This is a genomic window from Streptomyces sp. NPDC047049, from assembly GCF_040643995.1.
Classification (GTDB): Bacteria; Actinomycetota; Actinomycetes; order Streptomycetales; family Streptomycetaceae; genus Streptomyces; species Streptomyces mooreae.
In genome coordinates this window covers 114450-288614 of record NZ_JBEYVM010000009.1, presented here as the reverse complement: position 1 = coordinate 288614, position 174165 = coordinate 114450, and the positions used below count along the sequence as shown (strand labels likewise).

Below are 174165 nucleotides of genomic sequence, written 5' to 3'. Positions count from 1 at the left end.
CTGCCCGCCTGGGTCCTGCGCCACTATGCGTCCCAGGACTGAACCGGTCTCGGCCCGCGCCCTTGGCGGCCGTTGACGTGCGGGGCCGTCGGTGTGCGGGCCCGCTCTCCTCCGGCGCAGGCCGGCGGGCGGACGTGCGCCCTGTCCGGCCCGCGGACCGATACCGGTTCAGTCCTGGGACGCATAGTGGCGCAGGACCCAGGCGGGCAGCACGAACCAGCAGATCACGAACCAGGCGACCAGCCCGGTGACGACCCAGGGGACGGCGGAGTTGTGCAGCGCGATGCGCAGGATCAGCAGCAGCGCGGAGGCGACCGTCGCCAGCAGGAGAACGATGCCCAGCACGGCCAGGCGGGAGGCCCACAGGACCGTTTCCGGCTTCAGCCGGTGCCCGGTGACCAGCCGGTGAAAGGTCACCGTACCGATCAGTGCGCCGGTCGTGGCCGCCCCCAGCAGGACCGTCACCACGTAGATGATTTTGTCCGTCGGCTCCAGTGTGGCGAAGCGCGGGGTGAAGGCGACGGTGAGCAGGAACGCGAAGAGGATCTGCACACCGGTCTGGATGACCCGGACTTCCTGCAGAAGTTCGTTCCACCGCCGGTCGGCCCGCTCCTCGGGCGACTCATGGCGCCCCTGGGAGGTGTCACGCGGGCCCAGCGGCGCCATCCGGACCCCCCTCCTGCTTCTCCTCGGTGCGGAATGCCAGCTCGCTGTCCTTCACCTCCACCCGCACCGCGCCGCCCTCCGACAGCGCGCCGTCCAGCAGCAGCCGCGAGAGCGTGTTGTCGACCTCGCGCTGGATGGTGCGCCGCAGCGGCCGCGCCCCGTATTCGGGCTGGTGGCCGCGGTGCGTGAGCCAGTCCACGGCACCGGGGGTGAACTCGATGGAGATGTCCTGGGCGCGCAGCCTGCGGGTGGTCCCGTCGAGCAACAGGCCGGTGATCTGCCGCAGCTGGTCGTCGGTGAGCCGCCGGAAGACGATGATCTCGTCGAGCCGGTTGAGGAATTCCGGGCGGAAGTGTTCACGCAGGGAACCCAGCGCCCGCTCCCGCGCGCCGTCGCCCGCCTCCGCCCCCGTGACGTCCGGGCCGAAACCGAGCACCCCGCGGCCGCCGCTCAGCGCCTCGGAACCGAGGTTGCTCGTCATCACGATGACGGTGTTCTTGAAGTCGACCCGGCGGCCCTGGGAGTCGGTCAGATGCCCGTCGTCGAGGACCTGCAGCAGGATGTTGAAGACATCGGGGTGCGCCTTTTCGACCTCGTCGAGCAGCAGCAGCGCATACGGGTGGTGGCGCACCGCCTCGGTCAGCTGGCCCGCGTCCTCGTGGCCGACGTACCCCGGGGGAGCACCGACCAGCCGGCTGACCGTGTGCCGCTCCTGATACTCGCTCATGTCCAGGCGCACCATCCGCTCCTCGCTGCCGAACAGCGCCTCGGCGAGCGCACGGGCCAGCTCGGTCTTGCCCACACCCGTCGGGCCGAGGAAGAGGAAGCTGCCGATCGGGCGGTCGGGGTCGGCGAGCCCGGCCCGGGACCGCAGGATCGCCTCGGAGACGGCCGTGACCGCGTCGTCCTGGCCGATCACCCGGGTGTGCAGCCGTTCCTCCAGGCCGAGCAGCAGCTCCTTCTCCTCCTGGGTCAGACTGCTCACCGGCACACCGGTCTGCCGCGACACGATCTCGGCGATGTCCTCGGCGGTGACCTGCACGATCCGGCGGTCGGTCGGCGGCTCGCCCCGGCCGGCCTCGATCCGCGCGGTGAGGGCGGCGGCCCGGTCCCGCAGCTCGGTGGCCCGCTCGTACTGCTCGGCGGCGACCGCCTGGTCCTTGTCCCGCACCACCTGCTCCCGCTCGCGTTCCAGATCGCGGACGTCGGTGGCCTTGGCTCCCGAGCGGAGCCGGACCCGTGCGCCCGCCTGGTCGAGCAGGTCGATCGCCTTGTCGGGCAGGAAGCGGTGGGCGATGTAGCGGTCCGAGAGTTCGACCGCGGCGAGCAGCGCCTCGTTCGTGTAGCGGACCTGGTGATGCGCCTCGTAGCGGTCCTGCAGCCCGCGCAGGATCTCCACCGTGTCGGCGACATCCGGCTCGGGCACGAGGATGGGCTGGAAGCGGCGGGCGAGCGCGGCGTCCTTCTCGATGTTGCGCCGGTACTCCTCCAGTGTGGTGGCGCCGATGACATGCATCTCGCCGCGGGCCAGGGCCGGCTTGAGCATATTGCTCGCCTCCAGGGAGCCGCCGTCCCCGCTGCCGCCGCCGGCGCCGACGACCGTGTGCAGTTCGTCGATGAAGACGATCAGCGAGTCGGGGTGCGCGCGGACCTCTTCGATGATGGCGTTCATCCGCTCCTCGAAGTCACCGCGGTAGCGGGTGCCGGCGAGCACGGACGTCAGGTCCAGGGCGACGACGCGCCGGCCCGACAGGTTCTCGGGGACGTCGCCGTCGGCAAGGCGCTGGGCCAGGCCCTCGACGATCGCCGTCTTGCCCACTCCCGCGTCGCCGACCAGCACCGGGTTGTTCTTCCCCCGGCGCGACAGCACCTCGATGGTCTGCTCGATCTGCTCCTCGCGGCCGATGACCGGGTCGATCCGGCCCGCCCGGGCCAGGTCGGTCAGATCGCGGCTGAACTTGTCCAGGGTCGGGGTGTCGTGCTTCGGCGGGGTGCCGTGCTCGGGGGCCACGTGCGGGACTCCGTGGCCGCTCTGCGGCGCGGCCTGCGGATCGAAGTGGGCGAGGTTCAGAATGCGCCCCGCCGCCGAGTCCATGTTGGCCGCCAGCGCGTCCAGGACATGCTCCGGGCCGATGTACGAGGCGCCGTTGTCCCGCGCCAGGTCGTGCGCGCCCAGCAGGGCCCGCTTGACCGCGGGGGTCACGGCCACGCTGGACTGCTTCGGCCCCGAACCGGCGCTGCTGTCGATCTCGGCCGCCAGCGCGTCGGGGTCCGTCCCCGCCTGCCGCAGCAGGGTGCGGGTCGGTTCGGCGGCGAGGGCGGCCCGCAGCAGGTGCTCGGTGCCGAGTTCCGGACTGCCGTGCTCGGCGGCGTAGGCGGCGGCGGAGGTCACCAGGTCCCGGGCGGGGCCGCTCATCATGCGCGCGATGTCCGCCTGCCGGGGCGCGGGCTGCCCCGGCTCACCGCTCGCGGACTGCGCGGCACCGAAGAAGCGGGCGAGGAAGTCACCGAACGAGTCCGGGCCGTAGCCCTCCGGACCCATGAATCCATTGCTCATGCGTGTCCGTTCCGCTGCCACGGCGGTACCGCGACATGCTGCCTTGTCGGGTTCCTTGTGCTGTTGCTGCGTGCTCCTGCCCGGCGGGTGCCCGCAAGCGGTGACGCCACACCACGCACATGGCTCCACTGCTTCAGGATCAGCTCCCGCCACCCCATCCGCACCCGGGCGGAACGGAGCCGGGCCCCGCGTCCGGCGGCGCTTGCCGCGCGGGCGCGGCCGTTGGGCCGTATGGCGCTTCCGGCTGGCGCAGGGGCCCGGAACACACTTGGCTCGCAGTGTTCAGGGCGATGCACGGTGCTCGGAGGGACGCGCGGATGGCCGTGGAAGGTGTTCCGGCCGGTGACGGTGAGCAGCTGCTGCAGGAGTTCCTGACCGCCGTCCACACCGCGCCGCCCTCACGCTTCCTCGCCCTGGTCGACCGCTACGCCGCCCGGATCGGTCTGCGCCGGGTGGCCGTCCACCTCGTGGACCTCCAGCAGCGGCAGCTGACGCCCCTCGCCGGCGGGGAACCGCTCCTGGTGGACGGGTCGCTGGCCGGCTGGGCCTACCGCACGCTGGCGCTGCGCGTCGAGGAGAGCCCCGCGGGCTCCCTCATCGCCTGGCTGCCGCTGGTCAACGGTGCGGACCGGCTGGGCGTGGTGGGGGTGCATGTCGACGCGCTGGACAGCGCCGTGCTGCGCCGCTGCCGCACCCTGGTGGCGGTCCTGTCCATGGCGATCACCTCCCAGCGCGGCATCAGCGACCACGTGGTGCGCAAGACCCGTACGGACACCATGACGCTGCCCGCCGAACTGGTGCGCTCCCTGCTGCCCCCGCGGACCGTCGGCAGCGAACGGGCCGTTTCCACCGGCGTCCTGGAACCGGCCTACGGGCTGGGCGGAGACGCCTTCGACCATGCGCTGACCGAGTCGACGCTGCATGCGGTGATCCTCGACGCGATGGGGCACAACCTCGCCTCGGGGCTGACCACGTCGATCGCGATGGCCGGCTGCCGCAGCGCGCGCCGGATGGGCGCCGCGCTGCCGGAACTCGTCAAGACCGTGGACGCGGTGCTCGCCGAGTGGCTGCCCGAGCAGTACTGCACCGGCATCGCCGCCCGGCTGGACCTCACCAGCGGGGTGCTGACCTGGTGCAACTGCGGCCATCCGCCGCCCCTGCTGATCCGCGACCAGCAGGTCCACAAGGCGCTGGAGCGCCCGAGCGAACCTCCGATGGGCATGCCCGCCACGCTCGCCGACGCCCCGCGCACGGTCCACCGGGAGGCCCTGGAGCCCGGGGACCGGGTGCTGCTGTACACCGACGGGGTGACCGAGGCCCGCACGGCCGGTGGCGGCCGCGTCGGCCTGGCGGGGTTCACCGACTCCATCATCCGGGCCACCGCGGTCGGCGAGCTCGCCCCGGAAGCGCTCCGTCAGCTGATCCACGTCATTCTGGAGAGCCGGCACGGCGGGCTGCACGACGACGCCACGATCCTGCTCCTGGAGTGGCAGCCGCTCGGGGCGCGGTGAGCCGGGCGGCCGACGGCGCGGCGTCACATCTCCTGGCGGATCCGGTCCAGATCGGCGGTGAGCGCATCGAGCCAGATCACCGAATCGAGGAGCAGCGCGGCCGAGAGCGCACGGGTCTCCCGGTCCGGGCAGTGGCGCGGGACGGCCGGGGCCACCGCCAGCAGCGCGCGGATGTCGAGCGGCCGGGCGGCCACCAAAGGCACCTCACCGTCCGCGCGCAGATGACCGTCCGCCCGCAGATGCCGGGCGAGGGACCGGTAGTCGGCTGCCGTCCGGTCGGCCGCGCGGCGCAGCCAGGCGCGGACCTCCCGAGAGGCGATCCGCCCCGGCCGGCCGGGCAGCAGGCGTTCGCCGCGCCGCGCGTCCGCCCCGGCGACGAGCACCAGCGGCCAGTCCGGCGGTCCGACGCTCTCGTCCCGCAGTTCGCAGTGGTACTGGGCCAGGCTCTCCTGGGCGAGGACGAGGGCCCGGTTGATCTCCAGGCAGTCCGCGCTGCCGGAGTGGTCGACGACCCGTGCGGTGGTGTACCCGATGGCGTCGGCGATGGCCGAGCACAGTCCCGCCATGCTGCGGCGCACCTCGCGGCCGGCGCCCCGCGGCCAGGCCACCAGCCCGCAGGCCAGCCCGATGAGGCTGCCGACCAGCACGTCCACCAGCCGGACCGGGGCCAGCTGCCAGGTGACGGGGGAGACCTGCGCGAACAGTGTGGCCACGACCAGCGTGAACCCGCCCTGCGCCCAGGCCAGCCCGCGCAGCGGCCCCGCGATGAACGCCACCAGCATCACCACCGGCAGCACGACCGCGTACACCATGTCCCGGTCGTGGACCAGCGCCAGCAGCCCCCCGGCCAGCACCGCGCCGACCAGCGTGCCGGCCAGTGCCTGGCGGACCGCGGACCAGGTCTCCAGGCTGGTGGTACGGGTGAGGGTGAGCGTGGCCAGCAGCACCCAGAAGCCGTGCTGCAGGTCGAGGAGCCCGGCGACGGCCCGCGCGGCGGCCAGGCCGAGCGCGAACCGGCAGGCGTTCTGGAAGATCACCGAGCGGGGGGTGAGGTGGGTGGTCAGCCGTTGCCACCACAGCTCGTGCAAGCGCGCCCGCGCGTAGGAGAAGCCGTGCCCCGCGGGGCTCAGTCCGACGGACCGGTCGCCCAGCAGCAGCCGGGTGGCCAGCGCGAGGACGACGGCGCTGTCGGCGGCCTGCACCACCTGGGACCGGCGGCGCAGGTAGACCAGCCGGTCGTCGCCGCTCAGCCGCTCCAGGGTGTCCACGGCCCGGTGGGCCCGTACGGGCGCCAGCTCGCTCTGCAGGACGGCGGCGGACGGCCCCTCGCCGGGCCGCAGCCGCTCGCCCCGCCGCAGTGCCTTCGCCGCCTCGCGCGCGGCGTCGCCGATGCTCTCCAGCAGCACCACGGTCTCCGTGTGGTAGACGTACCGCGGCCCGACCGAGGCGTGCAGGGCCTCCAGCCGGGCCAGCAGGGTGCGCACCGCCTCGGTGGCGTGTGCCATGGCCTTGTGGGCGAGGGTGGGGGAGGCGGGCAGATCGGCCGGCGGCACCCGGGACGGGCGCAGCGCGTCCCCGGTTTCGTGTGCCCGGGTGAGCGTCTGTACGGGGAGCGTGCCGCCGTGATGGTCGGCCAGCCGCGCGGCGGCGTCCGCGGCGTCGGCCAGCAGCCGGCGGAACGCCGGGGTGTCCGGTTCGGGCACCAGGAAACGCTGGGCCAGCGCGAGCAGGACCGCGCCCAGCACGAAGCCGGACAGCCGCTGGCCGAGCGCGTCCGGGGCGTAGGGCGGGAAACACGGCAGGATGTAGAGCAGTTGCATCCCGGGGGCGGCCCCGGCGATCCGTGGTCCGGTGGTGCCCGCGTACGCCACCAGGAATCCGATGACGAGCATGCCGAGGACGGCGGCCCAGGTCTGTACGGCGAGCAGCGTGCCCAGGGTGACGAGCGCCAGCCCGGCGGGGATCGCCATGAGCACGGTCGTGGCGCGCTGGCGTCCGGACCCCGGGATCCGGGCGAGCACGCCCAGCGACACCACGGTGAACATGGCGTAGACGGACATCACGGTCAGCCCGAGGGCGTAGCGGCAGACGTAGAAGGCCACACTTGAAGCCACCGTCACCCGGAGCGCGTTGCCGACCACGGAGCGGTGTGCGCGCAGGTCGTGTCGTCCGTGCGCCAGCAGGTAGCGCAGTCTGCGCCGCACCATCCCGGCGGGCCCGCCGTCCGACGGCCGCGGCCCGGACCGCGGGGAAGCTCCCTGTAGCCGGCTCACTTTTCCACTATTGGCCAGCGGCTCGCGGTCCGCACCGCGCGGCCGGCGGCCGCGGGCAACCCTTCCTTCGAGCGGTGAGCCTGTACCGATCCGCACTGCCGTGGCGTGCACTGATCCCCAGCGAGGTGGAACAGTGGCGAGCTATCTGGAGTTGCCAACTCCAGATAGTGCTACATTGAGTCCATGGACGGAACGGATTCATCGGCGTCCCCTGGCCCACGGCGCCTGAGACGCGATGCCGAAGCCAACCGGCAGCGCACGCTCCGGGCCGCCCGGGAGGTGTTTGCCGAACGGGGGCTCGCGGTGAACCTCGACGACATCGCTCGCCATGCCGGTGTCGGAGTGGCGACTTCCTACCGGCTTTTCGGCAACAAGCAAGCACTGATCAACGAGCTGTTCGAAGAGCGTGTCGATGCCTTGGTGGCGTTCGCCGAGCAAGCGCTGGCACATGACGACCCGTGGGAGGGGTTCGTCAGCCTGCTGACCATGGCGTTGGACGAGATGGCGGCCGATCGCGGGCTGCGAGAAGTGGTGTTCTCCGAGGTCGGGGGCCGTCCCCTGGTGGCGCGGGCGCGCCGCAAGTTCGTGCCTGCATCGGACGCGGTCATGCGTCGTGCCCAGGACGCCGGCCTGCTGCGTCCGGACTTGGCGACGACCGACCTGCCCCTGATCTTCTACATGGTGAGCTGCGCGATCCAGCACACCCAGCCGGCCTCGACCGCGGTGTGGCGGCGCTACCTGACAATCGTCCTGGACGGTCTGCGCGTTCGTCCCGGCCTGACGGACATGCCGGTGGCCGCCCTCACGACCGCCGAGGAAGAGCAGGTTGCCGGCGTGAACCCCGCTGGTTCCTGAGCGTTTCCACCCATCCCGAGCTGCTCTTCGCGGTCTCCGGCGTCTCGCCTGCGCCGGGCCGGAAGCTGCGCGTGGTCGTGAGCGCAGCGGTGTGAGCCACCGCATGCGGTCACGGCCCCTGCTGTCATGCCTGCGCGCCGCGGGCTTGTGCGCTGAGCCGGACCACTGGGCATCGCGCGAACGAAAGAACCTCCACGCCGTGGCCGTGCTGCGGTGTTCCACCCCTCGCCTGCCTCACCTCAGAGGAGAACAACATGGCTGACAGCGACACCGACGCGGACGCCGGGCCCGCCGCCGTCGTGCCCTTCGTGCTCCATCTGCCCGAAGAGCAACTCGAAGACCTGCGCGTACGGTTGGGCCGTATTCGGCTGCCCGAGGCGGAGACCGTGACCGACTGGTCGCAGGGCATCCCGCGCTCGTATGTGGCAGAGCTGTGCCGGTACTGGAGTGAGGACTACGACTGGCGCCGGCTGGAGGCCGAGCTGAACGGCCGTGGCCAGTGGCGTACCACGATCGACGGGCTGGGTATCCACTTCCTGCATGTGCGCTCGGCCCGGCCGGACGCCCGCCCGCTGTTGATCACGCACGGGTGGCCGGGATCGGTGGTGGAGTTCCTCGACATCCTCGACGAACTGGTCGACCCGCCGGCCGGCCTGCCCGCCTTTCACGTCGTCGCACCCTCGCTGCCGGGCTTCGCCTTCTCCGACAAGCCCGCCGGGACGGGCTGGGGCGTCGAGCGCATCGCCGACGCGTGGGCGGAATTGATGTCCCGGCTCGGGTACGAGCGCTTCCTCGCCCAGGGCGGGGACTGGGGCGCCTTCGTCACCACGGCGCTCGCGGTCGGCCATCCCCACCGTGTCGAGGCGATGCACACCACGATGCCGCTCGCCCAGCAGCCGCCCGGCCAGGCTGTGGGCGATCTCAGCGATGCCGAGCGCGCCGTGCTGAGGGAATCGCTGGAGCGGGCCGAGGGTGAATCGGGCTACATGAGGCAGCAGTCCACCCGCCCCCAGACCCTCGGCTACGGGCTGGTCGACTCGCCCGCCGGGCAACTGGCCTGGATCGTGGAGAAGTTCCACGGCTGGACGGACTGCGACGGGCACCCGGAGAACGCGGTGTCCCGGCAGCGGCTGCTCGACAACGTTTCGCTCTACTGGTTCGGCGCCTGTGGCGCGTCGGCGGCCCGGCTGTACTGGGAGAGCCTGGCGACCACGGATCTCACCGCTCTGGTGACCGTGCCCTCGGCGGTCTCGGTGTTCCCCAAGGAACCCTTCCGGCGGCCTCGTTCCTGGGTCCAGGCACGCTTCGGCGATCTGCGCTACTGGAACGAGCTGGACAAGGGTGGGCACTTCCCCTCCCTGGAAGTGCCGCAGGCATTCGTGGGAGAGCTGCGGGCCGCGCTGAGTGCGGCCGCCTCCCCGCCTTCGGAAAGCAACCACCACCACGGAAAGGAAGACGTCCGTTGAATCCGACAGCACTTGAGGTCGACTACCTGATCGTCGGGGCCGGGGCCATGGGCATGGCCTTCGCCGACACCCTCCTCGCCGAAACCGACGCGACGGTGGCCATCGTCGACCGCTATGACCAGCCCGGCGGGCACTGGACGGTTGCCTACCCCTTCGTACGCCTGCACCAGCCGTCGGCCTTCTACGGTGTCAACTCCCGTGAGCTGGGCAGCGGCGCGATAGACCAGGACGGCTGGAACGCCGGAATGCACGAGCTGGCTTCCGCCAGCGAGATCCTGGCCTACTTCGACCAGGTGATGCGCAAGACGTTCCTGCCGACCGGCCGGGTCTCCTACTTCCCCAAGTCGTTCTACGACGGCCCGGATCCAGACCGTCCCGACGTGCACCGCTTCCACTCCGTCGTCAGCGGGGCCGGCTTCGAGGTGACCGTCAAACGGCGGACCGTGGACGCCACCTACATGAACGTCACGGTGCCCGCCATGGTGCCGCCCGCGTACGACGTCGCTCCCGGCGTCCGCCTGATCACCCCCAACCAGCTGCCCGCCCTCCAGGACCAGCCGTCCCACTACACCGTCGTCGGTGCGGGAAAGACAGGCATCGACGCGTGCCTGTGGCTGCTCAGCCGCGGCACGGATCCGTCCGACATCACCTGGATCATGCCCCGCGATTCCTGGCTGCTCGACCGCGGCCACTGGCAGCCCGGGAATCTCGGCGGCGAAGCGGACGCGGCCCGCCTCAAGGCCGTGGCCGACGCGCGCACCGTGCACGAGCTGTTCACACGGCTGGAGGACAGCGGCCTGCTGCTGCGGCTGTCGCCCGACGTCGAGCCGACCGCCTACCGCTGCGCCACCGTCGCCCGCGCCGAACTCGCGCAGCTGCGCCGTATCGACGACATCGTCCGCGCCGGCAGGGTCCGGCGCATCGATGAGCGGGCGATCGAACTCGACCAGGCCACCCTTCCCGCGCAGGCCGGAACCCTCTACATCGACTGCACCGCCGACGGTCTGGAGCGCCGGCCGACGGTGCCGGTGTTCGACCAGGCGCGCATCACGTTGCAGGCGGTCGTTCCCTGCCAGCAAGTGTTCAGCGCCGCACTCACCGCCCACGTCGAGGCGAGTTACGCCGACGACGACACCAAGAACGCGCTGTGCGCACCCGCGCAGCACCCCAATTCCGCCCTGGACTGGATGCGGTTCTTCAGTGACATCCAGGAGCGGTTCAAGCGATGGACCGCTGACCCCGCACTCCTCGACTGGCTCCGCACCTGCCGGCTCATGGGCCGGCGGCTCCCCGAGCTCACTCCAGAGCAGCGCACGGAACTCCTGCCCATGCTCCAGGCCCAGCAGCGGAAGCTGGCGGAGCTCCTGCGCCAGGCAGACGCAGCCCCGGCGGTGAACTGACCGCCCCACGACCCACACGCCGGCCACGCTCCTGCCGGACGCGCAGATGACGACCGTGGGCGAGGCGGTGCGTCTGGTCGGCGTCGTCACCGGCTCCGCCGCCACCTCACCCCGGCCGGCGGCCGGGGTGAGGTGCGTGCGGGCGGCCCCGTGCGGCTGTAGGAGCGGATCGAGCGCGTGCTGTTCGCGTACGACGAGGCGGGCCGGCCCGGACCGGTGACATCGTGTTCTTCGCCGGCTGCACCCGGCCCGCGTCTTCCTCGCCCTCGCCTGACCGAACCCGGAACACTTGTCCCGGAAAGCGCGTGCGGAGGAGGGGAGTTGACGTTGTCCCGGGCGGGCAGGCGTGGACGCGGACCGTAGACTGCGGGACGTGACGGAGAAGAAGGCGGGCGCCGTGAGCGGCGGCGATGCGGAGCGACCTGCACTGCCGGCCACCGGTTGGGCGGTGCTGGGCCTGCTCTCCTTCGGTGAGGAACTGTCCGGCTACGACCTGAAGAAACGGTCGGACCGGTCGCTGCACTTCTTCTACTGGAGCCCGTCCTTCAGCCAGATCTACGGCGAGCTGAAGCGCCTGGAGAAGGCCGGTTACGCCAGCTCCCGGATGGTCGCCCAGGAGACCGGCAACCGCGACAAGCGGGTCTATGTGATCACCGACGAGGGGATGGCGGCGGTCCGCCACTGGGTGCGTGAGGCGCCGGTGGAACCTCCCGTCCTCAAGCACGGGGTGATGCTGCGGCTGTGGCTCGGCCACCTGCTGGAGGGCGACCGGATGCGTGAAGTGCTGGGCCGTCACCGGGAGTACGCGGAGACGATGCGCCGGCGCGCCGAGGCGGACGGCGCGGAGACCCGCGCCGAAGAGGCCTGCTCCTATCCCTCACTCGTGCTGAAGTGGTCGGAGCGGTACTACACCGCCGAGCGGGATCTGGCCGACGCCATGCTGGCCGACCTGGACGAGCGGGACCGCAGGCTCCCGTAGGGCCTGCGGCAGACCGGCGAGGGCAGGACGGCGAAGCCCTTCGCCGCGGCGGCCGGCGGCCCCGCTCCGCCGCGTCAGGAGGCGGCCAGGACGTGCGCACGGCACTCGGCCGGGGTTCCCCACGCGTCCCGCAGCGGGCGGGCCTTGCGGATCCACAGTGAGAGGTCCAGTTCCGCGGTGTAACCGACCGCGCCGTGCACCTGGAGTGCCGTACGCGCCGCGGCGTAGCCGGCCTCCCCCGCCGCGACCTTCGCCGCCGCCACCTCCCGGCCGGCCGACGGGACACCCGCCGCCACCGCCAGGGCCGCCGCGTACACCAGCGGCTGCGCGAACTCCAGCCCGATCAGGGTGTCGGCCAGCCGGTGTTTGACCGCCTGGAACGAGCCGATGGGCCGGTGGAACTGGGTGCGCTGCTTGGCGTAGGACACCGTTTGCGCCAGCAGGGCCCGGCCGACGCCGAGGGACTGCGCGGCGGTGACGAGCCGTGCGACATCGACGGCGTGTGCGGCGGCCGCGGCCACCGCGGGGCCCGTCGCCAGCACGCCGCCGCCGAGCGGGCGGGCCGGCCGCCGGGCGGGATCGAGGGAGGCCTGCACGGGTCCGTGGGTGTCCGTACGGCGCACCGTGTCGCCCTCGATGACGAGGACGGTATCGGCGGCATCCGCGTCCACGGCGTACGGGCCCCGGGCGCACAGGCTCACGACGGCATCGCCCGCGGCGATCCGCGGCAGCAGGTCCGATGCCGCGGCGCTCTCGCCGAGACGTTCCAGGAACGCGGCCGCCGCCACCGTCTCCGCCAGCGGCCCCGGCACGGCGTGCCGTCCCAACTCCACGAAGGACAGTGCCAGTTCGACCGGAAGCGGTCCCAGCCCGCCGTGCCGCTCCGCCACGGCCAGCGCGAACACCCCCGCCGCCGCGATCCGCGCCCACAGCTCACGGCCCGGCTTGTGCTCGCCGGCCGCCCAGGCCCGCGCCACGGCCGGAGTGCCACTCGTCCCCAGCAGGGCGTCCAGCGTACGGGCGAACTCCCGCTGCTCGGCGGTCGCGAGGAAGCGCATCAGCGGCGTCCCTTCGGCAGACCGAGCAGCCGCTCGGCGATGATGTCGCGCTGGATCTCGTTGGTGCCGGCATAGATCGGCCCGGCCAGGGAGAAGGTGTACCCCTCGGCCCAGCTCCCGTGCGCGGGCGCCTCGTCGGCGTCATCGGCGAGCATGCCGGAGGGACCGAGCAGATCCAGGGCGGTCTCGTGCAGGGCGATGTCGAGCTCGGACCAGAAGACCTTGTTCAGGCTCGACTCGGCGCCGATCGACCCGCCGGCGGCGAGCCGGGAGGCGTGGGCGTAGGTGAACAGCTGATACGCCCTGGCGCCGATCAGCGCGTCGGCGACCCGCTCGCCGAGCGCCGGGCCCGCCGCCCCGGGGGCCTCGCGCCACAGCGTGGCCAGCCGTCCGGCGGCCGCGGTGAAGCGGCCCGGACTGCGGAGCGTCAGGCCGCGTTCGTTGCCGGCGGTGCTCATGGCGACCTGCCATCCCCGGCCCGGCTCGCCGATGACGTCCGCGTCCGGCACGAAGACCTCATCGAGGAAGAGTTCGGCGAAGGCCGGCTTGCCGTCCAGTCGGCCGAGCGGGCACACCGTCACGCCCGGCGCGTCCAGCGGGAACATCAGGTAGCTGAGCCCCTGGTGCGGGCGGGCGGCGTCCGGGTCGCTGCGGAACAGCCCGAAGGCGCGGTCGGCGAAGGCGGCCCGGGACGACCAGGTCTTCTGCCCGTTCAGCAGCCAGCCGCCGTCGGTCCGGACGGCGGTCGAGCGCAGCGACGCCAGATCCGAGCCCGACTCCGGCTCCGACCAGGCCTGTGCCCAGATGACCTCGCCGCGTGCCATGGGGCCAAGGAGGCGGGCGCGTTGCTCGTCGGTGCCGTGCTCGAAGAGGGTGGGCGCGAGGAGGCTGATGCCGTTCTGGCCGACCCGCCCGGGGGCGCCCGCGGCGTAGTACTCCTCCTCGAAGAGCAGCCACTGCAGGAGCGAAGCGCCCCGGCCGCCGTACTCCTCGGGCCAGGAGACCACCGACCAGCGGTCCGCGGCGAGCCGGTGCTCCCACTCCCGGTGGGCGGCGAACCCCTCCGCGGTCTCCAGGGACGGCAGGGGAACGGCGGGCACCTGCGCGGTGAGCCAGGCGCGGGCCTCGGTCCGGAACGCCTCGTCCGCGGTGGTGAGGTCGAGGTCCATCAGGCCCCCGCCTCCCAGGCGACGGCCCCATGAGACCCCCGCGGAACGCCGCTCGGGGGTGCGTCGTGGCGGGCAGCGGGCATCCGCCCTCCTTCCCTGGCAAGCCCTGAAACAAGCACTTCCCTAACAAGTGTTTGGTAGATTAACGTACCGGCAGAGCGGCGTCGAGGCCCCGTCAGCGTCGGGAGCCCCGGGCCCCGGAGTCCGCAGCAGGCTGCGGGAAGAGGAGGCTCACGGATGACACCGCCGCCCTATGTGCCCGGCCACCATCTGCTCGACGGCCGGACCGCCGTCATCACCGCGGCCGCCGGAGCCGGCATCGGCGGGGCCACCGCCCGCAGATTCCTGGAGGAAGGCGCCCGGGTGGTCCTCGGTGACGCCCATGCGCGTCGGCTGCGGGCCACCGCCGAGGCGCTGGCCGAGGAGTTCGGCTCCGGCCAGGTGGCGGCACTGCCCTGCGACGTCACCGACGAGGGCCAGGTGGGCGCCCTGCTGGACACGGCCGAGGAGCGCCATGGCCGCCTCGACATCGTGGTCAACAACGCGGGGCTCGGCGGCACCGCCGACCTCGTCGAGATGACCGACACCCAGTGGGGCACGGTCCTCGACGTGACCCTGAACGGCACCTTCCGCTGCACCCGGGCCGCCCTGCGCCGGATGAAGGCCGCCGGCCGCGGCGGCGTGATCGTCAACAATGCCTCGGTCGTCGGCTGGCGTGCCCAGCGCGGCCAGGCCCACTACGCCGCGGCCAAGGCCGGGGTGATGGCGCTGACCCGGTGCGCCGCCATGGAGGCCGCCGAGTACGGCGTACGGGTCAACGCGGTCTCGCCCAGCCTCGCGATGCACCCGCACCTGGCGAAGGTGACCACGCCCGAGCTGCTGGCGGAGCTCACCGAGCGGGAGGCGTTCGGCCGCTGGGCCGAACCCTGGGAGGTCGCCAATGTCATCGTCTTCCTGGCCGGCGACTACGCCTCGTACATGACCGGGGAAACGGTGTCGGTCAGCTCCCAGCATGCGTGAGGCGCGGCGGGCCGGGCGCCGTGCCCTCGCGGGCGGGCCGCCCGCCGGTACCCGTCGGCGGCGGCCGGCACCACCTTGCGGATCCGGCCCCCACCGCCGCAGAATCCGAATCGAGGAGACCCCATGCCCGAGGCCTATATCGTCGACGCGGTCCGTACCCCGGTGGGCAAGAAGGGCGGCGGTCTGTCGGCCGTCCACCCCGCCGACCTGGGCGCCCACGTCCTGACGGCGCTGATGGCGCGCAGTGGCGCGGACCCGGCCGCCGTCGAGGACGTCGTCTTCGGCTGCCTGGACACCGTGGGCCCCCAGGCCGGGGACATCGCCCGGACGTGCTGGCTGGCCGCCGGACTGCCCGAGGAGGTGCCCGGGGTCACCGTGGACCGCCAGTGCGGCTCCTCGCAGCAGGCCGTGCACTTCGCGGCGCAAGGCGTGCTCTCCGGCACCCAGGACCTGGTGGTCGCGGGCGGTGTGCAGAACATGTCGCAGATCCCGATCGCCTTCGCCAGCCGGCAGGCCGCCGCACCGCTGGGTCTGACCGACGGCCCGTTCGCCGGCTCGGAGGGCTGGCGGGCCCGCTACGGCGAGGCACCCGTCAACCAGTTCCACGGCGCCGAACTCATCGCCGACGAGTGGGGAATCTCCCGTGCGGACATGGAGGAGTTCGCGCTCCGCTCCCACCGCCGGGCCGTCCGCGCCATCGACGAGGGCCGCTTCGACCGGGAGATCGTCCCCTACGGGGACCTCACCGCCGACGAAGGACCGCGCCGCCACACCTCGCCGGAGAAGATGGCCGCACTGGCCCCGGTCGTCGAGGGCGGCCGGCTGACCGCGGCGGTCTCCTCGCAGGTCTCCGACGGCGCGGCCGCCCTGCTGCTCGCCTCCGAACGGGCGGTGGCCGAGCACGGCCTCACCCCGCGCGCCCGCATCCACCACCTGTCGGTACGCGGTGAGGACCCGATAAGGATGCTGTCCGCGCCGATCCCGGCGACCGCGTATGCGCTGCGGAAGACCGGGATGTCCCTCGGCGACATCGACCTGGTCGAGATCAACGAGGCGTTCGCGCCCGTGGTACTGGCCTGGCTGAAGGAGACCGGCGCCGACCCGGAGCGGGTCAATGTCAACGGCGGCGCCATCGCGCTGGGCCATCCGCTCGGCGCGACCGGGGTCCGGCTGATGACGACCCTGCTGCACGAACTGGAGCGCACCGGCGGCCGGTTCGGCCTGCAGACCATGTGCGAGGGCGGCGGCCAGGCCAACGTCACCATCATCGAACGCCTCTGACGCCCGGTCCGGCGGCTCCTGTACCGCCCGCCGTACGGACGGCGGACCTGCCGCGCACCGCCGTGGCCCGGCCCCGGGGAACACCACCGTCCCCGGCCGGGCCACGGCGTTCCGCTCAGCGCGGCAGCGCGCCCAGCACCGCGCCCGCCTCGGCCATGATCCGGTCGACGAGCTCCGCGCAGGACGGCAGATCCTCGATCACGCCGGCGACCTGACCGGACGCCATCACCCCGAGATCGGTACGGCCCTCGACCATCGACGCCTTCAGCAGCATCGGGGTGTTCGCGGCCAGCAGGACCTGGCTCCAGGAGAGGTCCCGGCCGTGCTTCATCGCCAGGCCGTCACGGACCATCCGCGCCCAGCTCAGGCCGGACAGCTTCCGGAACGACGCGGCCCGCCGGACGGCTCCGCACAGCGCGGTGGCGCGCCCGGACCGCTCCAGCGCCTCGACCAGCTCACTGCGCAGCATCCGGTGCGGCAGACCGTCCACCTTCGTGGTGACGGTGACGTCCGAGACGCCCGCCGCCAGATAGCGGTCCTGCACGGCCCGCGGCACGGTGCTGTCCGACGTCAGCAGGAAGCGGGTGCCCATGGCGATACCGGCCGCGCCGTAGGCGAGCGCCGCGACCAGGCCCCGGCCGTCGAAGAAGCCGCCCGCGGCGATCACCGGGACACCGACCGCGTCCACGACCTGCGGAAGCAGCACGCTCGTGGCGACCTTCCCGGTGTGGCCGCCGCCCTCCCCGCCCTGGACGATGACCGCGTCCGCGCCCCAGGCGGCGACCTTCTCGGCATGCCGGCGGGCACCCACGGACGGGATGACGACGACCCCCGCGTCCTTCAGCCGGGCGATCAGCTCACGGGAGGGCGCCAGCGCGAACGAGGCGACCCGGACGCCCTCCGCCACGATCAGGCGCACCCGCTCGTCCGCGTCCGCCGCGTCCGCGCGGAGGTTGACCCCGAAGGGCGCGTCCGTACGGGCCGCCACCTCACGGACCGCCGCGCGCAGCTGCCCGACGGTCATGGTGGCCGAGGCGAGAATCCCCAGGGCGCCCGCCTCCGCCGCGGCCGAGACCAGCCGGGGCCCCGCCACCCACCCCATGCCGGTCTGCACGACGGGGTGGCGCACTCCGACGAGCCGGGTCAGCGGCGTCTCGATCCGGGCACCCGTCATGCCGCCGGCACCTCGCGCTCGCGCCGCCCCTCCGGGTCGAGGACGGTACGGATCAGCTGGAGTTCGGTGGCGGTGGGCTCCCGGGTGCAGGGCACCTCGTCGGGCAGCACGAGCGGGAACCCGGTGGCTTCCTCGACCTCCTCGACCGTCACGCCGGGATGCACACCGGCCAGCCGCATCGCGCGGTCCGCGGTCTCGAAGTCGAAGACCCCGAGGTCGGAGACGATGCGCGGAATACGGTGGTAGCGGGTCGCGGACGGCCCGGCGGCGGCCGCGCTGTCGTATCCGACCCCGCAGATCATGTCGACCTTCTCGACGAAGACCCGCTTCGAGTGCTTCGGCACCCAGTAACTGACCGGATTGTTGAGGGTGTTGACCGGCGCGCCGCGGACCCCGAGGAGCTGGCGGGCGGGCTGCTCCCACGCGCCGATGCAGGAGATGTTCTGGTTGCCGAAGCGGTCGAGCTGGCTCGCGCCCATCATCACATGACGCCGGCCGCCGGTGACCATGGTGAGGTGCCGACGGTAGGGCAGCCAGCCCTCGGCCGAGCCGTCCGGGCCGACGATCATGGCCTCGCCGTCGGTGAGGAGCAGACCGGGGGAGAAGGTGCGCCGCGCGAGCCGGGCGCCGATCGACGGGATCAGGCCCATCGGGGCGGCCAGCACCTCGCCGTTGCCGCGCCAGGCCTCGGCGCAGGCAATGACGCAGTACTCGGCGCGGGTCGTCGTCGTGGGGGTAGCGCTCACTGCTGCTCCTCGTGCCAGGATTCGACCGCGGACCGGTACGCCTTCTCGTCCCCGGACAGGAACCGCTCGGCGAACTCGGCCCAGGGCGTGGTGGCGTACAGCTTCTGGAAGGGCTCGTCACGTCCGTAGTCGGGGACGCAGGAGGTGAAGTGCGCGCCGTTCGGGGCCTCGACGACTCCGGTGACCGCATGGCGGCTGACCAGGAGGGTCTGCGGGGCGGCGGTGGCGAAGTCGTCCACCAGCCGTTCGCAGGAGACATACGCACTGTCCGCGGCCTCGCAGAACAGATCGTCGAAGTACGGGTCGGGGCCCAGGTACTGGCCGTTTCCGAGCCGGTCGGCACGGTTGAGATGGACCAGCGCCGCGTCCATGCGCAGGGCCGGCACCGCGACGAACGTCTCGCCGTCCTCATAGGGCGAGGTGACGGTCTTCAGGCCGGGGTTGACGCGCATCACGTCCGAGCCGAGGCCGGAGCGCACGGGCAGGAACGGCAGCCGGTTGGCGGCGGCCTGCAGGCCCCACATGAACATCGCCTCGTCGATCTCCCGCAACTCGAACGCACCGCGCTGGCGGGCCGCGCGGAAGTGCGGTTCGAGGGGGATCGAGTCGAGGGTCGCGAACGCGGCGACCAGGGTGCGGATCCTGCCCGCGGCGGCGAGCAGGCCGACATCGGGACCGCCGTAGGAGATCACGGTCAGATCGGTGATGCCGGAGCGCAGCAGCGCCCGCACCAGCGCCATCGGCTTGCGGCGCGAACCCCAGCCGCCGATGCCGAGGGTCATCCCGCTGCGCAGCCGGGAGACGACGTCCTCGGCCGTCATGGTCTTGTCGGTCACGGTCGGCCTTCCTTCGTCGGGGTGGTGCCCGGTGCGCCGAAGGTGGCGCGGACGCGGTCGGCGACACCGCTGAGGTTTGCCTCGAAGGTGAAGCCCTGCTCGAAGCGGTAGCTGCGCCCCACGTCGATGGGGTCGATGCCGTTGAGGGCGGCCTTGGCCAGACGGAGCAGAAAGCCGTCCTTCCGGGCGATCTCCCGGGCCAGGTCCCGTGCGGCGCCCGGCAGTTGCGCACGGGGGACGACCTGCCAGACGGAGCCGTGCGCCTGCAGTTCGGCGGCGGTGACGGTGCGGGAGGTGTAGTAGAGCGCGCGCATCAGGTGCTGTGGTACCAGCCGGGCCAGATGGGTGGCCGCGCCGAGCGCGCCGCGGTCCAGCTCCGGGAGGCCGAAGGTGGCGTCGTCGCTGGCCACGATTGCGTCCGCGTTCCCGACGAGGCCGATGCCACCGCCCAGGCAGAAGCCGTGCACCGCGGCGACGACGGGCACTTCGCAGGCGTAGACCGCCGAAAACGCCTCGGCACAGCCGCGGTTGGCGCCGAGCAGGGCACCGTGCCCGCCGGACGCGGTGTCCCGTTGCATCTCCTTGATGTCGACCCCCGCGTTGAAGCCGCGGCCGTGCGCGGTGAGGACGACGCAGCGCACGCCGGGGTCGCGGCCGGCCGCGCGCACGGCCTCGGCGAGGTCGTACCAGCCCTGTACGGGAAGGGCGTTGACCGGCGGGAAGTCCACGGTGACGACGGCGACGCCCTGATCAGGCTTGGAGGTGGAGACACCCATGAGCAGATCAGCTACCTTTCCACCAAGCGTTTGTTAGGTAGCGAAGTTAGCAGCGGATGGTGCGCTGCGGGAGGGGTGCTCCGTGAGCCTGGCTCTCGATCTGTCCGGGCGGCTGGCCGTCGTGACCGGCGGCACCCGCGGCGTCGGGGCGGGCATCGCCCGCGCCTTCCTGCGGGCCGGTGCGGAGGTCGTCATCTGCGCGCGCCGGCCACCGGACGCCCCCGTCGCCGCGGCCGGCCGCACCGCGCGCTTTTGCCCCCTGGACCTGCGCGACCAGGCCGCCGTCCACGCCTTCTTCGCCCGGCTCGCGGACGACTACGGCCGGTTGGACTGCCTGGTCAACAACGCCGGAGGCACGCCGTACCGGCTGCTGGGGGAGGGGGCGGCCGAGCGGCACGCCCGGGTCGTCGCGCTCAACCTCCTCGCGCCGCTGACCGCCTCGCTCGCCGCCTACGAGGCGCTGCGGGGCGGGCCGGCCGGCGGTTCGGTCCTCATGATCGGCAGCGTCAGCGGCACCCGCCCCTCGCCCGGCACCGCCGCCTACGGCGCGGCCAAGGCGGGCCTGGACCACCTCGCCCGCTCCATGGCCGTCGAATGGGCCCCCGACGTACGGGTCAACACCCTCGTCCTCGGCATGGTGCGCACCGAACTCGCCGCCCTGCACTACGGCGACGAGGCGGGCATCGCGGCCGTCGGTGCCACCGTCCCGCTCGGCCGGCTCGCCGAACCCGCCGAGATCGGCGACGCCTGCGTGTTCCTCGCCTCCGACCGGGCCGCCTACCTGACCGGGGCGAGCCTGCTCGTCCACGGCGGCGGAGAACGCCCCGCCTTCCTCGACGCCGCCACGGTCAATCACTCCGCGACGCCCGACGCCGCCACCACCGTCGACCACCCCACCGCGCCCGACGCCATGAAGGGCAACTGACATGACCGGAAAAGGAGTACGGACATGACCGGCACCGGAATCTGCACGGGACGCGTGGCCGCCGTCACCGGGGCGGGCCGTGGACTCGGCCGGGCCCACGCGCTGGCCCTCGCCGCCGAAGGCGCCCGGGTCGTGGTGAACGACCTCGGGGTGGCCCCCGACGGGGCGGGCGCCTCGGCCGGACCGGCCCAGCGGGTCGCCGACGAGATCCGGGCCCGCGGCGGCCAAGCCGTCGCCCACACCGGCGACATCACCACCACCGACGGCGCCGCCTCGCTCGTCACCACCGCCCTGGAGGCCTTCGGCCGCCTCGACGCCCTCGTCAACAACGCCGGATTCCTGCGCGACCGGATGCTGGTCAACCTCGGTGAGGACGACTGGGACGCGGTCATCCGGGTCCACCTCAAGGGCCACTTCCTGCCCCTGCGGCATGCCGCGGCGCACTGGCGGGCCGAGGCCAAGGCCGGCCGCACCCCCGACGCCCGGATCGTCAACACCAGTTCGGGCGCCGGGCTGTTCGGCAGTGTCGGCCAAGGCAACTACTCCGCCGCCAAGGCCGGCATCCTCGGCCTCACCCTCGTCGCCGCCGCCGAACTCGCCCCCTACGGCGTGCGGGTCAACGCCCTCGCACCGGCGGCCCGCACCCGTATGACCGAGCAGACCTTCGCCGCGACGATGGCGGCGCCCGCCGCGGGGGAGTTCGACGCGATGGCCCCGGAGAATGTCTCGCCGCTGGTGGTCTGGCTGTCCTCCGCCGAGAGCGCCGGGGTCACCGGCCGGGTCTTCGAGGCCGAGGCGGGCCGGATCACCGTGATGGAGGGCTGGCGCCCCGGCCCCACCGTGGACGGAAAGAGCCGCTGGACACCGGCCGAGGCGGGCGCGGCCGCGCGCGAACTGCTGGCCGCGGCCGGGGAGCCACGGCCGGTGTACGGCGCGCGCTGACACATGACCGGGCGGGGCCCGGGACCCGGATCAGCTCCGTGCCGGGCCCTCAGCCGGGAACCGTTGAACCGGCCCGGGCCCGCAGCCCCGGTGCACTGACCGCGAGCAGACCGAAGGCACCGAGGAAGGCCAGTACGGACGTGCCGCGCAGGACGGTTTCGATGGCGGGGCCGTCGGCTGCCGCGGTCGACGGGGAGCCGCTGACGACCTCCAGCACCGTCGCCGCGACGGCCACGCTCACCGCCCCGAACAGCACCAGCGACGTCAGCACCAGCCCCGATGCCGCTCCCGTCCGCTCCGCGGGCACATGCGCCTGCGTGGCCACATTCGTCAGCGCCCACCCCAGCCCGATGCCCACTCCGCAGACCAGGAAGACCACCGCGTACCAGCCCAGGGGCCGCACCCAGGTCAGCACCAGCAGCCCGGCACCGCTCGTCAGCATGCCGCAGGCCATCAACCGCTCGGCACGCCAGCGCAGGGCCAGCTGCCCGGCCCGGTAACTGGCGGCGCCGACCCCGCAGGAGAGCGCCAGAAAGATCAACCCGGCGTGAAACGGCGACAGTCCCCGGGCCTGCTGCAGATAGAGCGCGGAGAACACCGCGATCAGGCAATAGACCACATTCGAGAGCGAGCCCGCGAGGGTGATCACATCGAACTTCACGTTGCGGAACAGCGAGAGATCGATCAACGGCTCCGGCGTCCGCCGCTCCACCGCGCCGAACAGCACGAGGAAGGCGATCCCGGCGGCGGCGGTGGCCAGCGTGGCCGCGGAGCCCCACCCCCAGCCCTGGCCCTGGTCGACAGCCACCATCAGGCAGGCCAGACCGAGGGCGACGGTCGCCGCACCGGGCAGGTCGAGATGCCGGGTCGCCTGCTGGTCGCGGCTCTCGGGCACGAAGCGCAGCACCAGCAGCACGGCGGCCAGGCACACCGGCACATTGAGCAGGAACACCGCACGCCAGCTGACGTGTTCGGCGAAGACGCCGCCCACGAAGGGCCCCAGCGCGGTGCCGACGGAACTGAACGCCAGCACCGTACCGACCGCCCGCCCCTGCCGGTCGTCGCGGAAGTAACTGGTCACCACCGCCACGGAAACGGGGAAGATCAAGGCCGCGCCGGTGCCCTGTACCACCCGTGCGGCAATGAGCCACGGGGCGTTCTGGGCAGCGCTGCACACCACGGACAGGGCGGCGAACGTGATGAGCCCGAGCACGATGACCCGTCGCCGCCCATGCAGATCGGCGGCCCGGCCGCCCACGATCATCAACGCGCCGACGGCCACCATGTAGCCGCTGACCAGCCACTGCAGATCGGTGGACGAGGTCCCGAAATCCCGGGCGATGACCGGGAGCATCAGATCGAGCGCGAACCAGTCCATCTGCACGATGAGCATGGACAGCGCGGCAGCGACGATCACCGCCCGGTCCCGGTGCGAGAAGGAACCGCCCGAAACGGTCCCCGCGATCTGGTCCGCCACGTGATGGCGCACGAGCACTCCTCGGCCGTAATCCCGTCACCCACCGGTCTGCGCAGCCGTCTCGCCTCTCAGGATAGAAGTCGGCGCCCGGGGCCGCATGGCGGCGGAACGTAAAGCCCGGAGGTCTCTTCTCCCGGTCGCCCCTCCCGTTCGTCAGCCTCCCGGCGGCTCCAGCCCCGCGAGTCCGGCGGCGCGGGAGAGCAGACCGACGAGCATGTCGAAGGTGAGCCGGCCGGTGAACGTATTGCGCTGGCTGGGGTGGTAGCTGCCGAGCACCTGGAGTTCCCGCCGCCGCCCGGTGGCGGGCAGGGTCAGCTGTACGCCGTGACCGAACGCGGGGCGGGGCCGGGGCAGCGGCCACCCCGCGTCGCCCAGTACGGGCAGCAGCGCCTGCCAGCCGAAAGCACCGAGCGCCACGACCGTACGCAGGCCGGGGCTGAGGAGTTCGAACTCCGCCGACAGCCACGGCCGGCAGGTACGCCGCTCGGCGGGCGTGGGCCGGTTGTCCGGCGGAGCGCAGTGGACCGGCGCGGTGACCCGCACTCCGTACAGCTCCAGCCCGTCGCCCCGGTGCGTCGCGGTGGGCCGGGAAGCGAGACCCACCGCATGGAGGGCGGCGAACAGGAAGTCACCGGAGGCGTCCCCGGTGAACATCCGGCCGGTGCGATTGCCGCCGTGCGCGGCAGGAGCCAGCCCCACGATGGCCAACGCCGCGTCGGACGGCCCGAATCCCGGGACGGGCCGCGCCCAGTACTCCTGGTCCCGGAACGCCGCCCGCGGATGCGCCGCGACCTCCTCACGCCACTCCACCAGCCGGGGACAGGCCCGGCAGCGGACCAGCTGCGCGTCGAGCTCCGCGAGGTCGCCGCAGCGCCCGGCGTGATGGAGGGGGAAGGCCGCCTCGTCCCTGCCGGGCGGTGCCCCCGGCGCCCCGGTGTCGTTCATCCCTCCACGCTAGTGGTGCTTCGGGCAACGTACGCGGTCGTGACGCGCCCCCCGGCTGCCGTCCGGGCCGCCACCGGCCTGGAACGGGCCGCCACCGGCCTGGACCGGGCCGGAACTCAACCCCACCAGACGCGGAACGTGGTGGACAACGACGTCAAAGCGTCCAACTGCGCCGCCAGTTCGGGCGCGGCGACCTCGATTCGCTGCCCCTCCACCAGCGGTGCGGACCTGTAGATCTTGCGCAGGGAGAAGTCCCAGCCGGGACGATCCCCGGGGGCACGTCCGGCCGTGACCCGCAATCGATGGAGCTCGTACCGGATCATGGCGCTCTCGGCCCGGGTGGCAGCGCAGGAGTCGAACGCGGACCACAGCTGGGGGTCGGTCATCCGGGCGAGCCGGTCCGGGGTGAGGGCCGTGTCGTCGAGCAGCCGGCCGGCCAGGCGGCGGACCACCGAGGCCGGACCCACGTTGTCCCACGAGGTGTGCAGCCGGGCTTCGGCGCAGACCAAGTCGACCAGTGCCGCGGCGGTCCCGCGGTCGGCCGATACCGCGGCCTCCCGGAGGCCGAGCCGGCTCAATATGACGGCCGGATCGACGGGGAGCCGCCCGGCGGCACGACCACTGCGCACATAGGAATCGAGATGGTCGAGATTCAGCAAGCCGGAGCGGTTGGTCAGTGGCGAGGGCGGCTGCACGCCGAGGGCGGTGGCGACGGCCTCGGCGCTGAACCCGTGCCTCTCCAGCGCAGACTGGATGGGGCCGGACCGCAGCAACCGCAAGCCGATGGCGTGGTGGTCAAGGCCGGAAACGCCTTCGAGGGTGTGACTCAAGGGCAGGTGGCCGATGTCGTGCAACAACGCTGCGACCCGGAGGAGTTCGTCCTCCGGACGAAAGTGCGCGACCAGCGCCAGTACACCGAGGGTGTGCTCCAGCCGGGAGTACGACTGCAAGGTGCTCAGCGTGGAGGCCCCGCCGTGCGCCACGAAGTGCAGGCGCCGTAGCGGTGCGGTACGCAGCAGGTCGGTTTCCACGGGGGTGAGGCGGACGGCGATGCGCCACAGTGTGTCGGTGAACACCGGGGACAGACCCACCACATTGGTCGGGACGGGCCCCGCGACGGCATCCCCGGAGTCCTGCGGCCCGCCTTGATCTATGTGAGTGCCCATCAGATCACTCTAGGACGGACCACGGTGGCAGGTGGTCCATGACCTTTTCCCGCGGGGACGTCCGCTGCCCGCGCTGCGTGCAAGCGTTCCCCACGGGGGTTGTCCCCACCTCCACACGGGGGCACGCCGGATGGGCAACGGGCCCTGCATACGTCCATCGTGTCGTACAGAAGGCCAACGCACGTCAACTGTATGCCAGGTGAGAGACCGAAGGGGGACCGGTGGACAGTCCCGGGGAGCGCGCTCTCGCGCGTCGTACGTTACTGGCCGGCACGGCGGCAGCCGGTGCGGGAGTCGTGTGGGGAGCCGCGGGCAGGGCCGTTGCCGACGGGCGGAGGCAGGCGATGGGGCAAGGAGTGGTGGACGCCGAGGTGGCGCGGCTGGAGCAGGGGCTGATCGCGCTGCGGCGGGACATCCACCGGCACCCCGAGGCACCGGGGCAGGAGCAGCGCACCGCCGCTGTGGTGGCCCGGGAGCTGCGGGAAGCCGGGCTGACCGTCACCACCGGGGTGGGCGGCCACGGCGTCGTCGGCGTCCTGCGGGGGACGCGTCCGGGCCGGACCGTCGCGTACCGGGCGGACCTGGACGCGGTGCCGCCCAAGGACATCGTCGGGGGCGGACAGGCGGTGGCCCATCTCTGCGGGCACGACATCCACACCGTTGTGGCGCTCGGCGTCGCCCAGGTCCTGGCGCGGCTGCGGCGGCACCTGGAGGGAACGGTGGTGTTCCTCTTCCAGCCCGCCGAGGAGACCCTGTCGGGGGCCCGTGCGCTGATCGACTCGGGTGTGCTGGAGCGCACCCGCGTGGAGGAGATCCACGCCCTGCACTGCGGGCCGTTCCCCGTCGGCCGGTTCGCCGTGACCCCGGGGTTCGGGATGCCGGGCCAGGACAAGGCGGAGGTGACCGTCTCCGGGCCGGATGCGCCCGATGCCGCGCGACGGCTGGCCGGCGAGATCGGTGCGCTCGCCACGGTAGCGCTGCCGCAGACCCCCGCGGACTTTGAGCGCATCGTCGCCGACGCCCAGCTGCCCGACGGACCGCTGGCCCGGTTCGTGGCCCTGCGGGCACGGGCGGAGGAGGCCAAGGTGAGGGTGTCCTACCGCTGCTGGCCTCCGGAGTGGTACGTAGAGGTACGTGAGGACATCCGTCACCTGGCCGCGGTGTACGCGGGGGCCGGGGTGAGCTTCCCCGCCGAGCCGTTCCCTGCCATGGTCTGCCCCGAACACGACGCCCGCGTACTCGCCCGGCACCTCCGGCACACCCTCGGCCGAGACGCGGTGACCGAGCTCCATGCCGCCTTTCCGCCCTTCAGCGGCGAGGACTTCGCCCTCTACCTGGACCGCCTCCCCGGCACGTTCACCTTCCTCGGTGTCCGTGCCCCCGGTGCACCCCTCACCACCAGCTACCCGCACCACCCCGACTTCGCCCCGGACGAGCGCGCCATCGGCATCGGTGTACGGGCCATGGCGGGCTGGATCGCGGAGCGGACCCGGAGCCGGTGACCACCGCCGCCGGTATTGCCCCTACCCGCCCTCCGGCGCCCCGGGGCCGTCAGGGCCGGTGGCGAAGCCATGACGGCGGTTGGCCAAGTCCTCTTTCCGGCGCCTGTGTTGTGTGACATATTACTGAGGTGCCCACGAGACACAGACAGTCTTTGGATGCTCCGGATGTGGTCATCGTCGGGGCCGGAGTGGTCGGCGCCGCGTGTGCCTACTACGCCGCCCGGTCCGGCCTTGACGTCGCCGTCGTCGACCGCGGACCCGTCGCGGGCGGTACCACCGGCGCCGGTGAGGGGAATCTGCTCGTCTCCGACAAGGAACCGGGACCCGAACTCGAACTCGCGCTGCTCTCCCTCCGGTTGTGGCGCGAACTCGCCGCCGGGCTGCCGCCGGAGATCGAGTACGAGGCGAAGGGCGGGCTGGTCGTCGCCTCCGACGAACCCGGCATGGCGGCGCTGCGCGCCTTCCGCGCGGCGCAGGAGAGGGCGGGTGTGCGGAGCGACTGCCTCGCTGCCGACCGCCTGCGGGACGCCGAACCACACCTGGCGCCCGGCCTCGCCGGAGGCGTCCTCTACCCGCAGGACGCCCAGGTCCAGCCCGCCCTGGCCGCCGCCCATCTGCTGCGTGTCTCCGGGGCGCGGCTGCACCTGGGCGCGGAGGTCACGGCCGTCCTGAGGGGGCCCGGCGGGAGGGTACGGGGCGTCCGTACCCCGCGGGGCGACCTCCTGGCCCCCGCGGTGGTGAACGCCACCGGCACCTGGGCCGGCCGGCTGGCCGCGCTCGCGGGGGTGCGGGTCCCCGTCCTGCCCCGCCGGGGATGTGTGCTGGTCACCGAGCCGCTGCCGCGTGTCGTACGCCGCAAGGTCTACGCCGCGGACTATGTCGCCGATGTGGCCAGCGGATCGGCGGCGCTGCAGACCTCCGCCGTCGTCGAGGGCACCCCGGCCGGCCCGGTCCTGATCGGTGCCAGCCGGGAACGGATCGGCTTCGACCGCACGCTCTCGGTCGGGGTGCTGCGCCGGCTCGCCGCCCAAGCCGCTGCCCTGTTCCCCGTATTGGCAGGCGTCCGGGTGATGCGCACCTATCAGGGGTTCCGCCCCTACCTCCCCGACCACCTCCCGGCGATCGGCGCCGACCCGCGCCTGCCGGGCCTGCTGCACGCCTGCGGCCACGAGGGCGCGGGCATCGGGCTCGCCCCGGCCACCGGCCGGCTGATCGCCCACGCGCTGACGGGGACGCCCGGTCCGCTGGACGCGCGGCCGTTCCGCCCGGACCGGTTCGGCGAAGGCGCGGGAGAGGAAGAGGCAGGGGAGGAAGGGGCGGGGGAGGTATGACGCCGCCCGCCCTGCCGGTGCCGTCGTCCGCCCGCCCGCACACCACCACCGAGAGGAGTCCGGGGATGACCCGTCGCCGCACCCCCGCCGACGTCGTACGGGCCGCGCCGGGACCGGCGTTCGAGATCCGGTTCGACGGGCGGCCGCTGCCCGCGCTGCCCGGTCAGAGCATCGCCGCCGCGCTCTGGGCGGCCGGTGTGCTCTCCTGGCGGACCACACGACGCGACGGGCGGCCGCGCGGGGCCTTCTGCGGGATCGGCTCCTGCTTCGACTGTCTGGCCACCGTCAACGGCCAACCCAATCAACGGGCCTGCCTGGTGCCCGCCCGGCCCGGGGACACGATCACCACCCAGGAGGGACACGGGCATGCCGATCTCACCGTCTGACACCCACGACCTCGTGGTCATCGGCGCGGGGCCGGCCGGGCTCGCCGCCGCCGTCACCGCCGCCGGCTTCGGGCTGCGGGTGGCGCTCGTCGACGCGGCCGCGCGGCCCGGCGGACAGTTCTACCGGCAGCCGGCTCCCGGGCTGGGCGCCGCCCGCCCCGAGGCACTGCACCACTCCTGGCGCGCCTTCGCGCGACGCACCGCGCGGCTGGACGCGCAAGTAGCCGCGGGCCGGGTGCGCCACTTCGCGGCGCACCACGTCTGGGCCGTCACCCGGGAACCGGCGCACTGGACCGTGCACGCGGTCACCGGCCCCGACGGCGGGCAGGGCCGGGCCGAGGTGAGGGCGCGGCACGTGCTCCTCGCCACCGGCGCGTACGAGCGTCAACTGCCCTTCCCCGGCTGGACGCTGCCCGGTGTCGTGGGGGCGGGAGGCGCGCAGGCCATGCTCAAGGCGGGGCTGGTGATGCCGGGACGGCGGATCGTGGTCGCCGGCAGCGGGCCGCTGCTGCTCGCCGTCGCCGGAACGCTCGCCGCGGCCGGCGCCACCGTGCCGGTGGTCGCCGAGGCGAGCGGCTACGCCGGCTACGCCCGTGCCCCGCGCACACTTGCCGCCAACCCCCGCAAGCTCGCCGAAGGGGCCGGTCACGCGGTGACCCTGCTCCGCCACGGCGTACGTCTCCGCTCCCGCAGCGCGGTCACCGCCGTGCACGGTACCGACCGGGTCGAAGCCGTCACCCTGACCCGGCTCGACCGGGACTGGCGGCCGCTGCCCGGAACCGGGCTGCGCATCCCCTGCGACGCGCTCGCCGTCGGGCACGGGCTCGTACCGCAACTGGAGCCGGCCACGGCACTGGGCTGCGCCACCCGTCGTACTCCGGACGGCACCTGGGCGCTGGTGCTCGACGACCAGCAGCGGACGACGGTCGACGGCGTCTGGGCGGCCGGTGAGGCCGGGGGAGTCGGGGGTGCGGAACTTGCTTTCGTGGAGGGCGAGGTGGCGGCGCACAGCATTGCGGGCCGGGGTGCCCACGGCTCGCTGCGCCGTCGCCGGGACCGGTTGCGGAGCTTCGCCCGGACCATGGCCGCCGCGCATGCGCCGGGCCCCGGCTGGACCGGCTGGCTCCGGGCGGACACCGAGGTCTGCCGCTGCGAGGAGGTCACGGCCGGCCGGATCCAGGACGCCGTATCCGGCCTCGGCGCCCGCGACACCCGGACCGTCAAACTGCTCACCCGGGCCGGAATGGGCTGGTGCCAGGGGCGGATGTGCGGCCCCGCGGTGGCCCGCCTCGCGGGTCAGGCCGGACCCACGGCCGATCGCAGACCCCTCGCTTGTCCCGTCATCCTGGGGGAACTCGCGGACGGACAGGGCTAGTTCGATTCCGGGCGTCCTTGGCAAGCCCCTGGGACGCTCAGTAAAATGTCACACCTCATAGAAGGAGACTTCCCATGGTCACCCGCACCCGCACCCGCTCCTGGCACGGCATCATGGTTGCCACCACCCTCCCCTTCCGCGACGACCTCTCCGTTGACCACGACGCCTACGCCGACCAGGTGGCCCGGCTGCTCGCCGCCGGCTGCGACGGTGTCGTCCCCAACGGCTCCCTCGGCGAGTACCAGACGCTCACCGACGACGAGCGCGCCCGGGTCGTCCGCACCGCCGTGGCGGCCGCCGGTGACGGCGACCGGGTGATGCCCGGGGTCTCCGCCTACGGCAGTGCCGCCTCGCGCCGGTGGGCCGAGCAGGCCGCCGAGGCGGGCGCCGGATCCGTCCTGCTGCTGCCGCCCAACGGCTACCGCGCCGAACCGGCCGCGGTCCGTGCCCACTTCGCCGAGGTGGCCGCGGCCGGCCTGCCCGTCGTCGCCTACAACAACCCCTTCGACACCAAGGTCGACCTCACCCCCGGCCTCCTCGCCGACCTGTACGCCGACGGCAGCATCGTCGCCGTCAAGGAGTTCAGCGGCGATGTCCGCAGGGCCTACGAGATCGCCGAACTCACCCCGGAACTGGACCTGTTGATCGGCGCCGACGACGTCCTGCTCGAACTCGCCCTCGCCGGTGCCGTCGGCTGGATCGCGGGCTTCCCCAACGCACTGCCCGAGGCGTGCGGCACCCTCTACCGTGCCGCCCTCGCCGGTGACCTCGACACCGCGCGGCCGCTCTACCGCGCCCTGCACCCGCTGTTGCGCTGGGACTCCCGGCCCGAGTTCGTGCAGGCGATCAAGCTCGCCATGGACCTCGCCGGACACCGCGGCGGCCCGACCCGCCCGCCACGCTCCCCGCTCACCACCGAGCACGCGGCCGCGCTGCGCGCCGCCACCGGAAAGCTCCTCGCCGACGGCCACCACTGAGAAGGGGCCCGCCATGCGCACCCGCCATGTCTTCCACGCCGTCGACTCCCACACCGAGGGCATGCCCACCCGTGTCATCACCGGCGGCATCGGCACCGTCCCCGGCGCCACCATGGCCGAGCGCCGGCTGCACTTCGCCGAGCACCGCGACGCCGTCCGTACGCTGTTGATGTACGAGCCGCGCGGCCATGCCGCCATGAGCGGCGCGATCCTCCAGCCGCCGACCCGGCCCGACGCCGACTACGGTGTCCTGTTCATCGAGGTCTCCGGCTACCTGCCGATGTGCGGGCACGGCACGATCGGGGTGGCCACCGTCCTCGTCGAGACCGGCATGGTGGAGGCCGTGGAACCCGTGACCAGGGTGCGGCTCGACACCCCCGCCGGGCTCGTCACCGCACAGGTGCAGGTCCGGGACGGGGCGGCCACGGCCGTCACCCTCACCAATGTGCCCGCCTTCTGCGCCGGACTGGACCGCAAGATCGCCGTCCCGGGCTACGGCACGCTGAGCTATGACCTCGCCTACGGCGGCAACTTCTACGCGATCCTGCCGCTGGACAGCGTCGGCCTGCCCTTTGACCGGGCCCGCAAGGGCGACATCCTCGCCGTCGGACTGGCCCTCATGGAAGCCGTGAACGCCACCGACCGGCCGGTCCATCCCGAGGACGAGCGGATCGGCGGCCTCAAGCACGTCTACTTCGCCGCGCCGGGGTCGGACGCCGCCCGCTCCCGGCACGCGATGGCCATCCACCCCGGATGGTTCGACCGCTCGCCGTGCGGTACGGGCACCTCCGCCCGGATGGCGCAGCTCCACGCACGCGGCGAACTCCCGCTCCACCAGGACTTCGTCAACGAGTCGTTCATCGGAACGGAGTTCACCGGCCGCCTCGTCTCCACCACCACGGCCGGCCCGTTCCCGGCCGTCGTCCCCACCGTCACCGGCCGGGCCTGGGTGACCGGCACCGCGCAGTACTTCCTCGACCCGTCCGACCCGTTCCCCGCGGGGTTCGTGCTGTGACACACGGCCGTGCGGCCGACGGCCGCCCGCCACCGGGAAGTTCGCGCAACGTGACATTGTACGCTGGCACTCCGCGCCAATCCGGAGGACCACGATGGGTGAACTCAAGCACCGCAGCCTGATCACCGCGCAGGAGCGGCTTCGCGACCAGGTCGCCCATCAACTGCGCGCGGCCCTGATCGCGGGGGAGCTGTGCCCGGGGTCGGTCTACTCGGCCCCGGGCCTCGCCGCGGACTTCGGGGTCTCCGCCACCCCCGTGCGCGAGGCGATGCTCGACCTCGCCCGCGAGGGGCTGGTGGAGCCGGTACGCAACAAGGGCTTCCGGATCACCGAGGTGAGCGAGCGCGACCTCGACCAGTACACCGAGATCCGTGCCCTGATCGAGGTCCCGGTCGTCGGCCAGGTCACCCGCACCGCCGACCGGGCACAGCTGGAGGCCCTGCGCCCTGCCGCCCTGGAGATCGTCGCCGCCGCCCGCGCGCACGACCTCATCGGCTACCTGGAGGCCGACCGCCGCTTCCACCTCGAACTGCTCGGCCTCAGCGGCAACGACCGCCTGGTCGAGACGGTCGGGGACCTGCGCAAGCGCTCCCGGCTGTACGGCCTCACCCGCCTCGACGAGCGCAACCAACTGCTGCCCTCCGCCGAGGAGCACGTCGAACTGCTCGACGTGATGCTGACGGGCGACGCCGAGGCGGCCGAGGCCTGTATGGCCCGCCACCTCGGCCATGTCCGCTCGCTGTGGGCCCAGGGCCGCGAGGAACCGCTCGTGCCGCGACCGCAGCGGCCGCGGGCCGCCCGCCGGGGCTGACCGGGCGGACGGGGAGCCCGGTCGGCCCGCTCAGTCCGGTCGGCCCGCTCGGTCCCGGCCGGTGAGGAGCCCGTCCATCCACTCCTCCACCCCGTCGGCGGTGCGCGGCAGCGCCGACGACATCAGCCGGGCACCGTCCGAGGTGATCACCAGATCGTCCTCGATCCGGACCCCGATACCGCGCAGTTCGCGCGGCAGGGTCTCGTCGTCGGGCTGGAGATAGAGCCCCGGCTCGACGGTCAGGACCTGCCCCTCCGCCAGGACGCCGTCCAGATACTGCTCCGCGCGGGCCCGTGCGCAGTCGTGCACATCGAGGCCGAGCATATGGCCCGAACTGCACAGCGTGTAGCGCCGGTACAGGCCGCTGTCGGCGGCCAGCGCCTCCCGCGCCGGGATGCGCAGGACGCCCCAGTCGGCCAGCCCCTCGGCCAGGACGCCCGTACAGGCCCGGTGGAAGTCCCGGAAGCTCGCGCCCGGCTTGAGAGCGGCGATGCCCGCCTCCTGCGCGGCGAGCACCAGGTCGTACACCCGGCGCTGGACGGGCGAGAAGCGTCCGGAGAGCGGCAGGGTGCGGGTGAGGTCGGCGGTGTACAGCGTGCCGGTCTCCACGCCCGCGTCCAGCAGCAGCAACTGGCCGGGGTCGAGCGGCCCGTCGTTGCGGGTCCAGTGGAGCACACAGGCATGGGCGCCGGCGGCGGCGATGGTCTCGTACCCGGTGCCGTTGCCCTCGGCGCGGGCGCGCAGCTGGAAGACCCCCTCGATCCAGCGTTCGCCGCGCGGGTGGCGCAGTGCGGCGGGCAGGGACCGTACGACATCCTCGAAGCCGGCGGTGGTGTGCGCGACGGCCTCCTGGAGCTGAGCCACCTCCCAGTCGTCCTTCACCAGCCGCAACTCGCTGAGTGCGGAGGCGAGTTCGGCGTCGTGCGCGGCGTCCCTCCCGGGCCGGTGGGGTGCGAGGTCGTCCAGGTGCGCACAGCGGAGGCCGGTGCGGCGTTCGGCCTCGGCGAGGTCGGGGCGGCGGCCCACCCAGAACTCGCCGTAACGGCGGTCCCGGTAGAACGCGCCACCGCCGTCCCGCGGCGGCCGCGGCCGCAGGTACAGCACCGCCTCGCCGTCCGGTTCCAGCACCAGGACGTGCCCCGGCTGGTCCTCGCCCGTCAGCCCGGTCAGCCAGGCGTAGGCGCTGTGCGGGCGGAAGCGGTGATCGCAGTCGTGGGAGCGGACCTTCAATTCCCCGGCGGGGATGGTCAGTCGCTCGCCGGGGAAGCGGGCGGCGAGCCGGGCCCGGCGGCCGGCGAACCGGGTGAAGCCGGGGACGCGGGGCCCGTCGGGGGGCGGGGTGGCGGCCCACCCGTCGGTCATGAAGGTGGCGAGGGCGTCCGACACCGGCAAGTCATGGCTACCGGTGTGGAGTTGGGGGGTGCGCGCGGTCAAAGTACACCTCCGGTAAAGAAAGCTACCTGAAGTCTTGTCAGTGCAATTTCACATTACTATGTTATGGGTCACACCTCGTGGAGTGAAGGCCACCGCCTCCATCCCCACACAACCCCCCACCCCCTCCCGGAGGTTCAGGTGTCCCCTTCGCGTCTGCCGCGCAGCGTCCTGCTGGCCGCGACCCTCGCCACCACCCTCGTCCTGCCGGCCGTCCAGGCCGCCCAGGCGGCACCCCACCCGTCGGCCACCTCCTCGCAGCGGGCCCGGGCGGCGCAGCCCGGACACCGGCCCGCCGCCCCCACCGCCAACCCCTTCGACCACGCCCAACGCCTCGCCGGCGCCCCGAAGTCCGGCGCCGCCCCGGCGCCGGCCCCCCGAGCCCTCGTCGAGAGGGGCCGCATACCGGGCCCCCAGACCAAGCCCGCGGGCCCGTCGCAGGGCCCGAGACCCGAGGTCGCCCCCTGTACCCTCGACGGCATCACCGGCCTGAACCCCGAACAGTTCGCGGACTTCCTCGCCGACCCGGCCGTCACGGCCGACGGCTGTCTGCGCACCCTCGTGTGGACCTGGGACCCCCGGCTCATCCCCGTCATGTCCGACGCCCACGTCCAGGCGGTGGCCCGTCGCATCACCGGTCTCGCCGCCTCCCATGACGGCAAGAACACCAGCCATCTGTACGAGATGTTCACGTACTTGCACGCGGTGGCCTACCAGGACTTCTCGCACGACGAGATCGACACCACCGACGCCCCCACCGTCGACGCCGTGCGCCGCGCCGTCGAGGCCTTCGGCACCGCGGCCCGCACCTTCGACGTCACCCGGGCCAACGCCGACACCCTGCGCGAAGCCCTGTACGCCGCCAGCGCCCCGGGCCTGCGGCAGCACCAACTCGACCTGATCCAGCGGGTACTGGCCACTCTGGACGCGGCCCACCCCGCCACCCACAAGGACCCGGCCTGGGGCAACGCCGCCCTCGCCGCGCTCTCCGTCAACTACCTGGGCGTCTACCCCGGCAACAAGGACACCGCCTTCCAGTACGCGGCCGCCGCCGACCCCGCCTACCGCGCCGCCTTCAAGGCATTCGCCGGATACACCCACCTCAAGGGGACGCCCAACGCCTGGGCCGTACGCGATGCGCTCGGGGAGTACGGCCGCTTCGGCCAGATCGGTTCCCTCAAGAACGCCATCGTCACCGACCTCGGCGCCCTCCTCCCCACCACCGTGCGCAACTTCGGCGACGGCAGCGAACCCTGGGCCAAGGTCACCGGCTGGCTCATCTTCTTCGACGCCTGCAAGCCGTACGCGGTGTGCAAGGACGACATCGAAAAGCGGATCTTCCCGCGCACCTACTCCTACGACAACGGTGCCATCAAGGTCCGCACCGCCCTCGACCGCGCCGTCGTCGACCAGCTCTACTACGCGTCCAAGCAGGTCAGGGCCCAGTTCCACCGGGTGCTCGGCACCACCGAACCGCTGGCGGGCGACCCCAACACCACGCTCACCATCGTCCTGTACGCCTCCCGCGCCGACTACGAGGTCTACCACCCGCTGCTCACCGGCATGGGCACCAACAACGGCGGCGTCTACATCGAGCAGGGCGCGACCTTCTACACCTACCAGCGGCGCGTCCCCCAGGACTCCCGCCTCACCCTCGAAGAGCTCTTCCGGCACGAGTACGTCCACTACCTCAACGGCCGCTTCGCCGTCCCCGGCTTCTTCGGCGAGGGCCCCTGGTACGAGGGCGACCGCACCACCGCCATGGACGAGGGCAGTGCCGAGTTCTTCGACGGCTCGACCCGTGACAACGGCATCGCCGTGCGCCGGTCACTCGTCCGCGACATCATCGCGGACACCGCGGACGGCAAGGCCCGGATGAGCATCAACGAGTTCCTGCACGCGACGTACGACCGCGACGGCTTCCGCTTCTACTCCTACGCCGGGACGTTCTTCGAGTTCCTGTGGCGCGACCACCCCGCGATGCTCCAGGAGATGTACCGGTATCTGCGGGCGGACGACCCGGCCGCCTTCGACTCCTGGCGCAACCGGATGGGATCCGACGCGGGGCTGCAGCAGCAGTACGACGCCTTCCTCGACGCGCAGATCGCCATCGTCGACGACCTCTTCGTTCCGGACACGAGGTTCACGCCCAACGGGTCCCTGAAGTTCGCCACCCCCGCAGAGGTACAGAGCGCCTTCGCCGCCGCCACCTCCAACACGCCCGTCTGCAAGGACGACGGCGACCCGGGCCTCGGCCGGTTCACCTGCACCGGCCGGATCACCGCCAACCTCGCCAACTCCGGCGACCCCGGCCGGGTCTTCAAGGACATGGCCGAAACCGTCGACTACTTCATCCTCGACCGCACCCGGCCCGCCGCGAACAACCTCGCCGATATGAACTGCTCCTTCGGCCCCACCGAGATCTGGTCCACGGGCCGGGCCGGCACCGCGGACTTCCGCTGCGAGGGCCCGCTGCGGCGCTGAGCGCCCCGCCGTCCCCGGCGGCGGCAACGGCCCGTCGGGCGACTGGCGGGCCGTGCCCGGCCGCTGAGCAGTGACCGGCGGACGGGCCGTGGCCGGCGGGGTCCTTCGGCCTCCGTCAGTCGCCGGGCAGATCGAGCCGGCGGGACGTACCGGGCGCCAGCGAGAACGAGCGGTCGCGCAGCCTGACCCGCATCGCGGGGTTCTCGGAGGCCGGAACCGTGATCCGTACCTGTTCGGCGCGGATGCGCAGATCGACGTCCCAGTGGCGCCGGAAGCGGATGCGGACCCCGAACTTCGAGAGCTCCGGCAGCGGCGCCGGATCGAGCCACAGCGCCTGGTCGCGGGTCTCCAGGCCGGTCATCCCGCGCTGCACGAAATCCAGGGTGCCGGCCATCGCCCCCAGGTGGATGCCCTCCGCGGTGGTGCCGCCCTGGACGTCCGCCACATCCCCGGCCAGCGCCTCCTCGCAGAACGTCCAGGCGTCGGGACGGTGGACGCGGGCCAGGACCCAGGCGTGGACCAGGGCGCTGAGTGTGGAGCCGTGGCTGGTGCGGTGCAGGTAGTAGTCGACGGTGGCGTGCCAGACGTCGTCGTCCAGGGGATGGCCGAGCCGGCGGAACACCGAAGCGAGCTCCGAGGGCGAGAAGAGATAGCCCAGCATCAGCACATCGGCCTGTTTGGAGGCCTGGTAGCGGTTGACCGTGTCGCCCTCCGCCTCCAGGATCCGGTCCAGCCGGCGGATGTCACCGTAGCGCCGCCGGTATCCGTGCCAGTCCAGCTCGGCGAGGTCCCCGTATCCGGCGAACTGGCTGATCACCCCGCGGTGGTAGGGCACATGGAGCCGGTGCGCGATGTCCTCCCAGCGCTCGGGCTCCTCCGGGCAGAGCTGGAGACGTTCGTACAGCTGCCGCTGATGGGCTTCGGGGAGCGTGCGGCAGAGGTCGAGGGCACGCATCAGCACCCAGGCCGCCGTGACATTGGTGTAGGCGTTGTCGTCCACTCCCGGTGCGGCGGCGTCCGGATAGCCGTCGTGGTACTCGTCGGGACCGACGACCCCGCGGATGCGGTACCGCCCCAGCGCGGCGTCCCAGACCGCACAGGCGGCCCAGAAGCGGGCGATCTGCAGCAGCATCTCCGCGCCCCTGGTGTGCAGGAACTCCGTGTCGCCGCTGGCCTGTCCGTACTGCCACACGTTGTAGGCGATCGCCGAGCCGACGTGGTGCTGGAGCCGGGAGTAGTCGGGCAGCCAGCGCCCCGAGCGCGGGTTGAGGTGGATCTGCTGGGTCTCCTCACGGCCGTCACCGGCGCTCTGCCACGGGTACATGGCGCCGGTGCGGCCCGCTTCCCGCGCGGCATGGCAGGCGGCGGGCAGCCGCCGGTAGCGGTAGTCGAGCAGCGCGCGGGAGACCTGCGGCAGGTGCAGATTCAAGAACGGGAGCACGAACAGCTCGTCCCAGAAGACATGTCCGCGGTACGCCTCGCCGTGCAGCCCCCTCGCCGGCACCCCGGCATCCAGCTCGGCGGTGTGCGGCGAGAGGGTCTGCAGGAGGTGGAAGAGGTGCAGCCGCAGGATCCCGCCCGCCTCCCCGGGGACCTCCAGCTTGGCCTGCCGCCACAGGTTCTCCCAGGCCCGGCGGTGCGACGCCCGCAACTGCCGGAAGTGCGGGGCCAGGGCCACACAGTCCACGGCCGCATGCCGCGGGCTCTCGATCGCCGGGTCGCGGGAGGTGAACAGCGCCACGGTCTTCTCGACGACCGCGGGGGAGTCCGGGGGGAGGGGCAGGACCAGGGTGTGGGACGCCCCCAGCGCGGTGAGCTGTGGCATGGGCGCTCCGCCCCGGCCGGAGGCGCGGGTCCGGGCGGCCAGCGCGATACGGATGTCCGAGTCGAGGGTGCGGCAGCTCAGCCACACGGTGTCCGGCAGCTCGCTGCCGGTCTCCCACCCCGTCAGGTGCTGGTCCGCCAGCTCGCGGTAGCGCGCGACGCCGGCGTTGCGCACCGCACCGTCGATCCCGGACTCCACCTCCACCGTGCCCGCCCACCCGCGGGACCGGAAGCAGGTGCGCAGCGCGGCCAGATGGGGTTCTCCCATGTGCACCAGGCGGCACTGCTCCACGGTCAGCCGCCGGCCGGCCTCGTCCTCGTAGACCGACCAGCGGGTCAGCGTGCCGTGCCGCAGGTCCAGGGTCTGCCGGTGCTCCGTCAGCTGCGGGTGGTCGGGGGAGAGCCAGGGGCCCGGAGCCGCGTCGGCGGGGCAGATGCGGTAGCGCAGCGGGAGCCAGTTGGGCAGGTTGACCATGTCCTCGTTCTCGACCGGGCGCCCCGCCACCAGCGAGGTGAGCCGGTTGTAGCAGCCGGCGGCGTAGGTGCCGGGGTAGTGCGCGGGCCCGGCCGGTACCTCGGACGCCGCGCCGCGGGTGGCGAAGTAGCCGTTGCCGAGGGCACAGAGCGTTTCGCGCAGCCGTTCCGTCTCCGGGTCGTACCCCTCGTACGACCAGGTCCAGGGGCGCGTCATCTGCCCGCCCCGGCTGCCGTACGACCAGGCCCAGGTGCTCGTCATCCCCCCTCCCCGGCCGTCAGCAGCTCGCCCGGGTCGGCCACGACCACATCGGCGCCACGGCGGCGCAGGGCGGTGGCACTGTACGGTCCTGCCGTCCGGTCCACGCCCACCACCAGGCCGAATCCGCCCCGGCGGCCGGCCTCGACACCGGCGAGCGCGTCCTCCACCACGGCGGTGTCCGCGGCCGGGACACCGAGCCGCCGGGCCGCTTCGAGGAAGAGCGCGGGGTCCGGTTTGCCGGGCAGGTTCAGCCGGCGCGCCTCGTTGCCGTCCACCACGGCCCGGAAGAGCCCGAGCACGTCGGCGGCGGCCAGCAACTCGGTGGCATGGCGGGACGCCGAGACGGCGGCGCACGGCACCCCGAGGTCCCACAGCACCCGCAGCAGGCGCACGGTGCCGGGCCAGGTGGCGACGGGCTCGGTCCGCAGGCGCGCGGTGAACAGCTCGTCCTTGCGGGCCGCGACGGCGGCGACGGTGTCCGTGCCCGGCGCGTCCTTTGGTGTACCCGGCGGCAGCTCGAGGCCCCGTGCGCGCAGGAAGGCGGCCGCCCCGTCCTGCCGGGACCGGCCGTCGACATAGCGCAGATAGTCGTCCACGGGGTCGAAGGGGCGTTGCCCGCCCGCTGCCGTCAGACACGCGTCGAAGGCGCCCTGCCAGGCCGCGGCATGCATCCGCGCGGAGTCGGTGATGACCCCGTCGGTGTCGAAGACCACGGCCCGCAGCGAGTGCAGACAAGCGGCCAGGGGGGCGCCGCTCATGGTGACGGTTCCGTTCGTCGGTGTGTCCCTTCCATGGCACCACGACTGCGGGCCATGGGCGCGCCGCGCTCCGTAATCCCCGGCCCGGTGGGCCCGGCGGACCCGTTGCGCCCCTGCCGGACGGCATCGGGACGACCCGGCCGCCCCCCTGCGCGCACCCGGCCACGGTGCGACGGTGGCAGTAGGCCCCTTCGCCGAGGTGACCGAAAGGAGTGGGGCGATGGAGCATCCGCTGACCGTCGGGACCGATGGATCGGATGCCGCGTTCCGGTCGCTGGACTGGGCGGTGGACGAGGCGGCACGCCACACCCTCCCGCTGCGGATCGTCCATGCCTCCCGGTGGGAGCGCTACGAGGGCACCTCGTCGGCGCCGGTCCCGGAACGCCCCGTCGAGCAGGTGCTCGCGGAGAACATCGTGGCGTCCGCCGCCGACCACGCCCGCCGCCGTCGCGCCGACGTCAGCGTCTCGGCGGAGGTGCTGGCCGACGACGCGGTCACCGTCCTGCTGAACGAGGGCCTGCACGCCTCGGCGCTGGTCCTGGGGTCGCGGGGACGCGGGGAGATCACCGGTCTGCTGCTCGGGTCGGTCAGCCTGACGGTGGCCGCCCGCGCCCGGTGCCCGGTGATCGTGGTCCGCGGTGACCCGGCCGGCCTCGCGGGCACACACGGCCGCATCCTCCTCGGCCTCACCGAGCCGGCCGGTGACATGGCGGCCGTCCGCTTCGCCTTCCGCGAGGCGGAGGCCCGCAATTGCACGCTGAAGGCGGTCTGCGCCTGGCGCCGCCCGGCACCCGGGACGGCCGACGCCCCACAGCCCCCCGGACCGGCCCGCCGCTCCGGCGAGCAGCAGGCCACGGCGCTGCTGGACGATGCCCTGGCCGAGGCGGCCGGCGCCCATCCGGCGGTGCGGGTGGAGCGCGCCGTGGTCGAGGGGCCGGCGCACAAGGTCCTGGTGCACCGCGCCGCCGCGGCCGATCTGCTGGTGGTCGGGGCGCAGCGCCGCCAGGGACACTTCGGTCTGCAGCCCGGCCGGGTGGCGCACACCGCTCTCTGCCACGCCGCCTGCCCCGTGGCGGTCGTGCCCCGGACCGCCTGAGCCGGCACCTGGGCGCTACTCCTTCAGTCCGGCCGCATGATCGGGGACGTAGGTCTGCAGGTCCCGGGGCGGCCGCTGGTAGCCGGTGGCCGGTGGCCGCGGCGGCAGGGTCAGCTCGGGCGGGGTGACGGCGTGGTAGGGCACCGTCGACAGCAGGTGGGCGATCATGTTCAGGCGGGCCCGGCGCTTGTCGTCGCTCTCGACGACGTACCACGGCGACTCCGCGATGTCCGTGTGCACGAACATCTCGTCCTTGGCCCGCGAATACTCCTCCCAGCGGGTCAGCGACTCCAGATCCATGGGGGAGAGCTTCCAGCGCCGGGTGGGGTCCTGCAGCCGCTGCCGGAACCGCTGCTCCTGCACCTGGTCGCTCACCGAGAACCAGTATTTGCGCAGCAGGATCCCGTCCTCCACCAGCATCCGCTCGAAGACCGGGCACTGCCGCAGAAACAGCTGGTGTTCGGCCGGTGTGCAAAAGCCCATGACCCGTTCGACACCGGCCCGGTTGTACCAACTGCGGTCGAACAGCACCATCTCGCCCGCCGCGGGAAGGTGCTCCGCGTAGCGCTGGAAGTACCACTGCGTGCGCTCCCGCTCGGTGGGCCGCGGCAGCGCCACGATCCGTGCCACCCGGGGATTGAGGTACTGGGTGACCCGTTTGATGGTGCTTCCCTTGCCGGCCGCGTCACGCCCCTCGAAGACCACGACGAGCCGGGCACCCTCGGTGCGCACCCACTCCTGGAGCTTCACCAGCTCCGTCTGCAGCCGGTACAGCTCCGACTCGTACCGCGACCGCGGCAGCTTTCCGGCGCCGCTGCCGCCCTGCTTGTCCGCCATACGACGACGGTACGGAGAAAAGCCCCCAGCGGCTCAGGCGTGCGAGCCGAACGGGGCCAGGGCCTCGCGCTCGATCCGCCGCCGGACCTGCTCGGTCAGGTGGGCGAGCCGCTTCGAGACGTTCGCCCGAACGGCCTGCGGCGACCGGATGTACCGGGCGGCCGCGGGCAGCTCCGCGATATCGGCCGCGACCCGCCGCCGGGCGTCGTCGAGGCGGCCGCGCGGCGTCGTGCGCACGCCCCCGCGCATCAGCGTCTCCAGCAGCGGCACACTGCCCGGGGGAACCGGCTCCTCGGCCAGCCCGATCACATCGTGGCACCCGGGCCGGCGGAAGACCTGTTTGCGGCCCGGCGCGGTCACCTTCGCCGCTGACAGCTTCATCAGCGGGCGGCCGTCATAGGCGACGAGCTTGTATGCCGAATCCAGCGTGGGGGCGTCGGCGCTCACCCCGATCCGGGTGCCCACGGCAAAGACGTCGATCGGCGCTCCCGCCCGCGCCAGATCGTGCACCGCGAATTCGTCCAGCCCGCCGCTGGCGACGATGCGGACCTGTGGAAGTCCCGCGTTGTCCAGGATCGTGCGGGCGCGGACGGCCAGTTGGGCCAGGTCACCGCTGTCCAGCCGGATGGCCGACCCGTCACCGCGCCCCAGTGCGTTCAGCACCCTGGCCGCTGCCGCGACGCCGGATTCGGTGGCGTAGGTGTCCACCAGAAAAGTCACCGGCCCGGGGTGGCGGAGCGCGAACGCGGTGAACGCCGCCTCCTCGTCCCCGAACGCCTCGATGTACGAGTGCGCCATCGTGCCCACCGCCGTCAGATCCTCGGCGTGGGCCGCCGCCACATTGCTGGTACCGCTGAATCCGGTCATGGCACCCAGCCGGGCCACCTGGCAGGCGGCGGCCGTTCCCTGGGTGCGCCGCAGCGAGAAGTCCACGACGGAGCGCCCCCGTGCGGCGAGCACACATCTGACGCACTTGGACGCGATGGTCGTCTGATGGGTGAGGTGGTTGAGCACATACGACTCCACGAGCTGCGCCTGCGGCAGCGGAGCGGTGATCTCCAGCAGCGGTTCCCCCGCCAGGACGACCCGGCCCTCCGGCACGGCCCGGACCTCCCCGGTGAAACGCATCCCCACCAGCGGAGCGAGCTCTCTCGCCGGACGCCGCAGCGCCTCGGCGAACACCTCGACATCGTCGTGTCCCACAGCGAAGCCGGAGAGGAAGTCGAGGACCGTCTCGGCCCCGGCGGCGATCAGGAACCCCCGCTCCGGCGGCAGGGCCCGCACGAAGCAGCTGAAGGTCGCCGGCTTGGTCATGCCCTCGTGGACGTACGAGAGGGCCATGGTCACTTCGTACAGGTCGGTGAGCGTCGCATCCGACATGGCCGGCTCCTTCCCCAGAGCGCCGTGGCACCGGCCGGCCGGGGACGGCGCCCGCACCGGACTCACGCCATCGCGTCGGCCCAGCCGTACGCGGCGCGGTGCTCGTGCCGGGGCGGCGCGGCACCGACCCCTTCGAGATCAAGATCCGCCACGCGCTGCAGTTGCCCCGCCAGGTCCCTCATCGCGCGCCCGGCCGCGATCTCGTCACCGATCTCCGGTACGTCCCGGTCCTCGGGGCTGCAGCGGGCCGTGCCGTGCCCGGTGAGGGTGGTGGTTCCGGTCCGGAGCACCACGCGTGCCTTGGTCGTCCCGTCCTCCTCGAAGAGGTAGAGACGGACGGGCCATTCGACTGTTGTTGCCATGGCTCACCTCTGCCTTCCACCGGGGCTGCCGCTGCCGGGGAATGCCGCATCGGGCCGTGGGCCGGGCCGTCCGGGCCCTCGGCAGCCGGTCTGCCGGTATGACCTCTCACCGTCATCATCCGCCTTCTGCCGCGGGGCGTCATGGCACGGGCTACCGGCGTCTCAGACCGTGGACGCCCGCCGCGTGGTCACTCGTGCGGCACCACGGCCACCGGACACGGAGCGTGGTGGACGGCCGCCTGGACGACATGGCCGATCCGCGGTGCCGGCAGCCGGCGCCGGTGCCGCCGGCCGACGATCAGCAGCCGGGTGTCCGCGGCGCTGTGCAACAGGGCCGGCGCCGGACTCTCCATCACCACCCGCTCGTTCACCCGCAGGTCCGGGTACTTCTCCCGCCACGGATGCAACGCCGCGGCCAGCTCCTGCCGCGCGTCGCGTGCCGCCTCCTCGGCGAGGACCGGTTCCACGCCGCCGCCCCGGTTGTAGACGTACGAGGGCAGGTGCCGGCCGTGCACGGCGCGCAGCGCGGCGCCCCGGCGGGCGGCGGCGTCGAAGGCGAAGGCGAGCAGCGCCTCGCACGGCCCGTGCAGGCCCAGCCCCACCACCACCTCTCCGTTCTGCCCGGTCGCCGTGATGCCCGGCCGGGCGCGTACCAGCACCGTGGGGCACTCGGTGTGCGCCACCAGCTTCAGTCCGAGCTCACCGAGGGCGAAGCGGGACACCGGGCCCAGGTCCCGTGAGCCGAGGACCAGCAGGTCCGACTCTCCCGCGGCCTTTTGCAGGGCGTCCAGGGGGTCCGCGGGCACCAGGACCGGGTCCACCGGAAGGTCAGGGAAGCGGGTGCGCACCGCGGTGACGGCTTCCTCCATCATCCGGTGGGGCCAGTAGTTCTGGTCCCCCTCCGCCAGCTCCTCCAGGGGACGGTCCACCGGCTCGGGCGCGAGCAGCACCCAGGCATGCAGCAGCCGCAGGCGCGCGTGGCGCAGCCGTGCTTCGTGTGCCGCCCACAGGATCGCGGACAGGGACTCGGGCGTACCGTCCACACCGGCGGTGATGACATCGTTCATGGTCTCGCTCCGTTCCTGGCGCGCTCGGCGCATTCGCGCCCACACCTCCAGGGTGCTCGACCTCGCCCGCTCCGGCACGGGCCATTCGGCCTTCGCCCGGCACGCGCTCGGCCCCACCCGCCGCCGGTCAGCGCGGGCCGTGTCCGGTGCCCTCGTGTCCGGTGCCGCCGGGCCCGGTGCCGTCCTGCCCCGTGCTGCCGTGTCCGGTGCCGGCGTGCGCGGGATGAGCCCCGGGGCCGTCCGGCGGCGCGCCGCCCATCACGCGCAGCATGGCCCGGCCCCCGGTGCGCAGGAAGCGGTGGACCAGCGCGGCGGCGAGGAGGAGAAAGACCAGGTTGAGCCAGGTGGTGTAGTTCCAGGAGACCCCGGACATCGGGATCGTCGCGTCGGCCTGGCGGGGGATCAGCCCCAGTCCGCCGAAGACGGCTTCCACCGCATAGCCCGCGACGACGACGGACGCATAGAACGTGGTCAGCAGGAACAGGGCCATCCTGGCCCCGTAGTACTTCCGGTAGATGTGCAGGATCGGCAGGATCAGCAGGTCGGCGAAGAGAAAGGCGACCACCCCGCCGAAACTGATCCCGCCCTTCCACAGGACCACCGCCAGCGGCACATTGCCGATGGAGCAGACGAACGAGGCGATCGCCACCAGCGGCCCGATCAGCGGCCCCCACACCTTCGCGGCCAGCGGGTGTCCGTCGAAGAAGAACGCGCGCCAGAAGCTGTCCGGGACCCAGGCGGCGATGGCCCCGGCGATCAGCAGGCCGAGCACCAGATCCTTGATGATCGCGGCCCACTCCATGACGAAGACGTGCGAGGTCGCGGTCCAGCCCTCGGCGGAGCACAGCCGCCGCGCGAAGGACCCCTCGCGGTGGACGGACATGTCCATCGCGGCATGCCCCTCCATGGAGCCGGCCAGCCCCCGTTCGGCCTGCGCACGGGCGCGCCGCAGCAGCGTGTCGCGCAGGAAGAGGCGGAACAGCACGGCCAGCACGACGATCATGACCGGTCCGCCGGTGAACTCGGCGAGCGTGAACTGCCAGCCCATCAGCAGGGCCAGGATGACGCCGAGTTCGACCACCAGGTTCGTGGAGGCGATCTCGAACGCCATGGCGGCCGTGAAGTGCGCGCCCTTGCGGAACAGCGACCGGGCCAGCGCGACCGCGGCGTACGAGCACGAGGAGGACGCCGCACCCAGCCCGGCGGCCAGCGTCAGGGTGCGGGGACGGTCGTCGCCGAGCAGACCGACCACGGTGGAGGTGCGCACCACGGCCTGGACGACCGCGGACAGCGCAAAGCCCAGGATCAGCGCCCAGGTGATCTCCCAGGTCATGGATCCGGCGATGGACAGGGCGTGCAGGATGGGGTGCATCGGCTGAGGTGTTCCTTGGCCCGCCGCGGCGCAAACGCCCGCTCGCCCGGTGGCGTTCCCGGGCCCACGGCCCGGTCCACGGGCGCGTCAGACCCGCCCGTGCGCCTTCTGTGCCCGCCGCGACAGCGAGTCGATGACCACGGCGATCAGCAGCACCCCGCCGGTGATCATGAACTGCACGGCGGTCCGGATGCCCATGAGGGCCACACCGGAGGCGATCGACTGGATGACCAGGACACCGAGCAGGGCGGACCAGGTCCGGCCCCGTCCGCCGAACAGGCTGGTGCCGCCGATGACCGCGGCGGCGATGGCGTCCATCAGCAGCAGGCCCGCCCCCGACGTCTGACTGGCCGAGGTGACGCGCGACGCCAGGAACAGACCGCCGATCGCGGCCATCGTGCCGGACACCATGAAGACCGAGATACGCACCAGGTCCACATTGAGGCCGGTGCGGCGGGCGGCCTCGACGCTGCCGCCCAGGGCGAAGATCATGCGTCCGTAGCGGGTGCGGCGCAGCACGCAGTCGAGGCCGACGAGCACCACGAGGAAGATCAGCAGCGCCAGCGGTAGCCCCAGGAACTGATTGAGCACCACGGCAGCGGCCAGGGCGATCACCGCCAGCACTCCGGTGCGCAGCAGGATCTCGCTCAGCGGCCGGGCGGGCACGCCGGCGGCCCTGCGCCGCCGCACGTCACGGTAGGACACCAGGAAGTAGCCGGCGGTGCCGAGCACCGCCAGGCCGTAGGCCGCGGCCACATTGTTGAAGTAATAGCTGGTCAGCATCGCGAGCAGGCCCTTGTCGTCGATGTTGACCGTGCCGTTGGAGCCCAGGACGTAGAGCATCAGGCCGTTCCAGCCCAGCAGACCCGCCAGGGTGACCACGAACGCCGGCACCCCGACCTTGGCGAAGAAGAACCCCTGAACCGCTCCGATCACCGTGCCCCCGAGCACCGCGACCAGCACCGCAAGTCCCTCCGGTACGCCATGGTTCACGGTCAGCACCGCGAAGGCGGCCGCCGCGAGGCCGCTCACCGACCCCACCGAGAGGTCGATCTCGCCGAGCAGCAGCACGAAGACCACACCGACCGCGATCATGCCGGTGCCGACGATGTCCACGGTCAGGTTGGACAGGTTGCGTGGCGAGAGGAAGTTCTCGTTCAGGCTCTCGAAGATGATCCACACCACGATCAGGCCGAGGGCCACCGGCACCGAGCCGAGCTCGCCGCTGTGGAACCTCCGCCGGAGCATGTCGAGGGGGTTCTGCGTCCCGAGTTCGGGCGCGAGGCGGCGCCGGCCGGCAGGGGGCACCGCCGCCCCGCCGGTGGTGGCCTGCCCGCCGGACGGCCGCTGCTTGCGCAGGGCCCAGGTCCTGCTCACGGCTGCACCTCCCACCCCGGTGTCCTGCGGCGGGTCACGGCGTTGTCCGTGGCCCCGGTGATCGAGGAGATGATCTGTTCGTGGGACGTGGTCGTCACGTCGAAGAAGCCGTTGTTGCGGCCGAGCCGCAGGACGGCGACCCAGTCCGCGACCGCCTTGATGTCCCCCATGTTGTGGCTGATCAGGAGCACCCCGAGCCCGCGTTCGCGGAGCTGGTCGACGAGGTCGAGGACCTGGGCGGTCTGTTCGATGCCCAGGGCCGCGGTGGGTTCGTCGAGGAGCACGAGCCGGGGCTCGCCGAGCAGCGAGCGGGAGATCGCGACGGTCTGGCGCTGGCCGCCGGAGAGCGAGGCGACCGGGAGGCGGACGTCAGGCATCCGGATGGCCAGCATGTCGAGCAGTTCCAGGGTGTGGCGCTCCATCTCCACCTCGTCCAGCACCCCGGCCCGGTGGATCTCGCGGCCCAGGAAGAGATTGCCGACCACATCGAGGTTGTCGCACAGCGCGAGGTCCTGGTAGACGGTGGCGATGCCCAGGTCCTGGGCCTCGTGGGGCCGGGTGATCTGGACGGGACGGCCGTCCCACTCGATCACGCCCTCATCGGCGGCGTCGACCCCGGCGACCACCCTGATCAGCGTGGACTTCCCGGCGCCGTTGTCGCCGACGAGCGCCACGACCTGGCCGGCGCGGACCTCCAGTTCGACATCCGCCAGGGCCTGCACGGCGCCGTACCGCTTGGAGATGCCGCGCAGCGCCAGCAGGGGCGGCGCCGGTGTCGGTCGCCGGAGGGCCGTGCCGGGCTCCATGGGGACACCTGCCTTACCTGGTCAGTCCCGCCTTCTGGCAGGCGGACGTGAACTTGGGGGTGCAGATCTGCTCGATGGTGTACATGTGGTCCTTGACCACGGTGTCCTTGATGCGGTGCACGGTCACGGAGACCGGGGTGAGCAGCACCGCCGGGATGCCCCGGGTGGTGGGGCTGTTGACCGTGTGCGTCGTGATGCCGTCGAGCTTCTTGCCGCGGCCCAGGGCGACGGCCATGGCGGCGGCGGTGCCGGCCTCGGGCATGAAGGGTTTGTAGACGGTCATGTACTGATCGCCGGTGACGATGCGCTGGATGGCGGCGAGTTCGGCGTCCTGGCCGGTAACGGGCGGCAACGGCGAGATCTTCGCGGCCTCCAGGGCGGAGATGATGCCGGCCGCCAGCCCGTCGTTGGCGGAGTAGACCCCGTCGATGTGCCCGGCGCCGAGGGCCGCGATGGCGGCGGACATATTGCTGTTGGCGTTCTCCGGCCGCCATCCGGCGGTCTCGTAGCTCTTCCCGATCTTCACCTTGCCCCGGAGCACGTCGAGCGCGCCCTGCTGGAACCAGGCGGAGTTGGGGTCCGTCGAATCGCCGTTCATCATGACGATCTGGGCGCCGCGCGCCTTGGCGCCGAGTGCCTGCAGAAGCGCCTCGCCCTGCAGTTCGCCGACCCGCTTGCCGTTGAAGGAGACATACGCCGAGACCGGCCCCTCCACGAGGCGGTCGTAGGCGACGACCGGGATCCCCGCCGCCCGCGCGCTCTCGACCGGCGAGCGCAGCGACTTGGAGTCGACGGCATCCAGGATCAGCACCCGGGCCCGCTTGGTGATCATCGCGTCCATCTGCTGCTGCTGGGTGGCCACATCGTGCTCCGCGCTGACGACCTCCACCGTGCATTCGGGGCAGAGGTGATGGATCTTCTTCTCGATCAGCGGCTTGTCGAAGTGGTAGAGGCGCGAGGTGTTGTCCGGGAGCAGCACACCGATCTTCAGGGCGCCGGCGGAGCCGGGCCCGCCCGGCTCGCGCACCCCGGCGGCCTTGCCGCAGGCGGCAGGGCCGGCCAGCAGGCACAGCCCGGCCAGGACGGCGGCCACTCCCCGCAGACGAGCACGCACTTCAGGGAACCTCCTTCCCCTCCCGCCGGCCGCCCGCGCCGGCCGGCGGCCCCTCGGCGTCGAGCCGTTCGTCCGGCTGCAGGGTGATCTCGCTCCACACCTGCTTGCCGCCGCTGAGCGGCACCGAGCCCCAGGACGCCGACATCGCCTCGACCAGCAGCAGCCCGCGGCCGCCGGTCGACTCCCAGTCCACGCTCGTCGGCTTGGCGGGCGCGCGGGGCGACGCATCGTTCACCGCGATCCGCAGCCGGTCACCGGCCAGCGTCAGATCCAGCCGCACCTCCCCTTGGGTATGGGCAATGGCGTTGGTGACCAGCTCCGACACCACCAGCAGGGCCACGTCCAGCTCCTCGCTCACCTCCCAGGAGCGCAGGGTGCGGGCGGCGAAGCGGCGGGCGTGCATGACCGCGTCGGGGAGCCGCCACACCGTCCAGTGCGCCCGGGTCGGGCGGACGCGCATCCCGTCGTAGCGCAGCACCAGCACCGCCACATCGTCGTCGCGCCGCTTCGCCTCGCCGAGCAGCCGGTCGGCGAGTTCCCCGGCATCGGCCGGGTCGGCCGTGGCAAGCAGCTCGCGCACCCGGCGCATGCCGTCGTCCAGGTGGAGCGTGGCCGATTCGGCCAGGCCGTCGGTGAGCAGGACGAGCACGGTGCCGGGGGCCAGGCCCACCTCGGTCAGCGGGAACTCCCCCTCGGCGGCCACCCCCAGCGGGGGACCGCCCTCGACCGACAGCTCCTCGGTGCTGCCGTCGGGGTGCCGCAGCAACGGCGGCAGATGCCCGGCCCGGACGAACCAGGCGATGCCCTCCTCCATGTCCAGGTCCACGTAACAGCAGGTCGCGAAGAGGTCGGTCTCCATGCCGAGGAGCAGCCGGTTGGCGTGGGAGACCACCACATCGGGCGGGTGCCCCTCGACCGCGTAGGCCCGGATCGCGGTGCGCATCTGGCCCATGATCGTGGCGGCGCCGGCGCTGTGGCCTTCCACATCACCGATGACGAGCGCGATCCGGCCGTCGGACAGCGGGATGACGTCGTACCAGTCGCCGCCCACTTCGAGGCCCACCGTGGCGGGCAGATAGCGGGCGACGGCCACCCCGCCGGGCAGCGACGGCAGGGTGCGGGGCAGCAGACTGCGCTGGAGCATCGTGGCGAGCTCATGCCCGGCGTCCAGCGCATGGGCGCGGACGAGGGCCTGGCCCACCAGACCCGCGGTCGCGGTCAGCAGGGACCGTTCCTCCGGCCCGAACGGGTGCTCCTCCTCCCAGCCGACCAGGCACACCCCGACGATCCGGCCGCCGGCCGGCAGCGGCAGGACGGCGAGACCGCCGGGCCCGATGCCCGCCAGGTCGGGTTCGAGAGCGGCCCCCGGAGGCCACAGCGCCACATGCCCGCCCCGGATCACGCTCTCCAGCGAGGGCATCGAGTGGCACGACGCATCGGGCCACTCGGATCTCCACTCCGACCGCCACACCGCGGGCCAGGCGTCGGGCTCCGGCGGATCGAGGACGGACACCACGAACCGGTCCGCCTCCAGCTCGGCCACCGCCACCCGGTCGGCCCCCAGCGGCGTCCGCAGGGCAGTGACCACCACCCGGCTGACGTCGCGGATCGTCGTGGCGCCGGCCAGCGCGGCGGACAGCCGCTGCACGATGGAGACCTCGTCCGCGCTGGGGCGCAGATAGGAGGCGTCGGCGACCACACCCAGCATGCGCTCCGGGGCGCCGGCCGCGTCGACCAGCACCCGGCAGCGCAGACTCAGCCAGCGCAGCTCGCCGTTGGGCCTTCGGATACGGATCGAGAGCTGCTGGGCGGGGGAGGGCAGCCCGCCCGGCTCCACCATCGACATCAGCGCGGGAACGTCATCCGGCGCGGTGCACTCCAACAGCGTCTCCACCCGCCGGTCGAACCGCTCCGGAGCGATCCCGAACAGCTCCAGTACCTGGCCGTCCGCGTCGATCCGCCCGGTGCTCAGCACCAGCGTGAAGGCGCCGCCCCGGAGGGTGTCCAGCCCCGGTCCCAGCAGCGACCGGCGCTCCGTGCGGGCCATCACCCGGGCCGCGACGGCTTCCAGCCCCGCGGACACCTGGTCGGCATGGAGTTCCAGCAGATGGCGGCGGTCGGCGTCGAAGGCGTCCGGTGCCTTGTCCATGACGACCAAACACCCCAGCCGTTTGGCGTCCCCGCCCAGCGGCAGCACGCCCAGGGAGACATCGGACGGCAGTGCCCCGGCGCCGTCCCAGGGCTGTGCACCGGGGCTGCCCGGCGGAGCGGTGACGCCGTACTGCGCGAGCTCGGCGGGGCTCAGCCACAGGGGGAGGCCGGTGCGGAAGGCTGCCGCGACCGGTGAGTTGCCGGACAGCGGGAAGCTCGCCGGCAGTCCGTAGGGAGCACCGGTGCCGCCGACCATCTCGGCCAGCTGAAGAGCGCCGCTCCCTTCGGCGGGCACATAGACGGCGGTCAGCTCAGCCCCGGTAGCCCCGAGGACCCGTGCGGTCACTTCCTGTACCGCCTCCGTATGCCGGAAGCCGTCGTCGTAAGCCACGGTCGCCGTATCCGCTCTCCGGAGCCGGAGCGTCCACCCCGCCACCGCTTCAACGGATATGTCGTCATTCACGGCTTCCTCTCCATGGTGCGGCACGCAGGGAGGGCGCAGCTAGTCGGAGCGGGGCCACGGTGCGTGGCGTCAGGCATTCAGGGCGTCAGCACGGCGGCCCCCTGCACCCGGTCGGCGGCCAGGTCCGTGAGGGCCTGCGGGGCACGGCTCAGCGGGTACGGGCTGACGGTGACCCGGATGCCGATCCTCGCCGCGGTCGCCAGGAACTCCCGGCCGTCCTGCCGGGTGTTGGCGGTCACGCTGCGCAGATTCCGCTCGTTGAAGAGATGCCGCTGGTAGTGGAGCGGAGGGATGTCGGTGAGGTGGATGCCGGCCACGGCGAGCGTGCCCGCACGGTCGAGTGCCGCCAGCGCCACCGGCACCAGATCGCCCACCGGCGCGAAGAGGATCGCCGAATCCAGCGGTTCGGGCGGGCGGTCGTAGGCCTCTCCGGCTGAGGACGCGCCCAGGTCGAGGGCGAGTTCACGGGCCCGGGCGGACCGGGTCAGCACATGGACGGTCGCGCCTTCGGCCAGGGCGACCTGGGCGGCCAGATGTGCCGAGGCGCCGAAACCGTAGATGCCGAGCCTGCCGCCGGCGGGCAGTGCGCTGCGGCGCAGCGCGCGGTACCCGATGATCCCGGCGCACAGCAGCGGTGCCAGGTGTGCGGCGTCCTCGCCGTCCGGGAGCGGATAGGCGAAGTCCGCGGGGACGAGAGTGGTATCGGCGAAACCGCCGTCCGCGTCCCACCCGGTGTACCGGGAGGCCGGACAGAGGTTTTCGTGGCCCGCGCGGCAGTACCGGCAGACCCCGCAGGTGCCGCGCAGCCAGGCGCCGCCGGCCCGGTCACCGGCACGGAACGCCGTCACCGCCTCGCCGGCGGCGATCACGCGGCCGACGATCTCATGGCCCGGGACGGTCGACGGGCGGTGCGGGGCCAGATCGCCCTCCGCCAGATGCAGATCCGTACGGCACACCCCGCAGGCCTCCATGCCGAGCAGCAGGTCCCCCGGCCCCGGTTCGGGGACCGGACGGCGCACGGCGGTCAGCGGCCCGGAGGCCATCGGGCCGGGACGCCGGACGGCCCAGCCGGACACCGTGTCCGGGCCTGTAGTGGGGGCCATGTCCCCAGAATGGCGCCCCCCGGAGAGGCGGACAAACGGTGCGCCGCCCGGACCCGCGGTCCGCGCCGTGCGGTGCCCCAGGGGCGGGCCCGGACCTGCCGGACCCGCGGGCCGCTCGGCCCGGAGGCGGCCCGGAGGCAGGTGTGCGAAGTCCGCGTGTGCGATGACATAGCCGGATCGAGTGGTTTTGTGGTCTCTTGCGGCGTATCGCGAGTGTCCCTTCCGCTTCCCGGGGATCCCCTCTTCGACGAAGGGTGGGAGAGGCGCATGCGCGACACCGTCGGCACCGGCCGCTGTGCGGCAACCGGTGGCCGGCGTGTGCTGCTGTTCGTCGCGCTGCTGGCGTTACTGCACGCCGCACTCACCACCGGCTGCTCCCATGGACCGGCCTCCGATGCCCACGGCTGCCCTCCGCACGCCGGTGCCCCCGCCGTGCCGGGCCCGGCCGAGCGGAGCTGCGTCACGGCCGGGCCGCTGCCTGCCTCCACCGGCGGCGGAAAGCACCCCGGCAGCGGCATCCGCCGCCTGTGCGACGCCTCGGCCTGCCATCTGCGCCACCAGGTCCCCACCGGGGCCGGCGGCAAGGCGCTCGGGGACTCTCCCGTCGCGCAGACCCTCACCGCGTCGAAGGACGCCTCTTCCGGGGCCGCCGTCACGGCCGTTGCCCCCGCATCGCCACCACGCGCGCTCGTCCTGCGCTGCTGAGCCGGCCCGGCCGCATCACCCACCCCACCCCGTCACGGGGTCATGGGGCGATCGCGGTCTGCCGTCCTCCGTTCTCAGCACTTCCACCGCAGGAGATGTGGCATGCCCCTCGACGTCTATGCCGCTCTCGGCGCGCTCGTCCGCGCCGAGGCCCGACGCACCAAGCCGGTACCCGCGCCCACGCCCGCCGACCATGCCGCGACACCGCAGCCGGGCACCCCGGTGCCACCGCCGGCCGAGCCGCCCGCCGAGCCATCGGCCGCACCGTCCACCGAACGGTCCGCCGCACCGTCGGCTGAGGCGCCGGCCGAGGCGCCGGCCGCTGTCACCCTGGACCCGCCCGCAGCCCGGAAGAGTCTGCTCCGCAGGATGGTGCACCGGCTGAGGGCGTTCTTCGGCCGGGGGCGGCGTGCCGGATCAGCGGCGGCAGGGCCACGCCCGGTGCGCGGTCCGGGCCCCGGCCGTCCGGGCACCCGCGGTCCTGAGCGTCACCGACGCCAGGACGGGGCGCGACCCCCGGAACCACCGTCGGGGTCACCGCTCGCGTAGCGGCCGTGGAAGTGCGCGTACCGCTCCAGCGGGTCGCCGTCCATGCTCCACGGCCAGACGGTCGCCACCCCTCCGGTGGCACGCAGCGTGGTCCCTGCCTCGGCCGTCCGGCCGGCTTTGATCAGGGCGTAGGCCAGCAGGTTGAGGTCGGCCAGGGCCGTCGCGTGCCGGAGGAATCCCGGGCCCGGCCAGTAGTGCGCGGCCTGGTCGAGGGCCCGGGCGGCATCGGGGCGCCGCCAGATCTCCCCGGCGCCCAGAGCCGTCATGCCGCCCTCGGCGACCGCTCGCTGGTGGCTGAGGACGAGCGAGGTGAGTTCCAGACCGGCGGCGGGGGCATCGGGCGGCATCAGGGAGCGGACCCCGTCGAGCAGGTCCAGCACCAGGGCGCTGGAGCCGCACTCGTCCGGCGAGAGATAGCCCAGGGCCTGCAGATGGGCCTCGCGGTTCCAGGGATCGCGGGCCTTGATCTCGCGCCAGATCGCCGCCAGTTCCGTGGAGGGGCGCTGTTCCACGCGGAGAGTGGCCAGGTGCACCGTCCACGGGGTGGGGTCGGCGGGCTGCAGCTCGGCGGCGAGCCGGCAGGTCTCGCGGGTGGCGTGCAGATCGACGGAGGAGTCCTGCTGCCGGGCGTGGAGCAGGTCCGACCAGGCGTGGAGCAGCAGCGCGCCATGGTCCTTCGGGCTGTGCTGGCGCCAGATGCCGGGCAGCGACCGGCCCGCGGAACCGGCGAGCACCGCCAAGCGGTGGGCCTTGCGGTCCCAGTCCTCGCCGGCTTCGTTGATCGCGTCCGCCATCAGCGCCATGACGGCGGTGTCCAGCGAACCGCGGGACCAGCAGGTCTCGACGCGTCGCCGGACCCGCCCCAGGGTCACATCGTCCAGCTCGGGGACGAGGCGGGGAAGGCTGCCTTTGCGGCGTCTGAACGCGGGCATGTCTTTCGGCGGCCTTCCGGTCGTGGGCTCGTGGGCGGGAAGCGTGGCTAGCAGGCTAGTGGCATCGCTGTGCCGTACGGGCGGCGGGTGCGGGGCACACCGCCGACCGTACGGCACAGCGTTCGGTGGCCGACCGGCCACCCTCGGCTAACGGGAGGTGACGGCCGCCTTCTCGGCGGTACGGCCGCCGAGCCGGTCGCGGACCAGGGAAACCCCGACCACGACCGCGGCGAGGAGCACCGACAGCAGCACCTGGATCCGGCCGCCGCCCTCGCTGTCATCGGTGAGCATGTAGACCAGCACGAACGAGATCATCGCGATCGTCGCCCAGGTCAGGTACGGGAACAGCCACATCCGGACGACCAGCTTCTCGGGGTTCTCGCGCAGGATGATCCCGCGCATCCGCAGCTGCGAGAAGCAGATGACCAGCCAGACGAAGAGCGCGACCGCGCCCGAGGAGTTCAGCAGGAACTGGAAGACGGTGTCCGGCCACAGGTAGTTGAAGCCGACCGCGATGAAGCCGAAGAGGACGGAGGCGAGGATCGCGGCCTGCGGCACGCCCCGTGCGTTCGTCCGGGCGAAGGCCTTCGGGGCGTCGCCGCGCTGGCCGAGGGAGAAGGCCATCCGGGAGGCGGTGTAGAGGCCGGAGTTGAGACAGGAGAGCACGGCCGTCAGCACGATGACGTTCATGATCTGGCCGGCGTGCGGGATGCCGATCGAGTCGAGCGCCGCGACGTAGGAGCCCTTCTTGGCGATCGAGGGATCGTTCCACGGCAGCAGGGAGACGACCACGAGGATCGAGCCGAGGTAGAAGATGCCGACCCGCCAGATCACGCTCTTGGTGGCCTTGGTGACCGCGCGCTCCGGGTCCTCGGACTCACCGGCGGCAAGGGTGACGATCTCGCTGCCCATGAAGGAGAAGACGACCATCAGAACGCCGGTGAGGATCGCGGTGGGCCCGTTCGGCAGGAATCCGCCGTGCGAGGTGAGGTTGCTGAAGCCGGTCGCCGCGTTGTCGGAGCCGGGCAGCACGCCGAATATCGCCAGGCCGCCGAGGACGATGAAGGCCGCGATGGCGACGACCTTGATGCCGGCGAACCAGAACTCGAACTCACCGAAGGAGGAGACCGAGGCGAGGTTGGTGGCGGTGAGGACGACCATCACGATCAGCGCCCAGGCCCACTGCGGGACGGCCGGGACCCAGCTGGTGAGGATGGCCGCGCCGGCGGTCGCCTCCACGGCGAGCACCACGACCCAGAAGAACCAGTACAGCCAGCCGATGGAGAAGCCGGCCCAGCGGCCGAGCGCCCGGTCCGCGTAGGCGGAGAAGGAACCGGAGGTCGGGTTGGCGGCCGCCATCTCGCCGAGCATCCGCATCACGAACACGACCAGCGCGCCGACCAGGGCGTACGACAGCAGGATGCCGGGGCCGGCGGCGGCGATGCCGGAGGCGGAGCCCACGAAGAGACCGGCGCCGATGACTCCACCCACGGCGATCATGGACAGATGGCGGTTCTTGAGGCCCGACTGCAGGCCTGACTGCTGCGGGGCCTGCCCGTGCCCCGGGGGAGTGGGCGGAGCGGCCACGGGGTTGGGGGGAGATGTAGTCATCTTCGACATCCATTGAGGGTTGGAGGGGTCATGCACGTGGTGACTGCTGGGATCGCCTCGGTGGCCGGACGCAGGACAGGGCCGGGTGCCCTCAGGCGGCGATCGTGGCCCTGACTGAGTTGCGAAGGCGCGACGAGCGGGTCGTGGCCTTCGGATGCCCTGCGCGGGTGGGGGAGCGCTGATCGCACCTCCGCGCTGGGGCTCCCTCCTTGTGGGAGGTGAGCCGCATCACGTCCGGATTGGGATTTGCGTAAGCGTATGTGGCGGTGCGCGGCGGCGTATTTGTGGGAGGGGACAAATTCCTCTGCGAGAGCTGTACGTCAGGCCAATGAAGATTGGCGGAAAAGGGGCTCGCGCTCCGGGGCTATGGGTGGTTAGCGGGCTTCGTCGGCCGCTCTCCTCGCCCCTGGCGCCGGCCGCCGCGACACCCGCTGGTGCGGCCGGACAACGGCCCCGGCGAACCCTTGGTCAGCGGGACAGATGCCTCGGGCCGCGGGCGCCCTAGCGTGAGTTCGGCCCTTCCGACGGCCGACGAGCAAGGGGACTCCATGGCCACCCTTCCCTCCGCCCGACAGACCCGTACCGCCCCGCCGCATGCTGTGCCCGCCACCCCATCAGTGGCGGGCGACGGCGGCGGGTCGCGGGACGTAACGCCAGGTGAACCCCGCGGTGACGCTCCTGCGGGGGAGTCGCCGGAGCACCGGACGGGACCGGAGCGTCCGGGGGCCGAGCCCGAAGACGAAGCCGAAGAGCCCGGGACGCATCCGGCCACGGTCCCGGCGGGCCAGGCCCCCGGGACCGTGGTGATCGGGGCGACGACGCTGGCGCGCCGGGTCTGCGCCTCCCTGGAGGAGAGCGGACACCCGGTCGACCACCTGGCCGCACCGGACGACCAGGACCTGCGCCGGGCGCTCGCCGCCCGGCCGGCCGGAGTGGCCGTCCTCGTGGGCGACGACCTGTCCGCGCTGCGCTACGCGCTCGCGGTACGCCACGTCTGCGACACCGTCCGGATCGTGGTCACCGTCTTCGACCGCACCGTGGCGCAGCAGCTCCGGTTGCTGCTGCGCCACTGCGTGCCGGTCTCGCCCGCCGATCTCCTGGCGCCGACGCTGGCCGGACTGTGTGTGGACCCCGACGCGCTGGCCGTATGGGACGACGGGCACGGCGCGGTGGCGGTCCGGCGGCCCGGGGGCCACCTGGTGGAGACGGCGTGGCGGGCGAGCGCGGGCGCCCGGCGGCGCTCGCTGCTCGGGCGGCTGCGGGGGCAGTTGCAGCCGCATGACGCGGACGCCCGTCTGCTGCTCATCGGGCTGCTGGGGATCGTCGCGGTCCTGGCCGCGGACTGGATCTGGCTGGTCGCCGTGTTCCACCGGCCCGTCAGCACCGCCTTCCTGGAAGCCGCCCGGGTCGTCGCCGGAGTGGGACCTGCCGCGCCGCATCCCGGCCACCCCGTGTACGAGGTGGTCTCCGCCGTGGCGATGCTGGTGACGGTGGGATTCACCGCGCTGCTGACCGCGGGCATCGTCGACCGGCTGTCCGGCCCCCGGCTGGTCGGCGTCCTGGGGCCGCGGGTGCTGCCCCGGGCCGGCCACGTCATCGTGGTGGGGCTGGGGCAGGTGGGGCTGCGGCTGTGCCAGACGCTGCGTCAGCTGGGGGTGCCCGTCATCGGCGTCGAGCGCGAGCCCACCGCCCCGAATCTGCGCCTCGCCCGGTCGATGGGGATACCCGTGGTGCTGGCGCACGGTGAGGACCGTGCGGTGCTCGCGCGGCTGGGGCTGGCGCGGGCACGGGCGCTCGCCGCCGTCGGCTCCCACGAACTGGACAACATCGCCGTCGCGGTCGCCGCCCACGGTGTGGCACCGGAGATCCGGGTGGTGCTGCGGGCCGGGGAGGACGAGGCGATCGCGGAGACCCGCTCGCTGCTGCCCCTCGGGCTGACCCGCGACATCACCAGGACCAGCGCGGCCTTCGTGACCGCCCATCTCACGGCCTGCCCGTCCGGCGCCGCGCCCCGGCGCGTCGTGGCCGATGCCGACTGCGACTACGTCGAGCTGCCGGGACGCGGTCTTGTCGGCCGTCCCGTCGCCGCCGGGGACGACTGCGGCCATGTCTGCGGCGAGGGCGAACGGGCTCCGGCCCGCAGTGTGTCCGGGCCGAGGTGAGGGGAGACACCCCGGCCGCGCTCCGCCCGCTCCTGCCCCTGAGGCTGAGCCCGGCCGGGCCCCCGGCGCTCCGGGCCGGGCTCAGCCTTCCTCGACGGCGGATCCGGCCTCGGACGGCATGCTCAGCTCGGTCCAGATGATCTTGCCGGTGGGGGTGTAGCGGGTGCCCCAGCGCCGGGTGACCTGCGCGACGATGAACAGCCCGCGCCCGCCCTCGTCGGTGGTCCGGGCATGGCGCAGACGCGGCGAGGTGCTGCTGGCGTCGGAGACCTCGCAGATCAGGGCGTCCTGCCGGATCAGGCGCAGCGTGATCGGCCCGGTGCCGTGGCGGATGGCGTTGGTGACCAGTTCGCTGACGATCAGCTCCGTGGTGAACTGCAGCTCGTCCAGGCCCCACTCGGACAGCTGCCGGCCGGCGAGAGCGCGGGCGCTGCCGACCACGGCCGGATCGGTCGGCAGGTCCCAGGAGGCGACCTGGTGCGCGTCCAGGGCGTGGGTCCTGGCGAGCAGCAGCGCGGCGTCATCGGACGGCGGCCCGGTCATCAGCGCCTTGACCACATTTCCGCCGATGTCCTTCAGCGTCTGCCCGGGCACCGCGAGGGCGTTGCTCAGCCGGGACAGCCCGACGCCGATGTCGCGGTCGCAGGTCTCGATCAGTCCGTTGGTGTAGAGCGCGATCAGACTGCCCTCGGCCAGCTCCAGTTCGACGGACTCGAAGGGCAGCGTCCCGAGGCCGAGCGGCGGTCCCGCGGGCAGATCGGGACAGTCCACGGCGCCGTCGGGGCCGACGATCAGCGGCGGCAGATGGCTGGCGCGCGCCATGCTGCACCGCCTGCTGACCGGGTCGTACACGGCGTACAGGCAGGAGGCCCCCATGAACGTGGAGGCCACGCTCGGGTTCCCGGCGTCCGCCGCCGGGTCGGCGCCCTGCGTCTTCACCAGGCCGATGACCAGGTCGTCCAGCCGGGCCAGCAGTTCATCGGGCGGCAGATCCAGGTTGGCCAGGGTGCGTACGGCGGTACGCAGCCGCCCCATCGTGGCCGCCGCGTTGATGCCGTGCCCCACCACATCCCCCACGACCAGGGCGACCCGCGCCCCGGACAGCGGGATCACATCGAACCAGTCGCCGCCCACACCGCTCGGCGCGTCCGCGGGGAAGTACCACGACGCCACCTCCAGGGCGGATCCGCCGGTCAGTTCGTGCGGCAGCAGGTTCTGCTGCATCACCCGGGCCGCGGCGCGCTCGCGGGTGAAGCGGCGCGCATTGTCGACACACACCGCCGCCCTGGCCACCAGCTCCTCGGCGAGCCGGACGTCATCCGCCACGAAGGGCCCCAGACGGCGGGAGCGGAAGAACGTCGCCGCGCCCAGGGTGATGCCCCGGGCCTTGACCGGCGCCACCATCACCGAGCGGAAACCGAAGGCGCGGATCACACCGGCCCGGACCGGGTCCTCGGTGACCCAGGAGCTGGTGGCGAAGTCCAGTACCGGCTCCACGAGGGATTCGCCCTTGAGCAGACAGCGGGCGATGGGCGACGAGGGGGAACGCTGGACGGCTTCCCCCACGGCCAGCCCGGCCTCCGGGCAGCCCTGGTGCACCGACTGCTGCCCGGAACGGCGCATGGTGGGGGTGTTGTCGACCGGCCCGGGAACCGGCTCGGCGCCCCGCAGGACCGAATCCAGCAGGTCGACGGCGACGAAGTCGGCGAGCGCCGGCACGGCGACATCGGCCAGCTCCTGCGCGGTCCGGGTGACATCCAGCGTGCTGCCGATCCGCACGCTGGCGTCGTTCAGCAGTGCCAGGCGTTCCTGCGCCCGCCAGCGGTCGGTGACGTCGATGACCATGTACCACAGGCCGATGCGCCGGCCCTGGGGGTCCTCCAGCCCGAAGAACGACGCCGAGTAGGCGCGTTCCTGGCTGGGGTCCGCGTACGTGGGGCTGCGGAATTCGTAGTCCATCACCGGTGCCCCGGTCTGCAGCACCCGCCGCATCCGCTCCTCGAACGCCTCGGCCTCCAGCTTCGGCAAGACCTCCGCCACCCGTCTTCCCAGCCGCCGGTCGAGCGGGATCAGGCGCTCCAGTACCTCGTTGACCCAGACGTACCGCAGATCGGTGTCCAGCACCGCCATACCGACCGGTGCACGCGCCAGGAACGGTTCCAGCATCAGCTGGTTCACCCCGCCGCCCGGCATCCGCCACTCCTCCAGTGCGAGGACGGACCACCGTTCCTGGCCGGTGCGGTCGACAAGCGGCGTGACCTGCACCGCCAGCTGCAGATCCCGGCCGTCCCGGTGACGGGCCGCGACCGAGCCGCCCCAGCCGTCCCCCGCGCGGCACCACCGGGCCACGGCGGCCACCCGCGCCTCGTCGCCGGGTATCGCCAGCAGCTCCGCCGCGCTGCGGTGCAGGATCTCCTCGGCGGGGTGGCCGAGCAGCCGCTCCGCCGCCCGGGTCCACGCGACGACCCGCCCCTGGGCGTCCAGTTCGGCCGTGGCCGCCTTCGCCATGTCCCATGCGCGGCCCGAACCGCCCGGCACCGCATTCTCCGAGGTCATCATCGCCAGCCTGTCAGCCCAATGGAGCAATATCGCCCATTTTAGGAGAATTGTGGACTAGCGGCGGTCTGCGTGGTCCAGGGAAGGGGATGACCGCGCTCAGGGAGCCGGCGGCAGCCGCAGCTGGAGCATCGCCAGCAGTCGCTGGTCCGGGCGGCTGAGGTCGAGGCCGGTCAACTCCTCGGCACGGCGGATCCGGTAGCGCAGCGTGTTGGGGTGCACATGCAGTCCGGTGGCGGCGGCCCGTACGTCGCCGAAGGCGTTCAGGTACGCGAGGACCGACTCGGCCAACTGCCCCTGGCTCCGGCTGTCGTGGGTGACCAGGGCGGTCAGCCGGGGGTCGCGCATCTCCGGGTGCGCGGAGAGCAGCGTCAGCACCTCGCTGACCAGCACCTCGGCCTGGATGTCCGGCAGCGCGGCGACCGTGGTGGCGACCCCGGCGCTCACCATCGCGTCGAGGATCCGGTCCGCCTCCCGCCGCGATTCGGGAACCTCCCCGAGCCCCGGCACGATGCAGCCGATGGAACCGCGCAACGACATGCCCAGATGACGGCCCGCGGCATCGGTGATCGCCTGCCCCCAGCCGCGCAGCGTGCCGGTGTCGATGCTGCGCGGCAGCTGCGGCAGCAGTACGTAGATCCGCGCATCGACCTGGGTGACCAGGGCGCTGCGGTGCCGGGCCGCGGTGTGCACCGAGATCAGGTTGCTGACCTCGGAGCGGGCCAGCTCCGGCGGGGTGGCCTCGGCGGTCCCGTACGAGAATCCCAGGACGGCGGCCGGCCGGGCCGCGTCCAGGGCCAGGTGGTTCGCCAGCGGCTGGGGTCCGGTGCTGCCCTCCAGCAGTCCGGCCGCCAGCGTCCGGGTCAGCGTCAGGTCCGCGGAGAGCTCCCGGCGGCGGCGTACGAGGTGGAGCGCGGCGACCCGGGCCGCACCCAGCAACGCCTGGTCCGCGTGCTCGGTCAGCGGCGCCGAGCCCTCCTGCACCCAGATGGTGCCCAGCTGCCGCTCCCCGGACCGGATGGCCACCGCGAGCCGCCGGCGGATCCCCAGCTCGGGGTGGCTGTCGATACAGATCACCTCGTCGGAGGCGCGCAGCCGCTGGAAGACGCCCCACTTCCGCAGCCGCGCCAGATACGCCTCCGGCCCCTGCCAGCCCAGGATGGACAGCCGCCGCAGGTCGTCGACCTCGTCGGAGTCGGTGGAGCGGGAGTAGGCCAGCACGCGGTTGGCGGTGTCCTCGATGCTGACGATGCCGCCGGTGAGGACGGCGGTGGTCTGGGCGAGCGAGAAGAGGTCGCCTTCCTCGGGCCCCTCGCCGGGGCGCCCCTGCGGCATACTCTCCAACGCCGCGCGGACCAGCGCGTCGACCTGCTCCCAGCGCGCCTCGCTCCGGACGGACAGCAGCGCGATGCCCGCCTCGACGGCGGTCGCGCTGAGCGCCGCGGCCTGCCCGGGAGTGTCCAGCTTGACCGCGACGGCGGCGGCGCCGTCGCGCCCGCCGGCCCGCAGCGCGGGGAATGCGGCGCGGCCGCGGGCGCCTATGGCGAGCACCAGCTCGCCGGGGTGGGTGATCGGCGGATCCTCGGGGTCCAGCAGCGCGACGCTGCGGATTTCGACGTCCAGCCCGGCGGGCGCGGCCTGCAACTCCACCAGGGGCTCACCCAACGACATCAGCAGCTGGCGCAGGCTGATCCCGGTCGCGGGTGACGACGCCGCCGAGGACGGTTCCATGGCCGGCGCCTCTGCCGGCTCCGGGTGGCCTGGGCTCATGGGGCTGCTGGCCATCTTGCAGGCACTTCCGATCACGTCACATCAAGCATTCGGCCGGCCCCGAGGCGAGCCACCACCGCACGTATGAGCTACGCCAACAGTACTGATGCTATCCGCCGGGGCCGGGGCCGTGGGGGCAGAGGGGCGGAGGGGGCGGGACTGCCGGTGCCCCGGCCACTGCCCCCGCCCCCGGGCCACTCCTCCCCGGGCCACCGTCACGCAGGTGTGCCAGGCCGTCGTCAGACCGTACGGCCCTGTGGGGCGCCGGGCGGGGGCGACGGCTCCTTCCTGAAGGCCCACGTCATCTTCGGCTCCATGACGAAGCGCAGGGCGCGCTGGACCGGTGGGGTGCACAGCAGCGTCACGATCACCCCGGCGAGGAGCGTGATGGCGAGGGCGCCCCATGGGGTGTGGATCCAGTCGGCGTCGTACCAGTCCCACCACCGGGAGGCCTTGGCCAGGAAGCCGTGCAGCAGGTAGCCGTAGAGCGTGCCGGCGCCCAGTACGGTGCACCACATCCGGCGGCCGGGCACCCAGGCAAGGAAGCAGGCCGTGAGGACCAAGGAGCAGCCGAACATGGCCAGTTGCATCAGGACGCCGCACCACCACGGCACCCCCAGATGCTGTGCGCTGTCGGTGTGGTAGAACCACGCGTCGTTCATGCGCGGCACGGCCCAGTAGGCGAAGGCCAGCGCGGCCACGAGCACGGGCACCGCGGCGATTCGTGCCGCCCGGCGGCGCACGACCTGGAAGTGCTCCGGTTTCAGGCACATGCCCAGAACGAAGAACGGCAGGAATTGCAGGACCCGCTGCAGGTCCAGGCCGCTGCCGAGATCCGGGGAAACCGAGGCCGCCAGGGCGATCGCCAGGGCCAGGGGTACCGGCCACCGGACGATCCGCCACAGCGGGGCGGTGAGCCGCCAGAGGAACAGGGCGACCAGGAACCAGGTGAGGAACCACGGGTCCGTCAGGTCGACCGAGAAGTCGGGCAGGTCGCCGGCCCAGTACCGGAACGCCGCGTAGGCCGTCTGGAAGACGATGTACGGGACGGCGACGCCGGTGACCAGCCGCTGCAGCTGGTTCCGCCGCATTGCGAAACTACGGGAGAAGTACCCGGATATGACAGTGAATGCGGGCATGTGGAACGCGTAGACGAAGATATAGAGCGCGGCCGCGCTCCGGCTGCCGGCGTAGAGCGGTTCCCAGGCGTGGCCCAGAGCCACCAGCACGATCGCCAGGTATTTGGCGTTGTCGAAGAATGCGTCGCGGTGCTTTGCCGGGGGTGGCGGCGAGGTGCCCTGGATGTCGCCCGGGGTGCCGGCAGGAGGGCGGGCGGGGGAGCGGCCGGGGGCGGCGGCGGTCCGCTCGGCGGAGGCCGGCCGGTCATCGTCCTGCAGGGCGGAGGCGGAGGCGGAGGCGGAAGCGGCGGCGGAGGGGGAGACAGGGATCACGACACGGCCTCCCAGTGGTCGGTCGGCCGTCGGACCCTTCTTGCCGTGGTGGTGGGGGCGATCACTGCGGCGATCGTGGCAAGCGGCATCCTGACTCCTCATAGGTGCTCGTGCGGGACGGGTGGAGGACCCTACCGGCGCTGGGTGACGCGCCTGGTGTGAGCCGGCGGGACCCGGTGCCCCACAATGCTGTGGGGGCCTTCGCCTCCTGGGGCGCCCGCGGATCGGAGGCGCACCCACGGATCGGGAGCTGCGCCTGTTCGGGCAGTGCGTGCTCCGGCCGGGAGGCGGGTCCGCAGGCCGACGGTGCGCCTGCGCCTCGGCCATGGGACGGTTCCCCCCTCCTGGTCGTCTACAGTGTTGTAGACCATCTGGCACTCTAGACACCGGGGCGCGCGCGACGCATCCCGGCCCGGCACGGGAGGGGCTGACGACATGGCGCGGTGCCCGGGTGCCTGCCCTTCTGTACGTCGCCGGTCATGGGCACCGTTCATCCGTACCGAATCCCGGCGGCCGTCCGCCACCCGGGCCCGTCACCATGACCGTTGCTCTCCCGCTCCCGTTCCCGCCGGCCCCGGGCCTTTTCGCACGTCCCCCGTTCGCGCCGGCACCGTTCGCCGGCCGCCCGCACCGCCCCGTCCGCCTGCCGGGCCGCTGCCGCGCCCGCCCGCCGCGCCCTTCGCTTCGGCCCGACGGCACGACCACCAGTACAGTCGCCTCACCGACCGGTGCGCCGCGGCATACGCGGGCCCCGGTGACGCCGGAGGCATCCGCGGGACCCGCCCCGGCCGAGCCGAGGGCACCGACGAGGTTGCCGCTGCCCCCTCGTCCCCGCCGCACGCCCGGCCGCAGGACCCCCCGCCCACCGCACCACGGCGCACCCGCGCCGCACGTCCACCCCATCACCGGAAATGGATCCCATGAGCGCGATCAGCATCGGCCAAGCCGTCGTCCTCGGAGCCGTCGAGGGGGTGACGGAATTCCTTCCGGTCTCCTCCACCGGCCACCTCAAGATCGCCGAAGGCCTGATGGGCATCCCCGTCAACGACAAGACCGTCGTCGCCTTCTCCGCGGTCATCCAGGTCGGCGCGATCGCCGCGGCGCTCGTCTACTTCTTCAAGGACATCGTGCGCATCGTGGGTGCGTGGTTCCGCGGGCTGCGCAATCGCGAGGAGCGCTACCACCACGACTACAAGTTCGCCTGGTGGGTGATCTACGCCACCATCCCGATCGTGGTCGTCGGCCTGGCCGCCAAGCCCCTGATCGAGGGCCCGCTCGCCTCCCTGTGGGTGGTGGCCGGGTCGCTGATCATCGGCAGCGGGGTGATGTGGGTGGCGGACCAGATGGGCCGCCACAAGCGCGGTGAGGACGACACCTCGCTCAAGGACGCCATGTGGGTCGGCTGCTCCCAGATCCTCGCCCTCCTCTTCCCGGGCTTCTCCCGCTCCGGCGCGACGATGTCCACCGCCCTCATCCTCGACCTGGAGCGCGTCGCGGCCACCCGCCTCTCCTTCTTCCTGGGCATCCCGGCCCTCACCGGAGCCGGCATCTACGAGCTGAAGGACGCCATCGGAGCCGGTGCCGCCGTTGCGCCCCTGGCCATCGGCACCGTCGTCTCCTTCGGCGTCGCCTACGCCTCCATCTCCTGGCTGCTGAAGTTCGTGGCCAAGCACTCCTTCAACTCCTTCGTGATCTACCGGATCCTCGTCGGCGCGCTCCTCTTCGGCCTGCTGGGCATGGGCGTCCTTTCCTGACGACCGCAGCAGGGCCCGCCACGACGAGCGGACGCGGGGCCTGTCCCGGCCGAGGTATCCGCCAAGCCGGTTGAACACTCCCGGGGCGCAGTCCGTACAAAGGGGTGTGCCGCGGGATTTTCCCCGATTCCCGGCCCGGCCCGGCCTTCCTGTGGACCCGGGCCCCGCGGCCGCTCCGCCGGTGTTTCCCCTGGCACCGCGGAGCGGCCGCCTTCACCGCCGCGCGGGCCGGACCGGACCGGTCCGGCGACCGCGCCACCGTCACCCCCGATAGGACGGGACATCAGGCGCCACGGCCTCCATGGCCCCCGGTATGGGGTGTGTGCCCAGGTCAACGGCCCACTCGGTACGATTCCTGCCGCTGCCGGCCCGCACCGACCGAGGCCGGTCCACGCCGATGTCTTACGGGGGTTTCTTCCACATGTTCGGAATCGTCCGGCCCTGCACCCATCGCCTGTCGCAAGGACTCAAGGCGGAGTGGATGGCCCATCTGTGCGGTCTCTGTCTCGCGCTGCGCGGCGACCACGGGCAGTTCGCCCGGGTCGTCACGAACTACGACGGGCTGATCATCTCCGTGCTGACGGATGCGCAGTCCGGCCCCGCGCGGGCCGGCCGCCGTACCGCGGGGCCCTGCCCGCTGCGGGGTATGCGGACCGCCTCGGTGGCGCAGGGAGAGGGCGCGCGCCTCGCAGCATCGGTGTCCCTCGTGCTCGCCTCGGCGAAGATACGCGACCATGTCGCCGACGGGAACGGAGCGTTGCGCCGCCGGCCGGTGGCCGCCGCCGCGCGCAAGGTCGCCGCGGGATGGGACCGGGCCGGGGCACGCACCGGTGCCGGCCTCGGCTTCGACACCGCCGTGCTCGTCGACGCGGTCGACCGGCAGCTGGGCATCGAGGAGCTGGCCGGGCCCGGCACACCGCTGACGTTCATCACCGAACCGACCGAGACGGCGACCGCCGCGGCCTTCGCGCACACCGCGGTGCTCGCGGGCCGGCCCGGCAACGCGGCGCCGCTGGCCGAGGCCGGCCGGTTCTTCGGGCGGCTGGCTCATCTCCTCGACGCCGTGGAGGACCGTGCCGAGGACGCCGCCGAGGGCGCCTGGAACCCGCTCACCGCCACGGGCGCCACCCTCGCCCAGGCCCGCCGGCTGTGTGACGACGCGCTGCACGGCATCCGTCTCGCCCTGCGCGACGTGGAGTTCGCCGACTCCGCCCTGGTGCATGTGCTGCTGGTCCACGAACTGCGCCGCTCGGTGGACCGCGCCTTCGGCACGGCTTCCTGCTCCCACCAGGGGCACGGAGCGCCGGGGCCCTACGACGGCCAGGGCGGGAACCCGTACCGAAACGGCGGGCCCTCCCCGTACGGGCAGCCTCCCCACTACGGCCAGGCACCGGCCGGCGGCGGCCCGTACGCCCACGGGCAGCAGCACCTGAACGGGCCGCAGAACCCGTACAGCGGCGGCCCGGTGGGACCCGGCGGTCCGGGCGGCGGCCACGGCGGTCACAGTGGCGGCTTCGGCGGGGGCGAGGGCGGGATGCCGCACTTCCCTCAGCAGCCGAAGAAGCCCCGCGGCTTCTTCGCCGGCTGCGCGGTCGCCATCGGACTGTGCTGCACCTGCAAGCTCTGCTGCGCGGAGGAGTACGAGGGACCGTGGTCGCGCAAGAAGCGCGAGGGGTGCTGCCAGGACTGCGATTGCTGTGACGCCTGCAGCTGCTGTGAGTGCTGCGAATGTTGCAGCTGCTGCGACTGCTGAATCGCTGGCGTCCGGAAGGCCGGGGGCGGCCACGACACGTATCGTGACCGCCCCCGGTCCGGTCAGGCGCCCGGCGGCACCCGCGACGGGCGTCCTGAGCCCGCGGTGAAGCGGTAGCCCGCGATGCCACCGAGGGCAGCGAGCAGCCCGCCCGCCGCGGTCCAGATCCAGCGGTCGGACCACCCGCCGGACGACCAGCCGCCGTCCGGCTCGCCCAGGGCGGCCAGCTTCCCGGGCGCTGCGCTCTCCTGGGCCTCGGGCGAGGCGGTGGAGGCGCCGGGTACCAGGGGAGCCGCGAGCGTGCCGTCCACGTCGTGGGCGCCGCCCTGGTCGGCGAGGGCGGCGTCGACCTCGGCGTGTACCGGCAGACCGAGGTCGTCCTTGGGCAGGTCCGCCACCGTCAGGCGTACGTAGTAGCTGCCCGGCAGGGGATCGTTCGCCCACGGCTCCGCCCAGGCGCGGACCGTGCGCAGCGTGCAGGAGAGTTCGACGGAACCGGCATCCCGCGCCGCCGCCCTGGTCTGGGCGCCGTACTGGCACGCCTGACGGCGGCGCAGCCCGTCATAGACATCGAGCTGCCAGGTGGCCGTGCCGTGCCGGGCGCTCTGCGGGAGGGTCACCTTGGCCTTGACGGTGGCGCGCTGCCCCGCGTCCACGGGCAGCACCCAGTACAGGTAGTCGCCGGTGGACGCATCGGCCGTGGCCCGCTGGTCCGGTTTGATGGCGGTCGCCGTACGGAACGAGGTACCGGCCTCCGTCGGGGCCGGCGCCTCCCCGTCCGTGCTGGTGCTGGGACTGGGGGACGGGCTGTCGGCGACGACCGTTCCCGCCGTGCCGAAGAGGGCGGCGCCCGCCAGCACAGCGGTCGTCAGGGTGCGTAGGGTGCGCATCAGCGGGTCCTCCAGACGGTCACGCGCCAACGGGAGATCCAGCCCCACAGCAGGCCGGTGAGCAGGCCGGCGAGGGCCAGCGAGACCAGCAGCCACCAGCCGTGACCGAGGCCGAAGAAGGCCGCGTCGGAGGCATCATCGGGCCCGTCCACCAGGTCGACGGTCAGCTCGACGGGCAGGCCCGGGTCGGTCTTGACCGAGGCGGGCGCCGAGAAGGAGTTGCTGACCTGCAGACATACGGTCTCCGCCGCGGATGTGTCGTCATCCGAGGAGGCGGACGGCGCCTTCGGGTAGCGCAGCCCGGAGGAGATCACATCCGTGCGGCCGTCGCCGGCCTCCGCGCCGCGGACGATCTCCCTGCCGTGCACGGTCGAGGCCCGCAGCAGGACCCCGTAGTCGTTGTTGACCGCACGGTCGGCGGCGATGCTCACCGAGGCCCGCAGTTCCTGGCCGGGCCGCACGTCCACCCGGTACCAGCGGTGCTCGGCGAACTTCTCACGGTCGGTGTAGAGACCGGGCTTGAGCTCCGGGGCACCGGCGCACTGCTGAGCCCCTTCGGTCGCCACCGGAGTGACCACCGGACGGGCCGCGCGGTCCACCAACTGGTGTACCCGGTCCCGGAGTTCCTTGGTGTGCTGTACCGAGGTGTAGGTTCCGCCGGTCGCCTCGGCGATGCAGCTCAGCTGGTTGCGGGTCTTGGCGTCCGGCAGCAGACCGAGGGTGTCGACGGTGAGGTGGATGCCCTTGGCGGCGATGTCCCGCGCCACCTGGCAGGGGTCGAGCGGGGCGCAGGTGTCCTCGCCGTCCGTGATGAGGACGATCCGGCGCGAGCCGTCGCCGCCCTTGAGGTCGTCGGCCGCGCCCAGCAGCGCCGGTCCGATGGGCGTCCAGCCGGTGGGGCTGAGCGTGGCCACCGCGGTCTTCGCCTCGGTCCGGTTCAGCGGCCCGACCGGGTAGAGCTGCCGGGTGTCCTTGCAGCCGACTTTCCGGTCCTCACCGCGGTAGTTGGCGCCGAGGGTGCGTATGCCGAGCTGGACCTCGTCCGGCACGGCGTCCAGCACCTCGTTGAACGCCTGCTTCGCCGCGGCCATCCGGCTCTGGCCGTCGATGTCGCGCGCCCGCATCGAGCCGCTGACATCGAGCGTCAACTCGACTTTGGGGGAAGGCTTGGCGTCCGGTTCATCGGCGCCGGCGGGTGTGGGGGCGAGCGCGAGGGTCATCGTGGCCAGCAGGCCGCACACCCCGGCCGCCAGCCGTTTTCTTGTGATCATCGCCGGATCGTATGGAGAAAGTCCGCGCATTCCAAAAACGGTCCCTCACATACGGGACGGGGAAGGGGCGGTGGCGCGGAGGCCGGCCCGGCGGACCGGCATCCGGTCTCCGTACGGCGGCGGGGGAGGGGTGTACGAGCACGCCCGGTGCCGTGGTCAGCCCAGTGCGGCGGCCATCCGCCGTACGGCCTCGGTCAGCAGCTCGGGCGAGGTCGCCAGGTTGAGCCGGACGTGCCCCGCGCCGCCGGTGCCGAAGCCGGCACCGGGGCTGAGCGCGACCCTGCCGCGGGCGAGGAAGACCGCGGCGGGATCGTCACCGAGGCCGAGCGCGCGGCAGTCGAGCCAGGCGAGATAGGTCCCGGCGGCGGGGCGGTAGCGGACCGCGGGGAGCCGTTCGGCCAGCAGTCCGCCGAGCAGCCGGCGGTTGTCGTCGAGGCCGCGGAGCACCGCGTCGAGCCAGTCGCCGCCGTCCCGCAGGGCGGCCGTGTGGGCGATGATGCCGAGGTGGCTGGGGCCGTGGCTGACCTCCTCCGGCATACGGGCCAGATCGTCGGCAGCGGCGGGTCCGGCGAGGGCCAGTGCGGCCTTGAGGCCGGCCAGGTTCCATGCCTTGGACGCCGACATCAGCGACAGCCCCGACTCCGCCCCCGGCACGCTCAGGTAGGGCACGAACCCGGCGCCCGGGGCCACCACCGGCGCGTGGATCTCGTCGGCGACGACCCGTACGCCGTACCTCTCCGCGAGCGCCGCGACCGCGGACAGTTCCTCGGCGCCGTGCACGGTGCCGGTGGGATTGTGCGGGCTGCACAGCAGGTACGCGGCGCGGCCCCCGTCCGCGACGGCGCGTTGGAAGGCCCCCTCCAGCGCCGCGAAATCGATCCGCAGGTCCGCTCCCAGCGGCGCTTCCACCACGCGCCGGTCCATATGCGTCACGAACTGGTAGAACGGCGGATAGACGGGGCAGTTGACGACCACCGGGTCTCCCGGCCCGGTGAGCTGCTTCAGCACTTCGACGATGCCCAGCATCACATCGGGCACGATCGCCGTACGGTCCACCACGAGCCCGTCCCAGCCCCACCGCTTCCGTGCGAAACCGGCCAGCGCCCGGGCGTACGCGGTGCCCGCCGGGTAGCCGGTGTCGCCGAGCGCGACCGCCTCCGAGATCGCCGCGGCGACCGGTTCGGCGAGCGGCACGTCCATCTCCGCCACCCACAGCGGCAGCACATCGTCCGGGTAGGTACGCCACTTCATGCTCGTACGCCGCCGCAGTGCGTCCAGGGAGAGCCGGCGCAGCGGGTTGGGGTCGTCGGGGGAGGTACGCGGCACGGGATCCATGGAGCCAAAATAGGCACGGTGCGCGGCGAAGGGCAGAGGGAGAGCGGGCCTTTGTGACGCCGGGGGCCGGTGGTGCCGGGCCCCGTCCGCGCCGGCCGGCCGGCGCCGGGCCGGGCGTCAGGTAGCGGTGAGCACCAGAGCGGCCTGGTCATCGGGGGTGGACCGGCCCGCGAAGGCGGTCACCGCGGCATGGACGGCCTCGATGAGACCGGCGGCACCGGACGCCGTGCCGGGGAGGGTGAGAAGGGCATCGGCCAGGCGGTGCTCGTCGAAGAACTCGCCGGTGACGGAGCGGGCCTCGGTGATGCCGTCGGTGACCAGCACCAGGCTGTCGCCCGGCGCGAGGTCGAGCCGGCAGGAGGCGCCGTGGAATTCCGGGCCGATCCCCAGGAGCAGGCCCGACTGGACCAGATGCTCGACCGTGCCGTCGGTGCGGCGCACGAGCGGCGGCACATGACCGGCCCGGATCAGCTCCAGTGCGAGGTGCGAAGGGGCGTGCCGCAGTTCGCCGTAGACGAGGGAGACGAAGTGGTCCTCGTCGAGCGGGCTGCCGGTGAGCGCGTCGTTGATGGCGGCGACCACGTCCGCCGGATCGTGCAGCAGACGCGCGGCGGCGCGTGCGGTGTGGCGGACCATGCCGGTGGTGGTGGCAGCCGGTGCGCCGCGCCCGCAGACATCGCCGATCATGAACGCCCAGCGGTCGTCGGGGAGCGGGAAGACATCGTAGAAGTCGCCGCCGACCTCCAGGCCTTCGCCGGCGGGGTGGTAGTACGCCGCCAGATCGGCACCGGGGATCCGGGGCAGCTCGGGAGGCAGCAGCCCGGCCTGCAGATCGCGGGCCAGCTGGACACGGTCGCTGAACTGGTGGGCGTTGTCGGCACTGGAGGCGGCCCGGCGGGCCAGCTCCTCGGCAAGGCCGATGGCATGGCCGTCCAGGGGCTCGTCGGTGGCCACGAGGGTCAGTACGCCGAAGGTACGGCCGAGGGTCCCCAGGGGGACGCTGACGTAACCGGTGACGCCGGGCGGCCCGGGACGGTCGCCGGGCGAGGCCGCCGGGTGGGTCTCCGTGGCGCCGGAGGCCAGGACGCGGGCCACCGCCCGGTCGACCTGCCCGGCCAGCACCGGGGAGGCGAGGAGGTCTTCCTCGGCCGGGGTGGCGGCGGCCACCGCGATCCGCCGGGTCCGGCCGTCCTCCAGTACATGGACGCTGCACAGCGGGGCCAGGGTCGGCACGGTCAACCGGGCCAGACACTGCAGGCAGTCCGCGTAGTGCGGCTCACGGGTGATGGCCGTGCTGGCGTCCAGCACGAAGGCCAGGTCCTCACGGGCCTCCCGCTCCAGCTCCCGGGCGGCGCGGCCCGCCTCCAGAGCCTCGTGGCGCTCGATGGCCAGCGCGGCGATCCGGGCGAACGCGGCACTGAGGGCCAGGTCCGTCTCCTCGGGGGCCTTGGGGGCACGGTGGTACATCGCAAAGGTGCCCAGCAGCCGGTCGTCCGTCCCCAGGATCGGGGTGGACCAGCACGCCGCGAGCCCGGCCCGCTCCGCCAGCTCCCGGTAGTCCTTCCACCGGTGATCGATGGCGATATCGGTGACGATCACCGGCACCCGCAGATACGCGGCCGTGCCGCACGAGCCCACGTCCGCACCGATAGCGATCCCGTCGATCGCCTCGTTGTAGAAGGCGGGCAGGCTCGGACCCGTGCCGTGCCGCAGCTGCCGGCCGGCGGGATCGGCCAGCAGCACCGAGACGATCAAGTCCGGCGACAGCTCCTCGATGGCCCGGGCCATACCGGTCAGAATGCTGCCCAGCGGGGCGTCGCGGGCGATCTGCTCCAGCAGGAGGCGCTGCTCGGACGCGAGGAGCTGGGCATGGTGGTGGACGGTGGTCTCCACCGCGATCACGATCACCCCGTCGACCTCGCCCACCGCGTCCCGGCGGGGCTCGTAGGTGAAGTCGAAGAAGCCCTCCCGCTCCTTCCCCGGCGCACCGAGCACCAGCCGCGCGCCACGGGCCCGGAACGAGGTGCCGGTGCGGTACACCGCATCGAGCCGGTCCAGCACGCCCTGCGGGCCCAGCTCCGGAATCAGCTCGCCGATCGGTGCGCCACGCTGCGTACGGCCGCCGCCGAACGCCTCGAAGAACGCCGGATTCGCCGCCTCCAGCAGATGGGAGGGGCCGCCCAGCGCAACGAAGATCACCGGAGCCTGATCGAACAGGTCCTCATAGTCCTCGGTCCGCCGGGACGGGGACCGGGGATGAGTGGTGACCGCGCCGAGGCGATCCGGCTGTAGGGACATGACAGGCCGCCTCTCTCTCACGCATCGACCGCGGCGCCCGTCCACCTCCACTCTGGCACACCACTCCGAGGAATCCAGCCACCGCCGAAGGGGTCACCGAGCGGATCCTCTCGGCGACATACTGCACTCCTCGTAGTCCTCCCGGCGTCCTCCCTGTCGTGCCGTACGCCTCGGGTCCCGGTGCGTCCGTTCGGGGTACGCAGCGCCTTTCCCGAGAGAGGCTGCGCCCCCTTCGGCCCCACCTCTCCTAGGGTCCTGAGGGCCGGTCCGGCCTCGGCCGGTGGCCGCTCCCGCCTCCGCCGACGGGATGGAACCCAGTGATCGAACTCGCCCCGGACCAACTCCCCCCGCTCACCGGCTGGTTCCCGCCCGGCTCCCCCGGGGCGGCCGCGCTGCCCGAACACGTACGGGCCTTCGGCACCGGCCGCTGGTGGGCCGACCGGGCCACCGCTCCGCGCGCCCTGGCCGTGGCCTGCGCGGACCACGTCCTGCTCCGCGGCGACCCGGGCGCGCTGGCCCCCGATGCCCTCGCCGTCTTCGGCGCGCACTATGTGCAGGCCCCCGCCCGCTTCCTGCCCGCCCTGGGCAGCGCCTTCGACCTGGTCGTGCCCTGGGAGCGGATGCTGTATCTGCACCAGGTGCCCGTACCGGTGCCGCGCGTACCGGACGGGGTGACGGTGCGTCGGCTGACGGCGGAGGATGCCCCGGCCTTGGCCGCCCTCGCCCCGGATGCGGCGTGGCTCCATGCGAGCTGGGGCGGCCCGGCGCCGCTCGCCGCCTCCGGGCTCGGCTGGGCCGCCTTCCGGGAGGGGGACGCCCTCGCCGTTTCCTGTCCGTACTTCCAGGGCACCCGCTACGAAGACCTCGCCTGCTTCACCGCCCCCGGACACCGCCGTCAGCGCCTGGCCCTGGCCTGTGTGACCGCCCTGTGCCGGGACGTCGCCACCCGCGGCCACGTCCCGAGCTGGACCTGCTCCCGCGACCACCGTCCCAGCCGGCTCCTCGCCTGGACCGCGGGATTCCGTCTGGCGCGCGAGTACGTGCACCACCTCACCGGAAAGCCGGCCCGTCAGGGAGCCGCACTTCCCGCCTGAACGCCCGCCCGCCGTCCCGGTCCCCGGGGACACGAACGCGCCACACCGCCGGACACCACGGCGACGACGCCCCGCCTGCATACGCTGACGTGGCCGTCCCGTCGACGGCCGGCCCCCTTCGCGGTACGACAGGAGCACACGATGGCCGCCTCCGCCGGTTCTCCTTCCCGGGCCGCAGCACGGCATCGCCTGCGAGCATGGATGCTGGAGGGCCTGGCCGACATGGCCAAGCACCACCCCGGGCCGCACGCGGGTGCCCAGAGCGCCCACCGTGGACAGCGGTGGTGGCGGGTCATGTGCCTGACCGGTGTCGACTACTTCTCGACACTCGGCTATCAGCCGGGCATCGCCGCCCTGGCCGCGGGCGTGCTGTCGCCGGTCGCCACCCTGGTCCTGGTCCTGGTGACGCTGGCCGGCGCGCTGCCGGTGTACCGGCGGGTGGCCCGGGAGAGCCCGCACGGCCAGGGCTCGATCGCCATGCTGGAGCGGCTGCTGTCCTTCTGGCAGGGCAAGTTGTTCGTGCTGACCCTGCTGGGGTTCGCCGCCACCGACTTCCTGATCACCATCACCCTGTCGGCCGCCGACGCCGCCACCCACCTCGTGGAGAACCCGCACCTCACCAGCGCCCTGCACAACGGCCAGCTGGTCATCACGCTGATCCTGATCGCGCTGCTGGGCGCGGTGTTCCTCAAGGGCTTCCTGGAGGCCATCGGGGTGGCCATCGTCCTGGTGGGCCTCTACCTGGGGCTCAATGTGGTGGTGGTCGTCGCCGGAGTGTGGCATGTGGCCACCGCGCCCCATGTCGTCACCGACTGGTCCCATGCCCTGACCACCGAGCACGGCAGCGCCCTGGCGATGGTCGGCGTGGCCCTGCTGGTCTTCCCGAAGCTGGCCCTGGGCCTGTCCGGGTTCGAGACCGGGGTGGCCGTCATGCCCCATATCGAGGGCGACCCCGACGACACCGAGGAGCGTCCCACCGGGCGCATCCGGGGCGCGAAGAAGCTGCTCACCACCGCCGCCGTGATCATGAGCGTCTTCCTCATCATCACCAGCTTCCTCACGACCCTGCTCATCCCCGAGCCCGCGTTCCGGCCCGGCGGGCCCGCCAACGGACGCGCCCTGGCCTACCTGGCCCACGAATATCTGGGCTCCGCCTTCGGCACGGTCTACGACGTCTCCACCATCGCCATCCTCTGGTTCGCCGGCGCCTCGGCGATGGCCGGCCTGCTGAACCTCATGCCGCAGTACCTGCCGCGCTACGGCATGGCGCCCCACTGGGCACGCGCGGTCCGCCCGATGGTGCTGGTCTTCACCCTGGTCGCCTTCCTGGTGACCTGGATCTTCGACGCCGATGTGGACGCCCAGGGCGGCGCCTACGCCACCGGCGTCCTGGTCCTGATCAGCTCCGCCGCGATCGCGGTGACCATCACCGCACGGCGCGCCCGCGAGCGGGGCTGGACGATCGGCTTCGCGGTGATCTCCGTGGTGTTCCTCTACACCACCGTGGCGAACGTCGTCGAGCGCCCCGACGGGGTGAAGATCGGTGCCTGCTTCATCGCCGGGATCATCCTGCTGTCGTTCCTCTCCCGCCTCGCCCGCGCCTTCGAGCTGCGGGTGACCAGCGTCGTGCTCGACGAGACGGCCGAACGGTTCATCCGCGACGTCGCCCACCGCAAGATCCGCTTCATCGCCAACGAGCCCGACCAGCGCGATCTGGCCGAATACCGCGACAAGCTCCAGCAGATCCGCACCGACAACGACCTCCCGGTCGACGACGACTTCATCTTCGTCGAGGTCACCGTCGGCGACCCGTCCGAGTTCGAGAGCGAACTACGGGTACGCGGCGAGGTCATGCACGGCCGCTTCCGGGTGCTCGCCCTCGAAAGCTCCACCATCTCCAACGCGCTGGCCGCGCTGCTGCTGCACGTACGCGACGCCACCGGAGCGCGGCCGCACATCTACTTCGAGTGGACCGAGGGCAACCCCTTCGCCCAGTTCCTCCGCTTCTTCCTCTTCGGGCAGGGGGAAGTCGCTCCCGTCACCCGTGAAGTCCTGCGCGAGGCCGAACCCGACCGCGACCGTCGCCCCCGCGTCCACGTCGGCTGAACGAGTCCGGCCGGGGCGTTGCGCAGGGGCGGCGGTCGCGGTGACTCAGACGCGGTCGGCGGCGATCAGCAGGTACTGGAAACTGCCGTTGCGGTAGGCGTTGAGGAAGGTCTCCTCGATGCCCGTGACCAAGTGGTCGGCCTTCCGGCGCAGTTCCCAGTACGGCAGCGCGGCCTCGGTCAGGTCCTGGACGTGCACGGGGACGAGCCGGTTGCGGGCCATGGCACGGAAGTACGCCGAACGGGGGTGGATGTCACAGATGTAGTGGGCGTTGATCAGGGACACCTCGCGGGAGGCGCGCCCGTAGGCGTCGTTGTAGCAGCCGGTGATCGTGACATACCGTCCCCCGCGCCGCAGCAGCCGTGCGTGCTCCGCGAACAGCAGGTCCAGCTCGACGTACATGGTCGACTCGTTGTTCCAGGACGCCGCGTACGCGCCGGAGGTGAAGCCGGTGTCGAGCATGTTGCGGTGGTGGTAGCGCACCTTGTCGTCGATGCCGCGCTTGCGGGCCTGCGCGTTGGCGAAGTCGGCCTGCTTGGCGGAGATCGTGGCCCCGTCGGCGTGGCAGCCGTAGCGCAGATGCGCCACCACGCTGCCGCCGCCGCGTCCGCACCCGGCGTCGAAGACACGGTCGGTGGGGGAGAGGTCGCCGAGGTGGGAGGCGAGGAGTTCGGCCTGGGCGTGCTCCAGCCGGTGCAGTTCGCCGGTGACCCGCTCGCGGCGGAGGTCCGGGTCCTGCTCGTCCAGCACCGACCAGTCGGCGTCCCCGATGCCGTAGTGGTGGTGGTAGAGGTCATCGATCTGACCGAGTTCGAGGTTGACCGGGTTTTCCTCGGCGTTCCAGTAATCCGCGACGCGGGACTGGTACGTGGACTGGGTCGGCACCGGTGTACGGGCGGTGTCGGCGTGAGCGATGGTCAACGGTGACTCCTTGCGAGGTTGCGCGGGATCGGTCGGTCTACCAGTAGTGGGGCAGCTGGTAGCGGTCGGTGTTGGTGGCGTGCCACTCGTGGTTGCCGGAGACCCAGGCGGCCAGGCCCCGGAGGTACCTTTCGAGGAGGGGCGAGAGGGCGGCCAGCGGGGCCGACTCCGTCTCGAACGCCTCCATGATCTGGTTGTGGATCTCGACGCTCTTCAGGTAAGCGGCCTTCAGCCCGCGCTTGTCGTGGGCGGCCACCACTTGCGGCAGGTTCAGGTGCGTCGGGTCACTCGCCAACTCCTTGGTGAAGGAGTACAGGTCGTTGACGATGGTCGTGGCGTTGCAGGCCAGCGCCGTGACCCGCTGGACCTCGGGGCGGGCGTAGAGCGCTTCGGGCAGTTCGTAGCCGTCCACGGCGTCGACGAGGGACAGGCAGGGGCGGAAGTTGTTGAACTGCCGCATCACCAGGTACTCCCAGACCTGCGGTACGTGCCGGGTCTCCGCCCAGGAGGCCTCGGCGAGATAGCCGAGGTGCAGCCGCGCGGCGTCATGGACGAACCGGTTCGTCTGGCTGGGGGTGGCGAGGGCGGCGTAGTCCTTCAGGGCCCAGTGGTACGAGCGCAGGGGGCCGTCGGCCTGTACGCCGTGGCGCCACTCCTCCTCCAGTCCCGGGGTGCCGTGGAAGGGATCGAGGGCCGACTGGGCGATGATCAGCCGGCCGCCCAGGCCGCGGCGCGCGGCTCCGCGGCCTTCGTCCTCCTCGCAGTAGCAGCTGTCGACGATGTTCTCCGCCAGCAGCAACTCACCGGCGACGGTGAGGCGTTCGAGATCGGCCGCACCGGGATGCTGCAGGACGACGGCCCGGCCGACCTGGAACTGTGCGAAGTCCCCGGTCCACTGGGCGGGGAAGAGATCCAGCCGGCGGGCCCAGGCCTCCAGCCTGCGGTCGATCTCCTTGGCCTTGTCCGGGTCGGCGGGGGCGGCGGGCCGGTACCTCAGCCCGGGGACGGCCCCGCCGCGTCGGGCCCGCACGCTGCGGGCGAGGTTCGGCGGGCCGGGCAGCGAAAACCCGGCGGCGGTGTCGGGGGGCGTGCTCATGCTGCGTACTCCACCTGGTCAGTCGCTGCTCCGGCCGATCTGGACGTTCTCCAGGACTCCGGCCGCGTCGGGCACGAGGATGGCCATCGAGTAGTAGGCGGTGACCAGGTATTTGATGATGGCGGCGTCGTCGACGCCCATGAAGCGGACGTTCAGGCCGGGCTGGAACTCCTCGGGGATACCGGTCTGGTGCAGGCCGACGACCCCCTGGTCCGCCTCGCCGGTACGCAGCGCGATGATGCTGCTGGTGTTCGCGTCACTGATCGGGATCTTGCCGCACGGGAAGATCGGGACGCCGCGCCAGGCGGGGACCTCGTGCCCGTCGACGTTCGCGGTGCCCGGCACCAGACCACGCTTGTTGCACTGCCGGAAGAAGGCGGCGATCGCCTTCGGATGGGCCAGGAACAGCCGCGTCTTGCGGCGCATGGACAACAGCTCGTCCATGTCGTCGGGGGTGGGCGGGCCGGTGTAGGTGCTGATGCGCTGGCCGTAGTCGGCGTTGTGCAGCAGCCCGAACTCCCGGTTGTTGACCATCTCCCATTCCTGGCGCTCGCGGATCTCCTCGACGGTGAGCCGGAGTTGCTGCTGGGTCTGGTCCATGGGCTCGTTGTAGAGATCGGCGACCCGGCTGTGCACCCGGAGCACGGTCTGGGTCAGGGAGAGTTCGTACTCGCGCGGGGCGAGGTCGTAGTCGACGAAGCCGCCGGACAGCGTCGGCTCGCCGACGTGCCCCGCCGCCACCGGCACCTCCGCCTCCCCCCGGCGGTTCGCGGGACGCTGCTGCCGCTCCGCGAACGCCGCCAGGTGGGCGGCCAGCGACGGCACCCGGTCGGTGAACTCCCGGATCACGTCCCAGGGAAGCACCATCAGCACGCCGGCCGTCTCGGCCCGCACCGAACTCAGCCACAGCGGGTCGGGACGCCCGATCGCCTCGTCCCCCATCTGGTCGCCGTCCGTGACGACGCCGATGACCTCCTCCCCGCCGTACTTGCCGGCCGTGTAGCGGGCGAACCGGCCGTGAACGACGAGATACGCCTCGGTGGCGGGCTGCCCTGCCTCGAAGAGCACCTGCCCGGCCCGCACCTCACGGACCCGGAAGCGGCCCGCGAGCTCGTTCAGCACCCCGACGTCGTCGTAACCACGCAGGGCGGGCAGCTCCGTGAGCGTCTGGGGGATCACCTTGATGTCGTCCGCGCCGTTCTGCTCGAACTGGACACGCCCCCGGCCGACACGGAGTTGCAGACGCCGGTTGACCCGGTAGGTGCCGCCCTTGACGTCCACCCACGGCAGCATCTTCAGCAGCCACCGCGAGGTGATGGCCTGCATCTGGGGCTCGGTCTTGGTGGTGGTCGCCAGCCGGCGCGCGGCCCGGGTACTGAGGCTGGTGAGCGCGCTGTCTGCGGATGGTTCGAGAGCGGGCTCCTCGGCAGCGGAACCGGTGACACTGTCCGGTACGGACACATTCCCTCCCGGGACGTGAACAGAAGTGAGCAAAGCGGCCGGTGATGAACAAAGGTGGCCGTGCGTCACCAAGCCAAACAGACCGGAGATCATCTCGGTACGGCGTGAAAGGGGGCGGCCTCGCATTCAGAAGGCACAAACCCCGGCCCGACCCGAACAGCGCCCACCCGTGCATCCGCACGCCCTCCGGCCACTGCATGATCCAGGAATATGTGCGCGGGGAGGGGTGCCCGTATCGCTCATCGGCGGTGGTCCCGGGCGGCGATCCGATCGGAAACGGGACAGCCCTTAGGGCCGTCGACCGGAACGCCGTACCTGAGGTCGCGCAAGGACGCAATCGCCGCAGAGGGCTCCCGAGGCGTTCGGAGCGGCACGGTAGATCAAGCAGCAACTCCGCCGCCGGAAGCGCCCGTTGCGGGCGTTCAGGGTGTGGGTGTCCCGGAGCTGCGGCCGGCTCAGGAACAGCAGGGCCGCTGTGCGTGCCGGGCGTGCCAGGGCCGGTGCCGCGGACACCATGCCTGTGGCCGCGCCGTTCACCGCCGATGCCACATTGCCCCACAGGATGCGCGGGGAGACCGAGAAGGACGCTGCGGCGTCGACCAGTTCGCGGACCGGCCCGTCGAGCAGGTTCTCTACGGTGTCGGTGTCGGTGTCGGCGTCCGCGGAGGTGCAGGCGTCGGCGTTTGCGGAGGCGCCGGCGTCGGCCGGGGTAGGGATACGGGCAGGGGCGCCGTCATCGGAGGACGGGCCGGAGCCGCGGAGGGCACTACCGGCGGCGAGTGCAGCCACCGTCTCCCGCGGCAGTGACAGGGGGAACGCGCCTCCGAGGCCGGAGTGCCACCTGAGATCGTCCAGGGTGGGCGGTGGTGAGGGCAGGCGCAGGCTGTGCAGGGCGGTCAGCCCGAGCATCGGCGAGAGGACCCGCGCCACCAGACCCAGATGTGCCACGGACGCGGCCACCCGCAGTTCGACAGCCTCGGCCGGCCTGCCGCTGCGGGCGGCAAGCGAGGCACGCACCGCGGTGACACGCTCCCGCAGGACGCCGCTCTCCTCTCGCGCCACCTCGCTCAACGGGCGCCAGGGGGAGACGAGTTCCGACGTCGAGGGGTGCGTCTCGAAGGCGAAGAAGGGCCCGAGGGCCGCGGCCTGTGCCTGCCGGGCGGCAGTGGGTTCCGTCATGGCTATCCGTCCGGTTTTGAAGGGGCGGGGGAGGGCCGGGGGTGGAAGCCGGTCGCGCAGAAGAGCCGGTCGTGCGGCAGGTGGCGCTGCCGGGGTCGAGCGCCGCAGTGCTACCGGGCAGCGCACAGCCCTTCACTTCCCCCGTTGGTAGAGGTCGGTCAGCAGCGCGACGGCAGCGTGGGTCGCCGGATGCGGGTCTTGGCGCCGCCAGATGAGGTGGACCGCGATGGGCGAGGCGTCGCGCAGCCGCCGGAAGACGATCCCGTCGCGCCGGTACTGGTTGACGGTGCTCTCGGGGGTGATGCCGACGCTGCGGCCGGTGGCGATCAGCGCGAGCCAGTCATCGATGTCCTGGGTGTACTCCACGACGGGACGCGCTGACGCGGGCCACAGGTCGGCCGTGGTGGTGCCGGTGCGCCGGTCGATGAGGAGGGTGCGTTCGCGGATGTCGGCCAGGGCGATGGAGCGGCGGGTGACCCAGGGGTCGTCGTCGGCCATGGCGCAGTAGCGGCGTTCCCGGCCGACGACGGCGCTGGCGAAGCGCGCGTCATCGAAGGCGGTACGCACCACGGCCAGGTCGCACAGCCCCTCCGCCAGGCCGCCGGTGGGGGAATTGGTGCGGACCAGATGCAGTTCGACGTCGGGATAGCGGGTGGCCCAACGCCGCTGGTACTCGGCGGTGTGCCGGCCCATGGCCGACCATGCGTGGCCGATCCGCAGCCGGGTGTGGCCGGTGGTGGCTTCGCGGATGAGGTTGTCGGCCTCGGCGAGCACCTTGCGGGCGCGCGCCAGCACCTGGACGCCGGCGGTGGTGGGGATGACGTTCCTGCTGGTGCGGTGCAACAGCCGTACCCCCAGGGAGTCTTCGAGCGAACTGAGCGTGCGGGACACCGCCGCCTGGGAGACGCCGAGATCGAGGGCGGCATCGGTGAAGCCGCCGGCGTCGACGATCGCCACCAGACAGCGCAGGTGTCGCAGTTCCATTGTCCAGATCCATAACCACGGCGCATCGATGAGTACGTGCATGCATTTTACGTATGGATGTGTCCGGCCGGATGCTCGGTGCATGGGAAAGAGCACTCAAGGCCCGTGGCACCCCGAGGCCGCTCGTGGGGGACCGGCGGCGCACCCGGGCCGTGCGGCGGGGGTGGCGCTGATGTTCGGCAGCGGGCTGTCCAACCAGATAGGTGCCGCGACCGGAGCGCTGGCGTTTCCGGTGATCGGGCCGGCGGGCGTGGTGGCCGTACGGCAGTGGGTGGCCGGACTCGTCCTGCTGGCGGTGGGGCGCCCGCGGCTGCGCGCGTTCACCTGGCGGCAGTGGTGGCCGGTGCTGTGCCTGGCGGCGGTGTTCGCCACGATGAACCTGTCCCTCTACACGGCGATCGACCGCATCGGTCTGGGCCTCGCGGTGACCCTGGAATTCCTCGGGCCGCTGGTCGTGGCACTGGCCGCCTCCCGCCGCCTGACGGACCTGCTGTGCGCCCTCGTCGCCGGGGCCGCGGTCGTCCTGCTGACCCGCCCGCAGCCGGCCACCGACTACGCGGGCATCGCGCTGGGCCTGCTCGCCGCCGTGTGCTGGGCGTCCTACATCCTGCTCAACCGGCTCGTCGGCGCCCGGCTGCCGGGCGCGGAGGGCTCGGCCGCGGCCGCCGGCGTCTCCGCCCTGCTGTACCTACCCGTCGGAACCGCCGTGCTCGCCGACCACCACCCCAGCGCGAGCGCCGTGGGGTACGCGGCCGTCGCGGGCCTCCTCTCCTCGGCCGTCCCGTTCCTCGCCGACCTGCTCGCACTGCGCCGGGTCCCCGCCCGCTTCTTCGGCGTCTTCATGAGCGTCAACCCCGTCCTTGCGGCACTCGTCGGCCTCGTCGTCCTGGACCAGACCCTCCAAGGAATCGACTGGCTGGCCATCACGGCCATCGTGACGGCCAACACCGTCAGCATCCTGGCGGGCGGCTCGCGCCCCACGGCAGCCCCGTCTGCCGGTCGCCGTACGGCAGCTCCGGACGAGGCGGCTGATCCTGCGGTGGGGGGTGCGCTCACGGGCGGGGCTGCCCCGGCCGCGGGGGGCCACGCCCGCCGCGGTGATCACCCCCGCGGCGGAGACCACTCTCACGGCGGGCCCCACCGGCGCGCCGGGCTCCAACCCCACGGCGCTGCACGGCCGCCCGCCCGCGTCGATCCCGTGCCGTGAGGTCTGCTGAGCGGCGTACCGCGTAGGCGGCAGCGCGGACCGCGGTGTGCCGGCCGGCAGTGCCGGAGCTTCCCCGCGCACCTCCCTCCACCGGGACAAATGTCCCGAAGAACGCGGGGCCGGTGCCTCTGCCGCCGGGGGGGGCCGGAAACTTAGCGTGCAGGCATGTCACAGACGATCAGAGATCACGCGGCGGAGTTCTCCGGCGTATCCAAGAGTTTCCTTCAGGTGAAGGCGGTCGACAGGCTGGAGCTGTCGGTCGGCCGGGGCAGGATCACCGCGCTGCTCGGCCCCAACGGGTCGGGCAAGTCCACGTTGATCGACATGCTTCTGGGCCTGCTGCGTCCGGACCGCGGACGGGTCGAGGTGTTCGGCAAGGCACCCGATGCGGCCGTACGGGCCGGGCTGGTCGGTGCGATGCGGCAGGACGGGGCCTTCCCCGCCAGTGCCAAGGTCCGCGAGGTCCTGGAGCTGGCACGACGGCTCTATCCGCAGCCCGCGTTACTGAGTGAGCTGGTCGAAGTGGCGGATGCCGACGGCTTGTTGAGCCGGCGCGTGGACGGACTGTCGGGTGGTCAGCTGCAGCGGGTGCGCTTCGCCTTCGCGGCCGCGGGCGTGCCCGGCCTGCTCGTGCTCGACGAGCCGACGGTCGCCATGGACGTCGAGGCCCGGGCCCGCTTCTGGGAAGGCATCAGGAGCTGGGCCGAGCGTGGCCGGAGCGTGCTGTTCTCCACCCACTACCTGGAGGAGGCCGACACCGCGGCCGACCGGATCGTCGTGATGAACCGCGGCAGGATCCTGGCCGAAGGAACCGGCGGGGAGATCAAGCGGACGGTGGGCAGACGCACGGTCAGCTTCCGTACGGAGGGTCCGCCGCCGGCCGGAGTGGAGTTACTGCCCGGCGTCTGCGGCGTGGAGCGGCAGCACGACAGGGTCCGGCTGTACACGACCGACTCCGACGCCACCCTCCACGCCGTGCTGTCCGGCGGCTTCGCGGCCCGGGATCTCGAACTGTCCGGGAGCAGCCTCGAAGAGGCCTTCCGCGCGCTCACCACCGGGGCCGCTCACCAGGCTGTACGGGAGGTGAAGCACTGATGCTGACGCGTCATTACCTCCGCTTCGAGCTGCGGCGGTTGCGCCGCGATCCGAAGTTCGTGGTGCTCACCGTGGCCATGCCGGCGCTGCTGTACCTGATGCTCTCCACGGTCGGCGGCGGCCCGGGCGCTCCGGGGGCCGGATACGCCCCGGATGCCGTGGTCATGGCCGGTATGGCCTGCCACGGAGTGCTGATGGTGACCGTCACCAACGGGGTCAACATCGCACTCGACCGGAACATCGGCTGGGTCGCGCAGCTGCGTACCACTCCGCTGCGCGCGACGCAGATAGTCCTCGGCAAGGGAGTCAGCGGCCTGCTGCTCTCTCTGCTCTCGCTGCTGGCCGTCTTCCTGATCGGCGGGTTGGCACACGGCATCCCACTGAGCGCTGCCCAGTGGCTGGAGGCCGGCGCGATCACCTGGCTGGGCAGTCTGCCCTTCGCCCTGCTGGGCGTGGCCCTGGGCTTCCTCGTCTCGCCCACCACCAGCGGCCCCGCCGTCATGGCCTGCGTCATCGGCATGTCCGCGCTGGGTGGGCTGTGGGTACCGGCACGGCTGTTCCCCGAATCCCTCCAACGCGTGTCCGAGGTGCTGCCCACCAACCACTGGGTCCACCTCAGCCAGGCTCTTCTGGAGGGCGGGGCATCTCCCCTGCCGGGACTGGCGGACCTCGCGGTGCTGGGGGGATGGACGGTGGGCTTCGCGCTGTTGGCCGGCTTCGCCTTCCGGCGGGAGGTGACGCGTTGAGCCGCGACAGTGGTGGGGCGGGGGCCCGGAGCACGGGCACCGTGCCGACGCTCACCGTGGACCGTGCGCCCACGAGAGGCCGGAGCAGGGGCGCTGCTCCGCCGCCCGCTGCCTGCCGTGGACGATCCGGCCATGACAAGCCGGAGGATAGACTGAGAGTGCTGCAGGACGTGGTCCGAGCGCGGCGCGGCGGGAGGGGACGTTCATGAGCCGGGGCTTCGGACCGGGTGCGAAGGCCGCGGGCGGGACGGGGGAGCCCGCCTCCTCCCGGGGCGCCGTGGCCGGCACCACGGTCGGACTCATTCCGCTGTTCGGCCTGGTCCCCTCGCTCTCCGCATCGGACAGCCCGCTCCTCACCGCCCTTGCGGCCGCCTGCGCCCTGGGCCTCTTCGCGGCCTCCCAGGTGATCCTCGCCTGGTCCTACCACTCCGCCCGGCTCGACCAGCGGTTCCGGTTCGCCCTGCTGGTGGTGCTCACGGCGCTGTCCGTGGCACTCCCGCTGTGGCTCGGCAAAGACTGGACCCTCCTGCTGCCGTATCTGTCAGCGACCGGCGCGGTCGCCGTACCCGCGAGGCTGACCCTCCCCGCGCTCGCGGCCTCGGCAGCGCTGGCCTTCTTCGTGGCGGGCCGGACCGGAGCGGACACCACCGCGCTGGTGGTGATGACCACCGCGGTCGGCCTGGCCATGACGACCTATCGCCGCATCCTCGACCTCAACGCCGAACTCCGGCGCACCCGGCGCGCACTGGCGCGGGCCGCGGTGACCGAGGAGCGGCTGCGCTTCTCCCGGGACATGCACGACACACTGGGCCACAGCCTCCTCCAGCTCACCCTGCGGGCGGAAGTGACACGGCGGCTCTACCGGGCGGGCGAGACGGACGTGGAGGCCGAGCTCCAGAAGATCGAGGACATGGGCCGTCAGTGCCTGGAGCAGGTGCGGGGGGCCGTCACCGGCTACCGGCGGCTCAGCCTGTCAGCGGTCATCGAGGAGGCCCGCACGACACTGGCTGACGCAGGGGTCTCGGTGACGGTGGACGCCGCGGCCGGCCGGCTGCCCGAGGTGGTGGAGACGGCGCTGAGCTGGGTCGCCCGCGAGGCCCTGACCAACGTCGCCCGGCACTCCCGGGCCACCAACTGCCGCGTCGTGTTCCGCAGTGAGGACGGCCGGGCCCTCCTGCAGGTACTCGACGACGGCATAGGGCCCGCCCGGTCCGTCCGGCACGCTCGTCCGGGGCCCGACGGCAATGGGCTGGCCGGTCTCACCGAGCGGGTCACCGCGCTCGACGGCCGCCTGCGCACCGGCTCCGCTCCGGGCGGCGGCTTCCGCCTCCAGGCCGCCATTCCCCTCGCGGCGGCCGACCGCGCCCGGGAGACGACATGATCCGGGTGCTCCTCGCCGAGGACCAGGCCATGGTGCGCGGTGCCCTCGCGACCCTGCTCGGCCTGGAGCCCGACATCACGGTGGTCGGCCAGGTGGCGGACGGGCCGGCTGCCGTGTCCGCCGCACACCGACTGCGGCCGGACCTGTGCCTGCTCGACATCGAGATGCCCGGAGGCAGCGGACTGGACGCCGCCGTGGCCCTGCACGCCGAACTGCCCGAAACGAAAATCCTGATCTTCACGGTCTTCGACCGGCCGGGCCATCTGCAGCGCGCGCTCGCGGCCGGGGCCGGCGGTTTCATCGGGAAGAACAGGCCGGTGGACGAGCTTGCGGTGGCGATCCGTCAGGTGATGTCCGGGGAGACGGTGATGGATCCCGCACTGGCCGCCGCGGCGCTGCGGGCCGGGCCCAACCCGCTCACCCGCCGCGAACGGGAGGTGCTGGCAACGGCGATCGACGGGGCGTCGGTCCCCGCCATCGCGGCGCGGGTGCACCTCTCCGAGAAGACGGTGCGCAACTACCTATCCTCGGCGATCCAGAAGACGGACACCGCCAACCGCTTCGAAGCCGCCCACACGGCACGCGAGCGCGGGTGGCTGTAGGCGTCCTGGCGGAGCGGGCGGTGACCGATCTCCGCCGAGCCCAGGTGCGCGGCCGGGCCGCCGCACTGCGCTCGGGCGAGCGGGTCCGCGCAGCGGAAGGCCCGCTGCCCCGGCGTGACACACCGGGGCAGCGGGCCTTGCCGGCTCTGCGCAGGCGGGACGAGTCCCTGCCGGCGGAGAGCGGTCAGCGGTTGAAGATGGGCATGATGGCCTTGCTGTCGTCGCACCACACCTCGTGGTACCCATTCGCCTGTGCGTACGGGAGTTCCGTCGCTTCGCACTCCGCCTTCGAGGGGTACTTCTCGCCACCGACGGGGACCCAGCCGTCGCCGGGGGGCGGAGCGGCGGAGGCGGTGGTGGCGGTCAGGGGGATGGCGACGGCTGCGGCACCCACCGCGAGACCGACACCGATTCGCTTACGCCACGACTTCATGGTGATCTCCTTGCTCCTCTTTGACGCTCTGAGCTGGTCCGGCTCAGAGAGGTACTGGGCTCATGTCCGGGGCGGTGCCGAGGGGGTCAGCCGATGGGGTTGACGAAGGTGCCGGGGTGGGTGGCGCTCCGCTGGTCGACGAGGGTGCCCCAGGGCCACTTCACGGTCAGTGAGGTGGTCTCGTTGGGCGGGGTGACGTCGGCGAAGGCGGGCTGGTAGAAGCCGGTCTCTTCCTTGGTCATGGCGACGTTGAGCGTGAAGTCGGTGCTGTCCCCGGGCTGCAGGGTGATCGAGCTGAACTTCTTCGACGAGCGGGCCAGCGACCAGCGCTCGCCGCCGTTCTCGGACTTGAGGTCCACGCCGGGGAAGCCGCCGATCTTGCAGGCGCTGCTGCCCTTGTTGGTCAGGACGATGCTGGTGGTCGTGCCGCCGCTCGCGTTCGGGTCCGGGGCCGCGTCTTCGCCCGTGGCGAATGCGGCCGTCAGGCCGGAGGTGTGGCAGCGCTGGACGCCCGAAACCGCCCCGCCACCGCCCCCGGCACGCGCGCCGCCCGGCTTCTTGCCCGTACCGCCCGCCTTGGTATCGGCCTTGGCACCGGAGTCCGCCTGGGCATCGGAGTCCTGCGCTCCGGCGGAGGCGCCCGCGCCGCTGGACTCGACGGCGGCCGCGCCCGCGTCCGTGCGGCCGGCGGGCTTCGCACCGGTGGCGTCCGCGCCGGAGCAGGCGGTCAGGGTGAGACCGGCGGCCGCGGTCAGGGCCGCGGCGGCAAGGCGCAGAGTGCGGCGACGGGCGGTGCGCACAGTGGTGCTGGAGCTCATGACGGGTCCCCCCAGGACGGTCGGTGTCGTTGTCTCCTCGGTACGTCACCCACTTTGGTCAGGACCACTAGTGCAAGGCTGCCGCTCCGCTAACGTCCGGCTAACACGGCGGTGAGGAGTGAAGAGGCGTCAAGAAAGGCCCGAAGGCCCAGGAAAGACCGCTCAGTCGGGGAACACGCCGCCGTCGGCCGGAAGCAGGGCAACGCCCCGAGGCGCAACGATGCCGACCACATGCTCGGCAGGGCGCGCGCCCTCGGCCGCTCGGTCAGCGATCGAGGCAGAACGCGTTCTTGGCTCGTTCCAAGGACTCTTCGGACGCCATACCGCCGGAATTCTCCGTGGCGAGTGCCTGGTTGAGCTCGACGAATGGACGCAGGCGCTCCTCGTACCGCGGAAAAGCGGTGCGGTGGTCGCCGTCCGCCCTGTCGAGTTCATCGGCCAGCACATAGGCACCTACCAGGGCCAGGCTGGTGCCCTGCCCGGACAAGGGCGACGGGCAGTAGCCCGCGTCACCGATCAGCACTGTCCTGCGGTCCGACCAGCGATCCAGGTGGATCTGGGCCATCACGTCGAAGTAGAAGTCGGACGCGCTCCACATGGCCTTCAGGAGCCTCGGGGTGTCGCCTCCCAGATGTGACATCCGCTCGGCGAGGAGTGACTTCTGCCGCTCGGTGTCACGGTAGTCGAGGTCAAGGGGCTCCGACATGAAGCCGAGCATGGCCCTGATTTCGGTGTTGTCGCGTACCGGGTAGACGCAGGAGCTGGCGGTGCCGTCCTGGAGCCACACCTGCCAGTTGTCGAGGTTCAGGAAGTTGTCCGTGCTGAAGACGGCCAGGTGCGGTCCGAGAGGGCGGATGAACCGGCGCTCCTCGCCGAAGGCCAGCTGCCGTACCTTCGAGTGGAGGCCGTCCGCCCCGATCACGAGGTCGAAAGTCCGGCGCCGACCGCTCTCGAAACCGGCGTTGACGCCGTGCGGGCCCTGATCGAGGGTGGCCAGGGAGTCATGGAAGACGTATTCGACGTCGTCCAGCGTTTTCCGGTACAGGAGTTGGGTGAGGTCATCCCGCAACAGCTCGATGTCGTCACTGTCGAGCCGGCCGCTGCTGAACGTCATCTCGGTGGAGCGCCAGAGCTCCTTGCCGTTGCCGTCGTGCATCGACATCCCCCGCATGCGGGTGCGTGCCTGCCGCGCCTCGGCCAAGAGGCCCATCCGTTCCAGGACGCCGAGCGCAACGCCGCGGACGTCGATCGCATGGCCGCCCGGACGTATACCGGGAGCGCGTTCGACGACGGTCGGTGCGTAGCCACGGCGCCGCAGCCAGTAGGCGGCGGTAAGTCCGGCGACACTCGCGCCGGAGATGAGCACGGTCTTCACGGAAACCCCTTCGTACGGTGTACGCGCTTCGCGCTTGAATGTACGCCGTACGCCCAGGTGCGCCAAGTACTCATTTGGCGCCCCTGTACTAGGTCAAGAGGGTATTTGGCGTGGTCTTCCCTGCTAACCTCTGTACTAGTACAGCGAGAAAACGGCGGAAAGAAATGAGGAGACAGGTGGCCGCACAACCCGTCCCGCCCTATCTGCGCGTCGCCGCCGAGATCCGGCGACGCATCACCGACGGTGAACTCGCTCCCGGCGACCGGGTCCCCTCGACGCGTCAGATCGCGAAGGAGTGGAATGTCGCACTGGCCACCGCCACGAAGGCGCTCACCGCACTGCGCCAAGAGGGCCTGGTACGGGCAAAGCCGCGCGTGGGCACCGTGGTGGCGGCTCCTCACCGGCGCCCCGTCGCCGCCCGCCCCCGCACCGCCACGGACCGGGAGCGTGAGCTGACTCGTGAACGGATCGTGCGTGCCGCCGTAGAGATCGCCGATGCTGAAGGGCTGGCTGCGGTGTCCATGCGGAGCGTCGCGGCACGGCTGCAGGCCGCCACCATGACGCCGTACCGCTATGTGAACAGCAAGGACGACCTCGTGCTCCTCATGGCCGATGCCGTTCTCGGGGAGCTCTGCTTCCCCCCTGGAGCGCCCGCCTACTGGAGGGCCCGGCTGGAGTGGGGCGCCCGGTCGCTCTGGACCCTGCACCGTGCGCATCCCTGGCTGGCGCAGATCGGGCCGCTGACCCGCCCGCTGATCCTGCCCCATCTGATCGCCTATTCCGAATGGATGCTGAAGGCCCTCGACGGTCACGGCCTCGACCCGACGACCATGCTCAACCTGAACGCCCTCCTCTACAGCCATGTGCAGGGCATTGCGGTCCAGCTGGAACGAGAAGCGCAAGCCGCAAGCGTCACGGGCCTGTCGGAAGACCAGTGGCTGGACACCCAGGCCCCCGCCCTGGCGGCGATCACCGCGTCCGGCGACTACCCGACATTCACCCAGGTCATCGAAGCCGTCGGAGAGTCCGGGTACGACCTGGACCTCGATGAACTGTTCGAGATCGGCCTCGGCTCCATGCTCGACGGCGTAGCCGCGCTCATCGAGGGACGGTCCCGCCGAGCGGAGCGTTCGGGCACGCCTTGATCACCTCGATGCCCGCCCTGAGCAGGCAACTTCCTCCGCCCGGCTACGGCAGCTTCGCCGGTCGAGAAGGTGCCGGGCGTCGTACGTGTACTGATCCACCCGTCCCCGGGGGCCCGGGGCACCGCGTGGACCGCTGCGACGGGAAACCGCCGCCGACTGGTTCTAACCTGGGGGAATGGGCGGTGACTTGCTCACGCTGTTTTTCTGCGGCGATGTCATGCTCGGCCGGGGCGTCGACCAGATCCTTCCGCACCCGGGGGACCCCGCGCTGCGGGAGGGCTACGTGCACGACGCCCGGGTCTATGTCGAGCTGGCGGAGGCGGCGAACGGTCCCATCGACCGTCCGGTCGGCTTCTCCTGGCCGTGGGGGGAGGCCCTGAAGGTGCTCGATGAGGCGGCGCCCGCAGCCCGGGTGCTCAACGTGGAAACCAGCATCACCCGGAGCGGCGACTTCGCCCGCGGCAAGGGAATCCACTACCGGATGAGCCCCGAGAACGTTCCCTGCCTCACCGCCGCCCACCCCGACGTCTGTGTATTGGCCAACAATCACGTCCTGGACTTCGGCCACCAAGGGCTGGCGGACACCCTCGACGCTCTGGCGGGGGCGGGCCTGCGGACGGCCGGGGCGGGAGCGGACGCCGACGCGGCGAACCGGCCGGCGAGCATCCCGCTCGAAGGCGGCCGCCGGCTCCTGGTCTTCTCCTTCGGCATGCCGTCCAGCGGCATCCCCCGGCCATGGGCCGCGGCTCCGGACAGCGCCGGGGTCGCCTTCGTGGCCAGGCCCTCGTCCGCCGCCGCGACCGCGCTCACCGACCGGGTGCGGCAGCGGAAGCGGCCGGGCGACATCGCCGTGGCGTCCGTCCACTGGGGCGCCAACTGGGGCTACCACGTGCCCCGTGACGAGGTCGCGTTCGCCCGTACCCTGATCGACGGCGGCGTGGATCTCGTCCACGGCCACTCCTCGCACCACCCCCGCGCCCTGGAGGTGTACCGAGGGAAGCTGGTGATCTACGGGTGCGGCGACTTCATCGATGACTACGAGGGCATCACCGGCTACGAGCAGTACCGGGACGACCTGCGGCTGCTCTACCTCGTCTCGGTGGACCCGGACACCGGCGGACTCCACCACGTGCGGATCACCCCGCTGCAGGCCCGGCGCATGCGGCTGCGGCACGCCTCGCACCAGGACATCCGGTGGCTGCGCCAGCTGCTCGACCGGATCAGCTCCGGCTTCCGCCCCTGCGTCGCCGCCGCCCCCGAGGGCACGCTCACGCTCCGTCCCGCACAGGGGAGCGGCCGTGGCTCCGCCGGCCGTCCTCGGCCATAGGGCCAGGGTGGCCGGCGGAGCCGGACGGGCGCGGGGCGCGAGGTGACGTGGCGCGCTCCCCAGGAGGGCAGGTGCCGCCCAGGAGACAGGTGCCCCTCAGGGCAGCAGCGTGTCGAGGAAAGTGTTCGAGAACACCCGTGCCGGGTCGTAGGAGTTGAGGATGTCCCGGGCGGTGCGCCAGTCCTCGAACGCGGCCGGGACGGTGCCGCCCACCGTGGCGGGGTCCGTCCACGGCCCGCTGTCCGTATAGGCCCAGCCCTTGGACCACTCGGGACGTACGGACGCATACGAACCGGTGTAGGTCTGCCAGATCCACTGCTCCAGCTCGCGGAAGAAGGGCCCGGCGCCGGGCGTGCCGGGATAGGTGGCGAAGTCGAGCCACACCACGGTGTCCCACTCGGGATGGTCGGCGCGCGCCCGCGCCGGGGACAGAAGGGGGCCGTCCAGGGGGTCCGTACCGGTGATGCGCAGCTCGATCGGACCGTTGACCGGGTAGGAGCCGCGGCGTTGATGGGCGGTCAGCACGCTCTGGTAGCGGGCGTAGAAGTCCCCCACCACCCGCTGCACATTCGCCCGGGAGGTCAGCACCGCCCACCCCGCTTCGACGATCCGCAGCGTCGTCGGTTCGACGTACAGCAGGCTGTTCTTCGACCAGCCCCAGACGTCCCAGGTACCGGTGACGATCAGCCCCGACCCGACGATGGACATGGCGAGCTTGGTGAAGGCAGGCGTCTTGTCGCCCCCGCCCGCGGCGATCTCCCCGAGCAGCCCCGACATCTCCTCGGTGACACGGTTGGCGAAGGTGTAGGCGTACGGGGCGTCGATCTGCTTGGCGAGCAGCGGCTTGCCGGGCGCCAGGCTCCACACCTTCAGCCACGGCACATCGGTGAACGGGAACCAGATCGCCTCGATGCGCCCGGTGCGGTCCAGGTAGGAGCCGAGGGTGCGGCCGCCCGTACCGGGCGGGCCGAAGACCGTGCCCACGTTCACATCGAACCAGTTCTGGCAGCGCAGCCGCGTGTTGGCCGCCGCGGTCATCGTCACCTCGGTGAGGAAGGCGCGGCCCAGATGGACGAGGAAGGCGCGGATGTCGGGGTCGGAGCGGGTGAAGGTCTTGAGCACATAGCGCCCCTCCGCCGCGCTCCACACCACCGCGGTGAGCGAGGTGACCAGGGAGCTCAGCGTGCCGAAGCCGGAGCCCGCGGGCGGCTGTTCGGTGGCGGTGGGCAGGCCCGTGCCGTGGCCGCCGATGGCGAGCACCCCGCCGATGGTGAGGTCGCCGGGTGCGGTGGTGGTGGCGAGGCCGAGCCCCGCCTCCTCCAGGCGGGCGAGGATGGTGTCGAGCGTCGCCCCCGTCTGCGCGGTGACGCTCCCCGGGCCGCCGCCGCGCACGCTGACCGCGGTGAGGTGGGAGGTGGTGTCGACGATGACCGTCCGGTTGGTGTCGGCCCCGGCGGGTACCACCAGCGGCGACCAGGTGTGGCCCTTGCCGCGGGCCCGTAGCCGGTAGCCGTGCTGATGCGCCCAGTTGGCGAGGGTGACCACGTCGTCGGGCGTACGGGCGGAGGCCGTCCACACGCCCTCGACGACGATCTCCAACGACCAGTTCCGGAAGGCCTGCTGGGAGAGTGGGATGTCCGCTGGAAAGTCGGGCGGAGGGGCGAGGGTGGTCGCGGCGCTGCCCAGGGGGATGCGGTGCGCGGGCTGCAGCCTGGTTGCCGCGGCCAGTCCCGCGGCAGCGGCCCCGGTCAGCAGCGTGCGGCGGGTGAAGGAAGCTCTTCGAGCGCTGTCGTCGGACATGGCTGTCCCTCCGGCGCGCGGCGCGCCGGCCCCGCTGCACCGCGCATGGATCGTAGGGGTGAGACCGTACGAGCGCCCCGGTGCGGTGGGGATGTGCCGGAAGAGTAGGGTGACGCGCCATCAGTTGCAATGGCCGTCAGGAAATACCGCTCCCCGGCGGGCCGAAAGGGATCGGCCCGCCGGGGAGGGCTGTCGGGGGAGTGGGATCCGGGTCTGCCGGCGGTGCCGGCTCCCCCGTTCTACCAGCGGTACCAGCGGCCGCGCCGGCCACCGGCGTCGGCCGACCGCATCAGGAAGCCGAGCAGCCAGAACGCCAGCACGACCACGGCGACGATCCACAGTGCCTTCAACGCGAATCCCGCGCCGAAGAGAAGCAATGCGAGCAGCAGAACCAGAAGCAGCGGAACCATTTTCCTGCACCTCCGTTTCGGTAGGACGCGAGAGCGCTGAGGGATAAACCACGGGAACGAGAGGAAATCTGGTGCGCTCTGAGTCCCTTTCCTGCCGTCTTGCCGCTCACGGCGCGTGGAAACATGGCGTGGTACGTGCGTGATACGTGGGAGAGCAGGCGGACTCAGGGAGATCGGTGAGGTCGACGAAATCGTTCAGGCCACATCGGGCGACATCAGGTGACGTCAGGCGATGTCCTGAGGAGGCAGCAGGGAGCCCAGGGGGCCGAGGTCGAGATTGAGGTCGGCCATCGTGAGGCCGTAGCGCTCACAGAGTTCCGTCATACGGTCCTGGAGAATCATGAGCGTCATCCCGACTTTCTCTTCCTGCTCCTCGCTCAGATCGCCTTGGTCGACACGGTGGAGTGCGGTGCGTTCCATGAGCTGCCGCAACAGCTCCACGATGGTCAGCACCAATTTGATGAGGTCGCGTTCGACCGTCTCCGGGTCGGTCTTCAGCCGCTGGGCGATGGCGCTGTCCCGCCCCTGGCGGTGCTCCCCGGGCCCGGCCGGCACCAGGTCGAACGCCCGTGCCGCCGCCTGTGCCACCTCCGCGAAGGCGGGCTTCACGGGCGTGGCCGGATCAACCGGTTCATCCGTCATGGCGTACGTATCCCTCCGCCACATGGCAATTTCTCCCCGGGGGCGGTGCGGGAGGCGAACTGATGAGCCTGGCAAGCGGGTTCATGGGGGTCTTCTTCATGGAGTCTTCTTCGTAGGGCCTATACGGCGCCGCGGATCTTCACCACGGTGCCGGACTGTCGGGCGTGATCGAACGAATCACCGCTCGCAGGTTGATATGCACCAGATCCACATCGGCAATGGACAGCACCACATCTCCGGTAAGGACCGCACCGCCGTTCAGGAGACGGTCCAGGAGATCGATCAGAGCAATCTGCCGCCCGGCAAGAGATTCTTCCCCCGAGTGGTCCGTCACATGGGAGGAAGTCATGTCCGAGGCGTCTGGGAAAGCGGCTTCATGAAGGTCGGTTCCCTTCACGGATGTGTGCCTTCCGCGGGCGGTGTCGCGAAGGAGTACGGGGCCCACGGACCGGTGATCTCGACGCGGACGCCGGGGACGCCATCGGCCAGACCCTTCAGAGCCCGGTGGAATTCCCCGATGCGGTCCGTGGGGACCAGGTAGGCCTCGTTGGCGATGTTCTCGCCTGCACCGGACGCCAGTTCACCTTGCTGCGGCCGGTGCGCGACCCTGCCCCGAGCCATGTCGGCCACCCGGCCCCGCACCTCGCCGGCGACGGCTCCCGCCGCGCGGTAGGCATCACGATGCGTGCGCTGCTGGGCCCGCCGCTGCTGCAAATACGCCCGGCCGGGGCTGACCGCGGACGCAGCGGGGGCCGCCTCGTCGGACGGCGCGGGAGCTTTGGCCGCGGCCGCCGCGCGTGCGTCCGCGTACACCTTCACCCCCACCTCGGCATGGCCTTCGAGTCGGGAGAGCAGCGCGTCGAACTCGGCGCCGCGCTCGTCCAGCATCGCCCGCACCCGGCCATCGTCCAGATACACCGTGGCCAGGCGCATGGGCAGCACCATGGTGCCGGCCCAGGCGGCCTCGACGACGGCGTGGTGTCTCCGCGCGATCGTCTCCAGCTGCGTCAGGTCCTCCAACTGCGCCTTCATGCCCTCCGTGCTGAAGGCGTCGGCCGGTACGGAGGAGACGAGGGCGGTCAGACGGCCGGCGGTGACCGTCCGCAGGGGGCCGTCCCGCAGTCCGGTCAGCCGAGGAGCCGACGCTTCGAGGGCGGTGCCGGCGCGGCCGATGGCGTAGACGTACGACATCCGGGAGCGGTCGGATTCTTGCTGATCAGCGGGCCCGTCGGCGGGCCGGTCGGCGGGCTGACCGGCGGGCTGACCGGCGGGCCGATGAGCTGGCTGATCAGTGGGCCGCTCGCGGGGGATCGGCGCAGCGGCGGTCTCCTTCGCTCCTTGCAGGGGGCGGTTCACTGCTCCTCCTTGCGGTCTGCCGGGTGCGCGTCGGGGACCTGGCCCCGGGAGGAGCCGATGGCCGCGCGCAGTTCGGCGAGTTCGGCGCGCAGTTGCCGGTTCTCCTCGGCCAGCGAGTCACCGGCGAGGGCGGGCGGGCGCCCCTCGGGAACCTGCTGCGGTGCGCGGGCGCGGGACGACAGGGAGGGATCGTGTTCCCACCAGTCGATGCCCATTTCCTTGGCCTTGTCGACGGAAGCGACCAGCAGCCGGAGCTTGATGGTCAGCAGCTCGATGTCGAGCAGGTTGATCTGGATGTCGCCCGCGATGACGACGCCCTTGTCGAGGACGCGCTCCAGGATGTCGGCCAGGTTGGCGGACGACCCCTGCCGGCCGTACGGGGACGGACCGGAGGAAGGCCCCATACGGCCGGCCAGTGAATCGGACATGATCAGCCTCGTCTGTGCGGTCGCGGTCGTGGTCGCGGTCGGGACGGGTCAGCGGGCAACGGCGGCCCGGCGGCCCCGAGGGGGTGCCGACGGCTCGTCCTCGTCGTACGGGTCCCGGTCGTCCGCCGGGTCGTCGTCCTCGTGGAGGGGTTCCCCGTGGTCCTCGTGTTCGTCCACGAGCTCTTCGAGGTCGTCTTCGTCGCCGTCATCGCCGACTTCGCCTTCGGCTCCCTCCGCGAGACCGTCGCGGTCGTCCACGCCCTCCTCCTCGGCGTCCCAGGTGTCCTCCGGGTCTCCCTCGTCCTCCGGATCTTCCTCGCCCTCGACGTCCTCGTCTTCCTCGTCCTCGGCGTCGGCTTCCTCATCGGTCTCGTCGGCCTCGTCGTCCCCGGGGCGCACCTCGTCGGAGCCGCGTTCGGCGTCCTGTCGGTCCTCCTCCTCCGCCGCGACGGCGTCCTCGTGCTCGACCACGACCTCGCCGTCCTGGATCTCACCGCGCCAGCCATCCGTGGCCTCGCCGCGCAGCATGATGAATTTGCGGTAGAGCTTGAGGTCCAGCCGGGCCCGGCGGCCCTGGGCTCGCCAGATATTGCCGGTCTTCTCGAACAGCCCCTTGGGGAAGTACTCGAGAACCAGCAGCACCCGGGTCAGGTTGTCGGTGAGGCGGTGGAACGTCACCACACCCTTGACCGTGCCCTTCGCGCCTTCGGTGGTCCAGCTGATCCGCTCGTCGGGCACCTGCTCGGTGACATTGGCCCGCCAACTGCGCGTGGACTTGGCGACCTTCACCTTCCAGTTGCTGCTGGTGTCATCGGATTTGTCGACACTGACGACGCCCTTGGCGAAGGTGCTGAACTCCTGGAACTGCGTCCACTGGTCATACGCCTCGCGTACGGGAACACCCACATCGATGTCCTCGACGATCGTCACGCTCTTGGACTTGCCGCCACCGCCCTTGCGGCCCTTGCCGAACAGGCTCTTCACCTTGTCCTTGACGGTGTCCTTGAGGTGCGAGGCGCCCGCGGTCAGCGCTGCCTGCTGCGGCGACTTGCCCTCGCCGAGAGCCTTGCCGCCCTTCGCCAGACTGCTCACCGGGCCACCGGCGCCCTGGCCGGGTTCGGCGAGCTTGCCGACGCTCTCGCCCAGCTTGTGGCCGAGGCTGGTGACCGCGTGTTCCGCCCGTGCCTGGAGATAGTGCTGCAGCTCCTCCTTGAGCTGGTCGGCCGCCGGGCTCTTGGTCACCTCGTCCTTGATCTTGCTGAAGGTCGACTCAGCCATTGCTGCCCCCACGGTCGGCAGCCGTGCGCGCCGCGCCGGAAGCCTTGTTCGAAGCCTTGTTACGGGCACCGGAGGCGGCCTTCCGCCCCGGGGCGGTGGAGGTGCGTCCGCGGGAGGACGCGGCCTTCGACGAGGTCTTGGCCGCGCTCGACGCCGAGCGCCGTGCCTTGGAGGACCGGTCGGTGGCGGTCGACTTCCCGGCCGATGCCGATTTCGTGGCCGAGGTGGTGGCCGTCTTCTTGGCCGTCTTCGTGGCCGGCTTCCGCTCGTCCTGTGCCTCGCCCCCTGCCTCGTCCCGCGGCGCGTCCTCGGGCTCCGGATCCGCATCGTCCGCCGCGCGCCCGGTACCGTCCGCCCCGCCCTCGTTGAGGGCCAGGGTCCGCTCGTGCAGGGAGTCGGCGAGACCGTTCATCCGCTGGTTGAGCGCGGCGCCGGCGGCCGACTTCGTGGCGTCCACCAGCTCCTTGCGCACCTGGTCGTTGAGGGGACCGAGGACCGGTGAGTTGGCCACCAGGGCGCCCAGTTGCCGCGGGTCCAGATGCAGTTTCCGGCCGGCCAGGAACATGCCCAGGCCGATGGCCATCTTGGCTTTCTTCGTGCGCCCCAGCAGGTAGCCCCCTACGAGGGCCACACCTATCTTGGCGTTGCTCATCATCTCTCGTACACCTCGTTCTCCCCGTGATCAGGAGTCGGTACGTAGTCGTTGCTGGCTGGCCTCCAGCCACTCCAGCCGGTCCAAGAGCTCGTCCTCGCGGGAGTCGAACTCCTCGCTCGTGATGCTTCCGTCCAGCAACTGCTGCTCCAGCGCGGCCAGTTCCTCCCGCACCGGCTCCGGGTCGTAGTACTCGCGCTCCGCGGTGAGCAGCACCTGGTCCAGGACCCAGACCGTGCCCCGCACCGGGGCGGCCGGCAGCGTCAGGATCTGCGTGATGAGGCCCATGACGGATCGCCGTCCGCCCGTCAGACGAAGCTGTACGGCGGCAGCGGGCCGTGCAGACTGAAGGCGTAGGCGTCTCCGCGCCGTCCGGCTTCCGTGTGGACCGCCTCGGAGAACGCCGCTGCCTTCTCCTGTTCGACGAGGAACGACACATTGAGGAAGTGGCGCTTCGTCGGTTCGACGTTCGCGGTGCGCACCGCAGCCGGCGCGAGCCGGGCCACGATGTCCGTACGGGCGCGGTCGTGGCGGGCCTCGACCTCCTGCGAAATCAGCTCGCCCAGGGCCACCTTGGCGTCGTAGGCGTCCGGATTCTGCCGGGTACGGTCGTTGAGCTGCGCTACCTCGGCGGACTCCCGCACGATCTCCCGCAGCAGGTCGTCCTCGTCGCGTGCGACCTTGAGGTGGTACTCGCGGCAGCCGTCGATCTCCTTGAGACGCTGGGTGTAGGTCTCGCGGTGTTCCTCCAGGGCGGAGACCACCTGCGCGTCGTCGGGGCCGACCAGCCCGAAGCGCATCGGGAGGGCGGCACCATCGGCAAGCAGCCGTTCCTGGACGCTCTGATGGGCCGCCACATCGCGGCGCTTGGCCCGCAGCCCGTCCGGTGCGTCGCTGACCACCGCGCACAGGTCCTTCGTCTTGACGGTGCGCAGCCGGGCCGCCGGGTCACCGACACCGGTGACGCCGGACAGCTGCAGGGGGTGCTCCGCGCCGGTGACGGCGTAGAGGTAGGTCGCCATGGTCAGTCCTCCCGACGGCGGGCCGTGCGACGGCTGGTGGAGCCGGTGGATTTACGCGCCGGGCGCTCTTCCTCGGCCTCTTCCCCGGATCCCTCCTGGCCCTTGTGCAGGGACTCGGTGAATGCCTCAACGGCGCCGGTCAGTGCGCCCTTCGACTTTCCTTTGGCGCCGCTCTCGGTTGCCTCACCGACCAGATCGGTGAGCTGGCTCGGTGCCTTGCGGCCCGATTCCAGGTCCAGACGGTTGCACGCCTCGGCAAAGCGCAGATACGTGTCCACGCTTGCGACGACGACGCGTACGTCAATCTTGAGAATTTCGATGCCGACGAGGGAAACCCGCACAAAGGCGTCGATGACAAGTCCCCGGTCGAGAATCAGCTCAAGGACGTCATAGAGATTTCCCGAGCCGCTGCCGCCGCTGCTGGTCGGTGCGTGGGATTGCTGAATGGCTGTCACGGTCAATCATCCCTTCCAGTTGACTGGAGCGGGTCATGGGGCCGTCACGTCATGGCCGGGCCGAGCGTGGCCGCATCATCGGTCGATCTGGCCGCGTCCATAGCGGCGAGTGCGCTCGTATCCCAGGAGTTGGCCCTGTGCGTCGAGGTGAACGCGGTAGGAAGCCATGACGCTCGCGGTGTCCGGAACCCTTTCGATCTCCACCACTTCCACATCCGCCGACCAGCCGTCATCGGTGGCCTTGAGCGCCGACACCGAGGCGGGCTCGCATTGCAGCATCTGGGCAAGTTGCCCCGCAGCGTGGCGCATTGCTGTGGGGGCGGCGATCCGGTCAGGTCCGCCGTGGGGGTGTGCTTCTTCCTTGCGGTTTGATTCTTTGCGGTCCGTGTTTTCCTCGGTCGCCATGATCCCGCCTGTCGTGCGTCGTAGGGTTTTTGTCGAAGTACGGTGGATGTCTGTGGCGATGGAGGACCGCGTGCCCCCGTGACTCGCACATATGCGCAGCCGCCCGCGGAGGGCGGAATTCCGTCCCGGCGAAGGCATGATCCGTCGGTCAACTCGTCGATCACTCCACCGGCCCCGACGCGAGCGGACCGGAACTCCCTGATGCCTGATCCGGTTCCTGGTGCCCCTTCGTGTACCCGCTCTGGCCTGCGGGGAAAGGGAGAACGGGGCGGCTCACCACGTGAATTCCACGGTGCGGAACCGATGCGGAAGGAAATTCAGGGCGCGGGTGCCCGGCACGGACCGTGCCACGGCATGACGGAAACCGGCCCTTCCGTCGTGGTGCCACGACGGAAGGGCCGGTGAGCGGATGCGGTCCCGTCCCGTGGTCCGGCCCGGTGGTCCGAGCCGGTCCGGTCCGGAGGGTGCTATGCCCCGGCGGGCGGCTTGCCGGCCACGGTCACCTGCGCGGGACGCAACAGGTGGTCGCCCACCCGGTAGCCCTGGCGGAGGACCGCGGTGCAGACGGACTCTTCCAGCCGGTCGTCAGGGGTGTAGGTGATGGCCTCGTGGATCAGCGGGTCGAAGGGGGCGCCCGCCCTACCGAAGGGCTGGAGGCCCAGCGCCCCCAATTCGGTTTCCAGCGCCTCGGCGATGCGCCGGAAACCACCGGTCACCTCGCCCTGCTCCCCGGCCTCGGCAAGGGCGTCGAGCACGGGCAGCAGCCGGCTGAGCACATTGGCCACGGCGATCTCACCGACCGCCAGGCGGTCGCGGTGGACCCGCTTGCGGTAGTTGTCGTACTCGGCCTTCAGCCGCTGCAGATCGGCCGTACGCTCCTGGAGCTCGGCTCGCAGCGACGCGTCCTGCGACGCCGGCCGCGCGGCGGCCCCCTCCTGGCGGGACGGCCGACCGGGGTCCCGGCCGTTCCCGGGCGGCCCATCCGTGTCCTGAGCGGGCCGCTCCCCGGCCTGGGTGGCGCGGGGCGGGACCGGTCCGGGGGGTTCCTCCTGTCGGTGCCCCACGAGAGCCAGCGGCGGCTGAGGGAGGTCACGGACGTGGGTAGGACGGTTCATCGTGCGCTTCCCTCCTGCTTGTCGTCATCGACGATCTCCGCATCGACGACATCGTCCTGCTCGCCGGTGGCCGCGCCCGATCCGCCTGCCCCCTCGGAACCCTGTGCGGATCCCGGGGCCTGCGCCTGTGACTGCGCCTCGGCGTACATGGCCTGGCCCAGCTTCTGGGAGACGGTCGCGAGCTTTTCGGAGGCGGTACGCAGCTCCGCGGTGTGGTCACCTTCGGCGGACCCGTCGGCCTTCAGCTTCTCCTTCACCTCACCGATCGCGGTCTCGACCTCGGTCTTCACCTCGCCGGGGACCTTCTCCTCGTTGTCCTTGAGGAACTTCTCGGTCTGGTAGACCAGTTGCTCGGCCTGGTTGCGCGTCTCCGCGGTCTCCCGGCGGCGGCGGTCCTCCTCGGCGTGGTGCTCGGCGTCGCGGACCATCCGGTCGATGTCGTCCTTCGGCAGCGAGGAGCCGCCGGTGACGGTCATCTTCTGCTCCTTGCCCGTGCCCAGGTCCTTGGCCGTGACGTGCATGATGCCGTTGGCGTCGATGTCGAAGGAGACCTCGATCTGCGGGACCCCGCGGGGCGCCGGGGGCAGGCCGGTGAGCTGGAACATCCCGAGCTTCTTGTTGTACGCCGCGATCTCGCGCTCGCCCTGGTAGACCTGGATCTGCACGGACGGCTGGTTGTCCTCGGCCGTCGTGAAGATCTCGGAGCGCTTGGTCGGGATCGTGGTGTTGCGTTCGAGCAGCTTGGTCATGATGCCGCCCTTGGTCTCGATGCCCAGGGACAGCGGGGTGACGTCCAGCAGGAGGACGTCCTTGACCTCGCCCTTGAGGACACCGGCCTGCAGGGCGGCGCCGACGGCGACGACCTCGTCGGGGTTGACGCCCTTGTGCGGGTCCTTGCCGGTCAGCTCCTTGACCAGGTCGGTCACCGCGGGCATACGGGTCGAGCCGCCGACCAGGATCACATGATTGATGTCGGAGACCTTGATCCCGGCATCCCGCACCGCATTGTGGAACGGGGTCTTGCAGCGTTCGAGGAGATCGGCGGTGAGCTGCTCGAACTGCGAGCGGGTGAGCTTTTCGTCCAGGTGCAGGGGCCCCTCGGCCGACGCGCTCAGATACGGCAGATTGATCGTGGTCTCGGTCGCCGCGGACAGCTCGATCTTGGCCTTCTCGGCGGCCTCCCGCAGTCGCTGGGTGGCCATCTTGTCCTGGGACAGGTCGATGCCGTAGGCGTTCTTGAACTGCTTGGTGAGGTGATCGACGATCCGCTGATCCCAGTCGTCGCCGCCCAGGTGGGTGTCGCCGTTGGTGGCCTTCACCTCGACGACGCCGTCGCCGATGTCCAGGAGCGAGACGTCGAAGGTGCCGCCACCGAGGTCGAAGACCAGAATGGTCTGGTCGTTCTCCTTGTCGAGGCCGTAGGCCAGCGCCGCGGCGGTCGGCTCATTGACGATCCGCAGCACCTTCAGGCCCGCGATCTCGCCGGCCTCCTTGGTAGCGGTGCGCTGGGCGTCATTGAAGTACGCCGGAACGGTGACCACCGCATCCGTCACGTCCTCGCCCAGGTATTCCTCGGCATCGCGCTTGAGCTTCTGCAGCACCCGCGCGGAGATCTCCTGCGCGGTGTACCGCTTGCCGTCGATGTCGCCGCTCTCCGGGAAACGCCACTGCGCCTCGCCCATGTGGCGCTTGACCGACCGCGCGGTGCGGTCGACATTGGTCACGGCCTGCCGCTTGGCGATCTCGCCCACCAGCACCTCGCCGCCCTTGGCGAACCCGACCACCGACGGGGTGGTCCGGGCCCCCTCGGCGTTGGTGATCACGATGGGCTCACCGGCCTCCAGCACGCTGACCACCGAGTTCGTCGTACCAAGGTCAATACCCACTGCACGTGCCATGGTCTTCTCCTCGTCTTGCGGCCGACTCCCGGAGCCGGCACCGCCCGGCACCGGGGCCCGACGCCTGCAGGCCCCTGGCGGACGCCGGACCGGAACGCCCAGGTCGCCCCGCGGCTTCCCCGGCACGCCCTCTCACCTGCTGATATGGAGGCGGGCCATACCTCGTCGTCCGTATGATTCGTACATAAAACGCATAGGCGTATATGTCAAGATATTCCTGTTCAAGGCATATACACGGTATGCGCGAATTACCGCCGTGCTCCCGCTGGCTGCCGCAGTCGGGTGGCGCTCGATCCGGTGACGGCGGCCGGCCGGGGCATGCCAGACCGAGCGGGGCATGCCGGACCGGCCGGGAGAGGCCCGGCCGGCCGGAGGGGAGAGGGTCATGACGGCCACGGCGGCGGACGGTGGAACGGATCCGCGCTCCGCCCGGTGTGCCCGGCGGCTCACCTGCCGGGCACACCGAGCGGTCGGGTCATGCCGCCGGCGCAGGGGCGGAGGACCAGGTGCCCAGGGCCATCTCGGCGGTGATGCCGGGGCCGAAGCCGGCCAGCAGGCCGCGCTGGCCGTCGAGGGCCGACGCTTCGTCGAACATGCGCGCCAGGGCGTCGAGCACCACCGCGCTGGCGATGTTGCCGTACTCGGTCAGCGTCGCGCGGCTGAAGCGGAACGCCTCCGGAGGGACCTCGAGGAAGCGGCACAGGTCGTCCAGGATGCGCGGACCGCCCGCGTGGACGATGTAGAAGTCCAGGTCGCCCGCGTCCCATTGGTGCTGCTCGGCGACGGCGCGCAGGGCGGGGGCGAGCGGTTCCATGGTCCCGGGTACGCGCTTGTCCAACTGGAAGTGGAAGCCGGTGGACCGGACCGCGTAGGAGATCCAGTCCTCGGTGTTCGGGATCAGGTACGAGCTGTTGCGCTCCAGCCGGACCCCGGTGCCACCGCTCCCGCGGACCACGGCGGAGGCGACCGCGTCACCGAAGAGGCCGTTCGACAGCAGCGACCCCACACCCAGATCCGTGGGCTGGTAGCACAGCGAGCAGAACTCACACGCGACGATGAGCACGTTGGCGTCGGGGTACGCCGTGCAGAAGTCGTGCGCCCGGTTGACCGCCGCGCCCCCTGCCGCGCAGCCGAGTTGGGCTATCGGCATCTGCCGGGTCTCCGACCGGAAGCCCAGGGTGTTGATGAGCCAGGCGGTCAGGGACGGCATCATGAAGCCGGTGCAGGAGACGTAGACGATGAGGTCGATCTCCTGCGGCTCCAGCTCGGCCTGGTCGAGTGCCTTGCGGACCACGGCGGGCACGCGGGCCTTGGACTCCTCTTCGTAGACCGCGCTACGGGCATCGAGCCCCGGATGCTTGAGCACCTTGTCGATCGGCTGGATCAGATGCCGCTTGAGGACGCCGGTGTTCTCGATCAGCCGCAGGATCAGCCTCAGCTGCGTGTGGTCCTTGTGCAGCCGTTGCGCGAGTTCGAGGGTGTCGTCTTGGGTGATGACGTATTCAGGGACCGCGATTGCTGGTTTGCACAGAACCGCCATGAGATGCACTCCTTGCAGACTGTGGCCCCTCGGGGATTCCCTGCGCTGAATTCGAGTCGTTTTCCTTTCGGCCGGTGGTATCCGTCGCGGTAACTCGCCCATGCGGAGCGGGCGAAGGAACCATGTGCGGATCCGGCGGTTCGAAAAGGACGACCCCGGAAGGGAATCGGGCGGGCCAGCCGTCGAAGAATGAACTCTCCCCGTGCTGGTGGATTGATCTTTCCGAGTAGTAACCGTACGCCAGGCGGGTGGAATCTGCATTTTGCGGCCGTGGCTCACCGTTACCAAGTGACCGGCAGCTCCAGCGGATAGCGCCAGATCGAGGTGGTGTTCCAGCGGACTTCCTCGGCAGGCTGTGCCAGCCGGAGATCCGGGAAGCGGTCGAGGAGGGTTTTGAGGGCGACTTCGAGCTCCGTGACCGCGAGCGGGGCGCCCAGGCAGTGGTGTCCGCCCCAGCCGAACGTCATGTGGGCGGTGCGGCCCTCGCGTTCCAGGTCCAGTTCGTCGGGCCGGTCGAACTTCCGGCTGTCCCGGTTGGCCGTCAGATAGGAGACGTGCACGATGTCCCCGGCCCGGATCGTCACACCGCTCAACTCCACGTCCTCCGTGGCGACGCGGGGGATGCCGACGCCCTTGCGGAAGGGGATGAACCGCAGCATTTCGTCCAGCGCCTGCGGAAGCATCTCGGGACGGGAGCGCAGCATCGCGAGCTCCTTGGGCCGGGTGAGCAGCGTGTAGGCGAGGTTGCCGATCTCGTAGGTGGTGGTGTCCTGGCCGGTGATGAGCAGGACCATGGCCATCACGGTCAGTTCCTGGTCATTGAGGATCTCATCCCCGTCCCGAGCCGTGGCCAGGGCGCTGATCAGGTCTTCTCCCGGGTGCTGACGCCGCTTCGCGGTCAGCGTCTCGAAGTAGGCCCGCATGTCGGCCTTGGCCCGGACGGCGCGCTCCCGGTTCTCGACGGTCACGTTCATCATGGTCCGGGCGTGTGCGCGCAGCTGCGCCTGGTCGCGCTCGGGGATGTCGAGGACCTCGCAGATCGTCGTCAGGGGCAGCGGGTTCGCCAGGCTCTCCATCAGATCGGCGGGCGGACCCTGCGCGGCCATCCGCTCCAGCAGCTCGTCCACGACATGCTGGGTGCGGGCCCGCATGCGCTCCACATGACGCGGGGCGAACGCCTTGGAGACCAGGCTCCGCAAGCGGCTGCTGGCGGGCGGGTCCATCACGTTGATCGCCTCATCCTGGACGATCGGCTCGGGCGTCATACGGGGAAAGTCCCGGCCGATGACGGCGCTCCGGCTGAAGCGCCGGTCGGTCGTCACCGTGCGTACGTCGTCGTACTTCGTGACCAGCCATGCCTCGCCCTCCCCGTGGGGCAGCCGGATGCGGGCGACCGGTTCTTCGGTCAGCAGGCGCTTGAGCGTCGGATCGAATTCCAGGCCCTCCGCATAGTCGAACGGGCAGTTCCAGACGTGAGGTCCGGGTTCCATGGTGAGCTCCCGACGTGAGAAGGGACGAGTGAATTCACCGCGTGCGAAGAAAGACCGGGCGCACGCATGCGGTCGTATCGGGCCGCCGGCCAGAAACACGCCGATTCATCCCGGTCAGCGAAAAGCGGAGATGCGGGGGCGGCTTTTCCTTCCTGCGCGGGCAATGGCCTGACGGAGGCCTTTGTCCTGCCGTTCCACAGTGACTTACGGACAGTGGTGGGTGGTCGGTGTGGTGCGCCAATCGGGTGATCTCCGCGGCTCCCGCCCGGCGGGGTCCGGTGCGTACCGGCGAGGAAGCCGGGCGCGGCCGGGTCGGAGTCGGTGCGGCGCACCTCCTCGCCGACTTGACAAAAGTTGTTGCCGGGTCGGCAAATGGAACCATGGCGGACGATGACATTCCCGGTGTACTCAACGCGGTCGGCCCGCGGCTACGGGCGCTGCGGCGGGAGCGCGGGGCCACCCTGGCGCAGCTGAGCGAGGTCACCGGCATCTCGCTCAGCACTCTTTCGCGCCTGGAGTCCGGGCAGCGCAAACCGACCCTCGAACTCCTGCTCCCGCTCGCCAAGGCCCACGGAGTGCAGCTGGACGAGCTGGTCGGGGCACCGGCCACCGGCGACCCCCGGGTCCATCCGCGCCCCTTCACCCGCAACGGACAGACCTTTGTGCCGCTGACCCGTCACCTCGGCGGTCTGCACGCCTTCAAACACATCCTCCCCGCCAGGAAAACCACCGGCACACGGCCTGAACTGCGCACCCACGAGGGCTACGAGTGGCTTTACGTCCTCTCCGGCCGGCTGTGGCTGGCTCTCGGTGACCACGACCTCGTCCTCACCTCCGGCGAGGCCGCCGAATTCGACACCCACACGCCGCACGGCTTCGCCAACGCCGGGCCGCATCCCGTGGAATTCCTCAGCCTCTTCGGGGCACAGGGCGAGCGGATGCACGTCCGCGCCGCTCCTCACCCCGGCTCCGCCTGACCGACCCGGCCGGCCCGCCGAACTCGCGCACGGCAACGGTCCGATGAACCACCAGGAAAATCTTGGCATCCCTTCCAGGGAAAGCGTGTTCGCGCGCACCGCGCTGTCTAGCATGTGCAGCGTTGCCGTCGGCCCTGGCGGAACGCTCCGGGCCGCGGCCCTTTCCCCATCCTGCGCCACGCCCGTCATCGCGTGGCGGGAACGACCCCCGGGAGGCTCGGAGTGCCGCGGACCGCTCTCGGGAAGCTGCGGTCCCCTCGTGTCCGGTGGAGCGGGGGCGTGGTCCTGGCCGGCGGGCTGCTGGCGGCGCTGGTGCCGGTGCTGTCCGGTGACCCGGAGGGCGCCGCGGGGCAGGGGCAGGCCGCCGCGACGGACGGGCTGCGGCACACCACCGTCGAGGTGTCGCCGGGCGGCTGCGGCCGGGGATGGGGCGACCCCCGCGCCGGCACCCAGGTCTTCGATCTGCACAACACCTCCGCCGCGGCGGCCGAGGTCTCCCTCACGTCCCCGCGCAGCGGCGCCGTGTACGGCGAGGTGGAGGGCATCGGCCCCGGAACCACGCGGCACCTGCGGGTCCGGCTGGGCCGGGGCTCGTACGCCTTCAGGTGCCTGCCGGACGACGCCGACGCGGTCACGGGCCCCACGGTCCGTATCGACGGGGGTGGTCGGGCCGGCCCCGCGGCCGCCCCGGTCACCGAGCATGATCTGATCCCCCCGGCGCTCGACTATCAGAAGTGGGTCGCGGGCGGCCTGGACGACCTCGTCGGCCTGACCGGGACCCTGCGGGCCGCCCTCGCGCGCGGGGACCTGGCGGCAGCCCGGGACGCCTGGCTGCCCGCGCACCTCGCCTACGAACGGCTGGGCGCGGCATACGGGGCCTTCGGCGACGCGGACCAGCAGATCAACGGCACCAGCGCCGGTCTGCCGGACGGCGACCGCGACCCGGAATTCACCGGCTTCCACCGCATCGAATACGGGCTGTGGCACGGGCGGTCCGCCGACTCCCTGCGCGCACCGGCCGCCGCTCTCGACGACGCCGTCCGCAAGCTGCGGGACCACTGGGCGCAGACGCGGATGGAGCCGGCGGACCTCGGCCTGCGGGCACACGAGATCCTGGAGAACACGCTGCAGTCCGAGCTGACCGGACGGACCGACTACGGCAGCGGCAGCACCCTCGCCACCGCCCGCGCCCACCTCGACGGAACCCGGGCCGTCCTCACCCGGCTGCGCCCCCTGCTGGTGACCCGGTACCCTCAACTGCCATACGTGGAGCGGGAGTTGAACCGGACAGAGCGACTGCTCGACGGCTTCCGGAAGGACGGACGGTGGCCGGCCCTGAGCCATCTGGACCGCGCTCAGCGGGAGCGGACCGACGCGGTGTTCGGAGACCTGGTGGAACGGCTGGCGTCGGTGGCGACGCTGTGCGACGCACGGAGAACGGTGTGAAGGACATGAGCGGTGTCGGCCGGCGGGGCTTCCTCCGGGGAGCGGCGCTCGCCGGGGCCGGACTCGCGGCCGGTGGTGCCGCGTCCGCCGACGACGGCCCGCACCAGGCCGGTGCACCGGCCCTGATGACCGGCCCCGGGCCGGTCCCCGGGGCCGCATCACGGGTGCCCTTCCACGGCCCGCGCCAGGCCTCCGTACTCGCGCCGCCCCGCCGGGTCACGGCGTACACCGCGTTCGATGTGACCGCGCAGAACCGCCGGGAACTTGCCGAGCTGATGCGTACCGTCACCGCACGTGCCCGGTTCCTGACCGGCGGCGGGATACCGGAGCCGGTGGGCATCACCGGTCCGCCCACCGATTCGGGCCTCCTGGGCGCCCAGGTCCCCGCGGGCGGGCTGTCGGTGACCCTCGCCGTGGGCGCGTCGCTGTTCGACGACCGGTTCGGGCTGCACGGGCGGGCGCCGCGCCGGCTGACCGCCATGCCCCCCTTCCCCGACGACGACCTGCGGTCCGACTGGTGCCACGGCGACCTGAGCCTCCAACTGTGCGCGGACGACACGGACACCGTGCTGCACGCCCTGCGTGATATCGCCCGGCACACCCGGGGCGGCATGCAGGTGCGCTGGCGGCTGGACGGGTTCACCAGCCCGCCCCGGCCGTCCGGGACGCCGCGCAACCTCATGGGCTTCAAGGACGGCACGGCCAACCCCGATGCCCGCGCCGCCCGGGAGATGGACCGCCTGGTGTGGGTCGGCGCACGGGACGGTGAGCCGGAGTGGGCGGTCGGCGGCAGCTACCAGGTGGTGCGGCTGATCCGCATGCTGGTGGAGTTCTGGGACCGGGTGTCGCTGACCGAGCAGGAGCGCATGTTCGGCCGCTCCCGGGAGACCGGGGCGCCGCTGGACGGCGACCGGGAACACGACACCCCCGACTATCCGGGCGACCCCAAGGGCGAGGTGATCCCCCTGGACAGCCATATCCGGCTGGCCAATCCACGCACCCCGTCCAGCGCCGGCCAGCGGATCCTGCGCCGGGCCTACAACTACGACAGGGGCATGGACAGCAACGGGAATCTCGACATGGGCCTGCTGTTCTGCTGCTACCAGCGCGACCTCGCCCGCCAGTTCGAGACCGTACAACGACGGCTGGCCGGCGAGCCGCTGACGGACTACATCTCGCCCTTCGGGGGCGGCTACTTCTTCGCGCTGCCGGGCGTGCGCGAGGAGAAGGACTGGTACGGCCGGGCCCTGCTGGCCTGAAACAGCGGATGCCGTTGTCCTTCGAAGGGTCAACACCCGGTCAAGGTTTGTCCTGGCATACCTGACTCACTGTTCACTCCAGCGTCATGATGGCTCTGCCGGACCGCCGTCCGCCCGGCAGAGCATCCCGCCGTACAGCACCATCACGTCCCGGCCCGGAGGGTGAACCAGCATGGCCAGTAGGGGAAGACGAGCAGTAATACGGCGTCTGGGGGCCCTCACGGGTGCCGCGGCCCTCACGGTCCTGGGCGCGGGTGCGCCCTCATGGGCCGCCGGGCCGCAGCACCCCGATTCCTCCCGTACGGCCACGCCCGTCAAGCACGTGGTCGTGCTCTTCGACGAGAACATCTCGTTCGACCACTACTTCGCGACCTACCCGAAGGCCGCCAACACCGACGGCACCAAGTTCACCGCCTCCCCGCACACGCCCCGGGACATCGACAACCTGCGCACCGCCGGGCTGCTGAAGCACAACCCCAACCAGTACGCGCCCAAGCGCCTCACGCCACAGCAGGCCATGACCTGCGACCAGACCCACGACTACGGGCCCGAGCAGTACGCGTACAACGGCGGCAAGGCCGACCGGTTCGTCCAGAACACCGACTCCGGCAAGTGCTCCGGCGGGCTCTACGGCGAGCCCGGCCTGGTGATGGACTACTACGACGGCAACACCGTCACCGGCCTGTGGAACTACGCCCAGCACTACTCCCTCGGCGACCGCTCCTTCAGCTCGGTCTACGGCCCCTCCACCCCGGGCGCCATCAACCTGGTCTCCGGCCAGACCCACGGCGTCGTCTCCATGGACCCTGCCTCCGGCACCGAAGCCCCGCGGCGGACCGCCACCCCCGACGCGTACGCCGTGCAGTCACCCGACGCACGGGGCGTCGGCACGATGATCAACGACCCGGACCCGGCATACGACGACTGCTCCAACAAGGACCACACCGGCAAGAACGCGGTCGCCGCCATGAAGGGGCGCAACATCGGCGACGTCCTCAACTCCCGTCATGTCAGCTGGGGATGGTTCCAGGGCGGCTTCCGGCCCGGCACCGGATGGGACGGCAAGCCGGACCACTACGCCAAGTGCGGCGGGACCACGCACACCAACGTCGGGGGAGCGGCGGTCGTCGACTACAGCCCGCACCACAACCCGTTCGAGTACTACAAGTCGACCGCCAACCCGCACCATCTGCCGCCGAAGAGCGTCGACGAGGTCGGGCACGCCGGGCGGGCCAACCACAACTACGACCTGAGCGATTTCGACGCCGTCCTCAAGGCGGGCAAGCTGCCGGCCGTCAGCTTCCTCAAGGCCCCCGAGTACCAGGACGCCCACGCGTCCTACTCCGACCCGGTCGACGAACAGCACTTCCTCGTCGACCGGATCAACCGCATCCAGCAGTCGCCGCAGTGGAAGGACACCGCCGTCGTCGTCGCCTATGACGACTCCGACGGCTGGTACGACCACGCCTTCGCCAAGCCGCGCAACGGCTCCACGGACACCTCCACCGGCTCCAACGGCAAGGCCACCGACAGCCCCGCCTGCCAGGCGGGTCCCGCGGCCGCCGGCGGCTATGCGGACCGCTGCGGCCCCGGCACCCGGCAGCCGCTGCTGGTCATCTCCCCGTACAGCAGGGTCAACAAGATCGACCACACCCGGACCGAGCAGACCTCGATCATCAAGTTCATCGAGAACAACTGGCACACCGGCCGGATCGGTGATGCCTCCTTCGACGCCCGGGCCGGCTCACTGAACGGCATGTTCGACTTCCGGCACCCCAATAACAAGCAGGTGCTGCTCAACGCGGACGGCTCGGTCAAGTCGGTCGGCCCGATCCGGCCCGTCGCACCGGTCGCCACGACCATCGACCCGGGCGCCTCGCTGGAGAACCTGGCCTCGGCCGGCGAACCGTCCGGCTTCCCCCTGCTCCCGGTGGGTGTCGGCGCGGCCGTGGTCGCGGCAGGCGTCACCGGCACCTTCCTGGTACTGCACCGGCGCAAGGAGCACCACCACCGGACCGCCTGATCCGAGCGGACGAGCCCGGCGACGGACCACCGTCCCTACGAAGGCTGCCTGCCCGGTGCACGGGCCGGGAGGACTCGCAGGGACGGAGGGTGACCCCGCGACCACGTATCGGCGCCCTGGCTGAGATGCGGATGATCCGGTCGGCCCGCAGGCTGGACGTGGGGGAGTCTTCGGCGCGTGGGTCATAGCGGCATGAGCACGGCACACGGGCCGGAGGACTGCAGGACGCGAGGGCTTGCCGCCCCTGCGCAGGCCGGTCGGCCACCGCGTGGGGCGCGGGACGGCGCCGCCCGTTGGCGACGCCAACCAAGGGAGCAGACATGACCAAGGACCGGAAGTCGCACCCGAGGACGGGTGAGGGCCCCAGTACGCACAAGGGCACCGAGCAGCACGGCTGGTCGCCCGATGTCGACCAGACCGAGCAGCAGAAGAACGAGAGCGCGCACAGGTCGTTCCACCCCGAGCGCTATGCGCCCGGGAAGGACCGCAGCAAGGAGACGTCCGGGCAGGAGAAGGTGCCGCCGGCGAGCGAAGTGGAGAGCGAGACGCGCAGCGGCGAGAAGCACGCTGCCAAGAGCGATGAGAAGGGCATGCGGGACATGGGGCCGAAGGGTCCTTCGCGCCGCCCCAGCGGCGGCCGGGACACCGAAGCCCACACGGGGGTCGACCCGCAGAACCCTTGAGGGCCACGGCACCGTCCTCGACGGGTGCTGCCAGAACCCCTTCCGTGCCTACCGAGCGGGCCGGAACCCTGGGCAAGGGTCCCGGCCCGCGGCCTGTTCGCGGCGCGCCTCAGTTCGCCTGCCCCAGGGAGTGCCCTTCGCTCGCGGCGAGCACGAAGGGGTGGCCCGCGGGGTCCGAGTAGCGGCGGGCGTCGTACGGCCCGCCGTTCTCGCGGGTCTGCAAGGGCCGTGCCCCCAGGCTGACCGCCTCGCGCTCCGCCTCGTCCATGTTGTCCTGCGGGACGAGGAAGTGCAGATGCGCCTGTTGTGAGTCATCGGGCCGGGGCCAACTCGGCGGCGCCGCACCGCGGTCCCGCCGTATCGCGAGATGGACGGTGCCGCCTTCGACGACCTCGATGTAGTCCGGGCTGGTCCCGACCCGCACCTCTCCGCCGAGGAACTGCGCGTAGAAATCCGCCAGCGCCGCGTGCTCCGCGCAATCCAGTACCAGGACGCTGGTCTTGGCTATGGCCATCCGCCGCTTCCCTTCCTGCTCGACGGGCACCCCGCCCGCCCCGTTCGGACGGGTACCCCGTAAGGGCTCCGGCACTCCGGGGGAAGCGGCGCGGCTCTCGCGCGCATGTGCTGCCAAGGGCCGGTCACGGCAGTAAAGTCTGCTGCCATGTCGAAGCCCGACGAACTGCTCGTCGACATCGCCGCCATGGTGGAGTCGGAGCAGAGCAACCAGATGTCCCTCACCGTTGCGGTCCAAGGCGCCGTCCTCACCGGGCGGTTGGCGCCCGAGGCCGTGTGGCGGCAACGCGTGGCCGAGGTCCTTGAGGGATCGGAACGGCTGGGGCCGTTCTCCTCGCTCTTCTCCTCAGCCGGTACGCACTCCCGCCCGCCCCACCGGAGCGGTCCGCCCACCCATCTGCACTTCCATGTGGCGAGGATCCTGCAGGGAAGCTTCGGCCTCCCCGAGACCGGCGGGATGTACCGCGTCGCGATCGAGGATGTGGGCGCCTGGACGGTGGGCGACTTCCGCTACTCCGACCGCTGAGCGCTGACGGCTCGCCAGACGGCATAAAGGAACGGCACAACGGCACAACGGCATGACGTCATCAGCCGTGACGGTGACGCCATGCCACGGTGACGCCATGCCGCTGTGTTGCTGTGCCGCAGTGCTGCCGGGGTGTCAGGCTTCCGGAGTCCGGTCAGGGGACGCCGGCCCCTGGAGCAGGTCCGACGCCTCCTCGAGCGGGGTGCGGGCGGCCGGGGCCGCGGGGCGGCAGGTGAACCCGAGGCGGGTCATCGCCCGGGTCACCTCGCCGGCCGTGAAGTCACGACGGTCCTGCCCGGTGATGACCTCCCCGACCTGCTTGACGGGGTAGTGACGGCTGCCGATCTGCACGGACTCACCCGTGACGGGCTCGGGCTTGATGCCCTTCATCGCATCCTGCACCTCGGTCTTGATCAAGTCGAAGGGGAAACGGGCGATGACGACGCGCATAGTGCCTCTTCAGGGTCGAGGAGAAGCCGGAAACGGGCGGGCGGAGCGGGTGGTCATGACGCCTTGCCGCCGGACCGCTGCCGCGGGGACGCCCCGGTCGCGGTACGGGGCGATCCTGCGGAGCGACGGGCCTGGGCGGAGCGGCTGCGGCGGCCGCGGGTGGAGGAGCCGCTGCGCTTTGGACGCTCGACGACCGGTGCGGCGATGGTGACGGGAACCCCGGAAGGGGCCTGGGCGCCGGTGATGCGGCTCAGCTCGGCCTCCCCGGAGCGGACCTGGGTGGACTGCGGGGTGATACCCGCGTCGGCCATCAAGCGGTCCATCTCGCGGCGCTGGCTGGGCAGGACGAGGGTGACGACGCTGCCGGACTCGCCGGCCCGCGCGGTACGGCCACCGCGGTGCAGGTAGTCCTTGTGGTCCGTGGGCGGGTCGACGTTGACGACGAGGTCGAGGTTGTCGACGTGGATGCCGCGGGCCGCGACGTTGGTGGCCACCAGGACCGTGACCTGGCCGGTCTTGAACTGGGCCAGGGTCCGGGTGCGCTGGGGCTGGGACTTGCCGCCGTGCAGTGCCGCGGCGCGCACACCGCTGTTCAGCAGGTGCTTGGTGAGCTTGTCCACGGCGCGCTTGGTGTCCAGGAACATGATCGACCGGCCCTCACGCGCGGCGATCTCCGTCGTGGTGGCGTGCTTGTCGGCGTCGCGGACATGCAGCAGGTGGTGCTCCATCGTGGTGACGGCACCCGCCGAGGGGTCGACGGAGTGGACCACGGGGTCGGTCAGGTAGCGCCGGACCAGCAGGTCGACGTTGCGGTCCAGGGTGGCCGAGAAGAGCATCCGCTGCCCCTCGGGACGGACCTGGTCGAGCAGGGCGGTGACCTGGGGCATGAAGCCCATGTCGGCCATCTGGTCGGCCTCGTCCAGCACGGTGATGGCGACCTGGTTCAGGCGGCAGTCACCCCGGCCGATGAGGTCCTTGAGCCGGCCCGGCGTCGCGACGAGCACTTCGGCACCGGCGCGCAGCGCACTCGCCTGCCGGCCGATCGACATCCCGCCGACGACGGTGGCCAGCCGCAGCGACAGCGACCGGGCGTAGGGGGTCAGCGCATCGGTGACCTGCTGCGCCAGCTCGCGGGTGGGGACCAGCACCAGGGCGAGCGGCCGCCCGGGCTCGGCGCGCTGCCCGGCGGTACGGGCCAGCAGGGCCAGACCGAAGGCGAGCGTCTTGCCCGAGCCGGTGCGCCCACGGCCCAGCACGTCGCGGCCGGCCAGCGAGTTCGGCAGCGTGGCGGCCTGGATCGGGAAGGGGGACGTCACCCCTTCCGCGGTCAGCGCCGCCAGCAGCGCGGGCGGCATGTCCAGGGCGGCGAAGTCCTCGGCCGGGGGCAGTGCGGGGGTGTGCGTGACGGGCAGCGCGAACTCTTCCGGTCGTGCGGCGGGCCGGCGCCGCTTGGCACCGGACCGGTTCGACGCCTGCGAGCGGTAGCCGCCGCGGCCGGAGCCGGCGGAGCCGTTGGAACGGTTCCGGGAGGAGCGGTCGTTCGGGCGAGCTGTGCGGTTCATGAAGAACCTTCCTCGATGCGGTACGTCGAAGAATTCCCGGCAGCTTTCAGCCACACACAAAAGAATCGCAGCACGGACCGTAGAAAACAGATGGAACGAGGCGGGGCGGAATCGACCGCCGACGCGTGAAAAAGCGCCGCCGCAAAGGGAGGCGGACACGGTGCCGGAGCACGGAACCGGACGGACTGCCGTGCTGCCGCAGCGGGCAGCGGTTCGGCGCCGAGCAGGCTGCCCCCTGTCGCTCGTGCGGCCGCGACGGCACGCACAGCGCATTCCGCAAAGGGCAACGAGCTGGGGCCCGCACCCAAGGTGCGGGCCCCAGCTGCGGTGTGACGCGTCAGTGTCAGGCGGGGAGGATGTTCTCGGCCTGCGGGCCCTTCTGGCCCTGCGTGACGTCGAAGGTCACCTTCTGGCCCTCCTGCAGCTCACGGAAGCCCTGGGTGGCGATGTTCGAGTAGTGGGCGAAGACGTCAGCGCCGCCGCCGTCCTGCTCGATGAAGCCGAAACCCTTTTCCGAGTTGAACCACTTCACGGTGCCGGTAGCCATGTCATATCTCCTTCGGGGCAGTGCCCGGGGCCGCACTGTGCGGACCCCGCGTCGCCGCGATGATTGCCCCTCCGGAAAACCGGAAATACAAAAGCGTTCCCGCCGGCCTGGAAAGCCGACGAGGTAGCGTGAAGTCTTTGGGAACCACAACTGCAACTGAGATCGACAGTAGCACGGCACCAGCGGCCCCGCGCGGCTGTTGCTCCCGCCCATTCCGGCCGGAAAATCCCTGCCGGACCGGCAGATGTCCGGCGTCCACGGCCCCCGGACCGGTCGCAGCGGCGGGTGGGGCCCGGTGTCACCGGCCGCGGCAGCGGGCCCCGTACGGCGTGGCAGGCCGCGGTGATCCGGGCCACGATGGGGAGGTGGGGCGGAGACGTCGTACCCGGTCGGAGGCGGCCATGGAGCCGGAAGTCATCACCGTGGGAGTCGACGGCTCGCCGGAGAGCCTGGCGGCCGCGCACTGGGCCGCTGACGAAGCGGACCGGCGGCAGTGGGCGCTGCGGCTTCTCCATGCGTGGATACTGCTGGCCGCCGAGGCGCCGCACGCGTCCGCGGACCGGGACCGGAACGCCGGCGCCCGGGAGGTCGTGCGCCGGGCCCGGGACGAGGTGCGCGAACGCCGTCCGGGCCTGCGGATCATCGAGGACCTGGTGGGGGCGGAGGCCGAACCGGCGCTGCTGGGCGCGGCCGGCGACTCGCGGATGGTCGTGCTCGGATCGCGGGCGCTCGGGCCGTGGGAGAGCTACGTACTCGGCGATGTGAGCCTGAACGTGGTGGGCCGGGCCAAAGGGCCGGTCGTCCTCGTCCGGGAGGAGGGCGGGCGCAGAAAACCCCCGCGCCACGGACGGCCGGGCGGCCTGCCGTCCGCCCCCGAAGCGCGGGTCGTCGCCGGCCTCAGCCTGAACGGCCCGTGCGAGCGGATGCTCGGCTTCGCCTTCGACGCCGCGGCGAGCCGGGGGCTTGCGCTGCAGGCCGTTCACGGGCGTCCGTTCCCCGTGCAGGCCTACACCCCGTGGGGCCTGGACCCCGATGCCGCGACGGAACTCACCAAGGAAGCGGATGCCGAGCTGCAGGACGCGTTGGGTCCGTGGTGTGAGCGATTCCCCGACGTGACGGTGCAGCGGACCGTTCTGCCGGAGAATCCGACCCGGGCCCTGGTCCAGTCGGTCTTCGGGGCCGAACTGCTGGTGGTCGGCTGCAAACTGCACCGTCCCCCGCTCGCGCCACGCGTCGGCCCGGTGGCGCACGCCGCCATCCACCATGTGACCTGCCCGATCGCGGTGGTCCCGCACGAATGACCGGTCCCCGGCGAGCGCGCGTGGCCGGGGACGCGCCGGACCCGTCGGGCCCCGCGCACACCGCACCGGTGCGAGGCAGGCTTGTCCGTACCGGATTCCCCGCCCGTGAGGTCGGTGAGATCCGGCCCGTGCACCACCCGGAGGGACTGGCCGAAGATGAGGCACCGCAGCGTTGCCGACCTGATGACACCGCACGCCGTCGTCGTCCAGCGGGGCACTCCGTTCAAGGAGATCGCCCACCTGCTCGACGAGTACGACATCACCGCCGTCCCGGTCCTCGACGAGGACGAGCGGCCGGTGGGCGTGGTGTCCGAGGCCGATCTGCTGCGCCGGCAGCTCGCCAAGCTCGGGGCGACCACCGCTGAAGCGATCATGACGAGCCCCGCCGTGGTGGCCCGGCCGGAGTGGAGCGTCGTCGAAGCGGCCAGGACGATGGAGAGGAAGAAGGTCAAGCGGCTGCCCGTGGTCGATGACACCGGCCGTCTCATCGGTGTGATCAGCCGCAGTGACCTGGTGCGGCTGTTTCTGCGCCGGGACCGTGCCATCCAGGAGGAAGTGCTGGAGGAGGTGCTGACGCGCACGCTCGGGGTGTCCCCGTCCGCCGTCACGGTCGATGTCGCGGACGGCACCGTGACGCTCACCGGCACGGTGGACCACAAGAGCCTGGTCCCGATTGCCGTGCGGCTGTGCGAAAGCGTCGACGGGGTCGTCGAGGTGGTCGACCGGCTCGCCTACCTGCGGGACGACACCTCCGGGCAGGAGCGGGGAGCTCCGGAGCGGGGCGCTTCGGAGTAGGGCGCGCAACCGGCAAGCCATTCCTCGGCAGGCAGTGCCGCACGATCGGCGGAACGTCCTGGTTCACGTGATATGCGCCTCTTGGTGCATATCGTGTCCCTGGGCGGTCGGCCGAGCCGGCCAGGAAACGGCGGAGGGATGCCATGGAGCCGCGCGACCACGACGACGGGCCGCACCACCCCGCCGCCGGCCCTCCTCGCCGGCCAGGCGGTCCGCCGCCCGGTCCCGCGCGCCCCGCGTTCTGGCGCAGCCCCCTGCGGGGACCCTGGCTGACCTCGGTGTTCGGGCTGGTGCTGCTCGTCGGCATCCCGGTGCTCTTCGTCACCGGACTGCTGTCCTACGCCGCCTACAACCCCGATCTCGCTCCCGGTAACGACCAGACACCGGGCAAGGGCTGGCTCGGCTTCTACCTCTTCTCCTGGCCGACCAGTCCGTACTGGCTCTACCGCCTCACCCAGGGCATCCATGTCACGCTCGGTGTGGTGCTGATCCCCGTGCTGCTGGCGAAGCTGTGGTCGGTCATCCCGAAGCTGTTCTCCTGGCCGCCGCTGCGCTCACCGAGCCATGCGCTGGAACGGCTTTCGCTGCTGCTTCTCGTGGGCGGGGCGCTGTTCGAGTTCGTCACCGGGGTGCTGAACATCCAGTTGCACTACATCTTCCCGGGTTCCTTCTACACCCTGCATTTCTACGGCGCCTGGGTGTTCATCGGTGCCTTCCTCGTCCATATCGCCTTCCGCGTCCCCGTGATGGCGAAGGCCCTGCGCAGCCGCCGCCTGCGCACCGAGCTGAACACCCCCGCCGCCCGGACGGCCGGCGAACCGCCCGACAGCACCGGGCTGGTGACCCCGCACCCCGCGCCGGTCACCATGTCGCGGCGGGGCGCTCTCGGTCTGGTGGGCGCGGGATCGCTGGGCCTGCTCCTCGTCACGGCCGGCCAGAGCATCGGCGGCTCCCTCCGCCGCACCGCCCTGCTGGCTCCGCGCGGCCAGGAGCCGGGGCGGGGGCCCAACGGCTTCCAGATCAACAAGACCGCGGCGAGTGTCGGGATCCGGGCCCGCGACATCGGCCCCGAGTGGCGGCTGGTCGTACGGGGCAACGGCCGGGAGAAGAGCTGCACCCGCGCACAGCTCCTCGCCCTCCCTCAGCACACGGCCGCCTTGCCCATCGCCTGCGTCGAGGGCTGGTCCACCGACGACCAGCACTGGAGCGGCGTCCGGCTGACGGAACTCGCCGCCCTCGTCGGACTGCGCCACGGCACACCGGGCGTCTTCGTCGAGTCCGTGCAGCGTGCCGGCGCCTTCCGCTCGACGCAGCTGCGCGACAACCAGGTACGCGATGCCAGATCGTTGCTGGCCCTGCGGGTCAACGGCGCCGACCTCTCCCCGGACCACGGATACCCGGCGCGCATCATCGTCCCCGCCAACCCCGGTGTGCACAACACCAAATGGGTCACCCGGCTCACCTTCGGGGCCTTCGGGGACACACCGTGAAGGGCTTCCGCGCCCGCTACGGGGCGTCCTCGCTCCACCTCCTGCTCGTCCTGTGCTCCTTCTTCCTGGCCGGGTACGCGGGCGTACGACTGCTCGCCGGAGACACCCTCGGTGTCCTCCTCTGGTTCGTCGGCGCGGCCCTCCTGCACGACCTGGTGTTCCTGCCCCTCTACACCGTCACCGACCGCGTGGCACAACGCCTCGTCCGGCACCCGCGCCGTCGGCGGCGCGACGCGGAAGCCCCGGTGCCCGCGGACACTCCGCCGCCCGTGGCGGCAGGCGGCATCAACTACCTCCGGGTGCCCGCCTTCGTCGCCCTCCTGCTGCTGTTGGTGTGGTATCCGCTCATCCTGCGGAGGGTCCCGGAGTTCTCGCTGTACACCGCCCTGCCGTCCGACGTGTTCTGGGGCCGTTGGCTGCTGATCTCGGCGGCGCTCTTCGCGGCCTCCGCGGTGTGTCTGCTGTTCGCGCTGTGGCGTGCGTACGCGGCCGGTGCGCCCTCCGAGAGTCCGCTGCCTCCGGCACCACCCCCGGCACCACCTCCTTCGCCGCCACCACCGCCTGCTCCTCCGGCCCAGCCTCCCCCGGCTCCGCCTCCGCCGGCGCCCCCGGAGCGGAAGGAGTAGACGCGCGTGCGGTGCGCCTCCGGTCGTCAGCGGTGGCGGCCGGCCACGGTCACCAGCCGGTCAGCAACAGATGGTTGACCAGCAGGGCGAGGAGTCCCTGAGCGGCCAGCCACGAGGAGTGGAAACGGCGTGGCAGCAGCGCACACGCGGGCAGCGTCCACACCGCGAAGGGCAACCAGATCCGCTCGGTCTCCGCCTTGCTCATCCCGGACACGTCCGCGAGCAGCAGCATGCACACCCCGGCCGCGGCCAGAACGGCGAGGGCACCCCGCCCGGTCGGCGCCTCACGCCGGATGCCCCGTACCGCGGTCCACAGCGGACCGGCGGCGCGGCGCAGCCCGGCGACGGTGGCCAGGCCCACGCTGAGCACCTGGGCCGCCAGGTTCGCCCAGAGGAAGTAGCCGTACGGGCGTACCTTCGCGGCGCCTTGGTAGTAGCGCTCGACGAGGGTCGTATAGCCCTCCGGCCACCAGAAGCCGGCCGAGGTGAACGCCACCACCCACACCAGCGCGCCCAGAACCACCCAGGGCAACGGGCGGGCCGAGCGCGCGATGAGCAGCACCGCTGCCCCGGGGAGGACGAGCAGGGTCAGGCCGTAGGACAGGTACCAGGCCCAGCCGAGCAGCAGCCCCGCGCCCAGCGCGGCAAGGCGCGGTACCCGTGTGCTCCGGGTGGCCGCCAGGGCCAGCAGGGCGAGGGCCCAGGCGGCCACGCCCGCGAAGTAGCCGTCGGCGCTGACCCCGATCCATACCGCCGCGGGAGCCGGCACGAGGAACGGGGCGGCCCGGCGCGCCAGTTCCTCACCACCACACGCACGGACGGTCACCAGGACGGCCGCGGTGAAGGAGGTCCCGACGGTGAGGCACCAGGCGGCGGCGCAGGCACCGCCGCCCAGCCCGATCCGGTCCAGGCCGACGAACGTCAGCAGCGCGCCGGGCGGATGACCGGCCACATGCGCCGGCCAGATGCCGGGCGAGCCGACCAGGATGTGGTGGGTGAAGTCCCGCAGGAATGCGCCCACATCGTGCACGTCGTCGACGGACCGCAGGTACTCCAGGCTCGTGGTCAGCCGCCCCGCGACGCCGCGCTCCCACCCGTCCACGAGCGCGAGCGACCACGTCCAGGCCATCGCCGCTGCCCATACGGCCGGCACCAGCCCGCGCCACGGCAGACGCCGTGCGGTCGACGGCCCGTAGACCACCACCAGGGCGGCGACGGCCACCGCCGCCGGAGTGCCGGGGCCGACGTGCGGCAGCCACCATGCGTACAACGGGGGCCAGCCCAGCCGCAGAATGCCCTCGGAACCGTAAATGGTCCGGTTGATGACGCGTCCCACGACCGCCGCCAGCACACACAGCGCCACCGCACCGGCAACCGCCCACAGGTCACGGCGGCATGCGCGCTTGCCCGTACTTGCTGTCACCCGGCCACGGTAAGTCAGCCCCGGCCGCGTACCCCGGACGACACCGGCCCTGAGGGAGCCGGCTCAAAGAGCCGTGCAAAGGAGCGAGGTTCTGACAGCGCGTGAGAGCCGGGGCACTCGTACGGTCACTCGGGGTGGATGTCGGCGGCCACGATCACGCCGTCCACCACGGTGTAGGTGCCGGCGTAGTGACGATGGGATTCATCGGTCTGTGTGGCGTCCAGCTCGACCGCAACCTTGGTGCCCTGCACCGACACGATCGTGACGTCGAACTTCGACACGCGGTTGAAGGACGCCACAAAGGCGTCGTACGACCGGCCCGCGATGTGCTGCCGTCCGCCGATGGCCCAAGCGGCCACGAAATCACGGTCGTTGATGACGTTGAAATACGTCTGGACCACATCCGAGGGCTGGGGCGCCGGCTGACTCGGGGCGACGGCACGGTTGGCGGCCGGGGCCGCTGCCGTAGCCGTAGTCGTCCGGGAAAGGGCGCTGTCCGCCCGCGCGGTGCCGGTGAACGCGCCGACGCCGGTAAGGACCACGACAAGGGCCAGAATCACGGTGGGGAGCACGGCAGAGATCACGGCAGGTATCACGGCTGGGAAGACCCGCGCGGTGGTCACCACGGGTGTGCTGCGGTGGGGGTGGCCGGGCGGGCCGGCTCCGGTAGGTCGCCGCGCTGAGCGGCCCTGCGGCGCACGACGGTGGTTCGCACGAGGAAGTCCTGGATGCTCTGTCATCGGTCATCCCGAGCGGTTCGAGGATCTGGATCTTCTTACGCCCATGGTGCGTGACGCATCCGGTAGCTGCATCCGCTGGTCGGGTTGCGGGGCGGGGAGAGCTGCCCAGGTGTGCGGGGGAGTCGCCCGCCATGACGGCGAGTACACGTCGCATGACTCCCGTCGCGGCCTTCGGGTCCGCGCGGCTACAGACGGACGATGACGAGGGCGATGTCGTCGCGGGCGCCGGCGCTGACGCCGAGGCGTGCCAGCAGCGCGTCGGCGAGGCGTTCCGGGCTGAACCGGCTGTAGCGGGAGACGGCGTCGGTGAGGCGGGCGAGGCTGGTGTCGATGTCCTCGTCGCGGCGTTCGACGAGCCCGTCGGTGTAGAGGACGAGGGTGTCGCCGGGTGCGTACGGAAGGCGGGCCTGCGGGCGGGGCTCGTCTTCAAAGTGGGCGCCCAGGGGCGGGTCGGTGGCCTGGTCCAGGAGCGTGTGGGTGCCGTCGGCGCGCAGCAGGACGGGGGGCGGGTGGCCGGCGCTGCTGTAGGTGACCTCGCGACGGCCGGTGTCGATCAGCACCTGCACGGCGGTGGTGGCCAGGGCCTTGTCGACGGAGCGGGCGTACAGGCCCAGCACCTTCAGCGCCTGGGCGGGCCCCTCGACGGAGCGGGCGGCGGCGCTGAGGGCGCTGCGGAGCATCCCCATCACGGCGGCGGCCTCCAGGCCGTGGCCGACGACATCGCCGACCGCGACGGCGAAGGCCTGCCCGGCGAGGTCGACGATGTCGTACCAGTCGCCGCAGATGTTCAGTGAGCCGATGGCGGGGAGGTAGCGCACCGCGATGTCGCGGTGCCGGGCGAGGTCGGGGGAGTGCAGCATGGCCTCCTGGAGGGTCAGCGCCACCTGGCGTTCGCGGGCGTGGGCCCGGCGCAGCTCCTCGTTCAGGTGCTGCAGCGCCCGCGCACGGACGTACAGCTCGGCCTCCATCGCCTCCTCGCGCTCGCTCAGCTGCCCGCCGGGCATCTGCCGGGAGCGGCGGGAGTGCACGAACGCCGTGACGTCCTCCACCCGGTGGATGATCCATGCCACCGTGCCGTCCGGCCCGATGACCGGGGTGTTGATGGTGGACCACCAGCGTTCCTCGAACAGGCCCGGCTGGCCGGTCACGGGGATGTCGTAGCGCTGGACCGCCATGGTGTCGGGCTCCCCGGAAGCCAGTACCCGGTTCAGCGAGGGGTGCAGGTTCTGCACCCCTTCGGCGTCGGGGTCGGCGGGGTTGTCGGGGAAGGCGTCGAAGACGTACTGCCCGAGCAGATCGTCCCGGGTGCGTCCGGTTGCCTGGAGGTACGCCTGGTTGACGTCGACGATCACCAGGTCCGGGTCCAGGACCAGGCAAGCGCTCGGTGTCGCGGCGAACAGCGCAGCATGATCGAGCTCCGGTCTCCTCACGGGTTCCCTGCCCATCCTCCTGCCGTACGCGGCCCCATGGGGCCAATCTAGGAGGGGCCCGGCGCCTGCGCCCGCCGGGACGCCGCCGGCCCGCGCCACGCCCCGGGCGGTGCCCTCCGCCCGGCCGGGTCCCGGGGCGTATGCCGCACGGCAGCGGTCCGGGTGCTGCCCGTCCCCGCGGCTCACCCGAATGCGCAGGTCAGGCTCGTCAGGCCGGGGCAGGGAGGTCGCGGATCAGGTCCGCCGCCTTCTCCGCGATCATGATCGTGGGGGCGTTGGTGTTGCCCCGGACCACCGTGGGCATCACCGAGGCGTCCACGACCCGCAGGCCGCTCACCCCGTGCACCCTGAGCCGGGAGTCGACCACGGGGCCGATCGAGCAGCTGCCCGCCGGGTGGTACAGGGTGTGCAGCTCACGACGGGCGAAGTCCAGCAGCCCGGCGTCGTCCGTGGAGCGGGGAACGCGGAAATCGGCGCGGCGGTGCTTGCGCAGCCCGGGGCGGTCCGCGATGTCCAGCAGCAACCTCAGCGCCCGCAGCATCGTGGCCCGGTCGTCCTCGGTGGCCAGATAGTTGTGCAGGATGTGCGGGGCGGCGCTGGGGATCGCCGACCGCAGCGAGACCTTGCCCCGGCTGGTGGGGTGGAGCAGGACCGCGCCAAACATGAAGGCGTGGTCGGTGACGGGGCTGATGCCCTCCTCGTGGAACATCACCGGAGTGGCGTGCACCTGGATGTCCGGGGCGTCCAGTCCCTCGCGGGTGCGGTGGAAACCGCCGGCCTCACCGACGTTGGAGGTGAGCGGGCCCCGCCCCTCGGTCTCCAGCAGGCGCACGGCGTCCGGCGTCTCGGCGCTGAACAGGGTGGCGGTGTCGGTCAGATAGGAGAGGCCGACATGCGGGTGGTCCTGCAGGTTTTCCCCCACCGGGAGGTCCACCCGGGGCGTGATGCCGAGGGCCGCGAGTTCACCGGCCACGCCGATGCCGGAAAGCATCAGCAGCTGCGGGGAGTTGTACGCACCGGCCGACAGCACCACCTCCCGCTCGGCGTGCCATTGCTGCAGTTCGCCGCCCCGCTCCAGCTCGACGCCGCTCGCGCGCTCGCCGTCGAACAGGATGCGGGTGCACTGGGCGCCGGTGAGCACCTCCAGATTCGGCCGGGCCAGAGCCGGCCGCAGATACGCGACGGCCGTGCTGCAGCGCATGCCGTCGCGCTGGGTGAGGTGGTAGTAGCCGACACCGTCCTGTTCCGGGCCGTTGAAGTCTGCGGTGAAGGGGTGGCCGGCCTCCTGGGCGGCCGCGACGTAAGCAGCCATCAGCGGATGCCGGGAGCGGCCTTCGCTGACCGTCAGCGGTCCGCCGGTGCCGTGCCATGGTGACTTCTCGCCCTGGAAGTCCTCGGCGCGCAGGAAGTAGGGGAGGACGTCGTCCCAGCTCCACTGCTCGGCGCCGGCGGCGGCCCAGGCGTCGTAGTCGCGCCGGTTGCCGCGGATGTAGATCATCGCGTTCATCGACGACGAACCACCGAGCATCCGGCCCCGGGGCAGGAACCGGCGGCGGCCGTCCAGGCCCGGTTCGCATGCGCTGAGGTAGCTCCAGTCGTACTTGGTCTGGAACAACTTGCTGAAGGCGGCCGGGACATGGATCTCCTGGGCATCGTCCGCCGGCCCGGCCTCGACGAGCAGTACGCGGGTGTCCTCGTCCTCGCTGAGCCGGGCTGCCAGTACGCACCCCGCCGACCCGGCCCCCACGATGATGTAGTCGTACACGCGCACCTCTCAGCCCCTCCCTGTCCGGACCCTCTTCACCCAACCTGCCCCGGTGGGCCCGGCCACACCGGGAAATCAGCCATTGTCGACCGGGCCGAACGGCCGGCAACGGCCCCGTCGCGAGGGCCCCTCATTTGGTCCCGCTGAAGATGCGCAGGTCAGGGTGGCGATGAGACTAGATGTATGGCAGAACAATCCCGAACGCGGGTTCGGTCGTCGACGGCTGCCCGAAAGCACAAGAAAGCCACGGGGAACGACCCCGGGGCAGTGGCGCGCCGGGCCGCCGAATTGCTGCAGAGCCTGATCAGCCAGCGGGTGGAAGGCGTTTCCGCCGTACGCCGGACCGACGACGGCTGGTGTGTCGAGGTGGATGTGCTGGAGCTGGCACGGATTCCGGATACCACGAGCCTTCTCGCGACATACGACGTGAAGCTCGACGACGCGGGTGAACTGCTCGAGTACTACCGGACCCACCGCTATCGACGAGGTGCGGCCGACCAGTGAACGCGGAGCGCTGACCAGCTGAAAGGGCACCTCTCATGGCCACGACGACGTATTCGGGATTCGCCGGCGAAGTCATTCCCTGCCCGCCGAGGGCAGGAACGCTGTACGACGTGATGGAACTCATCCTGGACCGGGGGATGGTCATCGATGTGTTCATACGGGTGTCCCTGGTCGGGATCGAGATCCTCAAGATTGACGCCCGCATCGTGGTGGCCAGCGTCGATACCTATCTGCGTTTCGCGGAGGCGTGCAACCGGCTGGACCTGGAGCACGATTCGGGCAGCGTGACCGTCCCGGAGCTCTTCGGCGGCCAGGCCGCCAAAAGCGTCGGAAAGCACAAGGCCAAAAAGGCCGTCTCATCCATTGGTGACACCGTCCGCTCGGTGGTGGGCGGCGATGACGACTCGGATGACGAATCCGAGGAGGAAGCGCAGCCGCAGCGGCGGCGACGCAGCAGCTCCGCCCGGTCCGGGGCCGCCTCGCGCCGACGGCGCTCAGAGGAGGAGTGAGCAGTGACGGACGACGGCATCTACGTCTACGGCATCGTCCGGGCCGGCCACCCGTTGCCCTCGCACCTGCGCGGCGTGGGAGATCCGCCGGGGGTGGTGGAGCGCATCGGTGAGGGGCGCGTTGCCGCGGTCGTGAGCCCGGCGCCGCCGAACCTGCGCGCCCGTCGCCGCGACCTCATGGCACACCAGGAGCTGTTGCTGGCTCTCGCCGAGGCCGGGCCCGTCCTTCCCATGCGGTTCGGCATGGTCGCACCGGACGACGCCGTGGTCCGCCGGCAGCTCTCGGAGGCCGAGGAGCAGCATCTGGCCGTATTGGACGACCTCGCGGAAAGGGTCGAGATCAACGTCAAAGCCATGCCTGCCGACGACTCGCTCGCCGCGCTCGTCACGGGGGACGCCACCATCCGCGGCCTGCGCGAGGCGGTGCGCCGACGGCCCGGCTACGAGGCGAACATGCGCCTCGGTGAGGCGGTGGCCACCGCGCTCTCGCGCCGGGCCGCCGAAGCGGGGCACGAGATCGTGCGGGCGCTGACGCCCCGGGCGCATGCGGTCGCCGCCGGGCCGGAGGTCTCCGGCTGCCAGGTCAATATGTCGTTCCTGGTGGACCGGAGCGACAGTCCCGGCTTCCTCGCGGAGGCGGAGCGTCTGGCCGGGCACCACCGCGAGCGCGTCGAACTCCGGGTGGCGGGCCCGCTGCCCTGCTACAGCTTCCTCGAACCGCGGCCGCTCGCGGCGCGGGCAAGGGCGAGGGCGGGAGGTTGAGGTGGGTCTGATCAGCGGTGTGCTCACCCTGCCGCTCGCGCCCGTGCGGGGCGTGGTCTGGGTGGCCGACCAACTCGCCCAGGCGGCCGACCGCGAGCTGCACGACCCCTCCGTGATCCGCGCCCGGCTCGTCGCGCTGAACCATGAATTCGAAGCCGGCCACCTCGGCAAAGAGGCATTCGAACGGGAAGAGGAGCAACTGCTCGACCTGCTGTACGCGAGCTGACGGGGCCGGCGAAGACACAGTGGCGAAAGTGGAGAAAGGAGCGACCACGTGACCGACATCGATGAGAGATGGGCCGCTCCTCCTGCCAACGGCCCGACCACCTCGAACCTCGCCGACATCCTCGAACGCGTCCTGGACAAGGGGATCGTCATCGCCGGCGACATCAAGATCGACCTCCTTGACATCGAACTCCTGACCATCAGGCTCCGGCTGTTCGTCGCGTCGGTGGAGACGGCGAGGAAGGCCGGTATCGACTGGTGGGAGACCGATCCCGCGCTCAGTTCCAAGGCGGCACGAAGCGAGTTGCGGGAGGAGAACCAACGGTTGCGTGAGCGCGTGGCGGCACTGGAGTCCGGCGAGGACGGCGGCCCGCCCTCCTCCCGGTCGCAGGACACGGCAGGGACAGGGGCAGGAACATGAGGAGCAGCGAGGCGCTGGCAGAGCAGCCCGGCACCCCGGACGGAGCCACCGCGACCTACGTCTTCGCGGTATGCCGACGGCTCGACCCGGCCGTCCTCAGCGGGCTCGCCGGCCTCGCCGAAGGCTTTCCCGTACGCGGTCTGCGGTGCGGTCCCCTCACGGCGGTCGTCCAGCACGTACCCGCCGCCGAGTTCAGTGAGGACGCATGGCAGCAGCGGCTGTCGGACCGTGCGGAGCTGGAACGCTGCGCACGAGCTCACCACGAAGTGGTGACCGCGGCCGCCGTCTGCGGCCCCACGGCACCGCTGGCGCTGGCCACGCTCTACCGGGGGGACGAGCGGGCGCGCCAGGCCCTGGAAGCGGACGCGGACCGCTTCACCGCGGTACTGGCACGTATCGAAGACCACGCCGAATGGGGGGTGAAGGTCTACCTCCCCACGTCATCTCCCACCGCATCTCCCACGTCGTCCCCCACGCCCGCCGCGACCGCACCCGTCCCGCCTCTCCCGCACGGCGGCGGCCGGGCGCCACACGGAGCGGGCCGCGCCTACCTGGAGCGGAAACGGGGGCTGCAGCAGGCGCGAGAAGACCGGCATGACCGCGCGCTGCGGACCGCCGAAGACATCGATGCCGCGCTGAGCCGCCTGGCCACCGCGGCCCGCCGGCTGCGCCCGCACAGTCCGGAGATGACGGGGGAGAAGCACCGCCTGCAGATCCTGAACGCCACCTACCTGGTGACGTCGGTATGCGAGCAGCGACTGCGGGACGCGGTGGCGGGCCTGCGGCACCGCACGGGAGCAGAGGTCGAGCTGTCGGGTCCCTGGGTCCCGTACTCCTTCGTCGGGGAGGCGTGAGCCGTGTCCGGCCGGCACCCCGTCCCCTGGGAAACACCGGGCCCGCTCACCGGCCCCATCGGCGTCCCGCTGGTCGACCTTCTGGACCGCGTCCTGGCCACCGGGGTCGTCATCAGCGGGGACCTGGTCATCGCGATCGCGGACGTGCCCCTGGTGCGGCTCTCCCTCCACGCGTTGCTGTCATCGGTCAGCGAACGGGTGCCCGCGCCCTGGTCGGACTCGGGGCCGCTATGAGCGAAAGCACCGGCACGGGTGAGAGCAGATTCGACCTCGACCGTGACCACATGGGCCGCGACCTCGTCTCGTTGGTACTCACGGTGGTGGAGCTGCTGCGGCAGTTGATGGAACGGCAGGCGATCCGCCGGGTGGAACAGGGAGACCTGAGCGACGCACAGGTGGACCAGATCGGGGAGACACTGATGCACCTCGAAGAGCGGATGACCGAACTGTGCGATCAGCACGGCCTGCGCCTCGAAGACCTCAACCTCGATCTCGGGCCTCTGGGGTCCCTCCTTCCGCGCCGGTAAGGGCCTCAGGGCTTGCCCTCCGTGCGGCAGGAGTGCGGAGACGGGGAGAACCGCCGGCCCGGGCTCCTCGGGGTCTGCTTGCCCTTGGCCCAGGCGACCAGGACGAAGGTCACGCTGATCAGGAGTGCCCAGGCTCCGATCTTCTCCCCGGCGACGGGCTGCCAGCCGTGCAGCTGGTCGGGGTAGCGCCAGGCGCCGAGGTAGGTGGCCAGGTTCTCCGCGAGCCACAGGAAGAAGCCGATCAGGGTGAAGCCGAGCGCCAGGGGCATGCGGTGGCGGGTGTGCCCGACGGTGAACCTCACCTGTGTCCCGGCGGTGACCGCGAGCAGAGCGGCGGCGAGGGGCCAGCGCAGGTCCGGGAGCCAGTGGTGACTGAAGAAGTTCACATAGATCGCCACGGCCACCACCGAGGTCGCTCCGGCGCGGTAGCGGCTCAGCTCCAGATCCATCACATGCCAGGCGCGGCACACATAGCTGCCCACCGCGGCGTAGAGGAAGCCGCCGTAGAGGGGCACACCGGCGAACTTCAGTACGGCCGGTTCCGGGTAGCTCCAGGATCCCAGGGCGACCTTCACCACTTCGAAGGCCAGACCGATCACATGACACACCGCGATGACCGCGGTGTCCCGCCCGCTCTCCCAGCGGCAGGCCAGGAACACCGCGGTCAGCAGCACCCCGTAGGCGACCAGCAGGTCATATCGGGCAATGGGCAGCTGCGGCAGCGCCCGGGACACGGCCACGCCCGACAGCAGGGCGATGGCGAAGGCACAGCAGCGCGTCTCCAGCCAGGCGAAGAGGAGAGCCTTCCGCAGAAGGGTGTGCACGGTCGACATATCCCTGTCGACGCACGGGGGCGGTGGACTGGTTGCCCGCACCCTGTTCAGGGGGCACCGTCGCGCCGTGGACGAGAGCGACGGCGCGGCCCTCCCCTCCTCTTGTCCGCGGTTCCGGGACCGCACTAGCGTGCCGGTGTGGATCTCTTCTCCCGCTCATGGGCGGCGTTGCGCACGGCGGTCGCCGCACTCCCGGACCAGGACTTCGCGCAACCGTCCGGCTGCACCGGCTGGCTCGTACGGGACCTCGTGTGCCACCTGATCATCGACGCGCAGGACGTCCTGATCACCCTCGCCACCCCCGCAGGAACGCCGCCGACCGTGAACGCGGAGACCTACTGGCGGGTCGAGGGCTAACCGCCGGCCGGCGAGGACCCGCTCGATGCGCTGACCGTCCGGCTGGCCGCCGCGTACGAGGAACCGCGCCTGCTCACCTTCCACCTCGACGACGTCGGCTCCGCCGCCGGACGCGCCGCCGAACTCGCCGACCCCGGCGCCCGGGTGAGCACCCGCGACGAGGTCCTGACCGTGGGCGACTACCTCACCGCGTACGTCCTGGAATGGACGCTGCACCACCTCGATCTGATCGCGTACCTCCCGGACGCGACGGAACCGCCCGCGGAGGGCCTGGCCCGGTCCCGCGCGATGCTGGAACGGATCGCCGACGCCGCGTTCCCCGCGTCGTTCACCGACAAGGACGCACTTCTGGTCGGTACCGGGCGCCGGGCACCGACCGAGGGGGAGCGGGCCGAACTCGGCGAGCTGGCCGCGAAACTGCCGCTCGTCCTGGGCTGATACGCCCACTGCGGACGGGCCGGGGGAAGTCGTCAGGCTCCCCGGTCGGCGTCGGAGAGCGCTGCGATATGGGCGCGGTAGGCGGCGATCTCTTCGTCGGTGAGGGCCAGGCGGCCGGGGCCGGGCTGGTCGGCCGGGAGCCTGGTGGCCTGGAGCGCCGCGTCATAGAGGGGGCCGGGCAGATTCAGCAGCAACTGGCCCTGCTCGGCTGTTTCGATCACCACCCAGGAGTCCGCGTTCTCGTCATGAACGTCGGCGGCCCCGATGGTGCTGATGGCGGTAACGGTCAGAACCGGAGGAATTTCGCTCATGCCACCTCCCTATCAGCCATGGCCTGCCACGGCGAATCGCCGACGGCCCCGGCCATGGCGCCGTCTCGCTTCCGTGCGTGGAATCCGTCCCGGCTCGCGAAGCAACGCATGCGGTGGGTGGAGCCACGGATATAGGTGGCCCACCCACCCATGGTGGAATCCTGGCGTCAGTCCTTGAGTGCGTCCTTGCCGCTCTCCTTTGCGTCGCGCAGGTTTCCCTTGGATTCCCGCACCACGCCGTCCGCTTCGAGACGTTCGTTGCCGACCGTGCGGCCGACTTCCTTTTCCGCCTTCCCGGTCGTCTGCTCTGCCTTGGCCTTCGCCTTCTCCACGGCGCTCATGATGAGGTCCTTTCGTCGGCGTCATCATTCCGCTGCCCGCAGAACCCCGCGGGAAACAGGGGAGTTTCCCGCAGAGGGTCTGCGGCCGGCCGCCGGCTCCCAAAGGTGCCGCTCTCAGAGGTTCCTGAGAGGCAGTCACCACTGGATGGACCCGTGCAAAAACCCGGCTCCCTCAGGGACAGCCTTTAGCGGCCGACATCCACCCGAGCGCCGCCGTGGGTGTGCAGACCGCCGACGGGCCGGTAGTGGTGCCTGTGGTGATGGTGCCTGCACATGTGGTGGTGGCGGCCGTGCCAGTGGCGGCAGGACCGGCCGTGGTCGTGGTCCCCGTGCCGGTCACGGTCCCGGTAGCGGTCCTGGTCGCCCCTCTGGTGGCGGCCGTGGTCCTCGTGGTGTGCCGAGGCGGCAGTGACCGTGGTGACGTCCTCGGTCGCGGGCGAGGCCGTCGCGGGGGGCGCGCCCACCGCGAATACCGCGGTAATGACGGCTGAGGCGAACAGGGTGCGGGCAGTGCGCATGGGCATGTTCCTTTCGGCCTGCTGCTAAGGACGACACCGCGTCGGCCTTCTCATCGCAGTAGCGATATATGACCCGCTGTCAGCTGCCTTGTCACGGCGCACCACTTGAGAGCGTCCCAAGAATGCGCTTTATGGGTGGCTCGATCGCGGAAATGACGCGTCAAGCCGGACCGGTCGGACCGAACGGCTCAGGCCGAACGGCTCAGGCCGAACGGGTCACGTCGGACGGCTCGAAGTCAGGCAGCTCGAAGGCGGGCGGCCCGACGGTCGCGATATGTCGCGGGGTGATGTCCGGCGGTTTCCTCGCCGGCTCCCGCCGGCCCGTCGAAGGGTTTTTGAAGATCGCGAGAGCCCTGATGGGCGCCATTACCTGACCCGAAGCTCCCATTACTGCTCCAAGCTTCAATTTTTCCCCAAATTTACGGGGGGTCCCAAGGATCGATGGGTAATTGCCCGGTCGCATCCTGTTACCGGAAGCGCCCCCGGGGCCGCCCATTCGGGAATCCCGTGAAATGTCCACAGTGGCGAGCTGAGAATTCGGTATGCATTCCGTCAAGGGATTCCACTATTCAGGCAACGGCTCTTTGCAGCGCCGTGAATGCTCCCTACTCTGAGGCAAATTTTCAGCCACTGCTGTCTTGAAAGGCCTCCTATGGCAAGCGTTGACGAGATCGCTCCCGAGAGGGCACGGACCTCCGGCTCCCTCCGGAGGGACGTGGGACTGATCGGCCTGATGTGGGCGTCGGTCGGCTCCATCATCGGGTCCGGGTGGCTCTACGGGGCGCAGAAGGCCGTGGTGGTGGCGGGACCGGCCGCGCTGATCTCCTGGATCATCGGCGCGGTCGCGGTGGTGCTGCTGGCGCTGGTGCACGCCGAGCTCGGTGGCCTGTTCCCGGTGGCCGGTGGTACGGCGCGGTATCCGCACTACGCCTTCGGTGGCCTGGCTGGAATGTCCTTCGGCTGGTTCTCCTGGCTCCAGGCGGCGACGGTCGCCCCGATCGAGGTCGAGGCCATGATCGGTTACGCCGGTCACTGGTCGTGGGCCCAGGGGTTCCAGCACGCCAACGGGACCCTCACCACGAGCGGCTTCATCGTCGCGGTCGTCCTGATGGCGGTCTTCGTCGCGGTGAACTTCCTCGGCGTGAAGGTACTGGCGCACACGAACAGCGCGGCGACCTGGTGGAAGATCGCCGTACCCCTCGGGGCGATCTTCGTCATCGCGGCGACCAACTTCCACCCGCACAACTTCACCTCGCAGGGCTTCGCCCCCTTCGGTGCCAAGGGCGTGCTCAGCGCCATCAGCACCAGCGGCATCATCTTCGCGCTGCTCGGCTTCGAGCAGGCCATCCAGCTCGCCGGGGAGAGCCGCAACCCCAAGCGTGACCTGCCGCGCGCCACGATCGGCTCGGTCGTGATCGGCGCGGTGATCTACGTCCTCCTCCAGGTGGTCTACATAGGCGCGCTGCCGCTGGCCTCCTTCGCGCACGGGTGGGCCAAGCTGGACTACGCGGGCATCAGCGGCCCGTGGGCCGGCCTGGCCACCGTGGTCGGCCTGGGCTGGCTGGGCTGGGTCCTCTACGCGGACGCGATCATCTCCCCCGGTGGCACCGGGCTGATCTACACCACCTCGACCTCGCGCATCTCCTACGGCCTCAGCAAGAACGGCTATGCGCCCCGGCTGTTCGAGAAGACCGACGGCCGCGGCGTGCCGTGGTTCGGCCTGATCATCTCCTTCGTCACCGGCGTGATCTGCTTCCTTCCCTTCCCGAGCTGGCAGGAACTGGTCTCCTTCATCACCTCGGCGAGCGTGCTGATGTATGCGGGCGCGCCGCTGGCGTTCGGTGTCTTCCGCAACCGGCTGCCGTACCACGAGCGCCCGTACCGCCTGCCCGGCGGCGGTGTGATCTCGCCGGTGTCCTTCGTCGTCGCGAGCCTGATCATTTACTGGGCCGGCTGGGACACCCTCCAGCGGCTCGGCTGGGCGATCATCATCGGGTATGTGCTGCTCGGCAGCTATGCCTGGTACGCGACGAAGAAGCGCCTGCCGAACGCCCCGCGATTGGACTGGAAGGCCGCGCAGTGGCTTCCGGTGTACCTGATCGGCATGGGCCTCATCGCCTGGCAGGGCGGCTTCGGCGGCCAGGGACACCTTCCGCTGTGGTGGGACATGGCGGTCATCACGGCGTTCTCGCTGGGCATCTACTACTGGGCCCGTGCCACCGCGGTCTCGTCCGAGGCGATCGAACAGAACATCGAGGAGGTCGCGGTCGTGGACGAGGGCGGTCACTGACCGCCCCATGACCTGATGCGCCGCAAGCCGAGGGGCCCGGACCGCCGGTCGGCCGGGCCCCTCGGCTTTTCGTTGCCGCAGGGCCCACGGCGGGTTGCGGGGGAGACCTCTCTACAGCAGGTCGAGCGCCGCGCGTACCGCGGTGTTCAGGTCGGCGCCCCGGAGGTCGAGGTGCAGGGCCGAATCCAGGACGTACCGCGGTTGTGCCTGCCAGCCGCGGGTGTGCAGACGGGTGTCATGGCGGGAGGTCTGCCGGTGCAGGGCGCACAGGAAGTGCAGGCCCGTCACGTCCATGAACGGCACGTTCTGCATGTCCAGGACCACTCCGGCCAGCGTTGCGGACAGTGAGGCGAGGACGCGGTCACACGCGGGCTCGCAAGCGCGGTCGATCTCACCGCAGGCCATGAGCAGCACGGTGTCGTCCAGATACTGGGTGCTGATGGTGAAAGGAATCATGCCCTCAAAGAGTTGGGGTGGCAGTCTCCGGCAGCCGCAACACTGCGGGCACACGGCAGGCGCCGCGTGCGGTCCGGCGGTTGCGGGCCGCCACGGCAGGAGCTGCCGGGGAGCACATCCCGCTTCTCGGAGCACCGGGTGAGCAAGACTCACGAGCCGAACCAGGCTGTTCCGTCACCTCACTGTCCCACATCGCGCCGCTCGTTCGGAACCTGCGGAGCCACGGCCGTGGTGCCGCACCGCCGCGTTGCCCGGGAGCGGTGCTTCAACCGTATTGCCCGGCAGGCGACTTGACCGTACCGGCGGCACTGCGGGGCGACAACACGGCGGTGGAGTACGGCAATTCCCGGCGCACCCGGGGCGTCACCGGACGGGACCGTCCGGCCGGCGTGCGAGCCTTCGCCGCTTCGGGGGTGCGGGGCCATCGGCTGCCGTGCGGAGGTCCCGCACCGCCCCGTGCCGAGAGTGGCACGCTCCGCCGGGGCATATTCGACGCCGCTTCACCAACTGCTTGCCCGCCGGCAACAAATAGGCCATCTCTTTCCGGGTAAGCGATCCCGAAGTGGTTACTGCCGCGTTCCCATCGGCCGCAAGGCATGGAATCCAGCCAATTAACCGGACGTCGAAAGCAAGCCACCGGGTGAGCAGCGGTGTTGGCCGGTCAATGACCACGGAGGCCGGCCGCGAGGGCTGATGAGCGCGGTGAAGGCGGTGCCTGGCCTGCCCGGCTGCGTGGTGGGCGCGGCGGTGGCGAACGCCTTCCGGTGCGCCGGTGGCGGCCTGGGACCTGGCCCGGATCCGCTCTTGCGGCTTGCTCTCCCCGCAGTGGTTTGCCAACGTCTGGCACTTGCCGCGGAGCAGTGGTGGCATCATCCTGCGGCGGGGAAGAGCGACCTCCTTGGAGCGCCTTGCCGCTCTCCGGGAAACGCTCAATACCCACGTCCCCGCGCTCGGTTCGAACGGACGGTCGAAAATTGTTTGCCTCACGAGCAACAGGGGTCGCTTGCGGCCTACTGGCGAGCAGAGGTGAATGGGTATAGAAATCACTCTCAGTCAAACCGCAGGGGGTTGCTATTGTATGACTGGGAGTGAAGACTGTCGGTCAAGCTGGACTGGCGTGAAAGCGCCCGGGGGCGCGGAGCGTTGACAACATCAAACTGTACCCGCCGGTAGTGTTTTGCGTTTCTCTCGTGCTTTTCGGGCGCCGTTGACTCGTGCGCGGATCGCCCACCTTTACGTGCGCGGAGATGCCTGACGTGTGTCCTGTGTGGGGGCTTTCAGTGGGGGATGTGTGGTAACGAGATGGTCAACGGTGGCTTCGCTGCCGTGTGAGTCGTCGGTCGGTGCGCGGGGGCGTACCGGACGGCCGCCGAGGCTGCTTTTCTGCTGCTGTCGCCGTTGAGCGCACCCGCAGTGGTATGCAGGCGCCGCAGGAGCCTGCCGCCCGGCGAGTGAGGGTGGTGCTGCCGCGCCACGCGCCGTACACGTCACGCGGAATCAGCGGATTTACGGGCCTGCGCAGGCAATGCGTCGCGGGATCGGTACGGCGGCCTTATCGGCATGCCTTTTCACCGGTGTTCATGTTCGCGTATCTCTATGGGCGTTCATGTCGTCGGGCGATCCGGATGCCCTTTTCGGGATGCCGCGACACCGTGGTGGAAGCCGTGTGCCGAACCCGGCTTCGCCAATTCTTGCACGGGAAGTACAAAATTCATCCGAAGGCAATCAAGGTCATGAAAGGGCTGTGATAGTAAGCCTGTTGCGTCATGCGGCGCTCCGTCTTTTCGCGGGGTGTGGCCGCCGATCAGTCCAGCGCATAACCGCCGGGGAGGAACGAACCCTCCCGGACCCGCACTTCAGGGAGAACCGGTGACCAGCAACGAACTGAAAGAGGCACCTTTCGTCTTCGACGATCTGGTCGGCCGGTGGAGTAGCTTGGGCGAGACCGATCCCGTGCGCCATGACGAGGGGCAGAACGTCTGGCAGGTGCTGGATCACCGGAGCGTGGCCGCGGTCCTCGCCGACCCGGCGACGTTCTCCTCGGACTTCTCCGGACTGACCCCCACCCAGCCGGACTTCGAGACCTTCCGCCAGGGCAACTTCGTCGGCATGGACCCGCCGGAGCACCGCAAGCTGCGCACGCTCGTCAGTCAGGCGTTCACCCCGCGGGTCGTCGCCGGACTCGAACCGAGGATCCACGCCATCACGGCGGAACTGCTCGATGCCGTCGGGGACCGCGACCGGTTCGACGTGGTGGACGCGCTGGCCTACCCGCTGCCCATCCTCGTGATAGCCGAGCTGCTCGGTGTGCCGGCCGCTGACCGCGGGCTGTTCCAGGAGTGGGCGGCCACGCTCTTCGGCGGGGACGAGATCGGCGAATCGCTGGACATGAGCGATATCGAGCGCGCACTGGACTCCATCGCCCCCACCGTGCGCGAGATGAACGGCTACATCCTCGAACACATCCGCCACCATCGGAAACACCCCGGAGAGGGGCTGACCAGCAGGCTGTTGCAGGCCGAAGTGGACGGCGTACGCCTGGCGGACCAGGAGATCGTCGGCTTCGTGGCCCTGCTGCTGGTCGCCGGGCACATCACCACCACCGCCCTGCTGGGCAACGCCGTGCTCAGCTTCGACGAGCACCCTGGGGCCGCCGCGCAGGTGCGCGCCGAACCCGGCCGGCTGCCGGACGCCATCGAGGAGGTGCTGCGCTGGCTGCCGCCCTTCCCCGAACTGGGGCGCCGCACCACCCGTGAGGTCGAGCTCGGCGGCCGGACCCTCCCCGCCGACGCCATCCTGATGGCCAACCTGGCCACCGCCAACCGCGACCCGGCACGGTTCACCGATCCCGACACCTTTCACGTGCTGCGCAGCCCCAACCCGCACCTGACCTTCGGTCACGGCATTCACTTCTGCTTCGGCGCACCCCTGGCCAGGCTGGAGGCACGCATCGCGCTCCGGCAACTGCTGGATCGCTTCTCCTGCCTCACCATCCCGAGCCGCCGTGAGGTCGAGTTCCAGAATCCGGCCGTCATCGTCAGTGCGCGTCGTCTGCCGGTGGAGGTGCGAAGGGCATAGCGCCGTTCGCAGTGAAGAGCGTGCCCGGCACCAACGGCCGGGCGCACGCGAGGAGATCGGTTGCCGAGTTCCCTCGGCGATCAGGCCCAGGGGCCGGCCCGTCCGCGCCGTGAGCGGGTTGCCGTCACGGCAGGCAGGCGCGCCATCCCCCGTGAGTTCGAGTTCCGGGAGTTCCTTTCTCATGCCGCATGCTTCGAGTGCTCAGGTCGCGAGCCGGCAGCCGACCCACATACGACGCCTCTTACAAGAGCGTCTGGACACGCTCGCGCGCGCCCACCAGGTGCCGGGGGCCCAACTCGCCGTGCAGGTCGACTCGGTGACGTACACCGTGCAGACGGGCAAGGCGGACGTCACCACCGGCGAGATGTTCACCGCGGACACGGCGGTGCCGTTGGGCTCCGTCACCAAGCCCTACACGGCCGCGGTGGTCCAGCTCCTGGCCGACGACGGTGACCTCGCGCTGACCGATCTCGTCGGCACGCACGTGCCGGAGCTGCGGCGGGCGCCGCACCTCACCGTACGGCAGCTGCTCAGCCACACCGGCGGGCTCCCGACCGGGCCCGACTCGGACGACGCGGCGGCACTGACGCCCGCCCGCTACCTGTCCGCGCACTGTTCCGGCCGGGACGCGGTGTGCGCGCCCGGCAGCGGCTTCTCCTACTCCAACGCCGGGTATGTCGCCGCCGGCCGGCTGATCGAAGCGGTGACGGGCATGTCCTGGCAGGAAGCCGTGCGGGTGCTGCTCCTGGAGCCCCTGGGCACCGTTCCCGCCTTCCTCGGCGACCGCGCGCAGACGCGTCCGGTGGCCGGCGGGCACTCCGTGAACACGACTTCGGGCCGCGTGCTTCCGGTGCAGCAGAACCTGGCGCCGGTGGAGGCCCCGGCGGGCGCCCTGCTGGCCAGCGCGCTCGACCTGGTGGCACTGGGCCGGGCCCTGATCGGACACGGCCCCCGCACGGTGCTGACGCCCGACGCCGCCGAGGAGATGCGCCGCCCCGTACCGGGCGCCGCCCCGGGCGTCCTGGCGGACGCATGGGGCCTGGGCCTCGCCCTCTTCCAGCAGGGCGCCCAGCAGTGGTGCGGACACGACGGCAACGCCCAGGGCACCTCCTGCCATCTGCGGGCCGAACCGGACAGCGGCACGGTGGTCGCCTTCACCAGTAACGCCAACAACGGCACCGCCCTGTGGCACGACTTGGCCGAAGACCTCGACCGGATCACCGGAGTGCAGGTCCCCCCGGCCGCGCGCCCGCCCGAGCGCAGCCGCGCCGTCGCACTTCCCCAGTGCGCCGGGACCTACCACAACGGCACCGTCGAGTACCGGATCGAGGCGGACGCCGACGGCGCCCTGACCCTGACCGTGAACGGCGACACCCCCGCGCCTCTGGTCTGTTATCCGGATCTGACCTGTGACCTGGTGGATCCCGCGTCCGGCCGCCGCCACCCCGGCGGACGCTTCGTGCGGGATCCGGAGAGCGGCGCCGTCGACCGCGTCCAGATCTCCGGCCGCACGGCCCGCCGTACCGTCACCGCCTGAATCGGGCCCGCCGCGGACCCAACCGGTGCGACTCCCCGCTCTCTCGCACCCGGCGCGTCCGAACGCTCCGGCGCCCCGCCCGGGACCGCTCTTCCGGGCCGCCCGATGTCCTGCCGCACCGCCGTCCCCGCTGAGAAGGACCCACCTCCATGACGGACCAGCATGAAAATTCAGCCCCGGAGCCCGCATCGCCGCAGGACCGGATGGTTCCCCCGGTCCCCTCGGCCGGTCCGGTCCGCCCGGGTCCCGGCACCGCGCTCGGGGACCTGTTCGCCGCCTGGGTGACCCGCACCCCGCACGCACCCGCGGTGACGGACGGGCGGCGGACCTGGTCCTACCGCGAGCTCGACCGGCTGGCCAACCGCCTCGCCCACGACCTCATCGGACGCGGGGTGGGGCCGGAGCGGACGGTGGCGGTGGTACTGCCGCGCTCGGTCGAACTCGTCATCGCGGAACTCGCCGTGGCCAAGGCCGGCGGTGCCTTCCTGCCGGTCGACCCGGCCTACCCCGCCGAACGCCGCGCCCTGATGCTGGCCGACGCCCGGCCGGCCGCGGTCATCGACGACCTGACGCAGACCCGTCCCCCCACGGGCCCCGACCGTGCGCCGCAGGACAGCGACCGGCCGGCGCCGCTGTGCGCCGAGCACCCCGCGTACGTCATCTACACCTCGGGATCCACCGGAACTCCCAAGGGGGTGACGGTGACCCACGCGGGTCTGGGCCCCTTCGCCGCGGCGGCCGCCGCGCAGTACGACGTCGCGCCGGGCGCCCGCGTCCTGCAGTTCTCCTCCCCGAGCTTCGACGCCTCCGTCCTGGAGCTGTGTATTTCCCTGCTGGCGGGCGCGACCCTCGTCGTCCCGCCCGACGGGCCGTGGCTGGGTGAAGAACTCGCGGCCGTCCTGGCGGACCACCGCATCACCCACGCGCTCATCCCGCCCGCCGCGCTCGCGACCGTGCCCGCCCCGACGGACGACCACGGCCTGCCCGACCTGCGGACCCTGATCGTGGGAGCCGAAGCCTGCCCGGCCGAGCTGGCCGACCGCTGGGCGGCCGGGCGCCGGCTGATCAATTCCTACGGTCCCACCGAGGCCACGGTGGTCGCGTCCTGGACCGGGCCGCTGGCCGTGGGCGGCGGCACCCCGTCCATCGGCAGACCGCTGCCGCACACCCGGCTCCACGTGCTGGACGCGGCGATGCGGCCGGTGCCGGCGGGCGTGGGCGGCGAGCTGTACGTGGGCGGCGCCGGAGTGGCACGCGGCTACCTCGGCCGCCCGGGGCTGACCGCCGCACGCTTCGTCGCCGACCCGTACGGACCGCCCGGCACCAGGCTCTACCGCACCGGGGACCTGGCGCGCCGGCACGCCGACGGTGAACTGGAATTCCTCGGCCGGGCCGACCGGCAGGTCAAGGTGCGCGGCTTCCGCATCGAACCCGGGGAAATCGAGGCGGTGTTGGCCCGGCAGCCCCGCGTCGGCGAAGCGGTGGTCATGGTCCGCGAGGACGAGCCGGGACGGCAGCGGCTCGTCGCCTACGTCACCCCGGCCGATCCCGTCCGGGCCCCGCAGCCCGCGGAGTTGCGCGCCGTGGTCTCCCGCAGCCTGCCGGCCCATATGGTGCCCTCCGCCGTCGTCGTCCTCGACGCGTTCCCGCTGACCGCACACCACAAGATCGACCGCCGGGCGCTCCCCGCACCCGAACCGTCCCGTGCCCCGGAAGCGGGCCACATCGCCCCACGGACACCCACCGAACGGACCCTGGCCGGCATCTGGTCGGAGGTGCTGTCGGTGCACACCATCGGTACCGGGGACGACTTCTTCGAGCTCGGCGGCGACTCCGTCCTCGCCGTGCGGGTGCTGTCCCGGATCGGGGAAGAACTCGGCGACCGGCTGTCCGTGCGTGACCTGTTCACCGCCCGGACGATCGCCGCACTGGTGCCGCTCCTCGGCGACCCGGACACCACGGGCCCGGCGGCACCGGTCACCCCGGCCCCGCGCGACCGTCCGCTGCCGCTGTCCGGCGCCCAGCAACGGCTGTGGTTCCTCGACGACCTGACGGCCGGCGACACCGAGTACAACACCGGCGTCGGGGTGCGGCTGGGCGGTCCGCTGGACGCCGCCGCGCTGCGCCGCGCCCTGGACCGGCTCGCCGCGCGCCACGACTCCCTGCGCACCACCTTCACCACGGTGGACGGGCGCGGGGTACAGCGCGTCGACGGCAACGCCGCCCTGCCGTTGCGCACCGTCGACCTCGGCGCCGTCCCCGACGGGAGCCGGGACGCGGCGGCCGAGCGGCTGCTCGCCGAGGAGCTGGAGACCCCCTACGACCTGCGCGAGGGCCCCCTGACCCGGGCCCTGCTGGTCCGGCTCGCCGACGAGGAACATCTGCTGCTCCTGGCCCAGCACCACATCGTCACCGACGGCTGGTCGGTCGGCGTGCTGGTCCGTGAACTGGCCGCGCTGTACGCCGCCGAGGCGGACGGCAGCCCGGACGGCCTGGCGGAGCCGGTCCTGCAGTACCCCGACTTCGCCGTGTGGGAGCGCGCGCACCCCGCCCCGGACCGGCACGCCACCGGCCTCGCGTACTGGCGGCGGCACCTCACCGGTCTGCCGCAGCTGGACCTGCCCACGGACCGGCCCCGGCCGCCGGTGCGCACCACGGCCGGCGCGGCACACCGCCACGACCTGCCGGCCGGCCTGGCCGAACGCCTCGGCGCACTCGCCCGGTCCAAGGGCACGACGCTCTTCACCCTGTTCGCCGGGGCGGCCTCGGTGCTGTTCTCCCGCTACACGGGCCAGCGCGACATCGTGTTCGGCACCGTCACCAACGGGCGCACCCACCGCGAACTGGAGGAGGTCACCGGCTTCTTCGTCAACACCCTGGTGCTGCGCAGCGACGTCGACCCCGCCGCCACCGTCGACCACTTCCTGGACACCGTGCGGGCGACGCTGCTGGACGCCTTCAGCCACGACGGCGTCCCGTTCGACCGGGTCGTCGAGGAGCTGGCCCCGCCGCGCGACCCCAGCCGCACCCCGCTGGTGCAGGTCCTGGTCGTCCAGCAGACCGCCATGGTGCACCCGCAGGAAGCCGGCGGCGTACGGATCGAGGAGCATCCGCTGCCGCGCCCGTCCGCACGGTTCGACCTGGTGCTGGAGTTCCTGCCGCGCAGCGACGGGTCCTTCGGGCTGACCGTCGAGTACAACACCGACCTGTTCGACGCCCGCACCGTGGCCCGGATGAGCCGACAGCTGCACCTCCTGCTGGATGCGATGGCGGACGGACCGCAGCGGACCGTCGCCGAACTGCCGCTGCTGACCGACGACGAGCGGCGCACCATGCTCGACGCCTGGAACGCCCCGCAGCAGGAGGGCCCGGACACCACCCTGCCCGAGCTCCTGGAGGCGCAGACCCTGCGCACCCCCGGCCGGACCGCCGTGGTCTGCGGGGACACCCGGCTCACCTACGACGAGGTGAACCGGCGCGCCAACCGCCTGGCCCGGCTGCTGGCTCGCCGTGGGGCGGGACCCGAGACCCTGGTGGCGCTGGCGCTGCCGCGCTCGGCCGACCTGGTCCCCGTCCTGTGGGCGGTGCTCAAGGCGGGCGCCGGCTATCTGCCGGTGGACCCCGGATATCCGGCCGAGCGCATCCGCTTCATGCTCACCGACGCCGCGCCGGCTCTCGTGCTGACCACCCGGGACACGGCCGGCGCGCTGCCCGGCGGCGTCGAGCGGCTGATCCTGGACGACCCGGAGACCGCGGCCGAGTGGGCCGGGCACACGGAGGACGACCTCACCGATGCCGAACGGGTCCGGCCGCTGGACCCCGGCCACCCCGCGTACGTCATCTACACGTCCGGCTCGACGGGCCGTCCCAAGGGTGTCGTGGTCACCCATCGCAGCGTGGCGGACCTGGCGGCCTGGGCGGGAGCGCAGTTCGGCCCGGAGCGGCTGACGCATGTGGTGGCCTCCACCTCGCTCAATTTCGACGTCTCCGTCTTCGAACTGCTCTGCCCCCTGCTGTCCGGCGGCAGCATCGAAGTGGTGGCCGACCTCCCGGCCCTCGCCGACCGGCCGGGCACCGCGCCGCGGCAGGCGGGTCTGCTCAGCGGGGTGCCGTCGGTGATCTCCCGGCTGCTCACCCGGGACACCGGCACCGTCACGGCCGACACGGTGGTCCTGGCGGGCGAGGCGCTGCCCGCGCAGACCGTACGGGAGATCCGGGAGACGATGCCGTCCTCCCAGGTCGCCAACATCTACGGCCCGACCGAGGCCACCGTGTACGCCACGGCGTGGTTCGCCGACGACGACACCCCGGAGCAGGCCCCGCCCATCGGCCGGCCCGTCGCCCGGACCCGCTGCTACGTCCTGGACAGCATGCTGCGCCCGCAACCCCCGGGCGTGACAGGCGAGTTGTACCTCGGCGGAAGGAGCCTGGCCCGGGGGTACCTCAGGCGTCCCGGCCTGACCGCCACCCGGTTCCTCGCCGACCCCTTCGCCGCCCCCGGCAGCCGGATGTACCGCACCGGCGACCTGGTTCGCTGGACCACCGACGGTGAACTGGAGTACCTGGGCCGGGCCGACCAGCAGGTCAAGGTGCGGGGCTTCCGTATCGAGCTGGGCGAGGTCGAGGAGGCGCTGCTGCGCTGCGCGGGGGTGGCCCAGGCGGCCGCCGCCACCCGGGAGAGCGGCGGCCACAAGCGGCTGATCGGCTATGTCGTCCCGGCGCCCGGGGCGGAGCTCGCCCCGAGCGCGATACGCCGGCTGCTCGGCCGCAGCGTGCCCGACTACATGGTGCCCGCCACGGTCGTCGTCCTGGACGCGATGCCGCTCAACCCCAACGGCAAACTGGACCGCGGCCGCCTCCCCGACCCGGACTGGACCACTGCCGGAACGGCGGACTACACCGCGCCGCGCACCGCCACCGAACGGGCGCTCGCCACCGTGTGGGCCGACGTGCTGCGCGTCGAGCGCGTCGGCGTCGACGACAACTTCTTCTCGCTGGGCGGCGATTCGATCCTCAGCATCCAGGTCGTCGCCCAGGCACGGCAGGCGGGCCTGGCCGTCACCTCGCGTGACGTGTACCGGCACCAGACCGTCGCCGCGCTCGCACAGTGCGTGGACGCCGCCGGGCAGCCGGCCCCGGGACCTGCCCCCGAGGCGGAGGCCACCGGCCCGGCGCCGCTGACGCCCATCCAGCAGTGGCTGTTCGAGAGCGACCCCGGGCGGGCCGGCCACTTCGCCCAGACGATGTCCGTCGAGCTGGCCGACGGCCTCGACGCCACGGCGCTGGAGGCCGCTCTGCACGACGTGGTCGCCCACCACGACGCCCTGCGCTCGCGCTTCGTGCGGGACGGCGACGGCCGGTGGCGCCAGCACATCGACCGCGACGCACCCGGGTTCGCGCTGCAGCGCCACACCGGCCCCGACGACGACGCCCCGCACCACGGGCCGTTCGACCTGAGCCGCGGCCCCCTGTTGCGCGCCGTGCTCCACGACCGGGGCACCACTGTGCCTCCGGTCCTGCACCTGGCCGTCCACCACCTGGTGGTCGACGGCGTCTCCTGGCGGCTGCTGCTGGAGGACCTGGACCGGGCCTACCGTGCACGGCGCGCGGGAGCGGACGCCGAGCTGCCGCCGAAGTCCTCCCCGCTGCGCCACTGGGCGAAGCGGCTGACCGGGCACGCCGAAGCCGGCGGCTTCCAGGACGAGACGGCCTACTGGACGGCGCTCGCCCGCGGCTGTGACCCGGCGCTGCCGGCCGACCTCGCCGGCGCCAACACCTATGCGTCGGCCCGCTCGGTGACCGTGCGCCTCACCCCGGCGGACACCTCCGCCGTGCTGCACACCCTGCCCGGGGCCTTCCGCACCCAGGTCAACGATGTGCTGCTGAGCGCGCTGGGCCGGGTACTGCACGAGTGGACCGGACGCGACCGGGTCCCGGTCGACCTGGAGGGCCACGGCCGGGAGGAGCTGTTCCCCGATGTGGACCTGAGCCGTACCGTCGGCTGGTTCACCACCCGCTACCCGGTCGCCCTCACCGTGGCGCCGGACGCCGACCGGTGCACCGTGCTGAAGTCGGTCAAGGAGCAGCTGCGCGCCGTGCCCGGCCGCGGCCTCGGCTACGGCGTCCAGCGGCACCTGATCCGGCCGGAGGGCCTGCCCGGCACCCCGACCGCGGACATCAGCTTCAACTACCTCGGCCAGTTCGGCACGCCGGGCGGTGACGGCAGCCTCTACCGCGGCCCGTACCGCGAACTGGCGCTGGACGCCGACCCCGCCGCACCGCGCCCGCACGCCCTGGAGGTCGTCGGCCGGCTGGACGGCGACGCGCTGGAGTTCACCTGGTTCTACTCGGCGCACCTCCACCACGAGGAGACCGTCGCCCGCCTCGCCGGAGACTTCGTCCGGGCGCTGGGTGACATCGCCCGGGACGCCGCCCGGCCCGGAGCCGGCGGCCGCACCCCCTCCGACTTCCCGCTGGCCGCGCTCGACCAGCCCACCGTGGACCGGCTGGTGGGCGACGGCAGCACCGTCGAGGACATCCACCCGCTCACCCCCACCCAGGCCGGCATGCTCTTCCACCGGCTCTCCCAGGACGACCAGAGCGTCTACTTCCAGCAGCTCACCTTCGTCCTGGACGGCGTGCCCGACCCGCAGGCCCTCGCCGCGGCCTGGCAGCAGGTCACGGACCGCACCCCGGTGCTGCGCGGACGCGTCGTCTGGCAGGACGTGCCCGAACCGCTGCTGGTGGTGGAGCGCGGCGTCACCGTGCCGGTCACGCAGCTGGACTGGCGGGACCTGCCGGACGACGAGCGCCGGGCCGCACTGCGCGAACTCCTCGACCGCGACCGGCGGCGCGGCATCGACCTCGGCTCCGCCCCGCTGCTGCGCCTGGCCCTGGCCCGGCTCTCCGACACCGAGGTGCAGGTGGTGTGGTCCTTCCACCACCTGGTGCTCGACGGCTGGAGCCTGTTCCAGGTGCTGTCCGACGTCTTTCGGTGCCACGCCGCGCTGCGCGGCGCCGCGGCGGACGGCACCGCCCCCGCGGAGGCGGGCCTGCCCAGCCGCCGCCCGTTCCGCGACTACGTGGCCTGGCTGCGGGAGCGTGACTGGGCGGAAGCCGAACGGCACTGGCAGACCCGGCTCGACGGTTGGAGCGAGCCCACCGCCCTGCCCTACGACCGCGAGCCCCGCGAGGCCCACCGCGCGGAGTCCACCGCGGCGGTACGGCTCTCCCTGTCCGCCGCCACCACCCGCTGCCTGGACCACCTGGCCAAGGACGCAGGCCTGACCATGAACACGCTGGTCCAGGGTGCCTGGGCGCTGCTGCTGGCCCGTCAGACGGGGCGCCGGGAGGTCGTCTTCGGCACCACGGTGTCCGGACGGCCGCCGGAGCTGCCCGGCGTCGAGGCGATGAACGGCCTGTTCATTGCGACCGTACCGACCCGGCTGACGGTCCCCGCCGACGGCACCCTGACGGCCTGGCTGCGCCGGGTGCAGGAGATCCAGACCGAGGACCGGCGCTTCGACTTCGTCCCGCTCGCCCGGCTGAAGGCGTTCTGCGACCTGCCCGAGCGGGCCCCGCTCTTCGACAGCATCGTGGTCTTCGAGAACTACCCGGTCGGCGGCGACCTCGCCGCCGCGCACGGACTGCGGCTGACCGGCCTCGACGGCATCGAGACCACCAACTACCCGCTGAGCCTGGTCGCCTACCCGGGCCAGGAGCTGGCCCTGCGGCTCGGCTACGACCCGGAGCTGTTCGACGCGGCCACCGTGGAGCGGATGGGGGAGTACCTCACCGTGCTGCTGGAGGGGCTGGCCGCGGACGCCGGGGGCCCGCCCGCGCGGCTGCCGGTGCTCGGCGCGGCACACCGCCGCCAGGTCGTCGAGGAGTGGAACGCCACCGCCGCCCCGCTGCCCGAGGGCACGGTCGCCGAACTGTTCGCCGCCCAGGCCCGGCGCACCCCCGACGTCATGGCGCTGGACGCCGGGGACACCCGGCTCACCTACCGCGAACTCGACGCCCGTGCCGACGCGTTGGCCCGCCGGCTGACCGGGCTCGGCGTACGCCCGGAGTCCCCGGTCGGGGTCCTCATGGACCGGTCGGCCGCCCTGGTCATCGCCCAGCTGGCCCTGGTCAAGGCGGGCGGGGTGTACGTCCCGCTGGACGGCCGCGCGCCACGGGAGCGGCTGCGGCAGGTGCTGGCGGAGACCACGGCGGAGCTGGTGCTCACCGACGCCGCCTGGCAGGAGGCCGCCCGCGAGGCGGCACCCGGCGGGCGCACCCTGCTGGTGACGGACGAGGCCGCACCGGCCGGCACCGCCGCCCCGGAGGAGGGCACGCCCCTGCCCGCTCTCCACCCCGACAACGCGCTCTACCTGATGTTCACCTCCGGCTCCACCGGCCGCCCCAAGGGCGTCGCGGTGCGCCACCGGGACGTCGTGGCGCTCGCCTTCGACCGCGCCTTCGACGGACACGACGGGGTCCTGGTGCACTCCCCGCAGGCCTTCGACGCGGCCACCTACGAACTGTGGGTGCCCCTGCTGCGCGGCGGCCGGGCCGTCCTCGCCCCGCCGGCCGACGTGGACGCCACCACGGTGTCCCGGGCGATCCGTGAACAGGGCGTCACCTGCCTGTGGCTGACCGCCGGGCTGTTCCGCCTGCTGTCCCAGGAGGACCCCGGGTGCCTGCGCGGTGCCCGGGAGGTGTGGACCGGCGGCGAGGCCGTGCCGGGCGCCGCGGTACGCCGCGTCCTCGACGCCTGCCCGGACCTGACCGTGGTCGACGGCTACGGCCCCACCGAGACCACCACCTTCGCGACCCGCCGCGCCTTCCGCCCCGGCGACCCGCTGCCCGCCGCCCTGCCCATCGGACGCCCGCTGGACAACACCCGCGTCTACGTCCTGGACGACGCGCTGCAGCCCCAGCCGCCGGGCATCCCGGGGGAGCTGTACGTCGCCGGCGCCGGGCTCGCCCGCGGCTACGCCGGCCGCCCCGGTGCGACCGCCGAACGGTACCTGGCCGACCCGTTCGGCCCGCCCGGGACCCGGATGTACCGCACCGGCGACATCGTGCGCTGGAGCGCCGACGGCGAACTCCACTTCGTGGGGCGCGCCGACGACCAGATCAAGATCCGCGGCTTCCGCGTCGAACCGGCCGAGATCGAGGCCCAGCTCACCCGCCATGCCGCCGTCGCCGAAGCGGTGGTGACCGTCCCCGAGGACGGCGGCCGCAAGCGGCTGGTCGCCTACCTCGTCCCCGCCCCGGAGGCGACGGTGCCGCAGGCGCAGGAGCTGCGCGCCCACCTCGCCGCCGAGCTGCCCGACTACATGGTCCCCGCCGCGTTCGTGACCCTGGACGCCCTGCCGCTGACCGGCAACGGAAAGGTGGACCGGCGCCGGCTGCCCGCCCCCGACCGGTCGGCCGCCACCGCCGGCGAGCACCGCGCGCCGCGCACCGAGGCCGAGCGGATCCTCGCGGAGATCTGGTGCACCCTGCTGGGCCTCGACCGGGTGGGCGTCGAGGACAACTTCTTCATGCTGGGCGGCGATTCGATCCTCAGCATCCAGGTCGTCTCCCGCGCCCGCCGGGCGGGCCTGACCCTGACCCCGCGGGACCTGTTCCGCCACCCCACCGTCGCCGCCCTGGCCGCCGCCACCGGCGCCGCCGCACCCCTCAGCGGCACCGGCCCGGTGGAGGGGGACGTCGCCCTCACCCCGATCCAGCACTGGTTCCTCGACGCCCGGCCGGAGCCCCCCGGGTACTTCAACCAGTCCCTCGTCATCGAACTGGCCGAGGAGCCCGACCCGCGGGCGCTCCACGAGGCGCTGCACGCCCTGTGGGCCCACCACGACGCCCTGCGGTCCCGCTTCACGCAGCGGGCGGACAGCACCTGGCACCAGCACTGCCCGGCGCCGGACGCCGACGCACCGCAGTTGCTGCAGGTACACGACCTGGCCGGAAAGGACGAGACGGAGTGCGCGGCCGCGGTCGAGGCCGCCATGGCCGAGGCGCACGCCGGCTTCCGGCTGGACACCGGCCCCCTGCTCGCCGCCCGCCTGTTCACCGGCGCCCGGGACCTGCCGCCGCGGCTGTTCCTGACCGTCCACCACCTGGTGGTCGACGGCGTCTCCTGGCGGGTGCTGCTGGAGGACCTGGAGAGCACCTACCGGCAGGCCCGCAACGGTGACCCGGTGGCCCCGCCCGCCCGGGCCACCTCCGTACAGGAATGGGCCCGTCGGCTGCACGAGCACACCGAGGCCGGCGGCTTCGACGGCGAGCGGGCACACTGGAGCGCGGTGGCCCCGCACTGCGCGGCCCCCCTGCCCGTCGACGCCGACGGGACCAACACCATCGCCGACCTGCGCTCGGTCACCGTCCGGCTGGACCGGCAGCGCACCGGCGACCTGCTGCAGAAAGTGCCCGGCGTCTACCGCACCCAGATCAACGACGTGCTGCTCACCGCGCTCGGCCGGGTGCTGGCCGACTGGACCGGCGAGCGCACCGTCGCCATCGGCCTGGAGGGACACGGCCGCGAGGACCACCTCTTCGAGGGCGTCGATCTGTCCCGCACGGTCGGCTGGTTCACCTCCCTGTTCCCCGTCGCCCTGGACGTCCCGGACGGCGACTGGGCCGCGGCACTGAAGTCCGTCAAGGAGCAGTTGCGCGCGGTGCCCGGCCGGGGTCTCGGTCACGGGGCGCTGCGGCACCTCGCCGGAGCCGCTGAACTCAGCGGCGCCCCGCAGCCGCTGATCAGCTTCAACTACCTCGGCCGCTTCGACTGGTCCGGCGACGGCGGGCTGATCCGCGCCGTACACGGCGGACTGGACGGCGCCGCCGCGCCCGGGACCGTCCGGCCGCACCTGCTGGACGTGGTGGGCCGGGTCGAGGACCGGTGCCTCGAACTCACCTGGTACTACAGCGGCGAAGTGCACCGTGCGGAGACGGTGACGGCGCTGGCCGCGGGCATGCTCACGGCGCTGGAGGACATCGTCGCCCACTGCGCGGGCCCGGACGCCGGCGGCCGCACCCCCTCCGACTACCCGCTCGCCCGCCTCGACCAGGCGGCCGTGGACCGGGTCGCGGCGGACGGCCGCGCGGTGGAGGACATCTACCCGCTGACACCCATGCAGGCGGGCATGCTCTTCCACAGCCTGATGGACCCCGACTCCCACACCTACTTCAACCAGGTCCAGCTGGTGCTCTCCGGCGTCACCGACCCGGCCGCGCTCGCCACGGCCTGGCAGCAGACGGCCGACGCCAACCCGATGCTGCGCACCCGCCTGGTGTGGGCGGAGACCGCCGAACCGCTCCAGGTCGTCCAGACGCGGGCCACGGTGCCCGTCACCCACCACGACTGGTCCGGGTGGAGCCCCGAGGCGAGCGAGCACGCGCTGACCACCCTGCTGGCCGAGGACCGGGCGGCCGGTCTCGACCTCGCCGCCGCCCCGCTGATGCGGCTGGCCCTGATCAAGCTGTCCGACGACCGGGTCCGGCTGGTGTGGACGTTCCACCACGTCCTGCTCGACGGCTGGAGCGCGGCCCAGGTCTTCGACGAGATCTGCGAACGGTACGCGGCGCTCACCGCGGGCCGCCGCCCCGAGGTCCCCTCCCGCCCGCCGTTCGGCAGCTATCTGCGCTGGCTGGCGGAGCAGGACGGCACCCAGGCCGAGCGGCACTGGCGCACCGCGCTGGCCGGCTTCACCTCGCCGACCGAACTCCCGCGGGACCGGAGGCCCCTGGAGGCCCATCGCGCCTCGTCGTCGGGCTCGGTCCACGTCACCCTGGACGAGGCGGACTCCGCCCGTCTGCGGGAGACCGCGCAGCGCGCCGGCCTCACCATGAACACCGTGCTGCAGGGCGCCTGGGGCCTGCTGCTGTCCCGCTACAGCAACAGCGACGACGTGGTCTTCGGCACCACCGTCTCCGGCCGGCCCGCCGCGCTGCCCGGGGTGGAGTCCATGGTCGGCCTGTTCATCAACACCCTCCCCACCCGGGTCCGGGTCGACGGGCGCCGCGCGCTGCTGGACTGGCTGCGCGACCTGCAGACCGCCCAGTCGGAGGCGCGGCGCTACGACTTCGTCTCCCTGGCCGACCTCCAGGCCTGGAGCGAAGTCCCGCGCGGAACCGGCCTGTTCGACAGCATCGTGGTCTTCGAGAACTACCCCTTCGACAGCGACGCCCTCGCCCGGCACGGCCTGGGCATCCAGCAGGAACGGGACCTGGAGCCGACCAACTACCCGCTCAGCGTGGTCGTCGCCCCCGGTGAACGCCTCACCGTGGCCCTGGACTACGACCCGGCCGCCTTCGACGCGGCGACCGTCGAGCGGCTGGGCACCTGCCTGCGGGTCCTGCTGACGGAGATGGCGGCCGGCCCGGACCGCCGCCTGGGTGACCTGCCGTTGCTCACCGCGGACGAACGCGGGCGCATCCTGCGGGAGTTCGGCGGAACGGCCGTCGCACAGCCGCGGCGCGTCCTGCCTCGCGTCTTCGAGGAGCAGGCGGACCGCACCCCGCAGGCCACCGCCGTACTGTCCGGCGACGACCGGCTCACCTACCGGGAGCTGAACGCACGCGCCAACCGGCTGGCCCGGCTGCTGATCGCCTCGGGCGCGGGCCCCGAGCGGTTCGTCGCCCTCGCGCTGCCGCGCACGGCCGACCTGATCGTGGCCCTGCTGGCCGTGCTCAAGAGCGGCGCCGGCTACCTCCCGGTCGACCCCAAGTACCCCTCCGAGCGCGTCTCCTTCCTGTTCGACGACATCGGACCGGACATCGTGCTCACCACCGCCGCCCTGGCCGGCCGGCTGCCCGAGGGGCCCGCCACCCGGATCGCGCTCGACGACCCCGCGACCGCGGACCGGCTCGCCGGGCTGTCCGCCGCCGACCCCGGCGACGACGAGCGGACCGGTGCGCTGCTGCCCGCCCACCCCGCCTACGTCATCCACACCTCGGGCTCCACCGGCCTGCCCAAGGGCGTGGTGGCCACCCACGGGTCGGTCGTCGCGCTGGCCGACTGGGCGGCCGGCGAGTTCGGCGGCCGGGGCCTGTCCCACGTCGTGGCATCCACCTCGCTCAACTTCGATGTGTCGGTCTTCGAGATCTTCAGCCCGCTGCTGTCCGGCGGCTGCGTCGAGATCGTGAGCGATCTGCTGGCCCTCGCCGAACGCTCCGAGCCCTGGACCGCGAGTCTGCTCAGCGCCGTCCCCTCCGCCCTCGGCCAGCTGCTCGCCGAGGACACCGTGCACGTCACCGCGGACACCGTGGTGCTGGCCGGCGAGGGGCTGGCGGCCCGTACCGTACGGGAGGTCCGCGCCGCCGTCCCCGGCTGCCGGGTCGCGAACATCTACGGCCCCACCGAGGCCACCGTCTACGCCACCGCCTGGCACTGCGACCCGGCCGACCCCGACCGCACGCCGCCGATCGGCAGCCCGGTCGCCGGCGCCCGCGCCTATGTCCTCGATCCGCACCTGCGGCCGGTCCCCGTCGGCGTACCCGGCGAGCTCTACCTCGCCGGGACCGGCGTGGCCCGCGGCTACTTCGCGCGGCCCGGACTGACCGCCCGGCGCTTCCTGGCCGACCCGTACGGCCCGGCCGGCGAGCGGATGTACCGCACCGGCGACCTCGTGCGCTGGGACGCCGACGGGCAGCTGGAGTACCTGGGCCGCGGCGACGACCAGGTCAAGGTGCGCGGCTTCCGCATCGAACTCGGCGAGGTCGAGGCCGCGCTGGCCCGGCACCCCGAGGTGGCCGAGGCCGCCGCCCGGGTCGTCGAGACCGACGGCCACAAGCGCCTGGTGGGGTATGTGGTCACCCGGGGCACGGCGGACGCCGATCCCGCCGCGGTGCGTGCCTTCCTGGCCCGGAGCCTGCCCGACCACCTGGTCCCCGCGGTCGTCGTGCCCCTGGAACGGCTGCCGCTGGGAGCCACCGGCAAACTCGACCGGCGTGCCCTGCCGGCGCCCGACTGGGCCGCCCCGGCCGCCGGTTACGTCCCGCCGCGCACGGACACCGAGCGGACGCTCGCCGGCATCTGGGCCGAGGTGCTGGGCGTGGACCGGGTGGGCGCCGAGGACAACTACTTCGCGCTCGGCGGGGACTCGATCCTCAGCATCCAGATCGTCTCCGCGGCCCGCCGCGCCGGCCTCGCACTGACCCCGCGCCATCTGTTCGTCCACCAGACCGTCGCCGCCCTGGCCGCGGCCGCGGCGCAGCTGCCGGCCACCGCGTCCACCGCCGAACAGGGCCCGGTGGTGGGCGAGGTGCCGCTCACCCCCGTCCAGCACTGGCTGTTCGACAGCGTCCCGGACAGCCCCGGGCACTTCACCCAGTCGCTCTCCTTCCAGCTGGCCGCCGAGGTCGACGAGGGCGCGCTGCGCGCCGCCCTGGCCGCGGTGCTGGAGCACCACGACGCCCTGCGGACGGTGTACGAGATCACCGGCGGCGGACACCGGCGCCAGTACACCGCGGCGCCCGGTGCGGCCCCCGCCCTGGAGGTCCACGACCTCGCCCACCTGGAGCCGCGGGACCGTGCCGCGGAGCTGCGCAGGCTGACGGCGGACCTGTGCGCGGGCTTCGACCTCGCGACCGGGCCACTGCTGAAGACCGTGCTGTGCCACCTCGGCGACCAGGACCGCCCGGTCCTGCTGCTGGCGGCCCACCACCTGGTCGTCGACGCGGTGTCCTGGCGCATCATCCTGGAAGACCTCGACACCGCCTACGGCCGGGTGCGCGCCGGGGAACGGGCCGCGCTCGGCCCCAAGACCACCTCGTTCCGGGCCTGGGCGCAGCGGCTGCACGACCACACCGCGGCCGGCGGCTTCGACGGCGAACTGGCCCACTGGAGCGCCGCGGACGGCCTGACGGAGCTGCCCACCGACCGCACGGGCCGCAACCGTGCGGACTCCGAGGACACCGTGACCGTCCGCCTGGAGGCCGAGGAGACGCGCCGGCTGCTCCAGGACGTCCCGGACGTCTACCGGACCCGGATCAACGACGTCCTGCTGTGCGCCCTGGGCCGGGTACTCGCCCGCTGGACCGGGCACGACCGGGTACGGATCGGGCTGGAGGGCCACGGCCGCGAGGAGATCTTCGACGACATCGACCTCTCCCGCACCGTCGGCTGGTTCACCACCATGTTCCCGGTCGCACTGGACCTCCCGCCGCACGCGGACCTCGCCACGGCGCTGAAGTCCGCCAAGGAGGGCCTGCGGGCGCTGCCGGGACACGGCCTGGGACACGGCGCGCTGCGCCGGCTGCGTACCCCACAGGCCCCGGGGCTGCCGGCCGATCCGCAGATCGCCTTCAACTACCTCGGCCAGCAGGACTGGAGCGCGTCCGGTGGCGACGGCCTGCTGCACGCACCGTACGGCGCGCTGGAGGGCGACATGGACCGGGCGGCCGAGCGGCCGCATCTGATCGACATCGTCGGCATGGTGGCGGACAAGCGGCTGGAGTTCACCTGGTCGTACTCGAAGAACCTGCACCTGCGGTCCACCGTGGCCGGCCTGGCCGAGGAGATGGCCGCCGAGCTGCGGGAGATCGTGCGGCACTGCGCGGAGCCGGCCGCCGGCGGGCGCACGCCCTCCGACTTCCCGCTGGTCCGCCTCGACCAGGAGACCGTCGACCGGCTCGTCGGCGACGGCCGGGACGTCACGGACGTCTACCCGCTGACCCCCACCCAGACCGGCATGGTCTTCCACGGGCTCGACGAACCCGACCAGGGGCTCTACGTCGAACAAGCCACCTTCGTCCTGGACGGCGTCACCGACTCCCGGCTGCTGGCCGCGGCCTGGCAGCAGGTCGTCGACCGCACCCCCGTGCTGCGCAGCGCGGTGGTCCTGCACGAGGTGCCGGTGCCCCTGCAGACCGTCCACCGCTCCGTCACCCTGCCCGTCACCCAGCTCGACTGGAGCGCGCTGACACAGGAGCGGCGCGACGAGGCACTGGCGCGGCTGCTCGCCGAGGACCGGGACCGCGGGCTCGCCCTCGACCGGGCGCCGCTGCTGCGGCTGACCCTCATCCGGCTCTCCCCGGCCGAGGTACGGGTGGTGTGGACCTTCCACCATGTGCTGCTCGACGGCTGGAGCGTCTTCCAGGTCCTCTCGGACGTCTTTTCCTGCCATGCGGCGCTCGCCGGGGGCACCGCCCCGGACCTGCCCGAGCGCAGGCCGTTCGCCGACTACGCCGCCTGGCTCGCCGCCCACGACACCGCCCCCGCCGAACAGCACTGGCGCACGGCGCTCGCGGGCCTGACCGCACCCACCCCGCTGCCCTACGACCGCCGCCCGGCACCCGGCGCCCCCACCCGCGCCGGCACCTGGCTCTCCGAGCGGCTGGGAGAGCGGGAGAGCGCCGCGCTCCAGGACTTCGCCCGGCGCCACCACCTCACCCTCAACACCGTCGTCCAGGGGGTCTGGGGCCTGCTGCTGGCGCGCTGGAGCGGGGAGCGCGAGGTGTGCTTCGGCACGACGGTCTCCGGCCGGCCCGCCGACCTGCCCGGCGCCGACGCCATCACCGGCCTGTTCATCAACACCCTGCCGGTGCGGTGCGACGTGGACGGCGGCGCGGCCCCGGCCGACTGGCTGGGCGCTCTGCAGTCCGCACAGGCCGATGCCCGCGGCTTTGATCACGTCCCGCTGTCCGACCTGCGGGGCTGGAGCGAACTGCCCGCCGGAACACCGCTCTTCGAGAGCCTGGTGGTCTTCGAGAACTACCCGATCAACGACACCGCGGCCACCGCGCACGGGCTGAGCGTCCGTGATCTGCACGCCCTGGAGGCCACCAACTACCCGCTCACCGTGGTGATCTCGCCCGACATCCGCCTGAGCGTCGAACTCGGCTACGACCCGCGGTACTTCGAGGAGTCCACCGCCCGGTCCCTGGCCGCCCAGCTGGTGCACACCCTGGGCGCCCTGGCGGAACCCGGCGGCGCGACGACCGTCGACGGGATCGACATCCTGCCGCCGGACGAGCGCGAGCGGCTGACCGGGCGGGCCGCGGGCCGGCTTGATGCCCCGACGGCCGGTGACCCGGTCCCGGCCGCCACCCTCGCCGCGCTCGTCGAGGCGGCGGTCGACCGGTGGCCCGACGCACCCGCGGTGACCGCACCCGATCTCCGGCTCTCCTTCGCGCAGTTGGAGGCGCGGGCCAACCGTCTCGCGCACCACCTCCTCACCCGCGGGACCGGCCCCGGCGACCTCGTCGCCCTGGTCCTGCCGAGATCGGCCGACATGGTCGTCGCCCAGCTCGCCACCGCCAAGACGGGCGCCGCCTACCTGCCGGTGGACCCCGGGTACCCGGCCGAGCGGATCGCGCTGATGCTGCGTGACGCCGCACCGGCCGTCACCCTGGAGGCCGCCGAGGTCCACGACCTCCTGGCCGCCGGGGACGACGCCGCACCGGCCCCCCGGCCCACCGACCGGGACCGCGTGCGCCCGCTCGACCTCGACGACCCGGCCTACGTGATCTACACCTCCGGCTCCACCGGCACCCCCAAGGGCGTCGTCGTCACCCACCGCGGCCTGGCCGCCTTCGCCGCCGCCGAGGCCGACCACTACCAGGTACGGCAGGGCGACCGGGTGCTGGCCTTCGCCACCCCCAGCTTCGACGCCTCCGTACTGGAGCTGTGCATGGCCCTGCCGGCCGGCGCCGCCCTCGTGGTGCCGCCGCCCGGACCGCTGCTCGGCGCGCAACTGGCCGAGGTGCTGCGCACGGAACGCATCACCCACACCCTGCTACCGCCCGCCGCGCTCGCCACGGTGCCGCCCGCCACCGCGGGAACCCTGCCGGACCTGCGCACCCTCATCGTCGGCGCGGACGCCTGCGGCGCCGACCTGGTCGCCCGCTGGGCCCCGCACCACCGAATGATCAACTCCTACGGGCCCACCGAGACCACGGTCGTCGCCACCTGGTCGGAACCGTTGGCACCCGACGGCGCCGCGCCCCCCATCGGGCGCCCCCGCGCGGGCAGCCGCAGCTACGTGCTCGACGGGCGGCTGCGGCCGGTCGCCGACGGCGTCCCCGGCGAACTGTGGATCAGCGGGCCCTCGCTGGCCCGCGGCTACCTCCACCGTCCCGGCCTGACCGCCACCCGGTTCCTCGCCGACCCGTACGGCGCACCGGGCGGGCGGATGTACCGCACCGGCGACCTGGTCCGCCGCGACGCCCGCGGCGAACTGCACTACCTCGGCCGCACCGACCACCAGATGAAGCTGCGCGGGCACCGGATCGAGGCAGGAGAGGTCGAGGCCGCCCTGGCGGCCCATCCGGCCGTCCGGGACGCGGTGGTGGCCGTACGGGAGGACGAGCCCGGCACGCCGCGCCTGGTGGCCCACCTGCTCGCCGCACCGGACGCCGAGATCCCGGCGGGCGCGGAGCTGCGCACGTTCGCGGCCCGGACACTGCCCGGCCACATGGTCCCCTCGGCCTTCGTCGTCCTGGAGCGCTTCCCGCTCACCGAGAACGGCAAGACCGACCGCGCGGCCCTGCCCGCCCCCGGGCCCGACCCGCACGAGCCCGCGGCGCAGGTCGCCCCGCGCACCCCCACCGAGCAGTTCCTCGCGGACGTCTGGTCCGAGGTCCTGGAGACGGCCGTGGGCGCCGAGGACGACTTCTTCGCCCTCGGCGGCGACTCGCTGCGCAGCCTGCGCATCGCCTCCCGGGTCAACGAGACCTTCGGCGTGGAGCTCACCCCCCGGGACGTGCTGACCGCCCGCACGGTCGCCGCCCTGGCGGACCTGGTGGAGGAACACGTCCTGCGCGAACTCGAAGACGCCGCACGCGGCACCAGCGACCACAACGAACGGTGAGGAACGACGACATGACGTCTTCGCATTCGAAGAAGGACCGTGCCGCGGCCCTGCCCCAGGAGCTGCAGGAGGCGCTGCGCCGCCGCCTGGCGGGAGCGGCCCCGCCGGCCGCCGCCAGGGCCCGGCAGCAGATCCCGCGCGCGGACCGGTCGCAGCCCCTGCCGCTCGGCTTCGCCCAGCAGCAGTTGTGGTTCCTGGACCAGCTCCGGCCCGGCGACTCCCGTTACAACAGCGCGGTCGCCCTGCGGCTGACCGGCCCGCTGGACCGTGCCGCGCTGTCCCGGGCGCTGGACGCCGTGGTGGAGCGCCACGAGTCCCTGCGGACCACGTTCGACGACATCGACGGCCGCCCCGTGCAGCAGGTGCACCCGGCCGCGCCCGTGCCGCTGCCGCTGTACGACCTGGGGGAGGAGGCCGGCCCCGCCGCCGGCCCGGGGGACCGGACCGCACCGGGCCCCGGAGCGCTGGACGACGTGCTGCTGGCGGAGTACTCCCGCCCGTTCGACCTGCGCACCGGCCCGCTGCTGCGGGCCCTGCTGATCCGCCTGGCCGACGACGCGCACGTGCTGCTGCTCACCGCGCACCACATCGTCACCGACGGCTGGTCCATGGGCGTGCTGCTGGACGAACTGTGCACGCTGTACGACGCGCCGGCCCACGGTGAGACGCCCGCGCTCGCCCCGGTGGCCACGCAGTACCCGGACTTCGCCGTATGGCAGCGCGAACGGCTGTCCGGCGCCCTGCTGGAGGAACAGCTCTCCTACTGGACCAAACAGCTCGACCGGGCCGTGCCGCCGGCGCTGCCGCTCGACCGTCCCCGCAGCGGCGAGGAGGCGGGCGACGGCGCGGTCCACGCGTTCCGCGTCCCGGCGGCCACGGCGGCCCGGCTGCGGGAGGTGGCGGCGCAGCAGCACACCACCCTGTTCGCGGCCCTGATCGCCGCCTGCCAGGCCCTGCTCGCCCGCTGGTCGGGCCAGGACGACATCGCCGTCGGCTCGCTGACCCCCGGCCGCGGACGCACCGAATTGGAGCGCGCGGTCGGCTTCTTCGTCAACACGGTCGTGCTGCGCGCCCCCGTCGACACCGCGCGCTCCTACCGCGAGCTGCTGGACGCCTCCGCCACCGCCGTCCTCGACGCCTTCGCCCACGGCGACACCCCCTTCGAACGGGTGGTGGAGGCCGCCGGAGCGGTACGGGAGGCGGGCCGCAACCCGCTCTTCGACGTCATGGTCCTGCTCCACCCCGCCCCGCCCGCGGCCCCCGGCCTGCGGGACCTCACGGCCGAGGCCGTCACGGTGCCCCGCCACGCGGCCACCTTCGACCTGAGCATCGAGTTCGTCCCCGACGGAGACGAGCTGACCGGCCTGCTGGAGTACCGCACCGACCTCTTCGACCCCGCCACCGCAGAACGGATGGCCGGACAACTGGTCCTGCTGCTCGACGGTATCGCGGCCGAACCGGACCGCCCGCTGGGCGAACTGTCCCTGCTGTCGGACCGGGAACGGCATCGGCTGACCACCGAGTGGAACGACACCGCACTGGCCGTCGACCCCACCACCTACCCCGCCGCCTTCGAGGCGCAGACGGCCCGCACCCCGCACGCGACGGCACTGGTGGCCGGGGACACCACGCTGGACTACGCCACCCTCAACGCCCGCGCCAACCGGCTCGCCCACCACCTCATCGACCGGGGCGCCGGCCCCGAACAGCTCATAGCGCTGCGGCTGCCGCGCACCGCCGACATGATCGTGGCGATCCTCGCCGTCCTCAAGACCGGCGCCGGATACCTGCCGGTCGACCCCGAACTGCCCGACGAGCGGCTGCGGTTCCTGGTGGCGGACGCCCGGCCGATGCTGGTGCTCGACGAGGCGGGGCTGGCCGACGTACCCGCACCGCCCGGTACGGGCGACCCGGCCGGCGCCGACCCCACGGACGCCAACCCCACCGACGCCGACCGCCGCGCACCCCTGCACCCCGGCCACACGGCCTACGTCATCTACACCTCCGGGTCCACCGGCCGCCCCAAGGGCGTGGCCGTGGAACACCGTGCGCTGATGAACCTGCTGGCCGGCCACCGCAACGGCTTCGTCGCCGCGGCGGGCGGCGGCCCCCTGCGGGTGGCCCTGACCGCCTCGTTCTCCTTCGACACCTCCCTGGAGGGCGTGCTGCTGATGGCCGACGGCCACCGGCTGCACCTGGTCGACGAGACGACCCGGCTCGATCCGGCCGCCCTGGTCGAGTACGTCGTCGAGCACCGCATCGACTTCCTCGACCTGACGCCCTCCTACCTGCGCCAGCTTCTGCCCGCCGGGCTGCTCACCGACCCGCGCCACCACCCCCGGCTGCTGATGCTCGGCGGCGAGGCCGTCGGCCCCGCGCTGTGGCGGGAGCTCGCCGGGCTGGACGATGTCGCGGCCTACAACTTCTACGGTCCCACCGAGTGCACGATCGACGCCCTGGCCTGCCGGATCGACGGCACCGCCCGGCCGGTGGTGGGCCGGCCGCTGGCCAATGTGCGCGCCCATGTGCTCGACGACCGTCTCCAGCCGGTGCCGCCCGGCGTCGGCGGCGAGCTGTACCTGGCCGGCGACCAGCTCGCCCGCGGCTATCTGCACCGCCCCGGCCTGACCGCCGCGCGGTTCGTGGCGGACCCGTTCGGGCCGCCCGGCAGCCGCCTGTACCGCACCGGCGACCTGGCCCGCTGGACCGCCGACGGGCGGCTCGACTACCTCGGCCGCGCCGACGACCAGGTCAAGATCCGTGGCCAGCGCATCGAGCCCGGCGAGATCGAGGCGGCGCTGCTGGACCTGCCCGCCGTCGCCGAGGCGGCCGTCGTCGCCGTCGCCGACGCGCGCGGCCACGCCCGGCTCGCCGCCTACCTGGTGCCCGCCGCGGGGAGCGGTTCGCCGGCCGCCTCCGCGCTGCGGACGGCCCTGGGACGCACCCTGCCGGCCCCCATGATGCCCGCCGCGTTCGTCGTCCTGGACGCCCTGCCGCTCACCACCAGCGGCAAGCTGGACCGCCGCGCGCTGCCCGCCCCCGACCTCGACGCGGCCGCGCGCGAGCGGGAGTTCGTGGCCCCGCGCACCCCGGCCGAGCGGGAACTCGCCGGAATCTGGTCCGCCGTACTCGGCCTCGCACAGGTCGGGGTCACCGACAACTTCTTCGAACTCGGCGGCGACTCGATCCTCAGCATCCAGGCCGTCTCCCGGGCCCGCGCCGCCGGACTGCGCCTGACCTCCCGGGACGTCTTCCTGCACCAGACCGTCGCCGAGCTGGCCGCCGCCGTCGACCTGCGCACCGCCCCACAACCCGCACCCAAGCAGCCGCACCACGAGGGACCGGCCCCGCTCACGCCCATCCAGGAGTGGTTCTTCGCCACCCACGGACCGCAGCGGCACTTCTGCATGTCGATGCTGCTGGACCTGCCGCACGACCTCGACCCGGACGCCCTGGAGCGGGCCCTGCACCTCGTGGCCGCCCACCACCCGGCGCTGCGCACCCGGTTCGTCCGCACCGGCGACAGCTGGCGCCAGCACCCCGTCGACGCCGTCGCGCCCGGCCTTCTGACCAGCCACGACCTCTCCGGGACCCGTGGCGCCGCCCGCGACGCCGCGCGCACCGCCGCGGCCGACGCCGCCCGCGCTGACCTCGACCCCGCCACCGGCACCCTGCTGCGCGCCGTCCTGCTCCACGCGGAGCAGGGCAGCCGGCCGCAACTGTTCCTGACGGCTCACCACCTGGCCGTCGACAGCGTCTCCTGGCGCATCCTGCTCGCCGACCTGGAGAGCGCCTACCGCCGGACCGCCGCCGGCGAGACGGCCCCACTGGAACCCGCCACCACGCCGTTCACCACCTGGGCGGCGCAGCTGACCCGGCATGTGCAGGACGGCGGATTCGACGGCGACCTGGCGTACTGGACGGCCGAGGCCGCGGTGGCGCGTACCCCGCTGCCCGTGGACCGCCCCGGCACCGCACTCGCCGGCTCGGTCCGCACCGTCCGCTCCCGCCTCGACCGCGACACCACCGACGCCCTGCTGCGCCGGGTGCCCGGGGTCTACCGCACCCAGGTCAACGACGTCCTGCTGAGCGCGCTCGGCCGGGTGCTCGCCGACTGGGCGGCCACGGACCGGGTGACGGTGGCCCTGGAAGGGCACGGCCGGGAGGACCTCGACGCGCACGCCGCTCCCGACGACGACGCGGCAGCCGGCTCCGCTGACAGCGCCGACCTCTCCCGGACCGTCGGCTGGTTCACCACCCAGTACCCGGTCACCCTCACCCTGGACGGTCCGTCGCGGGAGCCGGACTGGGGCGCGACCCTCAAGGCGGTGAAGGAGCAGCTGCGGGCCGTCCCCCGCCGCGGTCTCGGCTATGAGGCGCTGGCCCGTCTGGGCTCCCCGGACCCGGCCGCCCGCGCGCTGCGCGAACTGCCCGTGCCGCAGGTCTGCTTCAACTACCACGGCCAGTGGGAGAGCGCGCCCGGCCAGGACTTCGCACCCGCCGGCGAGGTCCCCGGCCGCGACCTGGCCGCCGACGAACCACTCGACCACCTGCTGGACGTCTCGGCCGTCGTGGCCGACGGTGTGCTGGAGCTGACCTGGCACTACAGCGACCAGGTGCACGACGAGAGCACGGTCCGGGAGCTGGCGGACGGCACGGCCCGGGCGCTGGCCGCGATCGCCGCCCACTGCGCACGGCCGGAAGCGGGCGGCTGCACCCCCTCCGACTTCCCCCTCGCCCGGCTGGACCAGGCCGGCGTGGACCGCCTGGCCGGGGACGGGCGCGCCGTCGAGGACATCCTCCCGCTCACCCCGCTCCAGGAAGGCATGCTCTTCCACCGCCTGATGGGCGGGGCCGACGACGTCTACCTCGACCAGGCAAGCCTGCTGCTGGACGGCGTCGCGGACCCGCGCGCCTTCGCCCGTGCCTGGCAGCGGGTCGTCGACCGGACACCGGTGCTGCGCACCTCGGTCGTCTGGGAGGACGTGCCCGTCCCGCTCCAGATCGTGCACCGGCGGGTGACCGTGCCCACCGTCCACGTCGACCTGCGCGAGCTGGACGACGCACGACAGGCCGCCGAACTCGCCCGGATCCAGGCCGAGGACCTGGCCCGGGGCCTGGACCTCGGCACCCCGCCGCTGATGCGGCTCACCCTGATCCAGCTGCCCGGCGGCAGGCTGCGGCTGCTGTGGACCTCGCACCACCTGATCCTGGACGGCTGGAGCCTGGCGCAAGTCCTGACGGAGGTGTGCGAGGAGTACGCCGCCCTCGTCGCGGACCACGCGCCGACGCCACCCGTCCGCCGCCCGTTCGGCGACTATGTGCGCTGGCTGTCCGGCCGGGACGGCCGCGAGGCCGAGGAGCACTGGCGCACCGTCCTCGCGGGCTTCGCCACCCCCACACCGCTGCCCTGCGACCGCCCGGCCCGCGAGGCGCACCGGGCCCGCTCCGCCGCGGTGCACACGGCGAGCCTGCCCGTCGGGCTCTCCCGCGAGCTGCTGCACACCGCCCGCCGCAGCGGACTCACCCTCAACACGGTCGTCCAGGGCGCCTGGGCGCTGCTGCTGGCGCGCTACAGCGGAGAGCAGGACGTGGTGTTCGGCACCACCGTCTCCGGCCGCCCCGACGCCCTCCACGGCGTCGAGTCCATGGTGGGGATGTTCATCAACACCCTGCCCACCCGGGTACGGATCGACGAATCCCGCACCACTGCCGACTGGCTGCGGGACCTCCAGGACGCCCAGTCCGAATCCCGGCGCTTCGAGGCCGTCTCGCTGGCCCAGCTGACCTCGCTCAGCGACGTCCCGGCGGGCACCGCGCTGTTCGACAGCATGGTCGCCTTCGAGAACTACCCGTTCGACGACGCCCGGACGTCCGGCGCCGGCGTCCGCATCCTCGACGTCGCCTCGCGGGACGCGACCAACTTCCCGCTGGTCCTGCGCGCCCACCACAGCGACCGCCTCGGCTTCGACCTCGCCCACGACCCGGACCTCTTCGACCCCGCCACCGCCCGCGCGCTCGCCGACCGGCTGTGCCTGCTGCTCGCCGAGATCGCCGCGGGAGCGGACCGGCCGCTGCGCGAGCTGGCGTGGACCACCTCCGGGGAGCGCCGGCGGATGCTGGTGGACTGGAACGGCACGGAACACGGGCGGCCCGGTCAGACCCTGATCGACCTGTTCGAGGACCGGGCAGCCCGCACCCCCGACGCCACCGCCGTCACCTGCGCGGGAACCACCCTGTCCTACGCCGAACTCGACGCGCGGGCAGGCCGGCTGGCCCACCGGCTGGCCGGGACGGGAGCGGGCCCCGAGCGCTTCGTGGCGCTCGCCCTGCCCCGCTCCCCGGAGATGATCGTGGCGATCGTCGCGGTGCTCAAGACCGGCGCCGCCTACCTGCCCGTCGACCCGGAGCTGCCCGAGGGCCGCATCACCCACCTGCTCACCGACGCCGCCCCGGCCCTGCTGGTGACCACCACCGCCGTCGCCGGACGGCTCGGCGACGCCGCCTGCCCCCGGCTGCTCCTGGACGACCCCGAGGTCCGCGCCGACCTCGCACGCCGCCCTGCCACCGGCCCGGTACCCGCCCGCCGCCCGCTGCCCGAGCACCCCGCCTACGTCATCTACACCTCGGGCTCCACCGGCCTGCCCAAGGGCGTCGTCGTGCCGCACGCCAACGTGGTGCGGCTGTTCTCCCGCACCCGGGACTGGTTCGCCTTCGACGAGCACGACGTATGGACGCTGTTCCACTCCTACGCCTTCGACTTCTCCGTCTGGGAGATCTGGGGCGCGCTGCTGCACGGCGGCCGGCTCGTCGTCGTCCCGCACGAGGTGACCCGATCCCCCGAGGAGTTCCTGCGCCTGCTGGCCGACGAGCGGGTCACGGTGCTCAACCAGACGCCCTCGGCGTTCTACCCCCTGATGCGCGCCGACGCCGAACACCCGGAGACCGGGGCGCGGCTGGCGCTGCGGCGGGTGATCTTCGGCGGTGAGGCGCTGGACCCGGGACGGCTCACCGACTGGTACGCACGGCACCCGGACACCGCGCCCGTCCTGGTCAACATGTACGGCATCACCGAGACCACCGTGCACGTCTCGTACGCGCCGCTCGACCGCGCCACGGTCTCCGCGGCCACCGGCAGCACCATCGGCCGCGGCATCCCCGACCTGCGCGTCCGGGTGCTCGACGGCCGCCTCGCGCCGGTGCCGCCCGGCGCCGTCGGCGAGATGTACGTGGCCGGCGAGGGCCTGGCCCGCGGCTATCTGAACCGGCCGGGCCTGACCGCGGCGCGCTTCGTGGCGGACCCGTTCGGCCCGCCCGGCACCCGGATGTACCGCACCGGCGACCGGGCCCGCTGGCGGCCCGACGGCACCCTGGAATACCTCGGCCGGGCCGACCAGCAGGTCAAGATCCGCGGATTCCGGATCGAACCCGGCGAGATCGAGGCCGCCCTGACCGCCCACCCGGACGTCGCCGAGGCCGTGGTCGGGGTCCGCGAGGACACCCCCGGCGTACGGCGGCTGGTGGCCCATGTCGTGGGCACCGGCCAGGACGCCCCGCCGTCCGCCGCCGCCCTGCGCGCCCACCTCGCCGAGACGCTGCCCGCGCACATGGTGCCCGCCGCCTATGTCCCCCTGGACGCGCTGCCGCTGACCGTCAACGGCAAGCTCGACCACCGGGCCCTGCCCGCCCCCGGCCCGGACGGCTTCGCCGCCGGCGAGGACCGCACCGCACCGCGCACCGAGGCGGAGCGCCTGGTCGCCCGGGTGTGGGCCGAGGTCCTGGACGCCGGAGAGGTGGGCGCGGAGGACAGCTTCTTCGCCCTGGGCGGCGACTCGATCCTCGCCATCCGCGTCACCTCCCGCTTGCGCGCCGCCCTCGGTGCCGAGGTCTCGCCCCGGCTGCTGTTCACCCACCCCACCGTCGCCGCCCTGGCCGCCGCCCTGCCGGACCCGGCCGCCGCCCACCGGGCTCCGGACGCCCCGATCCCCGCGGCCGACCGCACCGCCGCACTGTCCCTGTCGTTCCCCCAGCAACGCCTGTGGTTCCTGGACACCTTCGAGCCGGACAGCACCGCCTACGTCACCTTCTTCGTGCTGCGCCTGCGCGGCACCCTTGACGAAGCGGCCCTGCGCACCGCCCTGGACGCCCTGGTGGCCCGGCACGAACCGCTGCGCACCACCTTCGCCGAACAGGACGGCCACGCCTGCCAGCAGGTCCACGCCCCCCACCCGGTCGACCTGCCGCTGGACGACTTGTCGGCCGTCCCGGCCCACGCCCGCGACGGCGCACTCGACGCGCTGCTGGCCCGCGAGGGCGCCCTCCCGTTCGACCTGGCCGACGGACCGCTGCTGCGGACCCGGCTGGTCCGGCTCACCGACGGTGAGCACGTCCTGACCCTGGCCATGCACCACATCGTCACCGACGGCTGGTCCACCGCCGTGCTCGGCCGGGACCTGGGCGAGCTGTACGCCGCCGCCCTGCAGAACCGCGACCCCGACCTGCCCGAACTGCCGCTCCAGTACGCCGACTACGCGGCCTGGCAGCGGACCCGTGCCGCCGGCGCCGGTGACGCACAACTCGCCTACTGGCAGCGGAAGTTGTCCGATGTGGCGCCGCTGGAGCTGCCCACCGACCGGCCCCGTCCCGCCGTCCGTACCGAGAACGGCGCCCTGCTGGAGTTCTCCCTGCCCGCGGCGCTGACCGACCGGCTGCGGGAGACCGGCCGCCGCGCCGACGCCACCCTCTACATGACCCTGCTCGCGGCCTGCAAGGTGCTGCTCGCGCGCTGGGCCGGCCAGGAGGACATCGCGGTCGGCACCGTGGCCTCCGGACGGGAACGCCCCGAACTGGAGCATTTGGTCGGGATGTTCGTGAACACCCTGGTACTGCGCAGCCGGGTGCCCGGCGACCTGCCGTTCACCGCGCTGCTGTCCGAGGTGCGCGCCACCGTCCTGGACGCCTTCGCCCACCAGGACGTGCCCTTCGAGCAGCTTGTCGATGTGCTCCAGCCCGAACGCGACACCAGCCGCACCCCCCTCTTCCAGGTGATGGTGGCCCTGCACAACCTGGGCGGTGAGGCACCGCGCCTGCCGGGCCTCGACGTCGAGACCGTCCAGCCGCCCGGCCGGCACGCCTCCTTCGACCTCGGCTTCGACTTCGTGGAGCGCGACGGCGGCCTCACCGGCTACGTCGAGTACAACACCGACCTGTTCGACGCGGACACCGTCGAGCGGGCGGTCGCCCGGCTGCGCCTGCTGCTGGCAGCGGTCGCGGAAGACCCCGCCCGCCCGGTCGGCGACCTGCCGCTGCTGTCCGGCGCCGAGCGGCGCCAGGTGCAGGAGGAGTGGCAGGGCGAGACCCTGCCCGTCCCTGACCGGACGTTCGTGGACCTCTTCGAGGCGCAGGCGGCCCGCACCCCGCACGCCACCGCCCTGGTGGCCCGCGACGCCACCCTGGACTTCGCGGCTCTCAACGAACGCGCCAACCGGCTGGCCCACCACCTCATCGCGCTCGGCGTCGGCCCGGAGCGGGTGGTCGCCGTGCAGCTGCCGCGCACCTCGGACATGCTGGTGGCGCTCCTCGCCGTCCTCAAGGCGGGCGGCACCCAGCTGTCCCTGGACCCCGGACTCCCCGCCGAGCGCCGCGCGTTCCTGCTCTCCGACGCCGCACCCCAGACCGTCCTGACGGCCGACGCGCTGCGCGACATCCCGCTGGAACAGCAGCCCGGCCACAACCCCACCGACGCCGACCGCACCTCGCCCCTGTACGGCGCCCACACCGCCTACCTCAACTACACCTCCGGCTCCACCGGCCGGCCCAAGGGCGTCTCCGTCGAACACCGCCAGCTGGTCAACCTCTGCCACGACCACCTGGCCGGGCTCGTCACCCCGCACACCACCGACGGCCGGCCGCTGCGCTTCGCGCTGAGCGCCGCCTTCTCCTTCGACACCTCATGGGAAGGCCCGCTGCTGCTGGCGCTGGGCCAGGAGGTCCACCTCCTCGACGAGGACGTGCGCCTGGACCCGGCCGCCTTCGTCCGCCAGGTCGCCACGAGCCGCCTGGACTGCGTCGATGTGACACCGTCCTTCCTGCACGAGCTGCTGGCCGCCGGGCTGCTCACCGGCGATCACCACCGCCCCCGGATCGTCATGGCCGGCGGCGAGGCCATCGGCACCCCGCTGTGGCGGGAGCTGCGGGAGGCCGGGGGCGTCACCGCGTACAACGTCTACGGTCCCACCGAGTGCACCGTCGACGCCGTGTACGGCGCCTTCGACGGCGACGCCGAACGTCCCCTGATCGGCCGTCCGGGCCGTAACCTGCGCGCCTATGTGCTCGACGGCGCCCTGCGGCCGGTCCCGGTCGGGGTGCCGGGGGAGCTGTACCTGGCAGGCGCCCAGGTCACCCGTGGCTACCTGGGCCGCCCCGGGCTCACCGCCGGCCGCTTCCTCGCCGACCCGTTCGGCTCGCCCGGCACCCGCATGTACCGCACCGGTGACCGGGCCCGCTGGGACCGGCGGGGACTGCTGGAGTTTCTGGGGCGCACCGACGACCAGGTCAAGGTGCGGGGCTTCCGCATCGAACCCGGCGAGATCGAGGCCGCCCTGCTCGACGACCCCGCGGTGGCCGACGCCGTGGTGGTGGCCGCCGAACACGCGGGCCGGACGCGGCTGGTGGCCTATGTGGTGCCCGCCGGGGCGCAGCCGCCCGCGGCCGAGGAGCTGCGGGTCCGGCTGCGGAGCACCCTGCCGGACTACATGGTCCCCGCGGTGTTCGTCCCCCTGGACCGGATCCCCAGGACCAGCAGCGGCAAGACCGACCGGCGCGCCCTGCCCGCGCCCCCTGCCCAGCCCGGCACCACGACCCCGTACACGGCCCCGCGCACCGACACCGAGACCTGCCTCGCCGGCATCTGGGCGGAGGTGCTGGGCGTCCCCCGGGTCGGTGTCGAGGACAACTTCTTCGCCCTGGGCGGCGACTCGATCCTCAGCATCCAGATCGTCTCCCGGGCCCGCCGGGCCGGGCTCGGACTCACCTCCAAGGACGTCTTCCGCCACCAGACGATCGCCGAACTCGCCCTGCGCACCGCCGCGGTGAGCCCGCCGCCCGCCGACGCCACCGGAGCGCCGGCCGGGCCCGCCCCGCTCACCCCCATCCAGCACTGGTACCTCGACGACCGACGGCCCGGGGACGCGCTGCGCTTCACCATGACCAACCGGCTGGAGCTGGCCCCACGCAGCGACGAGGCGGCGCTGCGGCGCGCGGCCGCCGCCCTGGTGGCCCACCATGAGGCGCTGCGCACCTGCTTCCGCCACACCGACGGCACCTGGCACCAGGAGGTCCTGCCGGCCGCCCCCGGGGACGTCTTCGCGCGCCACGACCTCACCGGCCTCGACGCCTCCGGGCAGGAGGAGGCCGTCCAGCGGGCGACCGTCGCCGCCCAGTCCTCCCTCGACGTCACCGAGGGCCGGGTCGTCCAGGTCCTGTACTTCGACCGCGGATCCGACCGCCCCGCCCAACTCGTCCTCACCGTCCACCACTTGGTGGTCGACGGGGTCTCCTGGCGCATCCTGCTCGGCGACCTGGAGGCCGCCTACCGCGACGCCGCCGCCGGACGGGCGCCCGCCCTCGCCCCGGCGAGCAGCGGCTACGGACACTGGGCGGCCCGCCTGGAGCGGCACACCCGTTCCGGCGCCCTCGACGGCGACCTGGCGTACTGGACCCGGACCTGCCGGGCCCCGGCCGGCCTCCCCGCCGGCCGCCCGGGACCCAACACCCACGGCACCGCCGCCACCCTCACCGTCAGCCTGGGCCGCGCCGAGACCGACGCCCTGCTGCGCCAGGTCCCCGACGCCTACCGCACCCAGGTCAACGACGTCCTGCTCAGCGCCCTCGGCCGCACCCTGACCCGCTGGAGCGGCCAGGACACCGTCCTGATCGGCGTCGAGGGGCACGGCCGAGAGGACCTCTTCGGCGAACTGGACCTCTCCCGTACCGTCGGCTGGTTCACCGCCGAGTTCCCGCTCGCGCTGTCCGTCGCCCCGGACGCGGACTGGCGCGACACCGTCCGCTCCGTCAAGGAGCAGCTGCGCGCCGTACCGCTGCGCGGCCTGAGCTACGGCGCGCTGCGCCACCTCCTGCCGCAGAGCCCGCTGCCCGACGCCCCACGGCCGCTCATCGGCTTCAACTACCACGGCCAGTGGGACATCGCCGCCGCCGGCCGCCCCGACGACGACGGGCTGTACCGCGCCGCCCTGCCGCCGGCCGGCCAGGACACCGACCCCGACGAGACCCGCAGCTACCTGCTCGACGTGACCGGCGTGGTCCAGGACGGCCGGCTCGAACTCGGCTGGACCTACCCGCCCGCGGTGTACGACGAGGCCACCGTGCGCCGCCTCGCCGAGGACACCGTCGCGGCCCTGACCGAGATCGTCGCGCACTGCGCCCGGCCGGACACCGGCGGCCGCACCCCGTCCGACTTCCCGCTCGCCCGGCTCGACCAGCGCCAGGTGGACCTGGTCGCGGGCGACGGACGGGACGTGGCGGACATCCATCCGCTCACCCCGCTGCAGGCCGGCATGCTCTTCCACGGGCTGGTCGACTCGGCGGGCGCCTACTTCGACCAGATGGCCGTCCGGATCGCCGGGGTCGCCGACCCGCAGGCGTTCGCCGCGGCCTGGCAGCAGGTCGCCGACCACACCCCGGCGCTGCGCAGCAGCGTCCGCTGGCAGGGCCTGCCCGAACCGGTGCAGGTCGTGCACCACCGCGCCGTCCTGCCCGTCACCCACCACGACTGGCGGACCCTGACCCCCGCCGAGCGCGACCGTGCCCTCGACCGGCTGCTCGCCGAGGACCGCGCGGCCGGGATGGACGTGACCACCGCACCGCTGAGCCGCCTCGCGGTGGCCGCACTGCCCGGCGACGAGATCCTGCTGGTGTGGTCCTCGCACCACCTGATGCTCGACGGCTGGAGCACCGGAGCGCTCTTCGCCGACGTGTGTGCGCAGTACGCGGCGACGGTCGAGCAACGCACCGTCCGCCCGCCGGCCCGCCGCCCGTTCCGCGACTTCCTGCACTGGCTGGCCCAGCAGGACGAGGAGGAGGCCGAGCGGCACTGGTCCGGCACCCTCGCCGGGTTCACCGCCCGCACCCCGCTGCCCTACGACCGGCCGCCCGTCGAGGCGCACCGCGCCCGGTCGAACGCGCTGGTGCACATGGAGCTCACCCCCGAGGTCTCCGACCGGCTGCGCGAGACGGCCGGGCACAACGGCCTGACCGTCAACACGGTGGTGCAGGGCGCCTGGGCGCTGCTGCTGGCGCGCTACAGCGGCCGCCAGGACGTGGTGTTCGGCACCACGGTGTCGGGCCGCCCGGCCGAACTGCCGGGCGTGGAGTCCATGGTCGGGATGTTCATCAACACCGTGCCGACCCGCGTCCGGACCGACGGCGACCAGGGCGTCCTGCCCTGGCTGCGCGACCTCCAGGAGCGGCAGAGCGAATCGCGGCGCTTCGACTTCGTCTCCCTCGCCCGCATCCAGACCCTCAGCGAACTCCCGTCGGGCGAGGCGCTGTTCGACAGCATGACGGTCTTCGAGAACTACCCGTTCGACGAGGAGGCCGCCGCCGGCGCGGGCATCCGCATCCGGGACGTACGCGCCGAGGACGCCACCAACTTCCCGCTGTGCCTGCGCGCCTACCTCGCCGACCGCCTCGGCTTCGACCTCGCCTATGACGGGGCGCTGTTCGACCGTACGACGGTGGAGCGGGCCGCGGCCCACCTGGAGACCCTGCTGACCGCGCTCGCCGACGGCACCGCCCGCCGCCTGGACGACCTCGGCCTGCTCACCGCCGCCGACCGCACGCTGCTGCACCGGTGGAACACCCCCGCACGCCCGGCCGCCGCGGGCAATGCGCCGGTGGACCTCTTCGCCGAGCAGGCGCGCCGCACCCCGGACGAGGTCGCACTCGCGGAAGTGGACGGCGCGCAGGTGACCTACCGTCAACTCGACGACTGGGCGGACCGGGTGGCCGCCCGGCTCCTGGCGGACGGCCTGGCCCCCGAGGGCCGGGTGGCGCTGCTGATGGACCGCTCGGCCGCCCTCGTGGTGGCCCAGCTGGCGGTGCTCAAGGCGGGCGGGGCCTATGTTCCCGTGGACGCCCGCGCCCCCGAGGAGCGCCGGCGGATGCTGCTCGGCCAGGCGGGCGCGACGGCACGGCTGACCGCCGAGGACGTGGCCGCCGCCCGCACCGCCGAACCGGCCGCCGCGCCCGCTGTGCCGCCCGCCGACCCGGACCAGCTGGCGTACGTCATGTTCACCTCCGGGTCGACCGGCACCCCCAAGCCCGTGGGGGTGCGCCACCGCGACGTGG

At 72.3% G+C, this 174165-nt stretch carries 126 protein-coding genes and 2 pseudogenes (1 of these 128 cut by a window edge); 57 read left to right on the top strand and 71 right to left on the bottom strand.

Going from position 1 to position 174165, the window contains the following annotated elements:
- Positions 1–168: 168 nt before the first annotated feature.
- Positions 169–666 (bottom strand): DUF6328 family protein, encoded by a 498-nt coding sequence (locus tag ABZ851_RS22000; protein WP_361130169.1) that lies wholly within the window; start codon positions 664–666, stop codon positions 169–171.
- On the bottom strand, positions 644–3223 hold the full coding sequence (locus tag ABZ851_RS21995) for an ATP-dependent Clp protease ATP-binding subunit (protein WP_361130166.1): 2580 nt from the start codon (positions 3221–3223) through the stop codon (positions 644–646). The genes ABZ851_RS22000 and ABZ851_RS21995 overlap by 23 nt, the downstream gene beginning before the upstream one ends.
- Before the next feature lie 317 nt (positions 3224–3540).
- Here ABZ851_RS21995 and ABZ851_RS21990 point away from each other — a divergent pair, with 317 nt between their 5' ends.
- Positions 3541–4734, top strand: coding sequence for a PP2C family protein-serine/threonine phosphatase (locus tag ABZ851_RS21990; RefSeq protein WP_361130163.1), 1194 nt, complete (start codon positions 3541–3543; stop codon positions 4732–4734).
- Between the two features lie 23 nt (positions 4735–4757).
- Here the strand turns inward: ABZ851_RS21990 and ABZ851_RS21985 are convergent, their stop codons facing one another.
- On the bottom strand, positions 4758–7007 hold the full coding sequence (locus ABZ851_RS21985; protein ID WP_361130160.1) for an FUSC family protein: 2250 nt from the start codon (positions 7005–7007) through the stop codon (positions 4758–4760).
- A gap of 183 nt (positions 7008–7190) precedes the next feature.
- Between ABZ851_RS21985 and ABZ851_RS21980 the strand changes: the two genes are divergently transcribed.
- From ABZ851_RS21980 to ABZ851_RS21965, 4 genes are all read left to right on the top strand, one after another.
- Entirely contained in the window at positions 7191–7862 is a 672-nt protein-coding gene (locus tag ABZ851_RS21980; protein WP_361130157.1) for a helix-turn-helix domain-containing protein, read from the top strand.
- Between the two features lie 254 nt (positions 7863–8116).
- Entirely contained in the window at positions 8117–9328 is a 1212-nt protein-coding gene (locus tag ABZ851_RS21975; RefSeq protein ID WP_361130154.1) for an epoxide hydrolase family protein, read from the top strand.
- Complete coding sequence (locus tag ABZ851_RS21970; protein ID WP_361130151.1) at positions 9325–10728, top strand: FAD/NAD(P)-binding protein; 1404 nt, start codon at positions 9325–9327, stop codon at positions 10726–10728. Before ABZ851_RS21975 ends, ABZ851_RS21970 begins: the two co-directional genes overlap by 4 nt.
- 373 nt (positions 10729–11101) lie before the next feature.
- Complete coding sequence (locus tag ABZ851_RS21965) at positions 11102–11707, top strand: PadR family transcriptional regulator (protein WP_361130148.1); 606 nt, start codon at positions 11102–11104, stop codon at positions 11705–11707.
- Positions 11708–11781: 74 nt separating this feature from the next.
- Here the strand turns inward: ABZ851_RS21965 and ABZ851_RS21960 are convergent, their stop codons facing one another.
- Both ABZ851_RS21960 and ABZ851_RS21955 read right to left on the bottom strand, forming a co-directional pair.
- Positions 11782–12765, bottom strand: a complete 984-nt coding sequence (locus ABZ851_RS21960; protein WP_361130145.1) for an acyl-CoA dehydrogenase family protein — start codon at positions 12763–12765, stop codon at positions 11782–11784.
- The gene (locus ABZ851_RS21955; RefSeq protein WP_361130143.1) at positions 12765–13934 is read right to left on the bottom strand and encodes an acyl-CoA dehydrogenase family protein; all 1170 of its coding nucleotides are present in this window, start codon (positions 13932–13934) and stop codon (positions 12765–12767) included. The genes ABZ851_RS21960 and ABZ851_RS21955 overlap by 1 nt, the downstream gene beginning before the upstream one ends.
- Positions 13935–14171: 237 nt before the next feature.
- Here ABZ851_RS21955 and ABZ851_RS21950 point away from each other — a divergent pair, with 237 nt between their 5' ends.
- Both ABZ851_RS21950 and ABZ851_RS21945 read left to right on the top strand, forming a co-directional pair.
- Entirely contained in the window at positions 14172–14954 is a 783-nt protein-coding gene (locus ABZ851_RS21950; RefSeq protein WP_361130140.1) for an SDR family oxidoreductase, read from the top strand.
- Positions 14955–15077: 123 nt separating this feature from the next.
- Complete coding sequence (locus ABZ851_RS21945) at positions 15078–16235, top strand: acetyl-CoA C-acetyltransferase (RefSeq protein ID WP_361130137.1); 1158 nt, start codon at positions 15078–15080, stop codon at positions 16233–16235.
- 115 nt (positions 16236–16350) lie between these two features.
- Here ABZ851_RS21945 and ABZ851_RS21940 read toward each other — a convergent pair whose 3' ends face one another.
- From ABZ851_RS21940 to ABZ851_RS21925, 4 genes are read right to left on the bottom strand one after another with little or no spacing between them, the layout of a single operon-like run.
- Entirely contained in the window at positions 16351–17394 is a 1044-nt protein-coding gene (locus ABZ851_RS21940) for a nitronate monooxygenase (RefSeq protein WP_361130201.1), read from the bottom strand.
- 11 nt (positions 17395–17405) lie between these two features.
- Positions 17406–18155, bottom strand: a complete 750-nt coding sequence (locus ABZ851_RS21935; protein ID WP_361130134.1) for a CoA-transferase — start codon at positions 18153–18155, stop codon at positions 17406–17408.
- Positions 18152–18991, bottom strand: coding sequence for a CoA-transferase (locus ABZ851_RS21930; protein WP_361130131.1), 840 nt, complete (start codon positions 18989–18991; stop codon positions 18152–18154). Before ABZ851_RS21930 ends, ABZ851_RS21935 begins: the two co-directional genes overlap by 4 nt.
- A complete protein-coding gene (locus ABZ851_RS21925) occupies positions 18988–19767 on the bottom strand; it encodes an enoyl-CoA hydratase family protein (RefSeq protein ID WP_361130128.1) in 780 nt (259 codons plus the stop codon). Before ABZ851_RS21925 ends, ABZ851_RS21930 begins: the two co-directional genes overlap by 4 nt.
- Before the next feature lie 82 nt (positions 19768–19849).
- On the opposite strand from ABZ851_RS21925, the gene ABZ851_RS21920 reads away from it, so the two are divergent.
- Together ABZ851_RS21920 and ABZ851_RS21915 are read left to right on the top strand one after the other, a co-directional pair.
- Complete coding sequence (locus ABZ851_RS21920; RefSeq protein WP_361130125.1) at positions 19850–20692, top strand: SDR family oxidoreductase; 843 nt, start codon at positions 19850–19852, stop codon at positions 20690–20692.
- 24 nt (positions 20693–20716) lie between these two features.
- Positions 20717–21634, top strand: coding sequence for an SDR family oxidoreductase (locus ABZ851_RS21915; protein WP_361130122.1), 918 nt, complete (start codon positions 20717–20719; stop codon positions 21632–21634).
- Between the two features lie 49 nt (positions 21635–21683).
- Here ABZ851_RS21915 and ABZ851_RS21910 read toward each other — a convergent pair whose 3' ends face one another.
- The 3 genes from ABZ851_RS21910 to ABZ851_RS21900 form a co-directional block, all read right to left on the bottom strand.
- Complete coding sequence (locus ABZ851_RS21910) at positions 21684–23123, bottom strand: MFS transporter (protein ID WP_361130119.1); 1440 nt, start codon at positions 23121–23123, stop codon at positions 21684–21686.
- Between the two features lie 141 nt (positions 23124–23264).
- Positions 23265–24056 carry a uracil-DNA glycosylase gene (locus ABZ851_RS21905; protein ID WP_361130116.1) on the bottom strand — a complete coding sequence of 264 codons (792 nt, stop codon included), beginning with the start codon at positions 24054–24056 and terminating at the stop codon, positions 23265–23267.
- A 116-nt stretch (positions 24057–24172) separates the two neighbouring features.
- Positions 24173–25222, bottom strand: a complete 1050-nt coding sequence (locus ABZ851_RS21900) for an HD domain-containing protein (protein ID WP_361130113.1) — start codon at positions 25220–25222, stop codon at positions 24173–24175.
- Positions 25223–25566: 344 nt separating this feature from the next.
- On the opposite strand from ABZ851_RS21900, the gene ABZ851_RS21895 reads away from it, so the two are divergent.
- From ABZ851_RS21895 to ABZ851_RS21865, 7 genes are all read left to right on the top strand, one after another.
- Positions 25567–26724, top strand: a complete 1158-nt coding sequence (locus ABZ851_RS21895) for an amidohydrolase (RefSeq protein ID WP_361130110.1) — start codon at positions 25567–25569, stop codon at positions 26722–26724.
- 152 nt (positions 26725–26876) lie between these two features.
- Entirely contained in the window at positions 26877–28055 is a 1179-nt protein-coding gene (locus ABZ851_RS21890; protein ID WP_361130107.1) for an FAD-dependent oxidoreductase, read from the top strand.
- A 65-nt stretch (positions 28056–28120) separates the two neighbouring features.
- On the top strand, positions 28121–28441 hold the full coding sequence (locus ABZ851_RS21885) for a (2Fe-2S)-binding protein (protein WP_336052655.1): 321 nt from the start codon (positions 28121–28123) through the stop codon (positions 28439–28441).
- A complete protein-coding gene (locus tag ABZ851_RS21880) occupies positions 28422–29816 on the top strand; it encodes an NAD(P)/FAD-dependent oxidoreductase (RefSeq protein WP_361130104.1) in 1395 nt (464 codons plus the stop codon). Before ABZ851_RS21885 ends, ABZ851_RS21880 begins: the two co-directional genes overlap by 20 nt.
- Positions 29817–29890: 74 nt before the next feature.
- Entirely contained in the window at positions 29891–30793 is a 903-nt protein-coding gene (locus ABZ851_RS21875) for a dihydrodipicolinate synthase family protein (protein WP_361130101.1), read from the top strand.
- A 13-nt stretch (positions 30794–30806) separates the two neighbouring features.
- On the top strand, positions 30807–31808 hold the full coding sequence (locus ABZ851_RS21870; protein WP_361130098.1) for a proline racemase family protein: 1002 nt from the start codon (positions 30807–30809) through the stop codon (positions 31806–31808).
- A 94-nt stretch (positions 31809–31902) separates the two neighbouring features.
- On the top strand, positions 31903–32619 hold the full coding sequence (locus ABZ851_RS21865; RefSeq protein ID WP_311622295.1) for a GntR family transcriptional regulator: 717 nt from the start codon (positions 31903–31905) through the stop codon (positions 32617–32619).
- 30 nt (positions 32620–32649) lie between these two features.
- On the opposite strand, the gene ABZ851_RS21860 is transcribed toward ABZ851_RS21865, so the two are convergent.
- A complete protein-coding gene (locus ABZ851_RS21860; protein WP_361130095.1) occupies positions 32650–34053 on the bottom strand; it encodes an aminopeptidase P family protein in 1404 nt (467 codons plus the stop codon).
- A 138-nt stretch (positions 34054–34191) separates the two neighbouring features.
- Here ABZ851_RS21860 and ABZ851_RS21855 point away from each other — a divergent pair, with 138 nt between their 5' ends.
- A complete protein-coding gene (locus ABZ851_RS21855) occupies positions 34192–36534 on the top strand; it encodes a collagenase (protein ID WP_361130092.1) in 2343 nt (780 codons plus the stop codon).
- A gap of 115 nt (positions 36535–36649) precedes the next feature.
- On the opposite strand, the gene ABZ851_RS21850 is transcribed toward ABZ851_RS21855, so the two are convergent.
- Both ABZ851_RS21850 and ABZ851_RS21845 read right to left on the bottom strand, forming a co-directional pair.
- A complete protein-coding gene (locus ABZ851_RS21850) occupies positions 36650–39049 on the bottom strand; it encodes a glycosyl hydrolase family 65 protein (protein ID WP_361130197.1) in 2400 nt (799 codons plus the stop codon).
- Between the two features lie 41 nt (positions 39050–39090).
- Positions 39091–39852, bottom strand: coding sequence for an HAD-IA family hydrolase (locus ABZ851_RS21845; protein WP_361130089.1), 762 nt, complete (start codon positions 39850–39852; stop codon positions 39091–39093).
- Positions 39853–40072: 220 nt separating this feature from the next.
- Between ABZ851_RS21845 and ABZ851_RS21840 the strand changes: the two genes are divergently transcribed.
- Positions 40073–40948 (top strand): universal stress protein, encoded by an 876-nt coding sequence (locus ABZ851_RS21840; protein WP_361130086.1) that lies wholly within the window; start codon positions 40073–40075, stop codon positions 40946–40948.
- Between the two features lie 15 nt (positions 40949–40963).
- On the opposite strand, the gene ppk2 is transcribed toward ABZ851_RS21840, so the two are convergent.
- The 10 genes from ppk2 to ABZ851_RS21790 all read right to left on the bottom strand — a co-directional run bounded on the left by ppk2 (position 40964) and on the right by ABZ851_RS21790 (position 52980).
- The gene (ppk2, locus tag ABZ851_RS21835) at positions 40964–41785 is read right to left on the bottom strand and encodes a polyphosphate kinase 2 (protein ID WP_361130083.1); all 822 of its coding nucleotides are present in this window, start codon (positions 41783–41785) and stop codon (positions 40964–40966) included.
- A 33-nt stretch (positions 41786–41818) separates the two neighbouring features.
- On the bottom strand, positions 41819–43165 hold the full coding sequence (locus tag ABZ851_RS21830) for a nicotinate phosphoribosyltransferase (protein ID WP_361130080.1): 1347 nt from the start codon (positions 43163–43165) through the stop codon (positions 41819–41821).
- A gap of 62 nt (positions 43166–43227) precedes the next feature.
- Positions 43228–43527, bottom strand: a complete 300-nt coding sequence (locus ABZ851_RS21825) for a dsRBD fold-containing protein (RefSeq protein ID WP_088796208.1) — start codon at positions 43525–43527, stop codon at positions 43228–43230.
- Positions 43528–43715: 188 nt separating this feature from the next.
- A complete protein-coding gene (locus ABZ851_RS21820) occupies positions 43716–44594 on the bottom strand; it encodes a universal stress protein (RefSeq protein ID WP_361130076.1) in 879 nt (292 codons plus the stop codon).
- Between the two features lie 127 nt (positions 44595–44721).
- A complete protein-coding gene (locus tag ABZ851_RS21815) occupies positions 44722–45966 on the bottom strand; it encodes a permease (RefSeq protein ID WP_361130073.1) in 1245 nt (414 codons plus the stop codon).
- Between the two features lie 87 nt (positions 45967–46053).
- Positions 46054–47214 (bottom strand): sugar ABC transporter permease, encoded by a 1161-nt coding sequence (locus ABZ851_RS21810; protein ID WP_336052658.1) that lies wholly within the window; start codon positions 47212–47214, stop codon positions 46054–46056.
- Positions 47215–47339: 125 nt separating this feature from the next.
- The gene (locus ABZ851_RS21805; RefSeq protein WP_361130070.1) at positions 47340–48149 is read right to left on the bottom strand and encodes an ATP-binding cassette domain-containing protein; all 810 of its coding nucleotides are present in this window, start codon (positions 48147–48149) and stop codon (positions 47340–47342) included.
- A gap of 13 nt (positions 48150–48162) precedes the next feature.
- Entirely contained in the window at positions 48163–49263 is a 1101-nt protein-coding gene (locus tag ABZ851_RS21800; RefSeq protein ID WP_361130067.1) for a substrate-binding domain-containing protein, read from the bottom strand.
- Position 49264: 1 nt separating this feature from the next.
- Positions 49265–51670, bottom strand: a complete 2406-nt coding sequence (locus ABZ851_RS21795; RefSeq protein WP_361130194.1) for a SpoIIE family protein phosphatase — start codon at positions 51668–51670, stop codon at positions 49265–49267.
- 284 nt (positions 51671–51954) lie between these two features.
- Positions 51955–52980, bottom strand: coding sequence for a zinc-dependent alcohol dehydrogenase family protein (locus ABZ851_RS21790; RefSeq protein ID WP_361130064.1), 1026 nt, complete (start codon positions 52978–52980; stop codon positions 51955–51957).
- A gap of 267 nt (positions 52981–53247) precedes the next feature.
- Between ABZ851_RS21790 and ABZ851_RS21785 the strand changes: the two genes are divergently transcribed.
- Positions 53248–53685 (top strand): hypothetical protein, encoded by a 438-nt coding sequence (locus tag ABZ851_RS21785; protein ID WP_361130061.1) that lies wholly within the window; start codon positions 53248–53250, stop codon positions 53683–53685.
- Between the two features lie 488 nt (positions 53686–54173).
- Here ABZ851_RS21785 and ABZ851_RS21780 read toward each other — a convergent pair whose 3' ends face one another.
- Together ABZ851_RS21780 and ABZ851_RS21775 are read right to left on the bottom strand one after the other, a co-directional pair.
- Positions 54174–55166: a hypothetical protein gene (locus tag ABZ851_RS21780; RefSeq protein ID WP_361130058.1), complete on the bottom strand. Its 993-nt coding sequence runs from the start codon at positions 55164–55166 to the stop codon at positions 54174–54176.
- 147 nt (positions 55167–55313) lie between these two features.
- The gene (locus tag ABZ851_RS21775) at positions 55314–56777 is read right to left on the bottom strand and encodes an amino acid permease (RefSeq protein ID WP_361130055.1); all 1464 of its coding nucleotides are present in this window, start codon (positions 56775–56777) and stop codon (positions 55314–55316) included.
- Positions 56778–57325: 548 nt separating this feature from the next.
- Between ABZ851_RS21775 and ABZ851_RS21770 the strand changes: the two genes are divergently transcribed.
- Positions 57326–58939: an NAD-binding protein gene (locus ABZ851_RS21770; RefSeq protein WP_361130052.1), complete on the top strand. Its 1614-nt coding sequence runs from the start codon at positions 57326–57328 to the stop codon at positions 58937–58939.
- Between the two features lie 81 nt (positions 58940–59020).
- Here ABZ851_RS21770 and ABZ851_RS21765 read toward each other — a convergent pair whose 3' ends face one another.
- From ABZ851_RS21765 to ABZ851_RS21755, 3 genes are all read right to left on the bottom strand, one after another.
- Entirely contained in the window at positions 59021–61498 is a 2478-nt protein-coding gene (locus ABZ851_RS21765; protein WP_361130049.1) for a SpoIIE family protein phosphatase, read from the bottom strand.
- A 96-nt stretch (positions 61499–61594) separates the two neighbouring features.
- Positions 61595–63226 carry a helix-turn-helix domain-containing protein gene (locus ABZ851_RS21760; protein WP_361130045.1) on the bottom strand — a complete coding sequence of 544 codons (1632 nt, stop codon included), beginning with the start codon at positions 63224–63226 and terminating at the stop codon, positions 61595–61597.
- Positions 63227–63504: 278 nt separating this feature from the next.
- A complete protein-coding gene (locus ABZ851_RS21755) occupies positions 63505–64569 on the bottom strand; it encodes an acyltransferase family protein (protein ID WP_361130191.1) in 1065 nt (354 codons plus the stop codon).
- Positions 64570–65636: 1067 nt separating this feature from the next.
- Between ABZ851_RS21755 and ABZ851_RS21750 the strand changes: the two genes are divergently transcribed.
- Positions 65637–66470, top strand: coding sequence for an undecaprenyl-diphosphate phosphatase (locus ABZ851_RS21750; protein ID WP_361130042.1), 834 nt, complete (start codon positions 65637–65639; stop codon positions 66468–66470).
- Positions 66471–66891: 421 nt separating this feature from the next.
- Positions 66892–68223 (top strand): DUF5685 family protein, encoded by a 1332-nt coding sequence (locus ABZ851_RS21745; protein ID WP_361130039.1) that lies wholly within the window; start codon positions 66892–66894, stop codon positions 68221–68223.
- A gap of 62 nt (positions 68224–68285) precedes the next feature.
- On the opposite strand, the gene ABZ851_RS21740 is transcribed toward ABZ851_RS21745, so the two are convergent.
- The 4 genes from ABZ851_RS21740 to ABZ851_RS21725 form a co-directional block, all read right to left on the bottom strand.
- A complete protein-coding gene (locus ABZ851_RS21740; protein WP_361130037.1) occupies positions 68286–69113 on the bottom strand; it encodes a hypothetical protein in 828 nt (275 codons plus the stop codon).
- Positions 69113–70384 carry a VWA domain-containing protein gene (locus ABZ851_RS21735; RefSeq protein WP_361130034.1) on the bottom strand — a complete coding sequence of 424 codons (1272 nt, stop codon included), beginning with the start codon at positions 70382–70384 and terminating at the stop codon, positions 69113–69115. The genes ABZ851_RS21740 and ABZ851_RS21735 overlap by 1 nt, the downstream gene beginning before the upstream one ends.
- A gap of 156 nt (positions 70385–70540) precedes the next feature.
- Entirely contained in the window at positions 70541–71719 is a 1179-nt protein-coding gene (locus ABZ851_RS21730; RefSeq protein ID WP_361130031.1) for an aminotransferase class I/II-fold pyridoxal phosphate-dependent enzyme, read from the bottom strand.
- A gap of 117 nt (positions 71720–71836) precedes the next feature.
- Positions 71837–74017, bottom strand: a complete 2181-nt coding sequence (locus ABZ851_RS21725; RefSeq protein ID WP_361130028.1) for a SpoIIE family protein phosphatase — start codon at positions 74015–74017, stop codon at positions 71837–71839.
- A gap of 317 nt (positions 74018–74334) precedes the next feature.
- Between ABZ851_RS21725 and ABZ851_RS21720 the strand changes: the two genes are divergently transcribed.
- Positions 74335–75111 carry a GNAT family N-acetyltransferase gene (locus ABZ851_RS21720; protein ID WP_361130026.1) on the top strand — a complete coding sequence of 259 codons (777 nt, stop codon included), beginning with the start codon at positions 74335–74337 and terminating at the stop codon, positions 75109–75111.
- A 141-nt stretch (positions 75112–75252) separates the two neighbouring features.
- The gene (locus ABZ851_RS21715; RefSeq protein ID WP_361130023.1) at positions 75253–77217 is read left to right on the top strand and encodes an amino acid transporter; all 1965 of its coding nucleotides are present in this window, start codon (positions 75253–75255) and stop codon (positions 77215–77217) included.
- Positions 77218–77262: 45 nt separating this feature from the next.
- Here ABZ851_RS21715 and ABZ851_RS21710 read toward each other — a convergent pair whose 3' ends face one another.
- The 5 genes from ABZ851_RS21710 to ABZ851_RS21690 all read right to left on the bottom strand — a co-directional run bounded on the left by ABZ851_RS21710 (position 77263) and on the right by ABZ851_RS21690 (position 82858).
- Positions 77263–78138, bottom strand: a complete 876-nt coding sequence (locus ABZ851_RS21710) for a geranyl diphosphate 2-C-methyltransferase (RefSeq protein ID WP_361130020.1) — start codon at positions 78136–78138, stop codon at positions 77263–77265.
- 37 nt (positions 78139–78175) lie between these two features.
- Positions 78176–79234, bottom strand: coding sequence for a family 2 encapsulin nanocompartment cargo protein terpene cyclase (locus ABZ851_RS21705; RefSeq protein ID WP_361130017.1), 1059 nt, complete (start codon positions 79232–79234; stop codon positions 78176–78178).
- 18 nt (positions 79235–79252) lie between these two features.
- The gene (locus ABZ851_RS21700; RefSeq protein WP_361130014.1) at positions 79253–80695 is read right to left on the bottom strand and encodes a family 2B encapsulin nanocompartment shell protein; all 1443 of its coding nucleotides are present in this window, start codon (positions 80693–80695) and stop codon (positions 79253–79255) included.
- Positions 80696–80983: 288 nt separating this feature from the next.
- Entirely contained in the window at positions 80984–81874 is an 891-nt protein-coding gene (locus ABZ851_RS21695; RefSeq protein ID WP_361130011.1) for a (2Fe-2S)-binding protein, read from the bottom strand.
- A 132-nt stretch (positions 81875–82006) separates the two neighbouring features.
- Positions 82007–82858, bottom strand: a complete 852-nt coding sequence (locus ABZ851_RS21690) for a LysR family transcriptional regulator (protein WP_361130008.1) — start codon at positions 82856–82858, stop codon at positions 82007–82009.
- 172 nt (positions 82859–83030) lie between these two features.
- On the opposite strand from ABZ851_RS21690, the pseudogene ABZ851_RS21685 reads away from it, so the two are divergent.
- The 5 genes and pseudogenes from ABZ851_RS21685 to ABZ851_RS21665 form a co-directional block, all read left to right on the top strand.
- Positions 83031–83816, top strand: a pseudogene (locus tag ABZ851_RS21685) (EamA family transporter); the annotation flags it as partial.
- 414 nt (positions 83817–84230) lie between these two features.
- Positions 84231–85160 carry an ABC transporter ATP-binding protein gene (locus tag ABZ851_RS21680; RefSeq protein WP_361130005.1) on the top strand — a complete coding sequence of 310 codons (930 nt, stop codon included), beginning with the start codon at positions 84231–84233 and terminating at the stop codon, positions 85158–85160.
- Positions 85160–85906, top strand: coding sequence for an ABC transporter permease (locus tag ABZ851_RS21675; protein WP_361130002.1), 747 nt, complete (start codon positions 85160–85162; stop codon positions 85904–85906). Before ABZ851_RS21680 ends, ABZ851_RS21675 begins: the two co-directional genes overlap by 1 nt.
- 205 nt (positions 85907–86111) lie before the next feature.
- Positions 86112–87287: a sensor histidine kinase gene (locus tag ABZ851_RS21670; RefSeq protein ID WP_361129999.1), complete on the top strand. Its 1176-nt coding sequence runs from the start codon at positions 86112–86114 to the stop codon at positions 87285–87287.
- The gene (locus tag ABZ851_RS21665) at positions 87284–87889 is read left to right on the top strand and encodes a response regulator transcription factor (protein WP_361129997.1); all 606 of its coding nucleotides are present in this window, start codon (positions 87284–87286) and stop codon (positions 87887–87889) included. The genes ABZ851_RS21670 and ABZ851_RS21665 overlap by 4 nt, the downstream gene beginning before the upstream one ends.
- Positions 87890–88073: 184 nt before the next feature.
- On the opposite strand, the gene ABZ851_RS21660 is transcribed toward ABZ851_RS21665, so the two are convergent.
- From ABZ851_RS21660 to ABZ851_RS21650, 3 genes are all read right to left on the bottom strand, one after another.
- Positions 88074–88322: a hypothetical protein gene (locus tag ABZ851_RS21660; RefSeq protein ID WP_361129994.1), complete on the bottom strand. Its 249-nt coding sequence runs from the start codon at positions 88320–88322 to the stop codon at positions 88074–88076.
- An 86-nt stretch (positions 88323–88408) separates the two neighbouring features.
- Positions 88409–89140 (bottom strand): DUF4232 domain-containing protein, encoded by a 732-nt coding sequence (locus ABZ851_RS21655; RefSeq protein ID WP_361129991.1) that lies wholly within the window; start codon positions 89138–89140, stop codon positions 88409–88411.
- Positions 89141–89405: 265 nt separating this feature from the next.
- A complete protein-coding gene (locus tag ABZ851_RS21650) occupies positions 89406–90515 on the bottom strand; it encodes an FAD-dependent monooxygenase (protein ID WP_361129988.1) in 1110 nt (369 codons plus the stop codon).
- Positions 90516–90691: 176 nt separating this feature from the next.
- Between ABZ851_RS21650 and ABZ851_RS21645 the strand changes: the two genes are divergently transcribed.
- Together ABZ851_RS21645 and ABZ851_RS21640 are read left to right on the top strand one after the other, a co-directional pair.
- Positions 90692–91660 (top strand): GntR family transcriptional regulator, encoded by a 969-nt coding sequence (locus ABZ851_RS21645; RefSeq protein ID WP_361129985.1) that lies wholly within the window; start codon positions 90692–90694, stop codon positions 91658–91660.
- Between the two features lie 175 nt (positions 91661–91835).
- The gene (locus ABZ851_RS21640) at positions 91836–92987 is read left to right on the top strand and encodes a CapA family protein (protein WP_361129982.1); all 1152 of its coding nucleotides are present in this window, start codon (positions 91836–91838) and stop codon (positions 92985–92987) included.
- A gap of 96 nt (positions 92988–93083) precedes the next feature.
- Here the strand turns inward: ABZ851_RS21640 and ABZ851_RS21635 are convergent, their stop codons facing one another.
- From ABZ851_RS21635 to ABZ851_RS21560, 16 genes are all read right to left on the bottom strand, one after another.
- On the bottom strand, positions 93084–94787 hold the full coding sequence (locus ABZ851_RS21635) for a cholesterol oxidase substrate-binding domain-containing protein (protein WP_361129979.1): 1704 nt from the start codon (positions 94785–94787) through the stop codon (positions 93084–93086).
- 239 nt (positions 94788–95026) lie between these two features.
- The gene (locus tag ABZ851_RS21630) at positions 95027–95197 is read right to left on the bottom strand and encodes a hydrophobic protein (protein ID WP_088796174.1); all 171 of its coding nucleotides are present in this window, start codon (positions 95195–95197) and stop codon (positions 95027–95029) included.
- 225 nt (positions 95198–95422) lie between these two features.
- Positions 95423–95839, bottom strand: a complete 417-nt coding sequence (locus tag ABZ851_RS21625; RefSeq protein ID WP_361129975.1) for a gas vesicle protein K — start codon at positions 95837–95839, stop codon at positions 95423–95425.
- Positions 95840–95978: 139 nt separating this feature from the next.
- The gene (locus ABZ851_RS21620) at positions 95979–96188 is read right to left on the bottom strand and encodes a gas vesicle protein (RefSeq protein ID WP_336054571.1); all 210 of its coding nucleotides are present in this window, start codon (positions 96186–96188) and stop codon (positions 95979–95981) included.
- A gap of 44 nt (positions 96189–96232) precedes the next feature.
- Positions 96233–97195: a GvpL/GvpF family gas vesicle protein gene (locus ABZ851_RS21615; RefSeq protein ID WP_361129972.1), complete on the bottom strand. Its 963-nt coding sequence runs from the start codon at positions 97193–97195 to the stop codon at positions 96233–96235.
- On the bottom strand, positions 97192–97623 hold the full coding sequence (locus tag ABZ851_RS21610) for a gas vesicle protein (protein ID WP_361129969.1): 432 nt from the start codon (positions 97621–97623) through the stop codon (positions 97192–97194). The genes ABZ851_RS21615 and ABZ851_RS21610 overlap by 4 nt, the downstream gene beginning before the upstream one ends.
- A gap of 48 nt (positions 97624–97671) precedes the next feature.
- A complete protein-coding gene (locus ABZ851_RS21605) occupies positions 97672–98901 on the bottom strand; it encodes an SRPBCC family protein (protein WP_361129966.1) in 1230 nt (409 codons plus the stop codon).
- The gene (locus ABZ851_RS21600; RefSeq protein ID WP_361129963.1) at positions 98894–99553 is read right to left on the bottom strand and encodes a hypothetical protein; all 660 of its coding nucleotides are present in this window, start codon (positions 99551–99553) and stop codon (positions 98894–98896) included. The genes ABZ851_RS21605 and ABZ851_RS21600 overlap by 8 nt, the downstream gene beginning before the upstream one ends.
- Before the next feature lie 30 nt (positions 99554–99583).
- Positions 99584–99841: a gas vesicle protein GvpG gene (locus tag ABZ851_RS21595; protein ID WP_361129960.1), complete on the bottom strand. Its 258-nt coding sequence runs from the start codon at positions 99839–99841 to the stop codon at positions 99584–99586.
- 20 nt (positions 99842–99861) lie between these two features.
- Complete coding sequence (locus ABZ851_RS21590) at positions 99862–100575, bottom strand: GvpL/GvpF family gas vesicle protein (protein ID WP_336054558.1); 714 nt, start codon at positions 100573–100575, stop codon at positions 99862–99864.
- A 2-nt stretch (positions 100576–100577) separates the two neighbouring features.
- Positions 100578–101030: a gas vesicle structural protein GvpA gene (locus tag ABZ851_RS21585; protein ID WP_336054559.1), complete on the bottom strand. Its 453-nt coding sequence runs from the start codon at positions 101028–101030 to the stop codon at positions 100578–100580.
- 75 nt (positions 101031–101105) lie between these two features.
- The gene (locus ABZ851_RS21580; RefSeq protein WP_336054572.1) at positions 101106–101438 is read right to left on the bottom strand and encodes a gas vesicle protein; all 333 of its coding nucleotides are present in this window, start codon (positions 101436–101438) and stop codon (positions 101106–101108) included.
- A 464-nt stretch (positions 101439–101902) separates the two neighbouring features.
- The gene (gene grpE, locus ABZ851_RS21575; RefSeq protein ID WP_361129956.1) at positions 101903–102550 is read right to left on the bottom strand and encodes a nucleotide exchange factor GrpE; all 648 of its coding nucleotides are present in this window, start codon (positions 102548–102550) and stop codon (positions 101903–101905) included.
- On the bottom strand, positions 102547–104448 hold the full coding sequence (gene dnaK / locus ABZ851_RS21570; RefSeq protein WP_361129953.1) for a molecular chaperone DnaK: 1902 nt from the start codon (positions 104446–104448) through the stop codon (positions 102547–102549). The genes grpE and dnaK overlap by 4 nt, the downstream gene beginning before the upstream one ends.
- Before the next feature lie 475 nt (positions 104449–104923).
- Positions 104924–105988 carry a type III polyketide synthase gene (locus tag ABZ851_RS21565; protein ID WP_361129950.1) on the bottom strand — a complete coding sequence of 355 codons (1065 nt, stop codon included), beginning with the start codon at positions 105986–105988 and terminating at the stop codon, positions 104924–104926.
- Between the two features lie 281 nt (positions 105989–106269).
- A complete protein-coding gene (locus tag ABZ851_RS21560; protein ID WP_361129947.1) occupies positions 106270–107478 on the bottom strand; it encodes a cytochrome P450 in 1209 nt (402 codons plus the stop codon).
- Between the two features lie 380 nt (positions 107479–107858).
- Here ABZ851_RS21560 and ABZ851_RS21555 point away from each other — a divergent pair, with 380 nt between their 5' ends.
- The 5 genes from ABZ851_RS21555 to ABZ851_RS21535 all read left to right on the top strand — a co-directional run bounded on the left by ABZ851_RS21555 (position 107859) and on the right by ABZ851_RS21535 (position 113866).
- Positions 107859–108455: an XRE family transcriptional regulator gene (locus ABZ851_RS21555; RefSeq protein WP_361129944.1), complete on the top strand. Its 597-nt coding sequence runs from the start codon at positions 107859–107861 to the stop codon at positions 108453–108455.
- Positions 108456–108734: 279 nt separating this feature from the next.
- A complete protein-coding gene (locus ABZ851_RS21550) occupies positions 108735–109901 on the top strand; it encodes an EfeM/EfeO family lipoprotein (protein ID WP_361129941.1) in 1167 nt (388 codons plus the stop codon).
- Between the two features lie 5 nt (positions 109902–109906).
- Positions 109907–111160, top strand: a complete 1254-nt coding sequence (gene efeB / locus ABZ851_RS21545; protein WP_361130187.1) for an iron uptake transporter deferrochelatase/peroxidase subunit — start codon at positions 109907–109909, stop codon at positions 111158–111160.
- 172 nt (positions 111161–111332) lie between these two features.
- Positions 111333–113183 carry an alkaline phosphatase family protein gene (locus ABZ851_RS21540; RefSeq protein WP_361129938.1) on the top strand — a complete coding sequence of 617 codons (1851 nt, stop codon included), beginning with the start codon at positions 111333–111335 and terminating at the stop codon, positions 113181–113183.
- Positions 113184–113503: 320 nt separating this feature from the next.
- Positions 113504–113866, top strand: coding sequence for a hypothetical protein (locus ABZ851_RS21535; protein ID WP_361129935.1), 363 nt, complete (start codon positions 113504–113506; stop codon positions 113864–113866).
- A gap of 109 nt (positions 113867–113975) precedes the next feature.
- Here ABZ851_RS21535 and ABZ851_RS21530 read toward each other — a convergent pair whose 3' ends face one another.
- The gene (locus tag ABZ851_RS21530) at positions 113976–114380 is read right to left on the bottom strand and encodes a VOC family protein (protein WP_088796157.1); all 405 of its coding nucleotides are present in this window, start codon (positions 114378–114380) and stop codon (positions 113976–113978) included.
- Positions 114381–114527: 147 nt separating this feature from the next.
- On the opposite strand from ABZ851_RS21530, the gene ABZ851_RS21525 reads away from it, so the two are divergent.
- Complete coding sequence (locus ABZ851_RS21525; RefSeq protein WP_361129932.1) at positions 114528–114905, top strand: hypothetical protein; 378 nt, start codon at positions 114528–114530, stop codon at positions 114903–114905.
- A gap of 135 nt (positions 114906–115040) precedes the next feature.
- Here the strand turns inward: ABZ851_RS21525 and ABZ851_RS21520 are convergent, their stop codons facing one another.
- The 3 genes from ABZ851_RS21520 to ABZ851_RS21510 form a co-directional block, all read right to left on the bottom strand.
- Positions 115041–115355: an SCO5918 family protein gene (locus ABZ851_RS21520; RefSeq protein WP_361129929.1), complete on the bottom strand. Its 315-nt coding sequence runs from the start codon at positions 115353–115355 to the stop codon at positions 115041–115043.
- Positions 115356–115408: 53 nt separating this feature from the next.
- The gene (locus ABZ851_RS21515; protein ID WP_361129926.1) at positions 115409–116917 is read right to left on the bottom strand and encodes a DEAD/DEAH box helicase; all 1509 of its coding nucleotides are present in this window, start codon (positions 116915–116917) and stop codon (positions 115409–115411) included.
- 343 nt (positions 116918–117260) lie between these two features.
- A complete protein-coding gene (locus ABZ851_RS21510) occupies positions 117261–117464 on the bottom strand; it encodes a cold-shock protein (protein ID WP_042152846.1) in 204 nt (67 codons plus the stop codon).
- A 401-nt stretch (positions 117465–117865) separates the two neighbouring features.
- Here ABZ851_RS21510 and ABZ851_RS21505 point away from each other — a divergent pair, with 401 nt between their 5' ends.
- From ABZ851_RS21505 to ABZ851_RS21490, 4 genes are all read left to right on the top strand, one after another.
- Positions 117866–118765: a universal stress protein gene (locus ABZ851_RS21505; protein ID WP_361129923.1), complete on the top strand. Its 900-nt coding sequence runs from the start codon at positions 117866–117868 to the stop codon at positions 118763–118765.
- 156 nt (positions 118766–118921) lie between these two features.
- A complete protein-coding gene (locus tag ABZ851_RS21500) occupies positions 118922–119560 on the top strand; it encodes a CBS domain-containing protein (RefSeq protein WP_361129920.1) in 639 nt (212 codons plus the stop codon).
- Between the two features lie 143 nt (positions 119561–119703).
- Positions 119704–121050, top strand: a complete 1347-nt coding sequence (locus ABZ851_RS21495) for a molybdopterin-dependent oxidoreductase (RefSeq protein WP_336051833.1) — start codon at positions 119704–119706, stop codon at positions 121048–121050.
- Positions 121047–121676 carry a hypothetical protein gene (locus tag ABZ851_RS21490; protein WP_361129917.1) on the top strand — a complete coding sequence of 210 codons (630 nt, stop codon included), beginning with the start codon at positions 121047–121049 and terminating at the stop codon, positions 121674–121676. The genes ABZ851_RS21495 and ABZ851_RS21490 overlap by 4 nt, the downstream gene beginning before the upstream one ends.
- Positions 121677–121725: 49 nt before the next feature.
- Here ABZ851_RS21490 and ABZ851_RS21485 read toward each other — a convergent pair whose 3' ends face one another.
- From ABZ851_RS21485 to ABZ851_RS21470, 4 genes are all read right to left on the bottom strand, one after another.
- Positions 121726–123099 (bottom strand): hypothetical protein, encoded by a 1374-nt coding sequence (locus ABZ851_RS21485; RefSeq protein WP_361129914.1) that lies wholly within the window; start codon positions 123097–123099, stop codon positions 121726–121728.
- Positions 123100–123224: 125 nt separating this feature from the next.
- Positions 123225–123683 (bottom strand): hypothetical protein, encoded by a 459-nt coding sequence (locus ABZ851_RS21480; RefSeq protein ID WP_361129911.1) that lies wholly within the window; start codon positions 123681–123683, stop codon positions 123225–123227.
- A gap of 341 nt (positions 123684–124024) precedes the next feature.
- Positions 124025–125284 (bottom strand): SpoIIE family protein phosphatase, encoded by a 1260-nt coding sequence (locus ABZ851_RS21475; protein ID WP_361129908.1) that lies wholly within the window; start codon positions 125282–125284, stop codon positions 124025–124027.
- Between the two features lie 193 nt (positions 125285–125477).
- Positions 125478–127040: an FAD-dependent oxidoreductase gene (locus tag ABZ851_RS21470; protein WP_361129905.1), complete on the bottom strand. Its 1563-nt coding sequence runs from the start codon at positions 127038–127040 to the stop codon at positions 125478–125480.
- A gap of 177 nt (positions 127041–127217) precedes the next feature.
- On the opposite strand from ABZ851_RS21470, the gene ABZ851_RS21465 reads away from it, so the two are divergent.
- From ABZ851_RS21465 to ABZ851_RS21430, 8 genes are read left to right on the top strand one after another with little or no spacing between them, the layout of a single operon-like run.
- Positions 127218–127538 (top strand): gas vesicle protein, encoded by a 321-nt coding sequence (locus ABZ851_RS21465; protein ID WP_336051842.1) that lies wholly within the window; start codon positions 127218–127220, stop codon positions 127536–127538.
- Between the two features lie 35 nt (positions 127539–127573).
- Positions 127574–128047 (top strand): gas vesicle structural protein GvpA, encoded by a 474-nt coding sequence (locus ABZ851_RS21460; protein ID WP_336051843.1) that lies wholly within the window; start codon positions 127574–127576, stop codon positions 128045–128047.
- 3 nt (positions 128048–128050) lie between these two features.
- A complete protein-coding gene (locus tag ABZ851_RS21455; protein ID WP_361129901.1) occupies positions 128051–128809 on the top strand; it encodes a GvpL/GvpF family gas vesicle protein in 759 nt (252 codons plus the stop codon).
- A 1-nt stretch (position 128810) separates the two neighbouring features.
- Positions 128811–129035: a gas vesicle protein GvpG gene (locus tag ABZ851_RS21450; protein ID WP_088796144.1), complete on the top strand. Its 225-nt coding sequence runs from the start codon at positions 128811–128813 to the stop codon at positions 129033–129035.
- A 48-nt stretch (positions 129036–129083) separates the two neighbouring features.
- Entirely contained in the window at positions 129084–129455 is a 372-nt protein-coding gene (locus ABZ851_RS21445) for a gas vesicle protein (protein ID WP_361129897.1), read from the top strand.
- Positions 129452–130309 (top strand): GvpL/GvpF family gas vesicle protein, encoded by an 858-nt coding sequence (locus tag ABZ851_RS21440; RefSeq protein WP_361129894.1) that lies wholly within the window; start codon positions 129452–129454, stop codon positions 130307–130309. The genes ABZ851_RS21445 and ABZ851_RS21440 overlap by 4 nt, the downstream gene beginning before the upstream one ends.
- 3 nt (positions 130310–130312) lie before the next feature.
- Entirely contained in the window at positions 130313–130543 is a 231-nt protein-coding gene (locus tag ABZ851_RS21435; protein WP_336051849.1) for a gas vesicle protein, read from the top strand.
- Entirely contained in the window at positions 130540–130836 is a 297-nt protein-coding gene (locus tag ABZ851_RS21430) for a gas vesicle protein K (protein WP_361129891.1), read from the top strand. The genes ABZ851_RS21435 and ABZ851_RS21430 overlap by 4 nt, the downstream gene beginning before the upstream one ends.
- A gap of 5 nt (positions 130837–130841) precedes the next feature.
- On the opposite strand, the gene ABZ851_RS21425 is transcribed toward ABZ851_RS21430, so the two are convergent.
- Positions 130842–131660 (bottom strand): DUF817 domain-containing protein, encoded by an 819-nt coding sequence (locus tag ABZ851_RS21425; protein ID WP_361129888.1) that lies wholly within the window; start codon positions 131658–131660, stop codon positions 130842–130844.
- A gap of 147 nt (positions 131661–131807) precedes the next feature.
- On the opposite strand from ABZ851_RS21425, the pseudogene ABZ851_RS21420 reads away from it, so the two are divergent.
- Positions 131808–132464, top strand: a pseudogene (locus ABZ851_RS21420) (maleylpyruvate isomerase N-terminal domain-containing protein).
- Positions 132465–132496: 32 nt separating this feature from the next.
- On the opposite strand, the gene ABZ851_RS21415 reads toward ABZ851_RS21420, so the two are convergent.
- The 3 genes from ABZ851_RS21415 to ABZ851_RS21405 form a co-directional block, all read right to left on the bottom strand.
- Complete coding sequence (locus tag ABZ851_RS21415) at positions 132497–132775, bottom strand: hypothetical protein (protein WP_361129885.1); 279 nt, start codon at positions 132773–132775, stop codon at positions 132497–132499.
- 167 nt (positions 132776–132942) lie between these two features.
- Positions 132943–133116, bottom strand: a complete 174-nt coding sequence (locus ABZ851_RS21410) for a CsbD family protein (RefSeq protein ID WP_088796137.1) — start codon at positions 133114–133116, stop codon at positions 132943–132945.
- A 185-nt stretch (positions 133117–133301) separates the two neighbouring features.
- Entirely contained in the window at positions 133302–133634 is a 333-nt protein-coding gene (locus tag ABZ851_RS21405; RefSeq protein ID WP_361129882.1) for a hypothetical protein, read from the bottom strand.
- A 131-nt stretch (positions 133635–133765) separates the two neighbouring features.
- Between ABZ851_RS21405 and ABZ851_RS21400 the strand changes: the two genes are divergently transcribed.
- Complete coding sequence (locus ABZ851_RS21400) at positions 133766–134008, top strand: hypothetical protein (protein ID WP_361129880.1); 243 nt, start codon at positions 133766–133768, stop codon at positions 134006–134008.
- A gap of 278 nt (positions 134009–134286) precedes the next feature.
- Positions 134287–135924, top strand: coding sequence for an APC family permease (locus tag ABZ851_RS21395; RefSeq protein WP_361129878.1), 1638 nt, complete (start codon positions 134287–134289; stop codon positions 135922–135924).
- Positions 135925–136035: 111 nt separating this feature from the next.
- Here ABZ851_RS21395 and ABZ851_RS21390 read toward each other — a convergent pair whose 3' ends face one another.
- On the bottom strand, positions 136036–136380 hold the full coding sequence (locus ABZ851_RS21390) for an STAS domain-containing protein (protein WP_361129876.1): 345 nt from the start codon (positions 136378–136380) through the stop codon (positions 136036–136038).
- A 1418-nt stretch (positions 136381–137798) separates the two neighbouring features.
- On the opposite strand from ABZ851_RS21390, the gene ABZ851_RS21385 reads away from it, so the two are divergent.
- From ABZ851_RS21385 to ABZ851_RS21365, 5 genes are all read left to right on the top strand, one after another.
- A complete protein-coding gene (locus tag ABZ851_RS21385) occupies positions 137799–138128 on the top strand; it encodes a hypothetical protein (RefSeq protein WP_361129873.1) in 330 nt (109 codons plus the stop codon).
- Positions 138129–138249: 121 nt separating this feature from the next.
- Entirely contained in the window at positions 138250–139458 is a 1209-nt protein-coding gene (locus ABZ851_RS21380) for a cytochrome P450 (RefSeq protein WP_361129870.1), read from the top strand.
- Positions 139459–139639: 181 nt separating this feature from the next.
- Entirely contained in the window at positions 139640–140995 is a 1356-nt protein-coding gene (locus tag ABZ851_RS21375; protein ID WP_361129867.1) for a serine hydrolase domain-containing protein, read from the top strand.
- Positions 140996–141144: 149 nt separating this feature from the next.
- Entirely contained in the window at positions 141145–159798 is an 18654-nt protein-coding gene (locus ABZ851_RS21370; RefSeq protein ID WP_361129864.1) for a non-ribosomal peptide synthase/polyketide synthase, read from the top strand.
- Positions 159799–159809: 11 nt separating this feature from the next.
- Positions 159810–174165: the 5' portion of a non-ribosomal peptide synthase/polyketide synthase gene (locus ABZ851_RS21365; RefSeq protein WP_361129861.1), read on the top strand. The gene runs 5864 nt beyond the window's last position; 14356 of the gene's 20220 nt are visible here — the first part of the coding sequence; it begins with the start codon at positions 159810–159812; its stop codon lies off the right edge, out of view.

Coding starts and splice junctions, on each gene's coding strand:
- ABZ851_RS21540 (WP_361129938.1), top strand. CDS start 111,333: ATGGCCAGTAGGGGAAGACGAGCAGTAATACGGCGTCTGGGGGCCCTC.
- ABZ851_RS21565 (WP_361129950.1), bottom strand. CDS start 105,988: ATGGCGGTTCTGTGCAAACCAGCAATCGCGGTCCCTGAATACGTCATC.
- ABZ851_RS21810 (WP_336052658.1), bottom strand. CDS start 47,214: ATGCTCCGGCGGAGGTTCCACAGCGGCGAGCTCGGCTCGGTGCCGGTG.
- ABZ851_RS21715 (WP_361130023.1), top strand. CDS start 75,253: ATGGCCGCCTCCGCCGGTTCTCCTTCCCGGGCCGCAGCACGGCATCGC.
- ABZ851_RS21405 (WP_361129882.1), bottom strand. CDS start 133,634: ATGCGCACTGCCCGCACCCTGTTCGCCTCAGCCGTCATTACCGCGGTA.
- ABZ851_RS21950 (WP_361130140.1), top strand. CDS start 14,172: ATGACACCGCCGCCCTATGTGCCCGGCCACCATCTGCTCGACGGCCGG.
- ABZ851_RS21625 (WP_361129975.1), bottom strand. CDS start 95,839: ATGACGGATGAACCGGTTGATCCGGCCACGCCCGTGAAGCCCGCCTTC.
- ABZ851_RS21520 (WP_361129929.1), bottom strand. CDS start 115,355: ATGCGCGTCGTCATCGCCCGTTTCCCCTTCGACTTGATCAAGACCGAG.
- ABZ851_RS21895 (WP_361130110.1), top strand. CDS start 25,567: ATGGGGCAAGGAGTGGTGGACGCCGAGGTGGCGCGGCTGGAGCAGGGG.
- ABZ851_RS21785 (WP_361130061.1), top strand. CDS start 53,248: ATGCGCGACACCGTCGGCACCGGCCGCTGTGCGGCAACCGGTGGCCGG.
- ABZ851_RS21675 (WP_361130002.1), top strand. CDS start 85,160: ATGCTGACGCGTCATTACCTCCGCTTCGAGCTGCGGCGGTTGCGCCGC.
- ABZ851_RS21775 (WP_361130055.1), bottom strand. CDS start 56,777: ATGACTACATCTCCCCCCAACCCCGTGGCCGCTCCGCCCACTCCCCCG.
- ABZ851_RS21805 (WP_361130070.1), bottom strand. CDS start 48,149: ATGGAGCCCGGCACGGCCCTCCGGCGACCGACACCGGCGCCGCCCCTG.
- ABZ851_RS21665 (WP_361129997.1), top strand. CDS start 87,284: ATGATCCGGGTGCTCCTCGCCGAGGACCAGGCCATGGTGCGCGGTGCC.
- ABZ851_RS21560 (WP_361129947.1), bottom strand. CDS start 107,478: ATGGAACCCGGACCTCACGTCTGGAACTGCCCGTTCGACTATGCGGAG.
- ABZ851_RS21600 (WP_361129963.1), bottom strand. CDS start 99,553: ATGAGCAACGCCAAGATAGGTGTGGCCCTCGTAGGGGGCTACCTGCTG.
- ABZ851_RS21815 (WP_361130073.1), bottom strand. CDS start 45,966: ATGCACCCCATCCTGCACGCCCTGTCCATCGCCGGATCCATGACCTGG.
- ABZ851_RS21945 (WP_361130137.1), top strand. CDS start 15,078: ATGCCCGAGGCCTATATCGTCGACGCGGTCCGTACCCCGGTGGGCAAG.
- ABZ851_RS21410 (WP_088796137.1), bottom strand. CDS start 133,116: ATGAGCGCCGTGGAGAAGGCGAAGGCCAAGGCAGAGCAGACGACCGGG.
- ABZ851_RS21375 (WP_361129867.1), top strand. CDS start 139,640: ATGCCGCATGCTTCGAGTGCTCAGGTCGCGAGCCGGCAGCCGACCCAC.
- ABZ851_RS21850 (WP_361130197.1), bottom strand. CDS start 39,049: ATGACGCGCCCCTGGACCTGGTCGTACGAGGGGTACGACCCGGAGACG.
- ABZ851_RS21885 (WP_336052655.1), top strand. CDS start 28,121: ATGACCCGTCGCCGCACCCCCGCCGACGTCGTACGGGCCGCGCCGGGA.
- ABZ851_RS21640 (WP_361129982.1), top strand. CDS start 91,836: ATGGGCGGTGACTTGCTCACGCTGTTTTTCTGCGGCGATGTCATGCTC.
- ABZ851_RS21830 (WP_361130080.1), bottom strand. CDS start 43,165: ATGTCGGATGCGACGCTCACCGACCTGTACGAAGTGACCATGGCCCTC.
- ABZ851_RS21415 (WP_361129885.1), bottom strand. CDS start 132,775: ATGAGCGAAATTCCTCCGGTTCTGACCGTTACCGCCATCAGCACCATC.
- efeB (WP_361130187.1), top strand. CDS start 109,907: ATGAGCGGTGTCGGCCGGCGGGGCTTCCTCCGGGGAGCGGCGCTCGCC.
- ABZ851_RS21475 (WP_361129908.1), bottom strand. CDS start 125,284: ATGGGCAGGGAACCCGTGAGGAGACCGGAGCTCGATCATGCTGCGCTG.
- ABZ851_RS21605 (WP_361129966.1), bottom strand. CDS start 98,901: ATGGCTGAGTCGACCTTCAGCAAGATCAAGGACGAGGTGACCAAGAGC.
- ABZ851_RS21795 (WP_361130194.1), bottom strand. CDS start 51,670: ATGGTCGGCGGCACCGGTGCTCCCTACGGACTGCCGGCGAGCTTCCCG.
- ABZ851_RS21460 (WP_336051843.1), top strand. CDS start 127,574: ATGGCCACGACGACGTATTCGGGATTCGCCGGCGAAGTCATTCCCTGC.
- ABZ851_RS21725 (WP_361130028.1), bottom strand. CDS start 74,017: ATGTCCCTACAGCCGGATCGCCTCGGCGCGGTCACCACTCATCCCCGG.
- ABZ851_RS21990 (WP_361130163.1), top strand. CDS start 3,541: ATGGCCGTGGAAGGTGTTCCGGCCGGTGACGGTGAGCAGCTGCTGCAG.
- ABZ851_RS21530 (WP_088796157.1), bottom strand. CDS start 114,380: ATGGCCATAGCCAAGACCAGCGTCCTGGTACTGGATTGCGCGGAGCAC.
- ABZ851_RS21975 (WP_361130154.1), top strand. CDS start 8,117: ATGGCTGACAGCGACACCGACGCGGACGCCGGGCCCGCCGCCGTCGTG.
- ABZ851_RS21610 (WP_361129969.1), bottom strand. CDS start 97,623: ATGTCCGATTCACTGGCCGGCCGTATGGGGCCTTCCTCCGGTCCGTCC.
- ABZ851_RS21465 (WP_336051842.1), top strand. CDS start 127,218: ATGGCAGAACAATCCCGAACGCGGGTTCGGTCGTCGACGGCTGCCCGA.
- ABZ851_RS21630 (WP_088796174.1), bottom strand. CDS start 95,197: ATGGTTCCGCTGCTTCTGGTTCTGCTGCTCGCATTGCTTCTCTTCGGC.
- ABZ851_RS21995 (WP_361130166.1), bottom strand. CDS start 3,223: ATGAGCAATGGATTCATGGGTCCGGAGGGCTACGGCCCGGACTCGTTC.
- ABZ851_RS21790 (WP_361130064.1), bottom strand. CDS start 52,980: ATGGCCCCCACTACAGGCCCGGACACGGTGTCCGGCTGGGCCGTCCGG.
- ABZ851_RS21505 (WP_361129923.1), top strand. CDS start 117,866: ATGGAGCCGGAAGTCATCACCGTGGGAGTCGACGGCTCGCCGGAGAGC.
- ABZ851_RS21925 (WP_361130128.1), bottom strand. CDS start 19,767: ATGGGTGTCTCCACCTCCAAGCCTGATCAGGGCGTCGCCGTCGTCACC.
- ABZ851_RS21430 (WP_361129891.1), top strand. CDS start 130,540: ATGAGCGAAAGCACCGGCACGGGTGAGAGCAGATTCGACCTCGACCGT.
- ABZ851_RS21865 (WP_311622295.1), top strand. CDS start 31,903: ATGGGTGAACTCAAGCACCGCAGCCTGATCACCGCGCAGGAGCGGCTT.
- ppk2 (WP_361130083.1), bottom strand. CDS start 41,785: ATGGCGGACAAGCAGGGCGGCAGCGGCGCCGGAAAGCTGCCGCGGTCG.
- ABZ851_RS21555 (WP_361129944.1), top strand. CDS start 107,859: ATGGCGGACGATGACATTCCCGGTGTACTCAACGCGGTCGGCCCGCGG.
- ABZ851_RS21740 (WP_361130037.1), bottom strand. CDS start 69,113: ATGCGCACCCTACGCACCCTGACGACCGCTGTGCTGGCGGGCGCCGCC.
- ABZ851_RS21510 (WP_042152846.1), bottom strand. CDS start 117,464: ATGGCTACCGGCACCGTGAAGTGGTTCAACTCGGAAAAGGGTTTCGGC.
- ABZ851_RS21745 (WP_361130039.1), top strand. CDS start 66,892: ATGTTCGGAATCGTCCGGCCCTGCACCCATCGCCTGTCGCAAGGACTC.
- ABZ851_RS22000 (WP_361130169.1), bottom strand. CDS start 666: ATGGCGCCGCTGGGCCCGCGTGACACCTCCCAGGGGCGCCATGAGTCG.
- ABZ851_RS21670 (WP_361129999.1), top strand. CDS start 86,112: ATGAGCCGGGGCTTCGGACCGGGTGCGAAGGCCGCGGGCGGGACGGGG.
- ABZ851_RS21620 (WP_336054571.1), bottom strand. CDS start 96,188: ATGACTTCCTCCCATGTGACGGACCACTCGGGGGAAGAATCTCTTGCC.
- ABZ851_RS21495 (WP_336051833.1), top strand. CDS start 119,704: ATGGAGCCGCGCGACCACGACGACGGGCCGCACCACCCCGCCGCCGGC.
- ABZ851_RS21590 (WP_336054558.1), bottom strand. CDS start 100,575: ATGGCGACCTACCTCTACGCCGTCACCGGCGCGGAGCACCCCCTGCAG.
- ABZ851_RS21750 (WP_361130042.1), top strand. CDS start 65,637: ATGAGCGCGATCAGCATCGGCCAAGCCGTCGTCCTCGGAGCCGTCGAG.
- dnaK (WP_361129953.1), bottom strand. CDS start 104,448: ATGGCACGTGCAGTGGGTATTGACCTTGGTACGACGAACTCGGTGGTC.
- ABZ851_RS21845 (WP_361130089.1), bottom strand. CDS start 39,852: ATGAGCGGCGCCCCCCTGGCCGCTTGTCTGCACTCGCTGCGGGCCGTG.
- ABZ851_RS21690 (WP_361130008.1), bottom strand. CDS start 82,858: ATGGAACTGCGACACCTGCGCTGTCTGGTGGCGATCGTCGACGCCGGC.
- ABZ851_RS21870 (WP_361130098.1), top strand. CDS start 30,807: ATGCGCACCCGCCATGTCTTCCACGCCGTCGACTCCCACACCGAGGGC.
- ABZ851_RS21535 (WP_361129935.1), top strand. CDS start 113,504: ATGACCAAGGACCGGAAGTCGCACCCGAGGACGGGTGAGGGCCCCAGT.
- ABZ851_RS21900 (WP_361130113.1), bottom strand. CDS start 25,222: ATGGGCACTCACATAGATCAAGGCGGGCCGCAGGACTCCGGGGATGCC.
- ABZ851_RS21395 (WP_361129878.1), top strand. CDS start 134,287: ATGGCAAGCGTTGACGAGATCGCTCCCGAGAGGGCACGGACCTCCGGC.
- ABZ851_RS21680 (WP_361130005.1), top strand. CDS start 84,231: ATGTCACAGACGATCAGAGATCACGCGGCGGAGTTCTCCGGCGTATCC.
- ABZ851_RS21955 (WP_361130143.1), bottom strand. CDS start 13,934: ATGGACCTCGACCTCACCACCGCGGACGAGGCGTTCCGGACCGAGGCC.
- ABZ851_RS21760 (WP_361130045.1), bottom strand. CDS start 63,226: ATGGAACCGTCCTCGGCGGCGTCGTCACCCGCGACCGGGATCAGCCTG.
- ABZ851_RS21705 (WP_361130017.1), bottom strand. CDS start 79,234: ATGAGCACGCCCCCCGACACCGCCGCCGGGTTTTCGCTGCCCGGCCCG.
- ABZ851_RS21660 (WP_361129994.1), bottom strand. CDS start 88,322: ATGAAGTCGTGGCGTAAGCGAATCGGTGTCGGTCTCGCGGTGGGTGCC.
- ABZ851_RS21770 (WP_361130052.1), top strand. CDS start 57,326: ATGGCCACCCTTCCCTCCGCCCGACAGACCCGTACCGCCCCGCCGCAT.
- ABZ851_RS21960 (WP_361130145.1), bottom strand. CDS start 12,765: ATGCGCTTCCTCGCGACCGCCGAGCAGCGGGAGTTCGCCCGTACGCTG.
- ABZ851_RS21840 (WP_361130086.1), top strand. CDS start 40,073: ATGGAGCATCCGCTGACCGTCGGGACCGATGGATCGGATGCCGCGTTC.
- ABZ851_RS21390 (WP_361129876.1), bottom strand. CDS start 136,380: ATGATTCCTTTCACCATCAGCACCCAGTATCTGGACGACACCGTGCTG.
- ABZ851_RS21400 (WP_361129880.1), top strand. CDS start 133,766: ATGGGTGGCTCGATCGCGGAAATGACGCGTCAAGCCGGACCGGTCGGA.
- ABZ851_RS21635 (WP_361129979.1), bottom strand. CDS start 94,787: ATGTCCGACGACAGCGCTCGAAGAGCTTCCTTCACCCGCCGCACGCTG.
- ABZ851_RS21385 (WP_361129873.1), top strand. CDS start 137,799: ATGCAGGCGCCGCAGGAGCCTGCCGCCCGGCGAGTGAGGGTGGTGCTG.
- ABZ851_RS21525 (WP_361129932.1), top strand. CDS start 114,528: ATGTCGAAGCCCGACGAACTGCTCGTCGACATCGCCGCCATGGTGGAG.
- ABZ851_RS21440 (WP_361129894.1), top strand. CDS start 129,452: ATGAGGAGCAGCGAGGCGCTGGCAGAGCAGCCCGGCACCCCGGACGGA.
- ABZ851_RS21655 (WP_361129991.1), bottom strand. CDS start 89,140: ATGAGCTCCAGCACCACTGTGCGCACCGCCCGTCGCCGCACTCTGCGC.
- ABZ851_RS21735 (WP_361130034.1), bottom strand. CDS start 70,384: ATGATCACAAGAAAACGGCTGGCGGCCGGGGTGTGCGGCCTGCTGGCC.
- ABZ851_RS21730 (WP_361130031.1), bottom strand. CDS start 71,719: ATGGATCCCGTGCCGCGTACCTCCCCCGACGACCCCAACCCGCTGCGC.
- ABZ851_RS21370 (WP_361129864.1), top strand. CDS start 141,145: ATGACGGACCAGCATGAAAATTCAGCCCCGGAGCCCGCATCGCCGCAG.
- ABZ851_RS21915 (WP_361130122.1), top strand. CDS start 20,717: ATGACCGGCACCGGAATCTGCACGGGACGCGTGGCCGCCGTCACCGGG.
- ABZ851_RS21695 (WP_361130011.1), bottom strand. CDS start 81,874: ATGACGGAACCCACTGCCGCCCGGCAGGCACAGGCCGCGGCCCTCGGG.
- ABZ851_RS21905 (WP_361130116.1), bottom strand. CDS start 24,056: ATGAACGACACCGGGGCGCCGGGGGCACCGCCCGGCAGGGACGAGGCG.
- ABZ851_RS21820 (WP_361130076.1), bottom strand. CDS start 44,594: ATGAACGATGTCATCACCGCCGGTGTGGACGGTACGCCCGAGTCCCTG.
- grpE (WP_361129956.1), bottom strand. CDS start 102,550: ATGAACCGTCCTACCCACGTCCGTGACCTCCCTCAGCCGCCGCTGGCT.
- ABZ851_RS21980 (WP_361130157.1), top strand. CDS start 7,191: ATGGACGGAACGGATTCATCGGCGTCCCCTGGCCCACGGCGCCTGAGA.
- ABZ851_RS21875 (WP_361130101.1), top strand. CDS start 29,891: ATGGTCACCCGCACCCGCACCCGCTCCTGGCACGGCATCATGGTTGCC.
- ABZ851_RS21825 (WP_088796208.1), bottom strand. CDS start 43,527: ATGGCAACAACAGTCGAATGGCCCGTCCGTCTCTACCTCTTCGAGGAG.
- ABZ851_RS21780 (WP_361130058.1), bottom strand. CDS start 55,166: ATGCCCGCGTTCAGACGCCGCAAAGGCAGCCTTCCCCGCCTCGTCCCC.
- ABZ851_RS21515 (WP_361129926.1), bottom strand. CDS start 116,917: ATGAACCGCACAGCTCGCCCGAACGACCGCTCCTCCCGGAACCGTTCC.
- ABZ851_RS21595 (WP_361129960.1), bottom strand. CDS start 99,841: ATGGGCCTCATCACGCAGATCCTGACGCTGCCGGCCGCCCCGGTGCGG.
- ABZ851_RS21880 (WP_361130104.1), top strand. CDS start 28,422: ATGCCGATCTCACCGTCTGACACCCACGACCTCGTGGTCATCGGCGCG.
- ABZ851_RS21765 (WP_361130049.1), bottom strand. CDS start 61,498: ATGATGACCTCGGAGAATGCGGTGCCGGGCGGTTCGGGCCGCGCATGG.
- ABZ851_RS21500 (WP_361129920.1), top strand. CDS start 118,922: ATGAGGCACCGCAGCGTTGCCGACCTGATGACACCGCACGCCGTCGTC.